Here is a 230,686-nt window from a genome sequence, read left to right as displayed (position 1 = left end):
ACTAGTTCGTCTTCCCGGTAACCAATCATTTCACAGAAACGGTCATACGCCCTCACAATACGTTGGTCGTTATCTACTTCTAAAAGTCCTAGTTCCATATTATCCATGATTTTCCGGTATTTCTCTTCACTTTTGCGAATAGCTTCTTCTGATAAGTATTTCTGTGTGATGTCGGCGTACTCCCATAAATGCCCACGATATTGCCCTTCCAGAAATATCGGTATGTAGTCACGGTCAAACACTCTGCCATCAGTAGTAGTCAGTTTTTCTTCTACTACAATTTGTTGTTTAGCCATTAATTCGTTCATACGTTCAACGAATTGCTCAGGCTTACTGAACGAATTTTTTATTGATTCCAGCGACTCCAGATAGTTGGTTCCTATCAATGACTCAGGCGTAGAACTAATGCCGAAGAAATCGCAGAAAAGCTGGTTTACAAGAATCACCTTGCGGTTTTCGTCTTCTACCAGTACGGCTTTCTGCAAATTGGTAATTAATGCCGACAGCCGCCCCTGCGTAGTTCTTAGTATATCTTCAGTAGTTTTTCTTTCAGTCACATCACGAGCCACCGCCGAAAGCTCAACAATACGGTTTTCTTCTTTAATAAGGTGTACGGTCTGGGCAACCCAAACAATGCTGTTGTCTTTTGCAATGGCCGGAAACTCGGCATAAGTACTACCCCGTTTTTCCTTCATCATGTCTAAGTAAAACTTCACCAATGGCTCTCGGTACTCTGGTGCTACCAACTCGGTAAAATGTTTACCTATAATTTCTTCTTCGTTGTATCCGAGTTGTTTTTTCACAACCGGATTCACAAACGTAAAATAACCTTCAGGGGTAATTTTATAGATAATATCTTGTATGGATTCGATTAGTTGCTGGTACCGACTTTCACTTTGTTGCAATGCTGCATTGCCTAGCTTAATCTGCTGTGCAAAACGATTGTTCAGGGTATTGAATTTTTCTTCTACCTGAGCCAATTGTCTGGCTTTCTCCTCAAGGAGAGCCTCTGCCTGCAAGCGCGCATTACGTTCTTGTTCAATCTGTTCTTTAAGCAGCTTTGTTTCTTCCATATTATGTTTTACAATCGCGGTCAGACCTAACAATCTTTTTTTCAGTTATTCAGCCATGATTTGCTATCATACCAACAGGTAAGTGTAGTAATTCTGTCTAAATAAAGATGAACCCCTGAAATAAATTTTAATTGATTATAGCAGTTGAAATATTTTCGGGAAACTAAAAAATCATACCACAAAAGCCCTTTTGCCCTCCTTTAAAACAGAAAACCTACTCACTGCTAAGGTTTTTGTGTTAAGCACCGAAAAAAGCACCCACAGAAAGGATTTTTTATAGAATAATCCCCTTTTAAAAATCACAATAAGTATGCCTATTTTTTAAAAACCGAAAATATATTTATTAAACGTAGCTATTTTTCGTGTTTTTTTAATATAATTTTAATTTTATTTAATGCGCTGTTATTGGTTTACTAATCGGAGCGATTAAAAAAATATTAATATTTTTTCGCAGAATACTTATTTTTTGTATTACTCCTTTCGGCTTTTCTATTCAATAAAATGCCCAATCTGAGAAACTTTTACCGCTTACAGAAGCATAATTATTCATTAATACGTCTACCCTACGGAATGTAACTATTAAAAATATAATTATTACATTTACAGAACTAAAACCAACTATATTAATATCATTATGAAAAAAAAGCTACGTGAATTGGGTTTTTTACTCAGCCTTTTGCTTTCCTTGAGCGTATCCGCACAGAATACAATTAAAGGTAAAGTAACATCTTCAGACGACGGCACGCCTATTCCGGGTGTGAATGTAACAGCCAAAGGGAAAAATGTGGGAACAGTGACAGATGCTAATGGTAATTATAATATTGCGGCATCGAAGGGCACTGAATTGATTTTTAGTTTTGTAGGAATGGAAACCCAAACCATATTGGTTCAGGACCAGACCAACATTAATGTTGTGATGGTGTCTTCTGCTTCAACACTAGGCGAAGTAGTGGTAACTGCCTTAGGGCAAACACAGGAAAAACGGGCAATTGGGTACTCGATACAATCAATAAAAGCCGATGAAATTAAGAGTTCGGCTAACCAGAACATAGTAGGAGCCTTGCAAGGTAAAATTGCCGGAGCCGTTATTACAGGTTCGGGTGGTGCGCCGGGTGCAGGTATAAACATTATTTTAAGAGGGGTAACGTCGTTGAGCGGAAATGCCGACAACCAGCCACTTTTTATTGTTGATGGCATTATCATCTCGAACTCAACCAGCGTGGGTAATCCATTACCAAGTGCCGGTAGTAACTCGCCGGGTGCAGGCGAGCAGTTTGCTAACACTAACCGCGCCGCAGATATTAACCCCGACGATATCGAAAGTATATCGGTATTGAAAGGGCCATCGGCTACTGCACTTTATGGTTTGCGTGCCTCGAATGGTGCTATTATTATTACCACCAAAAGAGGTAAATCAGGCAAGCTGAATATTTCGGTTTCTTCGTCGGTAAGTGCCGATGTACTTGGCAAGTCGCCGTCTATTCAGACAACATATCTGCAAGGTCGTTTAGGCGAGTTCATTCCGTTAGGGCCGGGCCGTACGCCGTACCAATCGTTCGGGCCAGTACTTGATGCCCAAAACACAACCGACAAAATTTATGATAACTTCCGTGGTTTTTACAGAACGGGGCTTACCAACAATAACAATATTACGCTTACTAAAGGCAACGACAAAGGTAATATCTACCTATCGTTAGGCCGTAGCTACCAGATGGGTATCATCCCGAATACAGATTTTGGCCGTACTTCTGCCAAAGTAGCCGGTATGTATAATATTACCAAAAAACTCTCGGTTTCGGCTTCATTTAACTATATCAATTCGGGTGGTAAACGTCCACCAGCGGGCGATAAATCAATTTTCAGTGCTTTAGGTTACTGGCCAAATACGTATGATGTAAACGATTACCTGAACCCAGACGGCACTCAGAAGAATATTCTTCCGGGTTTTACAGATAACCCTCGTTATCTGGTTGAAAAAAGCCCTCGTATCGATAAAGTAAACCGTTACATCGGCGACATTACGCTGAACTATAATATTACCGACTGGTTGTCGGCCAAATATCAGCTAACCTACGATACTTATAACGAAACCCGCAGCCGTCAGGTTGATAGTACTTTCGATGTAGGTATTCAGGTAAAAGGTTTCCTTGTAAACGAGTTCCTGAATTACCGAGAGCTAAACTCGAACCTGTACGTAACTGCTAAAAAAGACTTTGGCAAAAACTGGAGCGGCTCATTAATGGTGGGAAATTCGTTAGTAAACAGCGAACGACCTGACAGCTATTATATTCGTGGCGAAGGCTGGAAAGCCCCATTCACAAACGACATCAGCAGTTATCGTAACCAGCAAAAACGCTTTTACTCTCCGGCGCATTACCGTATAGCCAGTTTCTTTGCCGATGCAAAACTGAGCTATAAAGATATATTATACCTGAATGCTACTGGCCGAAACGATATTGTTTCTACCTTGCCACAGGCCAATAACTCATTCTTTTATCCATCGTTTAGTGCAGGTTATATTTTTACCGAGCATTTTGGTCGGAACAATACCTTATCTTATGGTAAGTTACGGGCTTCGTGGGCGCAAGTGGGTAAAGGTACAGACCCTTACGTGTCAGGCAATTATTTTGATATTACTGATAACTTCCCGTTTGGTAATACTGTTCCGGGGTATTTCCGTAGAGCTACTACTGCCGACCCGAACCTGAAACCTGAACGTACTACTTCTATTGAGCTAGGTACAGAACTACGTTTCTTCAAGAACAGGTTCATGATTGATGCTACTTACTTTACCATGGACAGCCGCGACCAGATTGTGCGCGCCCCTGTTTCAAACGTTTCGGGATACTCCTTCTATTATACCAACATTGGGCTTATCCGTAACAAAGGCGTAGAGTTATTGGCTACTGCCAAAATTATCCAGTCAAAAGATTTCAGTTGGGACGCCTCATTAAACTGGTCGAAGATGTCGGGCAAGGTAATAAAAATGCCAGCCGAATTACAAGAGATTGCTTATTATGATAACGTAGTAGGTAGCCTCAGGATTCGTCAGGGCAGTAAAATCGGCGACTTGTGGGGCTACGACTACCAGAGGGCTCCTGATGGGCAAATGCTTATTAATGCCTCAACTGGTTTCCCTGTAACCAGCACAACCCTTACACAATATGGCAACGCATTGCCTGACTGGCTCGGAGGCTTAACCAATACCTTTACTTACAAAGGTTTAACGGTATCGGCCTTGTTAGAGTGGCGCCACGGTGGCGATGCCATCGATTTGGGCGAAAGAAATGCCCTTCGTAGTGGTTCTATAAAATTAACTGAAAGACGCTACGAGCAGGTTGTTTTCAATGGTGTTGTTGAACAAAAAGGAGCCGACGGAAAATCGACTTATGTACCTAATACAAAAGCTGTATATCTGGACGACCTCCTATACAATCCATCAACTTCTACACGTTTTAATGGTTGGTCGAAGTTAAATATTCAGGATGCTTCATGGATTCGCCTACGAACTGTAAGTGTCAATTACGCGCTTCCTAAAAGCCTGATAGGTAAAACTGTATTTAAAAACGGAGTTAGATTCAGCTTTACAGGTACTAACCTGTTCCTGAATACGCCATTCCGTGGATATGACCCTGAGGCATTGTCTTTTGGTTCAGGCACCAACCTTATTGGTTTCGTAGGGCGTAATAACCCCGCTACCAAAAGCTTTATGTTTGGGGTAACAGCTAATTTTTAACAGAATCCAACTTGTGTAAACTATTTAATTTATTGCAATGAAAAAAGTACATTATATATATACCTTTTTAGTGGCTGGGCTCATGACAATTGTTTCAGGTTGTCAGAGTTTTCTGGATGTCAACGTTGACCCCACCCTGAAATCAGATGCAACGGTACAAGAGCTTTTATCTACTGCTCAGTTTTATACCAGCGAAGCCAGTTATCAGCAGGCTTATGTAGCCTGCCAGTATGCCCAGCAATTGGGCAGCAACCTCGGTACAAACGGAACCGACGCTTATTATGAAGCAGAAAACGCCACAGGTTGGTCGAACCTGTATTTATATGTGATTCCTCAGTTGAACCTGATTGTTCAGAAAGGACAGGCCGACAACAACCCTGCTTATGTAGGTATTGCCAAAACCTTGTTGGCTTATAACCTCGGTATTGCAACTACCAACTGGGAAAACGTACCTTACTCACAAGCCGACCAGAAAAATTTCACACCGGCTTATGACACCCAGCAAAACGTGTATGCTTCTATCCAGAAACTACTCGATGAAGCAATTGTTGAACTGGCTAAAAATACAGGCACCAAACCAGCCACCGACGACATGGTTTATGGTGGCGACTTAGGCAAATGGAGCCGTTTGGCATACTCGCTTAAAGCACGTTATGCCATGCACCAGTCTGGCCTAAATGCCCAGACCGCCGCCCAAACAGCTTTGGCAGCCTTGCAGAACGCAATGAAAAGTAATGCCGATGATTTTCAGTTACAGTATAATTCAAAGAACCTTAGCCCGTGGTATAGCCGCGTAGCTTTAGCCAACAGTACGGCTAACCTTTCGGTAACTTATGGTAGCACTTTCGTTGACTTAATGAACGGCAAAGTACAGGGAATTGTTGACCCTCGCCTTCCGATTGTAGTAACCCTGAAAAACGGACAGACAGCTTATTCGGGAGTGGTTCCGGGTTCGGGTGCTGGTTCAACCGTAGACTTTAATACCAAAGCGTGGCACTCAAATATTAATTCGCCAATTGTGATGATGACCTACGCCGAAGTTAAGGCTATTGAAGCAGAAGCTAGATTTCTGGCTAATGGTGGTACTATTTCGTCGACAGGTAGCACTACCGAAGCCTACAACGCGTATCTGGAAATTGCCCGCGCTAATATGCAGAAATTAGGCGTAAGTACCGCTAATATTGATACTTACCTAAGTGCTGGGGCCGTAAATGTAGGAGCCGCAAACCTGACCTTGCTAAACATCATGCGTGAAAAATATAAAGCTATGTTCCTGATTGGGGACATCTGGACTGACGTGAGAAAATACAATTATCTCGACTTCCCGATGCCTCTAAATATTAATCCTGACTTAGGTAACCAGCGTATTCAACGCATGAAATACCCTTCTTCTGAGCTAACAAGAAATGCCAAAAATGCAGAGGCAAATCAGAAACAACCAGCCATTAAAATGTGGGTATTTAACAAATAATGATTCGGAGAACCAGGTTTTAATTTTCAGTACGTTTAAATTTTAATCAGATATGAAAAAAATAAAAATATTAGCTTTTAGTTTATTAGCTTTTTCGGCCAGCTTCCTGACGGGCTGTTATGAAGAACCCGATTTAATCAGCGAAATAACCACCAGTAAAGGTAAAGTAGCACAAATTTCGGTAGTTTGGTTAGGTACTACTCGCACCACAACGTCCAACACAAGCGTAGTTGCAAACCTTACAGCACCAGCGGGGAGCAACACCAATTTTAATATAGAATACACTACGCTAGTGCCTGTTAAGGAATTTAGGGTATACTGGGCCGCTACGTCTACCGGAGCGCAAACCCTGTTAACTACCATTCCGGCCGGAACGCAAAAATATGACCCAGTACTAAGAAATTATGTATTGGCAGTACCTATTACAGCACAGCCTACGGCCAAAACAACGAGGGTTTTCTTTGCCGAAATTGTTACCGAAAATGGCTTGCTATCAGCACAGAAGTCGGCTACACTTACAGCTAATTAATGTAGGTTAGCCTATTCTGTCACACAAAACCCCGTTAACGGCGCGTTAACGGGGTTTTTATTTATACACAAGCAACACTAAGGTTTTTGTGGTTTTATAACAAAAATCTTAGATATTTACAATTCAATTAACACCTAAGTACAATTTTGGCAACGTTCCCGATAACGTTTGCATAAAAATATCAATCGGCACTAAATATTTTCTTTAAAAATAATAGGTACTTTTACCTTTACGTAAAAGTATAATATATTCAATAACCATCTATTACATAAAAACCTTGAACGCGCTAGCACATATTGCCTTTGAAAAAACATTGGTAGCAGACAACGAATTACCTTGGGAAATAGTCGATGAAAAAATCAAACGCAAAATCATGTCTTTCAATAAAGACCTGATGCTGGTAAAAGTAGCTTTTATAAAAGGCGGAGTTGGGGCTACACACAAACACCCCCACCTGCAAATCAGCTATATTGCCAGTGGTGTTTTTGAAATTACCATTAATAACGAAACCCGAATCCTGAAAGAGGGTGATGTATACTTTGTTCCTGCTGATGTTTTACACGGAGCCGTTTGTCTGGAAGATGGTGTACTGGTTGATGTGTTTAACCCGATGCGTGAAGATTTTATTCATACCTAAACTTTACTCCAATGAAATCATCTTTTTTTACTCTCTGCTTTTCGCTGATTGGGGCTTGGGCATTTGCCCAGTATAATCCCGAAAAACCTGACTTATGCCAAGGGCGTTTTTATACCGAAGAGCAAGCCGTAAAAGTTCATGAAGATTTAGCCAGCCACTACACCGATAAAAAAAGCTGGGAGAAACACGCCGCACTCATCAGAAAGGGAATCCTTGAAGGTTCAGAGTTTAATACCCTTACCTTAAAGAAACCAACGAATATTAGCATCCACAGTAAAAAAGAACTTAACGGGTACAGTGTCGAAAACGTATCTTTCCAAAGCCTAGAAGGCATTTATGTAACCGGAAATTTATACCGCCCGTTGGTTCAGAGTAAAAAAATGGCGGGTATCTTATGCCCTCACGGACACGGGCAAGACCCACGCCTGAAAGAATATACCCAGCAACGTTGCGCCACGCTGGCCCGTATGGGAGCCGTGGTATTTGCTTATGATATGATAGGCATGGGAGACTCGAAACAATGCGACCACAAAATACCAAAGGCAGTAAAATTACAATTAGCTAACAGTACTGCGGCTTTAGATTTCCTGTTGGGCTTACCCAATATTGATAAAGAAAGAATTGGCATGACCGGAGAGTCGGGCGGGGGTACGCAAACCTTTTTACTAACAGCCATCGACTCCCGCATAAAAGTGTCGGTACCTGTGGTAATGGTATCGGGATATTTTTTTGGTGGCTGTGTCTGCGAAAGTGGTATGCCTATTCATAAACGCCCTACACACCAGACCACCAACGTAGAAATAGCCGCGCTTGCTGCGCCACGACCTATGCTACTGGTGTCGGACGGCGGCGACTGGACCAACAACACACCTAAACAGGAATATCCTTTCATTAAGCGGATATACTCTTTTTATGGTGCCAAAAACCAGTTGGAAAACGTGCATTTACCAAACGAAAAGCACGACTATGGTATTTCGAAACGTCTGGCTGCTTATGAGTTTCTGGCCAAACATCTAAAACTGGATATTAACAAAGTAATGATAAATGGTAAAATAGATGAAAGTGCCAATACAGTACTAAGCCCGACCGACTTACAGGTATTTGACGATAAACACCCCCTACCTGCCAATGCCCTCATGGGTAACGATGCAGTAATGAAACTTTTAAACTAGGTTTCTGATGAAAAAAACAACCTTTTCTATTTTATTGGTATTGTTGGGCTGGGCTTGCCAGCACCACAACAAAACCAGCGAATCACAAACAACTATGAATCTACAAGAAAAAGAAACTTTTGGTTACGATTACAATTTCCTGAAAAAATATAAAGAGGTAATACTACTGGAGCAAGACAACATGAAGGTGGCTATTGTGGGCGACTATCAGGCTCGGGTAATGACAAGCTCTGCCAAAGGCATGAGTGGTTTCAGCTATGGCTGGATAAACCACGAGGTTATTGCCTCAGGCACATTTACACCTCACATGAATGCTTTCGGTGGTGAAGAACGCTTCTGGTTCGGGCCTGAGGGCGGGCAATATTCTGTTTTTTTCAAAAAAGGAACTACTTTCGACTTTGTCAATTGGCAAACTCCGCCCGAAATAGATACAGTTGCCTATGACCTGCTCGAGAAACAAGCCGGTAAGGCTGTTTTTACAAAAGACATGGAACTGGAAAACTATTCTGGCACTAAATTCAAAGTAAAACTGAACCGTGAAATCAGTTTATTAACTAAAGCCGACACAGAAAAGCTACTAGGTGTTAGCCTTGAAGGTATCGACTGGGTGGGGTATCAGACCAGAAACATCCTGAAAAATACCGGAGCCGACGACTGGGATAAATCAAAGGGGGTGCTTTCTATCTGGCTTTTAGGCATGATGAAAGCCTCTGCACAAAATACCATTATTATTCCTTATCAGGCAGGTAAAGCCAGCGATATTAACGATAGCTACTTCGGAAAAATATCGCCAGAGAGATTAGTAAAAAAAGACGATATACTGTTTTTCAAGGCCGATGCACAGGCAAGGGGTAAAATAGGTATTCCGCCGCAAGCACTTAAACCAATAGCCGGAAGTTACGATGCCGAACATAAAATACTGACTATTGTTCAGTTTGATTACAACGGTGAAACCGACTATGTAAATTCAATGTGGGAGATTCAGAAAGACCCCTATAAAGGCGATGCCATCAATGCTTATAACGATGGCAAGAACGATTCAGGTTCTCAGATGGGGCAATTTTATGAACTCGAAACTTCGTCGCCGGCCGTTGCCTTAAAACGTAACGAAACCCTCACGCATACGCAACGGACCTTCCATTTTGAAGGCACCGAGGCCGCACTTGACCTTATCAGTAAAAAAATATTGGGCATTAGCTTATCTGACATTCCCAAACTATAAAACTTAATGCAACGGTAAAATCTCAATCCATGAAAAAACACGCCTTACTACTACTACTTTTTACAATAACAACCTTAGTTTACGCACAACCCGATAAAACTTTGTGGTACAAAAAACCCGCTCAGTACTTTGAAGAAACCCTAGTACTAGGTAACGGCAAACTAGGAGCTACGGTTTTTGGAGGTGTTCAGTCTGATAAAATTTACCTCAACGATGCTACCTTGTGGTCGGGAGAACCTGTAAACCCAGCCATGAACCCCGAAGCCTATAAGCATATTCCTGCCATAAGAGAGGCCCTTAAAAATGAAGACTATCAGTTAGCCGATAAACTTTACCGGAAAATACAAGGCAAATACTCCGAGTCTTTTGCACCATTGGGTACGATGTACATCAATTTCGAGCATGGAGATACCCAACAAAATTACTATCGGGAGCTAAATATTGGCAAGGCGGTATCAAAAACAACCTACGAAATTGATGGCGTAAAATATACCCGTGAGTATTTTGTGTCTCATCCTGACCAGATAATGGTAGTTAAACTAAGTAGTAGCAAGCCCGGTGCGCTCAACTTTGACATAAAGTTTAACAGTTTACTAAAAAACAACGTATCAGGCAAGGCAAATCTATTAGAGGTTAATGGCTATGCTCCCATCAAAGCAGCCCCTAACTATGTGAATATACCCGATGCAGTAGTATTTGACGAAACCAAAGGCACAAGATTTACGACACTAGCCAAAATCAAGAATAATGGTGGTGGCGAAATCATCAATACCGATAGCACAATAGGCATTAAAAATGGCACCGATGCCATTATTTTTGTGGCAGTGGCTACCAGTTTTAACGGTTTTGATAAAAACCCTGCAACCGAAGGGCAAGACAACAAGGCTATTGCGGCAGCTAATCTTAATAAAGCCTTCGCTAAAACATACGACCAGCTAAAACAGGCACATATCAGAGATTACCAGTCGTTTTTTAATCGGGTAAGTCTGGATTTAGGCCCTACACAAGCCCCCGAATTACCCACAGACGAACGCCTCAGACGCTATGCCGAAGGAAAAGAAGATAAAATTCTGGAGGTACTGTATTTTCAGTATGGGCGTTATTTGTTAATCAGCAGTTCGCGCACCAAAGGGGTGCCTGCCAACTTGCAAGGTATCTGGAACCCCTATATGCGCCCACCATGGAGTAGTAACTACACGACTAACATTAACGCCGAAGAAAACTACTGGTTGGCCGAAAACACTAATTTATCAGAGATGCACGCGCCATTGCTGGGTTTCATCAGAAATGCTTCTGAAACCGGAAAAATTACTGCTAAAACCTTCTACGGGGTAAATGGCTGGACGGTAGCTCATAATTCTGACATCTGGGCTATGAGTAACCCCGTTGGCGATTTTGGCAAAGGTGACCCCGTTTGGGCTAACTGGACAATGGGCGGAACATGGTTGAGTACCCACCTGTGGGAACACTACATTTTTACTAAAGACATCAGTTTCCTGAAAAATGAAGCATATCCGTTAATGCAGGGAGCCGCACAGTTCTGTCTGGAATGGCTGGTTGAAGATAAAAACGGGCATCTGATAACTTCTCCTTCTACTTCGCCTGAAAACAAATATATTACCTCGGCGGGGTATAAAGGAGCTACTCTTTATGGTGGCACTGCCGACCTAGCCATGATTCGTGAGTGCTTTGAGCAAACCATTAAGGCATCTAAAATATTGAATACAGATACCGAGTTCAGAACAAAACTTGAGCAGGCTCTGGCAAAACTATATCCGTATCAGATTGGTAAAAAGGGGAATCTGCAAGAATGGTATTACGACTGGAACGACGAAGACCCTAAACACCGCCATCAATCTCATTTATTTGGTTTGTTTCCGGGTAATCATATTACACCAGAGAAAACGCCTTTACTGGCTGATGCCTGCCGCAAAACCCTCGAAATTAAAGGCGACGAAACCACAGGCTGGTCGAAAGGCTGGCGGATTAACCTCTGGGCAAGGCTATGGGACGGCAACCATGCTTACAAAATGTACCGTGAACTACTCCATTACGTTGAGCCAGACGGCGTAAAAACGAATTATGCCCGTGGCGGAGGTACCTACCCTAATTTATTTGATGCGCATCCGCCTTTCCAGATTGACGGAAATTTTGGCGGAGCTGCCGCAGTAGCCGAAATGCTGGTGCAGTCTGACGAAAATCAGATTCGTCTGCTTCCTGCGCTACCCGACGAATGGGCCACAGGCTCGGTAAAAGGTTTATGTACCAGAGGTGGCTTTGAGGTATCTATGAGTTGGGCCAATAAAAGCATCCGAACTTTAAGCATTTACTCAAAAACTGGTGGGCAAACTACGCTGATTAATGGTAAAACATCTAAAAAAATTACGCTGAAAGCAGGGCAGAAACTCAATGTAAACTTGTAAGAACTGCATCCAGATATTCAAATTATTTATAGCTTATTTCATTATGAATACGAAAAAATTGCTCGTTATTCTGTCATTTATCAGTCTGACCAGCATGGCACAAAAGCCTTACTCGGTGCAAATGGCAGAGTCTTTTATGACATGGCACAAAGATTCAATTACGGTAAAACCCAATAAACCTGCCGGATGGGACTACGAACAAGGGCTTGTATTAAAGGCACTCGAAAAAGTATGGTACCGCACCGGAGATGCAAAGTATTTTGAGTATATCCGCAAAGACCTTGACCGCTATGTGCAAAAAGACAGCACTATTCGTACGTATGCTTACAATGATTTTAATCTTGATAATATCCCGACAGGGCGAGAGCTATTGATGCTTGCCCAGCAAACCCAGCCCGATAAAGAAAAGTATATAAAAGCAGCACATTTGTTATGGAAACAAATCGAAAACCAGCCTAAAACCAAAGAAGGTGGCTACTGGCACAAACAGCGATACCCCAACCAGATGTGGCTCGACGGCTTATTTATGTGCGAGCCTTTTGCTGCCGAATATAGCAGGGTTTTTAATAAACCTGAGCACTTCGACGACATTGCCCGACAATTTACCCTGATAGAACAACACGCCGTTGATGAGCAAACAGGCTTGGTTTATCATGGCTACGACGAAAGCCGCGAACAAAAATGGGCCGATAAAAAAACAGGTGTTTCGCCACATTTCTGGAGCCGTGCCATAGGCTGGTATGCAATGGCACTGGTTGATGTATTAGATTATTTTCCTGATTATAACCCCGAAAAAGCCAATCTTATCAAATATTTACAAAGGCTAGCTCCTGCCCTTGTAAAATATCAGGATGCTAAAACGGGGGTTTGGTATCAGATGACCTCACAAGGCAACCGCAAAGGCAATTATTTTGAAGCCTCGGCCTCTTGTATGTTTGTTTATGCGCTGGCTAAAGGTGTAAGGCAAGGGTATCTGGATACGAAATACCTGACGGCCGCCAGAAAAGGCTATGCCGGCATACTGAAAGAGTTTGTTGAAAAAGAAAAAGATGGCACCATAAGCCTTAATAAAACTGTAAGTGTAGGTGGCTTGGGCGGAAACCCCTACCGCGATGGCTCCTATGAGTATTACCTGAGTGAACCTATCCGTAAAAACGATTTAAAGGGTGTAGGGCCATTTATCTTTGCTAGCGTAGAAATGGAAATTGCCGCCGAAAATGCACTTGGCAAAGGCAAAGTTGTAGCCGTAGATGGGTATTTCAATAATGAATTCAGGAAAGACCTGAATGGCAATCAGGAGAATTTCCATTATACATGGGACGACCGTATGCACTCGGGTTTCTGGCTCTGGGGAAACATTTTCAACGAACTGGGCGCAAGAACTACCACCATCAAAACCGCCCCGACAGCCGCTAATCTGAAAGATATAAACGTATATATTATTGTTGACCCCGATACCCGAAAAGAAACAGCCAAACCCAATTTTGTACAGGCCGATGATATTAAAAACATCAGCACATGGGTAAAAAACGGTGGTGTGCTGGTAATGATGGCCAACGATACCGCTAATTGCGAACATAAAAACTTTAATCTGCTGGCGAAAGAGTTTGGTATTCAGTTTTTACCAAAAAACATTAACATGGTGCAAGGCACTCAATGGGAACAGGGTCGGCTGGATATTCCTGCCAATAATCCTGTTTTTAAAAATACGCAAGCCGTTTACATCAAGGAATTATCGCCTCTTGCCCTGAGCGCACCTGCGAAGCCTATCCTGACCGATAAAGGCGAAACAATTATTGCTGTTGCCAAAGTAGGCAAAGGAACAGTATTTGCCGTTGGTGACCCCTGGCTTTATAACGAATATACCGACGGCCGCCGTATTCCGCTTGTGTATCAGAATTTCAGTGCAGCTAAAGACCTTGCTACATGGTTATTACAACAAGCACCCAAGAAATAACATCGGCCAAACGTGCATAACGGTTAAATGAGTATTACGCAGGCAGCAGCAGGTTTGTCAGGTTTACGTATTAGGCAGGCTAATCATACAAATACCCGACTGCTGTTTCTTTTTGTCAAAATAGTATTAAAAAAAGAAAAATTAGGGCAGAATAAATTAATCGAAACTAAATAGTTTTGCTGAATCAATATTTTAAAAATTATAGATAGACCCGCCTGACGGCAGTTTTATTATGGTTTATCATAAAAATTTAGCCTTTTAAAGAGCATGAAACCGTTTTTAGACGAAGATTTTTTGTTGCAAACCAAAACCGCCCGCACCCTCTACCATGAGTTTGCGAAAGATATGCCTATTATTGATTATCATAATCACTTACCCCCTGACCAGATTCTGGCAGACAAAGTGTTTAGCAATATTACAGAGATATGGCTATATGGCGACCACTATAAATGGCGCGCCATGCGTACTAATGGTATCAATGAAAAATATTGCACAGGTGATGCTACCGATTACGAAAAATTCGAGAAATGGGCCGAAACAGTACCTTATACCATGCGTAATCCTTTGTATCACTGGACACACCTCGAGCTACAACGCTACTTCGATATAAAAGATACTTTAAGCCCCCAAACCGCAAAAAAGATTTACGACATCAGTTCTGAAAAAATCAGTTCTCCTGAATTTTCGGTCAGAAATCTTCTCCGAAAAATGAATGTAAAAGTGGTTTGCACCACCGATGACCCGCTCGATACATTAGAACATCATCAGAAACTAAGAGAAGCCGGCGATTTTGAAATAAAAATGCTTCCGGCTTTCAGACCTGATAAATTTATTCTGATTGATAACCCTAATTTCAAGACTTATATTCAGAAACTTGGGGCTATTGTCAATTTTGAGATACAATCTTTTGAAGACCTGCTGAAAGCTCTTCGCCTACGGGCCGATTTCTTCGCTTCACAAGGTGGACAAATATCTGACCACGGTCTGGAGCAAATCTATGCCGCCGATTTTACCCCAGAAACAGCCAATAACGCTTTTAAAAATGCCATTGCCGGTAAAACACTTACTGAAACAGAAGCGGTGGTTTTCAAATCGGCTATTTTACACGAATTAGGTAAAATGTATGCCGAACTAGGCTGGACACAGCAATTTCACCTCGGCGCATTGCGTAATAATAATAAACGTGCCATGCGCGTATTAGGGCCTGATACTGGATGGGACTCTATCGGAGACTGGTCGCAAGCCATTGCATTATCCAAATTTTTAGGAAAACTCGATGAGTACGACCAACTAGCCAAGACTATTATTTATAACCTGAACCCTGCCGATAACGAACTGATTGCCACCATGGTGGGCAATTTTAACGATGGGTCAATGGCAGGTAAAGTGCAATTCGGTTCAGGTTGGTGGTTCCTCGACCAAAAAGATGGAATGGAAAGGCAAATCAATGCGTTGTCGAACATGGGGCTTCTAAGCCGTTTTATCGGAATGCTTACCGATTCGCGCAGCTTCTTATCTTTCCCTCGCCACGAATATTTCCGCCGTATTCTTTGTAATATTTATGGCAACGATATTGAAAACGGCGAACTCCCGAACGATGTTCCATGGATTGGCGAAACCATACAGAACATTTGCTATAACAACGCCAAAAACTATTTTGGCTGGTAACTAACTGGGCATGAAACGCTTTATTATTCTTCTTTGCCTGATGGCTTGCCAAGTATCAGCACAGGTATCTACCACCAAGCCTTGGGCTTACTGGTGGTGGATGGGTAGTGCCGTTACCAAAGAAGGAATCAGGCAGAATCTGGAAGAATATGCCAAAGCAGGGTTTGGAGGTATGCACATTATTCCGATTTACGGAGTTAAAGGCGAAGAAAGCAGGTTTCTACCTTTTTTATCAAAAGAATGGCTCGAAATGCTCGACTTCACTTTGCAGGAAGCCAAAAAGAATAATCTGGGCATTGACATGACCTTAGGCACAGGTTGGCCTTTTGGTGGCAAAAATGTATCGCCTCAGGATGCCGCCCAAGCCTTTAAAGTACATGAGCAGAATGGGCAATATACCCTCACATTTGCCCCTACTAACCAGAAAGTAAAAAGAGCCGCGCCCGGCGGCGAAGGGCTTGTACTTGACCCCTTCAATAAAGCGGCTGTTGAGCGTTACCTACAAACATTTAAAGAGGCTTTCGGGCAGAAGAATTACCCTGTCAGAGCTTTTTACAATGATTCTTATGAGGTTTATGGCGCAAACTGGACGGCAAGTTTCTTTCAGCGTTTTAAAGAACTAAGAGGCTATGATTTACAGCAACACCTAGATGTTTTAGCCAAAGACAAAGCTGAAACTCCAAGAGAAAAACTCATCTGGGGCGATTATAACGAAACGTTGTCAGACATCCTCCGCGACGACTTCACCCGAACATGGGTTGGCTGGTCGAAGCAGCAAGGTAAAATAACCCGTAATGAAGCACACGGGTCGCCGGCTAATATTCTTGATTTATATGCCATTGCCGATATTCCCGAAACAGAGTTTTTTGGCAGTAAACCTTATGATATTCCGCTCTCACGCATTGACCCCGACTACGAAGAAAAACGTTTCGGAGTGCCTGATGCACTGGTAGTAAAACTGGCCTCTTCGGTGGCGCACGTAACAGGTAAAAAACTGGTTAGTTCCGAAACAGCCACATGGCTGGGTAACCATTTCAAAGTGGCTTTGTCGCAGGTAAAACCCATCATAGACGAATCGTTCATTGGCGGTGTAAACCATATTTTTTATCATGGGATTCCCTATTCACCACCCAATGAAGCATTTCCGGGCTGGTTATTTTACGCTTCTACCAATTTTAATCAGCAAAGTCATTTCTGGGAGTATTTGCCAGAGTTAAATAAATATATAACCCGTTGCCAAGAAAAGCTACAAAACAGCAAGCCCGATAATGATGTACTAGTGTATTTCCCTATGTATGATTTATGGCAATCGGTCGGAACCAAAGCTAAAACCCATGCTATTGATGTACACGCCATTATGAAAGACGGCATGCTTCATTCGGCATTTGGCGATGCCTGCAAAACCTTAATCAGCAATGGATATGGCTTCGATTTCATCTCTGATTTGCAACTGAAAAACTCGCACATTACCAATAAACAGCTTATTACACAAGGAAAACAGGCTTATAAAGCCATTATAGTACCCCCTGTGCAATACCTTTCTTTGAACACGTTGGTATACCTCGAAAAATGTAAACGTGCGGGCATTGCTGTGTTTTTCATCGACCACTTACCACACTCCACAACCGGATTTCATGATTGGGAAAAACATCAGCAAGCGTTTCAACAATTATTACCCAAATTCAGCAATGCCATTAGTACTGATATCGTCAGGAGTTTACAATTGGCCAATATCAGGCATGAGAACATGGCCGAAGCGGGGCTTTCTTTCATACGCAAAAAAAATGCAAACGGTACGCTTTATTTCGTAAGTAACCTCGGTAATAAATTTCATAACGGTAAAATTCAACTCGCTACAACGGCTGAAGCTATTAGCATTTATAACCCGCTTCAACAAAAAAGCGGGTTAATACCATTTAAAAGAATTTCTCCCAGCCTTATTGAGATTTCGATTGCTCTTGATGGCGGCGAAAGCCTTTTTATAGAAGCCCTGAAACAAAAGCCTGCCAAAACAAACACTTACAGTTTTAACAAAACAGGTGAGATACTACCCCTAAAAGGAATGTGGAAGGTGAATTTCGTAAAAGGAGAACCTTTTATGCCGAGTGCGTTTCAGACCGATAGCTTGCAGTCATGGGTAAACCTGAGCGATTCTACCGCACAGTATTTCAGCGGTACAGCCCATTATGAATTACGTTTCAGTCTGGAGAAATCACAGATTAAAAACGGGTATCTGGATTTAGGCGATGTGCGCGAAATGGCTAGCGTAAAACTAAACGGTAAAGACTTAGGCAAATACTGGTCTTTGCCTTTCAGAGTGCCAATTACTGCCGATATGCTCGGTATCAACAATAAATTAGAAATAGAAGTAACCAATTTATCGGCCAACCGAGCTAGGTATTTAGATAAAATAGGAGTAAATTGGAAGAAATTTTACGATACCAATATCGTAGACATCCGTTATCAACCCTTTAATGCTGCTGGCTGGCAGCCCGTGCCGTCGGGCTTGTTAAGCACAGTAAAATTATTTTTTGACCAATAAATCCATCACTGAAAGGAAAAATCCTTTCCTGAACCTAATCTTTTTTAACCCTGTAAACTATGGAAAAAATCGGAAAGTATCGTTGGACTATCTGTAGTCTTATTTTTCTTGCCACCACCATTAATTACCTCGACCGTAACGTAATCAGTTATTTGAAACATGATTTGGCAATAGCCTTCAAGTGGGACGAAATTCAGGAAGTGGAAGACTATTCAAATATAGAATTGGCTTTCAAGCTAGCCTATGCACTGGGTATGGTGTTTGCAGGTGGCTTTGTTGACAAATTCGGAACTAAATTAGGTTATGCTATTGCTACTGGCTTATGGAGTGTAGCCGCAGTAGCTCATGCCTTATGCACGGGTACTTTAGGCTTTATTTTTGCCCGTATCTTTTTAGGTGTTACCGAAGCCGGAAACTTTCCGGCAGCTATTAAGTCGGTAGCCGAATGGTTTCCTCAGAAAGAAAGGGCTTTAGCCACGGGCTTTTTCAACTCCGGCACTAACGTGGGGGCAATTATTGTGCCGCTAACAGTACCCTTTATTGCTGCCCAATGGGGGTGGCAACTGGCTTTTATTTTAACAGGTGTACTCGGCTTTGCATGGCTTATATTATGGTTTATTTTCTATGAAGTGCCAGAGAAGCAAAAACGCTTATCGAAAGCTGAATATGACTATATCCAGTCGGATAAACCAGAACCTGTTTCGCAAGAAAAGGTTTCTTGGCTTAAACTCCTGACTTTCCGGCAGACATGGGCATTTGCCATTGGCAAATTCCTGACTGACCCCGTATGGTGGTTTTACTTATTCTGGCTACCAGATTTCATGAAACAACAATATGGCCTTTCTACAACAGACACCACTGCGGCCATAGCACTTGCGTTAGTATATACCATTGGTAGTGTGGGCAGTATTTTTGGTGGCTGGCTACCTATGAGCCTGATTAACAAAAAATGGCCTGCTTTTAAAGCTCGCAAAACCAGTATGCTCATTTATGCCTTTGCGGTATTACCCGTGCTGTTTTCACAATATTTGGGTGCAATTAACTTGTGGTTTGCAGTGCTGGTAATTGGTATTGCGGCTTCGGCTCATCAGGCTTGGAGTGCCAATATATTCACTACGGTTTCTGATATGTTCCCGAAAAAAGCCACAGGCTCTGTTGTAGGCATTGGGGGTATGTTTGGTGGTATCGGAGGTATACTTTTCACATTATTAGCACAGAAACAAATATTTATCTATTATACCAAATTAAAACAGATTCAAACCGGATACTTCATTGTGTTTTGTATTTGTGGTAGTGCTTATTTGCTTGCATGGCTAATTATGCACTTTTTAGTGCCAAAAATGAAAAAAGTAGAACTATAAGAAAAGTTTTCACAAGAGACCATTAGTTACTCGACCTAAAAATATCTGCTATGAAAAAAATAATTGTACTAGGGCTTTTTGTACTGACTGCCCATTTATCATTCGGGCAGAATGTAAAAGCAACCATCGAAGATTTAGAGAAAAAACGCTTTGCAGCGCAGGTATCTAAAGATGCTGAGGTACTCAATAAAATTTTTGCCGATGACCTCATCTACGTCCATTCAAACGGCAAAATGGATAACAAGGAGTCTTACGTGGCTTCGGTGCTGAATGGTGGTAGTGTTTATTCAAAAATAGACATCGAAACCATTAGCATAAGAACCTATAACAATGACCAAACAGCCGTGGTAAATGGTAAAATCCTGATTACTCAACCACCTGTTGAAGGCAAACCTACGTTATTACCTTTGCGGTATCTGGTAGTATATACCAAAGACAAGAAAAAAGGCTGGCAGCTTAATTCATGGCAATCGCTGAAACTGCCAAACTAAAAAATTACATAACGGCTTTGTTATAAATGGTTTTACTATTGTACATTTGAGGCGGTAGTAAAACCATTCTTATTATCAAACCTATACCTGAACAAAACCTGTTTATACCCTTCATGAAGAAATTAGCTCCTCTGGTCGGAATCCTTTTTCTGTTCTTATTAACGCTTGTCGATGCCCAAACCCCACAGGCACTAAGTCAGGCCAAAACACCCGAAGAAGTAGGCTTTTCGGGCGAAAGGCTCAAGAAGCTGGACTCACACTTTCAGGAAATTGTAGATAAAGGCATTGCGCCTAATATAGTTACGTTAGTGGCGCGTAAAGGCAAAATTGTGCATGAAAAAGCCTTCGGGTACAGCAATCTGGAAACCAAAACGCCCCTCAGAAAAGACGATATTTTTCGTATTGCGTCGCAATCTAAATTGATTACGACCATTGGCCTGATGATGTTATTTGAAGAAGGCAGATTTTTTCTGGACGAACCTATTTCCAAATATATTCCTTCGTTCAGAAATACCAGAGTACTGGTGAGCTATGACGAAAAAGACCGTAGTAAATACATTACACGTCCGGCAAAATCTGCCATTACCATCAGGCAGTTACTAAGCCATTCGGCGGGTATCCCCTATGAACATCCCTTACAGGAATTGCCCGAATTTAAAGTTCCTTTCTTTTGCTCGGTTGATAAAGACGTGCTGAAAGATGTGGTTGATAAAATAGCCGCGCGGCCGCTATTATCAGACCCTGGCACCCAGTTTACTTACGGGCTGAATACCGATATTATAGGTCGCTTGATTGAAGTGCTTTCAGGAATGCCGTTCGATGAATACCTACGCAAAAAAGTGCTTGACCCACTTGGCATGAACGACACCTATTTTTACCTGCCAGCCGAGAAAGCCAAACGTCTGGTTGAGTTATATTCAAAGGGTAGTACAGAAGAAAAACTAACCCTAAATAGCAATGAAACGTATCGTAACTTTGCCATAAGCGGAGCAAAAACTTATTTTTCGGGTGGTGCAGGGTTAGTAAGTACCATTCAGGATTACGCCCGAGTATGCCAGTTTATTCTGAACAAAGGCGAATTTAATGGTAAAAGGCTACTTAGTAAAAGTACGGTAGAATTAATGGCGCGCAACCAGATAGGCGAAAGTTTTGTGTGGGACAGACAAGATAAATTCGGGTTGGGTTTACAGATAATTACGCCCGAATCTCATTACGGAGACAACGCCACACCGGGCTCGCTCACGTGGGGCGGTATGTATTGCTCCGAATACACCATCGACCCCAAAGAAGACCTCATTCTGCTGGTGTTTACCAACGTGCATCCGTATGCCCATTATTCTGACATTGTACGTAAATTCAGGATTTTGGTTTATCAGGCACTTTTATAATTTTATGTGGGCAAACGATTTAAGAAATCGTTTTACAAAGTCCGATTTTCTGACGAACTTTGCCCCTCATGACAATATTATTATTTTAATAAAAAATGGCACATCCATTACAAGGAGTCGGTGTAGCTTTAATAACACCATTTGATGACCAGCACGAAGTTGATTTTGCAGCTTACGGCCGTCTGCTCGAATTCACAAGCACAGGGGGAGCAGATTACTTTGTTGTGCAAGGCACAACCGGTGAAACCTCAACCACTACTGCCAAAGAAAAGATTGACTTACTTAAGTTTACGAAAGAAAACAACCCCAAGAATCTGCCGATTGTTTTTGGCTTAGGGGGAAACAATACTAAAGCCGTTCTGGAAACACTCAAAAACACCGACCTAGACGGTGTAACAGCTATTCTGTCGGTTTGCCCTTATTATAACAAGCCCTCACAGGCAGGCTTAATTGCCCATTTTACAGCCATTGCCGATGCCTCGCCAGTGCCGGTTTTGCTTTATAATGTACCGGGGCGTACGGTTGTTCACTTACAGATACCTACGGTAGTTGAGCTAGCCAAGCATCCTAATATTATTGGTATTAAAGATGCGAGTTCGATTGAGAACGCGCTGGAACTAGCCAAACGCTGCCCTGAAGATTTTCTGTTGCTTTCGGGCGATGATAATCTGGTTACTACCTCTATTAGCGTAGGGTTTAAAGGAGTTATTTCAGTCATTGCGAATGCATTCCCGAAAGAATTTGGCGAAATGACATGGGCAGCCCTTAATAATGATTTCAAGAAAGCGGCCGAACTTCAGAAAAGATTTGTAGATTTTGACACTTTGCTTTATGTAGAGTCGAATCCGGTAGGAATTAAAAAATGCCTTGAAATTAAAGGTATTTGTAGTTCGGAGGTACGCCTGCCATTAGTTAAGGCATCGGACAGTCTGGGCGAGAAACTACAAAAAGCCATGATTAACGAAGGCTTCTGGCAATAAAATATTACCTGTTTATTTATTCTTCTAAAGGTGGGTTTGGCCCACCTTTTTCGTTTCTGTTAAAATAGAGTGCGTCTCGCAACGAAATATTCACTTCAAAGCCTAGTATCATAATAAGGGCTATCAGGTATAACCACACCATGAGAGCTATCAGGGTTCCGATAGAACCATAGAGCCTGTTATAAGAATTAAAATTAGCCAGATAAAACGAAAACAGGTTGGTAACCAGAATCCCAAGAAAAGATGCCAGAAAAGCCCCCAAGTTAAAGAACCTGAGTTTTTTATGCACCGCAGGTGCAAAATAATAAATCACACAAATACCTACATAGAAAATCAGGAAGATACCTCCATAACGAATTACCTGTAATAAATAAAAAGTAAAGTTTTCGTTGAGCAGCCCTTTGTCAAACAGAAAATCAATGATAATCCGGCCAACAATTAAAACAATAATGGCACAAACCAATACAATGATTAACAGAATGGTCAGAAAAAGAGCAATAAGGCGAGCTTTGAGGTAATTACGTTTTTCTTTTACTTGCAATGCCATATTAAAAGCCCGCATGAGGGCCATCATGCCATTGGTAGCCGCAAATACGGTAAAGAAAAAACCAAAAGATAGGATATCGCTACGTTTTCGGCTTACAATTTCCTGAATGGTGAGTGAGGTGTTATCATAAATACCACGTGGCATTACATCCTTAAGAAAATCCATAATGCGGTAGTCGAGGTTATTAATAGGCACAAACGGTATGAGGGTAAACAAAAAAATAACTCCCGGAAAAACCGCCAGCAAAAAACTATATGCCACCGACGCCGCTCTTTGGTCAATATCGAATGTGATAATTTTTTTCCAGAGAATTGTCAACAAATGGTACAATGAAACAGTTGTGTTCCATAGATAGATGTTCTTAAGGAAGTGTTGAAGTCGTTTCAAATGAAAACTCTTTAGTCAATAATACAAAAATACAAATTTAGCCGGTTTTTAAAGTACCCACATTGCTTTTCATGAATTTTAACGATATTGCAAAGGAGTAGATTTCCAAATTAAAAAAACACGTATAGGCAATAAATGTAATATTTTTTGCATTGTAGCAATACACATTTTAAAACAACTTGATTCTTATGAGATATAACATACTTTGGGCAGACGACGAGATAGACTTACTAAAACCATACATTATTTTTTTACAAGGCAAAGGCTATGATGTAACGCCTGTACCAAGTGGTGCCGATGCCATTGATAAAGTAGAAACCGAGCGTTTCGATGTAGTTTTTCTGGACGAAATGATGCCCGGCATGACAGGGCTCGAAACGTTGTCACAGATTAAACTCCTTAAACCTAACCTGCCCGTTGTAATGATTACAAAGTCGGAAGAAGAACGTATCATGGAAGATGCTATTGGTTCTAACATTGCCGATTATCTCATAAAACCTCTTAATCCGAATCAGATTCTGTTATCGGTTAAAAAAATTCTTGAAAATAAACGCCTCATTTCAGAAAAAACCAACTTAGGGTATCAGCAGGATTTCCGTAATCTGGCCATGCAGTACAACGACCGCATCGGGCATCAGGAATGGGCCGAAATATATAAAAAACTGATTTTCTGGGAATTACAGCTCGACAAATCGGAAGACAAAAGCATGGAAGAGGTTTTTGAAATGCAAAAGTCAGAAGCCAATGCCAATTTCTGTAAGTTTATTGAAGAAAACTACGAAGACTGGCTAAACGACCCTAAAGCAGACAAACCATTGCTTTCGCATCAGTTAATGAAGAAAAAAGTATTTCCGCTGGTGCAGGCTAACTCTCCGCTTTTTTTCCTGTTGATTGATAACCTACGTTACGACCAATGGAAAGTGCTTGAAGAAGTAATTAATGATTATTTCAATGTAGAAGAAGAAAGCGATTATTATGCAATTCTGCCAACGGCTACTTCGTATGCCCGAAATGCTATTTTCTCGGGGCTGATGCCTTCTGATATGGCAAGGCAACACCCCGACTTATGGGTAAACGATGAAGGCGAAAACGAAGATGCGCTTAACAATAATGAGGCTGATTTTCTGAAACGCCAGATAGACCGCAACCGGCTGAATATTAGTTTTTCGTATCATAAAATATTAAATACGGCACAAGGCAAAAGCCTTGTCGATAATTTTAATAACCTGCTCAAAAACCAACTAATTGCCATTGTTTATAACTTTGTAGATATGCTCTCACACGCCCGTACTGAAATGGGTATGATTAAAGAGTTAGCTCCTGACGAATCGGCGTACCGCTCAATTACAAAATCATGGATTGAACACTCGCCGTTACTGGATTTATTAAAAAAGATTTCTGAGAAAAAAGGTCGATTAGTGATTACAACTGACCACGGCATGATTCGGGTAAAACACCCTAAAAGAATTGTTGGCGACAGAAACGTAAACACTAACCTACGGTATAAACAAGGGAAAAATCTTAATCTCGACGATAAAGATGACCACGTACTGATTGTAAGAAAACCCGAAGTATTTATGCTTCCGAAACCTAATGTTTCAACGGCGTATTTCTTCACAATGGAAGACTATTTCTTTGCGTACCCTAATAATTACAACCATTATGTGAGCCATTATAAGGATACGTTCCAGCACGGGGGTATTTCTATCGAAGAAATGATAGTTCCGTTTGCGTACCTGACCGCAAAATAATTACTAAAATGCGAATTATTATTGGTTTATTTTTCTGTATTGTGGCATTACAGGCTGTTGCCCAACAGCAGCAGCCTAAATATATTGAAGATAAATATTCGATATATTGTGCGCTAAATCTGGCCAGTGCTACGGGTAGTTATTACAATATTTTAAAAGACGGTGGTCGAGGCGGCCTAAAAGGTGGGGTATCGGTAGGTGGCTTACTGAACCCGTATGGCCGAAAAAGAGCTTCGACGGTGTTTTACGGGGCTGAAATCGGGATTCAGGGCGATGGCCGTGAAGACCCCTCTACGAGTGTCAGCGGTGATTTCCGTGTAACTAATACTTCTTATTGGCTGAACGGACTCGTGCGCTACCGCCCTATCTTATGGAGTTCAAAAATTAACCCTTATGTTGATGCCTTTATGGGTGCGAAAATGATTCAGACCAGTTTGATTGAACAGGTTGACGAAGAAAGCAGCCAGACATTGGATAGATGGACCAAGTTTACACCTAATTATGGGTTGGGTGTTGGGATAGGTATTAAATTATTTGGCTCTATGAAGAATAATTATCTGGATATAGGTATTTATTACCAGCAGGCAGAAGCTACCAAAATTGTAAAGCCGAACTCAGTAGTAATTAATAGCAATTTCGAGTTTTCGAGCAAGCAGGTACTTACTACTACTAATCAGTTTATTATTAAAATAGGCATTACTGGTTTTCACTGATTATAAACTCTCGGAGAGGTCTCTTACCTGCCCTTTGTCACAGTAAAGTGTGCGGTGCGGGTAACGTTCTATCAACTCAAAATCGTGTGTTGCCATTAGCACAGCCGTATTTGACTTTTCGTTAATATCCATAAATAATTTCAGAATTTCGACCGACATCTGAGGGTCAAGGTTTCCGGTAGGCTCATCGGCAAGAATAATCTGCGGCTGATTGAGCAAAGCACGGGCAATGCCTACACGCTGTTGTTCACCACCCGAAAGCTGATGAGGCATCTTTTCAAGAATATTTGGCAGGTTTACCAAATTAAGCACTTCTTCAATACGCACCTGCATTTCGTTTTTATCTTTCCAGCCCATTGCTTTCAGATAAAACATGAGGTTACGTTCAATGTTTCTGTCGCCCAGTAACTGAAAATCCTGAAAGACAATACCAATATTACGCCTGAGGTACGGAATTTCGGAACGTTTCAAGGCATGGAGTTCGTATCCTCCTACAACGCCTGTGCCTCTTTCGAGCCATAAATCGGCATATAATGTTTGCAGAACTGAGGATTTCCCGCTACCTGTGCGGCCAATGAGATACACAAATTCGCCTTTGTGAATAGAGAAATTCACGGCTGACAAAATCAGTTGGTCGCGCTGGTAAATGTAGGCATTTTTCAAAAAAATGACGGGTTCCATATCTCAGTAGATGATTACATATCAATATTAAGTAGTTTTTGTAAAAACTACTTAATATTGATAAAGAAATGCTTATTTCTGATTGGCTTTTGCGTGGTCGGCCAAGAATTTTGCCAGACCGCTATCAGTTAGTGGGTGGTTTAACAAAGCAAGAATGGCTGAAAGCGGGCCTGTCATGACATCGGCACCAATTTTAGCACATTGAATGATGTGCATAGGATGACGCACCGAAGCAGCCAGAATTTGTGTTTCGTAGCCATAGTTATCATAAATCAGACGGATGTCTTCAATCAGATTCATTCCGTCGGTCGAGATGTCATCCAGACGGCCCACAAATGGCGATACATACGTAGCTCCGGCTTTAGCGGCCAACAATGCCTGCCCTGGCGAGAACACCAACGTACAATTGGTTTTAATACCTCTTTCCGAAAAATATTTAATAGCTTTAATACCATCTTTAATCATTGGTATTTTTACCACTATTTGCTCATCTATTTCTGCTAGCTCCTCGCCCTCGTTAATCATTTCCTCATATTTGGTCGAGATTACTTCTGCACTCACATCGCCATCTACAATTTCACAAATGGCTTTATAATGGCGCATTACGTTATCTTTTCCTGCAATACCTTCTTTTGCCATCAATGAAGGGTTAGTGGTAACACCATCAAGTATGCCGAGGTCCTGGGCTTCTTGTATTTCTTTAAGGGAGGCGGTATCGATAAAAAATTTCATAGAATTTGTAGCCCCATCTCTGCCGATGGCAGAAATCTGTGTTAGAAACTTTCATGCCTTGGGGGAATTAGTTACATGAAAGTTAATCTATAATTGAAAAATTAGAATAAGCTAAAACAAAAAAAGGCAAATTCACCGCTCAACCACAATACCCTTGCTTCGGTCAAGACCTGGGGGATTCAGCAGGAGCTGGTAATTTGCCGCTGCAAAGGTAAGAAACTTTTCATGTTGCTACAAATGGTTTTAGAAAAAAAGCGTAATGTATAAAAAAACTATATTCAGGCTATATTGTCGGCCAAGCTAAAAACACTTACGAAAGAAGAATTTTCGGGCAATAATTTCAGTTTTTTTATCCAAAACACGAAAATATGGCATAAGGCTGGTGCAAGTCATAAAAGTTTTTTAACTTGACATTAAATGTTTTTTTGAGTTGTTTTGGCACCCTAATCCTAACCATAAACTCTTTCTATCAATGATAAAAAAAGTTATCCTCTGGCTTTTTATGGCAATGTTTGTTTACGCTGCCATTGTACAATATAACGACCCCGACCCATACGTCTGGATTCCCGTGTATCTGATTCCGGTGTTTTTGTGTTACTATAAGTTGCAGGGCAAGGGCGAAAAAATCATGTATTTTACGGTTGGGCTGCTTTACCTGATGTGGGCCATTAATCAGTTTCCGCCTCAATGGGAAGGCGTTATGCTGAACCAGTTGGGTATGAAAACCATTAATATTGAATTGGGGAGAGAATCGCTTGGGCTGGGTATATGCACCATTGCCATGTGGACTTGCGCCCTGTTGAAGTAAAAAAGAAAACTTATAGTGAACACCCTCAGAGCTTTATTGTGGCCTCATGTGGTTTGTTATTCACTATAAGTTTTTTACTACCTGTTTATTTTCTCGAGGTCTTCTATGGTGTCGATTCCGAAACTTTCGTAATTGGTTACGATGGCATAAATCTTATAGCCATAACCCAACCAGCGTAACTGCTCTAGTTTTTCGGTGTTTTCGAGCGGAGAAAGCGGTATATGCGAAATCTGCTCAAGTACATCGCTCCGGTACGCATAAATACCGATATGCTTATAAAATTCGCCATGCTCGAGCCATTCGTCGGGGTCATAGCCACGCACATACGGCACTACCTGACGGCTAAAGTACAAGCATTGTTTGCGTATGGTAAGCACAGCTTTTACTACGTTGGGGTCACGCAGGGTTTCGTAATCTTTAATTTTTTTTACAGCCGTAGCTATTTCGGTTTTGAAATCGAGCAAGCCTGCCAGTTGGTCAATGGTTTCGGGGTCAATAAAGGGTTCATCACCCTGGATATTAATGGCGTAGTCATATTTATTTACACCTCCTGCTTTTTCGAGTGCTTCAAAGCAACGGTCTGTTCCCGTCGGATGACTACTTGATGTCATCACTGCATCTCCACCAAATTCTAAAACATGATTCAAAATTCTGGCATCGTCGGTCGCAACCAGAACTTTCTGCAAACTTTTCGCCTTCAATGCCTGCTCATACACGCGTTGAATCATACTTTTTCCGTTAATATCTACCAAAGGCTTGCCCGGAAAACGGCTGGATGCAAACCTTGCTGGTATAATTCCAAGAATTTTCATAGGTTTCAATGTTATATCCGGGGCGAATTTACACGAAAAAAAAAATATATGCGTTAATCTGTCGCAGAATCATTAAATTTGCGTTAAATCCAATCGCTTGACTACCATGTTAAGATACTTTTTTATTACAGCTTTCCTCGTGCTTTATCTGACAAATGCTTTCAGTAAATCAGGCGCTATACCTTTAGACTCGCTCGGAATTGAGAAAAAAAACGGTAAAACTTTTGTTCTACATAAAATAGAACAAGGCGAGACACTCTATTCGATTTTGAGACGCTACAACTCATCAGAAAAAGAATTTTATGCGGCTAACCCTGAATTTAAAAAGGGGGCTACTATTGCAAGTGACCAAGTAATTAGTATTCCGGTTAAGGTTCCTAGCAAGAGCATACCGCGCCCAAGAATAGCTGAGGCCAAGCCAGACACTACTCCGGCCAAAGGAGTAGTTGATGAAAATGGCATTGAAGTAATTGATATTCCTGAAGCTACACCTAAAGATGGGGTACCTTCAGCAAAAAAAAATGATAGCCTGAAAAATGCACTAACCGATAAAAATTCAGACGCAAAAAATACCATTAAACCCAAAACTTATACAGTAGTAGCGGGTGATAAGTTATTTTCAATTGCTACTACCCATAAAGTAAAAGTGTGGCAGTTAAGAGAGTGGAATAACCTTACGAGCGATGTACTACACGTAAATCAGGTTCTTATTGTAGAGAAACCTGCCAACTGGGTAGCAAAAGAAACCAAGAAGGATTCGAGCAAGACTAAACCCGCAACCACTAATCAGCTAGCAACAACCAAGCCCAAACCAACACCACAAGGGCCGGCTGGTGATGCCACCAAAGAGCCAAATGCAAATAGTGTGGTTAATAAACCTTTAGCTGCTAAACCTCAGGCTCCTGTACCTAATGCCCCAACAGGTAAAAAATACAGCGAACAAGGCATAGCCGAAGTAATAGAAGCAGGCGCAAGTACCAATAAATACTTGGCTTTGCACCGCACGGCTCCGGTAGGTACGCTTATTAAAATTGCGAATGAAGCTAACGGGCAGAGTGTCTGGGTAAAAGTGATAGGAAAACTAACTGGCTCAAGCGATGTAATTATTAAAATATCGCCAAAAGCATTTGAAAAATTACAGCCTAAAGATAAACGAATCAGGGCATCGTTGAGTTATGCTTTATAATGAGTACAACATACATTTAGTTATATTATTATCGATTTAGAAGTACCATGAAGAACACAGAAACAACCGTAAAGAGTAAAATATGGACCTTGTTTTTTGCCATTATGTATCCTGTTATTACTGCTTTCGGCTTATTATTTACTGGTATTGTAGCCGTTTTTTCTGCAATTTCCAGCATTTTTGTTTTTATTTTAAAATTAATAAAGAAGTAAGTTTATTGCTTCGTTGCCAATGGATGGGCGCAAGGACTTGTTATGTCTGACTACATTTTAAACCTGCTCAATGAAAAATACGAGCTGTTTAATCAACCTGATTTTATTCCTAACGACCCTGTTAGTATTCCGCATCAGTTTACCCGAAAGCAAGATATTGAAATTATGGGTTTCATTGCTGCTACCCTTGCATGGGGGCAGCGCAAAACAATTATCAATAAATGTAACGAACTGGTAAAACTTATGGATGGTGCCCCTTTTGATTTCATCAGGAATCATCAGGATACTGACCTTAAGCGTTTTCTTACCTTCAAGCACCGCACTTTCAACCATATTGATACGCTGTATTTTATTGAGTTTTTTAAAGATTTTTATGCCCGCCATGAGTCGCTCGAAGAAGCCTTTACTAAAGGTTTGACGGGTGAGTCGGACAATATCAGAACTAGTCTGGAAAACTTTCAGCACATATTTTTCGGTCTGGAAGATTATCCGGCCCGTACACGCAAGCATATTGCTACCCCCGCCAGGAACTCATCGTGCAAAAGAATAAATATGTTTTTACGTTGGATGGTACGAAAGGACAATAAAGGAGTAGATTTTGGTATCTGGCAAAAGATTTCTCCGGCACAACTGGTTTGCCCCTGCGATGTACATGTTGAACGTGTAGGCCGCAAACTCGGATTAATTACACGCCCGAAAACCGACTGGCAAATGGCCGCAGAGCTTACAGAAAACCTAAAGCAATTTGACCCTACCGACCCCGTAAAATATGACTTTGCGTTGTTTGGTTTAGGCGTTGAAGGATATATGTAAGAATAAAAACCTGCTTAAGCATTTACTTAGTCAGGAAATTTTTATTTTTACTTACAATTTCAACCCTTAAACTATGACCACTACTACTACCCCTCCTCCTCCACGTTTGGCATCGGCCGATGTTTATCGTGGTTTTGTTATGCTGCTTATGATGGCAGAAGTGCTACGTTTTCATAAAATTTCGGAGGCTTTGCCTGAGAGTGGCTTCTGGCGTTTTCTGGCGCATCATCAGGAACACGTTGAGTGGGTAGGCTGCTCGTTACACGACCTTATTCAGCCTTCTTTTTCTTTTCTGGTAGGGGTAGTTTTACCTTACTCTATTGCTAGCCGGCTGAAACAGGAAACCAATTTCTGGAAAGTATTCAGACACGCCCTTTGGCGGTCGTTAATTCTGATACTGCTAGGTATTTTTCTACGCTCGCAGTGGGCAACACAAACCAAATTTACTTTTGAAGATACGCTTACACAAATAGGCTTAGGATACCCATTTTTATTTCTGCTAGGGTTCAGGTCATTCCGAACACAAATGATTGCCCTCGGTGTTATACTGGCGGGCTATTGGCTGGCTTTTGCGCTTTACCCACTACCCGATGCCCAATTTGACTACAATACTGCCGGAGCTATTAAAGATTGGGAGCATAACCTGACGGGATTTGCTGCGCACTGGAATAAAAACACGAATCTTGCTTGGGCTTTTGACCGCTGGTTTCTGAACCTGTTCCCACGCGAAAAACCTTTTCTGTATAACGGAGGCGGATACGCTACTTTAAGTTTTATTCCTACTTTAGGCACCATGCTTATTGGGTTGATAGCTGGAAACATTTTGAAATCGGACAGAGAATCGAGAGAGAAACTTAAACTTTTTCTGATTTTAGGGGTTTCAGGTGTTGTGCTGGGAACCTTGCTGAACTGGTCGGGTATATGCCCTAATGTGAAACGAATCTGGACACCCACATGGGTTATTTTCAGCGGTGGATGGTGTTTTTTACTACTTTCGTTTTTTTTCTGGAGTGTAGACATACTCCAGAAACGTAAATGGTTTTTCTTTCTGACGGTTATTGGCATGAACTCAATTGCGGCTTATGTAATTGCCCATACGGTTGATTCTTACATATCAGATTCGCTAAAAATACATTTAGGACAAAATTATGCCAGTATTTTAGGCGATGCCTACCAAAGTCTTATTCATGGAGGGTTGATTCTATTGTTTGAATGGCTGATTCTGAAATGGATGTATGACAAAAAACTGTTTATCAGAATATAGGTTTTTACGGGCTAAGGGTATGGCTGTGTTCATACCCTCAAGCCTGCATAACTGGGTGCCGGATTACCAATCCGGCCTACGACCTACCGATTATCTTCTGGTCGGGCTTCAAACAATTTCCTGAGCCACGATTTCTTTTCTTCCTTATCCTGTTCGGCTTCCTGCTGTGTAGATTCATATTTTTGTAGAGAAGACAAGTCAGGCTGGCCGGCATCTACCCAACAGGTAAGCCAAAAATCGCCAATCATTTTTATTGAAGCCCTCATTTGCCGTTCTACCTGTTTCTGGAGCATCTGGTGGTATTTTACTGAAAAATCTCTGGCATAAACCCTAGCCGTATTTCCGTTTACCTCTTCAAAACTATATTTTTTATCTTCCGAAAGTTGGTCACTCAATCTTCGTTCAAATGTCAGCACCGAATCAAGCGCAGTATGCGCCCCGATAACCGCCTGCCAAGCCCTTTTTTGCGGATAAGCCTCATAAGTTGCCTGCCCTACAAAAAAATCATAGTTAGCCGCAAACAACTCTGGCAGCCTGCTTTCCCAGAAGCCATGAATACCCAGTTGGTTGGTTAGTTGTCCGTTATAGTTTCTGGTAGTATGCAAAGGCACGTGTGCATCGGCAATATAATGCCCCATGTCGGTCGAAAGGCTCAGAATACGTTTAAGGTCCTTTTTTCTGAAAGCCTCAGTCAGCTGATATTTCATGGCATTAATATGCCAAGGCACAATACCGTGTTTATAGAGCGAATCTTCCCCTATTTTTTCGGTAGCCTGCTTCCATGAGTAATTAGGAAGCTGGTTTTTCAGAGAATCGACGTAGACATCGAGATCAATAAAATGCCGTGGTGCCTCGCCCTCCATGGCATAACGCCGTTGGTCGGCATTAATCGCATTGGTGGTAATGAAGTCGATATTTTTCTTGTAAAACCCAAACATTTCGGGCGGTAAAGTAAACACAGCCAAGCGGTTAATATGCCGATGAGCATAAAAGCCCCAGTTAAAGGAATAAGTATTTTTATAAGTTGGGCAATCAGGATAAACCGACAAAGGCCGCACGAAAGAAAATCCGGTTTGAGCCAAACAGCATATTAATAAGCCCAGTACTGTTAATTTGTTTTTTAGTCTTGCAAAAGGCAGCATTATTTGCTTCATTCGTAGTTGTTTTAAAAATTCCCCTAATATTATACCTATTCTGTTAAAATGAAAAAAATTGCCTTATTCTTTTGCCTTTGTTCGGCTCAGGTTTTTGCCCAGAATACCCTGAAATTTGCAAATATAGGTTCGTTTAAAACCCAGTCAGGTAAAGCCATCAACCAATGTAAACTCGGCTACCGGACGTTCGGAACCTTAAATGCCGAAAAGAACAACGCCATTTTGTTCCCGACGTGGTTTGGCGGAAAAAGCCAGAATCTGGTAGGCAATGCCGGCACTATGATTGATACGACCCGATTTTATCTGATTCTGGTTGATGCCCTCGGAAATGGCGTTTCGTCATCACCTTCAAATACTGCTGCTTTTCCAGACATCACCATTCGAGATATGGTTAACGCTGAATATGCTTTAGTGACCAAGCATTTACAAATAAAACATCTACACGCGGTAATGGGCATATCCATGGGTGGTATGCAAACTTTTGAATGGCTGGTTGCTTACCCTGACTTTATGGAAAAAGCGATTCCGATTGTAGGTACCCCGAAACAGTCATACTACGATATTCTGCTCTGGAAAACCGAATGGAACATTATAGAACAAGCTGGTAAAAATACCTTAGCACGCCAGAATGCCATGCGGCAAGTAGCGGGCGTACATAACCTGAATCTGGCTACGGCTGATTTTTATTTGCGCACCGAAAAAACCGAAGAAGCGTATCAGAAATTGAAAAAAGCCGGAGACGACTACGTAAAAAACAATAATCCAGAAAACTGGATTTGTCAGATAAAAGCCATGCTCTCGCAGGATATTTACCGTACCTCGGGTAAAACATTAGCCGAAATGCCCGATTACATTAAAGCGAAGGTTTTAGTAATTGCTGCCTTGCGCGACGAAATGGTGAACCCGCAAGCGGCTATCAGCTTTTCTAAGGCATTGAATACTAATTATTTAGAACTCACAAGCGACTGCGGACACCTTGCCACGGGCTGCGAAAGTGATAAAATTAAAAAAGCCATTGCGGAGTTTTTATAAGCCATCAGAATATTATTTTAGAAATAGGAAATATTCGGCATAGGGTATTTTCACACCTGATTATTGAGAAAAAATAATTTTTCCGAACAAAAATCTCAGATTTGAAACCTTCATTTCTGAGATTTTTTATTTTCATTCCAAAAACCAACAAAAATCAAACTCATTCTTTCTATTTTACAATTTTCATACAATTAAAGGTATTTTACAAAAATGCACAAAAACAAAATATTATTTTGTCAAAATAAAAAAATATAAAATCAATAAAATATTTTCTTAAAATAATGCAATATTTTAAAATAAAAGGTGTTATATTTGCAGTGTAATACAAAATATTATTCGGAAAAAACATTATGAGTCATACACAGAAAAAATCGTTATTGAGATATTTATTACCAGCCATAGCACTGGGCGTTTTTGCTTTTTTAATGGTAGCATACGGCTCGGCTTATACGCCACCAAAAGCGCAGAAACAACGCATTGTTTGTTATAAATTCAAACAAGGCACTTCGGCAGAAGCCATTAAGAAACATCTGGATGGTTTTCAGAACCTGAAACGTGAATTACCAGAAATTGTTAATTACTCGGCAGGTAATACTATTTCGGAAAGTGGAACCACAGCAGAATATGATGTGATGCACTACCTTACTTTCAGAACCGACGAAGAGATGGAGAAATTCCGTCAGAGTGCAGAGTATCAGGCCTTTGAAAAGGCTAATAAAGATAGCTGGGAAAGAGTTTTGGTTATTAACTCAGAGATAAAGTAATTTATCCTGTTTATCAAAGAATATCAGAAAAAGCACGCTTTTGAGCGTGCTTTTTTTATGAGGGGCAATATTTGTTCTTAAAATCAAGAAGTTAGCTTTATATTTTTGTGGTTATGCTTTGCAGTTTTGAATAAAATAACTATTTTTGCACCCTCAATTGAAAATCGACCAAAAAAGAACAGACAAATTTTAATAATAAAATGGCAAATCATAAGTCGGCATTAAAGCGTATCAGAGCGAACGAGGCAAAGCGTTTGAGAAATCGTTACCAACACAAAACAACTCGTACTATTGTTAGAAAACTACGTGGTATCACTGACAAAGTAGCCGCAACAGAGTTGTTTAAATCGGCCGCTTCTATGTTGGATAAATTAGCACGTAAAAACGTTATCCACAAAAACAAAGCAGCAAACTTGAAATCTGGTTTAGCAAAACACATTAACGCACTAGCGTAATTCATGTGAGATTCAATATTTTGCTCATGGAACACCTCCGTGGGCATTTTTTGTTTAAGTATTGTCTGCCGGATGTGTGCTGTGTATTGGGTAAACTTTACAAAAATTTATGCTTAACACCATTACCTCATGGGCAGAAGAAGACCGCCCCAGAGAAAAGCTGATACTAAAAGGTAAAGCTGCGTTGTCGGACGCAGAACTGATTGCTATTCTGATTGGCTCAGGCACAAGAGAGCTTTCAGCGGTTGATTTGTCAAAGCTGATTTTGCAAAGCACAAAAAACAACCTGAACGAGTTAGCAAAGTTAAGCGTAAACGATTTAATGAAGTTTAAGGGCATCGGCGACGCCAAAGCGATTTCGATAGTAGCAGCACTTGAGCTAGGCAGGCGAAGAAAAGAAAGTGATACACTCAAGAAACCCAGAGTTACCTCCTCAGACGATGCCTATCAGGCCATTCGCCCTTATTTAATGGATTTATCGCACGAGCAATTCTGGATTTTACTCTTGAACCGTGCAAACGAAGTTATCAGACCCATGCAGATAAGCACTGGCGGTGTAGCAGGAACAGTAGCCGACCCAAAAATGATTTTCAAAAGTGCTATTGAGTATCTGGCTTCGGCCATTATTCTGGTACATAATCATCCGTCAGGGAACCTGACCCCTAGTCAGGCAGATAAAGATTTAACCAGAAAAGTTAAAGATGCTGGCAAATTACTGGATATTCCGGTACTTGACCACCTGATTTTTGGTGACAATGGCTATTTTAGTTTTGCCGACCAAGGCATTTTCTGAAACTAGTTCAACATATATAAAAACCTTTCTTTGACATTTTAATCCTATTGATATAAATGCTTACAGTTTCAAATATTTCGCTTCGTTTTGGTAAACGTACTCTTTTTGAAGAAGTAAACCTGAAATTTACCTCTGGCAACGTATATGGGCTTATAGGAGCCAATGGTGCGGGGAAATCAACTTTTGTAAAGATACTTTCAGGTGAGCTGGAACCCACCACAGGGAACGTTAGTATGGACCCGGGTGAACGGATGTCGGTTTTAAAGCAAAACCAAAATGCCTTTGACAACGAAACCGTTTTAAATACGGTTATCAGAGGTAACGAGCGTTTGTATGAAATCATACAGGAAAAAGACGCTATCTATGAAAAGCCTGATTTCTCGGAAGAAGATGGCAACCGCGCTGCCGAACTGGAATCAGAGTTTGCCGAAATGAATGGTTGGGAAGCTGACTCAGACGCAGCTTCATTGTTGTCGGGGCTAGGTATTAAAGAAGACCTTCATTATACCATGATGGCCGACATGAACCCTTCTGACAAGGTAAAGGTATTACTAGCGCAGGCTTTATTTGGTAACCCTGATATTCTTCTGCTTGATGAGCCGACCAACAACCTTGATATTGATTCGATTCTATGGCTGGAGAACTTCCTGATGAACTTCAAGAATACTGTAATTGTGGTTTCTCACGACCGCCATTTTCTTGATAACGTCTGTACCTATATTGCCGACCTTGACTTCAAGAAAATTACCTTATATGGTGGTAACTACTCATTCTGGTATGAGTCGAGCCAGTTAGCTGCCCGCCAGAAAGCCGACCAGAATAAAAAAGCAGAAGAGAAAAAGAAAGAGTTGGAAGAGTTTATCCGTCGTTTCTCTGCTAACGTGGCTAAGTCAAAACAAGCTACGGCTCGTCAGAAAATGATTGAGAAACTGAACATTGAAGAAATTCAGCCATCATCACGCCGTTATCCTTATATCGGTTTCAAACCGGAGCGTGAAGTAGGCGACCAGATATTATTGGTAGAAAACCTGAGTTATCAGTTAGAAGACGGCTCTTTCCTGTTCAAAAATCTGAATTTTCAGGTATCACGCAACGAAAAAGTTGCCTTTTTGAGCAAAGATGGCCTAGCCGTAACCGCTCTGTTTGATATTCTGATGGGTGAGAGAAAAGCCACCACCGGAACTTTCAAGTGGGGTATTACTATTACTAACAGTTATTTGCCTAATGATAACAGCAAGTATTTTTCAGACAGTGACCTTGATTTAGTTGACTGGCTACGCCAGTATTCTACCGAAAAAGACGAAACCTTTATCAGGGGTTTTCTGGGCAGAATGTTGTTTTCGGGAGAAGAAGCATTGAAAAAATGTACGGTGTTATCAGGGGGAGAAAAACAGCGTTGTATGTTCTCGAAAATGATGCTTTCAGGGGCAAATGTGTTGCTTTTCGACGAGCCAACTAACCACTTGGACCTTGAGTCGATTCAGGCACTGAATAAAGGCATGGAAGAGTTTTCGAGCAATATTCTGTTTACCTGCCATGACCACCAACTGACCCAAACAGTGGCTACACGTATTATTGAATTAACGCCAAAAGGTTGTCTGGACAAACTAATGGACTTTGACGATTACTTAACTAACGAAAAAGTAAAATCTCAAAGAGACGCCCTATATGCCTAAAAAAAAGCAGTTCAGGTCTGATGATTCACTCTGGAAAGCCATCATTGAAGATGTTTTCGATGATTTCCTGAGATTTTTCTTTCATCAGGCCGATGAACTCTTTGCCATGGAAAAAGGCTTTGAATTTCTGGATAAAGAACTGGAGCAACTTTTTCCACCTCAGGATAACAGTTTTTCGCCCAAGTATGTCGATAAACTGGTGAAAGTATTCATGAGAGATGGCAAAGAAGAATGGATTCTGGTACATATTGAAGTACAAGGCTATAAAGATAAACACTTCCCCGAGCGGATGTTTACTTACTTTTACCGCATCTTCGACAAATATAACAAGCCTGTTACGGCTTTTGCATTGTTTACTGACGACAGCTTTAAACTTCATGCCGACAGGTTTGAAACCTCCTTTCTGGGTACGAGTATCCGCTACGAATATAATACTTACAAAGTAATTGAGCAGAACGAACAAGTATTACTCAATAGTAATAACCCGTTTGCTATTATCATTCTGGTAGTGAAAACGGCCCTAAAAAGTAAAAAAACTGATGAGCTTGAATTATTTCAGCTAAAAATAGATTTAGCCAGAAGTCTTTTGCAAAAGCAGTTTTCAAAAGAAAAGATACGAGCCTTAATGAACTTTTTAAAATATTACATACGTTTTGAAAGCGAAGAAACTATTAGTAGATTTGATAAAGAAATTGAGCTTTTAACAGGTAAAAATACAACTATGGGCATAGAACAATTTTTATTAAGTCGGGCAACAGAAGCAGGTATTGAACAAGGTATCGAAAAAGGTGTTGAAAAAGGTATTGAGAAGGGAATCGAATTACAAAAACTAGCTTTTGTTAAAAATCTTTTAAATGATACGAATTTCGATACCGAAAAAATAGCTCAACTGGCTGGCGTTTCTGCTGCGGTTGTTGAGAACATAAAAAAAGAGCTAACAAAACAATAAACGCCTTTGTCTGACTTCACCGAAATATCACAGAAAGAACTGGAGGGGATACTTTCGCAGCCTGATACATTGCTGCTTGATGTGCGCGAGACATGGGAGTTTGCCGATTTTAACATAGGTGGCATTAATATTCCACCACACGAAATTACAGAAAGGCTGGAAGAATTGAAAAATTATAATGCTATAATTGTGGCTTGTTCGAATGGCACACGAAGTAGCATAGTGGCACGTCTTTTAACAAAGAAGCTACCCGATATAAAAATACTACACCTTGAGGAAGGCATTTTCTAACATTCCTCAATAAGCTGGACTATTGGCAACTTATTGAGGAATATTGACTGACTTAGAAGCCATCATAGTCTCTTTCTTTTTTTAATAACCATTTTCCAACGGCAAAAGAAAGTGCTAATAATGCTACAAAAAACAAAAGGGCTGCCCAAGTAGGATATTGATAACCGAACATATTCGTTTTAATTTTAAAGTTTCGACCCCGCAAAAATACAATAAAAACCTATATACAAAGGAGATTGCCTGCAAAAAAAACAAAAATTTAAAATAATTCTATTTTTGTTTTATAATTAAACTCCGCATCTATAATTCTGACTTCTATTTTTTGCTTTATTTCTCTTGCTATTATCTGGCGTTTTATCTACTCAATTAAAATGCGTTAATAGCCATAGATAACATTGACCCCACAACCAACCAACCCAGCATCTGTAATAACACCGGATGTTTATAATTACCCATAAGTTTAGACTGCCGGCTTACTATCAGAATAATTGCTAGCCCAATTGGTAAAATAAATCCGTTTAATGTGCTTACCCAAACCAATATACTTGCAGGTTTACCAATAAGTACAAAAACAATAGTTGAAAAAATAATAAAACCTATAATTATTGTTCGATAATATTTTTCAAAAAAAGGGTGAAAAGTACGCAGAAAAGACACAGAAGTATAAGCCGCCCCCACTACTGACGTGATAGCAGCACACCAGATTATTACCCCAAATATTTTGTAGCCAATATTACCCGCAGCACTCTGAAAAACGGAGGCCGCAGGGTTTTCTTTATCGATACTAAAACCCATCATTATCACACCCAAAGAAGCCAGAAATAATAAATAGCGCACAACCGCTGTTACTAAAATTCCTTTGGTAGCACTCTGGTTTACTTCCGGTAGCTTATCAACACCACTAATGCCGGCATCAATAAGCCTATGTACTCCGGCAAAAGTAATATACCCGCCTACTGTTCCGCCTACAAGGGTTATGGTTGCCAGTGCATCAAATTTTTGCGGAACAATGGTATGTTGCAGTGCTTCAAATATTGGTGGTTTAGCCACAAATACTACATATATAATCAGGAAAATCATCAGAAAACCCAGTATCTGAGCAAATGTATCCATTACTTTTCCTGCTTCTTTCGATAAGAATATTCCAATAGCTATGATGGCACTAATGATAGCACCTGTTTTTACGTCAAGCCCAAAAAGCACTTCAAGGCCTAACCCTGCCCCTGCTACGTTTCCTATATTAAAAGCCAGCCCACCAATCACAATTAAAAAAGCCAGTAAGTATCCAAGCCCCGGCAGGAGGTCGTTGGCTAGGTCTTGTGCGCGTTTATTGCCAACAGCCACTACACGCCAGATATTTAACTGTGTAGCTATATCAAGCAGAATAGAGAGTAAAATAACAAACCCGAAACTAGCTAGTAGTTTCTCTGTAAAAATTGTGGTTTGGGTCAGGAACCCGGGCCCTATGGCAGAGGTAGCCATTAAGAAAGCAGCTCCGGTAATAGCTCCTTTATTTTTCATGATTAGGTTACGGCTGTATATTTAGTAAATCGATTAGTTTTCTGCTTTAATTTTTTGCAAGATATGATTTTCAATCATAAAATGTAGCATTAGTTCTTGTATTCTGTGGCCTTAATTTATAAAAAAACTCCTCGCCTATTCTGTGTATAATTTTCATTCAGAATACGAGGAGTTTTTTAACGTTACAATACGGCAATCAGCCTTGACTGATTATATGCAATATAACTTATTTTGAAGCAATTTGTTTTGTGCTTATTTCTTTACAAGTTTAACAACATACCCCCCTCCGGGTGCCAGATGCACCGGAAGGACATCCTTTTTAGTAACAGTTTGGGTTGAAATACGGTAATCGGCGGCATAACGGTCGGCATTTACGCCATCCTGACAAACGGTAGCTATATAGGTGCCTGCTTCCAGAAAATCCAGCGGGACGCTCAGGTCACGTGGGGTGGCGTCGGTCATGGCTGCCACGTACCAGTTTTTGCCTTTTTTACGGGCTGTTACGATGTAATCGCTCACTTTTGCGTCTATCACACGGGTAGTGTCCCAAACGGTTGGAATACCACCCAGAAACTCCATAAATTTCGGTTCCATCCATCCTTGTGACGGATTCCCCGCAAAAAACTGGATAGGGCTTTCATAAATAACAAACATAGCCAGTTGCTGTGTTCGGGTTGTCATCGACATCACGTTTTCGGGCATCATTCTAAAACCCTGTGTAGTGGCATTGTTTAGCATACCGGGTTCATAGTCAAGCGGCCCCGCCAGCATTCTGATAAATGGCAAACGCAAATTATGCTCAGGCGTTACTTTGTTGCTCCACATATTGTACTCCGACCCTAACACGGCTTCGCGTGCTACTGCGTGCGGAAAAGTACGGTTAAAACCTGCGGGTTTAAAAGCACCATGAAACATAAGCATTAAGCGGTGTCTGGCACAGGCTTCTGCTATTTTATAGAACAGTTGCACCGCTTTCTGGTCGTCTCTGTTAATAAAATCTGTCATAATAAAATCTACGCCCCATTTATTGAATTGGTCGAGTGCAGGCTCCAGTTGTTTTTCGAGCGTCAGTGCCAATGTCCACATACTCACTTTAATACCTCTACTTCTGGCATAGCTGGTAATTTTCTCCATGTCAATGTCAGGATTTATTTTAAAGAGGTCGTTATTATCACTCCATCCGGCATCCATCATGATACGTTCAAAGCCAAACCGCTTGGCAAAATCAATATAATACAGATAGGTTGCTGTATTGATTCCGCTCTTAAAAGGCACATTAAAAATGTTAGAAGTAATAATCCATTCGTCGGTTGCTTTACCGGGTTTTACCCATGAGACATCGGCTACCCGTGAGGGCGCAGCTAGCCGATAAACGAGGTCGTTGGCGGGTAAGTCTTTATCCTGAGGTGCAATCATTAACACACGCCACGGAAAAACCCTGTTTCCTTTAGTTTTAGCAATAAAATCGGCCCTTTTAGTTACATACCTAAGCGAATATAATTCTTTCGACTCTGTTTCTTCGGCCGGATATGGAGCAAAATCGCCTCTTAGTGATTTACCAAGTGTACCAACCAGAAACATACCCGGGTAATCTTCCAAGTCTGACTCCGTAATGGCTACTTTTGGGGCTTGGTCAGGCGCAACTAACACAGGTGTAAAAAAAAGGTCTTTGCCCGAAATACTATCAAGAGGCTGAACCGTATAGAGTTCTTCAAAACTTGTATGGTATTTATCCATGTTATCTGGCGGAACTACTTTCGGGAAATACACCTGATGATTTTCGGGAAACTGAAACGCAGCCACTTCCGTTTTTACCTGTATGGGTTCGTTGAAAGTTGTGCTTATCCGATACGCTACGCCATCGTTATAAACTCTGAATATAAGCCCGAAAGAGTTGGCAAACGTAAGGGTAAGCTCCTGATATTCGTCAGGTATACGCTTTCTTTTTTCGGGTACGGGTGAAATAATTACGCTTTTGTTGCTACGTTGCGCAAATGCCGGATTCGCCAGACCATCTGATAATTTCTTGCCATCAGATAACACCATGTCAATCTCTGAGGGGGAAACCAGAAGCTGATTTTTATAATAAACGCTGTAAGTGAGCTTATCAGCAATCTTGACCGATAAACGAATAGAGTGGTCGGGAGAGGTAATGTCTTTTGTGACTTCTGCCTGCGAAAGAAATGGCCAAAGCCCAAATATTAAAGTAAATAGGTAGTATTTCATAGGGGATTTGTTTATTTTCGAATATCATGCTTCGAAAATAAACAAATCAAAAGTTATATTTTATTTCACCCTTACATATTTCTCAATATTGAGCCTTTCTATTCCTTGGCTCTCTATTTTTTCTATTCCTTTTTGAATAAGGGTATCATTTTTGATTTCGATAGTAAAAGTAAAATCATGGTCTTCCCACTCTCTGGCATTACAATATTCAAGATGCTCGGTATAAGTATTGTCTTTTAATGTATAAGTACCGGCTCCGGCTGAAAAAGCGGCTGTTGTTGAATCTTTTCCGTGATTCAAATCATGATTAATAAACGAAAAATGCGTATCATTGATAATCTTAATAAACGAAACCCCCTTTGTATAGTCAGTTACGGTGGTGTCGCCCTTTTCGATGAGTGTGCCGGTCAGTAACTTCCATGTTCCTTTTATTGGTACAGTGTTGCTGTCGGCAGTAGTGCTTTGCTTTGTACAGGCCACAATGAGCGAAACCACAAGTGTAATGGCTGTTATTTTTTTGATAGATTGCTTGAGCATTTTAAATAATAGCGATAGAGTTGTTATATAAAAACGAAAACTAGTGGTTTTAAGCCTGCCATGCAAATTTATTTGGATACAACTTTTATGCTGACACATAAAATTTTAATTCCTGCACCCTGATTATTTGCCTAGTCAGAACTAATACTTAATTTTAGGCATAAAAGTATATTTATCACTCCTGAAACATAATTTATGCAAAGCTCTACCGAACGTATCGAAATTCCTTTAAGTAAAACCAGGCTATTATTTTTACTCTTTAGTTCTATTGCTTTTGTAGGCATTGGTATCTGGTTTGCTACCAAACCTGAAATGTTTAAAAATAGCCTTATCAGTAACCGTTCGGTTGTTTTAAGCATAGGTTTGCTATCGATTGGTGTTTTCGGGTTAAGTACCTTTGTGATTTTCAAAAAACTAATCGATAAAAGCCCCGGGCTAATTATAGACAAAACAGGCATTACCGATAACTCAAATGGTATTGCTGTAAGACATATTCCGTGGGCTGACATTGAAGATTTTACCACTACCAAGATGTTTACACAGAAGTTCCTGACAGTTGTTATGAACAAGCCTCTTGAACAAAATAAAAAAGGAGAAACCACCAAGAAAGACAACGATAAAGGCTATGGATTACCCATCTCGGCGGGTAGCCTTCAATATAATTTTAACGAACTGGAAACCCTACTCAAACAACAATTAAAGAAGTATAAGACGGTATCAAAGTAATTATACCACTCTGCTAGTTTTTAATACTGGTTTAAAAATATCATTGCTATTTACGCAAAAGCCTGAGTAAGAATTTTCGACTTGCTCAGGCTTTGTGTTTAGGGGTGGGCATTCGCCAAAAATATCATCTACTGTATCGAATATGGAAATAAGTACCCTGCTGTTGGCCGGTATCAGTGTTTCTTTAAGCCTTTCTAACTCTGGAATAACACACAGCTAAAAAATACCTCTGCTGTATATAGCTTACTGTGCTCTCTGATTCCTGAAATATGACAATAATCTCATTTTAATTTCCTATTTTTGGGTAAATAAACAATACCTTACCTATGATAACTAACCGCCGCAAATTTTTAAAGAATTTAAGTAAAACTACTATCGGGGCCGCTGCTATAACGGCTACCCCTTTAACCGAAACTCAGGCCACTACCTCCGAAAAGAATGCCGCTAATGTAGTTAATGTTGGGCTTATTGGTGTACATGGCATGGGTTGGGCAGACCTACACTCGTTCCTAAAAAATGCTGATACCAGATGTGTAGCTTTATGTGATGTAGACGCCGACTTGCTGGCTCAAAGAGCTGCCGAAATAGAAAAGAAATTCGGCTATAAACCACAAACGTTTAACGACCATAGGGAATTGCTCAAGGTGAAAGACCTGCACGCTGTAATGATAGGAACACCCGACCACTGGCATTGTATTCAGCTTTGTGATGCCTGTGCCGCCGGAAAAGATGTATATGTTGAAAAACCTATTTCGTTGAATGTGGAAGAAGCCGACCTGATGGTGAAAATGGTCAGAAAACATAACAGAGTAGTACAGGTTGGCCAATGGCAACGCAGCGACAGGCACTGGAAAGATGCCCTGAAAGAATTAAGCTCGGGGTCGATTGGTAAAATAAGACAAGTAAAAGCATGGGCTGATGTAAATTACGGCCGTGGCTTTGATATAGTGCCGGATTCGGAAGTACCGAAAGGCGTAGATTATGACCGCTGGCTAGGCCCTGCCCCTAAACGCCCCTTTAATAAAAACCGATTTCATGGCTCTTTCCGTTATTTCTGGGATTACGCTGGTGGCCTAATGACCGACTGGGGCGTACACATGCTTGATATGGTACTGGCTGGCATGAATGCCCAATCGCCCAAATCGGTGATGGCTATTGGTGGCAAACTGGCTTTCCCGAATGATGCCGCCGAAACACCCGATACCCTTACAACTGTTTATGACTTTGGTAGTTTCAGTCTGGTCTGGGAACAGTTTATGGGCATGGGGACATCGCCGTATCTGGACGATGTCAGTGAACCCGGCGTAGCCTTTATAGGTGAGAAAGGTATATTAGCTATTAACAGGGTGCATTGGAAAATACTACCGCTTGAAGATAACGGCAAATATATGGTTACACCTATGCCCGCCCGCCGAAGCTGGGACTCTGGACTGGATGCTCATACCAGAAACTGGCTCGAGTGTATCAGAGACCGGAAAGACCCTAATTGCACCATTGAAATGGGCCGCGATACGGCCGTAGTGGCTCAACTAGGGAATATTGCTTACCGCACAGGCCGAAAACTGGAATGGGATGCCGACAAACGCCAGTTTAAAAATGATACCGAAGGTAATAAATTATTAAAAGCCACTTACCGCACACCGTGGGAGTTGCCCAAAGCCTAAACTTCGTTCTTATTAAAAAGGCACAACCAATACAAGTGAGTTGTGCCTTAACATTGTATTACTAGGCTTTTCCGGTAAGAATCTGCCCCTAGTACATTATATGTATAGTATAACTATTTATTAACTAAGTACAAATTTAACAAGTCGGTTTTGTAATAAATCAGGACAATTTCTTAATTGTATGGCACTATTTACACAAGACAAATATTTAATTATCAGTGGGTTATGTGTATAGGCATAAAAAAAGTAGAGACGCCACGCCTCTACTCGTTTTTATGGGTACCAGTCACAAAGCCAAAATACTTCGTCAGGCTCTTATATCTTTTTTATCAGGCTCATATCCTTGCCAGAAATTCAGCCATATTACCCCCTTGATGAAAATGAACTCCTGCTGAGTTCTTGACGTGTTCTTCCAGCCTGCGGATGTCCACATTCATTTTGATATTTGCATCACAACTATTCAGTTGCTCAATAGTATAAACAGGTATATGCTTGGGTATCATGGCATTGCAGAGTATCTTTCAAATTTAAAATATTTTTGATAATAGGTTACTGAAATTTATCTGATTATCGACAAATTTTAGAGCATTTATACACTCAAAAACTACTTGGCTACTACTGAAACTGAAAGCATCTGGTTAATACAGGTTTTTACAAACGGTATCGTCGTTTTGTGTAACAGTCAAAAAGATAATTGAATTTGGTATGAAAGACAAAATCCATAGTTGAGTTCTGAATGCGAATAATTTTAATACATCGTTTGAAATGAAATAAAAAAAAACATAATTTTGATAAATTATATGCTATATATGTAGTGCCTGTCATTTTAGTAAATATACACATATAAGCGTTGCTATATTTACACACAAGTCTTATTCACCCTTGCAAACCGAAGCATTTACCTAGCAACAAAGTCTTAGCAACTTTATACTAAAAAAACGATGCCGAAAATTACAGTCTTTCTTATTGATGACGATTTAGATGACCAGGAAATTTTTTCGTTTATTATGGCCGATGTTTTCGCACAGGCAGACTGCGTATTTGCTAACGATGGGTTATATGCTTTAGAAAAAATACAAGATACAAATTTCTCTCCTCATATTATTTTTCTTGACATTAATATGCCTCGTATGAATGGCATACTTTTTTTACAGGAACTAAAGAAAATAAAAAGGCTGAAAAATGTACCCATTTATATGTATTCGACCTCGAACGAAGGCTCGGTGGTAGAAGAATGCAAAAAGCTGGGTGCCTCGGGGTTTGTCAAAAAACACATCAATACTGATGTTGCCAAGCAGGAGTTTCAGCATATTATAGCTAACCTTAAACTATAAAATAATGGGTACGGCCGAAAAAAAAGTTCATGGGTTTCTTGCCGGAGGCGGAGAAATGGGGCAGCGTATACGCCAGTTTGACTGGAGCCAGACCTCATTAGGTGACCCCGAATACTGGCCAGAAGGTTTAAAAACCTGTGTGCGTATTATGCTCAGTTCGCAGCAACCTATCTGGATTGGCTGGGGGAAAGAACTTATAAAATTATATAACGATGCGTATATAGACATCGTGCGGGGTAAACACCCCGTAGCTTTAGGGCAACCGGCTTCGGTAGTCTGGAAAGACATCTGGAAAGACATTGCCCCTATGCTTTCAAAAGCTATGGAAAAAGACGAAGGTACTTATGTGGAATCTCAGTTGCTGATTATGCACCGAAGCGGCTTCCCTGAAGAGACCTACTACACTTTTTCTTATACACCTGTGCTGGGCGACGACGATAAACCCGCAGGAATCATTTGTTATAATACGACCGATACCGAACGTATCATTAACGAACGTTCTTTAAAAACTCTGCAACAACTCGATAGCCTTGTTCAGAAAAAAACCGAAAAGGAAGTTTACTTACAGGCAGCCAAAGCTCTTGAGTTTAATAACTGGGATTTCCCGTTTGCGCTTATTTATAAAGTGACCGACGATGGCCGGACAGCCGAATTATTAGCAAAGGCGGGTTTTAGTGACGAGCCATCAGAAGTGCCGTCAGTAATTGATATATCGAACCCGAACACCCACACTGAAAACTTTTGCAAGGCCGTAGAAGAAAACAGAATTGTGGAGTCGGAAAACAACGGCCGCTGGCAAGATTTACCCAAAGGAGCTTGGGACATTATGCCTCACCATTATATTCATGTGCCTATTCGAGGGGCCAATAAAAAATTTCCGTTGGCGATTCTGAGCATGGGGCTAAACCCCTACCGACAATTTGATGATGTTTACAAGAATTTTATTCAACTAACCGGCGACCAAATTTCGCTCGGAGTTAATAATGCCCTTGCTTACGAAGAAGAACGCAAACGAGCGCAAGCACTCGAAGAACTCGACAAAGCCAAAACACTGTTCTTCTCGAATATAAGCCATGAGTTTCGTACCCCTATTACGCTTATGCTGGGGCCGCTTGAAGAATTACTGAGCAAGTCGGCACTACGTCTGGATGAACACGAACGGAAGCACCTTGAAGTAACCCACCGCAACGCCCTGCGCTTACTGAAACTGGTTAATACTTTACTTGATTTCAGCCGTATTGAAAGTGGCAGGCATCAGGCGCATTTTGCTCCTACCGATTTAACAGCTTATACCCGCAACCTGACATCCAATTTCAGTACGGTCATGGAAAAAGCAGGCTTGCAGCTAAATATCCTGATAGAGCCTGTTGCACAGCCTGTATATGTTGACAAACAAATGTGGGAAAAAATTGTCTTTAACCTATTATCGAATGCCTTTAAATATACTTTGCAGGGTACAGTTACGGTCTGCCTGAATGCCGACACAAACAAGGTTGTATTAAGCGTTGAAGATACTGGCGTGGGTATACCTGTGCATGAGCTTCCGCACATGTTTGACCGCTTCCATCGGGTTCAGAATACCGCCGGCCGTACCTACGAAGGCACAGGCATTGGGTTGTCGTTGGTGAAAGAACTAGTGCAGCTACACAAGGGAGACATCAATGTTGAAAGCACCGAAGGCGTAGGAAGCAAGTTTACGGTAAGTATTCCGTTAGGCAAAACCCACCTGCCGCCCGAAAACATAGAGGATAATCCGGCTCTGGAAGAAATTATTTCGAGTGTTTATATCGATGAGGCTTCGTCATTCCTGAAACCTGATAAAGTATCTTATAATGCCCAGAATAATACATTTGACCCAACGCTCGAGACCATATTAATAGTGGATGATAACGACGATATGCGCAACCACGTTGAGTCAATTATAAAAGCCCGATACAATACGCTTACGGCCGCTAATGGGCTGGAAGCCCTGAAGATAATAAAGCAACACTCCCCTGCCCTGATTCTGAGCGATATTATGATGCCCGTCATGGATGGCATAGAGTTACTGAAAGCAGTAAAAGACAACACTGCCACAGCCCAGACTCCGGTCATATTAATTACCGCCCGTGCCGGTGAGGAGTCGAGAATTGAAGGCTACGAAACCGGAGCCGACGATTACATGACCAAACCTTTTTCGGCCAATGAATTATTGTCGAGAGTGAAATCTCAGTTAAAAATTGCCTCTGCACGCAAAGAAATAGAACAACGCCTGAGAGGTTTTCTGATGCAAGCACCTGCGGCTATTGCTATTCTTGAAGGTCCTGAGCATATTTTTAGCCTTACAAACGCACGTTTTCAGGAGTTAATCAGCCGTAACCAGACCGACCTTCTGGGCAAAACCCTGCATGAGGCTTTTCCTGAATTAAACGGACAAGGCATTTACGAAATCTTCACACACGTTTATCAAAACGGCGAGCCATTTATAGCTCATGAGTTTTCGGCTTCTTTTCTGGAAAACGGCAAGAAACGCTCTGGCTACTGGGATTTCGTAGTTTATCCGATACAAAATAACGATGGATTTATTAACGAATTAATGGTGCATGTAGTTGAGGTTACACAACAGATAGAAGCCCGCAAGAAAATTGAAGCCAACGAGCGGGAATTCCGTAATGTGCTTATGCAGGCTCCGAGTATATTCATGTTGCTGAAAGGCCCCGACATGGTTATTAATTTCGTAAACGACCCCCTCCTGATTTCATGGGGTAAAACAAGAGATATTGTTGGCAAGAAACTGATTGATGTACTGCCTGAGCTAGAAGGGCAGCCTTTTCCGAAATTATTACAACAGGTGTATGAAACCGGAAAAACACATTACGGTAACGAAGAAAGAGCCAGCATTGTGAAAGATGGCACACCACATGATATTTACTATAATTATGTTTACCAACCTTCTTATGACATCGACAATACTATTTCGGGTATTACGGTCATGGCTACTGATATTACAGAGCAGGTGGTAAGTCGTAAAAAAATTGAAGAAAGTGAGGTGCAGTTCCGCCGGCTTGCCGAAACTTTACCACAACTGGTCTGGATGACCGACGCAAAGGGGAATCAGCAGTATGCGTCCAAACGTTGGGTCGAGTACACGGGTTTTATTCCTTCGCCCGACAACTGGCCGAAACAAGTACACCCCGACGACTTTGAACGGATGGAGAAGGCATGGCTACATAGCCTGAAAACGCATGAAATTTATAAAATCGAACTTCGGCTAAGACATAAGTCGGGCGAGTATCGCTGGCATTATGGGCATGGAGAACCTATTCGGAACGAACAGGGAGAAATTATCAACTGGATTGGCAATTTCATGGATATTCATGAGCAAAAGTTATTTACTGAAAAACTCGAGATTCTGGTAGAAAAACGTACCGCCGAGTTGCTTGAGAAAAATACTGCTCTCGAAAACTCTGAATCTTTTCTGTTACAATTAATTGACTCGTCGGTTGAATTTATTGTGGTAGTTGATAAAAACCTGAATTTTATTAATGCCAACAAAAAATTTGAAAAAGAAATTAACATGAGTAGAGCCGAACTCTACGGTAAGCATTTCTTTGACATTCAACCTAAAGCCAGAAATACCCCACAACATGAGGCTATGCTGGCTGCGCTTACAGGCGAAGTGGTGCATTTTGACAAAGCACAAGCCCTCATAAGAGACGATTTCTATGTAGATACCTATTTTATTCCGCTAATAATTCAGAATCAGGTAGAGGGCGTTATGATTATGTCGAGAGATGTAAGCGATATTGTACGCTCCGAGATTATGCTGGAAGAAAAAAACAAAGCACTAGAAGACTCGAACAAAGAACTTGAATCGTTTAACTATATTGCCAGCCATGACCTTCAGGAGCCGCTCAGAAAAATACGGACGTTTATACATCTCATTGAAAAAAGTGGGCTGAACAGCGAAAACGCTCAGAAATATTTCGAGAAAATTAACTCATCGGCACAACGAATGAGCGATTTAATTCAATCGGTACTGACATACAGCCGCTTATCAAAAACCGGAGAAGATTTTACCGAAACAGACCTGAACAAGATTCTGACAGATGTAAAAACTGATTTTGAGTTATTGATTAAAGAGAAAAACGCCCATATCAAGAGTAATCATCTGCCCAAAATCAAGGCGAATGCGTTACAGATAAATCAGTTATTTTCAAATCTGATTAGTAATTCTCTAAAATTCTCGGTAGAAAAACCCCTAATCACAATTAATTCAAAACTGGTAAAAGGCAAAACAGTAAGTGCATTGGCACCCCCTAAACAAAGTTTTGTATATTTAACTTTTAAAGATAATGGCATTGGGTTTCCTGAAGAGTTTAAAGAAAAAATCTTTCATCTTTTCCAGCGTTTACATGGTAAATCAGAGTATTCAGGTACGGGTATCGGCCTGAGTATTGTTAAAAAAATTGTTGAACAGCACAAAGGTTTCATCACGGCCGAGTCACACGCTGGCGATGGGGCTACTTTTCATATATGGCTACCTGTTGGCGACTAAAATTTACAAAAACCTATACACTTTAACATTTTAATACATGCAGAAACTTAGTTATTATATATGCCTTGCTGTGCTATATAGTTTTTCAGGTTGTCAGAATAGTTCAGAAACGAATAATCCGGCTAATGAAATAGCCATAGTTGAAGAGGCTGCGAATAGTGTCTCTTTTGGCAGCAGGTCGCATGATAGTGTGGAGGATTTATATGACGAGATACTGAAAAGAGATAAAAATCTGGTAGACCTAGAGAGTACTACTAACAAACTTTTAGATGAAAACAGAGATACCGAAAAGATTTTTGAAAAGTATAATTTTAAAAGTGAAAATTATTATCTGGCAGCACAAAAGCACGTAGATGCCATCAAAGACTCTCTTGTCAGGCAGAAATACGAGAATTTGATTATGAAAAGTAGTATGACATACAAACACAAAATCAAAGACTTAACAGATATTATTGATAGTAATCAGTTAAAGGTTTTAAGTATTAATGATTTACGAATTATTCTGAAACTAACAACAACATTAGCAGCCATTGAACAATATCAGGATAAAGCCAAGCCTGATAAAAAAATATTCGATAGCATGAATAAAAAATTAAGCATTAAAGAAGCAGAAATTCAGCAAAAGATACTCAAATAACCCTATACAATCCGAATAAATATACACAATGGACTCTCTTAACTGGCTTGCTGTTTCGCAGCGTTTACAGGCACTGGCACATACAGGGCTAGCCTACTGCGAAAATGAATATGACCGCGAACGCTATGAAGAAATAAAACTTATGAGCCAGCAAATTATGGCACAGTTGAGTAACGCACCTATTGCACAGATAATGACGCTTATTCCTGACGAAATTGGGTATCAGACCCCCAAAGTAGATATAAGAGCTATTATTTTTAAAGGGACTGACGAGCTACTAATGGTACAGGAGAAGATTGATAACCATAACTGGACTGTACCCGGAGGCTGGGCCGATGTAGGTTATACTCCGTTTGAAGTAGCTGAAAAAGAAGTAATGGAGGAAACCGGCCTGCTCGTAAGGGCCGTCAGGCTGCTGGCTGTTTTTGATAAAAAGAAACACCCGCATCCTTATCAGCCGTGGTATGTATACAAATTTTTTATTCTTTGTGAAGTAACTGGCGGAGAGTTGTTAAACCAGACTAACGAAACCTCGGGTATTGCTTGGATAAAACGCAATAAATTACCTGATTTAACACTCTCGACCGACAGGGCTACTTTTTCGCAGTTGGAACAGATGTTCCTTTTTGCTGATAACCCCGATTTACCTACACACTGCGACTAAGCAGATTTCAGAGCGTATTGTTGCTTTCGTAGGCAGATAAAATTGTGATAAGTTCTTTTTCATCAAAGCTGGCAACGTTATTGAACGCTTTTATAAGCCCGTCGTTTTCTTCAGCCTGCCCAAACTCTCCGCTTACATAATGGCTTTTGTTCTCTTTGGCTAATGCACTTATAACCGATTTAGGCGTTAACTTAATGTCGCGCAGGGTATTATCATGAAAAGCCAGCAGATAGGTTTCTTTATTATTAATTTCGCCATCAAGACTTTCGCTTTTACCATAGCCGCTTACGGCACTGGTATTATTAATAATAAACCCTGTTATGTTACGGTCGTACCTTTTCAATAGTTTTACTTTGCCGTTATACAATACCTCGTAGTAACGCTCATTAACTGCCATAAAATTATGCCCGTCTATTGTAAAGGTGGCGTTTTTTACGGCAATAACTTTATCACCTATTTTAACCAGTAATTCGTCGGTTGTCAGGTTCAGAAGCGCAGGAGCCGTAGTAGTAGTTTTATTGCCATCAACCGAATAAGTAGTTGTCTGGAAAGTATCAATCAGGAAAGGGCTTCCCAAAAACTTATATTCACGGAGCTGCTGGTTATTCATATTTGCCATTACTTTCACACTTGCTATTTTCTTGCCATCTTTATTCTCAATAACCGGCATTTGTGAGCGAAGCAAGTAGTTAAGGCTTTGTGCCTGTGCAAATGAGCTAATCATCAACAAAAGAGCTAATTTTTTCATAGTAAAAAAATTAAAAGTTAGTAAGGTATTTTCTTTCTAAATGCACAAACATTCGTAAAGGTTGTATCTATATACGAATAAAATATTTGCGCAATTTTAGAATTAAAAAACGCTACTTTTTTTGCAGACGATGAAAGAACAATAAGCAACCCAAAGCAACATATAATTTAAAACCGCGCTTCCATAATAATTCGTTTGAAAGGATAAAAAACAGGCGACCCTCCAAACCTACTCCTCAGGCGTGTTTTATATTCGGCAATAAAATGCTCTTTGGTTTGTGCTTCCAATCGTTCAAGGTAAGGCAGCAGTGCAGTGCCTGAAACCCAGTCAAATAAGGCGTCGGCATCTTTCAGCACTAGCGGATAAATCTTTTCAAATACGGTCATTTCTTTACTACCATTTTCAAAAAGCATTTGTGCATAGGCTTCTATGTCTAACACCGGAGATTTGCGTTTCCAGCCGTGTAAGGCAGTATTAAAAGGAGCCTCATCGGCTAGTATATCAAGCAACTGATTTGATAGATTCTGGTTCTGGTTAGGTAACTGAATTACAAGTTGCCCGTTAGGCTTTATGATTGAAACAATTTTCGGGATAAGTTCATGATGATTATCTACCCATTGAATGGCTGCATTCGAGAATACTAAATCCCATTGCGCGGGCCTATTTACCTGCTCTTCGATACTTCTTAGTTCAAACTTTACGGCTTCATTGGTAAAGGCAACCGAATCGTTCAGCATTTCTTCTGACGAATCAATGCCCAATACCTGCGCCTTTGGCAACGTATCGGCCAGTTTTCGGGTAAGCTCGCCTGTGCCACAGCCCAAGTCTATTACTTGCATGGCTGGTCTGATATTTACCAGATTCAGGCAATCATAAAAGGGCATAAATCGCTCTGCCTTAAACTTGTTATAGGTATCTGGGTTCCATGCCATAGCTTGCGTGTGTTATGCGTATAAAAAATCATGAGCCATGTTTCAAGGCTCTTGTGCTTATTACAAAATAAAAGTAAAAATATTTATACCCAAACAGAAGGTTAGTTTTTAATACTGGTTGGCAGGTTTTTATAACAAAATAGCCATAACGTTGGCGTTATGGCTATTTTGTTATCAGCATTACCCAGTACTACTGGCCCGTTGTTGGTGGAGTAGTAGCTGCCGAAACCGGCATTACTACTGTACAGGTCTGGCCACCGAAATTAAGTAGAAAAGATGCTGTACCTGTCGAGTCAGGCGTACCTGTTACGGCATAAGTAAGCATACCATTGCCAGACCCCAATGTACCCGAATTCAGGGTTGCCGAAAGCCCTTTCACCCCTGTTGAAGTAATAGCAGTACCACTGGTATAAGCAATGCCATTACCGCCTGTATAAGGAACCGTAAAAGTACCGTTATAGGCTGTACCACTTGTAGCTGTTGTTGAAAAAACTGCGCTGGGGCAAGTTAGCCCCCCAATGGTTGGGTTTGAGACAGTTACGTCATCGTCCTTGTCGCAAGCCTGAAAGGCCAAAGCGAAAATAAGGCCTAAACACATCAGTAATAATCGATTCGCTTTCATGATAAAAAGAGTTTAATTGTATGGATAAATAATTTTTCAGAAGGCTGTATGTGCCTTTCTGAAATTTAAAACGGAGAAAAAAATGAAAGGGTGCATACTTACACCCAAATTGTGGCGAATACCCTGTTTGTTGTGGTTAAATGGCTGTCAGGCTCCAAAAATCTGAAAAAAGTTTTCTTCGTAATTATTACTCAATGGAATTTGATGGTTACCAGTTGTGATAATTTTATTACGCACATGCACTATTTTTTTTAATGAAACAATGTAAGACCGATGCACACGCAGAAACTCGTTTTCGGGAAGTTTGGTAAGCAATGCCTTGATTGTTGAGCGCACAACCAGTGGTTTCTGGTTGTCCAGATAAATCTTCATGTAATTATCCAAGCCTTCTATTAGCACAATATCCTCAATGATTACTTTCACAAGCCCATAATTTACCCTGAAACACAAATAAGGTTTCTCGGGAAGTTCTGGTATAGCCTGATTATCGAAAAAGCCTTTTACTTTATTGAGCGCCATTTCAAAACGCCGAAAGTCGAGAGGTTTAAGCAGGTAGTCGATGGCATTGAGTTCATAACTTTCGGCGGCAAACTCGTTAAATGCTGTAATAAAGATAAATTTGCAGGGCTGGGCCAATGATTTAAAAAATTCGACACCCGCAATATTGGGCAACCTAATATCTGAAAACAACAAATCTACTGGATACTTTTCGAGGTATTTGCGGGCTTCATCGGCTTTCAGAAAAGTTCTTTTCAAATCAATAAAATCTACTTTTTTACAGAAATCTATAATACGTTGTAACGATGTACATTCGTTGTCCAATGCGATGGCTTTAATCATAAAAACACCTGTTTAGCTTCATAAATCAGTCTTGTTTCAGGTGTAGTGCAAGTAAGGTATGTAGCTTTTCGGAGCTACGGTCAGGTGTATTTTGCTGTTTTACAACTAGAGAAAAACGTAAAAGACAAAGTAAATGTTTTACAGCACCCAATAAATAGCCGATAACCATTTATGGCTTTTGTAGCCCTGTAAAGGTGCTTTCGGACGAAATATGACCGAGGGTTGTGTATGTTTTTCCCCATAATTATTGGCGGGTATTTTTTTTATCGGAAATCTGTGGGAGAGCAGGTAAAAGTATAATATAAATCCACATTTTTTATTTAACTTTGATACTACCTAACTCTTAAAGGTTAGCTTCTATGCGTTTTGCAGAAGTCATTTTATACCTTTAGATTTCTTTAACCCGTGTCCGTCATGACTAAAAAACATTCTGCACCTCTGCCAAAAGTCCCACAAAATTTTGCTATTGTAGGTCTTGGGGCTTCTGCCGGAGGAGTTGAAGCATTTCAACAATTTGTAAGAAAAATACCTCTTGATTCGGGTATGGCTTATATATTGGTACTTCATTTACCTGCCAACCACGAAAGCCTTTTACCAGCAATTCTATCAAAATCGACTCAATTACCTGTACTCGAAATAACCGACGACATTAATCTGGTTCCTGACCATATTTACACAATTCCTGAAAATAAAATATTAATAACTGTTGATGGCGTGCTGAAACTATTACCCCGCCATACCTCTCAGCCAATCAATTATTCTATTGATATTTTCTTTAATTCATTGGGTGAGGCCCATCAGAACAACGCGGTTGGAATAGTGCTTTCGGGTACTGGCTCAGACGGTACGTTAGGGCTAAAGGCCATTAAAAAATATGGTGGCGTAACCTTTGCACAAGAGCCTTCTTCAGCTACTTTTCCGCAGATGCCTCAAAGTGCCATTGCTGCCGCCGGAACCGTTGACTTTGTTTTATTGCCTGAAGATATGCCCGCACAACTGGTCAAACTTCGGCAGGCTGTTAATAACAACTTTCCTGACGAAGACGAAAAGGCTATTCCGAGAAATTATGAAGAAATATTAAAACAGATTATTTTCCTGATACGCCAACATAAAGGCATCGACTTTAGCTATTATAAAGAGTCTACCCTGCGCCGGCGCATTGCACGCCGTATGGGTTTGTGTCGCTACGAAGAAGTAGCCGACTATTATGAGTTTCTGAAAAACAACAAAGAGGAACTTGACTTACTTCTGAAAGACTTCCTGATACCTGTTACGTCGTTCTTTCGTGACCCTAAGACCTTTCAGTCCCTTACCGAAAAAATTTATCCGCACTTGCTTGAAAGCAAGTTAAGCCAAAGCACCATTCGGGTATGGGTAGCGGGGTGTTCGTCAGGCGAAGAGGCCTATTCAATTGCTATAAGCCTGCATGAGTTTTTAAGTAAACGGGCTCCCGATATTAAAATTCAGGTTTTTGCTACCGATATTTCGGAAAGCAACATTGCCAAAGCGCGTTCAGGTACTTATAATGCCCTTGATGTGCAGGCTATACCCCCTCATTTGCTTGAGACGTATTTTGTTAAAACCGACGCAACTACGTATCAGATAAACAAAACTATTCGGAATTGCTGCGTTTTTGCCGTACATAATTTCTTAAAAGACCCTCCTTTCTCAAAAATAGATTTAGTGTCGTGCCGGAATGTGCTTATTTACATGACCACATTCTTACAAAAAAAGGCCCTCACTACTTTTCATTATGCCCTTAAAGAAAAAGGTGTGTTATGGCTGGGTAAATCCGAAACCGCCAATGTGGTGTCAGACTTATTTACGCTTATTACGAATCACGATAAATTTTTCAGCCGAAAGTATACAACCAGTCATTTCACTCAAGATTCTTCCGAAAGTATGGATGAGGCCAGAAGTTTTAAAAATGATACCATCCATACTTCTATGATAAGTCAGACTGACTTTCAGAAAAACGCTGATGAAATATTACTGAATCATTATACCCCGCCGTGTGTCATTGTAAGCGACCAGAATGACATTATTCATTTCAGGGGAGACACCTCTTTGTTCTTTATGCCATCGCCGGGCAAAGCCAGCCTTAACGTACTGAAAATGGTCAGGAAAGAACTGGCTTTTGATTTACGGAATCTGCTACATAAAGCACATATCGAAAAAGAAACTGTTTTTAAAGAAAACATCCTGCTCAAACATGGCCATGAGTCTTATCTGGTTTCTATTGAGGTAATTCCGTTGCTGCAATCAGTAGCTTTACATTTTCTGATTGTATTTAATAAGCGAGCGGTGTTACCAATGTGGCAGGAGAGCAGCAAAGGTTCTAAAAAAACCAAAAAAAGTCTGGCTGAGCTACATATTGAACAGTTAGAGAAAGAACTGGCCCAGATGCGCCAGGATATTCTGAACATTACGGAGAATCAGGAGGCAGCCAACGAAGAATTACAGAACGCCAACGAGGAACTACTAAGCAGCAGTGAAGAATTACAAACGCTGAACGAAGAACTGGAAACCTCGAAAGAAGAGTTGCAGTCGGGTAATGAAGAACTGATTACCATGAATCAGGAACTCATTAACAGACAGGAACACCTGAGCCGCACCCAAGCCCAACTCGAAGAACTTAACAAGCAATTAGTAATTCAGAACAAGGCTTTTGAAGGCGCACAGGTAAGCTCAAAAATGGGTAGCATGACATGGAACTTACATACCGATGAGTTTACTTACTCTGACAACCTTTTCAGGATATTTGGTTATAAACCTAAAGAATTTGTACCAAGTGTAAAAAAACTTAAAGGCTTTGTACACCCCGACGACCTGCCGGACCTTGAACAGATAAGCAAGAAACTATTGCTCAAAAAGAAAATAAGCGAATTGTCGTTCAGGGCATACACCAAAGACGGCAGCCTGAAATATATTAAAGGCACAGGAAGTGTAATTAATTTCGGGCATGAAAATATGCTTGTTGCCAGCTTGCAGGATATTACCGAAGATGTACTACTGAACAGAAATCTACAATTACGGGAGGCACAGTTATCTGAATCACAACGCATAGGAAAAATTGGCAGTTGGGAGATTGATTTCCTTACGGATACTATTCTGTGGTCAGACGAAACCTATCGCTTATATGGCTATAAACCTAACGAAATCAAGATTGATTTTGAAACTTTCGGACGTGTGCACCCTGAAGACATCGAAAAACTAAGAGCTGTTATTGAGAACTCCCGAACAACCGGAGAGGCCTTTGAAGCAGAGTACCGCCGCTACGACAAAAATAACGACCTGCATTATATTTACTCTAAAGGGAATGTCAGAAAAGACAAAAAAGGCAAAGCTGTTGGTATGCTCTGCATCAGTATTGATATAACAGAACTTCGGTTAAAAGAACAGAAACTCCGCGAAACGTATCAGCAACTGGAAAGCAAAAATCTGGAACTTGAACACAGCAATGCAGAACTGGCTTCGTTTAGTTATATTGCCTCACATGATTTGGGCGACCCACTTTATAAAATTCAGGCATTTACCGAACGTATCCTGCTGAAAGAAGAATTATCGGATACCGCCAAAGACTATTTCTCTCGTATTATACGTTCAACCCAACGGATGAAAAGCCTGTTATCGGACCTGCTGAATTTTTCACGCATGACTACCGATGAAGTCATTTTTGCTAAAACAGACCTGAATACCTTGCTCGAAGAAGCTAAAATAAGCCTAAGCGAAAGAATTGACGAGAAAAAAGCCGTTATTGAAGCCGACAACCTGCCTACTTTAACTATTATACCTACACAGGTTTATCAGTTATTCAGCAATATGTTATCGAACTCTATCAAATACAGCAAGCCTGATGTTCCGCCTCATATCGTTATCAAGGCATCGTTAATACCGGGCAATGAAATAACCGACTCCAGAGCCCTTAACAATAAAAATTACTGGAAATTAACCTTTACTGATAATGGCATTGGCTTTGAGCAACAATATGAGCAAAAAATATTTGAGCTATTTCAGCGGTTACATGGCAAAACCGAATACTCAGGCACGGGTATCGGGCTTACAATCTGCCGTAAGGTAGTACAGAATCATGAGGGCTTAATTGAGGCGTTTGGCCAACCTAATGTTGGGGCAACGTTCAATATCTATATTCCTGAAAGAGAGAAATAACAAAATTGTTTATTGATAAAATGATAAAAGTTAGACAATGTATCCGTTTGAGAAGATAATTTTAAACGGATACCTTTGTTAAAAAATAATTATTACTTTTGTTTCCTACTAACCTGTTTGGCACAAATTTTGTCCCATACAATAAATCTATTATTATTCCACACCCCTTTCTCATCCACATTTAAGTTCCAGAAGTAAACGCCATGTGATTATAACTTTTAGGTTCCCTTAGCAGGAAGCATCAAATTACTTATACATTAGTTTGTAAGTTTTGCTGATAATCATAGACCAGACATGTCAAAAACCACTAAAAACAGTATTAAAGAAAATAATAATTTAGAAGTAGTACCAACCGCCACTGAACACCTGCCACAACCAACAGATATGGCAGAGATACTTAAAAGTTTACAAATTGTACTTGAAAACACCGAAGAATCTTTTCTGGCAGTAGATACCAACCTCAGAGTTCTTATCTGTAATACAAAATACAGAAAAGGGCTGCTACACTATTTTCAGGAAAACATATACAAAGGTGCATATTTACCAGAGGTACTTAGCCCCGAACGGGCCGAAAAACTTAAAAAGATATATGAAAAGATACTACAAGGCGAAACCTTTGAGGACGAAAGCACAATTATGCTCGACGACGGCCTGCTTCATACTTATGTAACAAAATACAAACCCTTTTATGACACCCAACAAAAAATCATAGGGGCGTTTTCTTCTTCGTTTAACATTACTGCTATCAAGAACGCCCAACTTCAATTGCAGATAAGCGAACAGCGGTATCGGTCTATTATAGAGAACTCGCATCATGCCTTTATTTTCAGTACGCTTGATGGCACCATTCTGAGTACCAACAAAAGAGCCAGCGAGATTTTCGGATACTCGGCCGAAGAATTTCAGGCAATAGGCCGCAAAGGAATGGTTGTTTATGACGATGAATACTACATAACCATGGCGGGGCTACAACCAGATTCACAAACGCTGGAAGGAGAACTGACGGGTATCCGTAAAAACGGAGAACTTTTCCCCTACGAGTTCACCTCCGTGATTTATGATGACCTCGAGGGTGAAAAAAAAGCATGCACTTTTATTACAGACATATCAAAGAGAAAATCTGTTGAAAAGGCATTAGCCCGAAGTGAAAAACGTTTCAGGGCTCTTGTTGAAAACGCCGGAGATATTATTATCCTGACCAATACCGAAGGAAAAGTTACCTATGTAAGCCCTGCCTACGAAAAACTAACAGACTTTAAAGCACAAGAAGTAATAGGCCAACTGAATATTAACCTGATACACAACGAGCAAGCCGCCGAAATTCAAGAAACTGTTTTTCCGCTAATTCTGGCTAATCCGGGCTTATCTGTACCGCGGCAGAACAGGTTACTCAAAAAAAATGGGGAATACGTATGGGTTGAAGGTATTGTTACCAATCTGTTGCAAGACGAAAACGTTCGGGCAATTGTATCGAACTACCATAACATTACCGAGCGCAAAGAAGCGGAGGCAAAAATTAAGTTATCGGAAAGCAATTTAAAAGCCATATTTGATAACTCCTCTGAAGCGTTCATTCTGCTTGATGCCAACCTGAACATAAAGGCTTTTAATAACAGGGCCAAGATATTTACCTTTCTTAATCGGGATAAAGAAATAGAAATAGGAGAACCTGTTTTCGATTTCGTTGCCGACGACCGAAAGGATATACTGGAGGATTTCTTCACCAGAACATTAAAAGGTGAAAATATCCAGTACGAACGCTCTTATGTGCAGGAAAACGGAGACACTATCTGGATAGACTACTCGTTCAATCCTGTTATTGAAGCAACACAAATTAAAGGTATTTGCATATCGGGCCGAGACATTACAGAAAATAAAAAAGCTGCCCTTGAATTACTGAAAAAGGAATCGAGGTTTCGCTCGCTGATTGAAAACAGCCATGATATGCTGGCGTTATTAAACCCAGAAGAACAAATTGAATATATAAGCCCCTCGGTTGAACGAACCTTAGGCTATAAAAATGAAGATATTCATGGGCGAGCGGTAAATGAAGTTATTTATGCCGAAGACCTCGAAAGCATAAAATCACGGTTGGAAGATGTATACAAAAATATGGGCCTGCAAACCCATGTTACGGTCAGATGCAGGCATCGGAATGGCAACTATGTCTGGGTAGAGGGTGAAGTAACCAATATGCTGATGGTAGAAGGAGTTAATGCTATTGCTGTTAATTTCAGAGATGTGTCTCAAAGAAAATACTTTGAGGACCAGAGAGCCCTACTGGTTTCGATTATTAACTCGTCAGAAGATGCCATTTCCAGTATTACCGCTGATGGTATCATTACAAGCTGGAACCGCGGTGCTGAAAAATTATTTGGTTACACCGACCGCGAAGTTATCGGGCAGTCGATCAACACGATTGTTCCTGAAGAAAAACTTGAGGAAGAAAGGGAGATTCTGGAAAAAATAAAAAATGGTATTCAGATTGAAAACTATGAAACCCAACGCAAAAAGAAAAACGGTGAAATAATTTATGTTTCGCTTACGCTTTCTATCATCCGCGATAGCATGGGCGTAGTAACTGGTGCAGCCAAAATTGCGAGAAACATCACCGAAAAAAAGGAAGCCGAAGATAAAATCAGGTATAACGAGATGCGTTTCAGAAGTTTGCTGCAAAACAGTGCCGACGGTTTGTCGTTGCTTGATGCTCAGGGGTTTCTGATATATATTTCAAACACCGGCAAAAAAATCTTAGGTTATAATGATACCGAGTTGATAGGCTCGCTCCGTGACGATCTGATTCACCCCGAAGACCTACCCACTGTTAGCGAAATATATACAGAAGTTATCGCGTCTCCTAACCTGACACGTAATCTGGAATACCGTATCCGAATGTCCGACGGCTCTTACAAATGGCTGGAGTCGACCTGCCATAATCTTTTGCAAGACCCTGCCGTAGGGGCAGTTGTGCTTAACTACCGCGATATTACCGAACGGAAACTTCAGGAAATAGAACGTGAAAAACTTATTGAGACCCTACACCAGAATAATGATGATTTGAGACATTTTTCTTATATTACTTCTCATAACTTAAAGGCTCCTCTATCAAACCTGATAGGTTTTCTTAACCTGACAGACGATATGAAAATAGAAAATCCGCATTTAAGTAAAATTCTGGATGGCATGAAGAAGTCAACAGGTTTACTGAATGATACTATCAGTGACTTGGTGAAGATTCTGATTATCAGAGAAAACAATTCGATTGAGTTAAAAGAAATTTCGTTTTATAAAATCTTTAGTCAGGTATCGGCCCAACTGGAAAACCTCATTACGGAGGTAAAGCCATCTATCACACTTGATTTTACTGCTGCTCCGAAGGTACTATTTAACGAAACCTACCTCGAGAGCATTTTTATGAATTTGCTCACCAATGCCATTAAGTATCGTGACTACAAAAGGGGACTAAAAATTGAACTTAAGAGTGAGGATACAGGCGAGTATATGATACTCTCTTTTAAAGATAATGGCATAGGGCTTGACACCGAACGACACAAAGACAAACTTTTCAGGCTATACCAGCGGTTTCATGACCGGCCTAATAGTAAAGGTATGGGTTTATACCTTGTAAAAACTCAAATGGAAAGCCTCGGCGGGAGCATCTCCGTCGAAAGTAAAATTAATATTGGTACTAACTTTATTTTAAAATTTAAAAAATGATTCCTAAACTACTTTGTATCGACGACGACGAAACTACATTGTTATTGATTGAAATGGTGGTAAAGAAAGCGGCTTTTGCGAAAGAAGTTATCTCTATAACCAGTGCCTCCGAAGCATTGAATTATTATCATAAACTGGCAACTTCTTCGGAGGGAGGGGTTGTGGCACCTCAGCTTATTTTTCTGGATTTGAATATGCCCGTCATGAACGGCTGGGAGTTTCTTGATGAATTTGTAAAAACCTATGCTGAGCAGTTCAGCCAAACTAAAGTTGTTATTTTATCTTCTTCGACGAATCCTGAAGACAAAGAAAAAGCCAAAAATTATCCGATTATCATAGGGTATATATATAAACCTATTACCGTAGATTTGCTAAAGAAAATAGTACGTTAGTTACATTCTAAAGCACCCATGAGAAAAACAATAGGATACGCCATGCTATCAGGCATAGCTATTGGGATAATTACTATCTACGTACTGCCTGATAAACTTGAGTTTTTTCTCTGGCCTATGCTCATGATAACCATTGGCGTAGCCATAGCCAATCTTTACCAGCGAGGTCTCTTTCAGAAAGGTTTCTGGCATGGGGTTGTGGTAGGCATAGGTATTACGCTGACGCATATTACACTAACCGCCGACTACCTGCTTAGCCATGAAGAAGAAAAAGAAAAAATTGAAGAGTTTTCAGAAGTGGCTCCGCAATTACTTTTGCTTACGGTAGCTCCAGTTTATTGGCTCATGTTAGGTGGGTTATCGGGGCTTATGGCTTTTTTATGGCACAGGTCCAAGAAAAACAATTAATGCTTTAATTCCATCTAACACCCGAAGCAATAGCTACTATAAAAAACAGGCAAAACAAAAATGCAGGCACGGCCAAAACGCCCAGTAAGGCATTAGCCCACAATAGTTTTCCGGCTGACTTCAGGTAAAGCCCTCCGGCAAGCAGGGCCATTAATGTACCTGATATAAGCAGCCATAACATTATATTATTTGCCGAGACGGAACCATCAGCAAGGCCGACAACAAAAAAATATATTGCTATTAATGCTACAAGGGCATCGATACCCCAGAAAATCCAGAATAGTTTCATCAGAAAATTTCATTAGCTACACAAATATGCTGCGAATGTTTCTGCATAAGCAAATACAAAACAATAATTACATCAAAAATTATATTGAATGGTTAGGCAGCATAAAGCCCGACAGACTTGAGGATTTTTTTCCCCAAACAATGATGGTATATGGTTTTCTGAGGTAAGCTAAACACTCCATTGTTTATTTCTTATGACACTCTATACACAAATCATCTGGCTTTTTGTTTTAGCCATTCCTATTTCATGTATTGCCTGGACGGTCACACACGAGGAAATCTTTGCAGAACCCCGCGCTTATTGTAAAAAAAATAGTGAAAATGCTAAATCACTCTTCAAGCGTAAGTTTTTTTATATTTTTACCTGCGAGTATTGTTTCAGTTTTTATGTGAGTATTCTGTTTGTTGTATTTACTAACTACCAGTTATTATTTACCGACTGGCGAGGTTACGTGATTGCTGTTTTTTCGTTGGTCTGGGTAGCCAATATATACATGAGTTTGTTTTTCAACATCAGAATTGGTATTAAAAAAGAAGGACTTGAAGCAAAAGTAAAAGAAAAAGAACTCGACGATATTTCTAAAGCAAACTAACCTACTTCATTTAACGAAATGCCCCGCTTTGTAGGCGGGGTATTTTGTTATCAGGAGTTGGCTAGTCCATTACAACCTCCATTATATAAGAATCGGCGAGGTCGGCTAATTTACTACTGGCTACACGCTCTTCTTCCAGAGTCATCTGTAATAACTCTGCTACCTCTCTGTAATTCATAATGTTGGCAATTGTCCGTAGGGTACCATACGAGGCTATCTCATAATGTTCTATTTTCTGCGAAACAAAAATAAGCCCGCAGTCACGTACAATACTCGATTCTTCTGTCGATTTAATAATGGTATCACATTCTTCCAGAAGCCCCATCATGGCCGGACATCTCTTTATCTTAGCTGGTTCGTTTATGAGTTCAAAAATCTTTTTAAGACGATTCACATGCTCTTGCGTTTCTGTTAAATGGATTTCAAAAACCACCTGTAAGTCTTCTGATACGGCAGCTCTGGCTAATTTAGGCAATGCCTTCACTAATCGTTTTTCTGCCCAATACATATCTTTAAGGCCGTCGGTAAATAGTTTTTTTAACTTATCTCCATTATTTCTTGAAATTTTCGTGGTGTAATTTTTCATGGCTAACTTATTTATAAAGTCACTGGATTTTATACAGTCTATAAAAATTCCATACCAGCATGAAGACAATACACAGTAACCAAGCATGAGTAGGTGCTTATCTGATACCTTCAGATAGATAGCTGTTTAAGGTAATAAGTTTGTTGCAAAACAATTAACGATGTAGCCAATGAGGCAGTGTCTCAGCAATAAGTGATAATCATACAATCTTAAAGTGTCTAATCATTTTGCCTGATAGCAGTTGCTACTTTTGGGTTTGAATGTATTTCTTTAGGTTTTATTGTTTTTTTCTACTTAAACATAGAATACAAAAAGTTGTTTAGCAAGGCAAAGAAGATTTATAAACATAGCCTGACAACCTCATGTTTAACTGGCAGGCGTAGAAACAGGCCAACGTAGCTTTAAACACGTAACCACAAGCCAATGCAATACACTTTCGGGCTGAAAACATTGCCCAAAGCTACCCACTGCATAGATATAATATATGAAATAAAGTCTTTATCGGGCTCTTTGGGCATCGGCAGTGGTAAATACGTACTCTACCCCACCGCAGCTTTTATTAAGCAGGCCGCTCTGGTATCTGTTGTAGGCTTTCGGATTGAAAAAACTACGGGAATCTTGTTCGCAATTCAGGTTACCATTTAATAGTTCACACCGTTTTACGTCAATTATTTTTTTGCCATTGGCCAGTATTATCACTACGGAGTCACCATCCTGCGGAAAACTCCCCAAAGGCAGGTCATCTGTCCAGAAACTGAAATCAATTGATTTCTTATTAGCTACTTCTACCATTTTAAGTTTACCTCTTGTTTTATCGCCCCAGCCAAATTGCACAGGCTGGTCCGACTGATTAGTAAAACTTACATAGTAAAGACACGTTCGAGGGCCTATACAGGCATTGAGCAGGCAGGCACTAATAACAGCACCCGCTATAATTTTGATTTTTATAAATTTGTTACCCATAATTTATGAAAAAAGAACTAGTTTGAGGCCAGTTCCTGAAATGTTTATCGTACTGCTATTGTATTTTTATTGGCTTCTGTTTTTAGTAGGTTGAGTTTTAGCACACCATCGTTATAAGAGGCCGTAATAGTATCTTTATCGACGTTGTCAGGCAATTGAAAACTTCTTTGAAATGAAGAATAATTAATTTCCTTCCGACTTGGTTTATTGCCGTCAAACTCTTCTGTTTCTTCTTTTTTTTCAGAAGAAATAGTCAGCACATCATCCTTAACGTCTATATGCAGGCTTTCTTTTTTATAGCCCGGAATTGCCACTTCTATATAATAATTGGTAGCTGTTTCTGAAACATTTACCGCCTGAATTCTTGCCCCTGAATACTCTTGACGATTCAGTAAGTCTTTACTGAAAAAATCGTCCCATGCCACCTCAAAAGTCGGGAACAAGTCATCTTTTTTCCATTTCACCAAGGCCATAGTTTTCAAAATTAAGTTCAACTTTATTTTTGCTGCAAGCCACTACTAATATTGCTGTTTTGGCACTTATGCGCTACTAATCAGGCTAAAAACAAATGCCTGTCTGAACAAAGTGCCAGATTTCTATTTATGAATAGTATTATGTAGCGGAATATCAACAGGTAAGCCAAGGTTGAGGAAGAATACACACAGCCATAAAACAGGTTGCCTGTGTGATGTGGTTTCGCTCATAAATTAGTGAGCAATAATAAAAACAGGTAATTACGCCCTTTTGGAACGATTTTTTATAGAATAATTAAATTAGTATTAATGCGAAGGTTTATTTCAACAAAAACGTGATGAGAGGCTTATCATGTAATAAATCATAAAACTATGGAACAATTAGCACAGCAACCGATAAAACATAAGTTCTATATTTTACGAACCGAGCACCATGTGTTTTATTATTCAATTATGCTAAGTACTGAATCACGTTTTTGCTGGTATCAGTTACTAAAACCGGTTGTCTGAGTCTACACCTGTTGTTTTAGCGTTGGCATCTGACTTTAACCCCCTCAGGCGGGTTACTTCTCCGGGGTTTGTTTGTCTGGCTTCTGAGCGCCTGTTTCCGGCGTACTCCTTACTTTGTGTACCAGAATAATCATTTTCGGTGTCGACAGATACATCTCTGGTATCTTTTTCCGACTTGTTGTGTGTTTTTTTCATACGCTTGTTCAACTGGATTTAATAAATAGTTTTTGTATTGATTTACCGAGCAAAACTCTGTGCCAAAGGTTGGCATACTTTTGCTGACAGGCAACCAATTGAGCAGGTTTGAATGAATGTATAAAGTTTTTTTTCGTCTGGCATAAAATGTATGGCAAAATCTATAAACGAATAATAAAAAGTCATTATATTTATCCGACTATATAAATATACGTAACATTTTAATCATGAACCTGACTAAAAAAAAGATTATCATCCTACAAGCTGTCTGTTTAATTATATTACCTATTACGCTAACAATCTTTAACTTTTATGAATACAAGGCTCTTCTAACAAAATACTCAGAAATAGCTTTTTCTGACACCAAACTATTAAAACAGTTTTTTTTACCTTTTTATAATTTCGACCAAAATAAACTTATTTTTAAGTTACCAGACGATTACACAGATATTGAGCAATTACAGATTTTTCATATTTCTTTTAAACTCTACTATGTAATTACATTAATTATTATTCCTATTTTATCGATTATTGGTTCTTTCAGATTTTTAAAGACAGGTTCTTTCAGAATACTTACTGGTATTTTACTTCTTAATTTTTTTATAAATTTCTATGGTTTGTTTGGGCTGTTTTTTAATATAAAATACGAAATATTATCACCGATAGTTAGAATTGTAAGATTTGTTATTGCATTTTTCTTGCTAATTGTATTATCTGAAAAAATCAATGTTATTCACACTACTGCCGATACCACTAAAGAACCTTATATCAAACAGCCAAGAGTAAAAAGATTTTCACATTTTCTTATTGATTCTATACTCATTTTTCATTTATGTTTTTCTTATCTATATACATTTAAGTCTATTTTACTGACTTTTAAGTCTATTTTACTGACTTTCAAAAAACTAATATTCAGCAATTCTACGGAATCCATATCGTCTTCTAGTCTGAGTCCGTTACAGACTGCTTTTTATATATTCATTATTGTTTTTACTTATTACTTTATCAGTGAAGGCGTTTTTAAAGCCACATTGGGGCAAGTTATTGTAGGTTCTGTGGCCGTAGAGAACAATGGCAAGCTGCTTTCTCCTTATACTAATTTCGGCAGAACTCTTGCCCGTTTTATTCCGTTTGATGCGTTTTCATTCCTATTTAATAAAAAAGGCTGGCACGATTCTGCTAGTAATACCACTGTGGTAAAAGCCTCTTATAAAACTACTACTGATATACTTTAAATTAACTCTATTCGCTATATATTTCTCTAAATAATTAACAAAAACACTAATGAACCTAACTAAAAAGAACTTCATTATTCTGCAAGCTGTTGTGCTCATATTTCTGCCTATTATATCTACGTTTATTGGATTATACCAGTTTGTAACGTATTCAGGGCCTAACAATACCGGTATCAACTTTTCTGCTGCGAATTACTTCAAAAACTTATTAATACCTTTTTATTTGGATATAGAAAATGGCTTCTATAGACCTTATAACCTTACTCAACTTTATTTTTCTTTAAAAATAGCATCTATTCTCACTTCTGTTGTCTTCCCGATTTGTTCATTGATAGGTGTAAGCCGTTTTCACAAAACAGGTTCTTTAAGATTGTTTCAAGGGCCTTTGATTTTTGTTTTCTTTATTCATTTCTTTTATCTGTGCTTTGTATTTTCAGCTCCTGAAATAGATTATATTCAAGTTATAACTTCAGTCATAAAACTTATACTTACATTTATTTTACTTGTATATTTATCAAAACAAATAAGAATTATAGTTGGTACTTCTGATGATTATCAAGATACTTTTGTTGAACAAACGAAAGGCATACGGTTTTTAAATTCATTGCTCGATGCTTTCATAGTCCTGCATTTTTCTTTCGTAGTTATTAGCTGGCTTAAGAATATTTTCTTCCATATCAATTATGACTCAGGCAATGGATATGGCTATTCAGATAACACCCCTTTACAAATACTTATTTTGCGGCTTAGTATTATTGTAACACCGCTGGTATATTATTGTATCTGTGAGGGTATTTTTAAAACTACCTTCGGGAAAATCGTTACAAACTCTGCCGTAATTAATCAGGAAGAAGAAATTATTTCTTTCAGACAAGGGTTGGTCAGGAGTATTTGCAGGTTTATTCCGTTTGATGCGCTTTCGTTTTTGCTTGCTAACAGAGGCTGGCACGATTCTGTTAGTAATACCACTGTGGTAAAAGCCTCTTATAAAGCCTAAAACAGCTTGCATAAGTAAAGGCTGGCCACTGTTCAGAGTTACACACACTTTTTACTTATGCAGGAAGCCGCTTTAAAAGAACTGGCAAGCCAGTTAAGACACCCACATGGCCAGCAAGCCTCAAGAGTTGGCACCCGTATGAATCGGGGAAACGAACAGATTAATTTATGTACGATAAAAGCCCTTTGTTCAGAAGCCCATGATACAATACTGGAGATAGGCATGGGCAATGGTTTTTTCGTAAAAAATGTAGTTTCGGCAGCCCCGTTCATCAGCTATCATGGTTGCGATTTTTCAGAAGAAATGGTGGCAGAAGCTATCAGAATAAATCAATTATTGATAAAGAAAGGGAAAGCCAGTTTTCATCTGGCTGAGGCCACACAACTGCCGTTTGTTAACCTTACCTTTAACAAAGTATTTACGGTTAACACAGTCTATTTCTGGGACAACCCCTCGCTGGTGCTTACAGAAATAAACAGGGTGCTAAAGCCTCACGGCCAGCTACTGATTGCACTCAGGCCAAAAGCTATTCTGAAACATTATCCGTTTACAAGCTATGGGTTCAGGATATTTACTGAAACCGAACTATGTAATTTACTATCAAAACAGGGCTTTAAAGTCGTAAATACGATTAAACACAAAGAACACCCACAGGAAATGAACGGAGAAACCATTGCAGTAGCTTCATTGATTATTGTGGCCGAGAAGCTATGATATATACCTTGTGCTGAATACACTCTACCACATCTGATAATGGTTTTTTTCTGCTGATTTGGCCAGATAATTAAACCTGCGCTTAGCTTGGTGGTCTAAAACGTAAATTACTTAAACCAGAGAGCTTTATGAAACAGTACGGTGTACTCGCCTTCTTATTATTTACCCTATTTGCCTGCCAGACCCAGAGTGTAAACCCTAAAACCTATGATTTTTCTTCGGTTGATGCCTTTATTGAAGAAAACGCCGCAGCTTATGCCAATCAGTTGGTTGTACTGGTTTCGCAAAACGGAAATCTCATTTATAAGAAAGAGTATAATATGAAAGCCGAAGAGAGCCGTGCAATTGCTTCGGCCTCCAAATGGCTATCAGGTGCTGTAATTATGGCCTTAGTAGACGACGGAAAAATAGCTTTGAGTGATACTGTGGGGAAATACCTTCCCATTTTTACTAAGTATCGCAAAGGCAACATTACTATCAGGCAATTATTTTCGCATACGTCTGGTTTCCCTGGCGATTCACCCGAAGGTTATGAATATAAAGCTAGCCTGTCATTCGCCGAGGCCGTCGATTCGCTGGCCGTACATACAGCCATGATTCATCCGGCCGGAACAACCTTTAATTATGGTAGCATTGGTATGCACATAGCAGGGCGTATTGCCGAAGTAGTTACAGGTAAACAATGGCAGACTCTCTTTAATGAAAAAATTGCTATTCCGTGCAGCATGGCGGTGTTGTATCTGCCGCTACGCAACCCTATCATTGCCGGAGGAGGGGTAACAACTGCACAGGATTATCTGCATTTTCTGGAAATGATTGTTAACAAAGGGGTTTACCAGTCAAAACGGGTATTGAGCGAGAAAGCTATTACTGAACTAATAAAAGATCAGACTAACGGCGCCATAATTGAGGGTACGCCTTATGTAGCTAACCCGTATTCGGCATTTAAAAATACGGGAATCAGGTACGGCATTGGTAATTGGCTAGATGTGGTAGATAATTCAGGAAATATTCGGGAATCGAGCAGCCCGGGCTTGTTTGGAACCCACCCGTGGCAAGACAGCAAGAATAATTTGGCAGGTATTATTTTTACTAAAACTGACCCTAAAATAAGTAACATGATTAGCCTGCAAATACGGGAGAAAATAAGGAATATTATAGAGAAATAAACCAGATTTAAAGCTACCTGACAAGAAAACAAGTACTTATTATCTACTACAAAACTTGTTATTTTTGCCGATAAAACAGGCAAAACCAGTATTATTCAGAAGATATTCCCCATAAAAGGAAGTTTTATTGAGTAGCAGCGATATTTTACAGACTTTGTGTGGGTGGGGTATGGTTATATTATTTTGATTAATACCTATATTTGGTTTATTATTCTATTTTTGCTTATGTATCCAACACAAAAGATATTTCTCTGGATATGCCTTACGCTGGCATTCTATAATCTGATAGCTCATGTGCATATACCTAAAGTTTCGTTCAATTATGCCGCTCTTTCTCCCATCTCGTTAGTGCGCGTATCTGGTATTTCAGAGACCAGCAAAATTATTGCTCATGATACCACTTTTAAACTTAAAATAGAGAACGATAAACGTGTGCTTGATGAAGCATTAAGGGCGAAGCTGATTCGTGAAATAAAAGTTCTGATTGCTCAGAATCATTTAAAGCCTCCTTATTCGTTTTCAATGGCTTTTACCCGTGGCGCACGCGATGTAGAGACGTTTCTTTTTGGCGAAAATATTTTTTATTTTCTGGTAGAAAACGGGTATCTCATTAAAGGTAAAACGCAGGAACTACCCGAAGAAACCCCCAATCCAGTGCCACAAGTAAAACTCATTAATGGCGTTATTTATATTATTCTGTCCAGACAATAAACCCGTTACTAATAGCCATTTTTGCAGCCTTTTTACCTCTCAAATACCATTCAGTAAAAAAAAAGCCATATTTAAGAGCTAAAATCATTTGTTTTTATGTGTATTTTTTAACTTTCGGTCTATTACCAAAAGTACTTCACGCATGAAACCAATTAAACATTTCTTTATTTTTCTATTAGGTATACACACACTTTTTGCACAAAACAATAATCTGGAAGTGATTAATACCTCAACTACGAGCGGCGTATTTGCCGTTAAAGGTACTATTTCTACAACAACCGCAGGAGCAAGCTCAGTGGGTGTAAGAGGCTCTAACTTAAGTACTAATACCGACGGATACGGTGTCTGGGGTACACACAGCGGTGGCGGTATAGGTGTTTTGGGCGGTGCTATTTCTGGCTATGGCATTTATGGCAGTGCTACTTCGGGCTATGGGGTTTATGGGTCAAGTACCTCAGGAACCGGCATTTATGGTGTTTCTACAACGGGGTATCCGGCTATTTTTACTAACGTTAATGCAGCAAATTCAAATAATGTTGTTTCTATCAGTACAAATGGCTCTGGCCGGGGTTTATATGCCAGTAGTACTTCGGGTACGGGCATTTATGGGTCAACTTCTAGTCTGTCTTCAGCGGGGGTAATCGGTATTAACAGCAATGGCGGCGAAGCCATTGTTGGTTTTGCTAATAGCAATATTGCCGGAGCAGTAGTAGGCCGTAATGACAACGGTGGCTATGGTGTTAGAGGTTTTGTTAGTGGCAATAATAGTGATACTGGTATTGGCGTTTATGGGCAGATAGGTGGCAGTGGCAGTACCGGAAGAGCAGGCAGATTTGAAAATTCAAATGCCAATAACCTCATGAACACGTTCGAGGTTTATTCTAACGGCAACGGAAATATTCCAGACAATACACTAGGCAATGCTTCTTCTTTTTACCTCAATAATACGAATAGCGTTGGGGCTGCTGTAAGAGGTGAAATAAATTCGATTTTTGGTAATTTCGGCGCAGCCGGAATATTCGGGGTATCGTCAGGTACGGGCGGAAGAGCCGGGCTTTTCTATGCCTCTAATCCTTCTGGCAATGGTGCCGCTTTAATAGCTTTAACAGATGGCAACGGAAATGCCATTACTGCCAATGCCGGAAAAGATGGCAATGGTGTTGAAACCAATATTGACGGAGCCGGAACAGCACTCTATGCGTGGGTACCTAGTTATAGTACAGGTAAAGCAGGGAGATTCCAGAATTTTAATGAAGATAATGATAACGATGTAATTTTTGCCCAAACTGTTGGTAATGGTACCGCAGTGAATGCAAAGGTTGATAATACCCAAGGAACTGCCGCCGCTGTGAAAGGAGAAGTTAATTCAATATTTGCAAACTTTGGTACGGCAGCAATATACGGGGTATCGTCAGGTACGGGCGGCTATGCGGGGCTATTTCATGCTTCTAATGCCTCTGGCAACGGGCCTGCTGTTATAGCCATAGCTGATGGCAATGGTAATGCTATTACTGCTAATGCAGCTAATACCGGAGATGGCGTTGAATCTACAATTGATGGAAGCGGAAATGCTATTTATGGCTGGGTACCTAATTATGCCACCGGAAAAGCCGGACGTTTTGAGAATAAAAACACCAGTAACGGCAACCCTGCCGTACATATTATTAATGCAGGCACAGGCAGTGGTATTTTAGTTAATCATACAGGTAGTAGCGGAAACGTTGCCATTTTTCAGAGTGGAAGTGTTAACGTGGCTCGTATCAATAAAAGCGGAACGGGTTATTTTAATGGAGGCACATTTAGCAGCGGCGCAGACGTAGCGGAACTTTTTGACGTAAAGGGCCACATAGATACTTATGAAGCTGGTGACATTCTGGTTATTTCAAAATCAGGCGACCGACAAGTGGAAAAATCACAAAGCCCTTATTCTACGCTGGTAGCAGGAGTTTATGCTACAAAACCCGGTGTAGTGCTTACCGAGGAAAACCTTGATAGTGATTTAAGTGGCAAAGTGCCAATGGGTGTGGTAGGTGTCATACCAACAAAAGTTTGTCTGGAAGGTGGCCCCATTGAGCGCGGCGATATGCTGGTAACATCTTCGGTTCCGGGTGTTGCCATGAAAGCCGACCCCGATAAGGTAAAAGTAGGCCAAGTGCTAGGTAAAGCCTTGCAGGATTTTAACTCAGAAAAAGTTGGTAAAATAAATGTATTGGTTAATGTTAAATAACAAACCCATGAAAAAGAAAATATCTATTATTATAGCGTTCTTGTTCGGAATATGTGCCAATCTTCAGGCACAAGAATATAAAGCCGATGAAAGTATTGGTAGCCAGCTAAAAAACAATCGGGTACCGGGTGCTTTATATGCCCCTGCACAGCAAAACAAACCTTTAAAGAATAAAGGTTTTGTAGGCTCAAGTCTGGCAAAAGAAATGAAAGAAGGTAAAGATAAAGGGCTACCATATAATACAAATGCCGTTGCTGCCAGTAATCCGACTAAACCGGTTAAAGAAGGTAAAACAAGTAGTGATGCAAGTACCGAAGAAATGAAAGCAGAAAACGATAAAACACTTAAAACGATAAAAGATATTGCCCCTAGCACGGCACCTCCACCAAGCGAAAAAAACAATTAGGATTTTTGCTGTATAGTATTTCTTGACTTCAATACACAGTTGGAAATTAAAGGGCATACCTGTTTTTCGGGTATGTCTTTTATTTTGTGGGTATTTTATAGCTCAGTTTTCTTGCATTGGTACACGCATTTAATTAATATTAAGCTCAGTAATTATTGAAACACATGAAGTTCATAAATATCCTTATCGTTTGCTTTTTACCTTTATTCTGTGCTGCCCAGAGCGGTCAGGCAATACCCACCGAGAGTAAACCCTTTATACTGGGCTATATTGATGAAATACAGTCGGTTGTGTTAGCCGAAAAGAGAATCCTGAATATTTACTTGCCTGAAGGGTATCAGCCAGCAGATACCACCCGATATGCCGTAGTGTATTTGCTGGATGGCTCGCAGGATGAAGATTTTATTCATGTGGTAGGGCTTTATCAGTTCAATAATTTTTCTTGGATTAACCGTGTGCCTAAATCAATTATTGTGGGCATTGCCAATGTTGACAGAAAACGTGATTTTACTTACCCCACTACCATTACCAAAGATAAAGAACGCTATAAAACCACCGGAAAATCGGCGCAGTTTATGGCTTTCCTCGAAAAAGAGTTACAGCCCTATATTGAAAAAAAATACAAGACCAATGGTTCAAAAACCATCATCGGGCAGTCGTTAGGCGGCTTGCTGGCTACTGAAATACTCCTGAAAAAACCAACCCTTTTTAATCAGTATATTATTATTAGTCCTAGTTTATGGTGGGATAACGGCTCTTTACTGGCCCAAGAATCTGCTATTTTTTCTGATACCTTCCATACTTCTACAAAAGTATATATAGGCGTTGGCAAAGAGGGGCTTACCCCTGGTGATAACCCGCGCGTAATGGAAGTTGATGCCAACCTGCTAGCCGACAAACTTAAAGCCTCAAAAAGCCAGTACTTACAAGTGCATTTCGATTATCTACCACAAGAAAACCACGGAACTATCACCCATCAGGCTATTTTTAATGCTTTAAGGCTGTTGAATCCAGAGCCATAGGTTTTGCCATTACTTCCTTAAAAACGAACGCACATACCCCGTAATTTCGGTTCGCTGCCTTTCATTACCCGAATCGTCCATATCATTATGTATGGTATCGGGTAATTTAATGAGAGTTATACCGTATTTTTTTTGTTCTTCTGGGGTAGGCAAAACATTTTCGTCGGCAGGCTGGTCGCTTGAGCGTATCGAATAAATAACAGGCTTCGCTGTACGTGGCAAAGCCATCCGGCGGTTATCTAAAGTAATAAGTTTACTAATCAGGTCAGGATATTTATGGGCAAAAAGGGCGGCCATGTCTCCTCCGTTCGAATGCCCAATCAGTATTAATTGCTTGTAGTCAAGGTCAGGATACCGCTTTTTGAGTTCGTTTAATGTAAAAAGAATACTAGCTGCTCCTCGTTCCCAGTTGGAGCGTCTTACAATCTGTGGTTTACCCGTTGTAGGCAATAAACTATCGGTAGGAAGCTCGTGCTGGATACTTGCTACAAAATACCCCTCCGAAGCCAGATAATTATTCAGATAAGAATATGCCAGATTTGCTCCACCCAGATTTTCGCCGTATCCGTGGTTAAAAATAACTACTTTCTGGTGTTTTACTTTAGTCTTGCTTACAGGTGTATAAAAAGCAATCGGGACAGGCCGGTTTCTGGCCTTATCGAACCATGTTACGGTATCGAGTTTTACCTGAAATGTTTGAGCAACAAGAATCTGGGCATTAGTTAGCGTAACTAAAAGCAACAATACAAATTTCATTATTATATCAGAATTATAGGAAAGTGATTTCAGGTTATTTGGGTGCTTTCATTTTTTGTACGTCTTCGAGCGTATATACTTTGTAGTCGATACGCATTCTTTTGGCGTTTTCTTCAACTGTATCGGCAAAACCCGCATTTTTGCGTCTTTCATTTACAGTTTCGGGGTCTTTAATGGGCCAGATAATCATTTTAAATTCCTTTTTACCTGTTTGTGGGTTAATCACCGGAAAACCCGAGCCTTGCGTACCATATATTTGCTCTTTCTGGTTATACATCAGCGAGCGGTCGAGCATCATGGCATAAAGAACAAATTGTATTTCGTCGGTTTCGGCTGCATTTTTAACCAATGGCAGGTAAGTATCTATTACTTTTGAATGCTGAATTACATAAAAAACAGCCGAGTTAGTGGGTGTACCCACTATACTCCTACCCGGATACCCATACTGGGCTATAATTTTCTCAACTCTTACCAGATTAGACGAATCGACTTCTTCCTGCAATTTCCATAAATAGTCGGTCAGGGCCTCTTTTTTCACTTGATACGCTTCTGCTAATGAGTCGGCCTTGGGGGTCCGTATAAGGCTGAGCAGTTTACGATATTTCTGGTCGAGTACATACATACTGTCCAGTTCTCTTTTCAGGCTTATGTTTAGCTGAGCATGAGCAAAAGTAACGCTAAAGAAAGTTATCAGTAATAGCCAAAATAAACGCATAATAGTGTATAATAAAAGAAGTGAATATTTTTTTATAAAATTAACAGATTAATGAAAGCCGTTTTTTAACTGAGCAAGAAATAATTTTTCGGCTATATTCATGACCTAAAAACCTTGATATTAATTTAATTTTCCTGCTATAAGGCTAGGCAACTCTTAGCTTTTCAAACTTTGTAATACTTCTTATGCTACTTGTAAAACCTTCCAATCAGTTATATTCTTTAAACCCTTCTTTGTTTTTTTATGTCAACATAAGTAAAGAAAAACCAGACAATGAAAAAACTATACCTTATCTGCTTATACTGTTTTTTTACGAGTAATTATCTTTGGGCGCAGGAACAATTAACAGACCAGAAAAGTGTTTATGGCTCCGACTCATTTCCGCTGTTTCTGGGGCAGGTAAACGGGAAAACCATTTTTACGGCTTACAGTGCTCAGGTTGGAACCGAAATATGGGCTACCGACGGTACATCAGCCGGAACCTACCTCATTAAAGATATTATATCAGGTATCAACAGGCCCAGTAATACTCCGCCTACGCCAGCGGTAGCAGTTAAAAACGGGTATTTATATTTTGCCAGTTCTCAGCTAAACTCAAACCAGAATGCTGAAATCTGGCGTACAGATGGCACCTCGGCAGGTACAACCAAAGTACTGGATGCTATTCTCAGCAAGGCTGATTCTGTTCAACTAAATATTAGTTTTGCTTATGATTATTTGCCTTTTCAGCTTCTGAATTCTGACGACAACTTTTTTATTAAAATCTCTTATCAGGGCATTACGCTCGTTAAACGGTATGATGCGCAGTTCAGACTGGTTAACTCTACCCTTTATAATAATCAGGCAAATATCAATGTTTATCAGAATGAGATTTATTTCAATAATCCGATTTCAGATAATGGTATTCTGTTTAATAATCAGGACAACTTTGGCATCGGAGACACCTTCTACCAAACATATTTAAGTAATACTATAACTCAGTTAACTAGCGACTGGGGGCGCATAAAAGTTACCAAAAACCGCCAGTCTGCACAATATGCACTTCCCATAGTACCCGAGCAGAACCAAAACTTTTCAGGAGCCAGTTTCTTTGTGTATCAGAATAAGTTACACTTCTGGTTTATGGCCAATTCTTTCGATGCTATTACGCAGCAGACACAGGTAATGGGCTACCTTTATACTTTCGACCCTGTAAACGGCTTTCAGTTAAAGAAGAACATTGTGGTTCTGGATGCTGGTTACACGTATGCGCAGCAGGTTATACTTCGGCCTGATAATCATTTGATGCACATGGGTTTCTTGCTTAATGATACCTTTAAGCACATTTCGCTGAATCTGGACACCTATTTATTAAAAGAAGAGATAAAGGCTGAAAATATAGCGCAAGTGATAAAAGGCTCAGACGAGCTTTACTGGCTCAGGTACAAAACTCCTGAAAACGGACGCAAGCTATATTCCCTGAAAAACAAAAAAATAGTTTCTCTCAATTACCCAATTTTGCCGAGTTATCTGCAAGCAGAAATCAGTAACGATTTATGGTTGTTTTCAGGCAATATCAACAACGGCTATGAGCCTTATACACTCAATAGTAACACGGGAAATATTAGCCTATTGAAAGACATAAACGATGTGGGCTATGGTATCAGAAGAATAGACACACTCAATAAAAGAGTAATATGGGGAATTTCGCAGGAGGCGGGTTTTCATTTATACACCTCTGACGGCACAAAAAACAGCCTGAAACAACTTTTAAAGGTTACGGACAATTTTATGGATAATCCAATAATTACCCGCTATAACGATGAACTCATTTATGGTTTCAAAATCGATTCTTACGGCACAAACAATTATTGTTGCAACGGCTATGCGTTCAGGTACGTTGTAACCGACGGTGTAGCTAAAGCCATTAAATTGTACGACAATAACACACCTTTACTGGCTTCAGCCATGTATAAAATTGGCAGCAATTACTACCATATTTTTGCAAAGGCTTATAAAGCCATTACGCTCGATTCGCTCTTTATTGTTAAATATGCCGAAAATGGCACGCAGGAAACTACGCAAAGAATAAGTTTAAATACAAGTGGTGATATTGGCACACCAGTAACGTTATCGGTTCTGGAAAACAGGTATATCAAAGTAATGCTCCCTTATTATATGGGCATTGAACTTAACAATACTCTTATCATAGATTTAGAAACCAACACAAGAATCGATTCGAGGGAGTTAAAGTATCTGGACGAATTGAAAGGAAAATTGATTTTCAGAAAGAATCTTACCCAGACCAATACGTCAGATATTTATGTTCTGAGAGATAATACTCCTGTTAAAATCATTGAAAATATTCAGAATACCTTTAACTATTTACGGCTTTCGAAGCAATTTATATTTTATACTACCAAAGGTATATGGGTATATGATACCGAAAATGACCTAACGACCCGATACACGCTCGATGCCACCCAAGTTCCTGAGGCTATTATTCAATATCAGGAATTAGAAGGGGGGCTGCTGATACAGGGGCTTAAATATACGCCAGACAGACAAGTGGCAGGGTATGAATATAAGTTTTTCAAGAATGGTGTTATTCGTGAGGTGCAGTTACCAGCCAATAGTAATTTTTCTATCAATCAGGGAATTAACCTAAAAATAACTGATAAGTCATATTTTTTATTGAAAAGTTTTTCTGAGACATACACCATGATTTATGTGTTTGATACTGAAAGTTTCCGATTAATAGATTCAATGAAAACTACCAACTCTTTACCTGTTTACACAAATAACGATGGGTTATTTTATGAATATAATAATAACTTTTACTTCTGGTCTCCTGCACAGGGCAGTAAATTATTATTAACGGGTTATATCTCTTTCTCAAAAATCAGTCAGTGGGGAAATACTACTATTTTTAGTGCTTATCTGGCTAATGACGGCGTACAAATGGCTTTATTCATGAGCGATGGCACCCCCACAGGTAGCAAACGTTTGAACCTGACGGCACTACCGAAAAGTTTTGAGGTAGTATTTGAGTACAAAGGAAAAATATACATCAGAGGAACCACACCAGAGACCAGTTCTCAGTTCTGGGAGACTAACGGCACACCCGAAGGCACCAAACGAATAAGCGAGTTTAACAAAAAGGTGGTTTTTGCCAATTATTTTATGGTGGTTAACGACATACCCGTTTGTTTGATTAGTTTACAAGACAGTGGCAGCCAGTTATTTTCGCTAAAGCCTACGCTCTCGGCCCCGTTGCTGGCTATTCCGAGCAGTCAGGCTTGTGAAGGTGATGAAATTGTACTGACAGCCCCCAAAGGTTTTGACAAATATAGATGGCTTATTGATAAAACGGAACAGGCAGCTACGGCAAACAATACTTTTAACGCTCGAAAAACAGGCATTTATCAGGTAATTGTCGAGCAGGCAACCATTTCAAGTCTACCTTCCAATGCGGCCAATATCCGGTTTGTACCTTTGCCTGAAAAACCAGTTATTACACAGGCGGGCAATGCGTTGGTTGTGAGTACGAATGCACCTACGCTACAATGGTATATTAATAGTACGGCCATTGCTGATGCAACCCAAAAAACCTTAAATTATGGCACAAACGGAAGTTATACGGTAAAGGTAACGGCCAACAATTGCTCTACCGTTTCGGAGGCTTTCGTGCTAAATATTACGGCTCTTGAAGAACAAGGTGTTTCTGCAAGGTTTTATCCGAACCCAAGCAGTACCAGACTTGTACTGGAACGAAGCAATAACTCGAAAGCTCTGGAAATAGTACTTACAGATATAAAGGGGAGAATAATCATAAAAGAGACTACTCAAAACACCAGACACGAATTAGATGTGTCGAATATAAACAGGGGCTTGTACCTGTTAACAATAAACGGACAAACTCAAAAAGTTATCATTGAATAAAACGGTGCTGTATCGGCAGCAATTGCCTGATACAACACCGTTTTCAATATGAGCAATAAACTTATTGCTCAAACACCTGCACCTATAAAGCCTATCGCTAAATAAGGTGGTTAGCCATAACAAAGGCTATTAGTTCGGCGGCTGTTTTGGTATTGGTTTTTGCTCTTAAATTCCGTTTATGGTTTTCGACGGTATCATACGCAACACCTAATTCGGTAACGATATCGGGGGTTCTTAAACCACGTACCATCAGCCTTAAAACCTCAGCTTCGCGTCGGGTAATGTTTATTTTGGGTAGTACTTTGGTTTGTTGCTGCAATGGAAACACCTTAAAATACTGATTTTGTTCTGGCGTTGACACCATTACTGTCATCATGATTTCAGCAGGAGGTGGTAAATGCGAAAGGTCGGTCATGACTATCAGAAGCGAATGACAGTTGAGTGCTTCATCAAAATAAAAATCAGGAATCTGCATTAACATCCACCTGAAAGACCTGTCGGCTGCCATAAAGCGGGCATAAATACTTACATTTATTTTATGCTGTTTGTGGTATAAATCCTGAGCCATCCCGATAGCATACCCAATTGAAGCATAAATAAAGTGCATATCTTCAGGGTGCATAATATTGGGTGCTTGTTCGTTGGGGTTCTCCAGATTTAGCCATTGCTCCTGCGAGTAAGGCGTAAGCTCTTTGCAGTTATCGCTGATAGCCAGAATTTTCCCTGAATGGTTTTCAGGAATAAACCAGTAGAAAGGCCCGATAGCAAACTTGGGTAATGATTCTATTGAGGCTCTGAAAAATTCGTAGTATTTATTTTCCTGCCCATCGTCTACAATAAAAAATTTTTCGATAAACCTTCGCGGGTTAATCGGTTCAATATGGACGGTATCCATCTTAAGTATCGGGGTTTGGCATGTTCTAATGCTAAATTATACAAAAATTATACTTCCTGACAAGAAAATGACAGATTTCTGCTATTTACTCACAAGATTTCAATACGTAATTTTGAAACCGTTATAAACTCCGTAAAATTATATATCAACCGGATTTAAAAAGCTGCCCTTTTTGCTTAATACTGAACTGTTTATAATTAACCCAAGAACCCTTACAAAAGATTTATAGCCATGAAAACTACTCCTTCAAAAAAACAATTAAGGTTATTACAAAATGCTCCGAAGCGAATAATTAAACTGGTAGCAAATGCTAATTATACTACCTTTTACCTTAGCAATGGCAAAAGTGTTTTGATGTCTTACTCACTGAAAAGATATCAGGATTACCTCAGTTATCCTTTTATCAGAGTAAATAAATCGTGTATTGCCAATATGTTTTTTCTGGAAAACCTTTGCCCTGTAAGTAAGAAAATTAAACTTGAAGACGGCTCAGAAATCAGAATTTCAAGGAGGCGGTACAATACCGTATGCAAAAATATTTCGCTTTAGCCTGAAACCAAAACAGCTACCTATGGCTAGGTAACTGCTGTGTGCTTAATGCCTCCTGTTCTGAAAGTCTTAAGAGTTTTCCTGCACGCTATCAGCAATTTTAAAGGTGGGGCATAGTATGACGCTATGCCCCATATATACATAGCCTATTCGGTTTTTAGTGTTTTAACCGGATTGGTTAACGCTGCTTTAATAGCCTGATAACTTACAGTTAGCAAGGTAATGAGGGCAATGGACAGGGCAGTAATAAGGTATATTTCAAACCCGATTGTGGTACGATAAGCAAAATTAGTGAGCCATTCTTTGGCTGCCCATGCCACCAGCGGCAGGGCTATTACCAGTGCAATACCCACCAGACGGAAAAAATCTTTCGATAACATAAAAGCCAGATTTGTAACCGTGGCTCCTACTACCTTACGGATACCTATTTCCTTTTGCCGACGTTGGGCCGTAAATGCTGCCAGACCAAATAAACCCAAACACGAAATAATGATAGCCAACCCTGCAAAGTATTTTGACAACACCGCCACCCGATTTTCGGAGACATATAGTGCCTGATAGTCATCGTCCAGAAATTTGTATTCAAAGGCCATCCCTTTATTAAACTGAGCATAGGCTTGTTGTATGCGGCTAAGGGTCTGCTGTTCGTTTCCGGCTTGCAAACGCACCAGCACATTGGGCATAACAGGGTATATCTGAAAGAAACACGGTTTAACTCCTTCATAAAGTGACTCAAAGTTGAAATCTTCGGCTATGCCTACAATCTGCCGTTCTCTGTCCCAGTATTTTATGGTTTTACCAATAGGGTTTTTCAGTCCCATTTGTTTAATGGCAGTTTCATTAAAAATTATTTCCGTTGTAGGGTTTTTAGAGAAATTCCGGCCCTCTTTAATTTTAATGTTCATGGTTTCAAGGAAATTCGGCCCTACTTCCAGATTAGCCAAGTCAAAGTCTCGGGTGGGGTCTTTACCCGGCCACTGAAAGCCGCTTATTCCGCCGTGGTCGCCGGTCAGGTTATGGTAATAACTGGCCGCATTTACTACGCCGGGTATATTTTTCAATTCATTGATGAAGCTAATTGCAGTATTTATCTTGACGGAATCCATTTCGAGCGGAATTTCAAAATGCACTACGTGGTCGCGGCTATATCCCAGATTTTTCGATTGTATGTAATTAATTTGCTTGTATATAACCATTACACCAGCTATAAAGGCAATAGATAGCGTAAACTGAAACACAACCAAACCCCGACGCACCCATAGCTCACCGATAGACGTTCTGAGTTTGCCTTTCAGCACAGCTACCGGATTAAAACCCGAAATATATAAAGCTGGGTAGCTTCCGGCTAAGAGGCCCGCCAGTAGTGTAATGCCTATCATACTCAGCATTACTTTGGGGGTAAAGTTCTCAAAAAGATTTTTACCTGTGATGTCGTTAAAAGCTGGAAGCAACACAAATATTAATCCTATGGCAATAAAGAAAGCCAGAAAGCTCATCAGCACCGACTCGCTTATGTACTGTAATACAAGCGAACTACGCGAAGCACCAACCACCTTTTTTACGCCAACCTCTTTCATGCGTTGTGAAGCTTTAGCAGTAGAAAGATTCATGAAATTGATACAGGCAATAAGCAAAATAAAGAGGGCAATAGCTGAAAATAGTCTGACATAAGTAATGCGCCCGCCGGCCTGCACTCCGTTATTGTATTGGCCATAAAGGTATTTATCGGCAAAGGGTCTGATTAATAACTCCCGTTTTGAATCTTTTTCCTTAGTTTTCAGATAATTTCTGATTTTAGCGTTAAATGCCTCTATGTTTGTGCCTTCTTTCAGCATAATGTAGGTGCGGGGGTCACTATTGCGCCAGTCAAGCATACCCGGGCGTTTTTCAACAAACAAATCAAAATTGAAAAGAATATCGAACGGCTCTGAGACATTCGGCTGGTTTTTCTCAAAAATAGCCGTTATCATATAAGCTCCATTAAATTCGTTCTGATTCCATTCAATGCTCTTACCAATAATGTTCTGGGTAGTATGAAACAGTTTCATGGCTAGTTCGTCCGAAATAGCTACGGCGTGTTTACCGTTCAATGCCGTGTTTTTGTCTCCCTGAAGAAAATTACAGCTAAACATTTTCAGGTAGCCTGCCCCAACAAACTGCCCTTTTGCTTTTAGCTTGGTTTCGCCAACATTTACAATGCCTTTACTAGCAAACCACGAAGCCGGAACCACAGCAGTTGCATAAGTTATTTCAGGCATTTCTGCGGCCAGCGATGTAGCCAGCATTCCGGCCGTGTACTCGGCGGTTTCTATCTTGTTCTCTTGAGGAATGTTTTGTAATACCTGAAATAGTTGTGCGTCATGCTCGTTGTACTTATCAACATTCAGTTCATTGTTTACCCAAAGGTAAATCAGTAAAGAACTGGTGAGGCCAATAGCCAGCCCTACGAGGTTTAAAAAAGTAAACTGGGTATCCCGACGGATATTCCGCCAAGCGATTTTAAAATAATTGCTTATCATAATTTGTATATTGAATGAGGGTGAGAATGCTGGTTTTCGTTTCAGAGCAAAGGGGCGTATAAAACCTAATACCCCTCTGACGTATTCACGACGGGCTATGACTGGTCCAAATACACGCAGGTTTTTCTGAAAACGTTCGTATAAATCGCCTTGTACTTCTTCCAGCAGATGAGGGGCGCAGAACCATTCAAGCAGGCGGTCGGCCCAGCGTGGTGGGGATGTTTTCATACAGGTAAAGTTGAAAAAATATGTAATGGAATAGCCTCCCACATACGGTTACGTAAAAGCCTGATTTCATCAAGTGTACGGTTTCCTAAAGCTGACACCACAAACATCCGCTTCCGGCGGCCACCCCGTTCGGCTGTGGCTTCGCCCATCCATGACGACACCATGCCTTTTTCTTCCAGCCGATGTAAAGCCGCATGCACCGCACTGACACTCACCGACCGCCCCGTTTGCTGTTCAATTTCTTCGGTAATAGATACTCCGTAGGCTTTGTCTTGCAGAATAGCCACCGTTAACAAAACTATCTCTTCAAATTCGCCTAAGTAGGTACGTTTCATATTTTTGCATATTATTTCAACTTTTGTAGAACAAATGACATGCCAAGCCTGAAAACCCACTAAAACTGGGCTTTTTAGTAAATTTTCAAGTCTTGAGTGTCCGAAATCGTACAGTTTGCTTGTCCGAAAGCGTACGTAGAACGTAGCATGAAACGCTTGCAGGCAAGGGTTAAAAACAAAAAATCCCACTACGGTAATAGCGGGATTTTAGTTTATATATAGCTTGTTTTAGGTAGCCTTTCGACAAGTGTTAATACCAAGAATGGCATATAGCGGACAAAAACTTACAAGACTTGTAACCAGAAAAATACTAGCCAATGCAATGGCTACTATACCCCACACACCGGGCAGGACATCGGTAAAATATAGCACTACTGCTAAAAGGGCAACAAGAAGCCGAACGATGCGGTCGGTTTTACCAACATTTTTCATAAGCAAAAAAGTTTAGTTTAGGTAATTGATAACTCATACAATGCCGGAACTCAAGACTCTGCGTCGTTATTTTTCTTTTCAGGATTTACAAATCCTTTTACCAAATCACCAATAACGAATCCGAAATAAGCCCCGATTGGAACCATGGTTTGCCATTGCGATTTAAGTGGGCAGGTACCCGTAAGGCAGCCTATTTCTTTCCAGTATAAATATCCTCCTATGGCCCCTAAGGCAGTACCTGCCCATACAATAAACTTCATGTTTTTCATGTCAGTATGTATTACTTAGTGTCGTCGTCTTGTTTGTTTACGGTTCACAGGCATGGCACATCCGTTTGCACCACAGCCGCTATTAAGAGCCGCCTGTATAACCAACAACAAGCCAATTATACTTAAAATAATCTGATTATCTGAAATGGACACAAAAATAATTGCCAAACCTGCAATGAGCCTTATTATACGAACAATGTTCCAGTCTTTCAATAATGTATTCATGATAGCAGATATTAGTTTGGAAAACTGCCTATACCGCCTGACAGATTATACACATTTTTGAAACCCAAGCCCGCCATATAATTACACGCCTGCCCGCTACGGTTTCCGCTACGGCAATAAATCAGGTAGGTTTTCTCGGGGTCAAGTGCCGCAACTTTCGTTTTGAAGTCGGCACTCATGATGTCAATGTTTTTCGCCCCTTTTATGGCTCCCTGACGGTATTCTCCTGCTGTACGGACATCAAGCAATACAGCTGCTTTATTTTCTGTAAGTATTTGTTTAAAGGCATTACCGGACAAATCCTGATATTGTTTCTTTGTTCTAAAAAAATCAAACATTGTGTTGTTGTTTTAATGATGAAACAAATTTCATTAATTGTTGCCACCTGTACCGTGATGTTTGTCACACAAGGCAAAATAATTTCATTTTATTACAACATGGTAGTTGGGCAAACGTATTCACTAACCTTTACTTTTCCGGTTTCTTTGATAGCCTTGAAACCTCCTGTAACATCTATTAAGCCTGTAAAACCTCTTGCTTTCAGTATCGAGATGGCTATCATGGAACGATACCCTCCGGCACAATGAACGTAATAAGTTGTGTTAGGCTTTAGCTGGGCCATGTAATTATTCAGAAAATCGAGCGGCATATTTTCTGCCCCAATCAGATGCTCCGAGTCATACTCGCTTTTCTTTCTTACATCAATTACGGGCAGGTTTGCATTTTTTGCCAGCAGGCCGGCAAATGCTTCGGCGGTTATGGTATTAACGGTATCGGTTTCTTTACCCGCCTGTTGCCATGCCTCGAACCCTCCCTTCAAAAATCCGATACAATTGTCGTACCCTACTCTAGCCATACGAATAACGGCTTCTTCTTCCTGCCCTTCATTGGTTACCAGCAATATGGTTTGTTTTAAGTCAGGAATCAGGGTGCCTACCCATGTAGCATATTGGCCTTCAAGGCCAATGTTTATAGACCCTGGTATAAAGCCTTTGGCAAAGGTATTTGCTTCACGTACGTCTAACACAAGGGCGTCGGTTTCTGTAAAAGCAGCTTCAAACTCACGTACAGTCAGAGCTTTTGTGCCTCGGTCAATTACGGTATCAAGGCTTTCATAGCCTTTCAGGTTCATGAGCACATTTTGTGGAAAATACCCCGGAGGTGGCACAAGTCCAGTCAGTAGTTCTTTAATAAACTGCTCTTTGCTCAGGGTCGGATTCAAGCCATAATTAACTTTTTTCTGATGCCCAAGCGTATCGGTTGTTTCTTTGCTCAGGTTTTTGCCACAGGCACTTCCGGCACCATGATTCGGATAAACGATGATGTCGTCGGCCAGAGGCATAATTTTGTTATGCAGAGAGTCGTATAAATGAGCGGCCAGTTTTTCCTGTGTTAAATCGGCTATTACGTGTTGTGCCAAGTCAGGGCGGCCTACATCATTTATAAAAAGTGTATCGCCCGAAAACAGCGCAATATCTTTGCCTGCCTCGTTACTCAACACATAGCAGGACGATTCCAACGTATGCCCTGGCGTGTGAATAACCCTTATCTGGAGTTTTCCGAGCTGAAATGTTTCGCCATCTTTGGCAATATAGGCAGCATACAATGGCTTGGCCGTAGGGCCAAACACAATGGTTGCTCCTGTTTTTTGTGCCAGTTCGATATGCCCCGACACGAAATCGGCATGAAAGTGTGTTTCAAATACATATTTTATCTGAGCTTTGTCTCTAGCGGCGCGTTCAATGTAAGGCTTGCTTTCGCGGAGTGGGTCAATAATAGCTACTTCGCCTTCTGACTCAATATAGTAGGCGGCTTCAGACAAACAGCCTGTATAAATCTGTTCAATTTTCATACGTAAAAGTGTTTAAGTGTTCTTGTTGATGAAGCAAAATTATAGTAAGCCTATATATTAAGTCTGTAACATTTCTCACACTCAGAAAAATATTTTGCTTTTTTTGGGTCGATGCTCACACGATAAAATTACAGGCTAGCCAACACTTAATTAATGACGGTGGTCATAGTGCTGAAAAATGTTTATTTTCTGGCTTGATTGGCATTAGAGAATAAAAACAAATGGTACCAGCTATTAGTAACAGCCCATATTGTTTTAGTTAAAAGAATTGGAGTGATACACAATGCAATGGGTAAATTAATAGAATGCCGAAATTGATTCGGGAGGTGGCCTTCCTCACAGATTTATTTGTGTACCCAATGCTTACTTGGACAATAGTAATTGAAGAAAAAACAAAGGCTATATGCCCACAGACATATAGCCAACGATATAATACAATAGGCAGGTGCTTACAGCAACTCTATTCTGTTTCTTGATAGTTTTACCTTGCCGAGTTTTTCGAGTTGTTTCAGCAACCGCGATACTACTTCTCTTGATGTAGCCAATTCGCTGGCTAGTTCTTCATGTGTAACCGTAAATATCTGGCAGCCACATACTTTGGCTTTTCGTTTCAGGAGCATCAGCAGGCGGTCGTCGAGTTTATGGAAGGCTATCTGGTCGATGGTATTAAGTAGGTCTTCAAAACGCCGCTGGTAGGTCATGAAAACAAATTGTTTCCATGAATTATATTTGGTCATCCATTCTTCTACTTTTTCGATAGGCACACTTATAAGCGTGGTTTTTTCTTCTGCCACAGCCTGAATTTCGCTTTGTTTGTGACCTAAACAGCACGTAAGCGACATGGCGCAGGAGTCCATGCCCCCCAAGTAATACAGCAGTGCTTCGCGGCCGTCGTTATCGGGGCGTAGAATTTTAATTGAGCCTTTCAGGATAATAGGCACCGAACGGATATACCCCCCTACGTGCATTAACACATGACCTTCTTCAATGGTTACAAGATTACCAATCTGTGATAACTCCTGTAATAATTCAAATTCAAATATACCTGTAAACTTCTCTTGAAGCAGGGTAATGGCTGGTCTCATACGCTTAGCTGTGCATTATTAAAGATTTTACGCTACAATGATAGCATCTTTCCTATTTTTCTTCAAAAAAAACAACAATTTACTATTGAATGTGTAACAAAAGTCACATTCAGCAAAACCAGATTTTAGTAACAAGATACAGTTTTAAAAAATTATGGGCTATGGGAACAGTAGATAAGCAGAGGGCGGGCAAATTAAGTATCGGCTCTATTCTAAAGAAAAACAGATATATTCATGATACCCATTTTTGGTGAAAAAGATGAATTGTATTTAAGTTTGGCGTTATTAAGTATGTGTACGAATTGTTTGAGTTTATCATGGATGAGGTCTCCATAGATTCTAATCATTAAGCAAACCTTGCAGTCGGTTTTAATGATTTCCTGCGGACTAATTTCGCTTTTTTCAAGCGCGTCTAATACTTTCGCCTGAAAGGCGTCGTTAAGATTTTTCGGTTTCATGACTTAAATGTTTTGCAATGGCTATAAAAGAGGCATTCGCCTCATGTAAGTAAAGGTAACATAAAAGCTACCAATAACAAACAAATAACTGTTAAAATATTGTTTTGTTTTCTGAAACACATAAAGGGCCTCAATGTTTAAGAAATCTTGCATTATAGCTTTTTTTGATAGGGCTGGCTAACAAAAAAATATGTATTTTTGAAGACTGTTAACAGGCTCATAGCATGGCTACCTATCAGATTTTTACTAACAACGATTCGCGCGGCACTTTACAGATGGCTCAACCATCAGGGCATTTGCGTGAGGTTGTAGAGTACTTCTGGGAGTCGACTTTTACCCCTGACGGCAACGAAACCATTCATAGCCATGCCTTGCCTAACTGTTTTGGTTTGTTATCATTCAACCTGAACCAGTTAAGCTGGCAGTCGGTCGAATTACCTAAGCATGAGCCGTTTACTTTCAGTCAGAGCAAATTGTTCGGGCCACTCCCTTACTCCTGCCTTTGCACCTATCCGAAAGCCCTGAAACAAGCAGGCGTTAAACTTAAGCCGGGGGCTTTAAGTCTATTTACCCACTTGCCAGCGCATGAGTTACACGGCCTTAAAGAAGACCTCCATTATTTTTTCGATACTAAGCTATTGGAAGAACAACTAATAGCAGCCAGTTCTTTTGAAGCAAGGGCAAGCCTGATGGAATCGTTTCTGAGTAGCCACTACCATTCTTCAACGCCAGACTACCGCTATTATCTGGTGCAGGAAGCCTTTAGCCGTTTTGATATTTTTATGCCTTACGGAAATGCCATTCAGCAGTTGGCTGACGATTTATGTCTGACACCTAAATCTCTGACGCGTTATTTTCAGCAATGGGTGGGGGCCACGCCTAAATGGTGCCTGAAAGCGCATCGTTTTGCCAAAGCCTATTATGCGTATCATGAGTCAAGTCAGGGTCTTGCTTATGAAGTGTACGGGTATCATGACCACTCGCACTTCTATAAAGATGCCCTTCAGCTAACAGGGCATTCGGTTGGTTATTTCTAAACCGATTGTCTGTTTTTTACACAAGCACTTTTATTATAGATATATAGTTTTGTAAAAATTTATACAATTATGGTAAAAGTCAGTTTTTTCGATACGTTTGTTCAGCGGGTTATTGCGTTCATGGAGCAGTCGCCCGATATGCTTGGGTTGGCGGTAGCAGGCTCTTGGATAAGCAAAGAAACCGATGAGTTTTCAGATTTAGACTTGGTACTGGTTTCTGAAAAAAGTATCTCGCACGACCCCAAGCAAATGAAAGCTATTGCTGCCCAACTAGGCTCGTTACTAGCGGCTTTTACGGGCGAGCATGTAGGCGAACCACGAGTATTGATTTGCCTCTATGATGAGCCACTTCTGCATGTTGATTTGAAGTTTCTGCAACCTCATGAGTTTTATGAGCGTGTTGAAGACCCCATTATTGTGTGGGAACGCAACCAGACCCTGAGCAACATTATTGCCCAAACTGATTCGGCATGGCCGTACCCTGACTATCAATGGATTGAGGACCGCTTCTGGGTCTGGATACATTACGCTGCTTTAAAAATAGGCCGCGGCGAGTTGTTTGAAGCCTACGATTTTCTGGCTTTTCTGCGTATGATGGTACTGGGACCTTTGCTACTGATTAAAAACGGGCAGCAACCCCGAGGAGTACGAAAACTGGAAACCAAACTTTCGGAAGCTGATTTAAAGGCTATTAACAAAACTGCCGCTAGCCTCGAAAAAGCTGCTTTACTACAAGCCCTATGGCAATCGATAGCCATTTATGAAGCCCTGAGAAAGCATTTGTTTGATACTACCATAGACCTGAAAATAGCTGCCGAACTAAAAGTAAAAGAGTATTTACGACAGATAGAAGAACATATCTGAGTTATTTCGGCTAATTTTATACCTAAAAAATATTATGACAATACCTACCGACCGCCCCATATATGATGGAGAAATAGCTACTTATTGGTTTGATGATGGCGTTCTGGTTTCGCTTTCCAAAAGCACAAAAAGAACAGTCGAGAGTATTGGCCGAAATGTAGCTTTTGTAAAACAGCTTACCAACAACAAGCCTGTACCTCTGCTGATTTATCTGGCAGACTCGCCTGTGCCAGATAAAGCCACCCGCAAGTTCTCGACCGAGCAACTGCCTATTATTTATTCGGCTATGGCTATGGTATCAAAGCCGGGTCTGGCAAAGCTCATCATGAATCTGCTGTTTAGTCTGAAACCTCCGCCAATTCCGATGAAAAGTTTTTCAGATGCTGAACAAGCCAAACAATGGCTTAAATCTTTAGAGGAATAAACAACGACCTGAATCATAAAAAAAGGCCCCTATATAAATACAGGAGCCGAGGGGTCATGTAGGTAATAAGGTTACTATGTGGTAAGTTGTTGTGCTAATAGTTAGTAATATAACCTATTTCTGAGGTTTTTAGTTCATTTAGCACATTTATGTACCATTGATGTTAGGGGGTTCTGATTACCGCTAATTGCTTTATTAAATCAGCCCTGCTGCTTTCAGGAATCTGTATGGGAGCATCGTGGTTATACAAATAAAGCTGCTCACGCTCGAGCCTTTCCAGATGATTAAGGTTTATTAGTAACGAACGAGATAAACGATAAAAATTAGGGCTGGCAAAATATTGCGCCAAATGCCCCAGATTCATCGAAAACAAGTAGGGGTTGGCTTCGTTGAGCAAAAATACTTTTACATAAGAGCCATCGGCTTTTAAATAGATTACATCCTGTTTTATTACTTTTTTCAGACCTTTATCGAAGGGCAGAAAAATAGTTTCGGCTATTACGGGGTCGATGTTTGACGGAACACTGGCTTTATAATTATGATAGGCCAGTTCGACCTGTAAAGCCAACTCATTATGCCGGAAGGGTTTTAGTAAATATGCCGACGGTTGGGTATTTTTTGCCCGCTGGAAAGTCTGAGTCTCAGAGTTGGCAGTCAGGTAAATAACAGGAATATTCCGTAATTTAATTAATTCGGCTGCAAGTTGGATACCGTCATGAGTTGAAGCCTTCAGCATGACATCGATAATGGCAATATCGGGCGGTTCTTTTTTAAATGAAGCCAGTGCTTCGGTGGCGTTTCTTGCTATGGCAGTTATAATATGCCCTGCTTTCTCAAGGGTTTCTTTAATGTCGATACCCGTAATTACTTCATCTTCAACGATTAAAATTTTTAATACGCTCATGGCAGCAAATCAGGTTTAAATTTCATGATAAATTGGGTTCCGGTTGGCAACGGCTCAAGGCTATAAGAGCCGTTCAACTGATTTACCTGCATCTGAATTAATCGCATACCAAAAGTATCTTTCATAACGAGGTTCTGAAAACCCGGGCCGTTATCTTTCACTTTCAATAGTAATTCATCTTTTTCCATGAAACAGCCAATGTCTACCTTCGGGTTGATGCTGTTCGGAAAGGCATATTTGCAAGCATTAGTTATTAGTTCGTTTATAATCAGGCCAAGAGGCAACGCTTGGTCGGCGGTTAGTCGGGCAGCAGTTAGGTTATAATCAGGTTCTAGGTGGTCGCAGCCAAAAGTTCTCAGAATTACATCTACAATCTCTTTTATAAAGTCGGGCAGGTTAACCATAGCCAGTTGTTTGCCGTCGTAGAGTTTCCGGTGCAGAATAGCCATTGATTCGATTCTTAAACGGCTATTGTCAATTGCTTCGAGGGCAGCGGGGTCAGTAAGCTGATTGGCCTGTAAACTCAATAGGCTTGACACCAACTGCAAATTATTTTTTACCCGATGGTTTTGCTCTTTTACTAATATGGCATTCCGCTGGCTTATTTGCCGGTTTTTACGGTAAAGCCTGTAATAAAAGAAACTTAAACTAATGGTAAGTATGAGTAAACAAACCAGCATGAGCATAAACATCCGTTGTGTACGGATATTCTCGAGCCTTAACTGGAGTTCCTCTTGCTGCTTTTTTACGACAGCTTCTTTCTTTTGGGTATCATATTCAATTTCCAAGCGGGTAACTGCTCCTTTCTGGTCGGCTTCTAGTAATTTTTTTTCTAAATCTGCCAATATTTTTAAATGAGCAAAAGCTTGTTGCCAGTTGTGCAGGGCTTCGTAGTAATCAACATAAATAGCTTCCAGATTTCGTCGCCATACGTAGCTATTCATGTGTTTTCTTTCATAATACTGCTGTGCTTCTAGTAATAAATGGTAGGCATTCTGGGGCTGATTGAACGCTATATAAGCCGAAGCCAGATGGAGCATGGCTGCCATAGTTTCGTTTTCTTTTTTTAAACGAGCCAAAGCATCTAGTGCTTTCTGAAAATAATTAATGGCTTTAGGGTCTTTTTTTAGCGTAAACAGTTTACCCAACGAAATATGAATATTAGCCAGCGCAATGGTATCTTTCAATTTGACAGACAACGCTTCGGCTTTTTTCTGGTAATAAAGTGCGCTGTCGCTATTAAACTTAACTACCGACTGGCTGTTTTTGTTTTGTAGTCCCACGTCTGCGTACAAATCGCCCAAGCCTGAGTAAGCCCGCATAAGGCCCATGTCAGAGCCAGCCCTTTTAAATACTCCAAGTGCCATTCTTAAATAACGTACTGCGCCATCATAATTGCCGAGGCTTTGTTCTTTATCACGTAGGCGTATATACAAGCGGCCCAGCTCGTACGAATCACCGAAAGCCTCCTGAATACGCAGGGCTTTCATAAACCATTCATGCGAAACAAGGTGATTGCCCGCACTTAATTCGGCTTTACCGAACAGATAATAGGCTTCGGCTATTTGCAGGGAGTCGTTTTTGGCCAATGCTTTTTTTAAAACCTCATTAGCATAGGCCATTTTTTCGAGATACACTTTTGAGTAGCTAATCTTTTGGGCAAAACCCGACCAGTACCCTAAGCATAGGGCATAGGTAGTCAGGCAAAAGATTTTTGTCAGCGACATGGGTTTGGCAAATAACATTCAAAGCTAATAAAAAACTCGGATATTTTTTATTCGGCAAAATCAGTAATTCGCAAAGCCAAACACCAGCTTCATCAATTGTTGGTTGACTTATATAAAATTGTTAATGTATTTTAATAATTATTAACCTTAAAGATCCCTAGAAAGTTGTGTTTGAAAACCTAACAACACCAATCATTTTTTTTAACAAGAAAACCTCAGTCAATGTCAATGAAATAGTACTTTTAGAAGCCAACATTAACTATACTACTATTCATTTCGATAAAGGCAGACAAATGGTTTTGGCAACTACCATCAAGAAAATGGAGTTGCTTCTGAAAGAGCATGGTTTTTTACGGATTCATAAAAAATACGTATTAAATCTCAGTTATACTGATGATTCGCTGTTGAAAAGCGGGACTTTTACACTGCAAAATAATATACAGATAAGGGTTTCGCGTAGAAAGAGAGGAGAACTACGCAAAAAAATGAAAGTCTCCAGAACCAAGATAAATAAGGAAAGGCTTACAAACCAAAACTAACAGTTTTTGTGACTAAGAGTTAAATTAGGTAAACTGCCATATATTTTTATGGCAGTTTTATTTTTTATATGCTGTGGTTGTTGCTTAACTCTCCAGAATTTCTCTGGCTACGCGCTCGCCTGACAGAATAGCCCCTTCCATGTAGCCATTCCAGACATCGGCGGTTTCGGTACCTGCCCAATGGATATTCCCGACGGGTTCGCGGAGTGCTTTCCCGACCGACGTCCATACTCCGGGAGGCATAAGCCCAGCATAGCAACCGCGGGTAAACTCTTCTTCTGACCAACTGAAATCGAGGTATTGTAACGGAGTTCGGGCTTTTTCGCCATAGAAGCGGGCAAAAGTATCAAGCACCGATGCCTGACGTGCCTCGGGGCTTAGTTGTGCAAAAGCCTTGGCCTGATTTCCGAGCACAAACCCCATCATAATACCTTTGCTGCCATCTTTCGGCGAGTTATCAAAAGTTACAGTTACATAACTTTCGTTGGTGGCCGACAACCCGTTTAGCCCTTCTTCACGCCAGAAGGGTTTATCATAAATGGCATAGGTTTTCCAGACGGTACCCATTGGCATACGCTGGGTGAGTTGTTCGCGGTTGGCAGGCATGAGGGGGTCATAATGAATACGCCCGGCCAATGTCGGAGGGAGTGCCACCACCACTTTCGATGCCGTTAGCTCAAAGCCATTGCCACTTACAATTACTTTACCAGCCCGCTGACTGATAGCCCTTACTACACTATTAAGCCGGATATGTTCTTTAAAGGTATCGGCTAGCCTTAAAGCAGGCTGAGAGGCTCCACCGATGAGGCGTTCTTCCTGCGCACCATTTTTTACATTCATGAGGGTATCGAAATCGCGGCACGACTGCGTGTAAAACATGGCATGAAGCATCGAGATTTCGTTAGGGTCGGCTGCCCAGATAGCCTCTGCCGCCAACTTGAACATGACCTTTGCCGTCTTGAACGACATCTGTTTGTCCATCCATGTAGCAAGTGTCATGGCATCATAGTGGGCAGCGTTGGGGGTATTCCACGGTTGTTGCAGGTCAACGGTTTTAGCCAGTTTATTGATACGCTTAATGGCGAAGTCGAGGCTTAACAACGAGCCGATAGGCAAAGGCGGAATAAGCCCTTTGTAACGTTTTACTTTATTATTAAAGAGAAGCGTGCTTTTTCCTTCATCGTAGGTCGGGAAAGTACCTACCCCAAACTCTTTGGCTAGTGCATAAATTTTGTGTTGTGTTGGCCCTACCCATGCCGCCCCGAGGTCAACGTACGAGCCATCGTCAAAATAACGGGTATATACACGCCCCCCTACCCTGTCGCGGGCTTCGAGTAAAAGCACTTTTTTTCCTGCTTTGAGTAATTCGCGGGTGGCAGTCAGGCCGGCATAGCCAGCTCCAATCACAATGACATCATAGGTTTGCATATAGCTTCAGGTTTAGGGGGTGTTAGAAGTACTTGAAGCCCTAAGTTGAGTATTTTATTTTTTTCCTCAAAAAAAATAAAAATCTTTTATGGAATATTTTTATCGGCTGCATCTAATGAACAAATACTGAATTTTTATTGAATCATGATGCCATCTTTCCAACTAAAAATAGATAATCCCTGTCATGAAAACTGGGATTCCTTTACCCCTACCTCCAACGGAGGCTTTTGTGGAACTTGCCAGAAGAATGTAATAGATTTCAGCCAGATGTCTGAAAGCCAGTTAGTAGCTTTTTTCAGAGACAAGCAAGGCACTTCGCAAAACCTTTGCGGGCGTTTCAGACAAGACCAACTGCAAAAAAACTATAATATAGACGAGTGGTTTCCGGCTTGGAGTGTACAAGACCAACAGGTGCAATATGAAATTCCGGTGGCTATTATGCTTGCCCAGACAACCAGACAACAAATTAAACTGCCCCTCATACGCCACATGAAAGTGGTCAGAAACATGGCTGCCGCAATGCTTACTTTGTTATGTATTGAAGAAGGTATCGGGCAAAACAGAGTTATTTCGGGGCAGGTAATAGAGGCAGAAGGGAAAAGTGTATTGGCAGGCGTTTCTATACTGGTAAAAGGTACCACACGAGGAACGGTATCGGATAGTAGCGGGTATTATAAAATTGAGGTATCGGACAATGACATTTTAGTGTTCAACTCCATAGGTTTTAAGGAAGTAAAAGAGAGAATAGCAGGAACGAAAGAATCAATAAAAACGGCAATGGAAACAGAGGTAACTAACCTGCCAGAAGTAGTGGTTACTGGTTATAGTTGTTCGAGAATAAAAATGGGGACAGGTGCCATTTCAACAGGTGCCATTTCAATAGTATCCGGTTTTGACGCACCCTTGCCCCCTAAAAAATTTGCTACGAAAGTAGCTATATGGGGTAATGCAGTACAAAACGGCGAACTGATACTTGTGCCAGAACTGGCGGCTTCGGTAGATTACACCGGAAATTCGTTCGAGCGAGCAAACGATGAGAAATGGTTTCGGGAAAATGGTTTTCAGGAGGTAACAAGTGTGCATATTTATGACAATTCGGGGCGTATTTATAGCCAGAGTTTTATTAAAACAGGGAATGATATGCTAAAGGTCGATGTGAGTGATATTCCCGAAGGAGCCTATGTGGTACGGGTTATTTTCAGGCACGAAAGAAGCCTTACCGAACAGGAGGTTGCTACAACCCGTGTATTGATTGAGAGATAATTAGACTGTGATAAATAAGTAAAAAAGGCACAAGGGTTTGATTTAAAGGGTATAGAGCAACGTGCCTGCGAATCCACGCAACTTAATTTTATTAAATAACTAAATGAAACAATGCTATGCTATGACTAAAATATGCTGTTTAGCATTCTGATACGCTGATTCGGAAAAGTGGGGAGTTTGAATCTTCCCACTTGTTTTACTTGGTTGCACTGCCTGCTTACAGACTATTTATGAAACAATGCGCTTCTTAACTTTACTTCTTTTTCAGATATGGCAGTATGTTTTTGATTAAAACCTCAAAAGGTAGTTTTGATTTCCAAGACCCAAAGCTATTTCCTGTGAACGCCACCACGAGGTCAAGGTCTGCAATAACCATAAAATACTGCCCCCCATTACCTGAGGAAAACACAACATTATAACCAAAGTGGTCGGTAAGCATTTTTTCGTTATACCAGTAGTAGCCATAATAAGTGGGTTGAGGGTACACGTTTTTTGCTTTTGATATGCCTACATTTGAAAAATCTTCAATTTTGGTAATCGGCTTGGTTGATTCTTCAATCCATTTTCTGGAAACAACAGACTTATTCTGCCACATTCCTTTATTTAAAACTAACATTCCGATTTTTGCCATATCGATTGGCTTCATATAAAAAGAACCAGCCGTCATGGCATGGCCTGTTGGGTCTTTTGTCCAGCGATAATCTGTAATACCCAGTGGTTTAAACAAAAAGGTTTCGGCAAATGTAGCCAGAGGCATTTTGGTTGCCGATTCAATAATGCCTCCGATTATCATTGGTGCCGATGAATTATACGCCCAGAATGTACCCGGTTTATGAGCCATAGGGAGGTCTAACGAAAATTTAAGCCAGTCGTTGGTAAGTTCCATTTCATCTTCACAATCTTTGGTGCTATTCCATTCTTCACAATCAAATCCGGCTTTCATTTCCAGCAAATTCTGTATGGTCATATCCAGCTTATTGTGTTCCAGATTTTTAAAAGAACCATACTGCGGAAAAAATGTATATACTTTTTCATTCACACTTTTGATATACCCTTTGTCAATGGCAATACCCATGAGCAAACTGGTAATAGATTTAAACGAAGAGCGGGTATCATGCAGCGACGTTGCTGTTAATCCGTTAAAATAATGTTGATAAATGATTTTGTTATGCTGGGCCACCACAATTCCGTCAATGTTCGGATACTTTCCTTTTTCAATAGCCTGCATGGCTGTATCTGGCAATACATTTTTTTGCTGTGACACCCCAACAAGTGAAATATTGAGCAGAACAGCAACATAGAATACAAGTTTCATTGGTTTGGTAGCTTTGGGGTTGTCTAATGGTTAGCATGAATAAAACCTTCGAGATAAGGCTTTATACGTAATACGCAGCAGCGTTTCAAATATTGCTCAAAGATTTACCTAGCCATGAAGTTTTTGATTTTTAAAAATCATTTTATTTCAGCCACTTGTTTAGGTTTAGTGCAATAAAGAAGCAACTATGTTTTTGTGTAGCACTGTATTGGCCTATAAAAATAAGGTTTTGGAGTATATTATCAAGATTTATTGATAAATAAATCGTTCGTTTTTGATTTTCTCAAAAAGTATTCGTAATTTTGCACCCCGAAATGGAATCCTAATATTAGTTTGAATATAAGTTTCTAAACAAAATTGTCTGATAATCAGACTCTTAAAACATTTTTGAAAAAAATCTAAAAAAATGGCACGCGATTTAAAATTTACAAGAAACATCGGTATTGCTGCCCACATTGACGCAGGTAAAACAACTACCACTGAGCGTATCCTTTATTATGCTGGCGTGAGCCATAAAATCGGTGAAGTACACGATGGAGCTGCTACGATGGACTGGATGGAGCAAGAGCAGGAAAGAGGTATCACCATCACGTCGGCTGCGACTACCGTTAACTGGAATTACAGAGACCAAAAATATCACATCAACATCATTGACACTCCTGGTCACGTTGACTTTACCGTTGAGGTAAACCGTTCGTTACGTGTACTTGATGGCTTGGTGTTCTTGTTTAGTGCCGTTGATGGTGTTGAGCCACAATCAGAAACTAACTGGCGTTTAGCTAACAACTATAACGTTGCTCGTTTGGGCTTCGTAAATAAAATGGACCGTTCGGGTGCCGACTTCCTTAACGTGTGTAAACAAGTAAAGGAAATGTTAGGCAGCAACGCAGTACCTCTTCAATTGCCAATCGGTGCTGAAGATAACTTCAAAGGTGTGGTTGACCTTGTTAACTTCCGTGGCCTTGTATGGAACGAACACGATAAAGGTATGACTTTCACTGAGGTACCAATTCCTGAAGATATGATGGATGAGGCTACCGAATACCGTGAGAAATTATTGGAATCAGTAGCTGAGTTTGATGATACTTTGATGGAGAAATACTTTGAAGACCCAAATTCAATTACTGAAGACGAAATTCTTGCTGCACTTCGCCAAGCGGTTATCAGCATGAAAATCGTTCCGATGCTTTGCGGTTCGTCATTCAAAAACAAAGGTGTACAAACTATGCTTGACTACGTGATGGCCTTGTTACCGTCACCGTTAGACAAAGAAGCGATTAAAGGAACTGACCCTAACACAGGTGCTGAAATCATCCGTCGCCCAACTGAAAGCGACCCATTTGCAGCCCTTGCGTTCAAAATTGCTACTGACCCTTACGTAGGCCGTTTGTGTTTCATTCGTGCTTATTCGGGTGGTCTGGATGCCGGTTCTTATGTATTAAATAACCGTTCAGGTAACAAAGAGCGTATCTCTCGTATCTTCCAGATGCACGCCAACAAACAAAACTCTATTGAGCGTTTGGGTGCTGGTGACATCGGTGCGGTAGTAGGCTTTAAAGATATTAAAACTGGTGATACGTTATCAGATGAGAAAAACCCAATCGTTCTTGAATCAATGGTATTCCCTGACCCAGTTATCGGGTATGCAATTGAGCCTAAGAAAACAGCCGATCAGGATAACTTCTCGAAAGCAATTACCAAGTTGATTGAAGAAGACCCAACACTTCAGGTTGAATCAAACGAAGAAACAGGTCAGACTATTATCCGTGGTATGGGTGAGCTTCACCTTGAAATCATCATCGACCGTATGCGTCGTGAGTTCAAAGTAGAAGTAAACCAAGGTGCGCCACAGGTAGCTTACAAAGAAACTATCACTAAAACTATCGAACACCGTGAGGTTTACAAGAAACAATCGGGTGGTCGTGGTAAGTTTGCTGATATCGTGTTTGAAATCGGACCACGTGATGATGACAAACAAGGCTTAGAGTTCGTTAACAATATTGTGGGTGGTATTATTCCAAAAGAGTTTATCCCTGCCGTACAAAAAGGCTTTGAGTCAGCCATGGTAAATGGCCCGTTAGCTGGTTTCCCTCTTGATTCAATGAAAGTGCGTTTGTTCCATGGTTCTTACCATGATGTTGACTCTGACTCATTGTCTTTCGAGATGGCCGCTCGTTTAGGTTTCAAAGAAGCTGCTCGTCAGGCTGGTCCTAAATTATTAGAACCAATCATGGCAGTAGAAGTTGTTACTCCTGACGAATATACTGGTCCTATCACAGGTGACTTGAACCGTCGTCGTGGTATGATGAAAGGTATGGATACAAAAGCTGGTTCACAAGTAATCAAAGCTGATGTACCTCTTTCTGAGTTATTCGGTTATGTAACTGACCTTCGTACGATGTCATCAGGTCGTGCAACTGCGAACTTGACATTCTCACACTATGAAATCGTTCCGCAAAACATTGCAGATTCTGTAATTACAAAATCAAAAGCGTAAGATTTTATAGCTATTCATACAAACGCCTGCTTCGGGAAACCAGAGCAGGCGTTTTTGTTTTTAACAAGTCCATATAAAAGCAAATAATACGCAATAGCCCATAACAAAACCTGCTATTCTCTGGCTACCTTATATATAACCAGATGTAAAAGCCATTCAAACATACAGAAGCAAGCAGATTCAGCCACATTACATGACGGAAATCGGCTTGGCGGGTATCTTGCAAGACTTTCAAAAACCACCAGCCAAAATACAACAGCACAGGCACATTAAAGACCAGTAAAAGCATAAAGTCGGTGCGGGAGAAATAAAAGAAAAAAAGAGCAAAAGCAATGCTGAACACAACCGCCGTAAAGACAAAAGTACCTCGAATGCCGAGTAATATACTCATGGTCTGGTCTCCTCTTTTGCTATCTTCATCATGCTGATATACCTGTGTAATCGGATAAATTGCCCATAGCATAAGGGTACTTATCAAGGCAGGTAATACATAAGCCTGTAATGGCTCACTAGTATTGGTAACAGCCAGCGTTACACTTATATAAATAAAAGCACCCTGAAACAACCCCACAATAAACCAACTGGCAATAGCATATTTTTTCAGTCGGATTTTATCATTACTATATGCTTTTGACACCATGCTATATATAAAAATCAGGGCAGCAAAAAGCGGACTTACCAATAAAAAGCCTGCTATTATGGCCAAAATATCTATTCCCCAAGCTACCCACAATAATTTATCATCAACAGGTGGGGGTTTTTCAAGCCCTCCTATGCTACCTTCATCTTTATCAAAATAGCTGTTATACGCATTACTAGCCGGATAAATTAATAAATGCAGTATAACAAAAACCCAGATAGCTTTAGAAGAATCAACTCTCGATGACTGGCTCAGCGCAAACCAATAAACAGGCATCAGAAAGAACGAAAACGGAATACGCAGGTGCAGGAGGATGTCTTTGGGGGTCATGGGCTATCTTTTTTGTAAATATATTAAAATCTGTCAGGGATTGGTAGTTTAGCCGCTACTTATTGCAGCATACCGAAAAGAAACAATACCTGTATGTTTGAAGGCATGATAAAAGTGCGTTATAGAAATAACCTAACGACATTTTTTTACTCACACCTATCATAATCTGCTTTTTTGACCCTATTTTTGAAGTCGGTTTGTATTTTATTTTCAACCTTACTTAATCTATGAAATTCAGCATTCTTATTGTCTCTTTCGTATTTTTGTTTTTATCGGCTAATTGCCAGAAACCCAATAAAACTTCTGAAAAATTATCAGACGAAGCCCTGCTCGACCTTGTACAGAAACAAACCATCAGGTATTTCTGGGATTTTGGGCATCCTACCAGCGGGCTAGCACGCGAGCGCAGCAACACAAACTTTGGCTATGGCCACGAAACCTGTACCATTGGTGGCACCGGATTTGGCGTAATGGCTATTATTGTAGGCGTAGAACGTAACTGGATAACAAGAGAAGCCGCAGCCGAGAGAATACAAAAAATGGTTAATTTTCTTTTCAAAGCACAGAGTTATCATGGAGCATTTGCCCATTGGATGAATGGCGAAACAGGTAAGACTATTCCGTTTGGTCGTAAAGATGATGGTGCCGATTTGGTTGAAACGGCTTATCTTTTTCAGGGTCTTTTGTGTGCCAGAGAATATTTTACGAAAGACAATAATACCGAAAGAGACATACGCCAGAAAATTACTTGGATGTGGGACGAACTAGAGTTTGACTGGTTCACACAAGGGTCGGTTAATCAGTTATACTGGCATTGGAGCCCTAACAATGGTTGGGCTATGAACTTTGAACTTCGTGGCTGGAACGAAACCCTTATTACTTATATTCTGGGAGCATCTTCCAAGCGTTATCCTATCAGCCGTGAACATTATATTAAATGCTGGGCGCAAAGCGACCACTTTAAAAACGGTAAAGAATTTTATGGTGTAAAGCTACCTTTAGGCTTCGATTACGGCGGGCCGCTGTTTTTTGCTCAATATTCGTTTCTTGGCTTAGACCCGCGCGATCTGAAAGACCAATACGCCGACTACTGGCAACAAAACCTGAACCATACGCTCATTAATTATAAACATTGTGTGGCTAACCCTAACAAGTTTAAGGGTTATGGCCCCAATTGTTGGGGTCTGACAGCCAGCGATAACCATGAAGGCTATAATGCCCACGCTCCCGACAACGACCTAGGCGTAATTACTCCTACGGCGGCGTTATCTTCGTTTCCTTACACGCCTAAAGAGTCAATGGCAGCTTTACGTTATTTTTATGAAGAAAAAGGCGATAAGCTATGGGGCGAATATGGCTTTAAAGACGCTATGAATGAAACCAAAAACTGGTATGCCGAATCGTATCTGGCTATTGACCAGGGCCCTATTGTGGTGATGATTGAAAACTACCGCACAGGCTTGTTCTGGAAATTATTTATGGGTATTCCTGAAATTCAACAGGGCTTAAAAAAGTTAGGTTTTGAAAGCCCCCAAATTAAATAATATTTTTTAACCATCTATTAACTTTTTTCTATGAAAATACGTGTGCTGATACTTGGGCTATTATTTCTGCAAAGTATGATTGTTAGTGCCGCTAGTGTTGATACAATTGCGGTACATAGCAACGCCATGAACAAAACTTATAAAGCGGCGGTAGTACTACCGGCCACTTACAGCAAAAGCAAAGAGGCTTACCCTGTGCTGTATTTATTACATGGTGGATACGGGCATTTTAGCGACTGGCTTTTAAAAGTACCTGAGAAAAACCTTGTACAATCGCTGGCTGACCAGTATAACTTAATTATTGTAATGCCTGAAGGCGAAATTTTCAGTTATTACCTCGATAGTCAGGTTAATAAGGAAAGCCAGTTTGAAACTTATATCAGCAAGGAAGTAATTGAAAAAATTGACCAGACTTACCGCACCGTACGTGATAGAAAAGGGCGGGTAATTACGGGGCTATCGATGGGGGGGTATGGGTCTTTGTATCTGGCGAGCCGCCATCCTGACACCTATTGTGCCGCAGGTAGCATGAGTGGTGCGTTAAACCCTGATATGTGGTCGTGGAAACTTACTCCTGAAAGATATACGGGTATCAAGAAAGCATTTGAGGGGATTCTTGGCCCCATAGAAACCAACACCGATGCCTATAAAGCGGCCTCTGTGATTAATATGGCCGATAAAATGAAAACCAATCAGGTAGCTTTAATTTTTGACTGTGGGGTAGATGATTTCCTGATTGAACCTAACCGCGAGCTTCACCGCCGCCTAGTTTTTAACAATACCCCTCATGATTATACCGAACGCCCGGGCAACCACACATGGGACTACTGGCAGAATTCTTTGCCTAATCATTTGTTGTTTTTCAAAAAAGTACTGACGGCCAATGGCTCACTGAAATCAGACAAATAAGCCTTAATTATATTGACTAACTATAAAAACAGTTCTTGGGTGCGCTCAGGAACTGTTTTTTATTGCGGCATCTCATTCATATTTTTCAGGAAGTTTTCAGAAAATTGCCTGATTTGCAGGTCTGTTTCTGCATCTGTAATGGCTCCGTCGGCTCCTATTTTTCCTTTAATTCCGCTAATAAGCAACAGGGTATCATGGCTGAATTTTCCGCCTAAAGTCTGCATAATGAGTTGCAGTTGCTCGTGGCCTTTCTGCCCCGACGCCGAAGCCGTAATTAGCCCTAAAGGTTTGTCGGTAAAGACAGTAGTAGAAACTACCCATTCCAACGCATTTTTCAGGCTTCCGGGTATGCTAAACACATATTCGGGCGTACAAATAATTACGCCGTCAGCGTCAGTAATGAGTTTTCTGAAATCAGTTACTACTGCCGGCACACTTTCGTTATCATGCTCAGGATTAAAATGAGGAATATCAGCCAGTTGTTTAAAAATATGCAGGTCAATTGCATGGGCATTTATAGCACCGATATACCTTAACAAACGCTCGTTACTCGAATCTGTACGGATATTTCCTAAAATACCCAGTACTTTTTTTCTGGCGGCCATCTGTGCGAGAACTTACATTTTATCGCCTTTGGCCATAAGCACAGCCCTCACCGACTCGTTTTTCAGATGAATGAAGTTGAGTCTTGTATCGTCTTTCATGTATCGCAGTAAATCGCTTTCGTCAGGGAATGTAACCAGATGAATCTCGTAGGGTTTATCTGCCTCGCCTGAAATAAAGCTGGAGGCATCAGGCCGAACCCTGTACAATAGTTTACCATTGTATTTTTCAATAAGTGGAATAGCGTGGTCTTCAAACTCATGAAAAATTTCTTCTTTGCCTTCTTTTACAAAAATCAGTTGAGTAATATAAATCATAACTGTAAGGGTGTTTATAAGCCCATAACAACAAATAGCCCAATAAATTCTGTTTATGGGGCATTATTTTAAAAAATAGTTTTTATCAGTAATCCTGCCAGCCTTCGGGCTTATTAGCCGTACGGCTTTCGCTTTCGAGGCATAATGCCGTAGGAACCCGAGGCGGGCCGCCCCAAATCATGATATAGCCATTGTCTGGCGGTGCAGGTTCTTCTACTGGTGCACGGCTATGCAAAGCCATAAATAAGCCCGGTGGTACAACGCCGTCGGTATCTTTTCTGTCGAGCCAGTAACGTATTTTAGCCACAGACGAAGCCGTAAAAAAGCCTACTACCGCTTCTTTAGGGTTGGCTATATTATGAATATTGCCTATAAGAGCCGTCGGTGGGGTATCAGCCACGCCACCAGCATTACTAATCTGCTCCTGAAAATGCTGATAATACAAAAAAGCCTCTGAGGTGAGCGAGGTCTGGCGTATTTCGGCAAGGCACGGTACGCGCTGATAAAACGGAATTTGTGCTACTTTTCTTCCTAAAATTTTTCCTCCGTTTGTATTAATATCATCAAAAATATTCATCTCCTGATTATGCAGAATTTCCCAGCATTTGGTGCGGCATAGGTAATCATAGTACCAGTTCCGCTTTAACAAAGGTGGGTAGCCTGCAATGTAATTCAATGACGGGTTAAAGCAGTCTTCATAGAGTTCGTTTCCTGAAACATAGTAGAGGTAAAACATATTTTGACCGGGCAAAATATTATTAACGGCATATACGCCATCAACACAAGTACGACACCAGTCTTGTTTTTCGTATACATCCCATTCCCAACTGTAATAGTTGTGTTCGTCGGCGGGGTCTTGAGTATCCAGATAGAAATCATGTGTTCCTCTGAAATTACTTAAAGGGGCAAAAGGGTTAGTTGGGTTAAAAGCTACCGACAGTTTTTCGATCTTAGGCACGGCGGGCATCACTTGTATGCTTGACTCATATTGAGTACCCTCTTTGAGTTGTATGCGTAACTGGTACGACTGCCCTACTTTTCCGGCGAAACCGTGGGGTAAAATATAAGTACCTGCAATATCTTTTTTTTCTGTAAAAGGTACTACTTCGCCGCCATTTATTACAAGCTCAAGTTTGGCCTCGCTGATAGGCGTAGAGCCGAAGCGTCCGTTATATTCGTTGGCCTTTGAGCGGTTTATTCTTACCAGTTGTTCATCGGTAGGAATATCGGTTATGCGCCCATCGACCACTACAACATTGAGCCTACCCGATATATTATAATCAAGCCGGTCGATGCAACTCAACGACAAGAACCATAGAAAAAATACTACTAAGAATTTTGTTATAAAGCCTTTCATTTTTCCCGAATAATCTTCTTAAAAATAGATATAATGTTTTACGTTTCCTTCTTAGTTATGTTATTCTCGACTTATTCCATCAAAATACTCTCTATTAAAGCATTTTCAGCGATGAAAGTCCTGACTATAAATATTTTTCTGGGTTAGCCCATTTGTCTATAAACTTTTAAGGACAGATGTTTTTCTGCATTTTACTTCAAAACACAACTTGTAATTCAGGCTTGAACGAACTTGAACAAGTTTTGGCAAGGTTTTGCACAGGTGTTTTTAGGTATACTTTACAAATTTGCTGAAAAAAATCAATTTGAACGACGGGTGTTTTTCCACACTCCAATCGTGTTACTTATTCGTTACAAATATTTATGAAAAAGCTATTAATCCTGAGTTTGCTTTGTGCAAACAGTTTTGTGTTTGCCCAGAATCAGGCACAGAAAATTGACCTGAAAAACCCTGAGTTATGGACTGTCTATAACCGTAACAGCCCTGTCTGGAAAGATACCATTGTTTTACAAAAAACCGAAGATGAAGGCATGATGGTACTTCGGGATTTTGAGATGAGCAACGGCACAATTGAGTTTGATGTAAAAGGCGAAAACGTGCTTCAACAAAGTTTTGTGGGTATTGCTTTTAATATTCAGGACGACAAAACTTATGAAAGTATCTATTTCAGACCTTTTAACTTTATAAATGCCGATACCGCCCGCCGAAGCAGAGCCGTACAATATGTATATATGCCCGACTCGCCTTGGTTTAAACTCAGAGAGGCGTTTCCGGGTAAGTACGAAAATAAAGCCAAACCCGTACCTGACCCTAATGGCTGGTTTCATGCCCGAATAGTAATTGATAAACCTCTGATAAAAGTTTTTCTGAACAACAGCACCGAGCCTTGTTTGGTTGTATCGAGCCTTGCCCCTACTACCCCCGGGAAAATAGGTATCTGGACAGGCCCTTTAACTCGCGGAAGTTTCACCAATCTGGTGGTTACGCCGAGTAGCAAAAATTATGGCAATAATGCACAGGTTGGCAAGTATGTAAATGTAGCGGGTACTAAGCTTTATTATGAGGTGTACGGCAAAGGTAAACCTGTTGTATTACTGCACGGAGGTGTATACGGATACATTGATGAATTTGAATATTTTATTGATGAACTATCGAAAAAACATCAGGTTATTTGTGTAGCTACCCGCGGCCACGGAAAATCAGAAATAGGGCAAGAGCCTTACACGTGGAATCAGAGAGCCGAAGATGCTTATGAGGTAATTCGTAGCATTACGCCTGAGAAAGTGGCTATAATTGGTTTCAGCGACGGGGCCGCCAGTGCTTTCAGGCTAGCGGCCAATCATCCTGAAATGGTCGAACGGCTGGTAGCTATTGGCTTCGGCGATACGCCCAAAGGTAGCCGGAAAGAGAAATTTACTTATACGCCTGAAATGCTGCTTAAAAATAACAAAGCATTTTTTGAAAGCCGACTGGCACTTATGCCTGAACCCAAACGCTGGGCCGACCACCTGAGTTATCTGAACCACTTATATAACGATGATTTTCTGAGTAAAGAAACCTTCGATAAAATAGTATGCCCTACGCTTGTAATGGGCGGAGAAAAAGATGAATATCACACACCAAGCCACCTCATGCGTGCAGCCAGCCTGATAAAAAAAGGCAATGTATCAATTATTGCGGGGTGTGGGCATGTTGTATTTTATTGTAACTGGAACGCCGTAAAGGCTTCGGTGTGGCCTTTTTTAGAAGCAAAATTATAAGACTGATTAGCTATTGAGCATTACGGACAGATAAATAGCAAAGAGCCATTCGGGTATAGGGTGGCTCTATTTTTTGAGTGGGGTTATATCACTTTTTTTTCGATGAGTTCACGACGGCGGCGGGATACGCCTATCCGTCTGCCATTTTTCAGGTATAACATTGACTTGAGGGCATCATAACGCTTTATATAACGCCTATTAATAAGAAAACTCCGGTTCACTCTCAGAAACTCTTCCGGCTCGAAGAAATCTTCATATTTTTTCAGGTTAAAACCCGAAAGCAGTTTTTTACCCCCTGTCAGGAATATCCGGGTATAGTTATTGTCTGCCTGAAGAAACAGAATTTCTTCAGGAGGAATATTGGCAATAACTTTCAGGTTATTTCTTTCAACAGTTAGTTTATCTGCAATTTTAGTCATAAGGTTCGGCTAAAGAGTACCCAACAATGAAGTAAGCATACATTTTTATATTCACAACAGTTACATTAAACGTACCTGAGGAGGCATTTATTATAAACAAAGGCCGGCGTATTACTGTTATAATCAGGTAATAGCAGAGCCAAGCCGGATATACCTCGAAGGTCCGAAATCAATAATCAAAATAATCAATCAGCAGTTTAACGGTATTTGCCATTAGATAACCATAACAGTCAGAATGAAACCCAACTCTCGAACTGTTACGTAAAACTATTCAAATTGAATAATTTTACATTTGACTACTGAACGATAAAAAAGTAACAAAAGCTAATAATTTTATACTTAAAGTTTTTAGCCAGTACTTTATACTACGGCAATCATTTCTTCGCAGGCAGTTGCGCACTTCCGGCAGGCTTCTGCACAAACCCTACAATGCTCCATACCCATTGCTGCGTGTTTCTCGCATTCTTCGGCACAGGCATTACAAACTTCTACACAACTACTACAATGGTAATAGCTGTACTCGCTACCCAAGCTCATGAGTTCGGCAGCCGACCGGCAAATGGCCGCACACTCCAAATCAAGCTGAATACAATTAACCAATTCTTTCACATTGGCTTCTTTCAGGCATTCGATAGCACATTGGCTACAAGCAACGGCACAAGCCAGACACTCCTGAATACATTGCTGAAATTTTTGATGTCCCATAATTTTGCGTTTTCTGCCGAAAGCAAAAAAAATGTACCATCGGTTAATTGGTAGTTTTCGTAGAACTTTTTCCTGAAAAATGCAGATACAACAAGTACCGAAGAAAGAAACAGGAAAAAAATGCCTTCTTACGCTGAAAAATTTCCTATACAAAAACTACCTATTTAGAGGGCTTTTTCTCCTGTTATATCTATTAACTTCGTTTTGTGTGAACTTTTATTGGTTTTTACGAATAAAAATTGTAAAATTTGCTTGTCGATCTAGGGCATGTAGATTGACAAGCAAAAGTTATATTAAACCTGGAAAATCGTGGGATTATATCCTACGATTTTTTTTATACCTACACTTACGAAGAAAATATAAAGTCGGATTTAAAATTGATTAGTTTTTTTGAAAGCCGCTTACCTGATCTTTGTTTCTGATTTACATTCTTAATGGTTTTAGAAGCCTATTTGACCTGTTTATATAACTATTCTTAGAAAATAGCACTATTTAACGATTTTTTTGTACGCTTTCTTCCATAGCAAATACCTTTTATAAAACTCATACTCCACTCGTAATTACCTTATTTACATTCATCGGGCAATATCCTATGTTCATCATCACAAATCGGGCACTTATCCTTTTTCCATTTCAGGAGTTAATATCCTGACGCAAATTTGTATCGTTAAAAACTAAATCATGAAAAAAAGTACATTTATTCTTATTCTTTTCGCCTCAATTTTTACTTCGTTGACCACCGCAATGGCCCAGTTTCCTATGGGTGGTGCACCCGCAACTAAGGCATTGCCGGGTACAGCGGGCGACCAGACTCCTAAGGGAAACAGTAAAATTTCGGGTACTATAATTGACTCAACCACTGCCAAACCTGTTGAATTTGCTAGTATTGCCTTGCTTGATAAAGCTACCAGCAAACCTGTTGATGGCTCGATGGCCGACGAAAAAGGCAAGTTTACTCTTAATAAAGTGGCTGCCGGTACCTTTAAATTACAGATTACTTTTATTGGATACACTACCAGAACAATTGATATTACACTGACGAAAGGTCAGGAACTGGATTTAGGGAACGTGAATATCTCGAGCAGTGCAAAAATGCTGAATGAGGTTGTAGTAACCGGACAAGCTGCCGTTATTGAAGAAAAAGTTGACCGTCTGGTATATAACGCCGACAAAGATATTGCCGCTAAAGGTGGTGATGCTACTGACGTATTGCGCAAAGTACCTTTATTGACTGTTGACCTAGACGGAAACGTGTCGTTAAGAGGTAGCCAGAATATCAAGGTTTTGATTAACAATAAACCAAGTACTATTATTGCCAGTAGTATCTCAGACGCTTTAAAACAAATTCCGGCTGACCAGATTAAAACCGTTGAGGTAATTACCAGCCCATCGGCCAAGTATGATGCTGAAGGCTCAGGCGGTATTATTAATATTATTACCAAGAAAAACAACCTGCAAGGTTTAAGCCTGAACGTTGATGCCGGTGTAGGTAACAGAGGTTCAATGCTAGGTTTGAATGGTAGTTACAGAAAAGGTAAAGGTGGTGTAACGCTAGGAGGCTTTGGCCGCGGTATTTATAACACTATTACCCGCACAACCCTTGACCAAACCAGTGTTGTTAACGGTGTAACCACACTTACCAAACAAACCGGAGATGGGTCAAGCCAAGGCTTGTTCGGACAATACAATTTGGGTTTCGACTATGACCTTGCCAAAAACCAAAGCCTTACTGCCGGCGTGCGTTATGGTGTGCGTAACTTTACTACCCAGCAAGACCTTGTAACCAAATTATATAACAATGGGGTGATGTCGTCAACGTCAGGGAGAGATGTAACTGCTAAAAACTTATCAGGAACTGTGGATGTAAACCTTGACTACCTGCATACCTTTAAGAAACCGCAGCAAGAATGGAGTGTTTCAACGTTATATAGCCGTAATGACCTTACTAATAACTTTGATGCTGACTTGCTAAGTGGCGAAGGCAATTTACAGAACCGCCAACGTAATATTAACAGTAACCTGAATCAGGAGTTTACTATTCAATCAGATTATCAGACACCTATCAGGAAAAATCAGATGCTTGAGTTTGGTGGCAAAGGAATTTTCCGTCAGGTAAACAGTGATTACAAGTTTTTACTGGCTGGCCCAAGCGGAAACTATACAACCGAAATAAACCAACCACAAGGCGAGTTAATTTATCATCAGAATATTGCGGCAGCTTATAGCTCTTATACTTATACTACCAAAAAACGTTATACACTAAAAGGTGGTTTGCGTTATGAGCATACTTTTATTGATGCCAGCACAACAGAAGGTGGGAAACTAGGTGTGGGCGACTACGGCGTACTGGTTCCAAGCGTGAATGCCTCTAAAACTATTAAAGGTACTACCTTTAAACTAGGTTATAACAAACGTATTCAACGCCCTGGTTTACAACAGTTGAACCCGAACTTTAACTCGGCTAACCCGCAAAACATTACTGTGGGTGACCCTTCGCTAAAACCTGAAATTACTGATAACTTTGAGTTATCGCTTAGCAAAAACATCAAGAAAACCTTTGTTAATGCTTCGTTTTTCGGTCGTGTAACCAACAATGCCATTACACAGGTTCGTGTACCGTCTGATACTCTTGAAGGCGCAATTATTACAACTTATAAAAATATTGGCCGCCAACATGCGTATGGTACCAACATTTTTGCTAACGTTGCAGCAACATCTAAAATTAACATCGGTTTGTTTGCGAATGTTATCTATAGTACCATGACAGGCCAAGTACTTGATGCCAACAATGTGTCACAAAATATTTCAAACGATGGTTTTAATATCAGCGGTGGTTTGTTTTCGCAGGCAACATTCAAGAATGGTTGGGGCGCACAGGCTTTTGGTTTCTTGCAAGGCTCGCAGGTACAATTACAGGGCCGTCAGGGCGGATTTGGTTTCTATACCATTGGTATCAAGAAAGATTTCAAAAACAAGAAAGGTAGTTTTGGTTTAGCTGCCGAAAACTTCCTGAACAAACGTTTCACTATCAATAGCCAGTTGCAATCGGCACAGTTCAGCCAAGTGAGCAATGTGTATATGTATAACAGAGGATTCCGTTTTACATTTAGCTACAAAATCGGTAAAATGACGGTTGATGCACCTAAGAAAAAGGCTCGTTCGGTAAATAACGATGACGTGAAAAGCGATGGCAGCGGTGGTACACAAGGAGGCACACAAGGTGGTGGAACCGGAGGCGGACAACCTAGATAAATCAATATAAGTTACTGAAACTATCGGCAACGGTAGTTTCGGTATTTCAAGAAGCACCTTAATAAACTTTCGTGAAATAAACTTAATTTAAATCAAATGAGAACAACCAAACTAATGGCTACCGTAGTAGCTGCTTTTATCTCGGTAAGTACTTTTGCTCAGACCGTTGACGAAATCGTAGACAAACACGTAGCGGCACTTGGCGGCCTTGATAAACTTAAATCGATTACATCTATCTCGACAGAACGCTCGTTAGCTGTGCAAGGAATGGAAATTCCTAGCCAGACCGTTTTACTGGTTAATAAAGCCGTACGTTCAGAATCAACTGTAATGGGGAACTCAATGGTACAGGTTTTTGATGGTACTTCAGGATGGATGATTCGCCCAACTATGATGGGTGGCACCGGCGAACCTGAAGATATGCCAGCCGACCAGTTAAAACAACAAAAAGGCCAGCTTGACCCTTTTGGCCCATTGGTTGACTACAAACAAAAAGGCAATAAAGTTGAACTGGTAGGTAAAGAAAAAGTTGATAAAAAAGACAACTATCACCTGAAAGTAACTACTCCAACAGGTGATGTACTTGATGAATATATCGACGCAAACACGTATTTGTTAACTAAAACCAAAGCTACTGCTAATGGCCAGGAGATTGAAATTAATTTCTCTGAGTACAAAGAGGTAGAAGGTGTTAAGTTTGCTTATACAATGGACATGACTACGCAAATGGGTAACCTTACTTTTATCACTAGCAAGATAAAATTAAACGGCCCTGTTGATGAAAATATCTTCAAAAAACCTAAATGATTTATCTGAAAGCATTGGCTTTTATGAATAAAACTTACAAAAGCACACCCCACAAGGTGTGTTTTTGTATTTATATACCATAGAGAAAGATGCTGATTGATAGCTTTTGATTGTACGAATTTGAAAAAGAATTGAACTCCATTGTTTATGATTATGGGCAACCTTCTATACTTGCCAGAAAAACCTCGTTCGGTCCGGCCTGAAAGCCCGCTTCGAGCATGATGGCCTTTCCGGCATAATAACTTGTTCCGCTTGTTACATCGGCAGTACTTGTGATGCTCTGAGATACCCGATAACTACCTGCCACCTGGGCAACGCCAGCAAAACTCAGGTTTATATGCAGTTTTACCTGAATGGCCGTACGCGTACTGGTACAAAAATCTGACTGGCAACTTACATAATAAACGGCATCATTGGTAAGCACCGGAGTAGTGTATGATGCACCCGTGGCAATGGCTGTTTCGCTAGTAGCAGTAGCATACCAGTTGGTAGTACCCACACAGCCCGACGCATTTAATGTGGCTACTCCCTGCCCACAGCGGCTCACATCGAGTGCAAGGGGTGGGTCACAAACCGCTTCGGCAATGGTAATAATATAATCTTCTATTTCGCCATAACCCATAGCCTCCACAGGGCTAGCACAGGGGTCGGTCGGGTCTGAGTTATACATAACACTTACACGCATACGCGTTTGCCCAGCCATAGCACCAGCCGGAACCGTAAATGTTGCGGAAGCATCTGTCCATACAGCTTTAGCCTTTGAAAAAACCACTTCGTTATTCTCAAAATTGCCATTTTTGTTAAAATCAACCCATGCAATGGCTCCATCTTGATAAGTAGTAGCCGGAATAGTTATACCAAAGCTGTAAGTATTTCCTTTCTGGAGAATTGTTTCCGGCGTGTTGGTTAATGAATAACCGCTTACGGTACAAGCCGAATTCTGGCTTAAAAGAACAGTGCTACCCTGCCTGATGGTTACGTTTGAGATAGCGTCGCCGTCTGAACAGGTCAGGGTATTAGGAATACAATAACAAGCTCCATTTACCGGATTAAACACTATACTATTTACAACACTGTATGCGGCATTTGAGTTAGCCGCTACTACCCGATAATAGTAAGTAGCTCCGTCGGTATGAAAGGCATCATCGCTGAAACTAGTGGCATTAGCCGTTGTTCGGCCTATGGCCATAAAAGGCCCTGCCATACTTGTTGCCATTTCAATGATATAACCCATTTCGTTAGTGGCGTTATCGGTCCATGAGATATTTATCTTACAGCCCGTTACACTAAGGTTAAGGTTATCTGGTGCCAAAGCCATTGTAGCCGAACACGCCAGTGTATAAGTATTGGCATTCATGTAAAGGTTTCTGAGCGCGTATCCATCGGTCATTCGGGCATACTGCCCTGCTGTAAAGCTATTGCGGCAAACCCCATAGCACGACATCAGGTTGTTAACCATAGGGCTGTAAAGCTGTCCGTTGGCATCACGGGTTGTTCCGGTATATTGGCAGTTGAGCGCAAAACCACCGCAAGGGTCGGCGGGTGTATCACAAATAAAGTCGCCTGCCGAGTTGCAATTGCTCCCGTTTACCAGTTCGGCTCCATAAAAGGTTTCGTAGGTGTGGTAGAGGTTCCAGTAATGCCCCATTTCGTGCGGGAGGGTAATACCGTTTCCGGCTACATCGTTTGATAAAATCATACGGTTATCTAAAGCATTAGCCCCCGGAAACGACGAAATACCATTGATAGCCGTGCCATTTGTGGTCAGGCTTCCTACAAAATAGATATTAATGGCATCGTTTACATTGTTTAAAACCAATCGGGTATTTTCCTTTTCAACGTCTAATTGATACAACTCATCGTTATCGATGTAATGAATACTACTGCACATAAAAAAATTCATGTTCATGCTGGCATAAGTAGTATTGAGGGTGGCAATAGCGGTTTCAAGGGTGCTTGTAGGTAACCCGCCTGTACCATTGCTTTGCCTGACGATATGAATCTTGAGCGGGATAAACAGATTCGGACTGGCGTTAATTCCTTTTGGAGCTAATTGCTTAATGAGTTTTGCTTGCTCCTGTATTAGTTTGAGTGAGGGCAGAGGCGTACCACAGTCCTGACGATTAGTTTTATCGAGGGCAACCGATGGGTTCGGATTATTCTTGTTTTGTGCAAACCCTACCAATGCCATACAACACAACAACGGCAGTAGTAAACGCGTAATTTTCATTAAACTGTCAGAACTAATAATACCTGAAACTATCAAAGATAAACAAATATTTTTACCTCCGTTATTAAAATCTTGGGTACGGGTTTGTAAAAGTCTTTGAGGTAGTTATAAAACAGAACGGTTGAGTAGCCCCCTACCCAACCGTTTGTTATAATTTCAGAAAAATCGGCTTACCTCATTTTTTCGGCAAGTGAGGCTATAAAACCCCAGTTCTGGTGCTGAAACCTTCCCATCGAATTAAACCCTTTTCCGAAAAAGAAGGCATCACCTTCAACCACAAAAACCAGTTCGTTTTCTCCTCTCTTGAGGTCAAGCACGGTGCAGTTGGTTTGGGGGTCGAGCCTGTCGAGTTTATACTTTGTATAATTGAATATTTGCTTCCCGTTGAGGTAAACCTGAAGTTTACCGGTAAAATCAAAATATAAAAGGTGTGATTTGTCTGTATCGGCAACAATGGTTCTCTTGGCAAAAACGGTTCCGTCAGGATACTCAAAGTATCTTTTCAGATTAACCATTTCATCGTTTTTCTGGTTAATTTTAGTCCAGTTTTTTACTTTTTTCATGTCGGCATACTCATAACTTTTATCGCGTGGTAGTTGTTCCGAAACAGCCCAGTCGGTCATCGCCTTCGGAATTTCCTGAATTTGCACATTTGCAAAATAGGCCTCGCCAAACATACTTCTTAGCAGGATATTGCCTTTTTCAGTATCGGTGTCGAGCAAGGTAAGGGTCATATCTGGTTCTTTTTTATAATTTACATACACCTTTAATATTTTGTTTCTTACTTCGATAGTGGCATGGAACCACTCCATCGAAGCAATATCGGTCTTGGCTTCATAAATTGGGTAATGGTACATAACCCAGCTTAAACCGCCGTTATAAATAGGAATATACTGAATAGCCTCCTGTGTGCCTCCATAACCGGGCCGAAAATAAAGAAACTGATAATTTTGTTCGTTTTTGGTATGGAATCCAACACCAGCCATTACTCTGGCGGCTATGTCGAAGTCGATTCTGAAATTATCATAAGTTCTGGCTTTGTTGATAAGTACCGCTTCTTTTTTGCCATCAAGTTTTATACAGGTTTTATCTTTGTATGTTTGTTCTGTAACTGTGGCGGGTTCGTTGTTTTCTGAAAGTGCCTGCCAGTCTTTCAGGTTAACCTGAGCCAGTAAATTAAACGACACTCCTACAAGCAAACAAAGAATAAATGAGGTAATTTTGCGCATTTTCATAATAATTTATATTAAATTTTGACAGAAATATTTTTCAACCGCAAGATTAAGCCAAGCGCATATAATTATGCAGAACGATACTGAACTGTTTTACAACTATTTTACGGTTGTTTTTATAAACCTCTGATTATGAGCGACATAAACCAGACTGATGAAGAGCTATTACAAATTTTAAAAAAAGAAATTACCCTAAAAGCCGGATTGGAAAAACTCGAAAACTGGACTCAGAAAGATTATGATTTTCTGGTGTTTTTTATTGAAGAGAAATCGGGTATAAAAATAAGCCTGACAACTATCAAGAGAATCTGGCGAAATGAGTATAACCGCTTGCCGCATATTTCAACGCTGGATGCGCTGAGTAGCATTGCTTACGGCAAAGACTGGCTTAGTCTTAAACTAACCGGAATAGCAGCCAGTGATACACCGCCCCACAATAAAATTAAAGAGGCAACAGTAAAAGCTCCTGAAAAAAGGCTTCCGTTGGTATGGATGGCTCTGGCCGGAGTAATAGTAGTAGCGTTGCTTTTAGTAGTATTTGCTGATAAGTTTTTTAATAAACCCATTGACCCGAAACAAATTATGTTTTCGGTGAAAACCTCAGTTACTAATCAGGTGCCTAACACCGTAGTTTTTAGCTACAATGTTGATTCGGTTATGGCTAAAAAGTTTTACATTCAGCAATCGTGGGATACACGGCGGCGGGTAGAAGTGCAGAAAGGCAACCATCAGCAAACAGATATTTACTACCTGCCCGGTTATTATATGGCGAAACTCATAGCCGACGACTCCATTATTAAAGAAATACCCGTTCATATTAAAACCAGCCAATGGGTAATAGCGGCACACCAGAATAACCTCGAAAATAAAATTATTCCAGCTACGGAATGGCTTCCAAACGACGACCTCGGCATGGAACCTGCTGTATTAGGGCAGCACAAGATTGATACTCATGAACCCTTTAACCTGACTTTTCATAACAGCCGCGATTTTGGTATTGATGGGAATAATTTTGTTTTTACTGCCGATTTCAGAATAGATTCGACAGGCATTGTATGCCCGCTTGCTTCTTTGGTGCTTAAAGGCGAACATGAATTTATTTATGCTGGTTTTGGTGCAAAAGGCTGCGAAAGTGACCTGAATCTGAGTATAAGTAACCAGAAATTTAATGGCAAAAAGGTTGACCTGACGGCTTTCGGTACAGATATTTATCATTGGCAAAAGGTAAAGGTGCTGAATAAAAACCAACTGGTGCAGATATACCTGAACGAGCAAAAAATATTTGAAACCACTTATACCAAGCCATTGGGTGAGCTAAAAGAAATTGTGTTTATTTTCAGAGGTAATGGCATAGCCAGAAAACCCGAAATAAAAGCAGCCCGCAGTTGATTGTTCCCTGTTTTAAACTTTATTTATTAATGAATAGAATAGCTATTACCACACCCGAAGCGTTTAATTACAAAGAAATTCTGCGATTTTTATCGCGCAATGAAAAAGAAAGCCTGCACAGCATTGTGAACAACACCATCATAAAAGTACTGGAGGTAAATCAGGAACTAGTGTTGTTTTCTATTGAGTTCGATAAACATTTAGTAGCTACCATACACACGCCCAACCAGTCGGCCGAAATACAAAGTATTGTAAAAAGCTATATTTCAGACTGGTTTGACCTCACAACGGACCTACAACAGTTTTATGGTATAGCAGCCCAAGACCCTACTTTAGAGCAACTCTGCCAGAAATATTATGGGATGCGTATGATAGGAATGCCCAACCTGTTTGAGTCGTTGGTGTGGTCGGTTATCGGGCAACAGATAAACCTCAACTTTGCCTATACACTTAAACAACGGCTGGTGCATAATTTCGGTAAAAGCATTACTTATAACGGCGAAACGTACTATGCCCTACCCACCCCCGAAATACTGGCGAGCCTACGCATAGAAGATTTTCAGCCACTTCAGTTTAGCCGAAGCAAAGCACAGTATATTATTAATATTGCGCAGGCTTTTAATGACGGCCATTTATCGCAACAAGCCCTTGCCATGCTTTCGTTTGATGAAATCAGGCAGCAACTCACCGCCATTAAGGGTGTAGGCAACTGGACGGCCAACTACTCAATGATGAAGAGCATGAAAGGTTACGATGCGTTTCCGGTTGAAGATGTTGGCTTACATAACGCCGTCAGAACACAATATGGCCTTCCGGCTAAACCAACTATTCCGACCTTGCACGAAATGGCACAAAAATGGTCGGGTTGGCGTGGGTATGCTACCTTTTATTTCTGGCATTCGCTGCTTGGTGAGTAGCCTTGCTATAAATAAAATCCTCACCCTTGCCGAGTGAGGATTTTATTTTACTACCATTTGTATCTGTATGGTTTATAGCATTTCGACCGGAGCTATCTCTTTCTTTTCTTCCGGTAAAATAAACTTCATCGGATTCTTTACTTTGTCTGGCATTAAAGCAATTTCCAATACATCCTGCACATAATCGACGTAATGGAAAGTTAAGCCGTCGGTGTAGTTACCACCTATTTCTTCCACATCTTTACGGTTTTTGTAGCACATAATAATCTCCTTGATACCTGCACGTTTAGCTGCCAGAATTTTCTCTTTAATACCACCCACAGGCAACACTTTTCCACGCAGGGTTATTTCGCCTGTCATGGCAAGGTTTGGTTTCAGCATACGTTGTGTATAGATAGAAGCCATTGACGTAACCATTGTTATACCTGCCGATGGCCCATCTTTAGGCACAGCCCCTTGCGGAACGTGCACGTGCAAATCATAATTATGGAAAATACGGTAGTCGATGCCTATTTCTTCGGCATGAGATTTCAGGTAGGAAAGGGCTGTTACCGCCGACTCCTTCATTACATCGCCTAACTGCCCCGATAACGTGAGTTGGCCTTTACCACGGCTCAGGCTTGATTCAATAAACAGGATGTCTCCGCCTACCGAGGTCCACGCTAAACCCGTTACCACACCCGGAATTTCGTTCCCCTCGTATAGTTCATGCTCAAACACAGGCGCACCCAGTAGTTTTTCTACGTGTTCAACTTTTATCAGTTTGGGGTAGTCCTCCTGCATGGCAATCGATTTGGCTATTTTTCTTACCAGTGAGCCTATTTGCTGTTCCAAGCGTCTTACGCCTGACTCACGCGTGTAGCCCTCAATTACTTTCTGAATAGCCTTATCGTCAATTCTCAGGTCTTTTATTTTAATACCATGTTGTTCTAATTGCTTTGGCACAAGGTGCTTTTTAGCAATTTCGATTTTTTCTTCTACTGTATAGCCAGATATTTCGATGATTTCCATTCTGTCGCGCAGAGGTGGCTGAATGGTATCAAGAGAATTGGCTGTGGCAATAAACAACACTTTCGAGAGGTCATAGTCAACCTCAAGATAGTTATCTTTAAACGACGAATTTTGCTCAGGGTCTAGCACTTCGAGCAAGGCAGACGAAGGGTCGCCACGCATATCGCGCGAGACTTTATCTATTTCGTCGAGCACAAATACCGGATTCGATTTTTTTGCTTTTTGCAAGTTCTGAATAACCTTACCCGGCATTGCACCAATATAAGTTTTTCGGTGCCCACGAATTTCAGCTTCGTCATGCAGGCCACCGAGTGCCATACGTACATAGCTACGCCCCAACGATTTTGCTATTGACTTGCCTAACGATGTTTTACCTACACCCGGAGGGCCATATAAACACAGAATCGGGGCTTTCATATCGCTCCGTAGTTTTAGTACGGCCAGATACTCAATGATACGTTCTTTTACTTTTTCAAGGCCCGAGTGGTCGGCATCGAGTATTTTTTTGGCACGTTTTAAATCAAAATTATCTTTTGAATAATCGTTCCACGGTAAGTCGACCATTGTTTCGGCATAATTCAACGATACTCCGTATTCAGGAGCCATTGAGTTCATGCGCAAAATTTTATTCAGTTCTTTATTAAAATGCTCGTTGGCTTCTTTTGTCCATTTCTTTTTAGCTCCCTTAGCCCTTAGTTTTTCAACTTCTTGGTCAGGGGTTTCCATGCCAAGTTCTTCCTGCAAAACTTTTATTTGCTGGCGCAGGTAGTATTCGCGCTGTTGCTGGTCAATATCGAGGCTTGCTTTGCTCTGGATGTCACGTTTAATTTCAAGCACCTGAATTTCTTTCATCATGTGTTCAAGCAATTTATGGGCTTGTTCGCTACCGTCGAAGGTTTCGAGCAACAATTGCTTTTCGCTAATTTCGATGTTCAGGTTTGAAGACAAAAAGTGTGTCAGGAAACTAGGGCTGTCAATATTGCTGATAGCCATCTGCGCATCTTTAGGTATTTCAGGATTAAGGCTCAGAATTTTATACGCGGCTTCTTTCAGGCTCTGAATCAGGGCTTTTACTTCCTTTTTACGCACATTCGGGAAACTATCAGGAATATACTTTACCGATGCACTCAGGTGCGGGTCGGTTTGTAGATACTCAATTACTTCAAAACGTCTGCGCCCCTGAATAATTACGGTCACATTGCCGTCAGGCAACACAATCATTTTCAGAATTGTAGCAATAGTACCGACTTTATATAAATCTTCGGGGGTTGGTTCGTTCGGAGTATGGCGTATTTGTGCCACCACACCTATGGTTTTGTCGGTGCGGTAGGCTTTTTTTACCATTTTAATGAATTTCGCTCTGGTAACTGTTACCGGAATTACAATACCCGGAAACAACACTGTGTTTCTTAACGAAAGAAGCGGTAGTTCGGTTGGCAGATTATTTTCATTCTCCATTACTTCGTCGGGCGAAGCAATTTCAATCATTTCAACGTTTTCAATGTCTTGGCGTGCCATTAGGCTAGAGATTAGTTCACGATTCATTTACCACTATGTTAAATTCAGTCCATCTGACCGACCTTCAAGGGCGGCCTCGCATTAAATATACAGCAATTATATTATCAGTTTGTTCTCACCAAGCGCTCTGAATACCGACAAACAAGTAAAAATTATCTGCCAGAATGTCAGAGTGAAAGTACAAAAGGTTTCTGATAATCAAAAAATATATTTGTTTTTTTTATACCTCAAAGCTAGTGCCAAGCCCACAAGTATGGCATTATGGCAGTAAAAAAAGCCTGAAACACAAAATATAGCCCGCATTTTTAAAACCTTGCAGGAATATTGCCGATTTTTGATTTACTTTGGCTTAGATTCTGACCAATATTTAAACACCTATGAAAAAAGTACTGTTGCTAACTTTCGTGCTTATCAACGCTTTGGGTTCTTTCGCACAAAAAAAGCCTGACTTCCTTACCAATTATAACCAACGCTGGGTAGATTCTGTTTTTGCAACACTCACTTTAGAAGAAAAAATAGGCCAGTTATTAATGCCTCGTGGCAATACCTCAGGGCAAGGCTACGATTTTGAAAAGCTGAAAAAATGGGTAAAAGATTATAAACTGGGCGGTGTGGTGTTTTTTGCCGGACAACCTACTACGCAAGCCCGTATTGTGAATGAGCTACAACGTTTATCGAAAGTGCCTTTACTAATAGGCATGGACCTTGAGTGGGGCTTAGCTATGAGGCTTGACAGTACCGTGAGGTTTCCGTATCAGATGACACTGGGGGCGATTCGTGGTCGAGAGGCGGACATCAGAGAAATGGGGGCCGAAATCGGGCGACAATGCCGCAGAATGGGGGTGCATATTAATTACGCGCCAGTGGTTGATGTTAACAATAACCCTAATAATCCGGTTATTAATTTCCGCTCTTTCGGCGAAAACAAATATGACGTAGCTACCAAAGCCATTGCCTATATGCAAGGCATGAACAGCGAACGCATTCTTACTTCGGCCAAGCACTTTCCGGGTCATGGCGATACGGGCGTTGATTCGCATTATGATTTGCCCTTGATTGTACACGACAGAAAACGCCTCGATAATATTGAACTTTACCCCTACCGAATGCTCATGAATAGTGGTTTGAGCGGGGTCATGACAGCCCATTTGAGTATTCCGGCTTTAGATAGTACCAAAAATCTGGCCTCTACACTTTCAAAAAATATTGTTACCGATTTACTACGCAAGGATTTGCGCTTTGAAGGACTGGTTTTTACCGATGCCATGGATATGCAGGGAGCCGTGAAGTTTTTTCCTAAAGGGCAAGCCAATGTAAAAGCTATTTTGGCAGGTAACGATATTCTGGAAACTTTTGAAGATGTACCCGCAGCCATAGAAGCCATTAAAATGGCTATCAGAAACAAAGAAATTTCGGAAGCAGAGATTGATTTCCGCGTGAAGAAAATACTCATGGCAAAGTCGTGGGTGGGCCTTGACCACTACCAACCCATTCAGATTGAAAACCTTATTCGCGATTTGAATACCACAAACGCCGATGTATTGAACCGACAATTGGCCGAAGTAGCCGTTACGCTAGTTAAAAACGATAACAATACCCTACCAATACAGGATTTAACCCAAAAAATTGCGACGGTTTCGGTGGATGCTAACCAGTTAACGGCTTTTCAGAAAATGACAAGTAACTATACTGACGTTACTCATTTCGTGATTCCGGCTAATGCGCCTGACTCAACCATTAACAGGGTTCTGGAACAAACCAGAAACTACGATTTGATTCTGGTAGGTGCGCACCTGAACAACATTCGTCCGGCAGCTAAGTATGGGGTTACCGATGCCAATAAAAAAGCCATAAAGGCACTGATAAATACAGGCAAAGCAGTGGTAACATTATTTGGCAACCCTTATTCGCTCGATAAGTTTGAAGACCTAGATAAAGCCAAAGCCATTGTAATGGCGTATCAGCTAACCAATTACATGGAAGAAGCCGCCGCACAGGCTATTTTTGGGGCTATCAGGTTTATTGGCAAACTACCTGTTACTGTAAATGAGCGTTACCCGCTTGAAATTGGCATTCAGACGAATGCTTTAGGCCGACTAGCCTATGGTGTTCCTGAAATGGTAGGGCTCGACAGTAAGGTTTTTAATGCAAAAATGGATTCGGTAGTTAATCTGGGGCTGAGAGAAAAGGCCTACCCGGGTGCAGTACTGGAAGTAGCCAAAGAAGGCCGCGTTATTTATCATAAAGCCTTTGGTTACCACACCTACGAAGCAGCCAAAGCCGATGTCGGCACAAGTAATACCACTGGTTTCAGAGCAGAAAGTAAAAACGATGTAATGGACGAAAAGGTAAAAAACAACACACCTAATCAGGTTTTTGCGGCTAACAACAGCGTCTCAACAGGAAAAGTAAAACTTACTGACCTCTACGACCTCGCCTCGGTAACCAAAGTAAGTACCTCTTTGCTGGCTGTAATGCAGTTGATGAGTACGGGTAAGTTTGACCTCGATAAAACCTTTAAAGATTACTACGAGGAATTTGCCAACTCGAACAAAGCCGATTTGCATTTCAGAGATATGCTTACACACAAAGCTGGACTAAAAGCCTGGATTCCGTTCTGGATGGATTGCATAGACTCTGTAAAAACGGTAAGAAACAGCCCTGTATTTAAAGAAAAATACGCACATAAATACAAGCGTAAGTTCCTGATGAGCAAGAAAAAGTATAATGCTTTATTGATGAAAGCCATTAAGGAAGATAAAACCCTCTGGAAAGAAACCCTCTCGCCTGCAACGCTGGTGTGGAAAAAAAATACACTTTCGACGAAACCTTCTGCCGAATTTACCGTACAGGTTACAGACAGCCTGTGGCTGCATAAAGATTACCGAGAGAAAATTTTTCAGGCCATTGAAGATTCGCCCGTGAAACCCGAACAAGGTTATGTATACAGTGACCTCCATTATTATACTTACCCTACATTTGTGCCACGCCTGACAGGTATTGGCTGGGAAGACTACCTGAAACAAACTTACAAACAGTTAGGAGCTAGTTCGTTGACATACAACCCTTTAAGGTTTTACCCTAAGTCGCAGATTGTGCCTAGCGAACGTGATACGCTTTTCAGAAAAACCCTCATTCATGGCCGTGTACACGACGAAGGCGCAGGTATGCTTGAGGGTATATCGGGCCATGCAGGTTTATTCGGCAATGCCAACGATTTAATGAAACTTATGCAGATGTACCTGCAAAAAGGTAGCTATGGTGGCAAGCAGTTTATTAAACCTGAAGTAGTAGAAGAATGCACCCGTTACCAGTTTCCTGAGTTGAAAAACCGCCGTGCCATTGCTTTCGATAAAATAGATTTTAATCCGAAAGTAGCTAATGGCCCTACATTGGCAACGCCAGAAAGTTATGGCCATTCGGGCTTTACGGGTACGTTTGTATGGGTTGACCCAAAATATAATTTCGCGTATGTGTTTTTATCGAACCGTGTGTATCCAACCCGCGACAATACCAAAATCAGTAGCCTGAATATCAGAACAGCTATTGGCGACGAGATTTACAAAATAGTGAAACAATAACCCAAAAAAGGGTTAATTTCCAGCCATGCAATACCTTAAATACAGAAAGTTTGCCGATGTTGAGTTGTTCCGTTTTGGCTACTCTCCTATCGGCAAACCCTGGTTCAATGTTTATTGTTATATTCTTGATAATATCCTGATTGATACCGCTCAGGCACATTGTGCCGAAAAAGTATCTGAAACTTTCAGAGACAAAAATATCGAGAAAATCCTGCTCACACATTTTCATGAAGACCACTCAGGCAATGTAACCCAACTGGCACATGAGCATCAGGCAGCAGTTTTTGCCCATACCTTTACCAAAGAAAAAGTAAAAAAGGGATTCGGGTTATACCCGTACGAAAAATTTCTTTTTGGCCATGTAAAGCCTTTTGTCAAAGAAATACACAATTTCCCGACAAGCATCGAATCTTCACACCATACTTTACTACCAATTTACACCCCCGGCCATTCGGACGACCACACCGTTTTTCTGGAACCAAATAAAGGCTGGTTGTTTTCAGGTGATTTGTTTGTAGGCATTAAAATCAAGTTTTTCAGAAAAGGTGAAAAATTCTGGACACAGGTAGATTCTTTTAAAAAAGTACTGGCGTATGATTTTGAAGTACTTTTTTGCGGGCATCACCCACGACTAAAAGAGGGCAAGCAACTTTTACAGGCAAAACTGCAATATTTTGAAGATTTTGGCGGCACAGCCAGAGCTTTACATCAGCGCGGGCTGTCGGTGAAAGAAATTATACGTGCCATGAAACTCCGCGAGATTCATCTGATGAAAATTCTGTTATCGAACGATGTCTCTGTCAGGTACATGGTCGAAGCAGCCATCGGAGATTTATAAATAACACAAAGTACAGGCTTTTCGGGCAGCTATTTAAAGTAACAGTACATTTTGCAGATACAAGGGCCTGATTTTACGGTACATTGTTGCCGGAGTTCATTTTACTACTCTACCAACTTCAATAATACAAACAGCAAACATTAATCTTTAAACTTATTTTAAAACCATGAATCGTAGAAGTTTTGTACAAGCTACTGGCTTAACGCTAGGCACGTTGGCCCTATCGGGCAAAGAACTACTGGCAGCTATGCTGGCCGAAAACCCATATAAAATGAAAGAAATACGCGGCGGTGTAGGCGTTTTTACTGAAAGGGGCGGAACCATCGGCTACCTGATAACCCCAAAAGGTGTAGCCGTTGTTGACTCTCAGTTTCCTGAGCAATCGACACACCTGATTGGAGAATTAAAAAAAATGTCTGAAAAGCCTATTCAACTGTTAATCAACACCCACCACCACGGCGACCACTCTGGCGGTAATATTTCTTTCAAAGGTATTGCCGAACACGTAGTAGCACATGAAAACTCATTGAAAAACCAAAAAGCCGTAGCCGAAAAAAGCAAAACAGAAGATAAGCAACTTTACCCCGATGTTACCTATACTACTACTTGGAAACAAAAAGTAGGTAAAGAAAGTATAAAAGCCTACTACTTTGGAGCCGGCCACACCAATGGCGATAGCCTGATACACTTTGAACACGCCAATGTGGTACACATGGGCGATTTGCTTTTTAACCGGCGGTATCCGTTTGTTGACCGTTCGGCGGGGGCATCGGTCAAAAGCTGGATTTCGGTGCTTGACAAAACCTTGTCTACTTTCGATAACGACACCATCTTTATTTTTGGCCATGCCTTTGACCCTGAAAAAATTACAGGCAACAAAGATGACATCAAGGTTTTTCAGGACTACCTGTCAAAACTATGGAATTTTGTTGAAGCCGAAGTGAAAGCAGGCAAGTCGAAAGAAGAAGTTTTAAAGGCTACTGCTGTGCCGGGTGTTACGGCAATGCAGGGCGATGGTATCCAGCGAAGCCTGCAAGCAACGTATGAAGAAATTGCCGGACAATAAATTATTCTTTGGAATAGTCTAATTCCTTAACAGGAAAGTACAATAAATATTAAAAAACAAAATTTTATCTTAAAAAATTTGGATTTAAAAAATCCTTTCGACTACATTTGTAAAGAAAATGATTCGCACTTAGCGAATTTTCGCAAATAGAGAAATTTATTTATGCACCATAGAAGCGTCCTTATCGTCCCAATTATTCTCGTACTCGAACAACGGGTGTGAAGAAGGACGCACGACCATAGCAAAAGCCTTCTTCACGCGGTGAAGAAGGCTTTTTTATGAACAAAATATTATTTACGACTTATTTTTAACCGTTCGTTTCAAATGACCATTCTAAACAAATTCAGTCGAACCCTCACGCAAGAAGTAACGAATCCAGCCGCTCAAGCCATGCTTTATGCCATTGGCCTGACAGAAGAAGACATGGCAAAGCCACAAATTGGTATTGCCAGCACAGGCTATGAAGGTAACCCTTGTAATATACACCTTAACGGGCTTTCGGTACACGTAAAAAAAGGTGTGCAGGAAAACGGGATGGTTGGGCTGATTTTTAATACCATAGGTGTTTCAGACGGAATGACTAATGGCAACGATGGCATGAGTTATTCATTGCCAAGCCGCGATATTATTGCCGATTCGATTGAAGATGTAGTTTCAGCACAATGGTATGACGGTGTAATTACCGTAGTGGGCTGCGACAAAAATATGCCCGGAGCCATGATGGCTATTGCACGTTTGAACCGCCCCGCGATTCTGGTCTACGGCGGTACTGTAAAGTCGGGGCATTATCATGGTCAGAAGCTCGATATTGTGTCGGCTTTTGAAGCACTCGGTAAAAAATTTGCCAATAACATTTCTGACGAAGATTATAAAGGAGTAATCCAGAACTCGATTCCGGGGCAAGGAGCCTGCGGAGGAATGTACACTGCCAATACAATGGCTTCTTCTATCGAAGCACTTGGCATGAGTTTACCTAATAGCTCATCATATCCGGCTACGCATGAAGGCAAAAAAGCCGAATGTCTGGCTATTGGCGCAGCCATGAGAAACCTGCTTGAAAAACAGATTCTTCCGCGTGACATCATGACCCGCAAAGCCTTTGAAAATGCGCTTACGGTTGTAATGGCACTAGGTGGCTCAACTAATGCGGTGTTACACTATCTGGCCATTGCGTCGTCGGCGGGTGTACCATTTACTCTTGATGATATTCAGGCTATTTCAGACCGCACACCGCTGCTTGGCGACATGAAACCTTCTGGTAAATACTATATGGAAGACCTGCTTCCGATTGGTGGTGTACCGGCCGTAATGAAATACCTACTTAAATCAGGGTTTATTCATGGCGATTGTATCACTATTACAGGTAAAACCGTTGCCGAAAATCTTGAAGAAGTAGTTGACCTTGATTTTAGTACACAAAGCATCATCCGCCCTGTGTCAGAGCCAATTAAACCCACAGGCCACTTACAGATTCTTTATGGAAACCTTGCAGAAAAAGGAGCCGTGGCGAAAATTACAGGAAAAGAAGGCGAAAAGTTTGAAGGTATTGCTAAAGTATGCGAGCGCGAAGAAGAAGTAATCGAATACCTGAGCAAAGGCGAAATTAAGCCTGGCCATGTGCTGGTAATTCGGAACGAAGGCCCTAAAGGTGGCCCGGGTATGCCCGAAATGCTCAAACCAACCTCGGCCGTAATGGGTGCGGGTCTGGGTTCGTCCGTAGCCATGATTACCGACGGTCGTTTTTCAGGTGGTACACACGGTTTTGTGGTAGGCCACGTAACACCAGAGGCGTTCGATGGCGGAACCATAGCACTGGTAAAAGACGGCGATAAAATTACGATTGATGCCATCGAGAACCAGCTTATTCTGCACGTGTCGGACGAAGAACTGGCTGCACGCAGAGCCGCATGGCAACCGAAAGAGTCGCCGTTTACAAGAGGGGTTCTTAGGAAATATATCAAAAACGTGAGTTCGGCAAGTGAAGGATGTGTAACTGACCTATAACAGAGCATATAATGGATGATTTTATAAAGAAGTTTGCGCGTAAATACCTGAATCTGGAACTCCGTCGCTTTAATGTCATGAACTCTCCGTTTGCCTTAATCAAGCATTTACTGGAGAGCCACCAAATAGACCTGCTGCTCGATGTAGGCGGGTTTGTAGGCACCTACGGAGAAGAAGCCAGAGAAATGGGATATAAAGGAGAACTTATTTCGTTTGAGCCTATTAAAGCCAGTTTTGACAAGCTCAAAAGTAAAGCCGATAAAGACCCGAAGTGGTCTTGCCAGAACATAGGTTTTGGTACCAAAAGCGAAGCCCTGACTATTAATATTGCTGGTAATTTTGCCAGTAGTTCGTTACTCGGAATGCACAAAAATCATACAGATTTAGCACCCGATACGGCATATCAGGCAACCGAGACAATTCAGATAAGACGATTAGACGAAGTTATTACCCCCGAAATAGCCCAAAAGTACCAGTCTATTTATTTAAAAATTGATGTACAGGGCTATGAACTGAACGTACTGGCAGGAGCCACCGCTTTATTGCCTTACATTCAGGTTGTTCAGGCTGAAATCTCGTTCGTACCGCTATACGAGCAAGGGCCTCTATACCATGAGGTTATCAGCAAACTAGATTCATTGGGTTTTGAATTATTTACGATTCTTCCTGAACTGAAAGACCCCAAAAATGGCAGGCTTATGCAGGGCGAAGGAATATTCGTAAGAAAACAACAAACCCATTGACCCCAAAAGACTTACAAGCAATCAATGATACATTAAAAACCATGCTGATATGGGAAATTTATTAGAAGTAGAAGCAAAACAGGAGACATTTTCTTTAAGTCTTGAAGAACCCAAGAAAAAGGATTTTCTTACGGGAGCACAAGCTATGATGGAATGCTTGCTAGCCGAAGGTGTTGAAACCATTTTTGGGTATCCGGGTGGCGCCATTATGCCAACTTACGATGCCCTCTATGACTACATCGACCGCATTAACCATATACTGGTGCGTCATGAGCAAGGAGCAGGACACGCGGCACAAGGGTATTCACGTGTGAGTGGCCGCCCGGGGGTGTGTCTGGTAACTTCAGGCCCCGGAGGTACAAACCTCATTACGCCTATTGCTGATGCTATCATTGATTGTACCCCACTGGTTTGTATTGTAGGTCAGGTAAAATCAACCCTGTTGGGTACTGATGCTTTTCAGGAAACCGACATGATAGGTGTAACTACACCTGTTTGTAAGTGGAACTACCAGATTACCAGCCCCGACGAAGTACCCGAAGTAATGGCCAAAGCATTTTATATTGCACAGGCCGGAAAACCCGGGCCAGTTGTGATTGATTTCACACGGGATGCACAGGCCGGAAAAATGACCGAGCATTTCGACTACAAAAAAATAAACAAACTGGTTACTTATAGGCCACGGGTAGTGCCAAAACAAGACCAGATTGAAAAAGCCGCCGAATTAATAAACAAGGCCAAACGCCCTTATGTATTGTTTGGGCATGGTGTATTAATTGCCGAAGCCATGCCAGAGCTAATGGAGTTTATCGAGAAAACCGATATACCTTGCGCCAGTACATTACTGGGAATTTCGGCCATGCCTATTGACCACCCTAATTATATGGGCTGGCTAGGAATGCACGGTATGTATGCACCTAACGTAATGACCGACCAATGTGATGTGCTAATTGCCATTGGTATGCGTTTCGATGACCGTGTAACGGGCGACTCGACCAAGTTTGCTAAACAGGCCAAAATTATTCATATCGAGATTGACCCGTCTGAAATAGAGAAAATCAAGAAAACAGAAGCCCCCGTAGTGGGCGATGCCAAAGAAGCCCTGAAAATGTTGATGCCTCTGGTAAAGAAGGGTGATTTTACCGGATGGAAAAATGAATTCAGAAAGCTCGATTTGAAAGAACACCAGAAAGTTACACTCCGCGATTTGAAAGGAGAAGGTAAAATAAAAATGGCCGAAGTAGTTGCCATGCTCTCTGACAAAACCAATGGCGAAGCCTGCATTGTGGTTGATGTTGGCCAGCACCAGATGGTAACAGCCCGCTATTATCAGTTCCGTAAACCTCATTCTTATATTGCTTCGGGTGGGTTAGGTACTATGGGATTTGCTATTCCGGCATCGTTTGGGGCAAAAATGGGCGCACCTGACCGCGAAGTAGTAGGTATTATTGGCGATGGCTGTTTCCAGATGACCATTCAGGAACTAGGCACAATTGCCCAGAGTGGCCTTGCCGTAAAAATGATTATCCTGAATAATAATTATCTGGGTATGGTTCGTCAGTGGCAGCAATTATTCTTTGAAAACCGTTACTCGTTTGTTGAGTTACAAAACCCTGACTTCATTACCATTGCCAAAGGTTTCGGTATAGAAGGCCATACTTGCAGCGAGCGTGAAAACCTGAGCGAATCGCTTGATAAATTACTGAGTTCAAACAAGGCTTATCTGTTAGAAGTATTAGTGGAAAAAGAAGAAAACGTATTCCCGATGGTTCCGGCAGGCACAAGTGTGTCGGAGATACGTCTGGAGTAATGCTGAATAACGAATGGCAAATAAAACCTGTTTGTCGTTCATCCTATTCATCGTGCGACGTCCGCTGATTCGCCATTCACTCATTCACGATTTAATACTTATGACAACATACACTATTTGCGTATTTACCGAAAATAGCATCGGATTACTCAACAAAATCACAATAATTTTTACCAGACGAAGAATCAATATTGAGTCTTTGACTGTCTCGGAAACCGAACGACAAGGGATTTCCCGTTTCACGATTGTCATTAAACATGAGAAACGTGAGGAGGTAGAAAAACTGGTTCGCCAGATTCGGAAGGTTGTCGAGGTACTGGCTGTATTCGGTTATCTCAACGAAGACATCGTTTACAACGAAATTGCCCTCTTCAAAATCTCAACGCCTATCGAGGGCAAGGTAATCGATGTCGAAAACATCAATAAAGTTTATAAGGCATGGGTAGTATACTGGGGGCTCGATTACGTAGTAATTGAAAAAACAGGTACTGAAAGAGAAATTTTCGACTTTTTCAGGTACATCAAGCCACATGGTATCATCGAGTTTGTTCGTTCGGGAAGGGTAGCCGTTGGTAAAACCCCTAAAGGGCTTATCGAGTACTTACCCGAAGAAATCACCGAATGGGAGTATTATCTGTAATACACGCAGGATTCGTTCGGCGTTGGTTACCGACTAAAGCGTTCAGTAGCCATTGCCCGTTCTTTTAAAAGCATAATCTGAATTATAAGTAATAACACAAAACAAAAACAATAAAAATGGCAAAGTTAAATTTTGGCGGTGTTGAAGAAGAAGTAGTAACCCGCGAAGAGTACCCTCTTGAAAAAGCAAGAGAGTTTTTGAAAAAACAAACCATCGCTGTCATTGGCTACGGCGTACAAGGGCCTGGTCAGGCAATGAACATGCGTGACAACGGCTTCAACGTAATTGTTGGACAACGCCCCGGCAAAACCTACGACAAAGCGGTAGCTGATGGTTGGGTACCGGGCAAAACGCTTTTCAACATTGAAGATGCACTGAAAAAAGGTACTATCATTTGTTTCCTTTTGTCTGATGCAGCACAAATTCAATTATGGCCAACCGTTAAAAAATACCTTAAAAAAGGTAAAACCTTGTATTTCTCGCACGGTTTCGGCATTACTTATAGCAAAAAGACTGGTATTAAACCTCCTAAGAGTGTCGATGTTGTATTGGTTGCGCCTAAAGGCTCGGGTACATCGCTTCGCCGCTTGTTTGTAGAAGGTAAAGGTCTGAACTCTAGCTTTGCCGTTTATCAGGATGCCTCAGGCCATGCCCGCGAAACAGCCATTGCCATGGGTATTGGTGTAGGTTCAGGATACTTGTTTGAAACAGATTTCTATCGTGAAGTAACTTCTGACCTTACCGGCGAAAGAGGTACTTTAATGGGGGCTATTCAAGGTATTTTTGCCGCTCAGTACGAAATCCTACGCGAAAACGGACACTCGCCGTCAGAAGCATTTAACGAAACCGTAGAAGAACTAACCCAATCGTTGATGCCATTAGTAGCTGAAAACGGTATGGACTGGATGTATGCCAACTGTTCTACTACTGCGCAACGCGGTGCGTTAGACTGGTGGAAACCTTTCCGCGATGCAACAAAACCAGTATTCAAGAAATTATATAATAGCGTAAAAACACAAAAAGAAGCAGCGCAATCTATTGAACGTAACTCACAACCAGACTACCGTGAGAAACTAGAGGTAGAATTGGCAGAACTACGTGACTCGGAAATGTGGCAGGCCGGAGCTACTGTACGTAGCCTAAGACCTGAAAGAAACTAATCCGGTTAAAAATATACACTTTTTGATTGAGTAGGTATTTTTTACCTACTCATTTTATTTTTTATTACATTTGGCAAAAATTCTATTTCGCTGGTAACGTTAGTGAATAGTTTATAACGTAATAAATAACCGGTTAAAAAACGCATTTAACCAATGACAAGCATCAACAAAACAGTTCCAGAAAAACCACTTACTTTTCCTGATATAGATAATATATATGTGGCGGCTGAAAAGCTCGAGGATATAGCCACACACACACCGCTTATGCACAATCTGAATCTTTCGGAGCGGTTCGGTGCTAATATTTACCTCAAACGGGAAGATTTACAGGTTGTACGCTCATACAAACTCAGAGGTGCTTACAACAAAATGGCTAATCTGTCAAAAGAACAGCTAGCCAAAGGCGTAGTTTGTGCCAGTGCGGGCAACCATGCACAGGGCCTTGCGTATGCCTGCAAAAAAATGGGGGTTACAGGCACTATTTTTATGCCTACTACCACACCTGCACAAAAAATAAAACAGGTGGGTATGTTTGGAAAAGAATTTGTAAAAATAGAACTCGTGGGCGATACTTATGACGACGCTTACTTTGCCGCTAAAAATTTCTGTGAGGCGCAGGATGCTACTTTTATTCATCCGTTCGATGACTTACAAGTGATTGAAGGACAAGGCACTGTGGGGCTGGAAATATTTAAAGATGCTAATTTTAAAATAGATTATCTGATTTTTGCTATTGGCGGGGGCGGGCTGGCCTCTGGCGTATCTACGGTTTTTAAACAGCTTTCGCCCAAAACCAAACTGGTAGCAGTTGAACCTGAGGGCTCGCCGACGATGAAAAAATCGCTGGAAGCAGGCAAAGTAGTTACACTGGACGAAATTAACAAGTTTGTTGACGGAGCCGCCGTAAAACGTGCCGGAGACCTGACTTTTGAGGTTTGCCGCCAGAACCTTAACCATGATATTATTCTGATTCCAGAAGGCAAGGTATGCTCTACCATTCTGGAACTCTATAACGAAGAAGCCATCGTGGCCGAACCAGCAGGTGCGCTGTCGGTTTCAGCCCTTGATTTTCTGAAAGATGAAATCAAAGGTAAAAATGTGGTTTGCATTATTGGCGGGGGTAATAACGACATTACGCGTACAGAAGAAATCAAGGAACGGTCGTTATTGTACGAAGGGCTGAAACATTATTTTATCATCCGTTTTCCGCAACGAGCGGGTGCATTTAAGGAGTTCCTGAACGATGTGCTTAGCCCAACCGACGACATCGTATATTTTGAATATTCTAAAAAGACATCGCGCGAGCGGGGGCCTGCACTGGTGGGTATCGAGCTTAAACAGAAATCGGATTACCAACCCCTTATTCATCGAATGAAAGAACATAACATTCAGTTTGAATACATTAACAAAAAACCTGATTTGTTTGAGTTTTTAATCTGACAGTAGGACGGAACATTATTCCGTCTTACCTTTGTAGTTCAGAAGCACCTATTTAGATTGATGTATTGGATATTTATATTCCTTTTCTTTGTCTTCCTCTGGCAAGTCCACCGAAATGCAACTTACATTTCTGAAAGTCTGAGCGATTACGGCCTTAAATTTTTTCTAGGCCTTGTATCGTGTATTATCCCGACGGGTTTTCTGTTAGCCAAGCTAAACCAGATTAACCAACCCGTATCGTGGGGCCTTTGTGTTAATCTTATTGCTTTTCTGTTTTATATTCTGTTCAAACAGTTGGCTAATAACCACCATTTCAAAGTTCGGGCAGGGGTTCAGTCGTTTCGTCGTAAGCTGGCTCACAACTGGCAGCAACAGCCTTTATTAAACAAGTGGTCGTTAGGCTTTTTGTTTGCGGGGGTAGCTGTTACGGCAGTCATTAACCTGCTTATTTCGCTGGTTACTTTTCCTAATGAGTGGGATAGCATGACGGGCCATCTGGTTAAATGTGCCTTTTATTTACAAAATGGTAACATGGACCGCCTGCAAGGAACAACCTGGACCATCGATTTTTATCCGAACTCATTGCCTACCTTGCAAATTTTCTTTTACCATGTATTAGGCGAAAAGGGCTTCAAAATTATTCACTACCTCTCCTACTGGATATTCGCGCTGGCTAGTTATGGCATAACTTATAAAGTTTCAAAAAACTTTACGGCTTCGTTATTTACCGGACTCATCACTGCCCTGCTTCCGACAGCTCTGATTCAGGCCACTACTACCGAAACCGACATCGTTCTGACGGCATATCTGGGGTGTCTGGTTTATTTTATGTTTGCCTTCAAACAAAAACCTACGCCGCTTAACCTTGTCCTGATAAGCACCATAGCAGGTGTCTGGATTGGCCATAAAGTTACCTTCTTGCTTATTGCTCCGGCGGCACTGGTTGTGGCTGTTTATACGGTTCTGTTAAAGAAAGAATTTTATAAAAACATAAATTTTTTTCTGATAAGTTTCATGCTCAGCATTGCCATTTATGTATTGCCTACGGGATATATAGGTAATGTTAAAGAGGTAGGGCAATTCAGGTTAGGAAGCCTTTCGGCTCCGCCAATTGTAATGAAATGGCATGGCGTTGAAGACTATACCACACAAGAAAAACTCAAGAATATGGGGCTTAATATTACCCGTTATTCTTCCGACTTTTTCAATCTGGACGGCCTCAGAAGCACTAATTTAGGCAAAAAAATTAACGATGCTTTCAGGGTTGTGCCTGATAAGTTTTTTGGTAACTTCAACATAGAAGGCGACCGCTTCACGGTAGTTTCTTCTTTTTCGTTCAGCCATCCTATTCGCTTTTATATCGAACGCCCCTATTGGGGTATCATAAGTTTTGGTATGGTTTTACCGGTGCTGATTTTATTGCTTTATCGGTCGGTTCGGTATTATCGTACGCTCGAAACTATCGAAAAAAGTATGCTGGTATTAGCAGCGGCAGCAACATTACATTTTTTATCGTTGTGTTATTCGGCCCCATACGACCCCATCAAGGCACGTTATTTTCTGAATATGGCGGTTTGGTGTATGCCTTTACTGGCTTCGTTCCACCTGCTTACAGCCAAAAAAGGCTGGCAGTTCTGGGGCGTATTTTGTAGTTTTCTTATTACCGTATCGGCTATTTGCAGCATATTATTTACACGAATCCATCCAGTTTTTGAAGATAAAAACATTTTTAATATGACGCGTCTGGAGCAACTTACCCTTGCCCGACCCGACATTTATGAGGCGTACAAAAAATTTGATGACCTCGTGCCTAAAAATGCGGTTGTAGCTTTAGGTACACAACAAGAACACGAAGATTTTGAATATCCGCTCTGGGGCGAAGATTTCACCCGTAGGCTGATACCTATCCACCCGTTCCGTAGCAGGCTCAAGCCTATTCCGGCAGAAGCCCAATACCTGTTTTACTCTAAAGGTGTGCTTCCTTATGAAGAGGGCGACATTGCATTAGGGCAAGGCGATACCCACCACGATACCCCCGTAGAAGAAAGTACGTTCTTTTTACGCAAACTTAATACCGAAACCACAAATACCCCCAAGCCATGACCATCGGCATCATGCAGCCATATATTTTCCCTTACATTGGTTATTTTCAGTTAATCAATGCGGTTGATAAATTCATAGTGTATGATGATGTGGCCTATATTAACAAAGGCTGGATTAACCGTAACAACGTTTTAGTTGGCGGCAAAGCCTCCATGTTTACGATTCCGTTAATTAGTGCCAGCCAGAACAGGCTTATCAGAGACATTGAGGTAGATAATCTGGCGAACTGGGCTAAGAAATTCCTGAAAACCATTGAGCAGTCTTATAAAAAAGCCCCGTATTATCAGGAGGGTTCGGGTATTTTAACAGAGGTTTTGTTATCGAATCCGGCTAATATTGCCGAGCTTTGTACAAAAAGCCTTCAAACAACCTGCCAGTATCTGGGCATCAAGACCGCATTTGTTGAGAGTTCGGTTGTGTACCAAAACCAGCACCTGAAAGCGCAAGAGCGTATTCTGGACATTTGTTTGCAGGAAAAAGCACAGCATTACATTAATCCTATCGGCGGAATGGCAATCTATGACAAACAACTTTTTGCCGATAATAAAATCTTACTTAATTTTATCAAATCAAAACCCATTGAATACAAACAGTTTAACCAGCCGTTTGTACCGTGGTTATCAATGATTGACCTGCTCATGTTTTGCTCCGTAGAGGCAATTCAGGCATATTTAAAAGAATTTGAATTGGTTTAAAAACATAATCGTTTTACAATGGCAAAAGTAGTAGTTTTTGGTACTGAGCTAGTGGCAGAATTAGCCCATTATTACCTCACGCATGACTCACCGCATGAAATCGTGGCATTTACTAAGCATAGAGCATACATTAAAGAAGGCGAAGATACTTTCTGCGGTATTCAGTTAGTGGCTTTTGAAGATGTTCCGGCCTTGTTTCCTCCGTCAGAATACAAGTTTTTTGCGCCTTTAAGCGAGCGCAAAATGAACCAGATTCGCGCGCAGGTATATGGCGAAATAAAAGCACTAGGTTATGAATGTATTTCTTATATCAGCTCAAAAGCTACTGTGCTAACCGATAAAATTGGCGAAAACTGTTTTATTCTCGAAGACAACACCATTCAGCCTTTTGTAAAAATAGGTAATAACGTAGTGCTTTGGAGTGGCAACCACATAGGGCATCATGGCGAAATCAAAGACCATGTTTATTTTACGTCGCACGTGGTGCTTTCGGGGCGTTGTGTTGTAGGTGAATATTCGTTTTTTGGGGTAAACGCTACCATTCGTGATGGTTGTACGCTAGGCGAAGGAACGCTGATAGCCATGGGGGCTAACCTGACCAAAACCAAAACCGAACCGTGGAGTATCTGGAAGGGGAATCCGGCCGTAAAAGCAGAGGTATCGAGCAAAGATATTAATTTGTAAATACGTTTTAAGAGAAAGAGAGGCGGGCCTCTCTTTTTTGTTAAATAACTTTATGATTTTAATCTATCAGATTAACGATTTTTCGTGTGGTTTTTTCACTAAAATTCTCGAACTTTGGCCCTTTAACATTTGAATATAAGCAGAATGACTTCATTTTTTGACCAACTTATTTGCCCGAAAACCAAAACAAAATTAGTTGTATCGGCCGATGGCAAAACACTTCATAATACCTCTCAGGAAGAACCTCTTTCGTATGACATAAATGAAATTGTGGATTTGGTGTATCCGAAAGAACTTTTCGAACAAGACCGCAAGGAACAAGTAGCTTATAATGATGCCCATTTACGCTATGACCGTGGCGTTTCGTGGGTTTTTGAATCGTTGCACGCCAACGAAGCCGCTACCCGAAAAGCCATGATTGGGTTATTGAAACTAAAACCGGGCATGAAAGTGCTGGAAGTTGGTGCCGGTACAGGTAAAGATTCGGCTTATATTATCGACAAAATTACGCCCGGTGGCCATGCAGTTTTATCCGACTTGTCGCCTGCTATGCTCCGACACGCCAAAGAAAAATTTGCGGATAAAAAAGATGTTCAGATTGATTTCTTCATCGGCAATGGCTCTTACCTGCCTTTTGAAGACAATTATTTCGATGCCGTTTTCCACTTCGGGGGTATCAATACATTTGCTGAAAGGGCAAAGGCTTTTGAAGAGTTTAACCGCGTAGTAAAAGTGGGCGGACGCGTAGTTGTTGGCGACGAAAGCGTGGGCGCGTGGCTTCGCGACCAGAAAACGTATCAGATTCTGATGGATGCCAACCCTATGTTTGCCGACCAAGTTCCTTTGGCTGACTTACCGAAAAACGTGAAGGATGTAAAACTACAATGGATTTTCGGAAACGGTTATTATGTACTTGATTTCAAGAAAACCAAAAAGGCTCCGACAGTAAACGTAAACTTGCAGATTCCGGGTAAAGACTTTAAAGATAACTGGCGTATGAGAGCAGAAAAGAACCGTAAAATGGCTAAATCCTGAATAGGATGTAATACATTTTGTTTGTATTTATAATTAAAAATTAGTGGCAGCTCACACAATAGTGCAGCCCAAAAATTAATTAATACAGCAAGCAAGAATTTTATCTTTCGGCATAAATTAACAAACAAAATAGCAGTGCTATCATCTGCCGAAGAAATATTAACTAAAATCAGGATGTCAATTAATACAGATAATAGCACTTCTTCGGGGTCTGGCCTAGTTTGGCAAAAGAAGGGTGTAATATATAAACCAGACGGCACACTGGCACACAGCCGCTCGCACGCGCAAGTGCCGTATGCGTATAAACATAAAGATTTTTTAAGGGTGTATTTCTCTTCAAGAGATGATGCGGGGCAGTCTCGCCCAACATTTATTGATGTAGACTATGACGACCCTACCAAAATTTTATATGTGCATGATACATTCGTACTGGATTTAGGCGGCCCGGGCGAATACGACGAAACCGGAGCCATGCCTTCGTGGTTTGTGCCACAATCGAACGGTGATATCTGGCTATATTACACAGGCTGGAACCGTACCCATAATTCTTATCGCTTGTCGATGGGGCTTTCTGTGAGTACAGATGGCGGGCTGAACTTCAAAAAAATGTTTCGTGGCCCTATCATGGACAGGTCTATTCATAACCCCATCTGGGCGGCACAGCCTTCGGTTATGCACGTAAATGGCCGTTGGATGATGTGGTATATTTCGGGCCAGAAATGTGAATACATACATGGCTACCCCGAACCTTACTACGATTGCCGCGTGGCGGTATCAGACGATGGCATTAAATGGGAACCCACAGGCGACGTAGCCTTGCCTTTCGATGATTTCCTTCATGCAGTGGGGCGGCCAAGCGTATTTTTTGAAGATGGTATCTTTAAAATGTATTATTCGTACCGCCATACCAGAGACTACCGTACCGACCGTAACCAGAGTTATAGGCTGGGATACGCCGAATCGAAAGACGGCTTTAAATGGGAACGCAAAGACCAACTGGTGGGGATTCATAAATCAGAGAACCCTGACGATTTTGATTACGAAATGATAGATTATGCTTATTGCTATGAGCATAATAATAAAAAATATCTGTTATATAACGGAAATGGATTCGGCAGAGCCGGATTTGGTTATGCCATTCGGGAAAAATAAATAGCATAACTGACAAAAATCATTTTCTGAGTTGTAGCAGCACCTAATTTTGTGCCACTATTGTATAATAGCTAACACAAACTATTAACCAGCTTACAGGACAACGTTATGGGAACAATGAGAGAACAATTTAATAAAGATGGGTATATTATTCTGAAAAACTTTTTCAGTAAAGAAGAAATCAACCGGATTTATACCGAAGCGCGTAATCTTTTTGCAATACAAATACAAAGAGTATTAGGCAAAACCGTTGATATTAACAACAAAGATGAATTTGAACAGGCCATGTTCGATTTGTTCGAGGCCGATTTTACTACTTTTGTTAATACTGGCAAACAGGCTCAACACCTTATTTCATTGCACCACTTGGGTACCGACCCTAAAATTATTGACCTACTGAAATCGTTAGGGTATGATTTCCCGATGATTGGGGTTCGGCCAGCTATGCAGTTTAACAGCCGGTATTTATCGAAAGGAGGCAGCCACTGGAAATTAGGCGCACATCAGGACTGGCGCACGGGCCAGGGCTCGTTAGACAGCATTGTAATGTGGTTTCCGATGGTTGACTGTGGCGAGGCACTAGGCTCTTTACAGATTTTGCCAGCCACTCATAAAGATGGCTTATTAAAAGCCGATACCTCGGGTTATCTGGGTAGTATTCAGGAAGATTTACCTGAAGAAGCCTACGTACAAACCGAATTTGAAGTAGGCGACCTACTGGTATTCTCGGCATTTCTGGTGCATCGTTCGGGCGAGAACGTCACCAAAAATATCCGCTGGTCTGTTCAGCTTCGTTACAATAATATGGCTGAACCTACTTTTCAGGAAAGAGGCTTCCCGATGCCTTACATCTATAAGCCAGAAGCCGACTTGGTAACACCTGATTTCCCTAGTAAACAACAGTTAGAAACTATTTTCTCTTAAGAAATAGTATTCGCTGATAAGAATATCCCCTGAAAATCGTTCTTTTAAAAGAACGATTTTTTTTTGCTGCCCTATTACACCGCCATTGGGTTTGAAGAAAAAATTCTCTGAATCTTTTACCAGAATCAGTAGATAATTTATACATTTGTTTTACAATCGTGCTTTAATAATAAACTTATAACTTTCTATCGGAATGGCAACTAATACTTTTCGCCACCGTTCTGCGCCTGTTATGGAGGCGCCTCCGCGTAAATCCGGTCTTTTCGACCGCCTCAATACATGGCTTACTAATCGTTTAAATCTGGGAGACACCCTTCCGACCGAAACCCTCAAACGCATTGTGTGGCTAGGAATTCTGTGTATTTTTTATATTTATATGCAGCATAGCTACGAAGGATTTATCAAAAAAATTGAGAAATCACGTAGCGAAATGGAAGAAAGAAGGGCCGAATACATCTCTCAGAAATCGCGCTATATGTTTGCCAGCAAGCAATCTGAAATTGCTAAAAAGCTAACAGACAAAGGGCTGGAAGAAAACATTACGCCACCCAATAAAATAGTTGTTACAGAATAACCCCGAACCCAGCAGACTTACATTTATGGCAGCGAAAACATCTATTCGTGAAGAAATACTCTGGCGAGCCAAACTCACCTTCGGGCTGGTGTTTCTGATTGGCTCTCTGATAGTTGCCCAGATATTTGTTGTACAGTTTTTCCAGAAAAACAAATGGATGGAAAAGGTAGCGAAGGTTCAGCGGAAACCCATGAAAATAAAAGCTACCAGAGGCAACATTTATGCAGCCGATGGCAGCAGCTTACTGGCTACGTCGGTGCCGCGGTATCGGGTAGGGCTGGATATTACCCGCGCTAAAGCGGGTTATTTCCGCGATAAAATAGACACGTTGAGTAATGCCCTTGCCGATTTCTTTAAAGACCGTTCGGCTACACAATACAAAGAGCTTATTTCGAATGCGCGCAAAGGTGGCAAAGTAATGTTTGTTGCTTTTGGCAATCGACTGATTGATTTTCAGGAAATGGAGGAAATCAAAAAGTTACCTTTTTTTCGGGAAGGACCAATGAAAGGCGGCGGAAAATTTGAACAGCTAAACCGCCGCGTAATGCCTTTTGATGATATGGCACTACGCTCAATTGGCAAACTGGACCGTGATACCCAAACCAAAGGAGACTTTGGTATTGAGTTTAGTTTTAATAATTATCTGGCCGGACGAGACGGCGTAGGGCTTTTTCAGCGTTTGGCAGGTGGCGTATGGAAACCCGTTGAAGACACGCCTGAGGTACGCCCCGAAGCCGGGCTTGACGTGGTAACTACCATTGACGTTAATTTTCAGGATATTGTTGAGAGTTCGTTGAGAAACCAAGTTGTAAGTACCAACGCCAAGTATGGGTCGGCCATTGTAATGGAAGTGGCTACCGGAGAAATCAAGGCTATTACGAATTTGTCTCGCCGGAATAAAAACGACCAGATTTATTACACCGAAGACTTTAACTATGCCGTAAAAGGCGGAACCGACCCGGGTTCTACATTTAAACTGGCCAGTATGGTTGCCATACTCGAAAAAAGCCAACTAGGCATGAACGATTTTGCGGGTACCTGCGAAGGCTCTATCATGCACAACAATATAGAGATGAAATGCGCCGAAAAACACGGAAACCAGACCGTAAGGCAGGTTTTTGAACATTCGTGCAATATTGGTATTTATTCGCTTATCAAGCAATATTTCGGGTTTACCAAAGCCGATAATTTTGTGGCATACCTGAAACGTTTCAAGCTCGACCAGCCTGTGGGTTTCCAGCTAAAAGGCGAAACAGAACCTATTATTAAAGATAGTAAGAGTTCGACTTTCAGCCTTACTACTATTCCGTGGATGTCGATAGGCTACGAAAGCCGCCTTACGCCCCTACAAATGCTCACTTTTTATAATGCTATTGCCAACAGAGGGCGTTGGGTACAACCTTTTATTGTGAAAGAAATACGTGAGGCCGACAGAGTGGTAGAAAAATTTGAGGGTGTTAAAGACCCTAACCCGATTTGTTCAGACAGAACCATTAGAATGGTGCATGAAATGATGAAAGGGGTAGTTGAAAATGGTACAGCCAAAAATATTAATACGGGTTTTTGTAAGGTTGCCGGAAAAACCGGAACCTCGCAAAAACGTGAAAACGGCTATGTACAGGGGCAATATTATACGGCCTTTATAGGATTTTTTCCGGCTGATAACCCTAAATATAGCTGCGCCGTTATTATTGATGAGCCTCAGGGAACAAACCTTTATGCCCGCGATGTAGCCGCGCCGGTGTTCAGAACCATTGCCGATAAAATTTTCGCTTACGATGTGGCCATTCATCCGGCTAATAACAAGAAAACCAACATTCAGAAAATTGAAGACCACGAGCAAAGCGGTTATGCTGAAGATTTCAGGACCATCGGCGAGACCTTAGGCTTACAAAATGTACCGAGTAATGCTGGCTGGGCAAAAGCCGTTAAAAATGGCAATGCTATTGCATGGCGCAAACTGGAAGGCGAAAGTGCCGAACTCCCTAATGTATCGGGCATGACCCTGCGCGATGCACTCTACTTGCTCGAAAACAAAGGTTACAAAGTAAAATACTCTGGTTTGGGCAAAGTGAGTGAGTACGCCATCACAGAACCAAGAGTAGTATCATTGGTGTTGCAATAAAATTTTGAAATATGGGTTGCGAACCTCACGGTCAAGCAGGCTGTGAGGTTTGCATAATCTTCTGAATAATTTTTTCGGCGTGCACGCGCGAGTTCTCAATAAACAGGCTGTGTGTGTCCATTCCTCCACAGATAACACCCGCCAGATACACGTTTTTCAGGTTGGTTTCCATGGTATCGTCGTTATATTCGGGCTTCATGATTTCATCAGCCGACAGGTTAATACCCACTTTCCTTAAGAACGCCAGATTTGGCTGGTATCCGGTCATCGAAATTACCCAGTCGTTCTCAACTGTCTGCAAGCCATCGGGTGTTTTTATTACTACTTCATGGGGGCGTATTTCTGCAATTTCTGCATTAAAAAATGCTTTAATAGAGCCTTCTTTAATTCTATTTTCAATATCTGGTTTTGCCCAGTATTTTACCCTTTTCCCAATTTCGTCTTTCCTGATAACCATTGTTACTTCTGCCCCTTTACGCCATGTTTCAAGGGCTGCATCAACAGCCGAATTATTTGCCCCAACTACCAGCACTTTCTGAAATGCATAAAAATGAGGGTCTTTGTAATAATGGGTAACTTTGGGTAAATCTTCGCCCTTTACGTTGAGTTTCTGGGGTATATCATAAAAACCAGAGGCAATAATAATATGGTCGGTCAGGTAAGTATGCTTGGTGGTGGTTATTTCGTAGCGTTCGTTTTGGGGGCTAACATTTAACACTTCTTCAAAAAGTTTTATTGTTAAATGCTTGTGTGCAGCCACCCGACGGTAATATTCGAGGGCTTCGCTTCTGGTAGGCTTGGCGTTGTTCGATACAAAAGGCACCTCGCCTATTTCGAGCCGTTCGGACGTACTGAAGAAAGTCATGTTGGCCGGATAATTATATAAGGAATTGACCAGACAGCCTTTTTCCAGAATCAGGTACTTCAAGCCTGCCTTTTGTGCTTCCAGCCCACAAGCCAGCCCTATGGGGCCACCGCCTATAATAATAACGTCGTATGTTAATGCGCTCATTGAATTGATACGTACCTTACGGTAACAATTACTTTACTATATATTTTTTTAATTTATCGGGAAAATATTTAAGTTTATCGGGAAATAGTTAGCTATAATTAACAAGCCAAACAAGGAAACCCCTAGCAACAAACGAAACTTTTCTATTTTGCCAGATAGCTATTTCTTTAACAAACTTTTAAGCAAAAATCGTTCTTTTCAATCAGAAGTATGCTAATTTTGGATGAATTTTCGTTAATTGGAGCAAGCTAGTTCGGAGGTTCAGGCAAAATGGAACAAAGCAACAAGTATTTGCGTTTGCAAAGGAGGATATTTTATGCTTAAATAACCTATCATTATATTTTAATTTATTCAATTTTCTAATGGCAGTTTTAACAATGATTGGGCAACTTTTGCTTGCCTTAACAATTTTGGTCGGGTTACATGAGTTCGGACATTTCATCTTCGCTCGTATTTTTGGTATTCGGGTAAATAAATTTTATATTTTCTTTGACTTCCTTTTTCCATTGCCTAACGTATTAAATTTTGCGTTATGGAAAAAGAAAAAAGGCGATACCGAGTATGGCTTGGGTTGGTTTCCGTTAGGAGGTTATGTAGACATTGCCGGAATGATTGATGAAACCAAAGATGCGTCGCAACTTTCGTCTGAGCCACAACCTGATGAATTCCGTTCAAAACCAGCTTGGCAACGCTTATTTGTTATGCTTGGTGGTATTATTGTTAATATTATTCTGGGTATTCTTATTTTCTGGGGTGTAAAGTATGTGTGGGGTGACGAATACTACTCAAAAGCTGAGGTAAATAAAGCCGGAATTTATGCGCATCCGCTAGCGGAAGAAATTGGTTTGAAAACCGGCGACAAAATCATTAAAGTAAATAGTCAGGATTTTAAAGATTTTGGCGAAGCGCGTGCTGCCCTTATGCAAGAGAACACCACCTTTACTATTGACAGAGGCGGCCAGATAAGAGAAATTCCTATTCCTAATGAGTTAATTGATAAAATTGCCTCTAAAATTCCGTTTATTGAGCCTCTGATGCCTTTCAAGGTAGGCGAAGTAATCAAAGACTCTCCCGCTGAAAAGGTTGGCTTAAAAGAAGGCGACAGAATTGTAAAACTTGATAGTACGCCTGTACTTTATTTTCAGGATTTTCACACTAATCTGGAAAAACTGGCTAGCAAACCTATCGAATTAACGGTTGAACGTGACGGGCAAGTGGTTAAGCTGCATCCTACTGTTTCAAAAGAAGGAACACTTGGTTTCAGAACCATGTCGCTGCTTCAGACAAATACACAAAAATATAATTTTGGAGAGGCTTTTACCGAAGGAGCTACTGAGGCTTTATCGGTTATTCCGAATCAGATTAAAGGCTTTAGCCGTATATTTAAAGGCCATATTTCGGCAGGAAATGCCGTGAGCGGGCCAGTAGGCTTAGCGCAATGGTTTGGTGGTTACTGGGACTGGGAAAGATTCTGGGGCTTAACAGGTTTGCTTTCGATGGGTCTGGCATTTATGAATGCCCTGCCGATTCCGGCACTAGATGGCGGCCACGTGTTGGTATTGCTTTACGAAATGATTACACGCCGCAAACCTTCTGAGAAATTTATGGAACGTACACAGCAAGTGGGTACATTTATTTTATTGACTCTGATGGTACTGGTGCTTTTCAATGATACCTTCAAAGCGTTATTCAAATAATAATTAGTTTATTGAGGTAGCATTGCACAATGCTGCCTCAATGCTTTATACTGTTTACTTCAATGCCTTTATTACACTTCATTCTTTTTCTTTCTGTATTTATTTTTCCTTTTAAGGCCGAAAAACCTGCAAAGCCAACGGCTGCGCACGCTTTTCATACTTCGCTCACTGAAATACAATATAATGCCAAAGAGAAATCGCTTGAAGTAACTATTCGGCTGTTTACTGATGATTTAGAAAATGCTCTTACTAAACTGAATAATGGGCAAAAAGTAATGATTGGCGGCAAAAACGATAATAGTGATGCCGTTCTGAATAAATATGTACAACAACATTTTGCTATTATTACCCCACAGAAACAAAAAAAGACACTACAATATCTGGGTAAAGAACTAGAGGGAGATGCAACTTGGATATATGTAGAGATTCCTGAGGCACAGGCCCTTAAAGACCACGTGCTTTATAACGATTTTATGCAGGAGTTATTCGACGACCAGACCAATCTGGTTAATTTCTTCTATGGTAGTAATAAAAAAACCTTCCTTTTCAATGCCAAAATTAAATCGGCGGCTATTGACTTCTGATTTTTCAAGGTATCTGTTTATTGCTTAAACCTGCATTTGTTTCATGTTTGTTGCCTTTTGCCTGAATACCCCTTGAGAGAGGTATCCAGACAAACGGGTAAGGCTATGCTGATTTTGGCCTTTGAGGCAACAGGGTTGGCAGCTATTGGTCATTTTTTATATGCTCGTACGCTCCAAACCATTTAACAATAATTTTTGCTTGCTCTTCACTATACAAATAGGCTTCAAGAGCGATTTTTTCGGGTGTAAAATCTATAATATCGCATTCAAGATTATAAACTCCTTTATTTATTGTTTCCCGAAAGAAATACTGCGTCGAATAAATCAGACTCATTTTTGTGTCAGCATTAAACTGCCTGAGCGATTCATGAACATAACTGTTAATTAATGCCAGCAATTGGTTCTGGCTTTGTTCTTCTTCAATAGTAATTTTGTAGTAATAAGTAAATTCAAGGGTGCTGTCACCAGAACTCATCATAATGTTTAAAATTAAAACTCTATAATAAAACCTATACTTGGGGTTGGCCTGCCCGATAGGTTATCCAGAATAACCGGAATGGCATTAGAGCCATTGGCTTTAACAGGTTGCCCATCGGTCGATTCAAAGTCAGAATTATCAGCCTTGCGTTGGAAAGTAAAGTACGGAACAGACTCGTTTTTAAAGGCTAGCACATTCTGTACATCCATAAAGAGGTCGAGCGTCCAGCGCGGGTAATTCCATTTTTTATCAATACGTACATCAATCTGATTAAATGCTTTCAGACGAACCGAGTTTAATCGGGTATAATCCAGAATCCCCTGCCCTAGTGTCAGGTAATTCTGTTGAGAGCTTGCTAAATCGTAAGGAGTGTAAGGGCTGCCACCAGCAAAGCGGTATTTCACGCCTAGCTCCCATTGCTTGTTGAGTTTAAGGCCATAAATAAGCGAAACCAGATGGCGGTAGTCCCAAGCAGAAGGTAACAGAACGGTATTCTGGCCGCTAAACTTGCTTCGCACGAAAGTATACGAGAGAGTCAGGAAGTTACGTTTAACCAGTTTTTGCTGGGCAAAAAATTCAATACCATAGGTATTTCCTTTTCCTACCGACCGCACGGCCTCATTCCCAATGGCTCCGAAGTCACCACCCAAATTAGCCAGAGAAATATTATTAAGTGCTGTTACAGGATAATTATGGTAATCTTTATAGAAGCCTTCAATAGTAAATCTGAGGTCAGGTTTAGGCAGGTACTCCAAGCCTAGTGCGTAATGAATAGTATTAATATACTTGTTGTTACGGTTAGCATAATTGCCCTGTGCATCTTTAAAACCTAGCACGGTATAAATAGGTATTTTGTAATAACTTCCCCAAGCAGCATTTAACCGAACCTTGTCGTTGAAAGGAACCGAAACCGAAATACGGGGCGAAAGCGTTTTCAGCGGATTACCGCCTTCATTGGTAAAGCTGTTCATGTCGGTTCTGATTCCGGCCGAAACACTTACCTGATTAGCAAAGGTTTTTCCGGCCTGTGCAAAAGCACCGTATTTCCAGAAACTCAAATCGGTGGCAAAACGATACGCTATTTCGGGCTGTATTATATTATTTTTTTCGTCGCGAACTTCATTTCTGATTTTCTGAAAAAAATTGTTCTGATAATTTACATACTGTATTACCCCACCAAAGCTGTATGTAAAGCCATTTTGTGATTTTTTAAGATAAGCCCGTAGTTTATTCTCGATTTCTTTCGACTGAGAAAACAGGTTTTGCGATTGCGGACTCGGATTGTTGTTGTCTTCGTAACGCTCTAGGGAGTTATTAAGGTGGTTACGGCTAAGAGCTATATTAATAAAGCCTTTATCGATAAGGTGTTTAATAGAGGCTCCGGCCGTGTAGTTCCATTGGTTAATAAGCGATGTATTACGAAAAATATAGATGTTTTCGGGGGTTGGGTCTTTAGGTAAAGCAAACTTAAAGTCATCTATTGCGCCTAATCCTATCAGATTCAGGGTTGTTTTATTCCCTAGTTTGTGCGTGATTTTGGTCTGGAAATCCCAATAATTTGGCCGGATGGGAAGGTCGATGAGTTTAAACAGAAATTGCAGGTAAGAACGACGGCCCGAAAGCAAAAAATTGGTTTTATCGCTGATTTTTCCATCAAAAGTGGCAGCTAGTTCGGTAGCACTCAGGCGAACATTACTTTGCAGCCGCTCCGAATTACCCACTTTCTGATTAATTTCAAAAACGCCTGACAGCGAATTATCATATTGTGCATTGAAAGCCGAAGTGCTTAGTTTGATGTCTTCAACAAAGGCAGTATTGATAATACCCGCGGGGCCTCCGGCACTACCTTGCGTAGAAAAGTGGTTAAGAACCGGTATTTCGATGCCATCGAGGTAATAAATGTTTTCGTTAGGGCCACCACCACGCAACACAATGTCGTTTCTGAAACCTCCGGTGCCTGTGGTTCCAGCTACCCCTGGTAGTGCTTGTATTACTTTCGATACATCGAAGTTTCCGCCCGGATTACTTCTGATTTCTTCTACGGTGAGCGACTGCACCGATAATGGCGTAATAACATCGGAAGCAATGGCCGACTTCTCTCTTTTATTTTTAACGGTTACTTCGCTCAGGCTAGCGGTTTCGGCTTGTAATTCAAAGTTAACCGATTGCGCATTACCCGACGTAAGGTTAATGTTATACTTGATAAGGGTCTGGTAACCTACGAAAGTAACTTTCAGGTTGTAGGTGCCAACTGGTAATGTAAGCCTGAAATTACCTTCAAGGTCGGTTGTAGTACCTTGTGTTGACTGCTCTACGCTTATGGTAGCTCCTATCAGGGCTTCTTGTGTGTTTTTATCGACCACTTTTCCATAAATGTTACCAGTATTCTGGCCAAAGCCTGTGGAGGTGATTAACAGTAATAAAAAAACGAAGTATAATTTTATGGATTCCATACAAAATGAATTAGATTAGTTTTATATAGAACAATTTCAAAATTAAAATGTTTTATATAAAACAAAAATATTTTAATTGTATGTTATAATACTATTTGCAAAATTTGTAGTAGCATATAATCATTAGCTATGGACTATACTGTTTTAAAAGAAATTATTGCGCTGGCCGAAGCGTATCAGCAGCAAACCCATGCACAACGCTGGCAAAAGGAACAATTTGTGTCATGGATAATAAACGAAGCCAATAAGTCGGAACGAAGTTCGGGTGGTTTTGTGCCATCGCAGGATGGTCTGATTTCGATGTTTATAGGGATTGCGTATAAATACGCCCAGTTTTATGCGCGCAGGGTTTTCCGTAATACTGAAATTTATTCGCTCGACGACTTCGCGGTACTGGTGTCGCTTTTTCCTGACAAAGAGTTTAAGAAAATAGATGTGCTGCGGATGTGCATACAGGAAAAATCGTCGGGCAATGAGGTACTTAAACGGCTCCTGCGGGAAGAGATGTTACAAGAAAGGGAGAATCCGGTTGATGCCCGTTCTAAACTTTTATCGTTGACCGATAAGGGCCGTACCCAGTACGGACTGATTCAGAACGGCATCCAGAAAATGGCCGGACACATTGTTGGCAATCTGACAACCGAAGAGAAAAATCAACTGCTACAAATTCTCATGAAGTTACACCAGTATCATCATCCGTATTTTGAAGAAAACAACGAGGAAACCTTAACCCAACTATTGAACTGAAAGTTAAATAGTTAGGCTAGCCCTGTAAGTATTCTAGTATAAAGCAAGTGATTCTTATCTTATTGGTGCTTGTTTAGTTTTTTCTTCAGTTCATCAATTTCTTTTTGCTGCTGAATAGTGTACAGTGTTAGTTCTTCAACTTTTTCTAAGAGTTTAGCTACTATTTCGTTCATGGCAACACCTTTTGCTACTACTTCTTCTGCCGATGGCACATTAGGCAGGTGTTTGTTTTGCTCAATGAATTTTTCTACTTCTTTCAGAGATAATAACTGATAGTTTCGCTCAAAAACCCTATCGGCCCATTGGTTTTGGTTGGCATACTTCATCTTGAAAGGGTTCAGTAAAAACTGTCCGTCGTTGTCTAGTTCAATAAAATTCTGGTCGTTGATTTTAAAAGCGGGGCTGTTAGAAGCAATACGCATATTAAATACGCCTTTTACATCGAGCCTGTAACGCGGGTTTGAGAGGCCAATACCCACTTTTACTAACGAAGTATCGCCTAAAACCAAGCCATCGTTTACTGAAACTTTGGCATTATAGCCCAACGCAGAAGCCCGCTGAAGGATATTCTGATTTAAGCCTACGCCGCCAGCATAACGGCCATAATAAGTAACCGTCTGGGCAGCAACGTTTATACTAAGCACTGATACTAAAGCGAATAGAAGAAGTTTTTTCATATTATTCTAATAATTAAAATATAAAACGTAAGTTTTTATTTATACTACGGCCGGCAAACGCCTGTTTTTATGGCTGATATATTCAAAACAGGCTATGAGTAAAACTAATGTCAGGCTTATGGCTATTACAAAAAAATGAGGGTGCTTTGTGTAAAAACTCTTTTTGGTTATGCCTTTTACTTCGGCAGTACTTATGTTTTGGGTATACCAAGGTATTTGCCCATAGATTTTACCGAAAGGGTCGATAAAACAAGAGATACCCCCATTTGAACACCTAGCTATGGTACGCCTGTTTTCTATGGCTCTTAATCTTGTAAAGCTCAATAAGAATTTAGCTCCCGGTGTTTTGCCAAACCAAGCATCGTTATTCATGAGTGCTACAAAATCGGCTCCGTTGTTTACTAAAGAAGCTATTTTGTCAGGATACGTCTGCTCCCAGCAGATAGTCAGTGCTACCGTCTGGATTTCTCCATTATACTTACTGAATTGAAAATTATAAGGCTCACTACCCCTAATTAATTGCCTGTCTCTCATAGAGGGGCAGGTAGCACAGTAGGGCATAAACTCCATAAATGGCAAACCATATTCTTTCTGGTATACTTTTACGTCCGACTCTTTTAGGCGCAGTGAGTCCCAATAAATGGCTAGCTGTGGTGTAAAAACTAAAGCCAGATTCTTGAAGTTTTTTGATTTTTCTTCAAAATCTACATATCCGATAGCCACATTTGTATTCCAGTTAGCAATATGGTATCTGGCAAAGTCCAGAAACGAGGTATCTTTAAACAACGAAAAAGGGAAAGCCGCCTCAGGGAGTATCAATAAATCTGGCTTCTGATAGCGCACTGCCGAGTCTGACAGCGTAAGAATTTGCCTGAGCGTTTCGTTAACCGTTGCCGAATCGTCGTTGGCATAACTATCAATATTTGTCTGAATCAGCGAAACCTTGCTTTTGTTAATATTATTATTTGTGATGCTTCGGGGGTTAATATCAATGACCCAAAAAGAATAGCCAAAAGCTAATAAAATCCATATAGCTGCCCCAACGTAATACTTAACTTTTTTGTAATGCACTGCAAATGCAACTAAAGTATTGAGCATAACAACCCAGAAGCCTACACTCCACATACCGCCCAAATCAGCATATTGAATAAAATAGGGCATATTTGCCTGTGTATAAGCAATATAATGCACTTGCAGGTTATGTGGCAGGTAATGCGTAGCCCAGTCGACGGTAGTCCAGAGAAAAGGAAGTATTACCAGCGATTTATGCCATCCGAAGCGGTTTTGTACGAAAAAATGAACAATAAACACCCCGTATAAGGAAAACATCTGTGTAAAATAACAGATAAAAAATGTACTCAGATTATAATAGCTCGTCCACCAGAAACCAATCGGGCTGCTGATAATAAACACAGGAAATATCAGGGCGAAGTGCTGCCTGAAAGTACTGGCTTTTCTGAGTTCAATCAGTATAGGTACCAGCGCTATCCATGCCAGAATTCCAAAGGGATATTCAGGGTAACACGGGTACGCAAGACCCGACAAAACGCCTGATACAACAATAGCTCTTATTGCTTTAGCATACTTTTGATAAAAACCAGCGAGTTTGTTCATCAATAATTTCAGTTCAAACTCCAGCTAAATTTCACATTCGATTTCCCCTGTTGTATCTCTTTTACTTCAAAGCCTTCGCGTGTTTTTCTTGACACATAAATGCCTTTACAGTCACCCTCTAGCTGAATATTGAGTATCAGGTCTTCAAAATCATCTCTTGGGTTTTCAAATTTTACGAAGGCGGTTCCATCTTGTAATTGTGCCCTTCCTATTGTTTTCTTTAGTTTACTTGCTGTGGCCACCCTTGCGTTAGGGTCTGGAACCGAATTCAGCCTTTGCCACTCTTCGCCATCGTAATAATAAAAACCGGGGGTTTCGTCCATCTGATAAATCAGTAAGCCCATTGCGGGGTCTGAGGGGCGATTCTCCATATAAATTCTTGGTATCAGAATACCTAGGCTATCGTTATCTACATCTAGCACAGCCGAAGGATGTGCCGCTGTATTATAATTATTGATACTTACCCCTTTTGAATCATTGTTTATTCTGACTTCTGATGTTTCGCTCAATAAAGCAGTAGGCACAATAGCCTTGAAACTCAGGTTGCCCAGAATTGCATTTGAGCCACTTTGCGATACTATTTTTGCCTGAAAGAAATGCCCTTCTTTGGTCATGAAGGCTATGCTATTACGTGTTTCCTTTAATACATAGGCACTGGTAGTGTCGGGTCTTGTGTAGAACTGTGTTTGGTAGTACCCTCTCAAACAATTAAAAGTACCGTAGTTCGGAATCGTGATTGTGCCATAGGCATCAATGGTTAAGGTAGTAACGGTTTTATAGAGTAACTGTTTCTTCCGGTAATCGTATTCCTCTATTGTTGACGAAATAACGTTTCCTAAGCTCAATGGAACCTTCATGAATTCGTAGTCGGGTTCGTCGAAGGCATCATTACTAATATCAAAGTCGAACGAACGCCCCAAGTGGTCAACTTTATTAGAACTGAGTATATAATGCTCATAAACCTCAAATTCGGCGTTATTATCATCCAGATAAACCGACTTGGTTACGTGCGTAGCACCAGTAAACCTCAACGCCACAGGTACTTTTGAAGGGCTGATGAAATCATCTTGTGTGTAATAATCGAAATACTCCTGAAAATTTCCAGGCAAAGCCCATGTTTGTGGCGAAGCATTGTTGGCTGTACCTATATTCATGGGCATATTGTCTTCAGCACCACCAAAAACTACCCACGAATTACCATCAGCAGCTAATTGGTTCACATCTGCCTGAGTAATTTGTATGGCAGCGGCACTCACCACATTTTGCTGCACAGGCTGTTTTAAATTGAGCAGGTTCCAGTCCAGCGGTGTACGCTTACCTGAGCCGCTATTCTTTATAGAATTGATACTTACTCTACCATTCGGGGTAGAATTAATACATTCAACGTTACTGCACACCCTCATACTTGAAGCGATAGCTTCAACGCAAGAGACAGAAAAAATAATGATTAAAAACAAAATGGCCCGCATTTTCATGGGTATAATAGTTAGATAGATAGATTATTGAACCTTTTTATTATATTCAGATAAAAAGATTTTCCTACTAAAACACAAAATTACCTTACTGGCTACCCCAAAGAAATACCTCTTTGGAGGTATTTTAATTTTATATCCGTAGTGCTATTTTTGATGAAATTTTATTTCCTTGAAAGCGTTTTTTTCTGCCGTCTTATTTATATTAGTTACTGGGCTTGCTCTTGCCCGTACAAATCCTGTTTTTGAGTTAAAACAAGGCTTCAAAGAAAGCACGCTAGACGGCTACGCACTAGTATTTAATACCCAGAAGCCCATTACTGCCGATAGTATTCTTAAGAGCAAAGACTCGATTTTCAGGTTTACGACTTCAACTCCGACTTTTGTAGCTAATCAGGAGTATCACTGGCTAAAGCTGGAATTTCAATCATTTATCAACCAGCAATTAATTCTGGAATTACAACAGGTATTTGTCGATTCGGTTGAGTTCTGGGCTTATGAAGGAGATTCTCTCATTGCTAGTTATGCCAGTTCATGGCTATTAACTTTTCAGGAAAAAGCAATTGCCAGCCGTTATCATGCTTTTGGGTTTGGCGTAAAACAACAAAAGCACTATACGTTGCTTATACGCTGCCGTAACAACAAAATACATTTTTCTACAAGGGCTTTTTTAGTACTTTTTGCCGAAAAACAACATCAATACAATAATGATTCTGTGTTGTTTTATGATGCTTTTTTTAATGGCTCTACGTTACTTATCAGTCTTTTATCTTTGCTTTTTTTCTTTTATAGCGGCCGTAAAATTTACTTTTATTATTGGGCGTATGTTTTTCTGCTGGATTTTTACCTTTTTTCGTCGAGTGGGTATCTGAATGAGTTTTTTAACCCTAAAACTTCATTTTTTGCATCTATTAATTGTTATCTGGTACTACTGACTGGCACAATAATGTTTCATGAATTATATATATATGATTTCCTGAAGATTAAGTTTTTAAAGAAGAAGTTTTTACAGATTATTCATTACGTGTTCGTCGGGATTTGTCTTTTACAGATACTATTTGTAGCCTTTTTGCCTGTACACCCTGTTCCGTTCTGGCTTATTTATTTTTACTTCGCTTTCAATGTTCTGCTATTTCTCTGGATGGGCATCTCAAGAAAACAAATTGAGGCTTATCTTTATTTGGCAGCTTCAGGGCCTATGTTTATTGCATTTTTACTGGTAGCCTTAAGTTCATTAAGTATTATACCTATTTTTTCGTTTCTTTATTATTATTCAAATATGGCTCTGGTGCTGGAATCGTTTGGGTTAGGGTTTGCACTGATTTATGTTTTTAATAAAGAAAAAGAAAAGATTCAGGCCGAACTCGAAAAAAACCGCTTGGAAACTACCCATAAAATACTGCTTGCCCAAGAAGAAGAACGCCAGAAACTGGCATTAGATTTACACGACGACCTCGGGGGGAGCTTATCGGTTTTAAACAGAGAACTCGACGAACTTAATCAAGAAAATAATAACATACTAAACAAGCCTCTGCAATTGGTTAACAAGATTGTAATTGACTTACGTACTATTTCGCACCACCTGATGCCCTCATCGTTTGAAGAAAAAGGGCTAAGAAGGGTAGTTGAGGAAAGTATCGAAATGGCTAACAGGCAATCTAAAACCAGTTTTATTTTTTTATGTAACGGCCAAGAAAAAAAACTGGCTATGGAGGCCGAAGTCAATATTTACCGTATCGTAAAGGAACTACTCAATAATACTTTAAAACACGCAGAAGCCAAAAATGTAGTCTTACAGATGATTTATTTTCCTGAACTATTGTATATTTCGGTAGAAGATGATGGAAAAGGCTTTGATTTTTCAGCGACAGAAAGTTGGGGAATTGGCATTAAGAATATAAATTTACGTGCCAGTTATCTGAAAGCGAACCTCAACATAGAATCAAGTCCGGGCAGGACGTTGATTAGCCTTGAAATACCCTATAATGCCGACCCCAATAAAGATTCTGTTAGTGGATGACCACCATCTCTTTAGCGATGGTTTGCAAAGTTTATTGCAAAATGAACAGGAATTTGAGGTTGTAGGGCAAATTTATGATGGTAATCAGGTACTTAGTGCTATTCAGCAATGCGCTCCTGATTTAGTACTTCTAGACGTAAACCTGCCTCAGAAGAACGGAAAAGAGTTAGCAGCTATTATTCTGAAAGATTTCGCCGTTATAAAAGTTATTATCCTGACCATGTACGACGAAACACAGCTAGTGAAAGATTTCGACAAAATGGGTGTACATGGCTATATTCTTAAAAACTCTACTAAATCGGAACTTCTTAGCGGTATTAACAGGGTTTTATCGGGCAAGCGTTTTTTTGACCCCAAATTATCAAGGAATATCCCGCAACCAACTTTGGTAGATGATGAGTTTATCAGGAAGTTTTCGTTAACGCCACGAGAAATTGAAATGATACGCCTTATAAAAAATGGCTTGAGTTCACAGGAAATTGCCGATATAGTGCATTTAAGCCTCATGACTGTAAAGACACATCGCCGAAATATTCATTTTAAACTCAAAACCGAAACAACAGCCGACCTGATTCGGTTTGCACATGAGAACGGGCTATAAATTGCCAATAGGTAGTCTGGCTAAGCACTGGTGTGTCAGGCTCCCATTATTTCTTTCCGGTGCTCTTTCCCCCAGTCAGACAGATTTTTGATTACGTATTGTAGTTTTTGCCCGTAGTCTGTTAGTTCGTATTCAACAGTTACGGGTTGGGTATCCATTACGGTTCTTTTAATGAGCTTATTCATTTCCATCTCCTTTAGTTCTTTACTCAGCATTTTATTCGATATACCGCTTACGTCTCTCAGAATATCGGAGAATTTCCTTTTATTATGATAGCAAAGAACAGCTATGATGGCTATTTTCCATTTTCCGCTAAGCACATCCATGGCATCATGAACCGCCATGATATTTTTTTTACAATCATCTTTGCTTATTGTGTTGTTTCTCATTGGTTATCTGGTTACTCAAATGTTACTGTTACTTTTTGTTACTTAATTACAAATATAAACAAATGTTTCTAGATTTGCCACACAAAATAAAAATTCAAGATATGGCTTTAATAGATAATTTGAAATGGCGTTATGCCACAAAGAAAATGAACGGACAGGTGGTTCCGAAAGAAAAACTGGATTATATTCTGGAAGCAGCAAGATTTGCGCCTTCATCGTCGGGCTTACAACCTTATAGGGTTTTTGTTATAAGTAACAGACAAATTCTTGAGCAAGTCAGGGAATTTGCTTATAATCAGAGTCAGATTACCGATTGTTCACATTTATTGGTGTGGGCTGCGTGGGACAGCTACTCGCCCGAGAGAATAGGCAATGTATTATCAAAAACGGCGATAGAGAGAGGCTTACCCGCAAACACATCAGACGATTACCAGAAAATGCTTTGGGGCTTATATGAACCTCTAGGCCAAGAATGGCATAAAAACCATTCGGCCAGACAGGCCTATATTTCTTTCGGGTTTGCTATTGCGGCAGCGGCTGAACAAAATGTAGATGCTACACCCATGGAAGGCTTTGATACTACTAAAATGGACCAGCTTCTTGGATTAGACAAACTAGGATTAAAGAGTGTAGTTATATTACCTATCGGATATAGGGCAGAGGAAGGCGACTGGTTACAGAATCTTAAGAAGGTAAGGACTGAAAAAGAAGAATTTGTAACTGAAATAGCTTAACTTAAAGCTAGCGGAAAACCTTCTGATATAACTTGCTGAAACATGCTCGGCAAGTTGTATCAGAAGGTTTTTTATGATGGAATACTAAAACTAGGAATTGTTAGGTTGTGGCTCAAAATGTTATGAAAAATTGAATAAATGAAATATGGGAGAGAAATTTGAAGTTCACACTTAAGTTTTCTTTGGTTTTGTAAATTGTGGTAGTTCTATAGATCCGCTACAGTTTTGAATTATAAAATCATTGTATTTTTCTTAGCTGTATTGATCCGATTTTTCTATTCTGAAAAGAACTTTTGATATAAATTCTTAAAAAAGAAACAATATTTCCTCTTAAAAAGAACTAGTAATGAATTTGAAAATATAATTATTCTAAAAAATAGAAAGCGAATCTAACTGTAGCGAATCAATTGAAACTTCACAGATGTAAAGCAATGCAGATACTCTAAAATATAAGTATCTAAATCGGATTTCAATTCCATGAGGTACGATTAAAGCTGTACTTCCTGTTGCAGGCCCCGTAAAAACATAGTTATTTCAATTCCATTAGGTACGATTAAAGCACTAACAGCAGAAGGCTGGAACGCTGGGGTAACAACATTTCAATTCCATTAGGTACGATTAAAGCGTTCGAGTCCGGCCACTTCCACAATCCCCCACCTGAATTTCAATTCCATTAGGTACGATTAAAGCAAAAATTGATAGAATAAATAAGTATGCTTTTGAGAAATTTCAATTCCATTAGGTACGATTAAAGCGGAATTGCCATGTTTCAGAAGTTGAGGCATTTTTTAATTTCAATTCCATTAGGTACGATTAAAGCAAAACCTAATTAACCTAAATAACCTATCGGTTAAATATTTCAATTCCATTAGGTACGATTAAAGCACAATATTGCCAACATTAGTAGCCCCCGCTGGCTTATTTCAATTCCATTAGGTACGATTAAAGCTACAATTAGGGCTTTTGCTTATATAATATTCTGTATATTTCAATTCCATTAGGTACGATTAAAGCTGGCCAGCTTGTACGTACTACCGCAACAGATTTACTATTTCAATTCCATTAGGTACGATTAAAGCATTCTTTTGTTTCTTGAGTTTTGTCTGTGGTTTGTTGATTTCAATTCCATTAGGTACGATTAAAGCTGGACAGGTACTAGCGGTTTTACGGACGACGGTAGATTTCAATTCCATTAGGTACGATTAAAGCTGGACAGGTACTAGCGGTTTTACGGACGACGGTAGATTTCAATTCCATTAGGTACGATTAAAGCTGGACAGGTACTAGCGGTTTTACGGACGACGGTAGATTTCAATTCCATTAGGTACGATTAAAGCATAGGGGATTCAGTTGGAAAGTCTCGCCAGTTTGTTGATTTCAATTCCATTAGGTACGATTAAAGCAGACTTGTATCAGTATGATGTTGCTCAAATGCACGAATTTCAATTCCATTAGGTACGATTAAAGCCTTTGAGCCTGTTTTTAGCCTTTCAGAAATACAGATATTTCAATTCCATTAGGTACGATTAAAGCAAATTAATGAGCTGGATTTTAAATAAAAAAATAAAAATTTCAATTCCATTAGGTACGATTAAAGCGGGTGGCGGGTCAGATGGCCAAGTCCTTGTAAAAAGATTTCAATTCCATTAGGTACGATTAAAGCAACCGCTCAATGTTCTTTCATTTTTGCACTTTTCAATTTCAATTCCATTAGGTACGATTAAAGCTTGTTCCGGTAGTGACAACGGGTGAGGTAGTTTCTAATTTCAATTCCATTAGGTACGATTAAAGCAATTGTTGCATCGTCATTTTCCCCATCTGCTGTGCTATTTCAATTCCATTAGGTACGATTAAAGCACTGCTCTTGGATTAAGTGCTTTATATCGTTGTGTAATTTCAATTCCATTAGGTACGATTAAAGCTACGGCCTTCAAGGGCAAGTATGTAGCTCCTACGGCATTTCAATTCCATTAGGTACGATTAAAGCTCAATCTTGCAATAATCTCCAAGAAACTTCAACGCCATTTCAATTCCATTAGGTACGATTAAAGCAGTAGAAAGTGCGTATGCTGTAAGACAGTTCTACGTAATTTCAATTCCATTAGGTACGATTAAAGCTACTATATTTAACACTAGGGTTTGCGCGTGTGGATGATTTCAATTCCATTAGGTACGATTAAAGCTAACCAGCCAACAAATAAACCAAGAGGATATAAAGAATTTCAATTCCATTAGGTACGATTAAAGCTTATCACTTTCGGATCGCCTTGTCAAGATTTTAGCAATTTCAATTCCATTAGGTACGATTAAAGCTGGTACAATCACTTTGCATAGTGATAACGAAGAAACATTTCAATTCCATTAGGTACGATTAAAGCGGCCTGGTCAAGCCCCTTAATAAAGGATTCAACAGGATTTCAATTCCATTAGGTACGATTAAAGCCTGCTTTCGCCTTCCATCAACTGCCAGAGTCTTCTGGATTTCAATTCCATTAGGTACGATTAAAGCATCGACCTTAATGCTCACTTCACCAGTGCGACAATAATTTCAATTCCATTAGGTACGATTAAAGCCATCTTCTTTACCCTTTCGCTTTCCTGCGACTGAGTAATTTCAATTCCATTAGGTACGATTAAAGCCTTGTTCCGCCAGTGCCTCCACTGCCGCCTGTTCCGGATTTCAATTCCATTAGGTACGATTAAAGCAGCCATTCAACAGCTCTGCATCAGAGCTCGTCGATAATTTCAATTCCATTAGGTACGATTAAAGCGGATTGGTTCAGGCAGCAGTTTGTGTCGTTTGTGCAATTTCAATTCCATTAGGTACGATTAAAGCCGTCGATTAAGGCATCAAAAGGAAAGCTCAGCGATGAATTTCAATTCCATTAGGTACGATTAAAGCTGCGGAATATTGCCCAAACGATGAGGCCCTATGGGCATTTCAATTCCATTAGGTACGATTAAAGCTCCTGCTCTGTTTTCTCTTCAGTAGTTCCTGCTTTTGATTTCAATTCCATTAGGTACGATTAAAGCCCGTCCAAAAAACGGCCTTTCTGATGTAAATAAAGCGATTTCTTACACAAAAACAAATAAAAAAATCGTCGGACTCCGATAATAAGTTTTTACCGGGAGTCCGACAACCATTGATTATCAGTGACTTACTACGCTTGACTCTATTTTACAAGATGTCAAAGAACAAAATTTTATTCATTTTCTCACGACCGACAACATCCCCTCATAAAAAATTATCCGTCGTCATCCTTTCTACACCCACTATTTCTTTATCCAGCCACTTCTGATCTCTACTTTTAAAGATAATGATGCTGTCAGCCTCTTCATTCATTATTTTTCTGGCACCTGCCAGCAATTCTTTTAATTTTATCTCTGTAATTTCTCCCTCAAACACCGAATTCTGTATCCAGTTCAGATACTTTCGGCAATGCTTTAGCATCTTGCCCACACGTTTTTCGCCGATGTCATAAACCAGAATTACATACATTTACTTTAAAATTAGCCAGAGAATTAAAAATTTATACCCTACCACAACATCTTAAACGGCTTATACTCCTCCATGCCCAACAAGTGCTTTTGTAACTTATAACACTCCAGCTTAATCAGGTGCTTATAAGACACATTCCTGCTCAGCTTCCGGTGCTTAAAAGTCTCTTTCAGTTTTTCTTCAAAAGCCTGAACAAACGTCTTTCTGGCCGAATCTTTCATTACACACGCATTCAACTCCTTTCTGAAATCACTCGCTTTTATCTGACGTTTATTCAGTACCGTAAATATTATTCTGTCAACTATCATAGGCTTAAAAATCTCTGCCACATCAAGCGCCAGAGAATAACGCCGATACCCGGGTTCATGTAGAAAACTAATCGTCGGATTCAACTGAGTATGATAAATCTGGCTTAAACAAGCCGTATAACACAACATATTCCCAAACGAAATCAACGCATTTATCTCGTTATTAGGAGGTTGTTTGGTCCGGCTGCCCATCTCAAAATCATTGATTATCAGGTCGAATCCGGCGTAATACGCCTGACGGATATTTCCCTCTATGCCCATTAACTCATCAATTCGGGTAGTGCCGGCAATCAGCGACTGATAACCTACGATTCTGTCGATATACTCGCTCAACCCCCTACCCCGATTAGTATAATATGTAAGATTCTTCAACATATTAAAAGCAGCTCCCTCAACAAACTTCCTCGCAATCAACAGCCGCTTTTTATCAGAGCTATAATACCGCGTTTGCTCAATCTGCATTTTTCCCGCCAGCAGATAATCCTTCGACATAAACGAACCTGTATAATGCTCGTAATAATCAAAGAAATGCACCGATACATGGTTTTTGCCCAAAAAATTATACAACGCCGAGTTCGCATCCAGACTCCCAAAACAATAGATATTCTCTACCGTTTCAATCGGTATATAGCGCGTCTGCCCCTCCCGATTATTTTCGTCAACAGGCGTGAAACTCAGCGTATTATCTTTGCGCGACATCCGCCCCGGATTAAACAAATAATACGTTTTTTTCATAGCATTGTTCTATTCTTCGCCTACCCAGCAAAACTCAAAAAAACTGCACGACCGGCACTGGCTCACCGGAAGCCGCTCCGGACAACCCTCCTGTTGTACAATAGCATGGGCCCTCACAATCTGGCTTTCTAACTGTTGTTGGTTGTCAGTAGTCAGGTTAACTCTTTCTGTTATACGTAACTTCGGATACTCTATCAGACCATACTCTGCCCTGATACCATTCAGCCGCAACACATACAGATAAAACTGCACCTGCGCTATATGCGCCTGCTCTTTAGCCGCTGATTTCTTCACCTCATGCACAATACCCAGATGAGGGTCAAAGAAATCAATCTTGGCAGCCAGTTCGATCGGCGTGTCAGTAGCACACGGGAGCAACCCGGAGACCTCGATTTCTGTCCACCGTTCGGCCCGTTGCGGATAACTCTCCAACCCGATAAGCCGACCCTCAGCCACTACCTCAGAAGTATGCTCCATCCTGATGCCATGGGCATGCAGCCAGACCTTCCGACGGCAAAGCATCAGGTAGTTGATGAGGGTAGCGGTGATGGGCATGGTTAAAGAAAAGGTAAGTCTTTTAGAACTTACCTTGAATTAGTTATTTAACTTGATTTTCGTAGTCAAATTCAGAAAGGATTTTAACCAAATGCTCCTCTGCTTTTTCGAGGGCATCTGCACTCCCAATTGAACCAGCAATGTAACTTGAAGCAATTGGAGTGACAAAAATATCTGCTTTAGTTGTTTCATCAATTTTTGGTACAGCAGTTGGCCTTTCTCGGTCATCTCGCAACTCTCCTCGTATGGCATAAGCAATTTGATTTGCATTATCACTAATGGCTAACGCGACAGTTTCCATTAAGCTAAATGTACGAGCTTGATTTGATGTTATTCTCCAGTTAATTAAAGCGCTTGCTAATTTTGGAATAATTTCCTCTCTTTTCTCTTTTGGACATATCAAGCAATTGCCAAAAATATTTTTACCTTCTACCCAACCTTGTTCTCTTAATTTTGCTTCGATTTCAGGAAACAATTCAGGTTCCAGTTTATTAGTAGAAACACAAAATAACGTACGCAAATCAATAGCAATGTCATAGCTAAATAAACCGGATGCACGTGTTTGGTCTTGAATAAAAGCTCTATTTGGCAATGAACGGTGGTTGGAAGTCAACCAGTTATTCAGTTCTTCATCAGATAATTTTGATCCTCTTTTTTTATTTTCAAACCAGTAAACCTCAACCTTGTGATGTTCAGGATGAGAAGTCCTGTCAAATGTCAAATTCTCTGTTGGATATTCCACACCACCAAGCAAAGGATGTAAAGGCCTCATAGCTGAAATAGACAAAGGGCTACGTCTTTTTACTGTGAAACTACCGCTTTCAGCTTTCATAAAACCTCCCAATAGTTGGTCTGCGAAAGATGGGTCACAAGGTGAATGTGGTTCTTTTTGGCTTGCTTTATTATCTTTTTTATCAATTTCCCAATTGAAAGTCATAGCAGCAAATGGCAACTCTAATGCCTCAATTATAGAACGTTTTACTTGTTGCCCACTTGAGTATGCCATTCTTTTTCCAAATTGTGGATCGATATAATACTTTTGTCCTTCATTAACAGCAAAAACAGTATGCTCAGCATGGCGTAAGCCTCTTAGATAAATAAATGGTTTCATATCTTTTTTTAATTTTAAATTTTTGTTTTTTGATAATAGTACTCAAATCTGATAAGTGTATTAAACAGTGGAAAGTTATCAGATGGCATTTTCAATATCTGTACTACAACGTCTTTAAAAGTGTCTCCATTTTCTTTACTTATAATATCGACTAATCCATCAATAAAGTCTTTAATAGTTCTCGTCTCCATTATTTCTTTTGATGTACGATTTTGCGTTGTTTTTGTTTGTTCTCTGCCACTTTGATTTGATTCTAAATCAATCAGTGTCTTAGCCACATCTGAGGCTAGTTGTAATAATTCTGTTTTGTTCAACATTGCCGTAATCCAAATTTGATATAGTTGAAAAATTTGAAATGAATTTTTGTCTGAAAATTTAAATTCTTTACCCTGAGCAAAATCAACAGAACCTTTGGGCATAAATTCACGCAGACCTCTTGGCTCTAGTGCTTTTAACCCTATTGTTCCTATTTTGCAGGCACTTTTGAAATTGTAAAATGTCTCTAATTCACTTATCTGTTTCCGATTTAAAATAACCTCACTTTTATTAAGGAATATTTTATCATTTAACTCGTACAGGTATTCGACTTCAGGTAGATAAATATTGATAAAACCTAAAGTGGTGTTAGTTTGAGAAAGATTGTATGCATAAGCAGTGATTTCTCCATGAAATCGTTTTGTTAAAGAGAATATTACCATCGACCATGATTTAGTAGGGATAGCCATATTACCTTGTACTTCTGATATTTCTACAGAGAATCCATCAAGAGGTCTGTCTTTGTTGAAATCATCACTAAATAGGTGAGTTACCCATTGTCCATTCCATGTCTCAATTTGCTTATCTTTTACATTTGGAGTTTGATTCAGATATTGTCTATAATATTTCCACCCTTCAAAGAGAGAAAATAATATTTCTTCTTCTTGTAAAAGCATAACAAATCCGCCACTTACGCCAATTCCTAATGCTTGTCCAATCCATGAGGAATAAATTTCTTCTTCATTAGGTGAATGATATGAGTTTGTAACTTGCCCTGATGTAGTAGCAGTTACTGCTCCTGCAGCATAGCCAACGTAAGTTGAACCACTGATTTTATTATTTCTAATATCCTCTCTTAATCGATTCAATCTAAATATTGATTCTTTTTCATCATTAGCAAGTTGGTTCTTGCTAACTGCTTGAAAGAAAGTTGAGCCATGCACATGCATCAAATGTCTTTCACTGTCAAAAAACAAAGGAAAAAATACTTCATCAAAAAATTGCTTTGCAGAATAATCCTGAGTTTTCTTTTCTTTTTCTTTATATAGTCTCAGAAATTTTTTGCCGATATAACTTGTATACATATCTATAAAAAGGGATTATGTTCGACTAATTGTAAGCCTAATATTTTATACATTTCTTCTTCCTGTGGTACTACAAATGGGTAAGCACCAATTTCTAACTGTTCGTATTTCATTTTTTGTCTTGTAATAGTTTTGTAATTCACTGGTATTTCCATCATAATTCGTTCTTCCCAGTTAGCAGTTAGGTATTTATCTCTATCACACTCCAGAATACAAGTAGCACTTTCAATTTCCAATGCCTCAACAATCACAGCTTTTTTATAATTTGTCAATTCTTTAATAGTATAGCCATTATCTCTATAAATAAGGTGTGTTTCTATTGCCTTTAAATCTAATGAAGGGAATACTTCATCAATTTTTTTTTGTAGTGTGTGTTCTTCAAGTACATCAAAATTATCTGGAAGTTGCTCATAACTTGCTCTAACTATCTCCATCTTATAGGGCAAAACATTACCAATGGGTTTTATTACATGCACAGGTTTATATTTTCCAATAGTGTCTTTGCTTCGTTTCCTGTTTACCCGCCCAAATCTCTGTATAAGTCCATCTAACGGGGCAGCTTGCGTTATCATTCTATCGAAACTTATATCAAGACTTACTTCTACAACTTGGGTAGAGATTACCAGACAAGGCGTTAAACCATTTCCATATATTTCACTACCGTCTCCATTAAATTCAGTTTTCAGCCGGGTTTCTAAATCAACTCTATCACCTCTTCTAAATCGGCTATGAATTAGCATCATATCTATTGCAGGAAATTTTTTCTTAAAATCCATATAAGCGTCTTGTGCTTTATTAATGGTGTTATAAACCATCAAAACCTTTTCTTTATCGTCAAAAGCTTTGCTTAGAATATCAGGAATGATATCTTCATTTTCAATTTTTGATACTTGATGTCTATTAAATGTATCTAAGATTTCATCAGATAGTTTTACTTCATAAACATTATCTTCACCCCCTAAAATCTTCTTAAGTTCGTTATATAAAATACTTGGCATTGTAGCAGTACCAATATGAATTCTGCAATTAAATCTTAGTAAGGTCTTTACAATTTCTAACACCATGCTTCTTGAATAGTCAGAATATGTATGAATCTCATCCAGGATTACATCAGTCCCCTCTAAATCTAAAATCATAGTTTCAAAACCAGAAGTACCAAAGATAATAGCGGCTAATTGGTGCGGAGTAAGCACTTTAATTGCTGAACCTGCCAAAGGCTGTAAAATTTGTTCATCAATTTTTCCTCTAGCTATTATTTTAGAGGTAGCATGAAGTAAACGAATGTCTTTATTGGGTACTGTTTTGCATATACGTTCCCACATAGCATTAATACTTGCTTGAAATGGGAGAGTATAAAAAACTCGCCCATAGCATCTACGCAAAAGAAAATCAGTTTTACCCGCACCTGTTGAGGCAACAACTAAAGTATGTCTTCGAGAATCATTAGTTGAAATTTGAGAAAGTGGATAAATATCACTTTTTCGCTTTTCATCATGATAATAAGCTAAATCTGGTCTCTCAAAAAGTGGTTTTAATTTTTCTTCTGTCGAATGCATAAATGCGGAGGCAAAATGGTCGGCAGATTTTAACAAACCACGCGCAGGAGAAAAATTAAAACTTTTCTTTTTGCAATACTTGACAGCATAAAGAATAGCGTTTTCTGCATCTTTTCTTGAAATAGCAACTGTAGGCAATTGAAAATACTGTAAAATTTGAATCCCATAAGGATACCAGATTTCCCAATCTTTTAAATGATTATCAATCATTTCATCACCTTCTTTTTGCATTAAATCTAAAATTCCTCTTCCTGTTGGGTCATCTTGAATTGATTTATGATGAGCAACGACTAAATCAATCAAAGAATCCCATTCATAGGAAGGAAAACATGGTAAAAAAGCCAAAGATGATATTTCGTGGCGATGTGTAAAATCCCATTCTCTATTTTCAACAAGGGTAGTACCATTTATTTTATTGATTTTTCTTTGAAAATGTGGATGTGCCTTCCCCAAATCATGTAATATAGCTCCTTTTTTAGCAATTTCAACATCAAAATTGAAGGCATATTTTTGAGCAAATAACTCTATGGCTTTAGATACTTGTTGGGTATGCTCCAATAATGTTAAACTCCCATAATTGATACTTTTAGCCAATATTTTGTTGAGAGGTAGCATATTAACTTCTAATAGGGTTTCCAAATACTCTTAATTCTCCAAACATTTCCGTAGCATTATTATAACGATTGTGTCCTACTTTAAACCCATTTTCTACATCTGTAAAAACAAGTTCAAATCCTTCAATTTCATCAAATTCTATACTGCTAAATTCCAAAAGTTCGATAGGAAACAACAAATCTTCATTTCGACACAGACAAACGGTTTGTGATAGTGCAGTTAAGGCATCATCCCTATTATCAAAAGCCAAATACAAATTAGGATTAAGCATAACGCCTCTATTTAAAATCCCTAAATTGGTTTTCCAAATACCTTTTTCTTTATTTGCAGTAAATCCGCCTTTGGACCAAGTCCTTTCTTGTTGAATATCAAGTCCTTGATAGTTGAGTCGATAACGTTTTATTTTCTCAATTTTTCCATTATATTTTTCAGCAAGCAACTCCGGAAACAACTTCTTCTCTATTCCCTCCACAATAGATGGTGTTAAAAATTGCTGAGAGAAAGTTTCGCTATCTCTTACCGCAGTCCACGGCTTTATAAATCCGAATTGTCCACTATATTTTACTACATAATATTTTTCCATAAGCTTAATTTTTAGATTAATGAGCCAAAACCAATCCCTGTTGAATTGCCAACACCTACATTCCAAGCAAAAGCAAGTTGTTCTGGTGTACCTTTTATAATTATTGGACAAATTGAACCTTTATTTTTAACTCCCTTATACATGCAACCTTTAATGTGCGGATTGGGAAAAGATTCATCAAATCTTACTTCAATATCACTACTTGGAAGGCCAGCTTGTTTGAGTTTATTAGTAAGTGTCTGCGTTAGAAAAAGATTAGCTTCAATATCGTTATAGAAGTAAAACTTAGAGTTTTTACTTTCCAATTGAAGCCGTTTAATAAAAACAGGACTACCAACAGAAAAAGAATGTTCAGTATTAAATGTTGGTTCTTTCTCAAGGCTTAAAGAAATAATCTTCATACCCCATCCAAAATCGTTATCTGCTTGAATGCTTTTAATAATCTGTTTAATAAGATTATTATCAAAACAGCTAATAAAATACTGGCTACCATTAGTAAACATAAGCCCTTTTTCCCCTCTTTGCTCCCCATTTTTAAGCCATGAGAATGAATAAAGAGATTGTTTGTTATGAATTTCATTTTTGCCTAGCCAATAGTGCAGTTTACTAACTTGCCGTTCTTGGTAGTTAAAAGGTACTACCTCTTTATTTCTTGATAGGTGAATGTGTAATCTCATGATTATAAATAATTTTTATGTTCCAAACCTAAACCCCTAACTAGGGCAATATTTACCCCACCACTAAAAAAACTAAAATCTTATCTCCCTACTCTTCCTCCTTATATGTTCAATCAATGATTCCGGCTCAATAATCGCCTCAATGTGTGCATAGTACCCAAGAATAAAATTGGCCAGCCCCAAGAATTTATCATTCACTTTGCAGGCAAAATCATACAAGTCATCTTGTTCGGCACAAGGCTGTATATACGCCTGAGCCAACGGGAAGCGTTCTATCAATTCGTTCAGGGCTCCCGTCTTTAGTTTCAGATGCACAAACACCTGCTGGTCGCTCACAATCCTGAATGGGTCCGTGGCAGCCACATAATGCTTACCTTGATGCTTCCATGAAGCATCTAATACTTTTACCTTCTCAATTCTCGAAATCCTGAAATGCCGTATTTCCTGTTTGCCTAAATCAAAAGCATGAAGTATATCTTCTTTTATACTGATGTTGAAAGGCTCTACCAGTCGGTCACTTACCTTACTGCTCATCGTCGAGCGATAGTTGACTAATTGTACTACTCGTTTTTGTTTTTTGGCCTGTTCAAGCAAATTGGCTTTGGTAAGAAAAGTCTTTGAGAATAGGCTGCTCCCCAGTTTTGATACATCATAAATCGTTTCTAGTTTGGCTCTTATTTTCTCCAGACGTTTATCTGTTGCATTGGCCTGAATCAGGGCAGTTAACAAAAAATCCTTCTCTGACTCCGTAAAAAACAGTACATCTTCAAGGTATTCTGCCGACTGACCAGGAGCAATGGCATACCTATTTTGTTTATCGTGCTCAACCAGAAAATAAGCATTCTTTAGCTCCTCAAAATCATTTTTAATAGAATCGGTGCTTACCCCATATTTGGCAGCCAGCATCTTTATCTTATAGTAATAAGGTTGTTCCAGTAAATTTCTTAGAACACTCAGAAGCCTGTTTCTGGGGCTATTATCATGAAAAACGTTCATCAGCCTGTTGTTTATAGTATGTCACAAAACCCCATCCCTGCCGACGAGGTAAATTTGCCAAAACCGCCGTAAAAGCCTACTTCTACTATCTGTGGAGGGGCATTCAGCTCAAAAACAAAGTTTTCATAGCCCCTTATTCTGGTTTCATCGTCCCGGCCCTGCTTGATGGCAATCAGTTTCGACCGCATCTTATCCGTGTCAACCAGTTTAAAATTGATGAGCTTTTCGAGGCTGGTATTATCCATTTGTATGCCTTTACCATAAACAGACTCATATTTGTCGAGCAGATTAATGGCAAAATATCGGGCAAATTTGGGATCAGTAGGCGGTAGATAGTCATCATTGCCGTCGGCGCGTTTCTCAGCAATCACCATAGGTGAGGTAGCTCTATATCGCTTTGTAGTAGCATCCGCAAGAGGTATCGCCAATGACTCAACAGACTCTATCACGAAATCTGCCTGATATTTTTTATTATAAATACTGATGCGCTGATTTTTGAAAAACCCGACAATAAAATCCTCGGCAGCTTTATCAATAAAGAATGAAACTGTAATGTATATAGGTTGGTCAGAAAGCAGAATAAAATCCTCACCCTTTTCAATAGGTCTGGCTTTGTGCGGTATGTCGAATTTTGAAAAAGTGAAGTGCTTAAAAGTCTTGGCCGAATTCTGCAGCTGATACCCATGCTGGTGCAGAAAAGCAGAATAATCAGCATCAGATTCATGAATATGGGCATATACCCGACTTGAAAACGGATAATTATAATTAAGTGTAAGTTTCTGTCGGGAGGTTTGAGGTCGTAACGTCAATCTAAATCGCATCAGCAGGTTGTTTTGTTATTCAATATTAGGATTGATTGTTCAGACTATCAAGTTTTAAGAGGAAAATTTGTTTCTATTTGATTTCATCCATCAAGAAAGATAATTTGTTGGGATAGGTTAGAAATCTCAATTCTATCTACTTTGACTGTTGTATTTCTACAATAAAGGGTTCACAATAGTCAGTATTGATTTTAGGATATCTGACTTTAATATTTGAACGCTTAGCCAGTGGGCAAAGCTGATGGTTCTTACGGGTTAAGGCTAAATTAATGGGGGTTTTTCGGGGGTCGAAGGGAGGGGGAAAATAGGGGTATCTTAAATAAAGACAAAAGCAAAAGTGTAGAAAGATAAGTTTCTACATTTCATAGCATCTTCACGGTTAAGTTTCTACAATCTACATACAAAAACAGTACTCAATAAAAATGCCTGTAAGTAGGTGATTTTCAGAATCTTACAGGCATTTTTGGTTATATAAGTGCTTTTAAAATCTTGATATTATCTTTCTACTTTTATATATAATATATTGACTATAAGTGTTTTACATGTAGAAAGACAGAAAGTTAAAATGAGGAGACTTTTTTTGTGTTATTAACTAATACAGAATATTAACTAAAGAAAAAGCCCGATTACAGCAATGAACAATCGGGTTTTACTATGCTATACAGAATATTATTTTAAACTCTCTTACTAATACCAAATATTATATTTTGGATTTTTGCTTTTTTCTTTAGTTGCGAAAATTTATAACGAAAAATAATACTGGGAAGTAATCATGAAAGTTAAAATATCAATACTCAATCCATAATTAAAAAAAATCCCTAAAAATAACTTCAAAAATTTGTTTTTTAAGAAAAATCAATATACCTTCAAATAAAGATTTTTATACCGATTTCTACTTCCATTTCTAATTTTATAAACCAACAAAAATTATGAGCAATCGCCAAGAAAAAAGCAAAAACTATCATAAAGGGGAAGATGATAGAAGAAAAAAGAAATTTAATCCACCGTCAGGAGGAACAAATAGAACTGCGTCAACAGCAACTGGAGTAGTAATAGGCACAGCAATTGGAGGCCCTGTTGGGGGCGCTATTGTTGGTGCTCTTGGGTATTGGCTCGGGGATAACCCTAAAGAGGAAAGAAGAAAGAACGGAAATAAGAATGCCTATAAAGCAGGACACTATAGGGGTGGAAAAAAGTAATTTAACTATTACCTTCTAAACACAAATCAAATATAATTTATATTTGATTTGTGTTTAATTTATATAACATTATATCTAAGTGCTGCTCAAAAATTCTACCAACTCGCATCATAAGCTTTCTTCTCTAAAAACAACCCAAGTTTTCTCAGATAAATTTCGGTAGTCTCTAAGGATGCGTGCCTATTCATTTTTTGAATTAGCTTTATATCAACCCCTGCCAAATAAGCAAAGATGTTTCCTGTATGCTTCCATGAGTAAAGAACAGTAGCACGATGAACGTAGATGCCTAATCGCTTTAGCATATCCCTGTGTAGATTAGTTGCTGTGTTAAGTCCTAATTTCGTTTTGGATGGTTTGCAGTCTTCACCAAAAATGTAATAATCACTTGGATTCTGCATTATCTTATTTTCAATAATAATATCTAATAGTGGCTTTATTATAGGTACAGTTTCTGTCCTTTTATTTTTCGATATTTCCCCACTTACTTTAATAGTTCGCGTTCTTAAATCTATATCTTTAATTTTAAGGTTAATCAATTCGGTTGATCTTATAAATGCGTAAAATATGAACCTTGTCAAAGCATATAAAGCAGGATTGTTCGCTTGTAGATGGTCTTCAATAATGGCTTTTTCATAATCTGAGAAAGGATAGTTTAAATCTGATTCTGTAACCTTTAGTTTATCTTCATAGTCCTTGAAATAATTAAATTCGATTAGGCTACTTTTTGCTAAGTGAGTGAAAACGGCTTTTAGATGTGAAACTGTTGTTTTTTTGTATGAAGTAGATTTTTGAAGGCTTTTAGTAAAATCTGAAATCATAGAATGATTGATGTCAGATATTGAGAGAGATTTTTTAGCCAAATAAGCATTTAAAAGTTTACAGGCAGAAAAGTAGGTCTTTTTAGATTTGGGTCTTATTTCGTTTGAGATAACTAAATCGGATAAAACTTTATCGGAGATTTCTAAAAAGTTTTTGAGTTCTTTCTTCTTTTCCTTTTTGGGCGGTTCGTAGATAATGCCCTTTTGCAACTTCTTGTCAATTTTAGTAGATAATTCTTTGGCCAACTGATAGTGATAATCAGCATTTTGGGGGTTAGTCGGCAGCCAAATTCTTTTGGTTTCTAGTTTTTTTCGTATCTGATTGAATAATCCGTAGTCAATAAACCATCTTTTGTCACATCTCCCCCGCAATCATTAAGTTTGCAAAGTTTCACGGTGGTCAATTCTTCAATATCAAACTCCCTTAAATGAACAAACGCAAGTACCTCATTATAAGACACTTGCGTTTGTTTGTGGTAATGGACGGAATCGAACCGCCGACACAAGGATTTTCAGTCCTTTGCTCTACCAACTGAGCTACATTACCTTATTACCACCATTCCCCGTTGTTTGGGACTGCAAAATTAGACAAAAACTTTTTAACTACAAATTTCTTGCAAAAAAAATCTTAAAAATTTTCTTTACTCTTGCTTTATCCAAAATTTGACTATATTTGTAATGGTATGCTTGCATACTAATATAGCGCGTAAAACGACTTTTTGTAACAAAACCGAATACTATGCAAATCCTGTCACAAGTCTTGTTTGTTATTGCACTTGGCGTAGCGGCCTATTTTATTAGCCGTCGGGTAATCCTTATCAAAAAAACTATTCAACTTGGGCGTGCCGAAGACCGTACAGACCAACCCGCCGAACGCCTGAAAACTATGCTCCTGATTGCGTTCGGGCAAAAGAAAATGTTTAACCGACCCCTCGTAGGATTCATGCACTTCATTATTTATGCAGGTTTCCTGATTATTAATATCGAAGTACTGGAAATAGTACTCGATGGTATTCTTGGTACACACCGGCTTTTTTTTCCTTTTCTGGGTGGGTTTTATTATTTTCTCATCAATTTCTTTGAAATACTGGCCTTAGGCGTGCTGTCGGTTTGTGTAATCTTTTTGCTCAGACGCAACGTAGTGAAAGTACAACGCTTTCAGGAAAGCCGGCACCGAGAAATGAAAACATGGCCCCGTACAGACGCAAACCTGATTTTAACCATAGAAATCTTGCTGATGTGGGCATTCCTAAGCATGAATGCCGTAGACTCTTTGCTGCAAGCCAGAGGGGTCGGGCATTATGCCGAAGCCCTCACAGGTAGCTTTGCCATCAGTCAATGGCTTCAACCCTTATTCAGCGGCTGGAGTACCGACACCCTCATCGTTTACGAACGTGCCGCATGGTGGTTCCATATTCTGGGCATTATGGGTTTTGCCTTGTATGTTACTTATTCTAAACATCTGCATATTTTTCTGGCGTTTCCGAACACTTATTTTTCTAACCTCAAGCCTAAAGGCGAAATGCCCAATATGCCTGCTGTAACCAAAGAGGTGAAAATTATGCTTGGCCTTGACCAACCCGACGAAACCCCTGCCGAAGTAGGTCGTTTTGGCGCAAAAGATGTAAGAGATTTAAGTTGGAAAAACCTTATGGACGCTTATAGCTGCACCGAGTGCGGCCGATGCACCTCGGCTTGCCCTGCCAACATTACAGGCAAAAAATTATCGCCACGCAAAATCATGATGGACACGCGTGACAGACTGGAAGATATTCAGAAAGGCTGGCTCAAAAACGGAGAAGACTATGACGACGGCAAAACCCTGCTGGGCGACTACATTCTGGAAGAAGAAATTCTGGCTTGCACTACCTGCAACGCCTGCGTTCAGGAATGCCCTGTTAATATTTCACCGCTTGATATTATTCTGCAACTACGCCGGTACAAAGTCATGGAGGAATCGTCGGCACCGGCTTCATGGAACATGATGTTTTCAAATCTGGAAAATAATATGGCTCCCTGGAAATTTTCTCCCGGCGACAGATTCAACTGGGCAGACAATCTAAAATAATTGACCGTTAAATAAAAAAACTACTATTTTCAGCCGAGAGTAGTAGTTTTTTTATGGTATTGAATTATTTTAATGCCTAAACATTTTGCACTTAGGAAATATTTTTTTTAACTTTACATAGGCTTTAAAAAATATGATGTGGCATATAATTTGCCTATCATTAATTAAGAAGCCTTAATTTTTAGCCTAATTGTGCATTTTGCCTCTAACCTCTCATGAAAAAATTTAATTCATCCATGTTTTTACAATGGATAGTATTTATGCCATTGTTATTACCATTGGCCGTTGTAAGCGGGGCATTTGATGGTATCAAGCGTGTTTTTGAGCAGGCTACCTCTGATATTATAGAAAAAGAAATAATATCATAAATTAGTAGGACGCTTTCCTTTAATCAAAGAAAATTATCTATCTGGCTTAAAGACTCTCTCTTTAAAGCTCTGTGTGATATATTGCTTTTTTTATCAAGTAAATTTCTGAACAACATTTTTCAGTTGTGGTAGTGACAACACACCCGACTGACGCCATTTTAGTTCGCTGTTCTGAAATAACATAAGCGTAGGCACGCCCGATACCTTATATTTTGAGGCTAGTTTGGGGTTTCTGTCAACATCAATCTTGACAATTTTCAGCTTATCGCCGGTTTCTTCTGCCAATTGTTGAAGCGTAGGAGATAATACTTTGCAAGGCCCGCACCATTCAGCAAAAAAATCTATCAGAATGGGGGTCTCTGAGGCTATGAGTTCTTCAAAAGTACCTGTCATAGTTGTATGTTTTTTTCTAAGCAACAAATTACCGGCCACTAAGGTTTCGGCAAAATAATTATTTATTACAAACCCTCTACAAATATAGCTCCGAACCTGTTTTAGCCAGATTTTCGGTAGCCACAAGCCTTTTGCATCATAAATATTAATTCTGTATTTATGTTTTACCCAAGCAGCCATTCTTGCTTAGGTAACGTCTATTTTACCAAAAGCCTGATTCTTCCTGTATATTTGTGCATATTTTCTGGCGAAGTTTTACTCCATGGCTTTCTGAATTTTGCAATCATTAAGTGCGTATGAAAAAATACACCTCTATTTTACTAACACTACTCTTATTGGCTACGGGCTTGGTATCTGCCCAGAGCCTTCCCAAAAATCAGGACTTATTCAAGGCCATGGCGCTTGCTAATGAGTATTTTATGCTGAAATGGCCCGATGTTTCCAAACCTATTGTACGCCCCGACCGCACCCGCCCAAGTAATATCTGGACGAGGGCCGTCTATTATGAGGGCCTTCTGGAGTTTTACAAAATTGACCAACAAAAACGGTATTATGACTACGCAGTAGCTTGGGGAGAAGCCCACAAATGGGGCCTTCGTAATGGAGTAACCACCCGCAATGCCGACGACCAAGCCTGTGGGCAGGCATATATTGATTTATACCTGCTCGACCCTCAGCCCGAACGTATCCGTGATATTAAGGCATCGATTGACAGCCTACTGAATAGCCCCAAAAAAGACGACTGGTGGTGGGTAGATGCCCTCCAGATGGCTATGCCTGTAATGGCTAGGCTGGGCGTTATTTATGAAGACAACCGCTATTTTGAAAAAATGTACGAAATGTATATGTACACCAAAACTCAGCATGGCGACAAAGGTCTATATAATGCTGCCGAGGGCTTATGGTGGCGTGACAAAGACTTTGACCCACCTTATGTAACTCCTGACGGAAAAAACTGCTATTGGTCACGCGGGAATGGCTGGGTAGTAGCGGCTCTGGTACGTGTGCTTGACATCATGCCTAAAGATGCGCCACACCGCCAAGAATACGAAAAAACGTATCTGGAAATGATGAACGCCCTCTTACCCTTGCAAAGAACTGATGGTTTCTGGAATGTAAGCCTGACCGACCCTACCGATTTTGGCGGCAAAGAACTCACAGGCACCTCATTGTTTGTTTATGGCATGGCATGGGGTATTAACAAAGGGCTGCTCGACCGTAAGAAGTTTTATCCGCCAGTGGCAAAAGCTATTTATGCTATTCTGAACAACTGTATTCATCCGAATGGATTTCTGGGCTTTGTGCAAGGTACAGGTAAAGAACCTAAAGACGGCCAACCTGTAACTTATGACAAAGTACCCGACTTTGAAGATTTCGGGCTGGGTTGTTTCCTGCTGGCTGGTACGGAGGTAAGTAAAATTAAGCGATAATTTTACTGTTTTGGTATAAAAATTCGGGAAAAACGCAGCTATGCTTCTAACTGATAGCTGCGTTTTCCATTTAATTTTCTAATTTTGATGGCAGACAACGCGTATAGCTATGAAAATCTTGGTAATTGAAGATGAGGTAAGAACTATTCAACTTATTAAACAGGGGCTGGAAGAACAGCACTGGGAGGTTGACATAGCCTACGACGGAGCCATGGGTTTTCAGTTAGCTACACGCCACCCATACGCCTTGATTATATCTGATATTATATTGCCCGGCATGAATGGCTTGGAACTTTGCCGGAAACTCCGCGACGGAGGCGTGGTGTCTCCTATTTTGCTACTGACTGCCTTAGGCACTACCGACGATAAAATTGAAGGGCTGGATGCCGGAGCCGATGACTATCTGGCCAAACCTTTCGAGTTTAAAGAGCTAATGGCGCGGGTAAGAGCCTTAACACGCCGTAATATCGGTATTATGCAAACAGCCAATACGCTGAAAGTAGCCGACCTCGAAATGGACCTCGACACCAAAACAGTTATACGGGCAGGGCAGGAAATTACTCTTACGGCTAAAGAATTTGGTTTGCTGGAATATTTTATACGGAATCAGGGAAGGGTTATTTCAAAAGCTGAACTGGCTGAAAAAATCTGGGATGTTACTTTCGACACCGGCACGAATGTAATAGAAGTATACGTAAATTTTTTGCGCAAGAAAATAGATAAAGATTTTGAGCCGAAACTGCTTCATACCCAAATCGGGATGGGCTACGTGCTTAAAGTAATTGCCTGATGATAAACATCCGCTCACGGCTCACCTACCAGTTTGTAGTGCTGGTTACGGCTATTCTTCTGCTTTTTTCGTCGGGGGTATATTTTTTCAGTAAACTATACCTCGAAAAGCGTTTCTTCAAACGCCTGCAAGACCGTGCCATTACTACCACCACCCTACTGTTCGATATTCAGGCGGCTGATACAACCGTAATCAAACTCGTAAATGTGTCAGACAAAGAACTACTCACGAACGAGAGTATCTCGGTTTATAATGAAAAACTTCAACAGTTTATTTTTTTTACGCACCCGTCCGACACCAGTTTTCACCAGAAATTATTACCCGGAATACTCACGGGTTCGGCAACCACCTACATCAGCCATGACGACTACCAGATTCTGGGCATTCACCTGACCAATGCCGGCAAAGGTAATTGGGTAATTGTGAGTGCCATTGACCAAACCGGAAAAGATGCCCTGCAAGACCTACGGAAAATTCTGGTGGTAATGATACTGGCAGGCATATTAATGTTGGGGGTTTCGGGCTGGATGTTCGCTAATAGGGCATTAGCTCCTGTATCTGATATTATCCGGCAGATAAACCAGATTTTTCCGCGTAATGTAAAAAAACGAGTAGAATACTCTAACCCCGACGATGAAATCGGCACCCTTGTAGCCACTTTCAACCAGATGCTTAACCGTGTTGAAGAAGCCCTTATTACCCAGAAAATGTTTATCGCGAATGTATCGCACGAGCTAAAAAACCCGCTTACCAAAATCTATTCGCAGATTGAAATAACCCTCATGCAACAACGCACGCCCGAAGCCTACGAGCGTAGCCTTAAATCATTACAGGAAGATACCCGCACACTCACACAGCTAACCAACGCCTTGCTTAATCTGGCAACGGTAGTGGCCAATGCCGAAAACGTTAAGTACGCACCCATTCGGCTCGACGAACTCTTGTGGGAAGCCAAAAGCCAGTTACAAAAGTGGCATGAAGAATACCAGATTCAGGTAAACTTTACCGATTTTCCTGATAACGAAGATGCCCTCATTATTCAGGGGAATGAGGCATCAATCAAAGTGGTCTTTATGAATTTGATAGATAACGCCTGCAAGTTTTCAGACAACCATACGGCCATTGTTAACTTTGTAGCTACCGAAAAAGAAGTTATTATTTCGTTTTTTAATCAGGGGCCTGTAATACCCGAACGTGACCTTCCGTATATTTTTGAGCCATTCTACCGCAGCAATGCTTCGGCAGGCGCGGTTAAAGGCCATGGAGTGGGTCTTGCCATTGTAGCGCAGATTATCCGCCTCCATCAAGGCGAAATCGATGTAAAATCGGACACAAACGGCACTGTTTTTACCCTTTCTTTCAAACGCTAAAGGCATTAAGCATAATTTTAAGGTAAATTTAAAGTCAATTTAACGGCTATTTAAGTTGGGCTGTTTTCCTTTGTAAGTATTAAAACTAACGTTGAACGGTATGGAGGCAAACAATAATCAAGGCTTACTTAAAGTGTCATTTGGCGTACTGATTGGTATTCTGGCCCTGATGGGTTACTTGTTCATTGGGGCAAGAAATGAAACTTTTGAGCTTCAGGAATCGTTAACTACGAAAGTCGAACAGCTTTCGGCCACACAAATTAAACTCGATTCTATCTCGAAAGCACTCGACGAAAAGATAGTCAAGATTAAACAACTAGGGGGCAATATTGCAGAATTGAAGCGTATTAAAACCCAACTCGAAAACGATAAACGCCTGCTAAAGTCAGACCTGAACTTCTCTCTACAAAAGTATAATTCAAAAATAAAAGATTACGAAAATTTCCTTAGCCTGAAAGAAAGAGATTTCAATCTGCTAAAAGAAGAAAACACACGCTTAAAAGAACGCACCGAAACACTAGAGCAGGAAAAACTAGAGGTTATCAACGAAAACGCCAACCTGAAAACCGATAAAGAGAATTTATCGCAAACAGTGGCTGAGTATTCGGCTGAAAACTATAATCTCCAGCAACAAGTAACGCTGGCCTCATCCATGAAAGCAGTTGGTGTGCAGGTTGCGGCTTTATCGTCGAACGGGAGAGTCAGAGAGGGAAATTCTTTTAAAGCCTCACGGGTTCATCGCTTAAGAATATCTTTCATTATGCCGTCGAATCCGATAGCAATAAAGAACCGCAAAGATATTTATGTGAGGATTCTGGATACCAACGGGGGTGTAATAAGCGACAACGCTACCTCAGGGGTACTTAATTTTGAAGGAAGTGAAATTGGTTATTCGGTTAAACAGGGAGTATTATTTGAAAATAACGACCAGAGAGTTGAAATTATATATGCACAAAGCGCACCTTACAGCCCAGGCAAATATGTAGTTGAACTATACTCGGAAGGATTTAAGATAGGCAAAGGCAGTTTTGAAATAAAATAGGTTTTTGCACTGCTGTTCAGATAATTACTACCACTAAAATGTATTAAAAGATGGTCTTACTGCATGGATTTAAAATATTTGTGTTGGCTATGCTCCAGACTTTCGGAGAAATAGCCATGGCGGGGTTGAAAGTAAGTATCAGGGCTTTCAGGAAGTTTCCACGCTCTTATGTAGCACTGGGCTACCTGTTTATGGCTATGGCCTTTTGTTATTATCCTATATTTGACCACTGGCTAACAGGCTTTATTATGATGAGCCTACCCGTGGCTATTCTGGTAGGGCTAATAGCTAGTTGCTACTTGCTCTATAAAAATCAGAAACTGATAGCTTCGGTGGGTTTAATATGGGTGCTGATGACCTTCCCGATTATTAAACGCATGGTAGGTATAGGCAATGGCAAAACAACATTTACTGATGCACCTGCGCTAAAGGTGTTAAGTTTTAATAGCGAGAGCTTTGGCGAAGACAACGCCAATGCCGTAAACTGGCCCTCACTCAAGGCTGATATTGCCTGTTTTCAGGAATATTCGGCTAATGATAACATTGAAACCCAATACAACAATAAGCTGGTAAAACTTACACCATTTGAACACAACAGGCACATAGGGTTGGCTTTGTTTTCGCAGTACCCGATTGTAAACCAATACAGCCAGATATGGGACCGCAAAGGGCAACCGAACATTAATGGCTTTATCTGCGCCGATATTGCTTATGAACAAGATACCGTTCGGATAGTGAACGTACATTTGTGGTCGATGGGCGTGCGTATTAATCAGGCTACCGATGCCTTAAAAAGTGGTAATATAAAAGCATTTGCATTTGAGGTTTATGATACCTTCCGCCGCCTGAAAGAGGGGTTTGAGGCACGCCATGAGCAAATTAAAGAGGTTGAATCATACGTATCGGGTAGCAAATATCCGGTTATTATCTGTGGCGATTTCAACGAGATACCCTTTGGCTATACTTACGGAAAGTTAAGCCTTAGTTTTAAAAATGCCTTTGAAGAAGCTGGGCAAGGCTTAGGATTTACCCTTAACAGGCACCCCTACTGGGTAAGAATTGACCAACAGTTTTTTAGTTCCGACTGGAAGGTGCAATCGTGTCAGACGATGTCGGGCATCAAGATTTCAGACCACTTCCCTGTCGTAGCCCAATATGTACTTAAGAAGTCGCTGGATAAACCCACTAATCTGGTGGCCCACCGCTAAGCTAAAACTATTTGTTGGCTTGGTTAGAATTTGAATATCTTCGCCAGAACTTTATGATAGTTGTTCGGAAACAAGCGGGCAATTATATCGAAGGTTCTGGCATCTTTTCCTACCAGAATTCTTGCTTTGTTCTGCTCAATACCTTTCAGTATAATAGCCGCGGCGGCTTCGGGCGATAATTTCAGTACAGCTTTTTCAAAAGTCTCGATAGCTTTTTTACCTTCGGCGTTATTTTTGGTATGCCCTAAGCGAGAGTTGCGCGCAATACCTGTTCTGATACCGCCCGGGTGTACGGTCGATATTTTTATATTGGTGCGCAGCAGTTCTACTTTTAGCACATCTGAAAAGCCTTTTACTCCGAATTTGGCCGTAGCATAAGCCGAATTATTGGGCATTCCGACAATGCCAAAAATGCTTGATATATTTACGATATGCCCCTGATTCTGTTTTACCATGTGCCTCAGAAAAGCCTTTGTTAGCCTTACTACGCCCCAAAGGTTAATATTCAGCAACCACTCGAAGTCTGTGAGTGAAGTTTCAAGAAAACTGCCAGAAAACAAGGCTACGCCGGCATTGTTTACCAGAATGAGGCGTTCGTGGAAATATTTTTTAATGATGGTGTCGGCAAAATTTATGATTTGCTCAGCGTCAGAAACATCGAGCAGGTATTTCTCAATTCTGCCTTGTGCTTGGCTAAGGGTTTCGTTAAGCCCTGCCTCGTTAATATCAGTAGCTATTACGTTGGCTCCGGCTGCTGCCGCTTGTATAGCCAAAGCTCTGCCAATACCAGAGGCCGCCCCTGTTACAATAAAAACGCTGTCTTTTAACTGGCTCATAAGATAAAAATTGAAATGCCTTATACCGATTGCTTGTTAAACAAAAATAACGAAAACTACTTATTCGTTGAAATAAACCTTGTTTTTTGAATTTTATGCAAGAGAACGAACTACCTCCGCAGATTACTACACTGGTTTCAGAACATCGCTAGCCGCATTTTACATTTTCTCTAGTACCTTTTTTAGCTTTGCCAGATTTGCGTCTTCGTCAATATTAGAATTATAAATTATTCGGCCCTCTTTGTTTACCAAAAATGTTTTCGGAATAGCTGTTACTTTCCACATATCACCAATGCTGTTGTCATTATCAATGATATGAATAGCATTAAGGTTATTGTTTTTAATAAACTTTTTCAGGGTTTGGTAATCCTCATCATACGACACCATCATGAATGTTACTTTATCTTTGTGCGCATCAACGAGTTGTTTCAGCGTTGGTATTTCCTGCACACATGGCCTGCACCATGTTGCCCAGAAATTGATTAGTACGTAGGTCTGTCGATAATCTTTGAGGTCTATCTGTTTTTTATCGAGCGATACCTTTCTAATATCGGGAGCTATTGAGTTATAATCCAGTTCGAGGTCCAGAATAGCATCATGGATTTTTTCTCCGTAAAACGAAGTCCTGAAACTTTTACTAAAATTGCTCGTGAAGAAACTGAGCAAATATGATTTGCTTTTATAATAATGTAAAGTGGCTATTTTTGAATAAAACAGTTGCTGATAAAAGAAATCGTTGCTGTTTGCCTGTATCAGTTGTAGTGTTTTTTCATCTATCTGCCGCCCTAAAGCATTGGCTTCTTTCAGCAGAGAATCGTTCTGGAATATTGCAGGGTTATTACGCAAGGCTAATAATCGGACTACCTCTTCTTTAATGGCACTTTTGTAGGCACTTGAGCCAATATCTTTGACCAAACCTGTTAGTTTAAAAAGGTATTTTTCATTGCTGGACGAATCGGGGTTGGTTATGATTTCCATGACCGATACTTTTTCGGCCGTGTAAAAATTCTCGTCGTTCTCAAACATTTCTTCTCTGAATATATCTGTGCTTAAAAGCGAAATGCGCAGATACGGCTGAAAACAGTCTGTTTCTAAGGTAAACTGTGTTTCGGTGGTATTTCTGGGATAAATAAACTCCTGATTACCGACACCATTTTCGTAGAAAATTCGTGGCTTATGGGTGTTTTCAGAAGGAAAAACAAACTTTACAAGCATTTTTTTGCTCTGAGCCAATGCCGAAAGGGTACAGAAAAGGGTAATAAAACACAAATTAATGAGGCGCATGGTAATTGTTACATCAAATAATGATTGATTTGTCGGGCAATAGTTTTTTCCTTGTTGAAACAATTAACAAGCATATTTCCGAGCAATTTTCAGCAAGTAATTATGGAACTTGGTTTGTAAAGAAAGGATTTTTTCAGCCACACACAACTAACGACAAAAATACACTAAACTGCTTGCTAAGCGAACAAAAGCTGCTCATATTTTTGCGTTAAGGTTTGTTTCAGGGTTTTGCTTGGAATACCCAACAAGAGCCACGCTATCGTTAGCGATAGTTTTGATGAGACACAACAGCACCCCGACACAATCAGACACAGTATTTTTCTATCATTTCGTTCTGAATATACATTACTTGTTTGCCTTCTTCAGTTTGCAGAAAAGTATCAAGTGTGGATCCGGCTTCGCCCATATAGTGAGCGTCGGTGAGTTTGGCAATAATAGCCATAAACACCATGTTATTGTTTTCGAGGGTGCTTAATCGGGCATACTCACCGTCATGATGAATACCGTTAATGAGTTTCATAGCGTTTTCAAACGAAAGATTACCCGGCTCTAGGGTAATTTTCACAATGGCTTCTGTATTGCCAACTACATAACTATGAACAACCTCTTTACCAATCGTAAACGACTCGCCAGCCCTCAGGGTTGTTGCGGTTGTTTCGTTCAGGATACTGATTTCGCCCTCAAGCACTTCAAAGGTTTTGTCGAACTGTGTATGAAAATGCAAAGGCACACTTGCCCCTGCCGCCAAAGTCGATTCAATTACGGTACGTTTGCCGTGGTTGCTGGTTAGCGACTCCATCACCAATGGTATTTTTTCTGTCATGGAAGTAAGTATTTATATACCTAATAAACTACAAAAATCTGTACCAACGCTTAACCCTGTAAACAAAAAAGGACAGGCTCAACAGAGCCTATCCTTTTTGAGTTTTGAACACTTTAATTTATTTAAGTTTTACAGTGCTAAAATTACTGTCTACTGTAATCTTGCAATTCGACGACCCCTTCCCTACTTTACCCGAATAATACTTGGTAGGGTTGAAAGAGTAACTGTTTTTCTTCTCGGTTTCGGTATTTCTCGAAAACGAAATGCCTTTATCTTTCGGATACTCGAAATCTCCGTAATGTGCTTTTACATCGAAATCGTAAGTTACGTTATCGTCTAAATCTAAAGCCACTGGCGAATAATTAGCTTTGATGTCAAGCTCTTTTACGTTTCTGCCGAGGCTTCCGAGTTTAAAATCGCCTGAGAAATCGAGTTTAAGATTGCCTGATTCTTTCAGTAAACCTATGCTCCCGCTCGAATAGCTGATTTTTGCATCGATTTTGCCCACTTCTTTAATACTAATGTCGCCAAAGCTGTTATTAAAATCGAAGTCGTCGGCTTTTTCCATTTTAATACCCGAATACGAAGCCTTTAGCCTGCCTCCTACCATTGATTTAATATAGGAATTTGGGCAGAAAGCCAGATTAATGTCGGCCTCAGGTGTTAAAATATCTTCGGTTACGAGCTTGCCATAGCTCTGGTCAACCCTCAGAGGGGTGCTAAAAGTAGGCAGGTATACGTTGCCGAAAGAGTTTTTTACCTGAAGTGCATTCGATTTAGGCATAAAAACGGCGTAATCAATCTTTAGCGAATGTTTATCACCTTTGTTGCTCCAGTTTCTGTTCGACGACCGTTCGATGTTGGTTTTTACAAACACCATGCCTTCTTCTTTTTTGCCAGAAACATTAACCGTGTTAATAAAGTCGGTCGCTCTTTCTTCAGACGACGCATTGGCGATGATGAATATCTCGACGCGTACTTCTTTTTTATCCCAGAAGCTCACTTTTATATCGCCAAACTGGTTATTGAGCGAGATTTTATCAGCTGAGCTTACCGGATACGAAAAACTGACAGTTTTCTTTTTTTCAACCTGATTATCATCATCGTGTGCAAAAGCTGGCACGTAAGTCAGCAGTAGTAGCAGCCAGTATACACCCCTCATGCGGGTGCAGGTACTACACCATCGTTTTAGTTTTTCCATTTTTAATTTCTTTAATTTTTTGAATTATTTGTAACTGTTGGTTTAACAGATCGATCTGCATACTTAAATTTTGTACCATTGCCTTCAGCAAGTCTTCCTGATTCGGATTTTGCGGTAGGGCTTCTTTCAGGTTCTGGTAACTTTTTTCTAATGCCTGTAACTCGGCATCGAACTGGTGGTAAAGCTGAGGGTCTTCTTTTTCGAGTGCTTTCAGCTCTTCTCTTTTCTGCTCTACCGTTGAGGTAAACTGCACAAGCTCTTTTCCGTAAGTGTTGGTATAAGCCGGCGGCACATCATCAATACCCGTAAAGTTTTCGGGTATTTGCATATAAGTTATTACTCCGTATCCTACTGTTAACAAAACGGCAATGCCTGCAGCAATAGCCAGCCTCCATTTTGCACCGCCAAACTTTACTACTTTGCCATTGAGGCGTTTGCCTTGTGGTTGTTGTTTAGCTACTTCCGCCTCAATTTTTTTCCATAAGTCTTTTGATGGCTCGTAGCTATCAAAATCTTCACGGTTATCTCTCACAAATCTTTCTAAACGGTCTTTCATATCACTCAGCCCTTGCGGGGTATTTAATTGATATACTTATTTTCAGGTTTGTAAATTGCCTGCATACAGGCCATTTACTTTAGTTTAGTTTCAGAATAACTGTCCTTTTACGATTTCTAACAGCCTTTTTTTGGCCCGCATATATTGCGTACGCGACGTTGTTTCGCTGATACCCAGTATATTCCCAATCTCTTCGTGGTCGTATCCTTCAAACAGATACAAAGAAAGCACTACTCTAAAGCCTTCGGGCAGTTGTTCCATTGCCCTGCGGATACGCTCTACTTCATACTTCATGTCGGTGTCTGAATAAGACTCTGACTCGTCGTAATCGGCTACATCGTATTCATCTCCCCCAAAATCATAGTCGTCAATATTTACCAGTTCTACGCGTCTGGCTCTTAGCTGATTAATGGCTTTGTTAACAACTATCTGCTTAAGCCATACCCCAAAAGTTGATTGCTGCCTGAAATCCTTTATTTTGGCAAAGGCATCAATAAATGCCTCCTGCAATACATCTTCTGCTTCGCCGACATGATTCAATATCCGCATACAGACACTAAACATGGCCTTTGAGTAATGCTTATACAGTTCGTATTGCGCTTTACTTTCGCCGCGTTTACATTGCTCGACAAGGTCGGCATGCTTGTTAATAAATACTGTGTTCGTCAGAGGGGTATGCTGTTTTATGGTTTCAAATAAAAGACACAACACAAAACCAAATGTTGCACGAATGTTACAACATTTTTCACGAATTTACCATAAAACATTAATAATGAAGCACTTATACTGTCAAAAAAAATAAGCTACCGATTGCAGACTTAATATAATGCCCAGTATAAGCCCCGCCCATGCTTGCCGGGGGGTGTGGGCATTGAGTTGTAAACGGGCCGATAACACATAACCCGCCAACACCATTGAACATAAAAGAGGAATAAAAAGACCTGTTTCACCGAATTTAATCATGATACCCGCCAACGCGCCTATAATACCGCCTATGCCCGCGGCATGGGCACTTATTTGCCACCAAAGGCTGATAATAGCCACAAACAGAATAACCAGCGTGATACTCCAGAGGATATAAGCACAAGCAAAAAGGCTTGAGTTTTTGTTATAGAGAAAATACCCCAGAACAGCATAAATAGCCGCCGTAAGAAAGTAAGGAATGCGGCGTTCGGGTAGGTAAGATAAATTAAGACTGCTGATAATACCCCAGCGTTTGAGCATATAAATAATGTATGCCGGAATAGCAAATGTATAAATAAACACAAAACCCAGCACTACCCATTTAAAAGTAGGGGCCAGCCCCTCGACACCCAGCGGAATAGGAGCCAGAAAAAACAGAATAACAAACAGAAAAGTTGGCATTAACAACGGATGCAACGCAACTGATAGAAAAGAGGCTAATCGAGTGTTCAAGGATATTAAATTTTTTTTCAAAGGTATTAATTTTTTGCAACTCATGAACTAAATCATGGGGTGTATCGTTATTCATGGGCAAACAAAAATATTAGGCTTATATTTTGGATATAAATTTAAAACCTAACATCTTTGTATCCTGTTTTTTAAAAGCAAATGAACATTCGTCTTCCCATAACGCCCGTTCGATTTGTCAGGTCCGAAAGGACTCGACTGTAACCGTTTTGCCTGCGTGGTAAAACACCCCCTCGCTTCATTTTTTTTCTTATTTTCATTATTTAACAATCTTTAGGATACAGCGTCTCCGTTTGTGGGAAAGCCCAAAAAATGACGATGAATAACACAGATATAACTTCCGACGACCAATATATTGTACAAATAGCTAACGAAAGCCACTACGATTTAGCAGAAACTATTTGTGAAGAGATGGCAGAGAGTGCTAAAGCCCGTGGTACAGGGATTGCCAAACGTTCTCCTGATTATTTGCGTGAAAAAATGCGTGAAGGTAAGGCCGTTATTGCCTTAACCAAAACAGGTAAGTGGGTAGGCTTTTGCTACATTGAAACTTGGGAACACGGCAAGTTTGTGGCAAATTCGGGTCTGATTGTAAGCCCCGACTACCGTAAGAGTGGTATTGCTACGCGTATTAAACAAAAAGCCTTTGAGTTATCACGCAAGAAATACCCCGACGCAAAAATTATTGGTTTAACCACAAGCCTGGCCGTGATGAAAATCAACTCGGATTTGGGGTATGAGCCAACTACTTTCAGCGAGTTACCAGCCGATGATGCCTTCTGGAAAGGTTGCTCGAGCTGTGTAAACTACGATATTCTGACGCGTACTAACCGTAAGCATTGTTTGTGTACGGGTATGTTGTTCGACCCTGTTGAGGCAAAGAAGAAAGAAGATGAAGGTAAAAAAGATGAAAACTGGGATTTTCTGAAAGAGCTGCCTTTGTATGAACGTTGGATGAGTTTTAAACAGAGAATTCTGTTGAGACGTGAAGAGCGCAGAAAAAAAAAACTGGCAGCCGCAAAGGAATTAGTGGAATTATAGACACTATTAATGGTATTATAGAATAACTCAGGGCCTTGTTCGGAAGAACAGGGCTTTTTTGTAGGGCTGTATTGCCTATTTATAAAAATTTTGCGTTTGCTATTATCTGGTATCTGCATTTATATGGGAGTGTTGCTTATCTAGATGATATACTCGTTTGTTAAGAGAGCTCATACGCGCAAGAACCTTACAGATGATGGCTATATTTATAGGTATAGCACTATTGGTTTTATTTATACTGGTATTTGTGTTAGCTACCAAAAGCTGTGTTTGAAATAATACTTGATAAGTAGCTGAAATAATATTGATAGAATATTGTAATTTTCGACCATTAAATGATAATTACCTAAGCACCAACGTATGAAACTTTTTACTGTTCCTAACCTGATGACACTTGGCAATTTACTTTGCGGGTGCTTCGGGATTATTCTGGTTTTTCAGGGCGAACTTACCTATGCGTCATATCTTGTTTTTATAGCGGGTATTCTTGATTTCCTTGATGGCTTCGTAGCACGTTTGCTAAAACAGCACTCGGCTATTGGCAAAGAGCTTGATTCACTGGCCGATATGGTTACTTTTGGAGCTTTGCCTGCCTTCATGCTCGTATATCTGTTAGATGCTTCATTGGCTGAGAGTTCGGTTTTAGCCGAAGTTTTTTCTTCGCCAGCTCGTTTCAAGCCACTGGCCTATACAGGTTTTATACTGGCACTTTTTTCTGCGTTGCGGTTGGCTAAATTCAATGTAGATACCCGGCAATCAGATTCTTTTATTGGAGTGCCTACGCCTGCCAATGCTTTTGTGGTGGCATCGTTCCCGCTGATTCTGAGTTTTAACAGTAATTATGGCTTTATTATCCAGAATACTACATTTTTATTGGCCTATACTGTGCTGATGAGCTACCTGCTGGTGTCCGAAATTCCGTTGTTTGCCTTGAAGTTTAAAAATTTTTCGTGGGTTGATAACAAAATCAAGTACATATTTCTAATTCTTTCTGTAATTTTGCTGGTGGTTTTGCAATTTCTGGCAATTCCACTCATTATATTTCTATACGTAGTTTTATCTGTTATTAATCATACAATAGCCCCTGCTCCCAAAGGGGATTAAATTCTAAAACCAAATCCCCCTTATCGGGAATGGGGGTTAGTACTTATGAAATTCCTCGCTTCGATTGACGTAATGCCTATCAAGGAAATCCTTGACCCTCAAGGAAAAGCTGTATTACTAGGATTAAAAAACCTTGATATACAAGGTTTTAGCGATTGCCGTATTGGTAAGCACATCAATATGGAAATTGAGGCTGCCGACAAAGCTACTGCCGAGAGCATTGTAGAAGATGCTTGCAAAAAACTACTGGCCAACCTTATTATGGAAGAATATAGTTTTGAATTAACAGAGATTTAAGTCGAATCTTTATAAACACTTAATCTGATGCAAAACCCATTTGAGGAAAACACAGCGCCTGTTCGTACAACGTTTCTTACCATCTTGTGTATTCTTACTTTCATCTGGAATGCCGTACAGCTTTATACGGGCATACGCCGAGTATTTATGCCTGAAGCTATAATGGCCGAAAAAGAGCAAAGTAATGAGATGATGATGGATATAATGTCGAAATATATGTCGGCCAGCGACTTTGAGAAATTTGAAGAATCTCGAGGTCAGATGGATGCCATGTTTGAAAAAAAACAACTTATCACGGGTGGTGTTGCCAATCTAGTTTCAGGTATGTTGCTGATTCTGGGTGGAATCTGGATGTGGGGGCTTCGTAAAAAAGGTTTTTATGTTTACTTGGCCGGAAACGCCGTTGGGGTGTTAGCTCCTATTATTCTTTTAGGTGGCTCTATGGGTTGGAGCATAGGCATCTTTTCTCTTATTAATGCCGCGCTTTTCTCAGGCTTATATGCCTTGCATCTAAAATCTTTTTCCTGAAACTTGTTAAGCATTTGTTAATGCTTTTTAAAACCAACTCAAATATGAGTTGGTTTTTTAATTTTATATGCGTTTTGCTAACACCCCCAACCCTTTTACATAATGAAAAAGCTCTTCTGGCTGCTATGGTTTTCTGGTTTTATCAGTTATGCCCAAACAGATTTTACGAGAATTTACCACCCCATTATTAATGAAGCCGAACTAGCCATTGTTGACACCAGTTACTACGAAGCACTTGAGTTTTACAAGGAAGCCTTTGCTAATGTAGAAAAACCCTTTGCCAAAGATTATTACAACGCCGCTATTTGCGCTACTTTGATAGATAAAATGCCACTGGCTTTCGATTTTCTGGAAAAAATAGTGGAAAAAGGCTATCAGGTTAAGAATTTCAGGAAGGATAATTTTTTTAAAACAGTAGCCGATACCTGCAAACAGTGGGCAGCTTTTGAAAAACGTGCCTTACTGATTAAACCACATATTGATACCGAACTGAGCGATTCGTTAAGGAAGATTTATCAGCACATGCACCTGCCGCCTTTTGCTCGTATTACCCCACAATTACGAGACTACTACAAAACGCACAATAAAGATACTAAATGGGTGCCTGTTGATAGCCTCATTTTCATGAAAGAGATGCCTAAATTACTACTGGCACAGGTAGATAGCCTACGAAAGGTAAACGACACCAAAAGGGTCATTGCTACGGAAGAGGCTTTCATGAAAACGTACAGAATACTGGAAAGCGTCGGGTTTCCTGACGAAAACCTGATTGGCCTGAATCAGGAAACACCAAAAGAATTTCTGGTAATGGGGTCTTATATTCATTCAAAATCATTCCTTCTTGAAAATACTTTCATACCCAGCATTTTGTCTTCTGCGTTATCTACGCAAAAAGGGCCAGACATCGACATTATGCCTCTGATTAAACAGGCTATAAGAGACGGCCGGGCGCATCCTGCCATTATTAGCTGGCTGATGAATTACTCGCCTGACGAGCCATATACAATGGGCCGTGTATTGGTGTTTCAGGTACGGCTCGAAAACAACACCCCATGCCCCAATAACAAGCAGACCGAAAACCCTGAACAGTTTTTCTGGAGAAAAGAAAAACCCAGTATTTTAACTGAACATGAAATTAACGAAAAACGCCAGAGTATTGGTCTTGAAAAACTGGAAGACACTTACAAAAAGGCTTTTTTTAAAGCCCGCCCTACGCCTTTTCTGATTTATACTGGTATTTATCAGGCTGAGTTATCGTATGTAGCTAATTGTGAAATGATGGAGAAAATGATAGCAGGGGCCGTTTTAATCAGGTGAGTGTTTTTTTATTGAAGCATGATTACATTTTTCTGTTTAAACGTATATCTATTTTTAAATTTGCTTTACTACTAGGCCACGAGCTTAACATGTAAACAGATTATTCTTCCTGAAGCTGGTATATTCTGGCAATTAATAGTATTTTTTCAAGAAAGTATTCGCTTCTGCCCATACTAGCAAAAGATTATTTGGTTCTGTTTATTTGTTCTTCTAACATTCCATTAAATTTGTATTCATTTTTATCATTCGTACTTCTTAAATCGTACATCGAACAATCAATATGTCTGTCCAAACATCGCTCTATCGTGATACCGAAATCTTCGATTTAATCACGAAAGAAAACAATCGCCAATTACATGGTATTGAACTGATAGCTTCAGAAAACTTTGTTTCGCCACAAGTAATGGAGGCTGCGGGTAGTGTACTCACTAATAAATATGCTGAAGGGCTGCCAGGCAAGCGTTATTATGGTGGCTGCGAGGTAGTTGACCAGATTGAGCAAATTGCCATTGACCGCCTGAAAGCGTTATTTAACCTTACTTGGGCCAATGTGCAACCACATTCGGGTGCGCAGGCTAATATGGCTGTTTTTCTGGCATGTTTACAACCGGGCGATAAAATTCTGGGCTTTAACTTGTCGCACGGTGGGCATCTTTCGCATGGGTCTCCTGTAAATATATCTGGTAAGTATTTTCAGCCTTTCTTTTACGGTGTAGAGCAGGAAACTGGTTTGATTGATTGGAATAAAGTTGAAGAAACAGCACACAAGGAACGTCCGAAACTGATTATATGCGGAGCTTCGGCTTACTCGCGTGACTGGGACTACGTGCGTTTACGCCAGATTGCTGACTCGGTTGGTGCTATTTTACTGGCTGATATTTCGCACCCTGCCGGCCTTATTGCGAAGGGTTTACTAAACGACCCATTCGACCATTGCCATATTGTTACTACTACTACTCATAAGACCCTTCGCGGCACACGTGGCGGGGTAATTATGATGCGCCATGACTTCCCGAATCCGTTTGGTATTACTACGCAAAAAGGTGAAGTAAGAATGATGTCGTCATTGTTAGACTCAGGCGTGTTTCCGGGTACTCAAGGCGGGCCACTAGAGCATATTATTGCGGCTAAAGCGATTGCTTTCGGCGAAGCACTTACAGATAATTTCTATAACTATGCCGTACAGGTTCAGAAAAACGCCAGAGTAATGGCAGAAGAATTTGTTAACCGTGGCTATAAAATTATTTCGGGTGGTACTGATAACCATTTAATGCTGATTGATTTACGTCCGAAAGGTTTGACAGGTAAACTGGCTGAAAACGCCTTGATTCAGGCCGATATTACGGTAAATAAAAATATGGTACCTTTTGATGACAAAACGGCCATGACAACCTCAGGAATGCGTGTAGGAACGGCTGCGATGACCTCGCGCGGGTTGGTTGAGAAAGACATGGTAAGAATTGTAGATTTGATTGATGATGTACTGATGAACCATGCCAATGCTTCAACTATTGCCAACGTAAAACAGGAAATTAATAACTGGATGAAAGATTACCCTTTGTTTCAGTTCTAACAGCGGGCTTACATAGGGTTGAAATATAAGAAAAGCGTGGTTCAAAGAGCCACGCTTTTTGTCTAAACCTTAACTAAACCGTATGAAAATAAGACATTTATACGGATGCCCCTTGCGGTACATCCTTAACCAACTAGTTGGTACTCAAAATCGTATTTGATAGCAAAATACTCACACTGTGTTTTCTGGAAACCATTCATAGCCATACTTCTGCTATGAGAGATACTTTCTTTGAACAAATTAATCAGGTAATCGGCTAACATTTCAAGAAAAGATGCCTGTGTAGAAACCTCCTCGCTATTGCTCTCCAACGTTACTAATGAGGTGTTTAATACTTGTGCTTCTTTCAGACTTGCTGTTTTTGCAGTAGGCTGTGTTAGCCTGCGTTGCTGATTGTAAGTATTATGAGGGAAACCCAAAGCCATTGTATTGAGGCTTATTAAAAGGGTGGCGAATATCATTAAAAGCTTTTTCATAATTTTATTTTTTGGAGAGCATTTAATTCTGCTTCATTGACAATACAAAGATATATGTTTTGTTTGGTATTATGCAATACATAGTACTATTTTTTTTTAAGTTGTGGATAAGTGGTTGTATTGTCGGATGAACGGTTACAATCAGATGCCGCTCTGGGGTTTACATAAATAAGATGCAAAACTCTGCTGCAAAGTTGCACTTAAAAAAATATTTTTTAGGCTAAAAAACGTTAAAGAGTGTTAAAATATCGTTGAAATGACATTTTATTTATGTGAAGTGCCTGAGGCAAAAAAAAAGGGAGGTAGTTTTTCAACTCCTCCCTTTTTGTATATACAAGATTTCTCTTAATATTCCCACAAATTATGTTCAAATTCCATTAGCTCATGCTCTAATTGTTCTGATTTTAACAATCCTTCACGAGCCGATTTGTAGATATCGTCAAGGTCTCTGTCGGCAGCGTTCGACCTTTTCGTGATTCTACCATGGAACAGGCGTAGTTCGAAGGCATCAGCTAAGTTTTTATGCTGGGCAACGTTAGCAGCGTTATACCAGATACATTTCGGGTTTGAACGGAAGTAACGCTCTAAATCTTTATATTTAAAATACGCTACGGGGCGGTCGAAACCTAATGTAGTTTGTTCGGCAGGAATAATAACTCCTAACGATAGAATATCGAAATACTGACGTGAACGTTGTTTGTCAAAAATCCAGTCTTCTTTCAATTCAAGGGTAGTTAACTGGCTTGGGAAATACTCAGTTGCACTGCTTAGCCCTGATGACGTATTTCCGCCAAAACCTGAGCTATCAGGTTTGGTTTTTCCGCCGGTGTCTCCACCACCCCAGCCATCGTCACTGGCACTGCTAAAACCAGCGTCTTTTTCTTCCTGCGATAACCCGCCACCTTCTTCTTTAATTTGTAAACGTTCGCTGAACTGTTCTAAAGTCAGCTTAGTTGTTAACGAATCGGTAGAATAGGCATCGAGCAATCCTGCTTTTACTGCATCAATCAAATGCTTGGTAATTTCGCTACCTTTGGCAAAAAGTGGTTGATTCATTTTTTCTCTTAAATCAATTTTTCTCCAAAGGGTAACTTTGTACATAACGTTTGAATCGTGTACCGGACGAACCGAGAGCGGATTCAAGTGATTATTTGTTTTTTCCTGAGCTACTGCTAACTGGCTGGTTATTAGTGCAATTCCCAAAGCCATGCCTTGTAATTTTCTCATTAGCTGAAAATTTATTAATTATTTTTAAAACAAGTTGATTGTTACAATCACACTGCCTACATCAACAGATTCGATTTCCCCTTTGAAGTTCTTACGCTCAACCCTTTTTACTTCAATTACATAACGGTCGCCCGGTTGTGCTTGTTGTGCAAGGCTGGAAATATTTGCCTGCCCACCTGTGGCTACTACTGGGTTAGCTACACGCTTGCTACCTCTGGCAAGGTTAACCTCGTATTCAGCTACACGATAAGCCGCATCTTTCGGGTTTGTTGTTTTGAAGTTTTCGTCAGCAGCAGCTACTGCATTGATTACTCTCAGACCAGCAGCCGACTCTCCTTTTTTCTCGTTCAGCCTAGTACCCGACTGGTTAGTGAAATACACAGTTGGTTTAGGCACACGACGTACTTTGAAAGGGAACGATTGCAACGTAATACCATTGTTTACTACGTTCAGTGTTACTTGTGCTGCATTTGGCACAACAGTTACTTTACCGCCACCACCTGGAATAAACTCAGCACCTGAGCCACCAAAAGTTGGCGCATACAAGGCTCCTAAACCTGGCGATGATGTTTGTAGTTCGTTAGCACACTTGAAATACAAGGGAGGTAACGAAGCAGATTCTAACTGAACAGAAGGTCTTAAAACGGTATAGGTTTCTTCTTTTTCTACTGTTTTATAGCTTCCATCAGGGGCCGGATACGATACAATTGCTTTGTATGAGCGTTTTAGTTGTCCGTTTTTATCAAATTCGCCACCTTGTGCTGTTACTTCATATACTCCTTTCCCATCTTTGATTGGTACTGCTGAGCCATTGATGCTGATACGTGGCGTAATAGATTTTGAATAAGCTCCGATAGCTACTTCGGCGTAATATTTCTGGCCAGCTACTACGGCACGTGCATCAGGAATAACTACGGCAAAAATTTCATCGAATTTTATCTCTTGTATACCTACTTGTTTAGCCAAATGTTCTAGCACTTGTGCTTCCAAACGGCGTACTTCTGACTGTTTCTGACTTAACATGGCCAATGCAGCAGGTACGGGTGTTTGGGCAAAGTATAGTTCCGAGAAATCTTTTTTACGGGTAGTTATATCAGTTTTTGATAGTACAGGGTCAGCCGAGGCATCAACAGCTAATTCAGTAAATTGCACTTTAGGGTCGCCATACTTTTGGATTTGTGCAGCGAAATCGTTCAATTTTTTCTTTAACTCATAGCCTTTACCATTTTTATTGGCACCTACCATCAGGATAGCCACTTTTTCTTCTTCTGAAGGATTCTTTACACCTGTTACGGGGTCAGGTCCTCCGCCAGCTTCTATTATTTCCTGTTTCAGACCACTGATATAGCTGTCCATTTCAGAAGTAATTTTTCTTACTTCTGCAGCTTTTCGAACTACATCTGCATATTTTTCATTACCCGGTTTTGCAACTTCAGCTTTGATTGCAGAAACCGACTTCTCGTTTGTTTCGTTTGCAGCTGAATTTGCGCGCTCTAAGCTATTATTTAATAACTGGAATTTCTGTAAAATAGCGTTACTTATTTGGAGTGCCAACATTGCCGTCAGAACGAGATACATCATGTTGATCATCTTCTGACGTGGTGACTCTTTTCCGCCTGCCATATATCTAGTAGTATTATACGGTTAGTAAATTTCTTTAACTTAATTGTTTTTTATCATTCATTACGTGAATGATAACTAAACCGATTGATTAATTGCCTCTCATGGCAGAAAGCATGCTGCCATAAACGTTATTCAACGAGCTAAGGTTGTTGGTCAATTTGGTCATTTCTGATTTAAACTGTTGCGTTTCTTTCGATGCTTCAGCCATATCTTGCATAGCATTGGTAAGGTTGCTATAAAATGCGTTCATTGCCTTCAGGTGCTTGTCGGTATCTTGCAATTCTAGTTCGTATACGGCATTAAGCGCGCCCATTGTCTGGGTAATTTTGGTAAATTGTGCGCGGTATTCCTGTGCATCTTTGGTAGCATCGGCCATGCTTGTCATGGCGTTTACGGCTGTTCCGTAAGCGTTGTTCATGGCTGTTACCTGAGTCGACGCTGCCTTTACATTTTTGGCATACTCACTGGTAGCGGCTGCGGCATCGCTCAGGTCTGACATCTTCGCTACTTGCCCTGTCAGGCTTTGGATTCCTGATTTGAGGTTATCGAAAATGTCAGGACTAATTCTGGCGTTAGCCAGCATATCATCCATTTTTGCAGTTAAACCTGCGCCTTGTGTAGACACTACATTTCTTCTTGTTGGCAATTCGCCCTGATAGTCATCAGCTAGTTCTGGATATGCTTTTTCCCATTGGTATTCTACTGGTGGGAAAAGGAATGATTGTATTGCATATAAGATAAATATAAACGCTTCTGTTCCTAATCCGATGGGAAGCATGAATGCTAGCGCTTCATAGTGCATGATTTTACCCATTGCACCCAAAATTACAACCGCTGCTCCCAATGCGTAAATTGTAGGTACTAGTTTGTCCCAAAAGAAGTTCGTATTATTCTTTGCTGCCATTTGTTTAAATAAATTAAGAGTGTTTTGTTTATTGTGTTAAATAAAAAGGTTATTCAAATACTAAATAAAGGGTTTGCTGTTTTAATAAAAAAAATAAAGCAACAAATTTTATGTATGCAATGATTTTGTATCTTAATTAACTGAATATACATTAAAAAATTGCGAAACATGAAGATAAGTATTCATCAGAGAACACTTGTGCTTCATACTTCGCAATTGATAAGGTTTTTTATTCTCTACCCGGAACGCTTCCTAGGCGGTCCATTACACAACGGAAGCCGATATAAGAGCGTCGTTCGTTACGATATTCGTAGGTATTGGTACCTGTTTCAAGGAAGTAAGCCACATCTTTCCACGAACCTCCTTTGATTACTTTTCTTGGTTCGTTGTCGTCGTTATATACCGGATTCAAGTCCCATGTAATTGGCATATATGATTCTGCGTAGGCATCCTGACACCATTCGGCTACGTTCCCTGCCATGTTATATAGCCCGTAATCGTTTACGTTAAAGGCATTGGCTGGGGCCGTGTAAGGGTAGCCATCGGCGCGGTAGTTTCCACGATATGGTTTGAAGTTAGCCAGAAAGCATCCTTTACCATTGGCTACGTAGGGGTTCCCCCATGGATATTTTGCACCTTCTTTTCCACCGCGTGCAGCCCATTCCCATTCTGCTTCTGAAGGCAAACGGAAGCGTGGCGAGCGATACGCTTTGTGTTCTGCAAGATAAGTATTGTATAACTGTGTGCGCCATTTACAGAAGTATTGGGCGGCATCCCAGCTTACGCCTACAACCGGATACATATCAAATGCTGGTGATGAGTAGTAGTTCTCTGTCATCTGGTCACCATTATGATAGGCAAAGTCTCGTGTCCAAACCAATGTGTCAGGATAAAGCTCTGACATAATGAATTGTTCACCAAGTGTTGATACCGAATCTTCCATCATGCGATTCATAAACTGGCGATACTCATGGTTGGTAATTTCTGTGTCGTCCATATAGAATGGCACAATCGTTACTCGTTTGTTCATTGATACACGTGCCGACATCACGTCTTCGTCTGCCTGACCCATCATCAATGACCCAGATGGAATCAAAACCATACCGTCAGGTGAGACCTGCTTATATCCTTTACGCGCAAATGCGTTGATTTGCCCGTTGCGGATACCATCCATTCCAGCTTCTTTATTACCGTCCTTTTTCTTATTGAATAGGTTGCCGATTGGATTCTTGGAACCACAACCTTGCATCATAATAATTGGGGCAACGATTAACAGACTTTTAAATAAGGTCTTAAGCATTTGCTTGTTCATAGCGTAAAACAAGTTAATAATCTATATTTTGGGGTACTTACTCTATTTATCGTAAAAACGTGAGGTGCGAAAATATTATTGTATTAACACACAAAGTTATAAAAAAAATTGGATTTTTCGGGTAACTCTCCATTTAGCATAGCAATTATTAAGCCAAAAAATCTTATTTTTCTGTACTACTGAAATAAGCCTGACCTTTTTATTGGCTCTGCTGGTATTTTGTTCATTGTTCAAGAAAAGGGAAGGTAAGACGCTTTTTATTATTAAACGGCATAAATTGTGCCAAAACAACAAATTGAGCGTTGTCAGCATCGGAAGATTTTATTTATTTCTTCACTAATAGCATTTCCTGACTTCATGTGTTTTATCACACTGAATTTTTTCTCATATCAACTTTAGCTTAGCTTCTTTTGTTTGTTAACACCTGATATTTTTTTCCTAATTATGTTAACGCGCTATTGGGTAGCTAAATTACAAACTTCTGGCAAATAATATGTATTATTTTTTGCTAACAGTTTATTTTTTCTGATTAAGCCCGTTTTTTCTCCAATAAAAATGGTTTGCACGGCGGTATCACGGAATGGTATTCCGTGGCGGGCAGGCCAAGCGTTTTTTAATATCTGTATCGAGGCGTACGGATAATCGATTTTTTACCTGCTCGTAAGGCCGACAACGCATAACTTAACATAACTTCATGCGAGGTACTACTTTTGCCCGACGTACCCGTTACTACAATATCTATGGCATAACCTACGCGCAGGCTTCCGCCCAGAATATTGGCTCCCAACATAGCCGTTACGGCATCACCCATCCGATAGCTTCCTCCCAGCCAGTAGGTGTTGTCATAGGTAGCAATGGCTCCAGCCGAAAAAGTAGTAATACTCATGTTACTTATGTTCGACTCCACAATAAACATGGGGCTTATATCAATCATATAAGAAACCCCGAATAACATACTACCGCTCAGGTAAGCACTCCGTTGTAATACATTGGTGGCATTGGTACTTGCCAACCCGAATCTGGGTTCTGTGAGGTGGTTAACCGATAAGCCCAGCGAATAGGTTGGGCTATACAGATACGCCCCTACCCCTACATCGAAGGCTGTCTGGCTTACTCTGCCTGAGCCAAGAAGGGGGTCGTTCTCATCACGTGGGCGTAAACGGCCGTAATCAATACCTCTCGAATAAAAACCGCCATTGGCTCCGATAGCCAACTGGCTGCCCCCTAAGGGAATATGGTAGGCATACGATAATTTGAAATCTCTTTGTGTGCTTGCGCCTACCTTATCGTTAACGAATGTAAGACCCACGCCACTTTTTATCATTTTTAATGGAACATTAGCCGATATTACCTGCGATACTGGCGCACCACCATCATCAAAAGTGCTTTGGTAGCCTGTGTACTGTGTTCTGTAAATGGCCTGAAAACGCGTAACGTTTTCTGAACCCGCCGTAGCCGGATTAAAAAACAATTGATTGAAATAATAGTGGCCAAAGTGCGCATCCTGTTGTGCAGATGCCGTAAACAATGCCAAAGATAATATCACAATGTAAACTTTTTTCATAGTAGGCCGCGGGGATACCCCCCTTATTTTCTTAAGCAATATAGGCAAATATACTATTTGCTGAAATATAACGAAAAAAATTAGGCTAAACTTGTGGTTTAGCCTAATAAATTCTCTAAGAATATGTGTTATATCCGATTAGCCTTTTTGATGTACAACTCCAGCGCACCTGTCATGGATGGGGCATTCGGTAAAGGAGCCTCAATATCAAGGATATATCCGGCATCACGAATGGCTTTGGCGGTTGTTGGGCCGAAGGCTGCCAGACGGGTATGATTTTGCTGCCAGTTCGGGAAATTGTGGTCGAGCGACGTAATTCCTGAAGGGCTGAAGAAACAGATTATATCATAGAAAACTTCTGTCAGGTCTGATAAATCGGCGGGTACGGTTTCGTACATGATGGCCTCGGTCAGATGCAGGTCATTACGGTTCATGATATTAGGAATATCATTACTTCTGATATTTGAACAAGGAAACAGGAATTTCTCGTTCTTATGTTTCAGAATTAGTGCTTCCAAATCAGCCGCGGTTTTTTGGCCTACAAAGATTTTACGTTTTCTAATAACAATGTATTTCTGCAAATAGTTAGCCGTCTGTTCTGAAATACAGAAATACTTCATGTCGATGGGTATTTCGATACGCAGTTCTTTCGCTATTCTGAAAAAATTGTCTACTGCGTTTCTACTAGTCAGGATGATGGCCGTATGGGCTAGGATATCAACTTTCTGACGGCGGAAATCGCGATGATCCAAGCCTTTAACTTCAATAAACGGACGAAAGTCTACCTTGATGTCAAATTTCTTGGCTAATTCAAAATAAGGAGACTTCTCATCGGTTGGTCTCGCTTGAGTCACTAAAATGCTCTCAACTTTACGGAGGCGTTCTTGAAGAAGTTTATCTGTCATTTCACTCATCCAAATTGCGGGGTTTCAAGTACAGAAATTATTCTGATATTAATAATTAAAGTCAACAGTAATGTAGTTATTATCTGCTTATTATATCAGAGTGCAAATCTTACTCCGAGTATAATAGGTAGTAATTCTACGATGCAAAGGTACGAAATTAAATATAGACTTTGTATAGGTACACTTCGATTTATCGTAAAATACAGGATAATGAACCTGATTACATAGAAAAAAATTACTGGTGTAAACAGGTAGGTGGTCCAGTTAAAGTCTTTCGGGAAGTACTCCAGAAACAGCACTAAAAGTACTACTACCAAGCCAGTAAAGAAAATAATTGACGCCTGAACGAGCTTGAAATAGTGCAGGTCGACAACTTTTTCGAGGTTAAATAATTGCCCTATCAGGCTGATATAAAAATATTTGAAAATAAGCAACATAAACACCGCCAGACAGATACGGAAGTAGTTTGAAGCCAATACACCCAGCGTTTCGCCTTCCTGCAAAAATGCCCTCATACCAAAGGCGTAAATGCCTTTGCTTTGTAGCAACATAAAGAAAAAGCTGATTATCATGGCTAACATAACTATAAACAGGATATTCATCCGGCTTAGGGGCTTGTTTATCAGAAAAGACTGGTCACGCACTAAGGTATTGAACAAATCGCGCAGGTTATAGTACCTGTCAAATGCTCTTACATACGAATTTGATAAATAAGAAAACACCACCAGTATAAGCATTGATACCACCACAAAGTAATTGCGGTAAGGTGTAGGTGTGCGTGGCTGTGCTTTAATGCCCGACTCGGCCAGTACAATAGGCTTCTGATTTAACTCTCGTTTGTACGCCAGCAACAGTTTTTTATCTTCTATATTAGGCGAACCATAGAGGGTAATATAAATAAGTGGTTGTTCGTATGCTTTATAGAGGCTGTCTATATTAAGCACCATCCATTTATCTACGGGGATTTTCTGACGCAACGACCCATTAATAAACAGAAAGTTGTCTTCTTTCTCTGCATATATCAATAAGTTGTAGCCTCTGTTGCTTTCTATGTCACAAAAAACTGTGTGTGAGGGGTAATTAACGTGTTGCTCGGCAATATAAGGCACGTATGCCTTCATTTTGTCGCTATACACCTGCCAATCATCATGATAATCATGTACCAGAAAATATTCTCCATTAGGACCAACGGTTCCGGCAAATGAATTGAAAGAAAGCAGTAAGAAAAATATGTAAAGAGCCTTTTTCAAACTTATTGATAGAATTTTTGCGCAAAATTAACAAAAAAAGGTCAGATTCTTACATCTGACCTTCGGTATACTATATTTTTTTTAAATTATGCTTTACCAAGGGCTTTTAACATGGTTGCACCGATGTCGGCCGGAGAAGCAACTACATGAATACCACACTCTGCCATGATTTTCATTTTGGCAGCAGCGGTATCGTCAGCACCACCAATAATGGCTCCTGCGTGGCCCATACGGCGGCCTTTAGGGGCAGTTTGGCCGGCTATAAACCCAACAACTGGTTTAGTTCCGTGTTCTTTAATCCAGTGAGCGGCTTCTGCTTCCATACCTCCACCAATTTCGCCAATCATGACAATCCCCTCTGTTTCAGGGTCGTTCATTAGTAATTCAACGGCTTCTTTGGTTGTAGTACCAATGATAGGGTCACCACCGATACCGATAGCGGTTGTCTGGCCTAAACCTGCTTTGGTAAGTTGGTCAACGGCTTCATAAGTAAGCGTACCTGATTTTGATACCACACCGATGGTTCCTTTTTTGAAGATAAAGCCCGGCATAATACCTACTTTACATTCTTCGGCTGTAATAATACCTGGGCAGTTAGGGCCAATTAAACGAACATTTTTACCTTGAATATATGATTTAGCTACCACCATGTCTTTGGTAGGAATACCTTCAGTAATACAAACAATTACTTTAATACCTGCATCGGCGGCTTCCATGATAGCGTCTGCGGCAAAAGCCGGCGGCACAAAAATAATTGACACATCGGCTCCCGTAGCTAATACTGCTTGTTCAACTGTGTTAAAAACTGGTTTGTCTAAATGTAGTTGTCCGCCTTTACCAGGAGTTACACCACCTACTACATTAGTACCGTATTCTATCATTTGTCCGGCATGGAAAGTTCCTTCTGAGCCAGTGAAACCTTGTACAATTATTTTAGAGTTTTTATTAACTAGAACGCTCATTATATCACTGATTAGATGATTAGTAGATTTTTTACATTCAAAATTAGAGATTGTTCAGGTGTACAAACTTGTACTTTTCTCATTTTTACGTAAAAGTAGCTTGAAATGAGAAAAGTGCAAAGGTTTTTTTAAATCAAAAACGCCCCTATCAGCACAGAAAAACATAATTCTCTGTTAATCAATCAATTACACAGCAAATAATATGTGTTAAAATTTTAAACTCTTGTGTTTTCTATAATTCTCTGAGTAGATGAAGCCCCGATAAACCAAAAATCATGTTGAATTAAAGTTTTACAGGTAGGGTTGAAACGATAGATATGAAAACAAACACATTAAGAGTAAGCTTGAATAGACGTGGCAAATATAGAATGTTTTTTATAAAAAATAGGAGACTGAGAAGAAAAAAATAAAAAATATTCGTAGCCCCTGCCTTACCTCCGCTTTTGTAAAGTAGTGCCATTGTACAAGGGTGGGTTTTCTATAATTTCAATACACACTTTGCTTTACTTTTTTTAAAAAGCACTACCTTTGTGACTTCTGTATTTATTCATTTTTCTTTTGTCTTCACAGTATGAAGGTACAAACTAACGTATCGCTTAAGCCTTATAATACTTTCGGAATTGATGCCACGGCTAAATATTTTGTGGAAGTTGGCAGTATTGACCAGCTACGGGAAATTCTGCAAGACCCTGATTACAAAGACCTCGAACGGCTGATTCTGGGCGGTGGCAGTAATTTATTACTGACAAAAGATTTTGAGGGAATCGTTATCAAGATTTCTATTAAAGGTATTGAAACACTTCAGGAAGATACGGAGCAGATATGGCTAAAGGTTGGCGCAGGTGAGGTTTGGCACGAACTGGTTATTTATTGCGTGAATCATAATTATGCGGGTGTCGAGAATTTATCGCTTATTCCGGGAACCGTCGGAGCGGCTCCTATGCAGAATATAGGGGCTTATGGTATTGAAATTAAAGAGGTTTTTGAAAGCCTTGAAGCACTGGAAATAAAAACGGGGCAAATAAGGGTTTTCACGAAGGAAGAATGCCAGTTCGGGTATCGGGAAAGTATCTTTAAACATGAAGCCAAAGGGCAATACATTATTGTGAATGTTACGTTTAAACTTAGCAAAACCCCTGTTTTTCATGTTGAGTATGGAGCCATTCAGGAAACCCTGAAAAGTATGGCCGTTGAAGACCTCAGTATTAAAGCCATTAGCGATGCGGTTATCAGTATCCGCCAGAGTAAGCTGCCGAATCCGGCCGAAATTGGCAATGCCGGAAGTTTTTTCAAAAATCCTGAAATTCCGAAAGCTCAGTTTGATGCGCTGAAAGCACAATACCCTGCTATGCCCTCCTACCCTGTTAATGAATATACCGTGAAGGTTCCGGCCGGATGGCTGATTGAACAGGCAGGCTGGAAAGGCCAGCGGTTTGGGCAAATAGGCGTACACGCCAAACAGGCATTGGTTCTGGTGAATTTCGGTGGTGGTAAGGGAAACGAAATAAAAGAACTCTCACAGAAAATTCAGGAATCTATCCGTGAAAAATTCGGCATTCAGCTTTCTGCTGAGGTAAATTTTGTATAAGCAAATTCAGGTAGTGTTTTTTCTTCCTATACTATTATAATAGCTGCTAGAACATGGCAGCTATTTTTATTTTTTCATCCATAAATATAGCCGCTGACAGGCTTTTTTCTGCCTTTTATAATTGCTTAAAAATTTTTTTTATTTCTACGCAACCCTCTTGCCAAGTTTCTGCATCTTGTTTACGAAAAGCAACAAAAAAGACTTTTTAAAAACTCCGCGGCAGTTTTTCTAAATATAACAATTAGCTTATACCATTAAACGATTACAATTATGAAAACGCTTGTTAAAACAATCGCCGCTTTAAGCATTGCCATGGCTGTTAATTTCGGAGCTAAGGCACAAGACGAAGACCACTTCGGTACTTCAAAAGACAAAGAATATAACAACGAAGATAACTACGAACACTACGAAAGAAAAGATGGAAAACGTAATATGTTTTCGCGCAGAGACTTCGGTTTGTATTTGGGCTTGAATACCTACGAAACACAAAATTTACCTGAATTAGATAATTTCAACTCTCGGTTTATTGCTTTAAGCTGGAAGAAAAACCATCGGTTAATTACCGGCAACAATGTAGACGTAGCCATGGGTACTGGTTTTGAGTTTGCTTGGAACAACTATATGTTTAAAGACAACATTACTTTAGCAAGCAAAGCCGTAGGAACTGATTTTGTAGAGGTAAAAGAATCTTTAGAGAAATCTAAATTGGTGGTTACCAACTTTAATATTCCTGTAATGTTACAATTTGGGTTTAAAGAAAGCAAATGGATATTGGGCTTAGGTGCTTATGGTGGTGCCAGAATTGACAGCTACACTAAAACCAAAGGCGAAAATGGTACCAAACGCGACCACGGAGCTTTTAACATGAGCAAATTCCACTATGGGTTTGCTGCCGAAATTGGCCGTAAGAATTTCACACTTTTTGCCCGTTATCAAATGACTCCTATCTTTAAAGATAACAATGGAGTGAATGGCAACGCCATTATGTTCGGGATTCGTTTGTAAAAGTGCTGAATAGTAAATTAGTAAATAAATTAAGAGATTTAGTTTTTAATGTTGAATCTGACAGCCCTGCGGAATAGTTCAGGGCTGTCAGATTTTTTTATGCCGCCACCTTTAACGTTTATACAATAAGGTTCAATGCGGTTAACGCACGGAATTACCAATGGGTCAGATTTTTTCAAAATCAAGGCTTTGGATATCTGGCTCGGCATAAGATAAGCGCGCTTCTTTCGAGAAAAGGAAATCTTTGGTATAAAAAATCAAGGCGTTGTTTCTATGGCTGTATTTACTTTGCAAAAACTGGTTGCATACCTGTTCAAAGGTTTGCCCGTTGGTAGCGTATCGACCCCAGAACTCATTCAGGAGCCACACCCAAAAAACCGTGATGGTATCATGATACCCGCTTGTATCGGTGTTCATGCCGCCCGTAGCTTCATTGTAAAGTCGAATATTTTTGCGTAGTGCCGACAGGGCTTCGGCATAACCTAATTGCGATACGTGCCACAAGCCTGTTATCAGGTGTGCTTCGTGCGTCCATTCGCGGGCTGGTAAGGTTCTGGTCTGAAAACCTTCAACAAGGTAATCAAATTCTTTCTGAGTGGTGGGTATAGGATAGTACATATAAAATATTATTTCGATTTTACGGCAAAATTTGTTTTTATCTCAGTCATTTCAAAATATTATTCTGTTTCTTTAGGCAAAAAGCCAGAAACTCATGGCACCATAGGTCGTAATAATTAGATTGAGGTTGTTGAGATACTGGTTTAATGCACGGGTTTTTCTATATTTGCCAGAAAAAACTTCAGATAATATGAGCCCTATATTTGACCATACCTTACTTAAACTTATTCAGGTAGCTATTTCTTTGTTTGCTGGTGTGCTTTTTCTGCAATCTGGTTTTGACAAAGTTTTTGATTTTGGCGGAAATAAATCGTACATCCAGAGTGTTTTTGCCAAAACTTTTCTGAGTGGTGTTTCCTCTATTTTATTTGTTGTTATCCTGATTCTGGAAGTATCGGCGGGAATCCTGAGTTTTTTGGGAGGTGTATATTATTTTGTAGAAGGCCAAGCCGATTTTGCCATTTTAGGGCTGGAATTAGCCGCTTTGTCAATCCTATGCCTTTTTACAGGCCAACGTATTGCCAAAGACTACGCCGGAGCGGCCTCATTAGTAAGTTATTTTTTATTGATGGTTTTTGGTATTTACCTTTTTTCGCTGCACGGCTAACATACCTTACCCAATAAAAGGCAAAAGCGTGTAAATCAGGCCAATGGTTTTAAAACCAGTCGGCCTGCATTTCAATGGTAACTTCGTCGGTACTCGACAGGCGTTTTATCAAAGATGCTGCCTTTACAAGTTCGTATTCATAAAAATAGCGGGCCGTCAGGATTTTCCCCTGATAGAAGTCTTTATCAGCTGTATGTGCGCCTGCCAGTTGCTGCTGCGCCACAACGGCTTGTTTAAGCCATTGCCATGCAATGGTTACAAGGCCGAACAGTTCGAGGTAAAGTGTGGCATCAGACAGGTACTTTTCGGTGTTACCTTTCTGCGCCAGCCCCAGTAAATACCCCGTGAGTTGCTGCGCCTGCCCTAACACTTTTTGCAGTTGCACGGCCAGTGGGCTGAGTGCCTCAATACCAGAGGCATCGGTTATGGTGTTTGAAACTTCTGCAAAGAAAAGCTGCGCGGCTTTGCCTTGTTGCATGGTAATTTTTCTGCCTAGTAAATCAAGCCCATGAATGCCCGTTGTACCTTCATGAATAGGATGAATGCGGGCTTCGCGGTAGTATTGTTCTACCGGAAAGTCGGTTGTGTAGCCTGCTCCACCCAGAATCTGCACGGCAGCACTTGTTGAAAGGCAGCACATTTCAGAAGGATACGATTTGGCAATAGGTGTGAGCAAATCGAGCAACAAATGAGCGTTTGTACTAGTTTCACCTTCGGCTACGTGGGCAACATCGGCCAGATGGCTACAATACATCAATAACGAAAAGGCTCCTTCAACCACTGCTTTCTGAAACAGTAGCATCCGTTTCACATCGGCGTGGTTAATGATACTCGTTTGTGGCTTTGAGGGGTCTTTTTCTGTGATTTTGCGTCCTTGAGGGCGTTCTTTGGCATAAGCCAGCGAAGCATAATAAGCCGCTGTGCCAATAGCTGTGGCATTGATACCTACGCCTATGCGGGCTTCGTTCATCATCTGGAACATATAGCTCAGGCCCTTGTGGGCTTCACCAACCAGATACCCCTCGCAGGCATCGTTCGAGCCTATCATTAAATGAGCAATAGGCGCGCCTTTATAACCCATTTTATGATAAACGCCTGCGGTGATGACATCGTTAGGAGTTAGATTCCCGTTGGCATCGGGTCTTTGCCGCGGCACTACAAACAAAGAAATACCTTTGGCTCCGAGTGGCCCGCCTTTGATTTTTGCCAGCATCAGATGGACTACATTTTCGCAGACATCGTGGTCTCCGCAGGAGATGAAAATCTTCTGGCCTTTGATTTTATAAACGCCTTCTTCAGATGTTGGCTCGGCCGATGTAGTAATATCAGATAACGAACTGCCGGCGTTAGGTTCGGTAAGTGCCATGGTTCCCTGCCACTCGCCCGAATACATTTTAGGTGTATAAGTATCAATGAGTGGCTGCGCTCCAAAGCTGCGAATGAGATTGGCGGCTCCGGTCGTAAGAAAAGGGAATACACTAGCCGAATAATTAGCCGCCTGAAAAATGAATGCGGCGGCATTTAATATCGTAACGGGCAATTGCTGCCCTCCTTCGTTGTAAGAGAAACCGGCGTTTATCCAGCCGTCCTGCCCGAATTGCTGCACAATGGCTTTCATACCCGGATGCACCCTGATTTTACCATCAACCAGTTGTGGCTCTTTTCTGTCCATTTCGATTAATAGCGGATGCAGCATTTTTTCTGCAATCTGCTGGGCGGCATCAAGTACCATATCGAACGACTCACGCGTGTGGTCCTGAAAGTACTCATATTGGGTAAGTGCCTCACTCTGAAGCACTTCGTACAGGTTAAACTGAATATTACGCTTTGAAAAGAACATAGGGTTTATCTTCGTCTCCGTTTGCTTTTGGTCTCACTGTTTTGGGTAGGTTTTTTGTCTGCTCGCCCGTTGCCTGAACCATTCCTGCCGCCAGAATTGCGACTTCTGTTACGCGAACGCGAGCCGTTTTTGTCGCGTTTGGCAGCCATTCCTGAACTGGATTTAAAGGCTTTGCCAGCAATATTTACCAGCTCAAGGTCCATGCTGCGGCGCTCAAGGTCGGTAGCTTTTACACGAACCTTTACGGCTTCGCCAAAGTTAATTACCCTGCCCGTACGTTTGCCTACTACCCTGTAATTTTCTTTGTCGAGTTCATAGAAATCGTCATTCAAATCGGCCAGCCGAACCATTCCTTCGCAATTGGTAGCGGTTATTTCTACAAAAACTCCGAAGTCGGTTACACCTGTTACCACGCCGTCGAACACGGTCTGTTGGTCTTGCAGGCTCATGAATTCGACCTGCTTGTATTTAATAGAAGCGCGTTCGGCTTCGGCGGCCAGTTTCTCGCGGTCCGACGAATGCTTGGCTTTCTTTTCGTATTCTTCCTGACTTGGGGCTTTTTTCTTGTCGAGGTAATGCTGCAACAAGCGGTGCGCCATCATGTCGGGGTATCGGCGGATAGGCGACGTAAAGTGGCTATAATGCTCAAAGGCCAGCCCAAAATGCCCCAGTGGCTCGGTCGTATACCGTGCTTTCGACATGGTACGCACGGCCAGTTGTTCAAGCACGTTCTGTACGGCGGTGCCTTCTACCTCCTCCATCATGTTGTTCATGGTGGTTGAGAGGCCCTTTTCGCTGTCGGTCTTGATAGTGAAGCCAAAACGAGCCACAAAATTGGCAAAATTAGCCAGTTTTTCAGGGTTAGGCGGCTCATGCACCCGATAAATCATGGTGTTGCCTACTTCTTGTTCGTCGGTTTCCTTACCTTTCTTTTTGCCTATATTAAACACAAACTCGGCTACTTTTTTATTAGCCAGTAACATAAACTCCTCGATGAGTTTGTGCGAATCTTTTCTTATTTTCAGTACCACGCCCAGCGGTTTGCCGTCGGCATCGAGCCTGAATTTTACTTCGTTGGTTTCAAAATTGATAGCCCCTTTCTTGAAACGTTCTTTTTTCAGAATTTTTGCCAGTTGGTTCAGGGTCTGTAAAGGTTTCCCATACTGACGGCCGATTTCGTCGTTCCAGACTTCTTCTTCGAGTTTTTCAAGCACTTCTTGTGCTTCTTCGTAAGTAAATCTTTTGTCGGAGTGAATAATGGTACGCCCAAACCACTCCGATACGATGCGGGCATCGTGGGTCATTTCAAAAACGGCCGAGAACGTAAGTTTATCTTCGTTCGGGCGAAGCGAGCAAAGGTTATTAGATAGCTTTTCGGGCAGCATCGGGATGGTTCTGTCGACCAGATACACCGAGGTTGCACGGTTCAGGGCTTCTTCTTCAAGCCTTGTACCTAACCTTACGTAGTGGGTTACGTCGGCTATATGTACGCCTACTTCGTAATTGCCATTTTCTAATTCTCTGAAACTCAGGGCGTCGTCAAAGTCTTTCGCATCGTGCGGGTCAATCGTAAAGGTGAGCGTATTTCTAAAATCGCGTCTTTTCTTTATTTCGCTTTCTTCAATTACTTCCGAAATTCCTTCGGCTTCTTCCTCAATTTCTTTCGGGAATTTTATGGGCAAACCAAACTCGGCCAGAATAGCGTGCATTTCGGCGTTATTTTCTCCGGCTTTTCCTAAGATTTCAATTACTTCACCCACGGCTTGCTGCACGTTGGTTGGGTAGGTAATGATTTTTACAATAACGAGGTCGTTTTTAGTAGCTCCGTTTATTTTATCTTTCGGAATAAAAATATCTTCATGCAGGTTCTTGTGGTCAGGTTTCAGGAGGGCATAGTTGCCAAAAGTCTGTATTTTACCAACTACCTCGCTTCTGCCTCTCTCAAGTACTTCAATAACCCTGCCTTCGGGGTTTTCGCCTCTGCGGTAGAACTCGCCAAAGGTGGCTACTTTTACTAAATCGCCATCGATAGCCCCGTTCAGGTCATCGGCACTTACCCAGATGTCGGGCTTGTTTTCGTCGTGTCGGACAAACCCAAAACGTGGGTTTACGTGGTCGAGGCGACCCACCACGGCATTTGCGTTTTCGTCAACGGTATATTTACCTTTATCTACCTGATACACTTTTCCTTCCTGCACGAGGTCTTCTATGACCATACCGAAAAGACGTTTCTCCTGCTTGTTATGGATGTCATAATGCTGGAAGAGGTCTTGCATGGAAAAGGGCTGTGTGGCGTTGACCGATAAAAAAGCCAGAATTTCGGCTTTTTGTTGGTCATAATATGATTGATGTCTGTTTTTTGCCATTTTGTTGTGTGGCGAAATATCTTCGCCAATTATTTTATTATCTGGTTTGGTTGAATAATCAGGTGCATACTTTGCCTGAAACAAAGCCTTGCCCTGTTGATTTGTTAATGAATAACAAGCCTATTTTACAGGCTCATGAAAAGGCCGTGGGGTATTTATAACACCCATTAGCCTGTTTATAGCAATAGGTATGGCTTTTTAAGCCATCCGGCTGCTTGTTATATTACCCACTTACTGGCGCACGTAGCAAGCATTCATCAATGCCGTTACGTTGCTGCGTTGGGGGTATTTGTTTCAGCCCGATACGTTGTATCGGGCTGAAAGCCTTATGCGTTTAGCCTATTATTGCCACTCATATAGTGGGTTCTGGGTGGGGTCCCAGTTAGGATAAATTCTGAAATGTTTTTCCTGAATTTTTTCCAGCAGAATATCGCGCAACTCACTGATATTCTCTTTGTGTTCTGCTGAAATAAACACTACGTTTTCGGTATTTTTGGTCAGGTAACTTCTTTTGAGTTTTTCCAGATTGCGCTGCAAATCTTCTTCGGTAGTTGTTTCCAGATGCTCGTCGAGGTTCTCTTCTGTTTCGGGTTTGAAGAGGTCGAGCTTATTGAATACCAGTACCGTAGGTTTTTCGGCTGCGCCAATTTCAGCTAAGGTAGATTTCACTACTTCGATCTGTTCTTCAAACGAAGGGTGCGAAATATCTACTACATGAATCAGGATATCGGCCTCTCTGATTTCGTCGAGGGTCGATTTAAACGATTCGATGAGCGTAGTAGGTAGTTTTCTGATAAACCCGACGGTATCTGTCAGCAAGAACGGAATATTACCCAATACTACTTTTCTTACGGTAGAATCGATGGTAGCAAAGAGTTTATTTTCGGCAAAAACCTCGGCCTTTGCCAAACGCCGCATCAGGGTCGATTTACCTACGTTGGTGTAGCCTACCAGAGCCACACGCACAAGGCGGCTACGTTCTTTGCGCCGTGTAATACTTTGTTTGTCTATCTTTTCCAGTTTATCTTTCAGAAAAGCGATTCTATCCTGCACTATCCGTTTGTCGGTTTCAAGTTCTTTTTCTCCGGGGCCACGCATCCCGATACCCCCTTTCTGGCGGCTAAGGTGGGTCCACATACGGGTAAGGCGGGGCAGCAAATACTGGTATTGTGCCAGTTCTACCTGCCGTTTGGCTTGGTCGGTACGGGCGCGTTGAGAGAAAATATTCAGAATTAATAAACTTCTGTCCAGAATTTTAACATCCTTAAAAGCCGCTTCGAGGTTACGTACCTGTGCTGGGGTTAGGTCATCATCAAAAATGATGGTATCAACGGGGTTGTCGGTAATCCAAGTTGTAATTTCTTCCAGTTTACCCTTCCCTACAAATGTTTTCTGGTCGGCGCGGTCTAGTCGTTGTACAAAAGTTTTTTTGGTGATAACTCCGGCTGTTGTGGCTAAAAAGTCTAATTCGTTGAGGTAGTCGTAAGTACGCTCAGCGTTTTGTTTCTGCGTAATCAGCCCTACCAAGATGGCAGTTTCCTGATGTTTTGCAGTAGAAAAAATGGGTGAATTAAGCAATTTTACTAATTTTTGATTCTTTTAAAATAACTACTAAACTATATGAAAAGTTTCTGCGCTAAATTACAGGTTTTCAGCGGATTAACTTTTATATTTATTTACCAAAAGAATAGAGAACAGAAAAGTATGGAGAAGAGAAAAAGAGGCTAACTTTTTCAGATACTTTTTTCTTTAAAATAGGTTTGCAATAGCCTTTTTTGGTAATCAATATAAATATAACAAAAAAAAATTAAATAATTACATTTTTTTTTCAATAAATTTACACGCTGAATAAAAAAGTTATGAAAAAAAATACCAAAAAGTAAATAACTGGTTATCAGCTTCTTGTAAACAAATGCCACCTTTTAATAAAAGAACCCTGTAAACTTGGCACAGTTTTAGAAAGGGAATAAAGGCATTGCTCATGTACTGCGTAGCTCCACACCGAAAATGTTTATCGGTTGTTGGCAGAAGAAAAACATTAATTTAATTGCGTTGTGATGTTTTATATTATAAATTGCGGTACTTAATGATAAACTATGCAAAGTTTAAGTATAGATACTCATATTTGAGGCGAAAAAAGGAAGGGGCGAATTGGTTTTGAGTGTCAGAAATGTATTTAACTTTGCTTTACGGGATATTTCGGAAGACTTTTTCTTAAAAGAAAATCCCACTTTGGAATCGAATCCAGATAGAGCTTATACATGGATTATTAGGAAAGCACGTAAGTCGGAATCCCTGTCACTATTTTTGAGGCAGGGATTTTTTTTATCTGAAATTTTGTGTTATATTATTTTAACGACAAAACACCTATGCTTTAGTGTCTTTGTCGGCAGTATATTTAGTATGAATTGCGGGTGCAGCGGCACTCATTATTGCAGCAAAAGACTATGAAAGAGAAAATTGCTAAAAAAATAGACGTATTTAACAAGAAAGCAGGGTTTGAGTATTTTTTTCTGGAAAAATACGATGCAGGAATGGTATTGACAGGCACAGAGATAAAATCTATACGCCAGAATAAATTTAATATGACCGATGCCTATTGCTATTTTATTGATGGCGAGTTGTTTGTAAAAAACCTGAATATATCGAAATACGAACAGGGTACACATTACAACCATGACCCCCTGCGCGACAGGAAACTCCTGCTCAAGAAAAAAGAGTTGAAAAGGCTCGACAACAAACTTACCGACAAGGGACTGACCGTTGTGCCAACACGCCTGTTTATTAATGATGGTGGCCTTGCCAAACTTGAAATAGCATTGGCTAAAGGAAAAAAACTCTACGACAAACGTGAGACCATTAAAGAAAGGGATGTGTCACGCGAGCGCATGAGAGAGGATTAATGAAATTGCCACATAAAACCTTAATTATATAATGCGACCTAACCGACTTAAAGAACTCTGGAAAGAAAATAAAACCGTGGTGAATGCTTGGGTTACGATTCCGTCAGCATGGACAGCCGAGGTTGTGGCTCATGCGGGCTTTGATGCCATGACAATTGATGCCCAACATGGATTGGCCAGCGACCACCTCACCATTATGCACATGTTACAGGCTATTTCGACGACCAACACCGTGCCACTGGTACGGGTAGCGTGGAACGACCCCGCCAGCCACATGAAAATGCTCGATATGGGTGCTTATGGGGTTATTTGCCCGATGATTAATACCCGTGCGGAGTCGGAAAGTTTTGTAGGGGCTTGCCGGTATATACCCGACGGATACAGAAGCTACGGCCCTGTGCGCGCCAGTGTGTATGGCGGTGATGATTACTTTGAACACTCGACAGCGAAAGTAATTACCATGAGTATGATTGAAACAGCCGAAGGACTGAAAAACGTAGAAGATATTGCCAAAACTCCAACCATGACGGGCTTGTATATTGGGCCGTGGGATTTGAGTATTTCGATGCGACGACCTAAACAGGGTGATTTTGATGACATTGAACTCTTGCGGGCTTTTGAAAAAGTGCTGAATGCCACAGAAAAAAACGGACTGATTGCGGGGATTCAATGCCCGTCGGCCGAGGTGGCCGTCAGGATGTCGGAAATGGGCTTCAGGTTTGTAACAGCCGCTAACGATACTACACTACTCAAGCAGGGTGCTGTTGATACCATCAGTAAGTTTCATGCAAAAGAAACCGGAGGCTTGCAGCTTACAAGCAACCCGTATGCCTGAAAGCAGCAAAAACAGTTTGAGTAATTATTACAAATAAGAGAGGTTGTTGCAGCCTCTCTTATTTATTTTGTATAAAGGCTATTAAATCGGCCATTTCTTTTACGCTAATGGCGTTTTCGAGGCCGTTAGGCATAATTGATGTTTCTGATTTTACCATTTTGGCGATGTCTTTTTTCTGAATAACGCTTTCGTGGCCGCCTACTTCCCGAAGGGTAAGCACGTTGGCGTTTTCTTGCAGAATTAAGCCCCCCATTGTTGTATTATTCTTGAAAGTGATAGTCCAGAAATCGTATTTATCGGCAATCGAATTATTGGGGTTAATAATTTCGGTTAGAATAGATGTAGCGTTGCGGCTTCTGAGCGTAGATAAATCAGGGCCAAAGTTTACTCCTTTTACGCCCTCAATCTGGTGGCAGGTAGCACAATTTTTCTGAAATACCAACTTGCCGTTAGCCTGTACGCCTTTCATGTCGAGGGCCTTCATGTAGGTTTGTAAAACTGCTTTGCGGTCTTCATTCACGGCCAGTATTTTGCGGGCATAGGCACGAATATTGGTTTCTTCGTAATTCATGAGGTCAACCATTTGCCGCCAGCCTATGGCCGACTTATCGATGCGTTTCTGTTCAAGTGCCGCCAGTAGCAACGGAATTCGTTCTGGTTTAGCCATTAATAACTCTACCACTTTTTGCTGTATGGCAGGAGTAAAAGTTTTAAACTCTTTCAGCAGAAAATCAAAGGTAGGTTTATCGCCTGTTTTGCTCAGGGTTCTTAAAACTGCCGTTTGTAGTATTTCGGGTTCTTTGGTGCTTAGTATCTGCAAGAAATCCTTTTTATAAGCATTACCATTGTTGATTGAAAGCAGTTTTACGGCATCGGCGCGTAGTTTTTCATCCTGCGAGCGGTCGGTTAAAATAAGCTGCGCTTCTTTTATTTTCTGCGTGCTGGTTGCGCCTTTCGGAAGCCCTATTACTTCGAGTAAATCGAGTGCCGCATTTCTGAATGCCGGTGAGCTTTGGGCAGAAAAAGCAGCTAGTAGCCGTTCTTTGTCGGTGTCGTTGAGGCTTACTGTTATGCCTTTATAACGCCAGAGCTTGGCAATGCCATCGAGTGTTGCGGCTTTCCACCAATCGTTTGTGGTGCTGCTGTCGGTGGCACTTATCTGATTAAATATGGCAGCAAAAACCTCTTTGTTTCCGCTATTGGCTATGGTAGCCCCCATATTTGCGAAAAACTCGGCTGTTTCGTCCGATTTTTCTTTGGCTAGTTCTTTTATGGCGAAATCGAACACCTGATTTTCTTTGCCTGCAAAAGAAGCTATACAGGCTACCCCTACCCATTTATCATGGAAATCTCGTTTTAATATAGCCAGCCGCGCCTGTTCAGCTTCGGCCGACTTTACAAAGCCGAGGGTATTCAGTAGCTGAAACCGTACTTTGTTGTTGCCATCGTTCTGCAAACTTACCAGTTCTTTTCTAAGTTTGTCGGCCTCTGGTTTTGCTTGGTTCAGGTAATTTTCGGCTACTCTTATGCCATTTTCACGCACGCCCGCTTCTTCGTCCTGAAAGGCACGAAGAATGTCTTGTATTTCTATGCTTTGCAGGCCATCAAGCAGCCATAGGGCATGCACTTTGGCTTCGGGCAGGCTACTTTTATTGATAATGTCTCTTAAATTACTGGCTATGCCTTTGGCCTGACGCTGCAAAAGCAAACGCTGTGCTGTGCGCCGATACCAGATATTTTCGTTTTCGAGGAGTTTTACAAGGTCAGCATCCGACTGTTTCGATAAATTCAGTTTTCCGAGCCAGTCCATTGGCAAGCCTTTCTCTGGCACTACCCGATAGATACGTCCTTTGTCGGAGCCGTTATACAAAGCCCCTGATTTATTAATTTCGTCAGACATCCACTCGGGGTGTTCAATAATCTGGCGGTAGTAATCAATTACATATAAGGCACCGTCGGGGCCAATGTAGAAATTAACCGGACGGAACCACGCGTCTTTTGAAGCCAGAAACTCAGCTTTTTCGATGAGGCGGCTAGCGGTAAAACTTGCCCCTGCCTGCTTGATAACATCGGCGTGTACCATGTTATGAACAGGCTCACCGACAAAAGTCACCTCGCGGAATTTATCGCCAAATGCACCGCCCAGATACCACGTAACCCCGCACGAAGACGTAATAACGCCTACGTCGGTCAGTAGTTGATGGTTGGGGTTTTCGGTAACAGGATAAATTTCGGACGCATTGCCGTGGTCTGAAATATCTTGTGTGGCATTGGCAAGCAGCAAATTAGGGTTATTTTTGAGGTATTGCGCCCCTAGTACTTCATGAAACAGGTGGTCGGCGTTGCTGGTATACAGCCGATGCCCCCAAGCATCTGTGGTATGCCCGAACTGCGTTTCGCCTGATACTTCTTCTACCTGATAGCTGTCTGGCTTGAACCTTACCGCACGGCCATTGGCATTTTTGCCTAGTTTCTGCCCATCGGGTTTGTCAGGGAAAAAGATATTCTGACCTTCGTCGCCAAATTCTTTTTTATAAACAAAGGGAGTTACAATGGCTTCGTGGCCTACATAAAGCCAGTTGTCGAGTTCAAAACGTGGGGTATTCAGGTTATGCTGTGGATTTGAAAGGGCAAAACCAGTCAGAAGAACTTTTCTTATGTCTGCCTTTCCGTCTTTATCAGTATCTTCCAGATAGATAATATCAGGGGTATCGGTTACGATAATGCCGTTTCGCCAGCGCATAATGCCTGTGGGTAGTTTCAGGCTGTCGGCAAATACAGTACTGGTGTCAGGCAGGCCGTCGTTATTGGTGTCTTTCAGTAGCTTTACTTTTCCGGTTCGGCTCAGGTCGAGCGGATAACCGTGCATTTCTACCACATACATATTACCATCTTCGTCTATTTCCATAGCTACGGGGTCGGCCACGAGAGGCTCGGCAGCTACCATTTCTACTTTGAATCCATCCATGACGCTGATAGACGACAGGGCTTTCTGATGTTCGGGCGAAAGGATTTGTTGTGGTTTTTTCTGGCAAGAAAAAATTAAAAGCAGCGAAATGAGCGAAATATAACGCATGGCGTGGCGCTTGTTAGGTAATTGGTAAATGTAATAAAAAATCAGCTTTTTTATTGATACTCAGGTGTAAAATCTTGGGTTACGAGGGTTTTGTTGGCTGAGTGTAGCCACTGCTATTTTTTTATATACTCACAGGCACAAAAAAAGGGCTATTCAAAGCCCTTCTGAAAATAAAATTTTAATGATTATGGGTTTATCTGGTTTCAAAGAGCCTTGCCAAACGGCCCGACACAAAACTAAACACGAGCGATACACCAATGGCTATGTGTGAGGTAAACATGGCCAAGTCTTCATCAACAGGTTTGATGGGTTTAAGGTAATAAAAAATTATTACTACCGATGCCTGTATGAGTGCCAGAATCCAACCTCGGCGGGGTTCAAGAAATCCAATCAGAAAGCTCGACAGGGCAATAACACTCATAGCCCAATAGCCTGTGTCGGTATGAAAATTAGTATAGATAATGAGCGCGGCTGTGCCAAAGGCAATCAGAATATTTCTGGCTAAAACCAAATAAGATTTATTTGCTTTTGCTTCCATTGCAGTAAAAGTTAAAAATTCGGTACAAAGGTACTGGAATAATTTTAAATTAGAACAAATGTTCTAAAAATATCTTATGGTATTTTTAAATGGCCCAAGTTACCTTCGTTTTATGGGTACGATGGCATTGGGTTAAACAAAAAGTCTGAAATATTTTTAAAAAATAAAGATATTGAAGATATTGACCAGTTGTTAGGGCAATTTGCTGTGGTTTTATTTTATTATCGGGAAAATGGAAAACAAGTGTCTTTGGTTATTTGGGTTATCGGGTGCAGGAAAAACAACGCTGGCTACTGCGCTGGCTGAAAAACTACCCACCCCAAAAGTAAAAATACTGGACGGCGACGTGTTGAGGCAAGGAATTAACAAGAATCTGGGGTTTTCGGAAGAAGACAGGTTTGAGAGTGTCAGACGTGCCGCCGAAATAGCCCGATTATTTATTGAGGAGGGTTATTGGGTTATAGTGGCTCTTATTACGCCTTTGGAAGCCATGCGCCAAAGCAGCCGCCAGATATTAGGTGAGCATTATATTGAGATTTTTGTAAATACCCCACTGGAAATTTGCGAGCAACGCGACCCCAAAGGCTTATATGCCAAAGCTGCTACTAACGAGATACGCAACTTTACGGGTAAAACAGCCCCTTTTGAAAATCCAGCAATAACCGACATCGTTATTTTTACTGAAAACAACACCGTAGAAGCGTGTTGTGAGCAAATATTAGGTTTTTTAGGCTGATACCCTGCGGCATGGCTCAGGAGTAAATATATTGCACCACAAAATCTTCGGGGCGGCAAAAGCCAGTTATTATTTCCTGATTGACGGTTGTCCAGGCGTGGCCTTCAATCTGCCCGTTTGTGTCTTTTCTGAAACCTACAAATATCTGATAGGGTATGTTATAGAACCTGCACAAAACTTTAGCCTGATAAGCCTCATGCCGGCAAACGTTTGTCCACGGTGCATACCGCTTTACTATTCTGATAGCAAAGCTGATGTCTCGTACTAGGGCCATATCAGTAAAGTCAGGAAGAGGAGCTTCGTGTCTTTTGCCAAATATGGCATTTTTTCGGAAAAACCGAAAGAGCAGGTTACTATATAACGACAGCATAAATGTGACCAGTACCAGATATTTCCGCCGAAAACTTATCTGGTAAAAAGTACGTATTTTCTGCTGTATTCTCATGCACTAATGTATTGTTTTTCGAGCAGCTGGCTCAATACTTTGTTTACCTCAAAGGTACAGGCTTCTTCCGAAATATCGTATTCGGCACAAAGATTTTGTATGATGGTTTCTACCGGAAGCCCTTCGTTAATACCCCTCAGTATTTTAAAGAGAGTTTCGTTAACTGACAGGTATTTGTTGTTTTCACTATCATAAATTACTCCTTCCTCACCTAATTGTGTAAACAGGATTTTGTCGTCATTGATTCTGTAATTTATCATTGTAATTGTTATAGGTTAATCCCAATAGCCAAATTCGCGCATCATGGGTTCGTTAATTTTTTTTATTTGCTGTATCTGTTTTGTATTTAATTCTTGTTTCCAACGCCCTGTTTCTCCTTTGAAGAAAAACGTTGATGCTGGTAATAATTTCTCACGAAAGCCCTTCTCTTGTTCTATTTTTTTTAGTTTTTCAAAGCTGGTAGCTTCAATAGCAGCCCTGATTTCGTCGTCGGTGTGGTTCAGGCCAATCAGTTGAACGGCTTCTTTGAATACCTCAAAAGGGTTAGTCTTTAAATCTTCATAACGTATAAAATGCACTTTAAATGTAGGGTATGTTTTCCAGCTTTCGACGTGCTGAGACCACGTGAGCAAAGGCTGAGAAAACTGGTTGTTGGTAGTGAATGAGTTTCCGAAGAAACCTGAAGGATTATTGATGTAATTCTGAATGACCGAATCATAATCACGCCCAAGATGATTTGCCAGCGAGAGGGTTACATCTAACGGATTCCGCAGTAGATAAATAGCCAGCCGAGTGGGTTCTTCGGGAATCAAGGGCAGGCCATCGAATGCCGAAAAGGTGAAGGCATCGTGTATTTTGACATACAGATAATTACTGCTTGTGTCAGACAGATACTGAAACGTAAGGCGTTGGTAAAGTTCAATCTGTTGGGGCGTGAGGCTGTCAGAATCTGTGTCGAGGATATCTTCTACCAGTTTTTTACCTGAGAAAACATCTCGTATGTACATTTTATTAAGATTTAGTTCTTGTTTCGTAAGGAGTGCCGACAAAAAAGACCGAAACCATGTATTGCCTGATTTTGGATATGAGGCCAGCCAGACGATGTTCTTTTTAGTACTCATACGCCTGAATAATTTGGGTTTCGATGGCAGTAGCGAAGCTATCAAATGTATCAATACCCTTAGGGCGGGTGGCCTGCCACATTTTTGTGTGGTTGGTAATACCTGCCAGATGCGTAAGCATTAATTTCTGTTTACGCATACCACTAATCCATTGATGGCGGTATATGTTATTGCTTAGTTGCTTGATGGCTTCGAGGGGAGGCAGGGTCTGAATACTAATTTCTGAGCCTTCCTGCTTTAAAAAGGCTAGCCCTACTACTTCGGCTTCGGTATTGACAAAGTCTTTATGAAACGAAAGCCCGTATTTGTTACGGTTATTAAATAGTGTTTCTTTCTGAGACTCGGCGTAGATGTTCTGCTGCTGAAAAGCATCTTGCCAGACCCGTAGCATCGGGTATGAAGCCTGTGCAAAAACCTTGTTTTCTTTGACGGTAAGCAGGGCGGTGTCGTCGGTAAATACCTGATACCCTTTTTGTTGTAACATAAGTGCGGTTGTTGATTTCCCCACTTTTGAGCTGGCAGAAAACAACAGTACTTTCTGAGGTGCTACAAACACGCCCGACACATGAAAAGGAATAAGGTTACGCTGTAACAGCGCCGCAGCCAGACAATTTGAGTAAAAATATAACAGTACTTCGGCCTGATTGTTACTAATAGGCTCAATACAAATATAATTACCGCCGCATACATAGTAACGGCCAACGTCTGGTATTGAGCAGAGGAGTTCGTTTTCGTTAAAAATACTGAATGGCTTGCGTTCCAGCGGTTCTTCTTTGAGTGATGCTGGTACTACGCCCTGCACTACCCTGATAGGTGGTGTATCAGAGAGGCCAGTACTTTGTATTAAAGATGGTAACTCAATATCCGAGATTATCGGAATGCGATATGCTTCGTAAAGGTAAGTCAAAAGTATGTTATTTCTCACTTGTTAGTCGTTGCAAAGATAAATACATCAACCGACAAATAAAAACCGTATATAGCTGTTATTGCTCTAATAGCTAAGTTATTTTACAGATTTTTGACTTTCAACTTGGTTTTTATATTAAATACCCTGAGGTACTCATTAATGCCCGATAATGCTAGACGGGTATTAATGAGTATTCAGGTGTTTTGCAAGAAAGCCCTTATGAGGCGTTTCTTTGCGAATTTCATTGCTGCAAGTTTGAGGCAGCCTTTGGTCACAAGCACAAGAGTTTACGCCTCAGTAGTTTCTGCTGATGGTTTTGACGGCTGTAAGCCTTTCACACACATCACAAAGTTAGCAACCAGATAAGGAGGCAAATTATTATGAGGTATAGATAACCCTTCGGTAGACACTACCTGATCATTCATAGGCACTAATGTATCAGTAGCTTTATCTTTTACAGAATAAAATTTTGTTTTGATGTCAGGATACGTAGGTAGAAAATTACCTACCGGGCTTGTGGTATCTAACCCGCCGGAAAGCCCATAAAAATTATGACTATGAGGCGGTAATTGCGCTTCTGTAAGGCCTACTAAATCCTGGCCGCCTTTTTCGGCCAAGTGGCGGGGGGTCATGCCAGAGCCAGTACCAGTACCTAGTGGGGTACGGAGCCTCAAGTCGGGCAATGCAAAATAGGTTACACCATCACCACCAAACTTATTTCCTATCACATCAAAAAGCTGGGTATAGTCTTTTATTTTTAGTAGGGTACCATCACAAAACTTATAATTTTCAGGTGCATAAGTACCCATAAACATTCTGATAATGCCAAGAAGGTCATTTTCCATATATAGTAATATTTTATATAGCTGTAAGTAAAAAGTCGAAAATAGTAGATACTGTATTATCTGTTTGGGTATATTCCGTCATAACAAATCATAAAAGTAATACCCAAAAACGGGTTCATGTTGTTATGCCCTTGCCCTAAACCGCTTATCCCAATTACGCCTGAGTCCATTTGTACTAAAGAATCGGTACTACTTTTTATCGAATAAAACGGTGTCGTAGTTGTTGGCATGGCATGGTTTAAGGGACTATAAAAACTTTGAGGAAGTGTAGATGCAAAATAGGCATGGTTATGCTGAGGTATTTGAGCTTCGGTGAGAGATACTGTTTCTACGCCACCTTTCTCGCCTACTGTTCGGTTGGTAAGGCCATTTCCCTGCCCTGCTCCCAAAGGAAACCTGCCCCGCATGTCGGGTAACGCAAAGTTGGTTTTGCCGTCTCCGCCATACATATTTCCTATTATAGAAAAGAGTTTTATATAAGGATTACCATTGCTTATGGGTAATAATCGACCATCACAAGGTAAATATATATTACTATTAGGTATAAAGTCGGCACCGAACATAACTATCGAACCAATTATGTCTTCCATAGATATAAAAAATTAGAATTTTAGATGATTTAAACTAGAAAAGTGGTTTTGAGTTAGCCAAAAGCCAGCTAACTATGCTGATATTTATGTGCTACTATATTATTCAGCCTCAGGTGTTTGTGCAGAAGGCTCCTCAGCATCATTAGGTCTTGGAGGGTATTGCCCATCTATACAAATAATAAAATTGAATGCCAGAAAGGGCGACATATTCGTATGGGCCTGGTTTCCTCCTACGGGTGTCATAGTAAATGTATTCATCATAGTTGTATAAGCATCACTAGGTAATTCGGCATAAAATCTGGCACTAGTTTTGGCATATTGAGGCAAGAAAGCACCTTTAGGTGAAGGTACTTCAAGCCCGCCCGTCAGGCCATTACAGGTATGCGAATGAGCTGGCATTTCCATCTCTGTAAGGGTCACGTTTTCTACCCCTCCTGTGCTACCTTGTGGGTAATAGTAATTAGGACCAACTGGCATGCGTGACCTGAAATCAGGCAAATTAAAATCATTAAAAGAATTGCCTCCAAACTGGTGCCCTAAAATACTGAAGACAGCTTGGTATTGGCTGGTTAGTAATTTTTGCCCACTACAAGAGGCATAATAACCAATAAAAGGCACAAAATTGCCCGCAAACATACGGACGAATCCGATATAGTCCTCATTCATAAGTATTTGATATTTAAGATTGAAAAAATAAGACCAAGCAAACAAAACAGCATGTATATAATGATATACATATAAATATTTGTGCAAGAACTGTGCTAAATTTTATTGATTGGGATATTATTTTAAGAAATTTTTTATTTTTTTTTGCCATAAACTATCCGCATGGCTTTCTTTAATAAAAGGGATACGCTACTTTTTTATAAACGCCTGCTTGGATTACTTATAACATTATACGTTAGTGTGGTTATTTTGTTAGATAAACCACTAAACGGTAGTATTGTATAGAAGTATACAGTAAACTAAAGTCGATACCGAGGGTTTTGGTACCGGCTTTAGTTTTATCTGGCAATGGCAGGTTTTCTGCGTAACAGGTATTGCAGAATTATGCTTCAGTGGTTGTTTCTTCAGAAGATATTGGAGGGTATATGCCATTTATACATATAACAAAATTAAGCGCGAGATAAGGTGGCATATTATCATGGGGCATATTTGAACCCGTTGGTCCGACAGTCGATGAGCTCATAGGCAATAAATAGTCTGCACCGTCAATGGTAGCATAAAATCTGGTATTTTTATTAGCATAGGTCGGTAAAAAAGCATTTTCCGGAGAATCTACTTCCTGTGAGTAAAAAGAAGCGAAATAATCATGTCTATGCGGAGGCATTTGTAATTGGGTAAGAGTTATGGTTTCTTCTCCACCAGTGTCTCCTAAGTTGCGAGGGGTTAGCCCAAGAGCACTCCCAACAGCAATTGGTGAAACTTGCCTTAAGTCAGGTAAGCAAAATGTTTCTATGCCATCACCGCCATAGATATTGCCGAAAAGGCTGAAAAGTGCTTGGTTCTGCGCTATCTTCAATAGTTGCCCATGACAAAACGCATATCCTTCAGGTGCATAAGTACCTGTAAATATTCTGATAGTACCAAGATACTCATTTTCCATAGTAGTAATAAATTTTAATGTAATTAATAATAAATCTGAAAAATAAATAATTAGATAAATCAGCAATATTTATCTGGTTGGGTATATGCCGTCATAGCAAATCATAAAATTAATAGCCAGAAATGGATTCATATTATCATGCGGATAATATTTTCCTGTGGTACTTATCACTTTTTCATTCATTTTTTCTGGTAACGTTAATTTATTTTGTTCGGCATAAAAAATACTTGCAGATTTTGCCAACATCGAATTTTGTGGTGAATAGTAAGCTGGAGGCTGATTACAAGCAAAGTAGTCGTGTTTGTGTGCCGGTAATTGGGGTTCTGTAAGTGTAACTTCCTCTACGCCTCCCAGTTCTCCCAGTTTACGTTTTGTCAGCTTAACTCCTTGTCCCGCACCTATCGGAAATCGACAACTTAAATTGGGTAAACGAAAGGTTCTTGTGCCATCACCGCCATAGATAGTTCCTATTACCGAGAAAAGTACGGGGTAATCATTTATTGATAGTTGCCGTCCATCGCAAGGCAAATATTTATCTATGGTGCGATAACCTGCAAACATCATAATTCCGCCAACAATATCTGATACATATATTGAGTCATTCGTTATTTCCTGTTTCATGAATATAGAAATTAATAATTAAAAATGAGAATAATTGTAAGTAATTAAGTAGGAGTCCGTTTTGTCAAAACCAATATTTTATTAGTGGGGTTGAGTATATAAAATTCTAGCGTCGACCCTACTCATCGTTTCTAGGCTTGATAGGGTATAGCCCATTTGTACAGATAATAAAATTGGTTGCGGAAAAAGGAGACATATTATTGTGTGGCTGAGAGCCGCCCGTTTTGCCTATTACACCTTCATTCATTTTTACTCTAGCCAGGGGGTTGTCTGGTCGGCTATAAAATTCAGTTCCTTTGTTTTTATACTCAGGCAAAAAATTATCTAATGGATAATACATGTCCAACCCTCCTGACAATCCGTTGGATTGATGCGTATGTTCGGGCAGTTGGTCTACCGAAAGTGTTACATTTTCTTGCCCATTGGCTTGTCCTTGTATATATTTTCCGGCATTAGCATCAGCCCCAACGGGTATACGCGACTGGAGGTCTGGCAACTGAAAATTATCTGCTAGGTTGCCCCCAAACTGATTGCCTATTATACTAAAAAGAGCCATATTCTCATTAATATCTATACTTCCCCCATTACAAGCCGCATAGGAGATGTTATTATCGTTATTATTGTTAGCAAAAGGCACATAGTCGCCCGCAAAAATGCGTACAAAACCTAAGTAATCTTCCATAATTGAAAATATTTAAAAGTGAAAAACAGATAAATTCAGCAAGTAAAACAGAGCCTGTTTGGTGTACACAATAAGAGGCTACCCCAGCATAATATAATTACTGGTAGCATTTAGTACTCATGATGTTGCCAACACACTATTCTGGTATGTTGTGGTTTATACATCTGTGTACGTAAACTTGTATACGTTTAGCAAACTATCCGATTAAAGTGGGGAGGAATCGTAATGGAGAAACAGTAAAGCAATAGCAGCTTAGCTCATAAATAATATTAATTAAAAATCAGCCCGTTTGTTTATAAAATAAGCAGGCTGATTTTAGCTAAAAATTATGATTTCACAGGGAACAACCCACGTGTACAGATTACATAATTGATTGCCAGATACGGGTGCATGTTCTC

At 40.5% G+C, this 230,686-nt stretch carries 199 protein-coding genes, 1 tRNA gene and 1 CRISPR repeat array (1 of these 201 cut by a window edge); of the genes, 104 read left to right on the top strand and 96 right to left on the bottom strand.

Going from position 1 to position 230,686, the window contains the following annotated elements:
- Positions 1-1,073, bottom strand: the 5' portion of a protein-coding gene (locus WAA15_RS10730; RefSeq protein ID WP_337042741.1) for a PAS domain S-box protein. Its footprint begins 1,774 nt before the window's first position; 1,073 of the gene's 2,847 nt are visible here — the first part of the coding sequence; its start codon is at positions 1,071-1,073; its stop codon lies beyond the left edge, outside the window.
- Between the two features lie 634 nt (positions 1,074-1,707).
- Between WAA15_RS10730 and WAA15_RS10725 the strand changes: the two genes are divergently transcribed.
- From WAA15_RS10725 to dapA, 14 genes are all read left to right on the top strand, one after another.
- On the top strand, positions 1,708-4,809 hold the full coding sequence (locus WAA15_RS10725) for a SusC/RagA family TonB-linked outer membrane protein (RefSeq protein ID WP_337042740.1): 3,102 nt from the start codon (positions 1,708-1,710) through the stop codon (positions 4,807-4,809).
- A 37-nt stretch (positions 4,810-4,846) separates the two neighbouring features.
- Positions 4,847-6,280: a SusD/RagB family nutrient-binding outer membrane lipoprotein gene (locus WAA15_RS10720; protein ID WP_337042739.1), complete on the top strand. Its 1,434-nt coding sequence runs from the start codon at positions 4,847-4,849 to the stop codon at positions 6,278-6,280.
- Positions 6,281-6,332: 52 nt separating this feature from the next.
- Positions 6,333-6,809 carry a hypothetical protein gene (locus WAA15_RS10715; RefSeq protein WP_337042738.1) on the top strand — a complete coding sequence of 159 codons (477 nt, stop codon included), beginning with the start codon at positions 6,333-6,335 and terminating at the stop codon, positions 6,807-6,809.
- A gap of 277 nt (positions 6,810-7,086) precedes the next feature.
- Positions 7,087-7,446 carry a cupin domain-containing protein gene (locus WAA15_RS10710; RefSeq protein ID WP_337042737.1) on the top strand — a complete coding sequence of 120 codons (360 nt, stop codon included), beginning with the start codon at positions 7,087-7,089 and terminating at the stop codon, positions 7,444-7,446.
- An 11-nt stretch (positions 7,447-7,457) separates the two neighbouring features.
- Positions 7,458-8,618, top strand: coding sequence for an alpha/beta hydrolase family protein (locus WAA15_RS10705; RefSeq protein WP_337042736.1), 1,161 nt, complete (start codon positions 7,458-7,460; stop codon positions 8,616-8,618).
- Between the two features lie 7 nt (positions 8,619-8,625).
- A complete protein-coding gene (locus WAA15_RS10700; RefSeq protein WP_337042735.1) occupies positions 8,626-9,840 on the top strand; it encodes a DUF6786 family protein in 1,215 nt (404 codons plus the stop codon).
- 29 nt (positions 9,841-9,869) lie between these two features.
- Positions 9,870-12,263, top strand: a complete 2,394-nt coding sequence (locus WAA15_RS10695) for a glycoside hydrolase family 95 protein (protein ID WP_337042734.1) — start codon at positions 9,870-9,872, stop codon at positions 12,261-12,263.
- Positions 12,264-12,306: 43 nt separating this feature from the next.
- Positions 12,307-14,220, top strand: coding sequence for a glycoside hydrolase family 88 protein (locus WAA15_RS10690; protein WP_337042733.1), 1,914 nt, complete (start codon positions 12,307-12,309; stop codon positions 14,218-14,220).
- A gap of 267 nt (positions 14,221-14,487) precedes the next feature.
- Positions 14,488-15,888: a glucuronate isomerase gene (gene uxaC / locus WAA15_RS10685; protein ID WP_337042732.1), complete on the top strand. Its 1,401-nt coding sequence runs from the start codon at positions 14,488-14,490 to the stop codon at positions 15,886-15,888.
- A 10-nt stretch (positions 15,889-15,898) separates the two neighbouring features.
- Positions 15,899-18,430, top strand: coding sequence for a glycosyl hydrolase (locus WAA15_RS10680; protein WP_337042731.1), 2,532 nt, complete (start codon positions 15,899-15,901; stop codon positions 18,428-18,430).
- A 59-nt stretch (positions 18,431-18,489) separates the two neighbouring features.
- On the top strand, positions 18,490-19,791 hold the full coding sequence (locus WAA15_RS10675; protein ID WP_337042730.1) for an MFS transporter: 1,302 nt from the start codon (positions 18,490-18,492) through the stop codon (positions 19,789-19,791).
- A 50-nt stretch (positions 19,792-19,841) separates the two neighbouring features.
- Positions 19,842-20,282 carry a nuclear transport factor 2 family protein gene (locus tag WAA15_RS10670; RefSeq protein WP_337042729.1) on the top strand — a complete coding sequence of 147 codons (441 nt, stop codon included), beginning with the start codon at positions 19,842-19,844 and terminating at the stop codon, positions 20,280-20,282.
- A 113-nt stretch (positions 20,283-20,395) separates the two neighbouring features.
- Positions 20,396-21,670, top strand: coding sequence for a serine hydrolase domain-containing protein (locus tag WAA15_RS10665; RefSeq protein ID WP_337042728.1), 1,275 nt, complete (start codon positions 20,396-20,398; stop codon positions 21,668-21,670).
- A gap of 95 nt (positions 21,671-21,765) precedes the next feature.
- Positions 21,766-22,650, top strand: coding sequence for a 4-hydroxy-tetrahydrodipicolinate synthase (dapA, locus tag WAA15_RS10660; RefSeq protein ID WP_337042727.1), 885 nt, complete (start codon positions 21,766-21,768; stop codon positions 22,648-22,650).
- A 16-nt stretch (positions 22,651-22,666) separates the two neighbouring features.
- Here the strand turns inward: dapA and WAA15_RS10655 are convergent, their stop codons facing one another.
- Positions 22,667-23,584 carry a YihY/virulence factor BrkB family protein gene (locus WAA15_RS10655; protein WP_337042726.1) on the bottom strand — a complete coding sequence of 306 codons (918 nt, stop codon included), beginning with the start codon at positions 23,582-23,584 and terminating at the stop codon, positions 22,667-22,669.
- A gap of 188 nt (positions 23,585-23,772) precedes the next feature.
- Here WAA15_RS10655 and WAA15_RS10650 point away from each other — a divergent pair, with 188 nt between their 5' ends.
- Positions 23,773-25,335, top strand: a complete 1,563-nt coding sequence (locus tag WAA15_RS10650) for a T9SS response regulator signal transducer PorX (protein ID WP_337042725.1) — start codon at positions 23,773-23,775, stop codon at positions 25,333-25,335.
- A gap of 8 nt (positions 25,336-25,343) precedes the next feature.
- Positions 25,344-26,048 carry a hypothetical protein gene (locus tag WAA15_RS10645; RefSeq protein WP_337042724.1) on the top strand — a complete coding sequence of 235 codons (705 nt, stop codon included), beginning with the start codon at positions 25,344-25,346 and terminating at the stop codon, positions 26,046-26,048.
- Here the strand turns inward: WAA15_RS10645 and WAA15_RS10640 are convergent, their stop codons facing one another.
- Together WAA15_RS10640 and fsa are read right to left on the bottom strand one after the other, a co-directional pair.
- Positions 26,049-26,729, bottom strand: a complete 681-nt coding sequence (locus WAA15_RS10640) for a cell division ATP-binding protein FtsE (RefSeq protein ID WP_337042723.1) — start codon at positions 26,727-26,729, stop codon at positions 26,049-26,051.
- A gap of 72 nt (positions 26,730-26,801) precedes the next feature.
- Positions 26,802-27,461, bottom strand: a complete 660-nt coding sequence (gene fsa, locus WAA15_RS10635; protein WP_337042722.1) for a fructose-6-phosphate aldolase — start codon at positions 27,459-27,461, stop codon at positions 26,802-26,804.
- A gap of 472 nt (positions 27,462-27,933) precedes the next feature.
- Between fsa and WAA15_RS10630 the strand changes: the two genes are divergently transcribed.
- Positions 27,934-28,269 (top strand): transmembrane 220 family protein, encoded by a 336-nt coding sequence (locus tag WAA15_RS10630; RefSeq protein ID WP_337042721.1) that lies wholly within the window; start codon positions 27,934-27,936, stop codon positions 28,267-28,269.
- Between the two features lie 77 nt (positions 28,270-28,346).
- On the opposite strand, the gene kdsB is transcribed toward WAA15_RS10630, so the two are convergent.
- The gene (gene kdsB / locus WAA15_RS10625) at positions 28,347-29,081 is read right to left on the bottom strand and encodes a 3-deoxy-manno-octulosonate cytidylyltransferase (protein WP_337042720.1); all 735 of its coding nucleotides are present in this window, start codon (positions 29,079-29,081) and stop codon (positions 28,347-28,349) included.
- 106 nt (positions 29,082-29,187) lie between these two features.
- Here kdsB and WAA15_RS10620 point away from each other — a divergent pair, with 106 nt between their 5' ends.
- From WAA15_RS10620 to WAA15_RS10610, 3 genes are all read left to right on the top strand, one after another.
- Positions 29,188-30,267 (top strand): septal ring lytic transglycosylase RlpA family protein, encoded by a 1,080-nt coding sequence (locus tag WAA15_RS10620; protein ID WP_337042719.1) that lies wholly within the window; start codon positions 29,188-29,190, stop codon positions 30,265-30,267.
- Between the two features lie 254 nt (positions 30,268-30,521).
- Entirely contained in the window at positions 30,522-31,292 is a 771-nt protein-coding gene (locus tag WAA15_RS10615) for a TIGR02757 family protein (RefSeq protein WP_337042718.1), read from the top strand.
- A 73-nt stretch (positions 31,293-31,365) separates the two neighbouring features.
- Positions 31,366-32,556 (top strand): acyltransferase family protein, encoded by a 1,191-nt coding sequence (locus tag WAA15_RS10610; RefSeq protein ID WP_337042717.1) that lies wholly within the window; start codon positions 31,366-31,368, stop codon positions 32,554-32,556.
- Between the two features lie 83 nt (positions 32,557-32,639).
- Here WAA15_RS10610 and WAA15_RS10605 read toward each other — a convergent pair whose 3' ends face one another.
- Entirely contained in the window at positions 32,640-33,710 is a 1,071-nt protein-coding gene (locus WAA15_RS10605; protein ID WP_337042716.1) for a zinc dependent phospholipase C family protein, read from the bottom strand.
- Between the two features lie 48 nt (positions 33,711-33,758).
- Here WAA15_RS10605 and WAA15_RS10600 point away from each other — a divergent pair, with 48 nt between their 5' ends.
- The 7 genes from WAA15_RS10600 to WAA15_RS10570 all read left to right on the top strand — a co-directional run bounded on the left by WAA15_RS10600 (position 33,759) and on the right by WAA15_RS10570 (position 39,670).
- Positions 33,759-34,742, top strand: a complete 984-nt coding sequence (locus WAA15_RS10600) for an alpha/beta fold hydrolase (RefSeq protein WP_337042715.1) — start codon at positions 33,759-33,761, stop codon at positions 34,740-34,742.
- Between the two features lie 350 nt (positions 34,743-35,092).
- Entirely contained in the window at positions 35,093-35,506 is a 414-nt protein-coding gene (locus WAA15_RS10595; RefSeq protein WP_337042714.1) for a Dabb family protein, read from the top strand.
- Between the two features lie 200 nt (positions 35,507-35,706).
- On the top strand, positions 35,707-35,961 hold the full coding sequence (rpsT, locus tag WAA15_RS10590) for a 30S ribosomal protein S20 (RefSeq protein WP_337042713.1): 255 nt from the start codon (positions 35,707-35,709) through the stop codon (positions 35,959-35,961).
- A 109-nt stretch (positions 35,962-36,070) separates the two neighbouring features.
- Positions 36,071-36,754 (top strand): RadC family protein, encoded by a 684-nt coding sequence (gene radC, locus WAA15_RS10585; protein WP_337042712.1) that lies wholly within the window; start codon positions 36,071-36,073, stop codon positions 36,752-36,754.
- A 56-nt stretch (positions 36,755-36,810) separates the two neighbouring features.
- Positions 36,811-38,430, top strand: a complete 1,620-nt coding sequence (locus tag WAA15_RS10580; RefSeq protein WP_337042711.1) for an ABC-F family ATP-binding cassette domain-containing protein — start codon at positions 36,811-36,813, stop codon at positions 38,428-38,430.
- On the top strand, positions 38,423-39,379 hold the full coding sequence (locus WAA15_RS10575) for a hypothetical protein (RefSeq protein WP_337042710.1): 957 nt from the start codon (positions 38,423-38,425) through the stop codon (positions 39,377-39,379). Before WAA15_RS10580 ends, WAA15_RS10575 begins: the two co-directional genes overlap by 8 nt.
- Positions 39,380-39,385: 6 nt before the next feature.
- Positions 39,386-39,670 carry a rhodanese-like domain-containing protein gene (locus tag WAA15_RS10570; protein WP_337042709.1) on the top strand — a complete coding sequence of 95 codons (285 nt, stop codon included), beginning with the start codon at positions 39,386-39,388 and terminating at the stop codon, positions 39,668-39,670.
- 366 nt (positions 39,671-40,036) lie between these two features.
- Here WAA15_RS10570 and WAA15_RS10565 read toward each other — a convergent pair whose 3' ends face one another.
- From WAA15_RS10565 to WAA15_RS10555, 3 genes are all read right to left on the bottom strand, one after another.
- Positions 40,037-41,191: an NRAMP family divalent metal transporter gene (locus tag WAA15_RS10565; protein ID WP_337042708.1), complete on the bottom strand. Its 1,155-nt coding sequence runs from the start codon at positions 41,189-41,191 to the stop codon at positions 40,037-40,039.
- A gap of 252 nt (positions 41,192-41,443) precedes the next feature.
- On the bottom strand, positions 41,444-43,417 hold the full coding sequence (locus tag WAA15_RS10560) for a glycoside hydrolase family 97 protein (protein ID WP_337042707.1): 1,974 nt from the start codon (positions 43,415-43,417) through the stop codon (positions 41,444-41,446).
- Between the two features lie 60 nt (positions 43,418-43,477).
- Positions 43,478-43,954 carry a hypothetical protein gene (locus WAA15_RS10555; protein WP_337042706.1) on the bottom strand — a complete coding sequence of 159 codons (477 nt, stop codon included), beginning with the start codon at positions 43,952-43,954 and terminating at the stop codon, positions 43,478-43,480.
- A gap of 195 nt (positions 43,955-44,149) precedes the next feature.
- On the opposite strand from WAA15_RS10555, the gene WAA15_RS10550 reads away from it, so the two are divergent.
- Both WAA15_RS10550 and WAA15_RS10545 read left to right on the top strand, forming a co-directional pair.
- On the top strand, positions 44,150-44,680 hold the full coding sequence (locus WAA15_RS10550; protein ID WP_337042705.1) for an STM3941 family protein: 531 nt from the start codon (positions 44,150-44,152) through the stop codon (positions 44,678-44,680).
- A gap of 326 nt (positions 44,681-45,006) precedes the next feature.
- Positions 45,007-46,344: a Gfo/Idh/MocA family protein gene (locus WAA15_RS10545; protein WP_337042704.1), complete on the top strand. Its 1,338-nt coding sequence runs from the start codon at positions 45,007-45,009 to the stop codon at positions 46,342-46,344.
- A 335-nt stretch (positions 46,345-46,679) separates the two neighbouring features.
- Here WAA15_RS10545 and WAA15_RS10540 read toward each other — a convergent pair whose 3' ends face one another.
- Entirely contained in the window at positions 46,680-46,847 is a 168-nt protein-coding gene (locus WAA15_RS10540) for a hypothetical protein (RefSeq protein ID WP_337042703.1), read from the bottom strand.
- A 438-nt stretch (positions 46,848-47,285) separates the two neighbouring features.
- Between WAA15_RS10540 and WAA15_RS10535 the strand changes: the two genes are divergently transcribed.
- The 4 genes from WAA15_RS10535 to WAA15_RS10520 are packed head-to-tail and all read left to right on the top strand — an operon-like array spanning position 47,286 to position 53,516.
- On the top strand, positions 47,286-47,678 hold the full coding sequence (locus tag WAA15_RS10535; RefSeq protein WP_337042702.1) for a response regulator: 393 nt from the start codon (positions 47,286-47,288) through the stop codon (positions 47,676-47,678).
- 4 nt (positions 47,679-47,682) lie between these two features.
- A complete protein-coding gene (locus WAA15_RS10530) occupies positions 47,683-52,215 on the top strand; it encodes an ATP-binding protein (RefSeq protein WP_337042701.1) in 4,533 nt (1,510 codons plus the stop codon).
- 37 nt (positions 52,216-52,252) lie between these two features.
- A complete protein-coding gene (locus tag WAA15_RS10525; protein ID WP_337042700.1) occupies positions 52,253-52,852 on the top strand; it encodes a hypothetical protein in 600 nt (199 codons plus the stop codon).
- A 28-nt stretch (positions 52,853-52,880) separates the two neighbouring features.
- On the top strand, positions 52,881-53,516 hold the full coding sequence (locus tag WAA15_RS10520; RefSeq protein WP_337042699.1) for an NUDIX hydrolase: 636 nt from the start codon (positions 52,881-52,883) through the stop codon (positions 53,514-53,516).
- A gap of 7 nt (positions 53,517-53,523) precedes the next feature.
- Here the strand turns inward: WAA15_RS10520 and WAA15_RS10515 are convergent, their stop codons facing one another.
- From WAA15_RS10515 to WAA15_RS10500, 4 genes are all read right to left on the bottom strand, one after another.
- Complete coding sequence (locus WAA15_RS10515; RefSeq protein WP_337042698.1) at positions 53,524-54,264, bottom strand: hypothetical protein; 741 nt, start codon at positions 54,262-54,264, stop codon at positions 53,524-53,526.
- Between the two features lie 167 nt (positions 54,265-54,431).
- On the bottom strand, positions 54,432-55,196 hold the full coding sequence (locus WAA15_RS10510) for a methyltransferase domain-containing protein (protein ID WP_337042697.1): 765 nt from the start codon (positions 55,194-55,196) through the stop codon (positions 54,432-54,434).
- 190 nt (positions 55,197-55,386) lie between these two features.
- Complete coding sequence (locus WAA15_RS10505; protein WP_337042696.1) at positions 55,387-55,818, bottom strand: hypothetical protein; 432 nt, start codon at positions 55,816-55,818, stop codon at positions 55,387-55,389.
- Between the two features lie 147 nt (positions 55,819-55,965).
- Positions 55,966-56,658, bottom strand: coding sequence for a LytR/AlgR family response regulator transcription factor (locus tag WAA15_RS10500; protein WP_337042695.1), 693 nt, complete (start codon positions 56,656-56,658; stop codon positions 55,966-55,968).
- Positions 56,659-57,072: 414 nt separating this feature from the next.
- Here WAA15_RS10500 and WAA15_RS10495 point away from each other — a divergent pair, with 414 nt between their 5' ends.
- The 4 genes from WAA15_RS10495 (at position 57,073) to WAA15_RS10480 (ending at position 65,345) form a co-directional block, all read left to right on the top strand.
- Positions 57,073-60,828 carry a CheR family methyltransferase gene (locus WAA15_RS10495; RefSeq protein WP_337042694.1) on the top strand — a complete coding sequence of 1,252 codons (3,756 nt, stop codon included), beginning with the start codon at positions 57,073-57,075 and terminating at the stop codon, positions 60,826-60,828.
- Between the two features lie 294 nt (positions 60,829-61,122).
- Positions 61,123-64,545 (top strand): PAS domain-containing sensor histidine kinase, encoded by a 3,423-nt coding sequence (locus WAA15_RS10490; RefSeq protein WP_337042693.1) that lies wholly within the window; start codon positions 61,123-61,125, stop codon positions 64,543-64,545.
- On the top strand, positions 64,542-64,937 hold the full coding sequence (locus WAA15_RS10485; RefSeq protein ID WP_337042692.1) for a response regulator: 396 nt from the start codon (positions 64,542-64,544) through the stop codon (positions 64,935-64,937). The genes WAA15_RS10490 and WAA15_RS10485 overlap by 4 nt, the downstream gene beginning before the upstream one ends.
- 18 nt (positions 64,938-64,955) lie before the next feature.
- Positions 64,956-65,345 (top strand): hypothetical protein, encoded by a 390-nt coding sequence (locus WAA15_RS10480; protein WP_337042691.1) that lies wholly within the window; start codon positions 64,956-64,958, stop codon positions 65,343-65,345.
- A gap of 4 nt (positions 65,346-65,349) precedes the next feature.
- Here WAA15_RS10480 and WAA15_RS10475 read toward each other — a convergent pair whose 3' ends face one another.
- Positions 65,350-65,634, bottom strand: a complete 285-nt coding sequence (locus WAA15_RS10475) for an osmoprotectant transporter permease (RefSeq protein WP_337042690.1) — start codon at positions 65,632-65,634, stop codon at positions 65,350-65,352.
- 193 nt (positions 65,635-65,827) lie between these two features.
- On the opposite strand from WAA15_RS10475, the gene WAA15_RS10470 reads away from it, so the two are divergent.
- Entirely contained in the window at positions 65,828-66,226 is a 399-nt protein-coding gene (locus tag WAA15_RS10470; RefSeq protein ID WP_337042689.1) for a hypothetical protein, read from the top strand.
- Positions 66,227-66,287: 61 nt separating this feature from the next.
- Here WAA15_RS10470 and WAA15_RS10465 read toward each other — a convergent pair whose 3' ends face one another.
- The 4 genes from WAA15_RS10465 to WAA15_RS10450 all read right to left on the bottom strand — a co-directional run bounded on the left by WAA15_RS10465 (position 66,288) and on the right by WAA15_RS10450 (position 68,953).
- Positions 66,288-66,812, bottom strand: coding sequence for a ferritin-like domain-containing protein (locus WAA15_RS10465; RefSeq protein ID WP_337042688.1), 525 nt, complete (start codon positions 66,810-66,812; stop codon positions 66,288-66,290).
- Positions 66,813-67,310: 498 nt separating this feature from the next.
- Complete coding sequence (locus WAA15_RS10460) at positions 67,311-67,775, bottom strand: hypothetical protein (protein WP_337042687.1); 465 nt, start codon at positions 67,773-67,775, stop codon at positions 67,311-67,313.
- 44 nt (positions 67,776-67,819) lie between these two features.
- A complete protein-coding gene (locus WAA15_RS10455; protein ID WP_337042686.1) occupies positions 67,820-68,248 on the bottom strand; it encodes an Hsp20/alpha crystallin family protein in 429 nt (142 codons plus the stop codon).
- Between the two features lie 492 nt (positions 68,249-68,740).
- Positions 68,741-68,953 carry a hypothetical protein gene (locus WAA15_RS10450; protein ID WP_337042685.1) on the bottom strand — a complete coding sequence of 71 codons (213 nt, stop codon included), beginning with the start codon at positions 68,951-68,953 and terminating at the stop codon, positions 68,741-68,743.
- Positions 68,954-69,180: 227 nt separating this feature from the next.
- On the opposite strand from WAA15_RS10450, the gene WAA15_RS10445 reads away from it, so the two are divergent.
- The 8 genes from WAA15_RS10445 (at position 69,181) to WAA15_RS10410 (ending at position 77,434) form a co-directional block, all read left to right on the top strand.
- Positions 69,181-70,188, top strand: coding sequence for an RDD family protein (locus tag WAA15_RS10445; RefSeq protein ID WP_337042684.1), 1,008 nt, complete (start codon positions 69,181-69,183; stop codon positions 70,186-70,188).
- Between the two features lie 49 nt (positions 70,189-70,237).
- The gene (locus WAA15_RS10440) at positions 70,238-71,185 is read left to right on the top strand and encodes an RDD family protein (RefSeq protein WP_337042683.1); all 948 of its coding nucleotides are present in this window, start codon (positions 70,238-70,240) and stop codon (positions 71,183-71,185) included.
- 57 nt (positions 71,186-71,242) lie between these two features.
- The gene (locus WAA15_RS10435; protein WP_337042682.1) at positions 71,243-71,899 is read left to right on the top strand and encodes a class I SAM-dependent methyltransferase; all 657 of its coding nucleotides are present in this window, start codon (positions 71,243-71,245) and stop codon (positions 71,897-71,899) included.
- Positions 71,900-72,027: 128 nt separating this feature from the next.
- Entirely contained in the window at positions 72,028-73,068 is a 1,041-nt protein-coding gene (locus WAA15_RS10430) for a serine hydrolase domain-containing protein (protein WP_337042681.1), read from the top strand.
- 225 nt (positions 73,069-73,293) lie between these two features.
- Complete coding sequence (locus tag WAA15_RS10425) at positions 73,294-73,779, top strand: hypothetical protein (RefSeq protein ID WP_337042680.1); 486 nt, start codon at positions 73,294-73,296, stop codon at positions 73,777-73,779.
- A 142-nt stretch (positions 73,780-73,921) separates the two neighbouring features.
- Positions 73,922-76,006: a beta strand repeat-containing protein gene (locus WAA15_RS10420; RefSeq protein WP_337042679.1), complete on the top strand. Its 2,085-nt coding sequence runs from the start codon at positions 73,922-73,924 to the stop codon at positions 76,004-76,006.
- A 7-nt stretch (positions 76,007-76,013) separates the two neighbouring features.
- Complete coding sequence (locus WAA15_RS10415) at positions 76,014-76,412, top strand: hypothetical protein (protein WP_337042678.1); 399 nt, start codon at positions 76,014-76,016, stop codon at positions 76,410-76,412.
- Between the two features lie 164 nt (positions 76,413-76,576).
- Positions 76,577-77,434, top strand: coding sequence for an alpha/beta hydrolase (locus WAA15_RS10410; RefSeq protein WP_337042677.1), 858 nt, complete (start codon positions 76,577-76,579; stop codon positions 77,432-77,434).
- A 9-nt stretch (positions 77,435-77,443) separates the two neighbouring features.
- Here the strand turns inward: WAA15_RS10410 and WAA15_RS10405 are convergent, their stop codons facing one another.
- On the bottom strand, positions 77,444-78,190 hold the full coding sequence (locus WAA15_RS10405) for an alpha/beta fold hydrolase (RefSeq protein ID WP_337042676.1): 747 nt from the start codon (positions 78,188-78,190) through the stop codon (positions 77,444-77,446).
- A 34-nt stretch (positions 78,191-78,224) separates the two neighbouring features.
- Complete coding sequence (locus WAA15_RS10400; RefSeq protein WP_337042675.1) at positions 78,225-78,905, bottom strand: DUF6624 domain-containing protein; 681 nt, start codon at positions 78,903-78,905, stop codon at positions 78,225-78,227.
- 273 nt (positions 78,906-79,178) lie between these two features.
- Here WAA15_RS10400 and WAA15_RS10395 point away from each other — a divergent pair, with 273 nt between their 5' ends.
- Entirely contained in the window at positions 79,179-82,826 is a 3,648-nt protein-coding gene (locus WAA15_RS10395; RefSeq protein WP_337042674.1) for a T9SS type A sorting domain-containing protein, read from the top strand.
- A 97-nt stretch (positions 82,827-82,923) separates the two neighbouring features.
- Here WAA15_RS10395 and WAA15_RS10390 read toward each other — a convergent pair whose 3' ends face one another.
- A complete protein-coding gene (locus tag WAA15_RS10390) occupies positions 82,924-83,721 on the bottom strand; it encodes a LuxR C-terminal-related transcriptional regulator (RefSeq protein ID WP_337042673.1) in 798 nt (265 codons plus the stop codon).
- A gap of 231 nt (positions 83,722-83,952) precedes the next feature.
- Between WAA15_RS10390 and WAA15_RS10385 the strand changes: the two genes are divergently transcribed.
- Positions 83,953-84,270, top strand: coding sequence for a LytTR family DNA-binding domain-containing protein (locus WAA15_RS10385; protein WP_337042672.1), 318 nt, complete (start codon positions 83,953-83,955; stop codon positions 84,268-84,270).
- Positions 84,271-84,416: 146 nt separating this feature from the next.
- Here WAA15_RS10385 and WAA15_RS10380 read toward each other — a convergent pair whose 3' ends face one another.
- From WAA15_RS10380 to WAA15_RS10340, 9 genes are all read right to left on the bottom strand, one after another.
- Positions 84,417-87,017, bottom strand: a complete 2,601-nt coding sequence (locus WAA15_RS10380; protein WP_337042671.1) for a permease prefix domain 2-containing transporter — start codon at positions 87,015-87,017, stop codon at positions 84,417-84,419.
- Entirely contained in the window at positions 87,014-87,352 is a 339-nt protein-coding gene (locus WAA15_RS10375) for a PadR family transcriptional regulator (RefSeq protein WP_337042670.1), read from the bottom strand. The genes WAA15_RS10380 and WAA15_RS10375 overlap by 4 nt, the downstream gene beginning before the upstream one ends.
- 228 nt (positions 87,353-87,580) lie before the next feature.
- A complete protein-coding gene (locus WAA15_RS10370; protein ID WP_337042669.1) occupies positions 87,581-87,784 on the bottom strand; it encodes a YgaP family membrane protein in 204 nt (67 codons plus the stop codon).
- Between the two features lie 50 nt (positions 87,785-87,834).
- Positions 87,835-88,053 carry a hypothetical protein gene (locus WAA15_RS10365; protein ID WP_337042668.1) on the bottom strand — a complete coding sequence of 73 codons (219 nt, stop codon included), beginning with the start codon at positions 88,051-88,053 and terminating at the stop codon, positions 87,835-87,837.
- A gap of 15 nt (positions 88,054-88,068) precedes the next feature.
- Positions 88,069-88,278, bottom strand: a complete 210-nt coding sequence (locus WAA15_RS10360; protein WP_337042667.1) for a hypothetical protein — start codon at positions 88,276-88,278, stop codon at positions 88,069-88,071.
- 11 nt (positions 88,279-88,289) lie between these two features.
- Positions 88,290-88,616 carry a rhodanese-like domain-containing protein gene (locus WAA15_RS10355; protein WP_337042666.1) on the bottom strand — a complete coding sequence of 109 codons (327 nt, stop codon included), beginning with the start codon at positions 88,614-88,616 and terminating at the stop codon, positions 88,290-88,292.
- 92 nt (positions 88,617-88,708) lie between these two features.
- Complete coding sequence (locus WAA15_RS10350; protein ID WP_337042665.1) at positions 88,709-90,130, bottom strand: MBL fold metallo-hydrolase; 1,422 nt, start codon at positions 90,128-90,130, stop codon at positions 88,709-88,711.
- Between the two features lie 449 nt (positions 90,131-90,579).
- Positions 90,580-91,215, bottom strand: coding sequence for a Crp/Fnr family transcriptional regulator (locus tag WAA15_RS10345; protein WP_337042664.1), 636 nt, complete (start codon positions 91,213-91,215; stop codon positions 90,580-90,582).
- A 212-nt stretch (positions 91,216-91,427) separates the two neighbouring features.
- A complete protein-coding gene (locus WAA15_RS10340; RefSeq protein WP_337042663.1) occupies positions 91,428-91,673 on the bottom strand; it encodes a hypothetical protein in 246 nt (81 codons plus the stop codon).
- Between the two features lie 224 nt (positions 91,674-91,897).
- Between WAA15_RS10340 and WAA15_RS10335 the strand changes: the two genes are divergently transcribed.
- The 3 genes from WAA15_RS10335 to WAA15_RS10325 all read left to right on the top strand — a co-directional run bounded on the left by WAA15_RS10335 (position 91,898) and on the right by WAA15_RS10325 (position 93,998).
- Positions 91,898-92,710 (top strand): helix-turn-helix domain-containing protein, encoded by an 813-nt coding sequence (locus WAA15_RS10335; protein WP_337042662.1) that lies wholly within the window; start codon positions 91,898-91,900, stop codon positions 92,708-92,710.
- 69 nt (positions 92,711-92,779) lie between these two features.
- Entirely contained in the window at positions 92,780-93,574 is a 795-nt protein-coding gene (locus tag WAA15_RS10330; RefSeq protein WP_337042661.1) for a nucleotidyltransferase domain-containing protein, read from the top strand.
- A gap of 34 nt (positions 93,575-93,608) precedes the next feature.
- On the top strand, positions 93,609-93,998 hold the full coding sequence (locus WAA15_RS10325) for a DUF7793 family protein (protein ID WP_337042660.1): 390 nt from the start codon (positions 93,609-93,611) through the stop codon (positions 93,996-93,998).
- A 163-nt stretch (positions 93,999-94,161) separates the two neighbouring features.
- Here WAA15_RS10325 and WAA15_RS10320 read toward each other — a convergent pair whose 3' ends face one another.
- Together WAA15_RS10320 and WAA15_RS10315 are read right to left on the bottom strand one after the other, a co-directional pair.
- Complete coding sequence (locus tag WAA15_RS10320) at positions 94,162-94,902, bottom strand: response regulator (RefSeq protein WP_337042659.1); 741 nt, start codon at positions 94,900-94,902, stop codon at positions 94,162-94,164.
- Positions 94,899-96,629 carry a tetratricopeptide repeat-containing sensor histidine kinase gene (locus WAA15_RS10315; protein WP_337042658.1) on the bottom strand — a complete coding sequence of 577 codons (1,731 nt, stop codon included), beginning with the start codon at positions 96,627-96,629 and terminating at the stop codon, positions 94,899-94,901. The genes WAA15_RS10320 and WAA15_RS10315 overlap by 4 nt, the downstream gene beginning before the upstream one ends.
- 167 nt (positions 96,630-96,796) lie before the next feature.
- Between WAA15_RS10315 and WAA15_RS10310 the strand changes: the two genes are divergently transcribed.
- Positions 96,797-97,168 (top strand): LytR/AlgR family response regulator transcription factor, encoded by a 372-nt coding sequence (locus WAA15_RS10310; protein WP_337042657.1) that lies wholly within the window; start codon positions 96,797-96,799, stop codon positions 97,166-97,168.
- An 84-nt stretch (positions 97,169-97,252) separates the two neighbouring features.
- Here WAA15_RS10310 and WAA15_RS10305 read toward each other — a convergent pair whose 3' ends face one another.
- Positions 97,253-98,596 carry a flavin monoamine oxidase family protein gene (locus WAA15_RS10305; protein ID WP_337042656.1) on the bottom strand — a complete coding sequence of 448 codons (1,344 nt, stop codon included), beginning with the start codon at positions 98,594-98,596 and terminating at the stop codon, positions 97,253-97,255.
- A 144-nt stretch (positions 98,597-98,740) separates the two neighbouring features.
- Between WAA15_RS10305 and WAA15_RS10300 the strand changes: the two genes are divergently transcribed.
- Positions 98,741-99,859 (top strand): T9SS type A sorting domain-containing protein, encoded by a 1,119-nt coding sequence (locus WAA15_RS10300; protein ID WP_337042655.1) that lies wholly within the window; start codon positions 98,741-98,743, stop codon positions 99,857-99,859.
- A 253-nt stretch (positions 99,860-100,112) separates the two neighbouring features.
- On the opposite strand, the gene WAA15_RS10295 is transcribed toward WAA15_RS10300, so the two are convergent.
- Entirely contained in the window at positions 100,113-101,174 is a 1,062-nt protein-coding gene (locus WAA15_RS10295) for a serine hydrolase domain-containing protein (RefSeq protein WP_337042654.1), read from the bottom strand.
- Positions 101,175-101,580: 406 nt separating this feature from the next.
- Between WAA15_RS10295 and fusA the strand changes: the two genes are divergently transcribed.
- Positions 101,581-103,671 carry an elongation factor G gene (gene fusA, locus WAA15_RS10290; RefSeq protein ID WP_337042653.1) on the top strand — a complete coding sequence of 697 codons (2,091 nt, stop codon included), beginning with the start codon at positions 101,581-101,583 and terminating at the stop codon, positions 103,669-103,671.
- Positions 103,672-103,795: 124 nt separating this feature from the next.
- On the opposite strand, the gene WAA15_RS10285 is transcribed toward fusA, so the two are convergent.
- Positions 103,796-104,641 (bottom strand): UbiA family prenyltransferase, encoded by an 846-nt coding sequence (locus WAA15_RS10285; RefSeq protein WP_337042652.1) that lies wholly within the window; start codon positions 104,639-104,641, stop codon positions 103,796-103,798.
- A gap of 227 nt (positions 104,642-104,868) precedes the next feature.
- On the opposite strand from WAA15_RS10285, the gene WAA15_RS10280 reads away from it, so the two are divergent.
- Positions 104,869-106,185, top strand: coding sequence for a glucoamylase family protein (locus tag WAA15_RS10280; RefSeq protein ID WP_337042651.1), 1,317 nt, complete (start codon positions 104,869-104,871; stop codon positions 106,183-106,185).
- A gap of 30 nt (positions 106,186-106,215) precedes the next feature.
- Entirely contained in the window at positions 106,216-107,094 is an 879-nt protein-coding gene (locus WAA15_RS10275; RefSeq protein ID WP_337042650.1) for an alpha/beta hydrolase, read from the top strand.
- A 59-nt stretch (positions 107,095-107,153) separates the two neighbouring features.
- Here WAA15_RS10275 and WAA15_RS10270 read toward each other — a convergent pair whose 3' ends face one another.
- The 3 genes from WAA15_RS10270 to WAA15_RS10260 all read right to left on the bottom strand — a co-directional run bounded on the left by WAA15_RS10270 (position 107,154) and on the right by WAA15_RS10260 (position 109,371).
- A complete protein-coding gene (locus tag WAA15_RS10270) occupies positions 107,154-107,699 on the bottom strand; it encodes an NADPH-dependent FMN reductase (protein ID WP_337042649.1) in 546 nt (181 codons plus the stop codon).
- Between the two features lie 12 nt (positions 107,700-107,711).
- Positions 107,712-108,014: a DUF1330 domain-containing protein gene (locus WAA15_RS10265; protein ID WP_337042648.1), complete on the bottom strand. Its 303-nt coding sequence runs from the start codon at positions 108,012-108,014 to the stop codon at positions 107,712-107,714.
- Between the two features lie 85 nt (positions 108,015-108,099).
- On the bottom strand, positions 108,100-109,371 hold the full coding sequence (locus WAA15_RS10260) for a DUF4249 domain-containing protein (RefSeq protein ID WP_337042647.1): 1,272 nt from the start codon (positions 109,369-109,371) through the stop codon (positions 108,100-108,102).
- A gap of 362 nt (positions 109,372-109,733) precedes the next feature.
- Here WAA15_RS10260 and WAA15_RS10255 point away from each other — a divergent pair, with 362 nt between their 5' ends.
- Complete coding sequence (locus WAA15_RS10255) at positions 109,734-111,131, top strand: alpha/beta fold hydrolase (protein ID WP_337042646.1); 1,398 nt, start codon at positions 109,734-109,736, stop codon at positions 111,129-111,131.
- 83 nt (positions 111,132-111,214) lie between these two features.
- Here WAA15_RS10255 and WAA15_RS10250 read toward each other — a convergent pair whose 3' ends face one another.
- Positions 111,215-111,550 (bottom strand): LytR/AlgR family response regulator transcription factor, encoded by a 336-nt coding sequence (locus tag WAA15_RS10250; RefSeq protein WP_337042645.1) that lies wholly within the window; start codon positions 111,548-111,550, stop codon positions 111,215-111,217.
- 360 nt (positions 111,551-111,910) lie between these two features.
- Positions 111,911-112,255 carry a four-helix bundle copper-binding protein gene (locus tag WAA15_RS10245; RefSeq protein ID WP_337042644.1) on the bottom strand — a complete coding sequence of 115 codons (345 nt, stop codon included), beginning with the start codon at positions 112,253-112,255 and terminating at the stop codon, positions 111,911-111,913.
- A 681-nt stretch (positions 112,256-112,936) separates the two neighbouring features.
- Between WAA15_RS10245 and WAA15_RS10240 the strand changes: the two genes are divergently transcribed.
- Together WAA15_RS10240 and WAA15_RS10235 are read left to right on the top strand one after the other, a co-directional pair.
- Complete coding sequence (locus WAA15_RS10240; RefSeq protein WP_337042643.1) at positions 112,937-115,507, top strand: TonB-dependent receptor domain-containing protein; 2,571 nt, start codon at positions 112,937-112,939, stop codon at positions 115,505-115,507.
- Between the two features lie 96 nt (positions 115,508-115,603).
- A complete protein-coding gene (locus WAA15_RS10235; protein ID WP_337042642.1) occupies positions 115,604-116,314 on the top strand; it encodes an outer membrane lipoprotein-sorting protein in 711 nt (236 codons plus the stop codon).
- Positions 116,315-116,465: 151 nt separating this feature from the next.
- Here WAA15_RS10235 and WAA15_RS10230 read toward each other — a convergent pair whose 3' ends face one another.
- Both WAA15_RS10230 and WAA15_RS10225 read right to left on the bottom strand, forming a co-directional pair.
- Positions 116,466-118,544 (bottom strand): GEVED domain-containing protein, encoded by a 2,079-nt coding sequence (locus WAA15_RS10230; RefSeq protein WP_337042641.1) that lies wholly within the window; start codon positions 118,542-118,544, stop codon positions 116,466-116,468.
- Positions 118,545-118,714: 170 nt separating this feature from the next.
- Positions 118,715-119,773: a family 16 glycoside hydrolase gene (locus tag WAA15_RS10225; RefSeq protein WP_337042640.1), complete on the bottom strand. Its 1,059-nt coding sequence runs from the start codon at positions 119,771-119,773 to the stop codon at positions 118,715-118,717.
- Between the two features lie 135 nt (positions 119,774-119,908).
- On the opposite strand from WAA15_RS10225, the gene WAA15_RS10220 reads away from it, so the two are divergent.
- Both WAA15_RS10220 and WAA15_RS10215 read left to right on the top strand, forming a co-directional pair.
- Positions 119,909-121,165 carry a hypothetical protein gene (locus WAA15_RS10220; protein WP_337042639.1) on the top strand — a complete coding sequence of 419 codons (1,257 nt, stop codon included), beginning with the start codon at positions 119,909-119,911 and terminating at the stop codon, positions 121,163-121,165.
- 29 nt (positions 121,166-121,194) lie between these two features.
- Complete coding sequence (locus tag WAA15_RS10215; protein WP_337042638.1) at positions 121,195-122,082, top strand: DNA-3-methyladenine glycosylase 2; 888 nt, start codon at positions 121,195-121,197, stop codon at positions 122,080-122,082.
- A gap of 72 nt (positions 122,083-122,154) precedes the next feature.
- On the opposite strand, the gene lon is transcribed toward WAA15_RS10215, so the two are convergent.
- A complete protein-coding gene (gene lon / locus WAA15_RS10210; RefSeq protein WP_337042637.1) occupies positions 122,155-124,611 on the bottom strand; it encodes an endopeptidase La in 2,457 nt (818 codons plus the stop codon).
- A gap of 377 nt (positions 124,612-124,988) precedes the next feature.
- Between lon and WAA15_RS10205 the strand changes: the two genes are divergently transcribed.
- The 17 genes from WAA15_RS10205 (at position 124,989) to WAA15_RS10125 (ending at position 147,185) form a co-directional block, all read left to right on the top strand.
- Positions 124,989-128,192 carry a glycoside hydrolase family 3 N-terminal domain-containing protein gene (locus tag WAA15_RS10205; protein WP_337042636.1) on the top strand — a complete coding sequence of 1,068 codons (3,204 nt, stop codon included), beginning with the start codon at positions 124,989-124,991 and terminating at the stop codon, positions 128,190-128,192.
- A 25-nt stretch (positions 128,193-128,217) separates the two neighbouring features.
- Positions 128,218-129,030, top strand: coding sequence for an MBL fold metallo-hydrolase (locus tag WAA15_RS10200; protein WP_337042635.1), 813 nt, complete (start codon positions 128,218-128,220; stop codon positions 129,028-129,030).
- A 166-nt stretch (positions 129,031-129,196) separates the two neighbouring features.
- Positions 129,197-130,096 carry an MBL fold metallo-hydrolase gene (locus WAA15_RS10195; protein ID WP_337042634.1) on the top strand — a complete coding sequence of 300 codons (900 nt, stop codon included), beginning with the start codon at positions 129,197-129,199 and terminating at the stop codon, positions 130,094-130,096.
- 324 nt (positions 130,097-130,420) lie between these two features.
- Positions 130,421-132,100: a dihydroxy-acid dehydratase gene (ilvD, locus tag WAA15_RS10190; protein WP_337042633.1), complete on the top strand. Its 1,680-nt coding sequence runs from the start codon at positions 130,421-130,423 to the stop codon at positions 132,098-132,100.
- 11 nt (positions 132,101-132,111) lie between these two features.
- Positions 132,112-132,843 (top strand): FkbM family methyltransferase, encoded by a 732-nt coding sequence (locus WAA15_RS10185; RefSeq protein WP_337042632.1) that lies wholly within the window; start codon positions 132,112-132,114, stop codon positions 132,841-132,843.
- Positions 132,844-132,892: 49 nt separating this feature from the next.
- Positions 132,893-134,653 carry a biosynthetic-type acetolactate synthase large subunit gene (gene ilvB / locus WAA15_RS10180; protein WP_337042631.1) on the top strand — a complete coding sequence of 587 codons (1,761 nt, stop codon included), beginning with the start codon at positions 132,893-132,895 and terminating at the stop codon, positions 134,651-134,653.
- Positions 134,654-134,753: 100 nt separating this feature from the next.
- Positions 134,754-135,293: an acetolactate synthase small subunit gene (ilvN, locus tag WAA15_RS10175; protein WP_337042630.1), complete on the top strand. Its 540-nt coding sequence runs from the start codon at positions 134,754-134,756 to the stop codon at positions 135,291-135,293.
- 116 nt (positions 135,294-135,409) lie between these two features.
- A complete protein-coding gene (gene ilvC, locus WAA15_RS10170) occupies positions 135,410-136,453 on the top strand; it encodes a ketol-acid reductoisomerase (RefSeq protein WP_337042629.1) in 1,044 nt (347 codons plus the stop codon).
- Positions 136,454-136,606: 153 nt separating this feature from the next.
- A complete protein-coding gene (ilvA, locus tag WAA15_RS10165) occupies positions 136,607-137,893 on the top strand; it encodes a threonine ammonia-lyase (RefSeq protein ID WP_337042628.1) in 1,287 nt (428 codons plus the stop codon).
- A gap of 60 nt (positions 137,894-137,953) precedes the next feature.
- Positions 137,954-139,996: a hypothetical protein gene (locus WAA15_RS10160; RefSeq protein WP_337042627.1), complete on the top strand. Its 2,043-nt coding sequence runs from the start codon at positions 137,954-137,956 to the stop codon at positions 139,994-139,996.
- Positions 139,993-140,691 carry a WbqC family protein gene (locus WAA15_RS10155; protein ID WP_337042626.1) on the top strand — a complete coding sequence of 233 codons (699 nt, stop codon included), beginning with the start codon at positions 139,993-139,995 and terminating at the stop codon, positions 140,689-140,691. Before WAA15_RS10160 ends, WAA15_RS10155 begins: the two co-directional genes overlap by 4 nt.
- An 18-nt stretch (positions 140,692-140,709) precedes the next feature.
- The gene (locus WAA15_RS10150; RefSeq protein WP_337042625.1) at positions 140,710-141,375 is read left to right on the top strand and encodes an acetyltransferase; all 666 of its coding nucleotides are present in this window, start codon (positions 140,710-140,712) and stop codon (positions 141,373-141,375) included.
- Between the two features lie 144 nt (positions 141,376-141,519).
- Entirely contained in the window at positions 141,520-142,410 is an 891-nt protein-coding gene (locus tag WAA15_RS10145) for a class I SAM-dependent methyltransferase (RefSeq protein ID WP_337042624.1), read from the top strand.
- Positions 142,411-142,584: 174 nt separating this feature from the next.
- Entirely contained in the window at positions 142,585-143,562 is a 978-nt protein-coding gene (locus tag WAA15_RS10140; protein WP_337042886.1) for a hypothetical protein, read from the top strand.
- A gap of 117 nt (positions 143,563-143,679) precedes the next feature.
- Positions 143,680-144,486, top strand: a complete 807-nt coding sequence (locus tag WAA15_RS10135) for a phytanoyl-CoA dioxygenase family protein (RefSeq protein WP_337042623.1) — start codon at positions 143,680-143,682, stop codon at positions 144,484-144,486.
- A 193-nt stretch (positions 144,487-144,679) separates the two neighbouring features.
- Positions 144,680-145,060, top strand: a complete 381-nt coding sequence (locus WAA15_RS10130) for an FtsL-like putative cell division protein (protein WP_337042622.1) — start codon at positions 144,680-144,682, stop codon at positions 145,058-145,060.
- 25 nt (positions 145,061-145,085) lie between these two features.
- The gene (locus WAA15_RS10125; RefSeq protein WP_337042621.1) at positions 145,086-147,185 is read left to right on the top strand and encodes a penicillin-binding transpeptidase domain-containing protein; all 2,100 of its coding nucleotides are present in this window, start codon (positions 145,086-145,088) and stop codon (positions 147,183-147,185) included.
- A gap of 31 nt (positions 147,186-147,216) precedes the next feature.
- On the opposite strand, the gene WAA15_RS10120 is transcribed toward WAA15_RS10125, so the two are convergent.
- Entirely contained in the window at positions 147,217-148,197 is a 981-nt protein-coding gene (locus WAA15_RS10120) for a YpdA family putative bacillithiol disulfide reductase (RefSeq protein WP_337042620.1), read from the bottom strand.
- A gap of 362 nt (positions 148,198-148,559) precedes the next feature.
- Between WAA15_RS10120 and rseP the strand changes: the two genes are divergently transcribed.
- Both rseP and WAA15_RS10110 read left to right on the top strand, forming a co-directional pair.
- A complete protein-coding gene (rseP, locus tag WAA15_RS10115) occupies positions 148,560-149,894 on the top strand; it encodes an RIP metalloprotease RseP (RefSeq protein ID WP_337042619.1) in 1,335 nt (444 codons plus the stop codon).
- A 62-nt stretch (positions 149,895-149,956) separates the two neighbouring features.
- A complete protein-coding gene (locus tag WAA15_RS10110) occupies positions 149,957-150,478 on the top strand; it encodes a DUF6702 family protein (RefSeq protein WP_337042618.1) in 522 nt (173 codons plus the stop codon).
- 142 nt (positions 150,479-150,620) lie between these two features.
- Here the strand turns inward: WAA15_RS10110 and WAA15_RS10105 are convergent, their stop codons facing one another.
- Together WAA15_RS10105 and WAA15_RS10100 are read right to left on the bottom strand one after the other, a co-directional pair.
- The gene (locus tag WAA15_RS10105; RefSeq protein ID WP_337042617.1) at positions 150,621-150,956 is read right to left on the bottom strand and encodes a hypothetical protein; all 336 of its coding nucleotides are present in this window, start codon (positions 150,954-150,956) and stop codon (positions 150,621-150,623) included.
- 11 nt (positions 150,957-150,967) lie between these two features.
- Positions 150,968-153,409 carry a TonB-dependent receptor gene (locus WAA15_RS10100; protein ID WP_337042616.1) on the bottom strand — a complete coding sequence of 814 codons (2,442 nt, stop codon included), beginning with the start codon at positions 153,407-153,409 and terminating at the stop codon, positions 150,968-150,970.
- Between the two features lie 129 nt (positions 153,410-153,538).
- Here WAA15_RS10100 and WAA15_RS10095 point away from each other — a divergent pair, with 129 nt between their 5' ends.
- Positions 153,539-154,156, top strand: a complete 618-nt coding sequence (locus WAA15_RS10095; RefSeq protein ID WP_337042615.1) for a MarR family winged helix-turn-helix transcriptional regulator — start codon at positions 153,539-153,541, stop codon at positions 154,154-154,156.
- A 59-nt stretch (positions 154,157-154,215) separates the two neighbouring features.
- Here the strand turns inward: WAA15_RS10095 and WAA15_RS10090 are convergent, their stop codons facing one another.
- From WAA15_RS10090 to WAA15_RS10080, 3 genes are read right to left on the bottom strand one after another with little or no spacing between them, the layout of a single operon-like run.
- Positions 154,216-154,833, bottom strand: coding sequence for a hypothetical protein (locus tag WAA15_RS10090; RefSeq protein WP_337042614.1), 618 nt, complete (start codon positions 154,831-154,833; stop codon positions 154,216-154,218).
- A gap of 39 nt (positions 154,834-154,872) precedes the next feature.
- The gene (gene lnt / locus WAA15_RS10085) at positions 154,873-156,447 is read right to left on the bottom strand and encodes an apolipoprotein N-acyltransferase (protein WP_337042613.1); all 1,575 of its coding nucleotides are present in this window, start codon (positions 156,445-156,447) and stop codon (positions 154,873-154,875) included.
- 8 nt (positions 156,448-156,455) lie between these two features.
- A complete protein-coding gene (locus WAA15_RS10080) occupies positions 156,456-157,922 on the bottom strand; it encodes a hypothetical protein (protein ID WP_337042612.1) in 1,467 nt (488 codons plus the stop codon).
- Between the two features lie 169 nt (positions 157,923-158,091).
- Between WAA15_RS10080 and WAA15_RS10075 the strand changes: the two genes are divergently transcribed.
- Both WAA15_RS10075 and WAA15_RS10070 read left to right on the top strand, forming a co-directional pair.
- Positions 158,092-159,939, top strand: coding sequence for a sensor histidine kinase (locus WAA15_RS10075; protein ID WP_337042611.1), 1,848 nt, complete (start codon positions 158,092-158,094; stop codon positions 159,937-159,939).
- Positions 159,905-160,540 carry a response regulator transcription factor gene (locus tag WAA15_RS10070; RefSeq protein ID WP_337042610.1) on the top strand — a complete coding sequence of 212 codons (636 nt, stop codon included), beginning with the start codon at positions 159,905-159,907 and terminating at the stop codon, positions 160,538-160,540. The genes WAA15_RS10075 and WAA15_RS10070 overlap by 35 nt, the downstream gene beginning before the upstream one ends.
- Positions 160,541-160,575: 35 nt before the next feature.
- Here WAA15_RS10070 and WAA15_RS10065 read toward each other — a convergent pair whose 3' ends face one another.
- Entirely contained in the window at positions 160,576-160,929 is a 354-nt protein-coding gene (locus WAA15_RS10065) for a winged helix-turn-helix transcriptional regulator (RefSeq protein WP_337042609.1), read from the bottom strand.
- A 101-nt stretch (positions 160,930-161,030) separates the two neighbouring features.
- On the opposite strand from WAA15_RS10065, the gene WAA15_RS10060 reads away from it, so the two are divergent.
- Positions 161,031-161,663 (top strand): nitroreductase family protein, encoded by a 633-nt coding sequence (locus WAA15_RS10060; protein WP_337042608.1) that lies wholly within the window; start codon positions 161,031-161,033, stop codon positions 161,661-161,663.
- Between the two features lie 466 nt (positions 161,664-162,129).
- Positions 162,130-164,696: a CRISPR direct-repeat array (repeat unit 29 nt; unit sequence ATTTCAATTCCATTAGGTACGATTAAAGC).
- A gap of 202 nt (positions 164,697-164,898) precedes the next feature.
- On the opposite strand, the gene cas2 is transcribed toward WAA15_RS10060, so the two are convergent.
- The 10 genes from cas2 to cas6 (WAA15_RS10010) form a co-directional block, all read right to left on the bottom strand.
- Positions 164,899-165,162 carry a CRISPR-associated endonuclease Cas2 gene (gene cas2 / locus WAA15_RS10055; protein ID WP_337042607.1) on the bottom strand — a complete coding sequence of 88 codons (264 nt, stop codon included), beginning with the start codon at positions 165,160-165,162 and terminating at the stop codon, positions 164,899-164,901.
- Between the two features lie 38 nt (positions 165,163-165,200).
- On the bottom strand, positions 165,201-166,205 hold the full coding sequence (gene cas1b, locus WAA15_RS10050; protein WP_337042606.1) for a type I-B CRISPR-associated endonuclease Cas1b: 1,005 nt from the start codon (positions 166,203-166,205) through the stop codon (positions 165,201-165,203).
- A gap of 9 nt (positions 166,206-166,214) precedes the next feature.
- Positions 166,215-166,760, bottom strand: coding sequence for a CRISPR-associated protein Cas4 (gene cas4, locus WAA15_RS10045; RefSeq protein ID WP_337042605.1), 546 nt, complete (start codon positions 166,758-166,760; stop codon positions 166,215-166,217).
- Between the two features lie 43 nt (positions 166,761-166,803).
- A complete protein-coding gene (locus tag WAA15_RS10040) occupies positions 166,804-167,871 on the bottom strand; it encodes a CRISPR-associated protein Cas7 (protein WP_337042604.1) in 1,068 nt (355 codons plus the stop codon).
- Between the two features lie 14 nt (positions 167,872-167,885).
- Positions 167,886-169,211, bottom strand: a complete 1,326-nt coding sequence (locus WAA15_RS10035; RefSeq protein ID WP_337042603.1) for a hypothetical protein — start codon at positions 169,209-169,211, stop codon at positions 167,886-167,888.
- 2 nt (positions 169,212-169,213) lie between these two features.
- On the bottom strand, positions 169,214-171,406 hold the full coding sequence (gene cas3 / locus WAA15_RS10030) for a CRISPR-associated helicase Cas3' (RefSeq protein ID WP_337042602.1): 2,193 nt from the start codon (positions 171,404-171,406) through the stop codon (positions 169,214-169,216).
- Complete coding sequence (locus WAA15_RS10025) at positions 171,384-171,965, bottom strand: hypothetical protein (RefSeq protein WP_337042601.1); 582 nt, start codon at positions 171,963-171,965, stop codon at positions 171,384-171,386. Before WAA15_RS10025 ends, cas3 begins: the two co-directional genes overlap by 23 nt.
- A gap of 11 nt (positions 171,966-171,976) precedes the next feature.
- Entirely contained in the window at positions 171,977-172,642 is a 666-nt protein-coding gene (gene cas6 / locus WAA15_RS10020; protein ID WP_337042600.1) for a CRISPR-associated endoribonuclease Cas6, read from the bottom strand.
- Positions 172,643-172,714: 72 nt separating this feature from the next.
- Positions 172,715-173,638 carry a helix-turn-helix transcriptional regulator gene (locus WAA15_RS10015; protein WP_337042599.1) on the bottom strand — a complete coding sequence of 308 codons (924 nt, stop codon included), beginning with the start codon at positions 173,636-173,638 and terminating at the stop codon, positions 172,715-172,717.
- 11 nt (positions 173,639-173,649) lie between these two features.
- Complete coding sequence (gene cas6 / locus WAA15_RS10010; protein WP_337042598.1) at positions 173,650-174,459, bottom strand: CRISPR-associated endoribonuclease Cas6; 810 nt, start codon at positions 174,457-174,459, stop codon at positions 173,650-173,652.
- Between the two features lie 929 nt (positions 174,460-175,388).
- Between cas6 (WAA15_RS10010) and WAA15_RS10005 the strand changes: the two genes are divergently transcribed.
- Entirely contained in the window at positions 175,389-175,658 is a 270-nt protein-coding gene (locus WAA15_RS10005) for a hypothetical protein (protein WP_337042597.1), read from the top strand.
- A 95-nt stretch (positions 175,659-175,753) separates the two neighbouring features.
- Here WAA15_RS10005 and WAA15_RS10000 read toward each other — a convergent pair whose 3' ends face one another.
- The gene (locus WAA15_RS10000; protein ID WP_337042596.1) at positions 175,754-176,722 is read right to left on the bottom strand and encodes a tyrosine-type recombinase/integrase; all 969 of its coding nucleotides are present in this window, start codon (positions 176,720-176,722) and stop codon (positions 175,754-175,756) included.
- Positions 176,723-176,950: 228 nt separating this feature from the next.
- A tRNA-Phe gene (locus WAA15_RS09995) sits at positions 176,951-177,023 on the bottom strand.
- 192 nt (positions 177,024-177,215) lie between these two features.
- Here WAA15_RS09995 and WAA15_RS09990 point away from each other — a divergent pair.
- Together WAA15_RS09990 and WAA15_RS09985 are read left to right on the top strand one after the other, a co-directional pair.
- Positions 177,216-178,544, top strand: coding sequence for a 4Fe-4S dicluster domain-containing protein (locus WAA15_RS09990; RefSeq protein WP_337042595.1), 1,329 nt, complete (start codon positions 177,216-177,218; stop codon positions 178,542-178,544).
- A 215-nt stretch (positions 178,545-178,759) separates the two neighbouring features.
- Positions 178,760-178,912, top strand: coding sequence for a hypothetical protein (locus WAA15_RS09985; protein ID WP_337042594.1), 153 nt, complete (start codon positions 178,760-178,762; stop codon positions 178,910-178,912).
- Positions 178,913-179,005: 93 nt separating this feature from the next.
- On the opposite strand, the gene trxA is transcribed toward WAA15_RS09985, so the two are convergent.
- Positions 179,006-179,485, bottom strand: coding sequence for a thioredoxin (gene trxA, locus WAA15_RS09980; protein ID WP_337042593.1), 480 nt, complete (start codon positions 179,483-179,485; stop codon positions 179,006-179,008).
- A gap of 116 nt (positions 179,486-179,601) precedes the next feature.
- Between trxA and WAA15_RS09975 the strand changes: the two genes are divergently transcribed.
- The 5 genes from WAA15_RS09975 to WAA15_RS09955 all read left to right on the top strand — a co-directional run bounded on the left by WAA15_RS09975 (position 179,602) and on the right by WAA15_RS09955 (position 185,145).
- Complete coding sequence (locus tag WAA15_RS09975) at positions 179,602-180,735, top strand: glycoside hydrolase family 88/105 protein (protein ID WP_337042592.1); 1,134 nt, start codon at positions 179,602-179,604, stop codon at positions 180,733-180,735.
- Between the two features lie 109 nt (positions 180,736-180,844).
- Entirely contained in the window at positions 180,845-181,525 is a 681-nt protein-coding gene (locus WAA15_RS09970; RefSeq protein ID WP_337042591.1) for a response regulator transcription factor, read from the top strand.
- Positions 181,525-182,895, top strand: coding sequence for a HAMP domain-containing sensor histidine kinase (locus WAA15_RS09965; protein ID WP_337042590.1), 1,371 nt, complete (start codon positions 181,525-181,527; stop codon positions 182,893-182,895). Before WAA15_RS09970 ends, WAA15_RS09965 begins: the two co-directional genes overlap by 1 nt.
- A gap of 100 nt (positions 182,896-182,995) precedes the next feature.
- The gene (locus WAA15_RS09960) at positions 182,996-183,937 is read left to right on the top strand and encodes a hypothetical protein (protein ID WP_337042589.1); all 942 of its coding nucleotides are present in this window, start codon (positions 182,996-182,998) and stop codon (positions 183,935-183,937) included.
- Positions 183,938-183,987: 50 nt separating this feature from the next.
- On the top strand, positions 183,988-185,145 hold the full coding sequence (locus WAA15_RS09955) for an endonuclease/exonuclease/phosphatase family protein (RefSeq protein WP_337042588.1): 1,158 nt from the start codon (positions 183,988-183,990) through the stop codon (positions 185,143-185,145).
- A 23-nt stretch (positions 185,146-185,168) separates the two neighbouring features.
- Here WAA15_RS09955 and WAA15_RS09950 read toward each other — a convergent pair whose 3' ends face one another.
- The 7 genes from WAA15_RS09950 to WAA15_RS09920 all read right to left on the bottom strand — a co-directional run bounded on the left by WAA15_RS09950 (position 185,169) and on the right by WAA15_RS09920 (position 191,261).
- Positions 185,169-185,981 carry an SDR family NAD(P)-dependent oxidoreductase gene (locus WAA15_RS09950; protein ID WP_337042587.1) on the bottom strand — a complete coding sequence of 271 codons (813 nt, stop codon included), beginning with the start codon at positions 185,979-185,981 and terminating at the stop codon, positions 185,169-185,171.
- A 159-nt stretch (positions 185,982-186,140) separates the two neighbouring features.
- Positions 186,141-187,328: a TlpA family protein disulfide reductase gene (locus tag WAA15_RS09945; protein ID WP_337042586.1), complete on the bottom strand. Its 1,188-nt coding sequence runs from the start codon at positions 187,326-187,328 to the stop codon at positions 186,141-186,143.
- 241 nt (positions 187,329-187,569) lie between these two features.
- Positions 187,570-188,088 carry a cupin domain-containing protein gene (locus WAA15_RS09940; RefSeq protein WP_337042585.1) on the bottom strand — a complete coding sequence of 173 codons (519 nt, stop codon included), beginning with the start codon at positions 188,086-188,088 and terminating at the stop codon, positions 187,570-187,572.
- A 118-nt stretch (positions 188,089-188,206) separates the two neighbouring features.
- A complete protein-coding gene (locus WAA15_RS09935) occupies positions 188,207-189,289 on the bottom strand; it encodes a DUF4097 family beta strand repeat-containing protein (protein ID WP_337042584.1) in 1,083 nt (360 codons plus the stop codon).
- Positions 189,264-189,845 carry a hypothetical protein gene (locus WAA15_RS09930; RefSeq protein ID WP_337042583.1) on the bottom strand — a complete coding sequence of 194 codons (582 nt, stop codon included), beginning with the start codon at positions 189,843-189,845 and terminating at the stop codon, positions 189,264-189,266. Before WAA15_RS09930 ends, WAA15_RS09935 begins: the two co-directional genes overlap by 26 nt.
- A 90-nt stretch (positions 189,846-189,935) precedes the next feature.
- Positions 189,936-190,514, bottom strand: coding sequence for an RNA polymerase sigma factor (locus tag WAA15_RS09925; protein ID WP_337042885.1), 579 nt, complete (start codon positions 190,512-190,514; stop codon positions 189,936-189,938).
- Between the two features lie 120 nt (positions 190,515-190,634).
- The gene (locus tag WAA15_RS09920) at positions 190,635-191,261 is read right to left on the bottom strand and encodes a hypothetical protein (RefSeq protein ID WP_337042582.1); all 627 of its coding nucleotides are present in this window, start codon (positions 191,259-191,261) and stop codon (positions 190,635-190,637) included.
- Between the two features lie 333 nt (positions 191,262-191,594).
- On the opposite strand from WAA15_RS09920, the gene WAA15_RS09915 reads away from it, so the two are divergent.
- From WAA15_RS09915 to glyA, 6 genes are all read left to right on the top strand, one after another.
- Positions 191,595-192,317 carry a GNAT family N-acetyltransferase gene (locus WAA15_RS09915; RefSeq protein WP_337042581.1) on the top strand — a complete coding sequence of 241 codons (723 nt, stop codon included), beginning with the start codon at positions 191,595-191,597 and terminating at the stop codon, positions 192,315-192,317.
- Positions 192,318-192,677: 360 nt separating this feature from the next.
- Positions 192,678-193,421 (top strand): CDP-alcohol phosphatidyltransferase family protein, encoded by a 744-nt coding sequence (locus WAA15_RS09910; RefSeq protein WP_337042580.1) that lies wholly within the window; start codon positions 192,678-192,680, stop codon positions 193,419-193,421.
- 45 nt (positions 193,422-193,466) lie between these two features.
- Positions 193,467-193,718, top strand: a complete 252-nt coding sequence (purS, locus tag WAA15_RS09905) for a phosphoribosylformylglycinamidine synthase subunit PurS (RefSeq protein ID WP_337042579.1) — start codon at positions 193,467-193,469, stop codon at positions 193,716-193,718.
- A 27-nt stretch (positions 193,719-193,745) separates the two neighbouring features.
- Positions 193,746-194,246, top strand: coding sequence for a hypothetical protein (locus tag WAA15_RS09900; RefSeq protein ID WP_337042578.1), 501 nt, complete (start codon positions 193,746-193,748; stop codon positions 194,244-194,246).
- Positions 194,247-194,348: 102 nt separating this feature from the next.
- Positions 194,349-195,563, top strand: coding sequence for a hypothetical protein (locus tag WAA15_RS09895; protein WP_337042577.1), 1,215 nt, complete (start codon positions 194,349-194,351; stop codon positions 195,561-195,563).
- A gap of 280 nt (positions 195,564-195,843) precedes the next feature.
- Positions 195,844-197,136, top strand: coding sequence for a serine hydroxymethyltransferase (gene glyA, locus WAA15_RS09890; protein WP_337042576.1), 1,293 nt, complete (start codon positions 195,844-195,846; stop codon positions 197,134-197,136).
- 125 nt (positions 197,137-197,261) lie between these two features.
- Here glyA and WAA15_RS09885 read toward each other — a convergent pair whose 3' ends face one another.
- From WAA15_RS09885 to sucD, 9 genes are all read right to left on the bottom strand, one after another.
- Positions 197,262-197,612: a hypothetical protein gene (locus tag WAA15_RS09885; RefSeq protein ID WP_337042575.1), complete on the bottom strand. Its 351-nt coding sequence runs from the start codon at positions 197,610-197,612 to the stop codon at positions 197,262-197,264.
- A gap of 345 nt (positions 197,613-197,957) precedes the next feature.
- A complete protein-coding gene (porN, locus tag WAA15_RS09880) occupies positions 197,958-198,839 on the bottom strand; it encodes a type IX secretion system ring protein PorN/GldN (protein ID WP_337042574.1) in 882 nt (293 codons plus the stop codon).
- Between the two features lie 24 nt (positions 198,840-198,863).
- Positions 198,864-200,462: a type IX secretion system motor protein PorM/GldM gene (porM, locus tag WAA15_RS09875; RefSeq protein ID WP_337042573.1), complete on the bottom strand. Its 1,599-nt coding sequence runs from the start codon at positions 200,460-200,462 to the stop codon at positions 198,864-198,866.
- 88 nt (positions 200,463-200,550) lie between these two features.
- Positions 200,551-201,366 carry a type IX secretion system motor protein PorL/GldL gene (gene porL / locus WAA15_RS09870; RefSeq protein WP_337042572.1) on the bottom strand — a complete coding sequence of 272 codons (816 nt, stop codon included), beginning with the start codon at positions 201,364-201,366 and terminating at the stop codon, positions 200,551-200,553.
- 229 nt (positions 201,367-201,595) lie between these two features.
- The gene (gene porK, locus WAA15_RS09865; protein WP_337042571.1) at positions 201,596-202,678 is read right to left on the bottom strand and encodes a type IX secretion system lipoprotein PorK/GldK; all 1,083 of its coding nucleotides are present in this window, start codon (positions 202,676-202,678) and stop codon (positions 201,596-201,598) included.
- A gap of 613 nt (positions 202,679-203,291) precedes the next feature.
- A complete protein-coding gene (locus tag WAA15_RS09860) occupies positions 203,292-204,242 on the bottom strand; it encodes a PorP/SprF family type IX secretion system membrane protein (protein ID WP_337042570.1) in 951 nt (316 codons plus the stop codon).
- A 128-nt stretch (positions 204,243-204,370) separates the two neighbouring features.
- Positions 204,371-205,156 carry a uroporphyrinogen-III synthase gene (locus WAA15_RS09855; RefSeq protein WP_337042569.1) on the bottom strand — a complete coding sequence of 262 codons (786 nt, stop codon included), beginning with the start codon at positions 205,154-205,156 and terminating at the stop codon, positions 204,371-204,373.
- Positions 205,157-205,242: 86 nt separating this feature from the next.
- Positions 205,243-206,397: a DUF4271 domain-containing protein gene (locus WAA15_RS09850; protein WP_337042568.1), complete on the bottom strand. Its 1,155-nt coding sequence runs from the start codon at positions 206,395-206,397 to the stop codon at positions 205,243-205,245.
- An 86-nt stretch (positions 206,398-206,483) separates the two neighbouring features.
- On the bottom strand, positions 206,484-207,359 hold the full coding sequence (sucD, locus tag WAA15_RS09845) for a succinate--CoA ligase subunit alpha (protein WP_337042567.1): 876 nt from the start codon (positions 207,357-207,359) through the stop codon (positions 206,484-206,486).
- Between the two features lie 571 nt (positions 207,360-207,930).
- On the opposite strand from sucD, the gene murB reads away from it, so the two are divergent.
- Positions 207,931-208,947, top strand: coding sequence for a UDP-N-acetylmuramate dehydrogenase (gene murB / locus WAA15_RS09840; protein ID WP_337042566.1), 1,017 nt, complete (start codon positions 207,931-207,933; stop codon positions 208,945-208,947).
- Positions 208,948-209,217: 270 nt separating this feature from the next.
- Positions 209,218-209,952 carry an outer membrane beta-barrel protein gene (locus tag WAA15_RS09835; protein ID WP_337042565.1) on the top strand — a complete coding sequence of 245 codons (735 nt, stop codon included), beginning with the start codon at positions 209,218-209,220 and terminating at the stop codon, positions 209,950-209,952.
- A gap of 165 nt (positions 209,953-210,117) precedes the next feature.
- On the opposite strand, the gene WAA15_RS09830 is transcribed toward WAA15_RS09835, so the two are convergent.
- On the bottom strand, positions 210,118-210,570 hold the full coding sequence (locus tag WAA15_RS09830) for a hypothetical protein (protein WP_337042564.1): 453 nt from the start codon (positions 210,568-210,570) through the stop codon (positions 210,118-210,120).
- Between the two features lie 190 nt (positions 210,571-210,760).
- Between WAA15_RS09830 and WAA15_RS09825 the strand changes: the two genes are divergently transcribed.
- The gene (locus WAA15_RS09825) at positions 210,761-211,177 is read left to right on the top strand and encodes a DoxX family protein (RefSeq protein ID WP_337042563.1); all 417 of its coding nucleotides are present in this window, start codon (positions 210,761-210,763) and stop codon (positions 211,175-211,177) included.
- Between the two features lie 49 nt (positions 211,178-211,226).
- Here WAA15_RS09825 and WAA15_RS09820 read toward each other — a convergent pair whose 3' ends face one another.
- From WAA15_RS09820 to hflX, 3 genes are all read right to left on the bottom strand, one after another.
- Positions 211,227-213,017: an acyl-CoA dehydrogenase gene (locus WAA15_RS09820; protein ID WP_337042562.1), complete on the bottom strand. Its 1,791-nt coding sequence runs from the start codon at positions 213,015-213,017 to the stop codon at positions 211,227-211,229.
- Between the two features lie 5 nt (positions 213,018-213,022).
- Complete coding sequence (gene rnr / locus WAA15_RS09815) at positions 213,023-215,467, bottom strand: ribonuclease R (protein ID WP_337042561.1); 2,445 nt, start codon at positions 215,465-215,467, stop codon at positions 213,023-213,025.
- Positions 215,468-215,725: 258 nt separating this feature from the next.
- The gene (gene hflX / locus WAA15_RS09810; protein WP_337042560.1) at positions 215,726-216,961 is read right to left on the bottom strand and encodes a GTPase HflX; all 1,236 of its coding nucleotides are present in this window, start codon (positions 216,959-216,961) and stop codon (positions 215,726-215,728) included.
- A gap of 869 nt (positions 216,962-217,830) precedes the next feature.
- On the opposite strand from hflX, the gene smpB reads away from it, so the two are divergent.
- Together smpB and WAA15_RS09800 are read left to right on the top strand one after the other, a co-directional pair.
- Positions 217,831-218,286: an SsrA-binding protein SmpB gene (gene smpB / locus WAA15_RS09805; RefSeq protein WP_337042559.1), complete on the top strand. Its 456-nt coding sequence runs from the start codon at positions 217,831-217,833 to the stop codon at positions 218,284-218,286.
- Positions 218,287-218,317: 31 nt separating this feature from the next.
- Positions 218,318-219,121, top strand: coding sequence for an HpcH/HpaI aldolase family protein (locus WAA15_RS09800; protein WP_337042558.1), 804 nt, complete (start codon positions 218,318-218,320; stop codon positions 219,119-219,121).
- 58 nt (positions 219,122-219,179) lie between these two features.
- Here WAA15_RS09800 and WAA15_RS09795 read toward each other — a convergent pair whose 3' ends face one another.
- Both WAA15_RS09795 and WAA15_RS09790 read right to left on the bottom strand, forming a co-directional pair.
- Positions 219,180-222,197 carry a PVC-type heme-binding CxxCH protein gene (locus tag WAA15_RS09795; RefSeq protein WP_337042557.1) on the bottom strand — a complete coding sequence of 1,006 codons (3,018 nt, stop codon included), beginning with the start codon at positions 222,195-222,197 and terminating at the stop codon, positions 219,180-219,182.
- 193 nt (positions 222,198-222,390) lie between these two features.
- Positions 222,391-222,735 (bottom strand): hypothetical protein, encoded by a 345-nt coding sequence (locus WAA15_RS09790; RefSeq protein WP_337042556.1) that lies wholly within the window; start codon positions 222,733-222,735, stop codon positions 222,391-222,393.
- Positions 222,736-222,967: 232 nt separating this feature from the next.
- Here WAA15_RS09790 and cysC point away from each other — a divergent pair, with 232 nt between their 5' ends.
- A complete protein-coding gene (gene cysC, locus WAA15_RS09785; protein WP_337042555.1) occupies positions 222,968-223,471 on the top strand; it encodes an adenylyl-sulfate kinase in 504 nt (167 codons plus the stop codon).
- Positions 223,472-223,487: 16 nt separating this feature from the next.
- Here cysC and WAA15_RS09780 read toward each other — a convergent pair whose 3' ends face one another.
- From WAA15_RS09780 to WAA15_RS09735, 10 genes are all read right to left on the bottom strand, one after another.
- Positions 223,488-223,916: a lasso peptide biosynthesis B2 protein gene (locus tag WAA15_RS09780; RefSeq protein ID WP_337042554.1), complete on the bottom strand. Its 429-nt coding sequence runs from the start codon at positions 223,914-223,916 to the stop codon at positions 223,488-223,490.
- Entirely contained in the window at positions 223,913-224,176 is a 264-nt protein-coding gene (locus tag WAA15_RS09775) for a PqqD family protein (protein WP_337042553.1), read from the bottom strand. Before WAA15_RS09775 ends, WAA15_RS09780 begins: the two co-directional genes overlap by 4 nt.
- Before the next feature lie 15 nt (positions 224,177-224,191).
- Positions 224,192-225,037, bottom strand: coding sequence for a sulfotransferase domain-containing protein (locus tag WAA15_RS09770; RefSeq protein ID WP_337042552.1), 846 nt, complete (start codon positions 225,035-225,037; stop codon positions 224,192-224,194).
- Positions 225,027-225,944: a hypothetical protein gene (locus tag WAA15_RS09765; RefSeq protein ID WP_337042551.1), complete on the bottom strand. Its 918-nt coding sequence runs from the start codon at positions 225,942-225,944 to the stop codon at positions 225,027-225,029. Before WAA15_RS09765 ends, WAA15_RS09770 begins: the two co-directional genes overlap by 11 nt.
- Positions 225,945-226,231: 287 nt before the next feature.
- The gene (locus tag WAA15_RS09760) at positions 226,232-226,789 is read right to left on the bottom strand and encodes a phage tail protein (RefSeq protein ID WP_337042550.1); all 558 of its coding nucleotides are present in this window, start codon (positions 226,787-226,789) and stop codon (positions 226,232-226,234) included.
- Between the two features lie 56 nt (positions 226,790-226,845).
- Positions 226,846-227,379 (bottom strand): phage tail protein, encoded by a 534-nt coding sequence (locus WAA15_RS09755; protein WP_337042549.1) that lies wholly within the window; start codon positions 227,377-227,379, stop codon positions 226,846-226,848.
- Positions 227,380-227,478: 99 nt separating this feature from the next.
- Entirely contained in the window at positions 227,479-228,045 is a 567-nt protein-coding gene (locus tag WAA15_RS09750; RefSeq protein WP_337042548.1) for a phage tail protein, read from the bottom strand.
- Positions 228,046-228,427: 382 nt separating this feature from the next.
- Complete coding sequence (locus WAA15_RS09745; RefSeq protein ID WP_337042547.1) at positions 228,428-228,985, bottom strand: phage tail protein; 558 nt, start codon at positions 228,983-228,985, stop codon at positions 228,428-228,430.
- A gap of 69 nt (positions 228,986-229,054) precedes the next feature.
- A complete protein-coding gene (locus tag WAA15_RS09740) occupies positions 229,055-229,606 on the bottom strand; it encodes a phage tail protein (RefSeq protein WP_337042546.1) in 552 nt (183 codons plus the stop codon).
- A gap of 118 nt (positions 229,607-229,724) precedes the next feature.
- Complete coding sequence (locus WAA15_RS09735; protein WP_337042545.1) at positions 229,725-230,288, bottom strand: phage tail protein; 564 nt, start codon at positions 230,286-230,288, stop codon at positions 229,725-229,727.
- Positions 230,289-230,686 lie beyond the last annotated feature (398 nt).

It is taken from the genome of Emticicia sp. 17c, assembly GCF_037153985.1.
In the GTDB taxonomy this organism is placed as follows: Bacteria; Bacteroidota; Bacteroidia; order Cytophagales; family Spirosomataceae; genus Emticicia.
The sequence above is the reverse complement of the archived record's forward strand: the minus strand, read 5'-3'. Positions and strand labels throughout refer to the sequence as shown.

What these genes read in the sequence shown, in the direction of transcription:
- WAA15_RS10725 (WP_337042740.1), top strand. Translation starts at nt 1,708, where the DNA reads ATGAAAAAAAAGCTACGTGAATTGGGTTTTTTACTCAGCCTTTTGCTT.
- WAA15_RS10720 (WP_337042739.1), top strand. Translation starts at nt 4,847, where the DNA reads ATGAAAAAAGTACATTATATATATACCTTTTTAGTGGCTGGGCTCATG.
- WAA15_RS10715 (WP_337042738.1), top strand. Translation starts at nt 6,333, where the DNA reads ATGAAAAAAATAAAAATATTAGCTTTTAGTTTATTAGCTTTTTCGGCC.
- WAA15_RS10705 (WP_337042736.1), top strand. Translation starts at nt 7,458, where the DNA reads ATGAAATCATCTTTTTTTACTCTCTGCTTTTCGCTGATTGGGGCTTGG.
- WAA15_RS10700 (WP_337042735.1), top strand. Translation starts at nt 8,626, where the DNA reads ATGAAAAAAACAACCTTTTCTATTTTATTGGTATTGTTGGGCTGGGCT.
- WAA15_RS10695 (WP_337042734.1), top strand. Translation starts at nt 9,870, where the DNA reads ATGAAAAAACACGCCTTACTACTACTACTTTTTACAATAACAACCTTA.
- WAA15_RS10690 (WP_337042733.1), top strand. Translation starts at nt 12,307, where the DNA reads ATGAATACGAAAAAATTGCTCGTTATTCTGTCATTTATCAGTCTGACC.
- uxaC (WP_337042732.1), top strand. Translation starts at nt 14,488, where the DNA reads ATGAAACCGTTTTTAGACGAAGATTTTTTGTTGCAAACCAAAACCGCC.
- WAA15_RS10680 (WP_337042731.1), top strand. Translation starts at nt 15,899, where the DNA reads ATGAAACGCTTTATTATTCTTCTTTGCCTGATGGCTTGCCAAGTATCA.
- WAA15_RS10675 (WP_337042730.1), top strand. Translation starts at nt 18,490, where the DNA reads ATGGAAAAAATCGGAAAGTATCGTTGGACTATCTGTAGTCTTATTTTT.
- WAA15_RS10670 (WP_337042729.1), top strand. Translation starts at nt 19,842, where the DNA reads ATGAAAAAAATAATTGTACTAGGGCTTTTTGTACTGACTGCCCATTTA.
- WAA15_RS10665 (WP_337042728.1), top strand. Translation starts at nt 20,396, where the DNA reads ATGAAGAAATTAGCTCCTCTGGTCGGAATCCTTTTTCTGTTCTTATTA.
- dapA (WP_337042727.1), top strand. Translation starts at nt 21,766, where the DNA reads ATGGCACATCCATTACAAGGAGTCGGTGTAGCTTTAATAACACCATTT.
- WAA15_RS10650 (WP_337042725.1), top strand. Translation starts at nt 23,773, where the DNA reads ATGAGATATAACATACTTTGGGCAGACGACGAGATAGACTTACTAAAA.
- WAA15_RS10645 (WP_337042724.1), top strand. Translation starts at nt 25,344, where the DNA reads ATGCGAATTATTATTGGTTTATTTTTCTGTATTGTGGCATTACAGGCT.
- WAA15_RS10640 (WP_337042723.1), bottom strand. Translation starts at nt 26,729, where the DNA reads ATGGAACCCGTCATTTTTTTGAAAAATGCCTACATTTACCAGCGCGAC.
- fsa (WP_337042722.1), bottom strand. Translation starts at nt 27,461, where the DNA reads ATGAAATTTTTTATCGATACCGCCTCCCTTAAAGAAATACAAGAAGCC.
- WAA15_RS10630 (WP_337042721.1), top strand. Translation starts at nt 27,934, where the DNA reads ATGATAAAAAAAGTTATCCTCTGGCTTTTTATGGCAATGTTTGTTTAC.
- kdsB (WP_337042720.1), bottom strand. Translation starts at nt 29,081, where the DNA reads ATGAAAATTCTTGGAATTATACCAGCAAGGTTTGCATCCAGCCGTTTT.
- WAA15_RS10620 (WP_337042719.1), top strand. Translation starts at nt 29,188, where the DNA reads ATGTTAAGATACTTTTTTATTACAGCTTTCCTCGTGCTTTATCTGACA.
- WAA15_RS10615 (WP_337042718.1), top strand. Translation starts at nt 30,522, where the DNA reads ATGTCTGACTACATTTTAAACCTGCTCAATGAAAAATACGAGCTGTTT.
- WAA15_RS10610 (WP_337042717.1), top strand. Translation starts at nt 31,366, where the DNA reads ATGACCACTACTACTACCCCTCCTCCTCCACGTTTGGCATCGGCCGAT.
- WAA15_RS10605 (WP_337042716.1), bottom strand. Translation starts at nt 33,710, where the DNA reads ATGAAGCAAATAATGCTGCCTTTTGCAAGACTAAAAAACAAATTAACA.
- WAA15_RS10600 (WP_337042715.1), top strand. Translation starts at nt 33,759, where the DNA reads ATGAAAAAAATTGCCTTATTCTTTTGCCTTTGTTCGGCTCAGGTTTTT.
- WAA15_RS10595 (WP_337042714.1), top strand. Translation starts at nt 35,093, where the DNA reads ATGAGTCATACACAGAAAAAATCGTTATTGAGATATTTATTACCAGCC.
- rpsT (WP_337042713.1), top strand. Translation starts at nt 35,707, where the DNA reads ATGGCAAATCATAAGTCGGCATTAAAGCGTATCAGAGCGAACGAGGCA.
- radC (WP_337042712.1), top strand. Translation starts at nt 36,071, where the DNA reads ATGCTTAACACCATTACCTCATGGGCAGAAGAAGACCGCCCCAGAGAA.
- WAA15_RS10580 (WP_337042711.1), top strand. Translation starts at nt 36,811, where the DNA reads ATGCTTACAGTTTCAAATATTTCGCTTCGTTTTGGTAAACGTACTCTT.
- WAA15_RS10575 (WP_337042710.1), top strand. Translation starts at nt 38,423, where the DNA reads ATGCCTAAAAAAAAGCAGTTCAGGTCTGATGATTCACTCTGGAAAGCC.
- WAA15_RS10565 (WP_337042708.1), bottom strand. Translation starts at nt 41,191, where the DNA reads ATGAAAAATAAAGGAGCTATTACCGGAGCTGCTTTCTTAATGGCTACC.
- WAA15_RS10560 (WP_337042707.1), bottom strand. Translation starts at nt 43,417, where the DNA reads ATGAAATACTACCTATTTACTTTAATATTTGGGCTTTGGCCATTTCTT.
- WAA15_RS10555 (WP_337042706.1), bottom strand. Translation starts at nt 43,954, where the DNA reads ATGCTCAAGCAATCTATCAAAAAAATAACAGCCATTACACTTGTGGTT.
- WAA15_RS10550 (WP_337042705.1), top strand. Translation starts at nt 44,150, where the DNA reads ATGCAAAGCTCTACCGAACGTATCGAAATTCCTTTAAGTAAAACCAGG.
- WAA15_RS10545 (WP_337042704.1), top strand. Translation starts at nt 45,007, where the DNA reads ATGATAACTAACCGCCGCAAATTTTTAAAGAATTTAAGTAAAACTACT.
- WAA15_RS10540 (WP_337042703.1), bottom strand. Translation starts at nt 46,847, where the DNA reads ATGATACCCAAGCATATACCTGTTTATACTATTGAGCAACTGAATAGT.
- WAA15_RS10535 (WP_337042702.1), top strand. Translation starts at nt 47,286, where the DNA reads ATGCCGAAAATTACAGTCTTTCTTATTGATGACGATTTAGATGACCAG.
- WAA15_RS10530 (WP_337042701.1), top strand. Translation starts at nt 47,683, where the DNA reads ATGGGTACGGCCGAAAAAAAAGTTCATGGGTTTCTTGCCGGAGGCGGA.
- WAA15_RS10525 (WP_337042700.1), top strand. Translation starts at nt 52,253, where the DNA reads ATGCAGAAACTTAGTTATTATATATGCCTTGCTGTGCTATATAGTTTT.
- WAA15_RS10520 (WP_337042699.1), top strand. Translation starts at nt 52,881, where the DNA reads ATGGACTCTCTTAACTGGCTTGCTGTTTCGCAGCGTTTACAGGCACTG.
- WAA15_RS10515 (WP_337042698.1), bottom strand. Translation starts at nt 54,264, where the DNA reads ATGAAAAAATTAGCTCTTTTGTTGATGATTAGCTCATTTGCACAGGCA.
- WAA15_RS10510 (WP_337042697.1), bottom strand. Translation starts at nt 55,196, where the DNA reads ATGGCATGGAACCCAGATACCTATAACAAGTTTAAGGCAGAGCGATTT.
- WAA15_RS10505 (WP_337042696.1), bottom strand. Translation starts at nt 55,818, where the DNA reads ATGAAAGCGAATCGATTATTACTGATGTGTTTAGGCCTTATTTTCGCT.
- WAA15_RS10500 (WP_337042695.1), bottom strand. Translation starts at nt 56,658, where the DNA reads ATGATTAAAGCCATCGCATTGGACAACGAATGTACATCGTTACAACGT.
- WAA15_RS10495 (WP_337042694.1), top strand. Translation starts at nt 57,073, where the DNA reads ATGACTAAAAAACATTCTGCACCTCTGCCAAAAGTCCCACAAAATTTT.
- WAA15_RS10490 (WP_337042693.1), top strand. Translation starts at nt 61,123, where the DNA reads ATGTCAAAAACCACTAAAAACAGTATTAAAGAAAATAATAATTTAGAA.
- WAA15_RS10485 (WP_337042692.1), top strand. Translation starts at nt 64,542, where the DNA reads ATGATTCCTAAACTACTTTGTATCGACGACGACGAAACTACATTGTTA.
- WAA15_RS10480 (WP_337042691.1), top strand. Translation starts at nt 64,956, where the DNA reads ATGAGAAAAACAATAGGATACGCCATGCTATCAGGCATAGCTATTGGG.
- WAA15_RS10475 (WP_337042690.1), bottom strand. Translation starts at nt 65,634, where the DNA reads ATGAAACTATTCTGGATTTTCTGGGGTATCGATGCCCTTGTAGCATTA.
- WAA15_RS10470 (WP_337042689.1), top strand. Translation starts at nt 65,828, where the DNA reads ATGACACTCTATACACAAATCATCTGGCTTTTTGTTTTAGCCATTCCT.
- WAA15_RS10465 (WP_337042688.1), bottom strand. Translation starts at nt 66,812, where the DNA reads ATGAAAAATTACACCACGAAAATTTCAAGAAATAATGGAGATAAGTTA.
- WAA15_RS10460 (WP_337042687.1), bottom strand. Translation starts at nt 67,775, where the DNA reads ATGGGTAACAAATTTATAAAAATCAAAATTATAGCGGGTGCTGTTATT.
- WAA15_RS10455 (WP_337042686.1), bottom strand. Translation starts at nt 68,248, where the DNA reads ATGGCCTTGGTGAAATGGAAAAAAGATGACTTGTTCCCGACTTTTGAG.
- WAA15_RS10450 (WP_337042685.1), bottom strand. Translation starts at nt 68,953, where the DNA reads ATGAAAAAAACACACAACAAGTCGGAAAAAGATACCAGAGATGTATCT.
- WAA15_RS10445 (WP_337042684.1), top strand. Translation starts at nt 69,181, where the DNA reads ATGAACCTGACTAAAAAAAAGATTATCATCCTACAAGCTGTCTGTTTA.
- WAA15_RS10440 (WP_337042683.1), top strand. Translation starts at nt 70,238, where the DNA reads ATGAACCTAACTAAAAAGAACTTCATTATTCTGCAAGCTGTTGTGCTC.
- WAA15_RS10435 (WP_337042682.1), top strand. Translation starts at nt 71,243, where the DNA reads ATGCAGGAAGCCGCTTTAAAAGAACTGGCAAGCCAGTTAAGACACCCA.
- WAA15_RS10430 (WP_337042681.1), top strand. Translation starts at nt 72,028, where the DNA reads ATGAAACAGTACGGTGTACTCGCCTTCTTATTATTTACCCTATTTGCC.
- WAA15_RS10425 (WP_337042680.1), top strand. Translation starts at nt 73,294, where the DNA reads ATGTATCCAACACAAAAGATATTTCTCTGGATATGCCTTACGCTGGCA.
- WAA15_RS10420 (WP_337042679.1), top strand. Translation starts at nt 73,922, where the DNA reads ATGAAACCAATTAAACATTTCTTTATTTTTCTATTAGGTATACACACA.
- WAA15_RS10415 (WP_337042678.1), top strand. Translation starts at nt 76,014, where the DNA reads ATGAAAAAGAAAATATCTATTATTATAGCGTTCTTGTTCGGAATATGT.
- WAA15_RS10410 (WP_337042677.1), top strand. Translation starts at nt 76,577, where the DNA reads ATGAAGTTCATAAATATCCTTATCGTTTGCTTTTTACCTTTATTCTGT.
- WAA15_RS10405 (WP_337042676.1), bottom strand. Translation starts at nt 78,190, where the DNA reads ATGAAATTTGTATTGTTGCTTTTAGTTACGCTAACTAATGCCCAGATT.
- WAA15_RS10400 (WP_337042675.1), bottom strand. Translation starts at nt 78,905, where the DNA reads ATGCGTTTATTTTGGCTATTACTGATAACTTTCTTTAGCGTTACTTTT.
- WAA15_RS10395 (WP_337042674.1), top strand. Translation starts at nt 79,179, where the DNA reads ATGAAAAAACTATACCTTATCTGCTTATACTGTTTTTTTACGAGTAAT.
- WAA15_RS10390 (WP_337042673.1), bottom strand. Translation starts at nt 83,721, where the DNA reads ATGGATACCGTCCATATTGAACCGATTAACCCGCGAAGGTTTATCGAA.
- WAA15_RS10385 (WP_337042672.1), top strand. Translation starts at nt 83,953, where the DNA reads ATGAAAACTACTCCTTCAAAAAAACAATTAAGGTTATTACAAAATGCT.
- WAA15_RS10380 (WP_337042671.1), bottom strand. Translation starts at nt 87,017, where the DNA reads ATGAAAACATCCCCACCACGCTGGGCCGACCGCCTGCTTGAATGGTTC.
- WAA15_RS10375 (WP_337042670.1), bottom strand. Translation starts at nt 87,352, where the DNA reads ATGAAACGTACCTACTTAGGCGAATTTGAAGAGATAGTTTTGTTAACG.
- WAA15_RS10370 (WP_337042669.1), bottom strand. Translation starts at nt 87,784, where the DNA reads ATGAAAAATGTTGGTAAAACCGACCGCATCGTTCGGCTTCTTGTTGCC.
- WAA15_RS10365 (WP_337042668.1), bottom strand. Translation starts at nt 88,053, where the DNA reads ATGAAAAACATGAAGTTTATTGTATGGGCAGGTACTGCCTTAGGGGCC.
- WAA15_RS10360 (WP_337042667.1), bottom strand. Translation starts at nt 88,278, where the DNA reads ATGAATACATTATTGAAAGACTGGAACATTGTTCGTATAATAAGGCTC.
- WAA15_RS10355 (WP_337042666.1), bottom strand. Translation starts at nt 88,616, where the DNA reads ATGTTTGATTTTTTTAGAACAAAGAAACAATATCAGGATTTGTCCGGT.
- WAA15_RS10350 (WP_337042665.1), bottom strand. Translation starts at nt 90,130, where the DNA reads ATGAAAATTGAACAGATTTATACAGGCTGTTTGTCTGAAGCCGCCTAC.
- WAA15_RS10345 (WP_337042664.1), bottom strand. Translation starts at nt 91,215, where the DNA reads ATGAGACCAGCCATTACCCTGCTTCAAGAGAAGTTTACAGGTATATTT.
- WAA15_RS10340 (WP_337042663.1), bottom strand. Translation starts at nt 91,673, where the DNA reads ATGAAACCGAAAAATCTTAACGACGCCTTTCAGGCGAAAGTATTAGAC.
- WAA15_RS10335 (WP_337042662.1), top strand. Translation starts at nt 91,898, where the DNA reads ATGGCTACCTATCAGATTTTTACTAACAACGATTCGCGCGGCACTTTA.
- WAA15_RS10330 (WP_337042661.1), top strand. Translation starts at nt 92,780, where the DNA reads ATGGTAAAAGTCAGTTTTTTCGATACGTTTGTTCAGCGGGTTATTGCG.
- WAA15_RS10325 (WP_337042660.1), top strand. Translation starts at nt 93,609, where the DNA reads ATGACAATACCTACCGACCGCCCCATATATGATGGAGAAATAGCTACT.
- WAA15_RS10320 (WP_337042659.1), bottom strand. Translation starts at nt 94,902, where the DNA reads ATGAGCGTATTAAAAATTTTAATCGTTGAAGATGAAGTAATTACGGGT.
- WAA15_RS10315 (WP_337042658.1), bottom strand. Translation starts at nt 96,629, where the DNA reads ATGTCGCTGACAAAAATCTTTTGCCTGACTACCTATGCCCTATGCTTA.
- WAA15_RS10305 (WP_337042656.1), bottom strand. Translation starts at nt 98,596, where the DNA reads ATGCAAACCTATGATGTCATTGTGATTGGAGCTGGCTATGCCGGCCTG.
- WAA15_RS10300 (WP_337042655.1), top strand. Translation starts at nt 98,741, where the DNA reads ATGATGCCATCTTTCCAACTAAAAATAGATAATCCCTGTCATGAAAAC.
- WAA15_RS10295 (WP_337042654.1), bottom strand. Translation starts at nt 101,174, where the DNA reads ATGAAACTTGTATTCTATGTTGCTGTTCTGCTCAATATTTCACTTGTT.
- fusA (WP_337042653.1), top strand. Translation starts at nt 101,581, where the DNA reads ATGGCACGCGATTTAAAATTTACAAGAAACATCGGTATTGCTGCCCAC.
- WAA15_RS10285 (WP_337042652.1), bottom strand. Translation starts at nt 104,641, where the DNA reads ATGACCCCCAAAGACATCCTCCTGCACCTGCGTATTCCGTTTTCGTTC.
- WAA15_RS10280 (WP_337042651.1), top strand. Translation starts at nt 104,869, where the DNA reads ATGAAATTCAGCATTCTTATTGTCTCTTTCGTATTTTTGTTTTTATCG.
- WAA15_RS10275 (WP_337042650.1), top strand. Translation starts at nt 106,216, where the DNA reads ATGAAAATACGTGTGCTGATACTTGGGCTATTATTTCTGCAAAGTATG.
- WAA15_RS10270 (WP_337042649.1), bottom strand. Translation starts at nt 107,699, where the DNA reads ATGGCCGCCAGAAAAAAAGTACTGGGTATTTTAGGAAATATCCGTACA.
- WAA15_RS10265 (WP_337042648.1), bottom strand. Translation starts at nt 108,014, where the DNA reads ATGATTTATATTACTCAACTGATTTTTGTAAAAGAAGGCAAAGAAGAA.
- WAA15_RS10260 (WP_337042647.1), bottom strand. Translation starts at nt 109,371, where the DNA reads ATGAAAGGCTTTATAACAAAATTCTTAGTAGTATTTTTTCTATGGTTC.
- WAA15_RS10255 (WP_337042646.1), top strand. Translation starts at nt 109,734, where the DNA reads ATGAAAAAGCTATTAATCCTGAGTTTGCTTTGTGCAAACAGTTTTGTG.
- WAA15_RS10250 (WP_337042645.1), bottom strand. Translation starts at nt 111,550, where the DNA reads ATGACTAAAATTGCAGATAAACTAACTGTTGAAAGAAATAACCTGAAA.
- WAA15_RS10245 (WP_337042644.1), bottom strand. Translation starts at nt 112,255, where the DNA reads ATGGGACATCAAAAATTTCAGCAATGTATTCAGGAGTGTCTGGCTTGT.
- WAA15_RS10240 (WP_337042643.1), top strand. Translation starts at nt 112,937, where the DNA reads ATGAAAAAAAGTACATTTATTCTTATTCTTTTCGCCTCAATTTTTACT.
- WAA15_RS10235 (WP_337042642.1), top strand. Translation starts at nt 115,604, where the DNA reads ATGAGAACAACCAAACTAATGGCTACCGTAGTAGCTGCTTTTATCTCG.
- WAA15_RS10230 (WP_337042641.1), bottom strand. Translation starts at nt 118,544, where the DNA reads ATGAAAATTACGCGTTTACTACTGCCGTTGTTGTGTTGTATGGCATTG.
- WAA15_RS10225 (WP_337042640.1), bottom strand. Translation starts at nt 119,773, where the DNA reads ATGCGCAAAATTACCTCATTTATTCTTTGTTTGCTTGTAGGAGTGTCG.
- WAA15_RS10220 (WP_337042639.1), top strand. Translation starts at nt 119,909, where the DNA reads ATGAGCGACATAAACCAGACTGATGAAGAGCTATTACAAATTTTAAAA.
- WAA15_RS10215 (WP_337042638.1), top strand. Translation starts at nt 121,195, where the DNA reads ATGAATAGAATAGCTATTACCACACCCGAAGCGTTTAATTACAAAGAA.
- lon (WP_337042637.1), bottom strand. Translation starts at nt 124,611, where the DNA reads ATGGCACGCCAAGACATTGAAAACGTTGAAATGATTGAAATTGCTTCG.
- WAA15_RS10205 (WP_337042636.1), top strand. Translation starts at nt 124,989, where the DNA reads ATGAAAAAAGTACTGTTGCTAACTTTCGTGCTTATCAACGCTTTGGGT.
- WAA15_RS10200 (WP_337042635.1), top strand. Translation starts at nt 128,218, where the DNA reads ATGCAATACCTTAAATACAGAAAGTTTGCCGATGTTGAGTTGTTCCGT.
- WAA15_RS10195 (WP_337042634.1), top strand. Translation starts at nt 129,197, where the DNA reads ATGAATCGTAGAAGTTTTGTACAAGCTACTGGCTTAACGCTAGGCACG.
- ilvD (WP_337042633.1), top strand. Translation starts at nt 130,421, where the DNA reads ATGACCATTCTAAACAAATTCAGTCGAACCCTCACGCAAGAAGTAACG.
- WAA15_RS10185 (WP_337042632.1), top strand. Translation starts at nt 132,112, where the DNA reads ATGGATGATTTTATAAAGAAGTTTGCGCGTAAATACCTGAATCTGGAA.
- ilvB (WP_337042631.1), top strand. Translation starts at nt 132,893, where the DNA reads ATGGGAAATTTATTAGAAGTAGAAGCAAAACAGGAGACATTTTCTTTA.
- ilvN (WP_337042630.1), top strand. Translation starts at nt 134,754, where the DNA reads ATGACAACATACACTATTTGCGTATTTACCGAAAATAGCATCGGATTA.
- ilvC (WP_337042629.1), top strand. Translation starts at nt 135,410, where the DNA reads ATGGCAAAGTTAAATTTTGGCGGTGTTGAAGAAGAAGTAGTAACCCGC.
- ilvA (WP_337042628.1), top strand. Translation starts at nt 136,607, where the DNA reads ATGACAAGCATCAACAAAACAGTTCCAGAAAAACCACTTACTTTTCCT.
- WAA15_RS10160 (WP_337042627.1), top strand. Translation starts at nt 137,954, where the DNA reads ATGTATTGGATATTTATATTCCTTTTCTTTGTCTTCCTCTGGCAAGTC.
- WAA15_RS10155 (WP_337042626.1), top strand. Translation starts at nt 139,993, where the DNA reads ATGACCATCGGCATCATGCAGCCATATATTTTCCCTTACATTGGTTAT.
- WAA15_RS10150 (WP_337042625.1), top strand. Translation starts at nt 140,710, where the DNA reads ATGGCAAAAGTAGTAGTTTTTGGTACTGAGCTAGTGGCAGAATTAGCC.
- WAA15_RS10145 (WP_337042624.1), top strand. Translation starts at nt 141,520, where the DNA reads ATGACTTCATTTTTTGACCAACTTATTTGCCCGAAAACCAAAACAAAA.
- WAA15_RS10140 (WP_337042886.1), top strand. Translation starts at nt 142,585, where the DNA reads ATGTCAATTAATACAGATAATAGCACTTCTTCGGGGTCTGGCCTAGTT.
- WAA15_RS10135 (WP_337042623.1), top strand. Translation starts at nt 143,680, where the DNA reads ATGAGAGAACAATTTAATAAAGATGGGTATATTATTCTGAAAAACTTT.
- WAA15_RS10130 (WP_337042622.1), top strand. Translation starts at nt 144,680, where the DNA reads ATGGCAACTAATACTTTTCGCCACCGTTCTGCGCCTGTTATGGAGGCG.
- WAA15_RS10125 (WP_337042621.1), top strand. Translation starts at nt 145,086, where the DNA reads ATGGCAGCGAAAACATCTATTCGTGAAGAAATACTCTGGCGAGCCAAA.
- WAA15_RS10120 (WP_337042620.1), bottom strand. Translation starts at nt 148,197, where the DNA reads ATGAGCGCATTAACATACGACGTTATTATTATAGGCGGTGGCCCCATA.
- rseP (WP_337042619.1), top strand. Translation starts at nt 148,560, where the DNA reads ATGGCAGTTTTAACAATGATTGGGCAACTTTTGCTTGCCTTAACAATT.
- WAA15_RS10110 (WP_337042618.1), top strand. Translation starts at nt 149,957, where the DNA reads ATGCCTTTATTACACTTCATTCTTTTTCTTTCTGTATTTATTTTTCCT.
- WAA15_RS10105 (WP_337042617.1), bottom strand. Translation starts at nt 150,956, where the DNA reads ATGATGAGTTCTGGTGACAGCACCCTTGAATTTACTTATTACTACAAA.
- WAA15_RS10100 (WP_337042616.1), bottom strand. Translation starts at nt 153,409, where the DNA reads ATGGAATCCATAAAATTATACTTCGTTTTTTTATTACTGTTAATCACC.
- WAA15_RS10095 (WP_337042615.1), top strand. Translation starts at nt 153,539, where the DNA reads ATGGACTATACTGTTTTAAAAGAAATTATTGCGCTGGCCGAAGCGTAT.
- WAA15_RS10090 (WP_337042614.1), bottom strand. Translation starts at nt 154,833, where the DNA reads ATGAAAAAACTTCTTCTATTCGCTTTAGTATCAGTGCTTAGTATAAAC.
- lnt (WP_337042613.1), bottom strand. Translation starts at nt 156,447, where the DNA reads ATGAACAAACTCGCTGGTTTTTATCAAAAGTATGCTAAAGCAATAAGA.
- WAA15_RS10080 (WP_337042612.1), bottom strand. Translation starts at nt 157,922, where the DNA reads ATGAAAATGCGGGCCATTTTGTTTTTAATCATTATTTTTTCTGTCTCT.
- WAA15_RS10070 (WP_337042610.1), top strand. Translation starts at nt 159,905, where the DNA reads ATGCCGACCCCAATAAAGATTCTGTTAGTGGATGACCACCATCTCTTT.
- WAA15_RS10065 (WP_337042609.1), bottom strand. Translation starts at nt 160,929, where the DNA reads ATGAGAAACAACACAATAAGCAAAGATGATTGTAAAAAAAATATCATG.
- WAA15_RS10060 (WP_337042608.1), top strand. Translation starts at nt 161,031, where the DNA reads ATGGCTTTAATAGATAATTTGAAATGGCGTTATGCCACAAAGAAAATG.
- cas2 (WP_337042607.1), bottom strand. Translation starts at nt 165,162, where the DNA reads ATGTATGTAATTCTGGTTTATGACATCGGCGAAAAACGTGTGGGCAAG.
- cas1b (WP_337042606.1), bottom strand. Translation starts at nt 166,205, where the DNA reads ATGAAAAAAACGTATTATTTGTTTAATCCGGGGCGGATGTCGCGCAAA.
- cas4 (WP_337042605.1), bottom strand. Translation starts at nt 166,760, where the DNA reads ATGCCCATCACCGCTACCCTCATCAACTACCTGATGCTTTGCCGTCGG.
- WAA15_RS10040 (WP_337042604.1), bottom strand. Translation starts at nt 167,871, where the DNA reads ATGAAACCATTTATTTATCTAAGAGGCTTACGCCATGCTGAGCATACT.
- WAA15_RS10035 (WP_337042603.1), bottom strand. Translation starts at nt 169,211, where the DNA reads ATGTATACAAGTTATATCGGCAAAAAATTTCTGAGACTATATAAAGAA.
- WAA15_RS10025 (WP_337042601.1), bottom strand. Translation starts at nt 171,965, where the DNA reads ATGGAAAAATATTATGTAGTAAAATATAGTGGACAATTCGGATTTATA.
- cas6 (WP_337042600.1), bottom strand. Translation starts at nt 172,642, where the DNA reads ATGAGATTACACATTCACCTATCAAGAAATAAAGAGGTAGTACCTTTT.
- WAA15_RS10015 (WP_337042599.1), bottom strand. Translation starts at nt 173,638, where the DNA reads ATGAACGTTTTTCATGATAATAGCCCCAGAAACAGGCTTCTGAGTGTT.
- cas6 (WP_337042598.1), bottom strand. Translation starts at nt 174,459, where the DNA reads ATGCGATTTAGATTGACGTTACGACCTCAAACCTCCCGACAGAAACTT.
- WAA15_RS10005 (WP_337042597.1), top strand. Translation starts at nt 175,389, where the DNA reads ATGAGCAATCGCCAAGAAAAAAGCAAAAACTATCATAAAGGGGAAGAT.
- WAA15_RS09990 (WP_337042595.1), top strand. Translation starts at nt 177,216, where the DNA reads ATGCAAATCCTGTCACAAGTCTTGTTTGTTATTGCACTTGGCGTAGCG.
- WAA15_RS09985 (WP_337042594.1), top strand. Translation starts at nt 178,760, where the DNA reads ATGAAAAAATTTAATTCATCCATGTTTTTACAATGGATAGTATTTATG.
- trxA (WP_337042593.1), bottom strand. Translation starts at nt 179,485, where the DNA reads ATGGCTGCTTGGGTAAAACATAAATACAGAATTAATATTTATGATGCA.
- WAA15_RS09975 (WP_337042592.1), top strand. Translation starts at nt 179,602, where the DNA reads ATGAAAAAATACACCTCTATTTTACTAACACTACTCTTATTGGCTACG.
- WAA15_RS09970 (WP_337042591.1), top strand. Translation starts at nt 180,845, where the DNA reads ATGAAAATCTTGGTAATTGAAGATGAGGTAAGAACTATTCAACTTATT.
- WAA15_RS09965 (WP_337042590.1), top strand. Translation starts at nt 181,525, where the DNA reads ATGATAAACATCCGCTCACGGCTCACCTACCAGTTTGTAGTGCTGGTT.
- WAA15_RS09960 (WP_337042589.1), top strand. Translation starts at nt 182,996, where the DNA reads ATGGAGGCAAACAATAATCAAGGCTTACTTAAAGTGTCATTTGGCGTA.
- WAA15_RS09955 (WP_337042588.1), top strand. Translation starts at nt 183,988, where the DNA reads ATGGTCTTACTGCATGGATTTAAAATATTTGTGTTGGCTATGCTCCAG.
- WAA15_RS09950 (WP_337042587.1), bottom strand. Translation starts at nt 185,981, where the DNA reads ATGAGCCAGTTAAAAGACAGCGTTTTTATTGTAACAGGGGCGGCCTCT.
- WAA15_RS09940 (WP_337042585.1), bottom strand. Translation starts at nt 188,088, where the DNA reads ATGACAGAAAAAATACCATTGGTGATGGAGTCGCTAACCAGCAACCAC.
- WAA15_RS09935 (WP_337042584.1), bottom strand. Translation starts at nt 189,289, where the DNA reads ATGGAAAAACTAAAACGATGGTGTAGTACCTGCACCCGCATGAGGGGT.
- WAA15_RS09930 (WP_337042583.1), bottom strand. Translation starts at nt 189,845, where the DNA reads ATGAAAGACCGTTTAGAAAGATTTGTGAGAGATAACCGTGAAGATTTT.
- WAA15_RS09915 (WP_337042581.1), top strand. Translation starts at nt 191,595, where the DNA reads ATGAATAACACAGATATAACTTCCGACGACCAATATATTGTACAAATA.
- WAA15_RS09910 (WP_337042580.1), top strand. Translation starts at nt 192,678, where the DNA reads ATGAAACTTTTTACTGTTCCTAACCTGATGACACTTGGCAATTTACTT.
- purS (WP_337042579.1), top strand. Translation starts at nt 193,467, where the DNA reads ATGAAATTCCTCGCTTCGATTGACGTAATGCCTATCAAGGAAATCCTT.
- WAA15_RS09900 (WP_337042578.1), top strand. Translation starts at nt 193,746, where the DNA reads ATGCAAAACCCATTTGAGGAAAACACAGCGCCTGTTCGTACAACGTTT.
- WAA15_RS09895 (WP_337042577.1), top strand. Translation starts at nt 194,349, where the DNA reads ATGAAAAAGCTCTTCTGGCTGCTATGGTTTTCTGGTTTTATCAGTTAT.
- glyA (WP_337042576.1), top strand. Translation starts at nt 195,844, where the DNA reads ATGTCTGTCCAAACATCGCTCTATCGTGATACCGAAATCTTCGATTTA.
- WAA15_RS09885 (WP_337042575.1), bottom strand. Translation starts at nt 197,612, where the DNA reads ATGAAAAAGCTTTTAATGATATTCGCCACCCTTTTAATAAGCCTCAAT.
- porN (WP_337042574.1), bottom strand. Translation starts at nt 198,839, where the DNA reads ATGAGAAAATTACAAGGCATGGCTTTGGGAATTGCACTAATAACCAGC.
- porM (WP_337042573.1), bottom strand. Translation starts at nt 200,462, where the DNA reads ATGGCAGGCGGAAAAGAGTCACCACGTCAGAAGATGATCAACATGATG.
- porL (WP_337042572.1), bottom strand. Translation starts at nt 201,366, where the DNA reads ATGGCAGCAAAGAATAATACGAACTTCTTTTGGGACAAACTAGTACCT.
- porK (WP_337042571.1), bottom strand. Translation starts at nt 202,678, where the DNA reads ATGAACAAGCAAATGCTTAAGACCTTATTTAAAAGTCTGTTAATCGTT.
- WAA15_RS09860 (WP_337042570.1), bottom strand. Translation starts at nt 204,242, where the DNA reads ATGAAAAAAGTTTACATTGTGATATTATCTTTGGCATTGTTTACGGCA.
- WAA15_RS09855 (WP_337042569.1), bottom strand. Translation starts at nt 205,156, where the DNA reads ATGAGTGAAATGACAGATAAACTTCTTCAAGAACGCCTCCGTAAAGTT.
- sucD (WP_337042567.1), bottom strand. Translation starts at nt 207,359, where the DNA reads ATGAGCGTTCTAGTTAATAAAAACTCTAAAATAATTGTACAAGGTTTC.
- murB (WP_337042566.1), top strand. Translation starts at nt 207,931, where the DNA reads ATGAAGGTACAAACTAACGTATCGCTTAAGCCTTATAATACTTTCGGA.
- WAA15_RS09835 (WP_337042565.1), top strand. Translation starts at nt 209,218, where the DNA reads ATGAAAACGCTTGTTAAAACAATCGCCGCTTTAAGCATTGCCATGGCT.
- WAA15_RS09830 (WP_337042564.1), bottom strand. Translation starts at nt 210,570, where the DNA reads ATGTACTATCCTATACCCACCACTCAGAAAGAATTTGATTACCTTGTT.
- WAA15_RS09825 (WP_337042563.1), top strand. Translation starts at nt 210,761, where the DNA reads ATGAGCCCTATATTTGACCATACCTTACTTAAACTTATTCAGGTAGCT.
- WAA15_RS09820 (WP_337042562.1), bottom strand. Translation starts at nt 213,017, where the DNA reads ATGTTCTTTTCAAAGCGTAATATTCAGTTTAACCTGTACGAAGTGCTT.
- smpB (WP_337042559.1), top strand. Translation starts at nt 217,831, where the DNA reads ATGAAAGAGAAAATTGCTAAAAAAATAGACGTATTTAACAAGAAAGCA.
- WAA15_RS09800 (WP_337042558.1), top strand. Translation starts at nt 218,318, where the DNA reads ATGCGACCTAACCGACTTAAAGAACTCTGGAAAGAAAATAAAACCGTG.
- WAA15_RS09795 (WP_337042557.1), bottom strand. Translation starts at nt 222,197, where the DNA reads ATGCGTTATATTTCGCTCATTTCGCTGCTTTTAATTTTTTCTTGCCAG.
- WAA15_RS09790 (WP_337042556.1), bottom strand. Translation starts at nt 222,735, where the DNA reads ATGGAAGCAAAAGCAAATAAATCTTATTTGGTTTTAGCCAGAAATATT.
- cysC (WP_337042555.1), top strand. Translation starts at nt 222,968, where the DNA reads ATGGAAAACAAGTGTCTTTGGTTATTTGGGTTATCGGGTGCAGGAAAA.
- WAA15_RS09780 (WP_337042554.1), bottom strand. Translation starts at nt 223,916, where the DNA reads ATGAGAATACAGCAGAAAATACGTACTTTTTACCAGATAAGTTTTCGG.
- WAA15_RS09775 (WP_337042553.1), bottom strand. Translation starts at nt 224,176, where the DNA reads ATGATAAATTACAGAATCAATGACGACAAAATCCTGTTTACACAATTA.
- WAA15_RS09770 (WP_337042552.1), bottom strand. Translation starts at nt 225,037, where the DNA reads ATGAGTACTAAAAAGAACATCGTCTGGCTGGCCTCATATCCAAAATCA.
- WAA15_RS09760 (WP_337042550.1), bottom strand. Translation starts at nt 226,789, where the DNA reads ATGGAAAATGACCTTCTTGGCATTATCAGAATGTTTATGGGTACTTAT.
- WAA15_RS09755 (WP_337042549.1), bottom strand. Translation starts at nt 227,379, where the DNA reads ATGGAAGACATAATTGGTTCGATAGTTATGTTCGGTGCCGACTTTATA.
- WAA15_RS09750 (WP_337042548.1), bottom strand. Translation starts at nt 228,045, where the DNA reads ATGAATGAGGACTATATCGGATTCGTCCGTATGTTTGCGGGCAATTTT.
- WAA15_RS09745 (WP_337042547.1), bottom strand. Translation starts at nt 228,985, where the DNA reads ATGGAAAATGAGTATCTTGGTACTATCAGAATATTTACAGGTACTTAT.
- WAA15_RS09740 (WP_337042546.1), bottom strand. Translation starts at nt 229,606, where the DNA reads ATGAAACAGGAAATAACGAATGACTCAATATATGTATCAGATATTGTT.
- WAA15_RS09735 (WP_337042545.1), bottom strand. Translation starts at nt 230,288, where the DNA reads ATGGAAGATTACTTAGGTTTTGTACGCATTTTTGCGGGCGACTATGTG.